This window comes from Amycolatopsis solani (assembly GCF_033441515.1).
GTDB classification, from domain to species: Bacteria; Actinomycetota; Actinomycetes; order Mycobacteriales; family Pseudonocardiaceae; genus Amycolatopsis; species Amycolatopsis solani.
This window is the reverse complement of the sequence record NZ_JAWQJT010000001.1, coordinates 560747-786518: the sequence shown is the minus strand read 5'-3', so window position 1 is coordinate 786518 and position 225772 is coordinate 560747. Positions and strand designations below refer to the sequence as shown.

220 protein-coding genes, 4 tRNA genes and 4 pseudogenes (2 of these 228 cut by a window edge) are annotated in these 225772 nt (G+C 70.8%); 143 read left to right on the top strand and 85 right to left on the bottom strand.

Annotated elements, in window-relative coordinates; genetic code table 11:
• Positions 1-1219: the 3' portion of an NAD(P)/FAD-dependent oxidoreductase gene (locus SD460_RS03970; protein WP_290057516.1), read on the top strand. Its footprint begins 5 nt before the window's first position; only the last 1219 of its 1224 coding nucleotides appear in the window; the start codon falls outside the window, past its left edge; its stop codon occupies positions 1217-1219.
• Positions 1220-1251: 32 nt separating this feature from the next.
• Positions 1252-1989, top strand: coding sequence for a Clp protease N-terminal domain-containing protein (locus tag SD460_RS03965; protein WP_290057515.1), 738 nt, complete (start codon positions 1252-1254; stop codon positions 1987-1989).
• Between the two features lie 96 nt (positions 1990-2085).
• Here the strand turns inward: SD460_RS03965 and gnd are convergent, their stop codons facing one another.
• Both gnd and SD460_RS03955 read right to left on the bottom strand, forming a co-directional pair.
• Complete coding sequence (gene gnd / locus SD460_RS03960) at positions 2086-3525, bottom strand: NADP-dependent phosphogluconate dehydrogenase (protein WP_290057514.1); 1440 nt, start codon at positions 3523-3525, stop codon at positions 2086-2088.
• A gap of 84 nt (positions 3526-3609) precedes the next feature.
• Positions 3610-4530: an MBL fold metallo-hydrolase gene (locus SD460_RS03955; protein WP_290057513.1), complete on the bottom strand. Its 921-nt coding sequence runs from the start codon at positions 4528-4530 to the stop codon at positions 3610-3612.
• A gap of 237 nt (positions 4531-4767) precedes the next feature.
• Here SD460_RS03955 and SD460_RS03950 point away from each other — a divergent pair, with 237 nt between their 5' ends.
• The 4 genes and pseudogenes from SD460_RS03950 (at position 4768) to SD460_RS03935 (ending at position 7999) form a co-directional block, all read left to right on the top strand.
• A complete protein-coding gene (locus SD460_RS03950; protein ID WP_247015542.1) occupies positions 4768-5631 on the top strand; it encodes a helix-turn-helix domain-containing protein in 864 nt (287 codons plus the stop codon).
• Positions 5632-5719: 88 nt separating this feature from the next.
• Positions 5720-6549 (top strand): annotated as a pseudogene (locus SD460_RS03945) (SAM-dependent methyltransferase).
• Positions 6546-7394 (top strand): SAM-dependent methyltransferase, encoded by an 849-nt coding sequence (locus SD460_RS03940; RefSeq protein WP_290057512.1) that lies wholly within the window; start codon positions 6546-6548, stop codon positions 7392-7394. The pseudogene SD460_RS03945 and the gene SD460_RS03940 overlap by 4 nt, the downstream one beginning before the upstream one ends.
• Positions 7391-7999 carry a class I SAM-dependent methyltransferase gene (locus SD460_RS03935; RefSeq protein WP_290057511.1) on the top strand — a complete coding sequence of 203 codons (609 nt, stop codon included), beginning with the start codon at positions 7391-7393 and terminating at the stop codon, positions 7997-7999. Before SD460_RS03940 ends, SD460_RS03935 begins: the two co-directional genes overlap by 4 nt.
• A 62-nt stretch (positions 8000-8061) precedes the next feature.
• On the opposite strand, the gene SD460_RS03930 is transcribed toward SD460_RS03935, so the two are convergent.
• Entirely contained in the window at positions 8062-8316 is a 255-nt protein-coding gene (locus SD460_RS03930; protein ID WP_290057510.1) for a hypothetical protein, read from the bottom strand.
• Positions 8317-8319: 3 nt separating this feature from the next.
• On the bottom strand, positions 8320-8589 hold the full coding sequence (locus SD460_RS03925) for a hypothetical protein (RefSeq protein ID WP_290057509.1): 270 nt from the start codon (positions 8587-8589) through the stop codon (positions 8320-8322).
• Between the two features lie 287 nt (positions 8590-8876).
• Here SD460_RS03925 and SD460_RS03920 point away from each other — a divergent pair, with 287 nt between their 5' ends.
• Complete coding sequence (locus tag SD460_RS03920) at positions 8877-9131, top strand: DUF397 domain-containing protein (RefSeq protein ID WP_086860869.1); 255 nt, start codon at positions 8877-8879, stop codon at positions 9129-9131.
• A 134-nt stretch (positions 9132-9265) separates the two neighbouring features.
• Here SD460_RS03920 and SD460_RS03915 read toward each other — a convergent pair whose 3' ends face one another.
• From SD460_RS03915 to SD460_RS03895, 5 genes are all read right to left on the bottom strand, one after another.
• Positions 9266-9811: a hypothetical protein gene (locus SD460_RS03915; protein ID WP_290057508.1), complete on the bottom strand. Its 546-nt coding sequence runs from the start codon at positions 9809-9811 to the stop codon at positions 9266-9268.
• On the bottom strand, positions 9804-10946 hold the full coding sequence (locus tag SD460_RS03910; protein WP_290057507.1) for a hypothetical protein: 1143 nt from the start codon (positions 10944-10946) through the stop codon (positions 9804-9806). The genes SD460_RS03915 and SD460_RS03910 overlap by 8 nt, the downstream gene beginning before the upstream one ends.
• 15 nt (positions 10947-10961) lie before the next feature.
• A complete protein-coding gene (locus tag SD460_RS03905; RefSeq protein WP_318305924.1) occupies positions 10962-11354 on the bottom strand; it encodes a FixH family protein in 393 nt (130 codons plus the stop codon).
• Positions 11351-12748 carry a DUF8832 domain-containing protein gene (locus tag SD460_RS03900; RefSeq protein ID WP_318305923.1) on the bottom strand — a complete coding sequence of 466 codons (1398 nt, stop codon included), beginning with the start codon at positions 12746-12748 and terminating at the stop codon, positions 11351-11353. Before SD460_RS03900 ends, SD460_RS03905 begins: the two co-directional genes overlap by 4 nt.
• Positions 12749-12844: 96 nt before the next feature.
• A complete protein-coding gene (locus SD460_RS03895) occupies positions 12845-13690 on the bottom strand; it encodes an alpha/beta fold hydrolase (RefSeq protein WP_290057504.1) in 846 nt (281 codons plus the stop codon).
• Positions 13691-13744: 54 nt separating this feature from the next.
• Here SD460_RS03895 and SD460_RS03890 point away from each other — a divergent pair, with 54 nt between their 5' ends.
• Positions 13745-14299: a CGNR zinc finger domain-containing protein gene (locus tag SD460_RS03890; protein ID WP_290057503.1), complete on the top strand. Its 555-nt coding sequence runs from the start codon at positions 13745-13747 to the stop codon at positions 14297-14299.
• 67 nt (positions 14300-14366) lie between these two features.
• Here the strand turns inward: SD460_RS03890 and SD460_RS03885 are convergent, their stop codons facing one another.
• The 3 genes from SD460_RS03885 to SD460_RS03875 are packed head-to-tail and all read right to left on the bottom strand — an operon-like array spanning position 14367 to position 17160.
• Positions 14367-15242 carry an oxygenase MpaB family protein gene (locus SD460_RS03885; protein ID WP_290057502.1) on the bottom strand — a complete coding sequence of 292 codons (876 nt, stop codon included), beginning with the start codon at positions 15240-15242 and terminating at the stop codon, positions 14367-14369.
• Complete coding sequence (locus SD460_RS03880; protein WP_290057501.1) at positions 15239-15817, bottom strand: TetR/AcrR family transcriptional regulator; 579 nt, start codon at positions 15815-15817, stop codon at positions 15239-15241. Before SD460_RS03880 ends, SD460_RS03885 begins: the two co-directional genes overlap by 4 nt.
• On the bottom strand, positions 15784-17160 hold the full coding sequence (locus SD460_RS03875) for an amidase (protein WP_318305922.1): 1377 nt from the start codon (positions 17158-17160) through the stop codon (positions 15784-15786). The genes SD460_RS03880 and SD460_RS03875 overlap by 34 nt, the downstream gene beginning before the upstream one ends.
• 90 nt (positions 17161-17250) lie before the next feature.
• Between SD460_RS03875 and SD460_RS03870 the strand changes: the two genes are divergently transcribed.
• Entirely contained in the window at positions 17251-18279 is a 1029-nt protein-coding gene (locus SD460_RS03870; protein WP_290057499.1) for a D-cysteine desulfhydrase family protein, read from the top strand.
• A gap of 84 nt (positions 18280-18363) precedes the next feature.
• Here SD460_RS03870 and SD460_RS03865 read toward each other — a convergent pair.
• Together SD460_RS03865 and SD460_RS03860 are read right to left on the bottom strand one after the other, a co-directional pair.
• Positions 18364-18924, bottom strand: a pseudogene (locus tag SD460_RS03865) (DUF998 domain-containing protein); the annotation flags it as partial.
• Positions 18925-18960: 36 nt separating this feature from the next.
• The gene (locus tag SD460_RS03860; protein WP_318305921.1) at positions 18961-19746 is read right to left on the bottom strand and encodes a protein phosphatase 2C domain-containing protein; all 786 of its coding nucleotides are present in this window, start codon (positions 19744-19746) and stop codon (positions 18961-18963) included.
• 274 nt (positions 19747-20020) lie between these two features.
• Between SD460_RS03860 and SD460_RS03855 the strand changes: the two genes are divergently transcribed.
• Both SD460_RS03855 and SD460_RS03850 read left to right on the top strand, forming a co-directional pair.
• Positions 20021-20230 (top strand): sigma factor-like helix-turn-helix DNA-binding protein, encoded by a 210-nt coding sequence (locus SD460_RS03855; protein WP_014154112.1) that lies wholly within the window; start codon positions 20021-20023, stop codon positions 20228-20230.
• Positions 20230-20757 (top strand): Clp protease N-terminal domain-containing protein, encoded by a 528-nt coding sequence (locus SD460_RS03850; protein ID WP_290059551.1) that lies wholly within the window; start codon positions 20230-20232, stop codon positions 20755-20757. Before SD460_RS03855 ends, SD460_RS03850 begins: the two co-directional genes overlap by 1 nt.
• On the opposite strand, the gene yczE is transcribed toward SD460_RS03850, so the two are convergent.
• Complete coding sequence (gene yczE / locus SD460_RS03845) at positions 20754-21380, bottom strand: membrane protein YczE (protein ID WP_318305920.1); 627 nt, start codon at positions 21378-21380, stop codon at positions 20754-20756. The genes SD460_RS03850 and yczE overlap by 4 nt on opposite strands.
• 61 nt (positions 21381-21441) lie before the next feature.
• Here yczE and yczR point away from each other — a divergent pair, with 61 nt between their 5' ends.
• Entirely contained in the window at positions 21442-22887 is a 1446-nt protein-coding gene (yczR, locus tag SD460_RS03840) for a MocR-like transcription factor YczR (RefSeq protein ID WP_318305919.1), read from the top strand.
• 500 nt (positions 22888-23387) lie between these two features.
• On the opposite strand, the gene SD460_RS03835 is transcribed toward yczR, so the two are convergent.
• Both SD460_RS03835 and SD460_RS03830 read right to left on the bottom strand, forming a co-directional pair.
• Complete coding sequence (locus tag SD460_RS03835) at positions 23388-24725, bottom strand: hypothetical protein (RefSeq protein ID WP_318305918.1); 1338 nt, start codon at positions 24723-24725, stop codon at positions 23388-23390.
• A 359-nt stretch (positions 24726-25084) separates the two neighbouring features.
• The gene (locus SD460_RS03830; RefSeq protein ID WP_290060332.1) at positions 25085-26251 is read right to left on the bottom strand and encodes a pyridoxal phosphate-dependent aminotransferase; all 1167 of its coding nucleotides are present in this window, start codon (positions 26249-26251) and stop codon (positions 25085-25087) included.
• A 29-nt stretch (positions 26252-26280) separates the two neighbouring features.
• Here SD460_RS03830 and SD460_RS03825 point away from each other — a divergent pair, with 29 nt between their 5' ends.
• On the top strand, positions 26281-27579 hold the full coding sequence (locus SD460_RS03825) for a DUF445 domain-containing protein (RefSeq protein ID WP_318305917.1): 1299 nt from the start codon (positions 26281-26283) through the stop codon (positions 27577-27579).
• A 606-nt stretch (positions 27580-28185) separates the two neighbouring features.
• On the opposite strand, the gene SD460_RS03820 is transcribed toward SD460_RS03825, so the two are convergent.
• On the bottom strand, positions 28186-28650 hold the full coding sequence (locus SD460_RS03820) for a CGNR zinc finger domain-containing protein (RefSeq protein ID WP_290060335.1): 465 nt from the start codon (positions 28648-28650) through the stop codon (positions 28186-28188).
• Positions 28651-28736: 86 nt separating this feature from the next.
• On the opposite strand from SD460_RS03820, the gene SD460_RS03815 reads away from it, so the two are divergent.
• The 3 genes from SD460_RS03815 to SD460_RS03805 all read left to right on the top strand — a co-directional run bounded on the left by SD460_RS03815 (position 28737) and on the right by SD460_RS03805 (position 30147).
• Entirely contained in the window at positions 28737-29105 is a 369-nt protein-coding gene (locus tag SD460_RS03815; RefSeq protein WP_290060336.1) for a VOC family protein, read from the top strand.
• 63 nt (positions 29106-29168) lie between these two features.
• Positions 29169-29534 (top strand): TFIIB-type zinc ribbon-containing protein, encoded by a 366-nt coding sequence (locus tag SD460_RS03810; protein ID WP_438860683.1) that lies wholly within the window; start codon positions 29169-29171, stop codon positions 29532-29534.
• Position 29535: 1 nt separating this feature from the next.
• On the top strand, positions 29536-30147 hold the full coding sequence (locus tag SD460_RS03805; protein WP_290060337.1) for an AAA family ATPase: 612 nt from the start codon (positions 29536-29538) through the stop codon (positions 30145-30147).
• Positions 30148-30184: 37 nt separating this feature from the next.
• Here the strand turns inward: SD460_RS03805 and SD460_RS03800 are convergent, their stop codons facing one another.
• Positions 30185-31333: a methyltransferase domain-containing protein gene (locus tag SD460_RS03800; RefSeq protein WP_318305916.1), complete on the bottom strand. Its 1149-nt coding sequence runs from the start codon at positions 31331-31333 to the stop codon at positions 30185-30187.
• 147 nt (positions 31334-31480) lie between these two features.
• Between SD460_RS03800 and SD460_RS03795 the strand changes: the two genes are divergently transcribed.
• From SD460_RS03795 to SD460_RS03770, 6 genes are all read left to right on the top strand, one after another.
• A complete protein-coding gene (locus tag SD460_RS03795; protein WP_290060351.1) occupies positions 31481-31900 on the top strand; it encodes a helix-turn-helix domain-containing protein in 420 nt (139 codons plus the stop codon).
• Positions 31897-32574: a hypothetical protein gene (locus SD460_RS03790; RefSeq protein WP_290060339.1), complete on the top strand. Its 678-nt coding sequence runs from the start codon at positions 31897-31899 to the stop codon at positions 32572-32574. Before SD460_RS03795 ends, SD460_RS03790 begins: the two co-directional genes overlap by 4 nt.
• Before the next feature lie 83 nt (positions 32575-32657).
• Positions 32658-32951 carry a DUF2516 family protein gene (locus SD460_RS03785; RefSeq protein WP_290060340.1) on the top strand — a complete coding sequence of 98 codons (294 nt, stop codon included), beginning with the start codon at positions 32658-32660 and terminating at the stop codon, positions 32949-32951.
• 13 nt (positions 32952-32964) lie between these two features.
• Positions 32965-33507 (top strand): YbaK/EbsC family protein, encoded by a 543-nt coding sequence (locus SD460_RS03780; RefSeq protein WP_290060341.1) that lies wholly within the window; start codon positions 32965-32967, stop codon positions 33505-33507.
• The gene (locus SD460_RS03775) at positions 33504-34511 is read left to right on the top strand and encodes an ornithine cyclodeaminase family protein (protein ID WP_290060342.1); all 1008 of its coding nucleotides are present in this window, start codon (positions 33504-33506) and stop codon (positions 34509-34511) included. The genes SD460_RS03780 and SD460_RS03775 overlap by 4 nt, the downstream gene beginning before the upstream one ends.
• Positions 34508-35929: an aromatic amino acid lyase gene (locus SD460_RS03770; protein ID WP_290060343.1), complete on the top strand. Its 1422-nt coding sequence runs from the start codon at positions 34508-34510 to the stop codon at positions 35927-35929. The genes SD460_RS03775 and SD460_RS03770 overlap by 4 nt, the downstream gene beginning before the upstream one ends.
• A 41-nt stretch (positions 35930-35970) precedes the next feature.
• On the opposite strand, the gene SD460_RS03765 is transcribed toward SD460_RS03770, so the two are convergent.
• Positions 35971-36678 carry an ABC transporter permease gene (locus SD460_RS03765; protein ID WP_290060344.1) on the bottom strand — a complete coding sequence of 236 codons (708 nt, stop codon included), beginning with the start codon at positions 36676-36678 and terminating at the stop codon, positions 35971-35973.
• Complete coding sequence (locus SD460_RS03760; RefSeq protein ID WP_290060345.1) at positions 36675-37367, bottom strand: ABC transporter permease; 693 nt, start codon at positions 37365-37367, stop codon at positions 36675-36677. The genes SD460_RS03765 and SD460_RS03760 overlap by 4 nt, the downstream gene beginning before the upstream one ends.
• 138 nt (positions 37368-37505) lie before the next feature.
• Here SD460_RS03760 and SD460_RS03755 point away from each other — a divergent pair, with 138 nt between their 5' ends.
• The gene (locus SD460_RS03755) at positions 37506-38429 is read left to right on the top strand and encodes an ABC transporter substrate-binding protein (protein ID WP_290060346.1); all 924 of its coding nucleotides are present in this window, start codon (positions 37506-37508) and stop codon (positions 38427-38429) included.
• Here SD460_RS03755 and SD460_RS03750 read toward each other — a convergent pair.
• Genes SD460_RS03750 through SD460_RS03715 form a run of 8 tightly spaced genes read right to left on the bottom strand, consistent with a single transcriptional unit; the run spans position 38426 to position 46288 of the window.
• A complete protein-coding gene (locus SD460_RS03750; RefSeq protein ID WP_290060347.1) occupies positions 38426-39205 on the bottom strand; it encodes a class I SAM-dependent methyltransferase in 780 nt (259 codons plus the stop codon). The two genes, SD460_RS03755 and SD460_RS03750, sit on opposite strands and share 4 nt — an antisense overlap.
• A 28-nt stretch (positions 39206-39233) precedes the next feature.
• Positions 39234-39698 carry a MarR family transcriptional regulator gene (locus tag SD460_RS03745; protein ID WP_290060348.1) on the bottom strand — a complete coding sequence of 155 codons (465 nt, stop codon included), beginning with the start codon at positions 39696-39698 and terminating at the stop codon, positions 39234-39236.
• Positions 39699-39729: 31 nt separating this feature from the next.
• A complete protein-coding gene (locus SD460_RS03740; RefSeq protein WP_318305915.1) occupies positions 39730-42405 on the bottom strand; it encodes a fumarate reductase/succinate dehydrogenase flavoprotein subunit in 2676 nt (891 codons plus the stop codon).
• The gene (locus SD460_RS03735; RefSeq protein ID WP_290058033.1) at positions 42402-43121 is read right to left on the bottom strand and encodes an ABC transporter ATP-binding protein; all 720 of its coding nucleotides are present in this window, start codon (positions 43119-43121) and stop codon (positions 42402-42404) included. Before SD460_RS03735 ends, SD460_RS03740 begins: the two co-directional genes overlap by 4 nt.
• The gene (locus tag SD460_RS03730) at positions 43118-43951 is read right to left on the bottom strand and encodes an ABC transporter permease (RefSeq protein WP_290058032.1); all 834 of its coding nucleotides are present in this window, start codon (positions 43949-43951) and stop codon (positions 43118-43120) included. Before SD460_RS03730 ends, SD460_RS03735 begins: the two co-directional genes overlap by 4 nt.
• Positions 43948-45336, bottom strand: coding sequence for an ABC transporter substrate-binding protein (locus SD460_RS03725; protein ID WP_318305914.1), 1389 nt, complete (start codon positions 45334-45336; stop codon positions 43948-43950). The genes SD460_RS03730 and SD460_RS03725 overlap by 4 nt, the downstream gene beginning before the upstream one ends.
• Positions 45333-45560: a 4Fe-4S dicluster domain-containing protein gene (locus SD460_RS03720; protein ID WP_125305754.1), complete on the bottom strand. Its 228-nt coding sequence runs from the start codon at positions 45558-45560 to the stop codon at positions 45333-45335. The genes SD460_RS03725 and SD460_RS03720 overlap by 4 nt, the downstream gene beginning before the upstream one ends.
• Before the next feature lie 11 nt (positions 45561-45571).
• Positions 45572-46288: a GntR family transcriptional regulator gene (locus tag SD460_RS03715; protein ID WP_290058030.1), complete on the bottom strand. Its 717-nt coding sequence runs from the start codon at positions 46286-46288 to the stop codon at positions 45572-45574.
• Positions 46289-46486: 198 nt separating this feature from the next.
• Here SD460_RS03715 and SD460_RS03710 point away from each other — a divergent pair, with 198 nt between their 5' ends.
• Together SD460_RS03710 and SD460_RS03705 are read left to right on the top strand one after the other, a co-directional pair.
• Positions 46487-46921, top strand: coding sequence for an SRPBCC family protein (locus tag SD460_RS03710; RefSeq protein ID WP_290058029.1), 435 nt, complete (start codon positions 46487-46489; stop codon positions 46919-46921).
• Between the two features lie 95 nt (positions 46922-47016).
• Positions 47017-48033 carry an NADP-dependent oxidoreductase gene (locus SD460_RS03705; protein ID WP_290058028.1) on the top strand — a complete coding sequence of 339 codons (1017 nt, stop codon included), beginning with the start codon at positions 47017-47019 and terminating at the stop codon, positions 48031-48033.
• On the opposite strand, the gene SD460_RS03700 is transcribed toward SD460_RS03705, so the two are convergent.
• Genes SD460_RS03700 through SD460_RS03690 form a run of 3 tightly spaced genes read right to left on the bottom strand, consistent with a single transcriptional unit; the run spans position 48030 to position 49881 of the window.
• Positions 48030-48653 carry a haloacid dehalogenase type II gene (locus SD460_RS03700; protein ID WP_290058027.1) on the bottom strand — a complete coding sequence of 208 codons (624 nt, stop codon included), beginning with the start codon at positions 48651-48653 and terminating at the stop codon, positions 48030-48032. The two genes, SD460_RS03705 and SD460_RS03700, sit on opposite strands and share 4 nt — an antisense overlap.
• A 4-nt stretch (positions 48654-48657) precedes the next feature.
• Complete coding sequence (locus SD460_RS03695) at positions 48658-49272, bottom strand: pyridoxamine 5'-phosphate oxidase family protein (protein ID WP_290058026.1); 615 nt, start codon at positions 49270-49272, stop codon at positions 48658-48660.
• A gap of 9 nt (positions 49273-49281) precedes the next feature.
• On the bottom strand, positions 49282-49881 hold the full coding sequence (locus SD460_RS03690; RefSeq protein WP_290058025.1) for a TetR/AcrR family transcriptional regulator: 600 nt from the start codon (positions 49879-49881) through the stop codon (positions 49282-49284).
• A gap of 104 nt (positions 49882-49985) precedes the next feature.
• On the opposite strand from SD460_RS03690, the gene SD460_RS03685 reads away from it, so the two are divergent.
• A complete protein-coding gene (locus SD460_RS03685) occupies positions 49986-51035 on the top strand; it encodes an NAD(P)-dependent alcohol dehydrogenase (protein ID WP_290058024.1) in 1050 nt (349 codons plus the stop codon).
• A 63-nt stretch (positions 51036-51098) separates the two neighbouring features.
• Here SD460_RS03685 and purU read toward each other — a convergent pair whose 3' ends face one another.
• The 5 genes from purU to SD460_RS03660 form a co-directional block, all read right to left on the bottom strand.
• The gene (purU, locus tag SD460_RS03680; protein ID WP_290058023.1) at positions 51099-51965 is read right to left on the bottom strand and encodes a formyltetrahydrofolate deformylase; all 867 of its coding nucleotides are present in this window, start codon (positions 51963-51965) and stop codon (positions 51099-51101) included.
• A gap of 23 nt (positions 51966-51988) precedes the next feature.
• A complete protein-coding gene (locus tag SD460_RS03675; protein ID WP_290058022.1) occupies positions 51989-52606 on the bottom strand; it encodes a maleylpyruvate isomerase family mycothiol-dependent enzyme in 618 nt (205 codons plus the stop codon).
• Positions 52503-53204, bottom strand: coding sequence for a DedA family protein (locus tag SD460_RS03670; RefSeq protein WP_290058021.1), 702 nt, complete (start codon positions 53202-53204; stop codon positions 52503-52505). Before SD460_RS03670 ends, SD460_RS03675 begins: the two co-directional genes overlap by 104 nt.
• A gap of 63 nt (positions 53205-53267) precedes the next feature.
• A complete protein-coding gene (locus SD460_RS03665) occupies positions 53268-54068 on the bottom strand; it encodes a class I SAM-dependent methyltransferase (RefSeq protein ID WP_318305913.1) in 801 nt (266 codons plus the stop codon).
• Positions 54047-54553 (bottom strand): DUF2505 domain-containing protein, encoded by a 507-nt coding sequence (locus SD460_RS03660; protein WP_290058019.1) that lies wholly within the window; start codon positions 54551-54553, stop codon positions 54047-54049. Before SD460_RS03660 ends, SD460_RS03665 begins: the two co-directional genes overlap by 22 nt.
• 24 nt (positions 54554-54577) lie before the next feature.
• On the opposite strand from SD460_RS03660, the gene SD460_RS03655 reads away from it, so the two are divergent.
• From SD460_RS03655 to SD460_RS03625, 7 genes are all read left to right on the top strand, one after another.
• Positions 54578-55633: a UDP-N-acetylmuramate dehydrogenase gene (locus SD460_RS03655; protein ID WP_290058018.1), complete on the top strand. Its 1056-nt coding sequence runs from the start codon at positions 54578-54580 to the stop codon at positions 55631-55633.
• A 162-nt stretch (positions 55634-55795) separates the two neighbouring features.
• Positions 55796-56971 (top strand): L,D-transpeptidase, encoded by a 1176-nt coding sequence (locus tag SD460_RS03650; RefSeq protein WP_318305912.1) that lies wholly within the window; start codon positions 55796-55798, stop codon positions 56969-56971.
• Between the two features lie 3 nt (positions 56972-56974).
• Positions 56975-57790, top strand: a complete 816-nt coding sequence (locus SD460_RS03645; protein ID WP_290058016.1) for an alpha/beta fold hydrolase — start codon at positions 56975-56977, stop codon at positions 57788-57790.
• 22 nt (positions 57791-57812) lie between these two features.
• Positions 57813-59117 (top strand): D-inositol-3-phosphate glycosyltransferase, encoded by a 1305-nt coding sequence (gene mshA / locus SD460_RS03640; protein ID WP_318305911.1) that lies wholly within the window; start codon positions 57813-57815, stop codon positions 59115-59117.
• Positions 59114-59626, top strand: coding sequence for a type III secretion system chaperone family protein (locus SD460_RS03635; protein WP_290058014.1), 513 nt, complete (start codon positions 59114-59116; stop codon positions 59624-59626). The genes mshA and SD460_RS03635 overlap by 4 nt, the downstream gene beginning before the upstream one ends.
• A gap of 70 nt (positions 59627-59696) precedes the next feature.
• Positions 59697-60554, top strand: a complete 858-nt coding sequence (locus tag SD460_RS03630) for a DUF4349 domain-containing protein (protein ID WP_290058013.1) — start codon at positions 59697-59699, stop codon at positions 60552-60554.
• A gap of 419 nt (positions 60555-60973) precedes the next feature.
• Positions 60974-61723, top strand: a complete 750-nt coding sequence (locus SD460_RS03625; protein ID WP_290058012.1) for a phosphoglyceromutase — start codon at positions 60974-60976, stop codon at positions 61721-61723.
• Position 61724: 1 nt separating this feature from the next.
• On the opposite strand, the gene SD460_RS03620 is transcribed toward SD460_RS03625, so the two are convergent.
• Positions 61725-62603 (bottom strand): hypothetical protein, encoded by an 879-nt coding sequence (locus SD460_RS03620; protein WP_290058011.1) that lies wholly within the window; start codon positions 62601-62603, stop codon positions 61725-61727.
• Complete coding sequence (locus tag SD460_RS03615) at positions 62600-63238, bottom strand: helix-turn-helix domain-containing protein (protein ID WP_290058010.1); 639 nt, start codon at positions 63236-63238, stop codon at positions 62600-62602. Before SD460_RS03615 ends, SD460_RS03620 begins: the two co-directional genes overlap by 4 nt.
• A gap of 66 nt (positions 63239-63304) precedes the next feature.
• Here SD460_RS03615 and SD460_RS03610 point away from each other — a divergent pair, with 66 nt between their 5' ends.
• From SD460_RS03610 to SD460_RS03555, 12 genes are all read left to right on the top strand, one after another.
• Positions 63305-64171, top strand: a complete 867-nt coding sequence (locus tag SD460_RS03610) for an oxidoreductase (RefSeq protein WP_290058009.1) — start codon at positions 63305-63307, stop codon at positions 64169-64171.
• Positions 64172-64317: 146 nt separating this feature from the next.
• The gene (locus SD460_RS03605; RefSeq protein ID WP_290058008.1) at positions 64318-65559 is read left to right on the top strand and encodes a sensor histidine kinase; all 1242 of its coding nucleotides are present in this window, start codon (positions 64318-64320) and stop codon (positions 65557-65559) included.
• The gene (locus tag SD460_RS03600; RefSeq protein WP_091303839.1) at positions 65556-66245 is read left to right on the top strand and encodes a response regulator; all 690 of its coding nucleotides are present in this window, start codon (positions 65556-65558) and stop codon (positions 66243-66245) included. Before SD460_RS03605 ends, SD460_RS03600 begins: the two co-directional genes overlap by 4 nt.
• 112 nt (positions 66246-66357) lie before the next feature.
• A complete protein-coding gene (locus SD460_RS03595; protein WP_290063112.1) occupies positions 66358-67341 on the top strand; it encodes a Ppx/GppA family phosphatase in 984 nt (327 codons plus the stop codon).
• A 163-nt stretch (positions 67342-67504) separates the two neighbouring features.
• A complete protein-coding gene (locus tag SD460_RS03590; RefSeq protein WP_318305910.1) occupies positions 67505-69133 on the top strand; it encodes an Rv0497 family membrane protein in 1629 nt (542 codons plus the stop codon).
• 39 nt (positions 69134-69172) lie between these two features.
• Entirely contained in the window at positions 69173-69985 is an 813-nt protein-coding gene (locus SD460_RS03585) for a sugar phosphate isomerase/epimerase family protein (RefSeq protein WP_290054477.1), read from the top strand.
• A gap of 134 nt (positions 69986-70119) precedes the next feature.
• Positions 70120-70953 carry a thioesterase family protein gene (locus SD460_RS03580; RefSeq protein ID WP_290054479.1) on the top strand — a complete coding sequence of 278 codons (834 nt, stop codon included), beginning with the start codon at positions 70120-70122 and terminating at the stop codon, positions 70951-70953.
• A 612-nt stretch (positions 70954-71565) separates the two neighbouring features.
• Positions 71566-72378 carry a pyrroline-5-carboxylate reductase gene (proC, locus tag SD460_RS03575; protein WP_290054481.1) on the top strand — a complete coding sequence of 271 codons (813 nt, stop codon included), beginning with the start codon at positions 71566-71568 and terminating at the stop codon, positions 72376-72378.
• 214 nt (positions 72379-72592) lie between these two features.
• Entirely contained in the window at positions 72593-72808 is a 216-nt protein-coding gene (locus tag SD460_RS03570) for a helix-turn-helix domain-containing protein (protein ID WP_013222402.1), read from the top strand.
• Between the two features lie 155 nt (positions 72809-72963).
• The gene (locus SD460_RS03565; protein ID WP_007030867.1) at positions 72964-73065 is read left to right on the top strand and encodes a 30S ribosomal protein bS22; all 102 of its coding nucleotides are present in this window, start codon (positions 72964-72966) and stop codon (positions 73063-73065) included.
• Positions 73066-73320: 255 nt separating this feature from the next.
• Positions 73321-74367 (top strand): NAD-dependent epimerase/dehydratase family protein, encoded by a 1047-nt coding sequence (locus tag SD460_RS03560; protein WP_290054497.1) that lies wholly within the window; start codon positions 73321-73323, stop codon positions 74365-74367.
• Positions 74368-74444: 77 nt separating this feature from the next.
• Positions 74445-75461, top strand: coding sequence for a lysophospholipid acyltransferase family protein (locus SD460_RS03555; protein WP_290054499.1), 1017 nt, complete (start codon positions 74445-74447; stop codon positions 75459-75461).
• A 63-nt stretch (positions 75462-75524) separates the two neighbouring features.
• On the opposite strand, the gene SD460_RS03550 is transcribed toward SD460_RS03555, so the two are convergent.
• From SD460_RS03550 to SD460_RS03540, 3 genes are all read right to left on the bottom strand, one after another.
• A complete protein-coding gene (locus tag SD460_RS03550) occupies positions 75525-76433 on the bottom strand; it encodes an HAD family hydrolase (protein WP_290054501.1) in 909 nt (302 codons plus the stop codon).
• 95 nt (positions 76434-76528) lie between these two features.
• The gene (locus tag SD460_RS03545) at positions 76529-77599 is read right to left on the bottom strand and encodes a DUF5667 domain-containing protein (protein WP_290054503.1); all 1071 of its coding nucleotides are present in this window, start codon (positions 77597-77599) and stop codon (positions 76529-76531) included.
• Positions 77600-77714: 115 nt separating this feature from the next.
• Complete coding sequence (locus SD460_RS03540; RefSeq protein WP_290054504.1) at positions 77715-78407, bottom strand: sigma-70 family RNA polymerase sigma factor; 693 nt, start codon at positions 78405-78407, stop codon at positions 77715-77717.
• Between the two features lie 314 nt (positions 78408-78721).
• Here SD460_RS03540 and SD460_RS03535 point away from each other — a divergent pair, with 314 nt between their 5' ends.
• The 22 genes from SD460_RS03535 to SD460_RS03430 all read left to right on the top strand — a co-directional run bounded on the left by SD460_RS03535 (position 78722) and on the right by SD460_RS03430 (position 101295).
• Entirely contained in the window at positions 78722-80233 is a 1512-nt protein-coding gene (locus tag SD460_RS03535) for an AMP-binding protein (RefSeq protein WP_318305909.1), read from the top strand.
• A gap of 10 nt (positions 80234-80243) precedes the next feature.
• Positions 80244-80480 (top strand): glutaredoxin family protein, encoded by a 237-nt coding sequence (locus SD460_RS03530; protein ID WP_290054510.1) that lies wholly within the window; start codon positions 80244-80246, stop codon positions 80478-80480.
• A 64-nt stretch (positions 80481-80544) separates the two neighbouring features.
• Positions 80545-82098: a molybdopterin-dependent oxidoreductase gene (locus SD460_RS03525; protein ID WP_290054512.1), complete on the top strand. Its 1554-nt coding sequence runs from the start codon at positions 80545-80547 to the stop codon at positions 82096-82098.
• Positions 82099-82747: 649 nt separating this feature from the next.
• Complete coding sequence (locus SD460_RS03520; RefSeq protein ID WP_290054514.1) at positions 82748-83641, top strand: redox-sensing transcriptional repressor Rex; 894 nt, start codon at positions 82748-82750, stop codon at positions 83639-83641.
• Positions 83642-83714: 73 nt separating this feature from the next.
• Entirely contained in the window at positions 83715-85022 is a 1308-nt protein-coding gene (locus tag SD460_RS03515) for a glutamyl-tRNA reductase (RefSeq protein ID WP_290054516.1), read from the top strand.
• Positions 85023-85042: 20 nt separating this feature from the next.
• The gene (hemC, locus tag SD460_RS03510) at positions 85043-85972 is read left to right on the top strand and encodes a hydroxymethylbilane synthase (RefSeq protein WP_438860590.1); all 930 of its coding nucleotides are present in this window, start codon (positions 85043-85045) and stop codon (positions 85970-85972) included.
• A 76-nt stretch (positions 85973-86048) separates the two neighbouring features.
• Positions 86049-87581, top strand: coding sequence for a bifunctional uroporphyrinogen-III C-methyltransferase/uroporphyrinogen-III synthase (locus SD460_RS03505; RefSeq protein WP_290054519.1), 1533 nt, complete (start codon positions 86049-86051; stop codon positions 87579-87581).
• 96 nt (positions 87582-87677) lie between these two features.
• Positions 87678-88649, top strand: a complete 972-nt coding sequence (hemB, locus tag SD460_RS03500) for a porphobilinogen synthase (protein ID WP_290054521.1) — start codon at positions 87678-87680, stop codon at positions 88647-88649.
• 17 nt (positions 88650-88666) lie between these two features.
• The gene (locus SD460_RS03495) at positions 88667-89203 is read left to right on the top strand and encodes a hypothetical protein (RefSeq protein WP_290054523.1); all 537 of its coding nucleotides are present in this window, start codon (positions 88667-88669) and stop codon (positions 89201-89203) included.
• Complete coding sequence (gene mce1N, locus SD460_RS03490) at positions 89200-89646, top strand: transport-regulating membrane protein Mce1N (RefSeq protein WP_290054525.1); 447 nt, start codon at positions 89200-89202, stop codon at positions 89644-89646. The genes SD460_RS03495 and mce1N overlap by 4 nt, the downstream gene beginning before the upstream one ends.
• Before the next feature lie 13 nt (positions 89647-89659).
• Complete coding sequence (locus SD460_RS03485) at positions 89660-89998, top strand: hypothetical protein (RefSeq protein ID WP_290054526.1); 339 nt, start codon at positions 89660-89662, stop codon at positions 89996-89998.
• Between the two features lie 62 nt (positions 89999-90060).
• Positions 90061-91359: an efflux RND transporter periplasmic adaptor subunit gene (locus SD460_RS03480; RefSeq protein ID WP_290054528.1), complete on the top strand. Its 1299-nt coding sequence runs from the start codon at positions 90061-90063 to the stop codon at positions 91357-91359.
• Complete coding sequence (locus SD460_RS03475; protein WP_290054530.1) at positions 91356-92060, top strand: ABC transporter ATP-binding protein; 705 nt, start codon at positions 91356-91358, stop codon at positions 92058-92060. The genes SD460_RS03480 and SD460_RS03475 overlap by 4 nt, the downstream gene beginning before the upstream one ends.
• Positions 92057-93262, top strand: a complete 1206-nt coding sequence (locus SD460_RS03470; protein WP_290054532.1) for an ABC transporter permease — start codon at positions 92057-92059, stop codon at positions 93260-93262. Before SD460_RS03475 ends, SD460_RS03470 begins: the two co-directional genes overlap by 4 nt.
• A gap of 12 nt (positions 93263-93274) precedes the next feature.
• Positions 93275-93826, top strand: a complete 552-nt coding sequence (locus tag SD460_RS03465) for a hypothetical protein (protein WP_318305908.1) — start codon at positions 93275-93277, stop codon at positions 93824-93826.
• A 19-nt stretch (positions 93827-93845) separates the two neighbouring features.
• Positions 93846-95147, top strand: coding sequence for a glutamate-1-semialdehyde 2,1-aminomutase (gene hemL / locus SD460_RS03460; protein ID WP_290054536.1), 1302 nt, complete (start codon positions 93846-93848; stop codon positions 95145-95147).
• The gene (locus tag SD460_RS03455) at positions 95144-95770 is read left to right on the top strand and encodes a histidine phosphatase family protein (RefSeq protein ID WP_290054538.1); all 627 of its coding nucleotides are present in this window, start codon (positions 95144-95146) and stop codon (positions 95768-95770) included. The genes hemL and SD460_RS03455 overlap by 4 nt, the downstream gene beginning before the upstream one ends.
• Entirely contained in the window at positions 95767-96339 is a 573-nt protein-coding gene (locus SD460_RS03450; protein ID WP_318305907.1) for a TlpA family protein disulfide reductase, read from the top strand. The genes SD460_RS03455 and SD460_RS03450 overlap by 4 nt, the downstream gene beginning before the upstream one ends.
• 184 nt (positions 96340-96523) lie before the next feature.
• Entirely contained in the window at positions 96524-97297 is a 774-nt protein-coding gene (locus tag SD460_RS03445; RefSeq protein ID WP_290054542.1) for a cytochrome c biogenesis CcdA family protein, read from the top strand.
• Complete coding sequence (gene resB, locus SD460_RS03440) at positions 97294-98889, top strand: cytochrome c biogenesis protein ResB (RefSeq protein ID WP_290054544.1); 1596 nt, start codon at positions 97294-97296, stop codon at positions 98887-98889. Before SD460_RS03445 ends, resB begins: the two co-directional genes overlap by 4 nt.
• A gap of 4 nt (positions 98890-98893) precedes the next feature.
• The gene (gene ccsB / locus SD460_RS03435; RefSeq protein ID WP_290054545.1) at positions 98894-99862 is read left to right on the top strand and encodes a c-type cytochrome biogenesis protein CcsB; all 969 of its coding nucleotides are present in this window, start codon (positions 98894-98896) and stop codon (positions 99860-99862) included.
• 77 nt (positions 99863-99939) lie between these two features.
• The gene (locus SD460_RS03430; protein ID WP_290054547.1) at positions 99940-101295 is read left to right on the top strand and encodes a MinD/ParA family ATP-binding protein; all 1356 of its coding nucleotides are present in this window, start codon (positions 99940-99942) and stop codon (positions 101293-101295) included.
• A gap of 84 nt (positions 101296-101379) precedes the next feature.
• On the opposite strand, the gene SD460_RS03425 is transcribed toward SD460_RS03430, so the two are convergent.
• Together SD460_RS03425 and SD460_RS03420 are read right to left on the bottom strand one after the other, a co-directional pair.
• The gene (locus SD460_RS03425) at positions 101380-101562 is read right to left on the bottom strand and encodes a hypothetical protein (protein ID WP_247015337.1); all 183 of its coding nucleotides are present in this window, start codon (positions 101560-101562) and stop codon (positions 101380-101382) included.
• Between the two features lie 151 nt (positions 101563-101713).
• Entirely contained in the window at positions 101714-101926 is a 213-nt protein-coding gene (locus SD460_RS03420; RefSeq protein ID WP_003081896.1) for a BldC family transcriptional regulator, read from the bottom strand.
• A 279-nt stretch (positions 101927-102205) separates the two neighbouring features.
• Here SD460_RS03420 and SD460_RS03415 point away from each other — a divergent pair, with 279 nt between their 5' ends.
• From SD460_RS03415 to cds1, 3 genes are read left to right on the top strand one after another with little or no spacing between them, the layout of a single operon-like run.
• Positions 102206-102679 carry an Lrp/AsnC family transcriptional regulator gene (locus SD460_RS03415; protein ID WP_290054551.1) on the top strand — a complete coding sequence of 158 codons (474 nt, stop codon included), beginning with the start codon at positions 102206-102208 and terminating at the stop codon, positions 102677-102679.
• Between the two features lie 11 nt (positions 102680-102690).
• Positions 102691-102978 (top strand): DUF4229 domain-containing protein, encoded by a 288-nt coding sequence (locus tag SD460_RS03410; RefSeq protein ID WP_290054553.1) that lies wholly within the window; start codon positions 102691-102693, stop codon positions 102976-102978.
• On the top strand, positions 102975-104054 hold the full coding sequence (gene cds1, locus SD460_RS03405) for an L-cysteine desulfhydrase Cds1 (RefSeq protein ID WP_290054555.1): 1080 nt from the start codon (positions 102975-102977) through the stop codon (positions 104052-104054). The genes SD460_RS03410 and cds1 overlap by 4 nt, the downstream gene beginning before the upstream one ends.
• Here the strand turns inward: cds1 and SD460_RS03400 are convergent.
• From SD460_RS03400 to SD460_RS03380, 5 genes are all read right to left on the bottom strand, one after another.
• Positions 104051-104920 (bottom strand): 1,4-dihydroxy-2-naphthoate polyprenyltransferase, encoded by an 870-nt coding sequence (locus SD460_RS03400; protein ID WP_290054557.1) that lies wholly within the window; start codon positions 104918-104920, stop codon positions 104051-104053. The genes cds1 and SD460_RS03400 overlap by 4 nt on opposite strands.
• Positions 104921-104943: 23 nt before the next feature.
• Entirely contained in the window at positions 104944-107715 is a 2772-nt protein-coding gene (locus SD460_RS03395) for an AfsR/SARP family transcriptional regulator (protein ID WP_318305906.1), read from the bottom strand.
• Positions 107716-107869: 154 nt separating this feature from the next.
• Entirely contained in the window at positions 107870-108013 is a 144-nt protein-coding gene (locus SD460_RS03390; protein WP_290054559.1) for a hypothetical protein, read from the bottom strand.
• 51 nt (positions 108014-108064) lie between these two features.
• A complete protein-coding gene (gene menE / locus SD460_RS03385; RefSeq protein WP_318306537.1) occupies positions 108065-109192 on the bottom strand; it encodes an o-succinylbenzoate--CoA ligase in 1128 nt (375 codons plus the stop codon).
• A gap of 1 nt (position 109193) precedes the next feature.
• Positions 109194-110117, bottom strand: coding sequence for a 1,4-dihydroxy-2-naphthoyl-CoA synthase (locus tag SD460_RS03380; RefSeq protein WP_125310207.1), 924 nt, complete (start codon positions 110115-110117; stop codon positions 109194-109196).
• A 57-nt stretch (positions 110118-110174) separates the two neighbouring features.
• On the opposite strand from SD460_RS03380, the gene menD reads away from it, so the two are divergent.
• The 3 genes from menD (at position 110175) to SD460_RS03365 (ending at position 114039) form a co-directional block, all read left to right on the top strand.
• A complete protein-coding gene (gene menD, locus SD460_RS03375; protein WP_290054562.1) occupies positions 110175-111851 on the top strand; it encodes a 2-succinyl-5-enolpyruvyl-6-hydroxy-3-cyclohexene-1-carboxylic-acid synthase in 1677 nt (558 codons plus the stop codon).
• A 216-nt stretch (positions 111852-112067) separates the two neighbouring features.
• Positions 112068-113579, top strand: a complete 1512-nt coding sequence (locus SD460_RS03370; protein WP_290054564.1) for a M1 family metallopeptidase — start codon at positions 112068-112070, stop codon at positions 113577-113579.
• 22 nt (positions 113580-113601) lie between these two features.
• Entirely contained in the window at positions 113602-114039 is a 438-nt protein-coding gene (locus SD460_RS03365) for a DUF3592 domain-containing protein (protein WP_290054566.1), read from the top strand.
• Here the strand turns inward: SD460_RS03365 and SD460_RS03360 are convergent.
• Both SD460_RS03360 and SD460_RS03355 read right to left on the bottom strand, forming a co-directional pair.
• Positions 113966-114562, bottom strand: coding sequence for a GNAT family N-acetyltransferase (locus SD460_RS03360; protein WP_290054568.1), 597 nt, complete (start codon positions 114560-114562; stop codon positions 113966-113968). The genes SD460_RS03365 and SD460_RS03360 overlap by 74 nt on opposite strands.
• A 504-nt stretch (positions 114563-115066) precedes the next feature.
• Positions 115067-115903, bottom strand: a complete 837-nt coding sequence (locus tag SD460_RS03355; protein WP_290051365.1) for an inositol monophosphatase family protein — start codon at positions 115901-115903, stop codon at positions 115067-115069.
• Positions 115904-116080: 177 nt separating this feature from the next.
• Between SD460_RS03355 and SD460_RS03350 the strand changes: the two genes are divergently transcribed.
• The 18 genes from SD460_RS03350 (at position 116081) to nuoN (ending at position 136501) form a co-directional block, all read left to right on the top strand.
• Positions 116081-117151, top strand: a complete 1071-nt coding sequence (locus SD460_RS03350; protein WP_290051363.1) for a glycosyltransferase family 4 protein — start codon at positions 116081-116083, stop codon at positions 117149-117151.
• Between the two features lies 1 nt (position 117152).
• Complete coding sequence (locus SD460_RS03345) at positions 117153-118256, top strand: glycosyltransferase (RefSeq protein ID WP_318305905.1); 1104 nt, start codon at positions 117153-117155, stop codon at positions 118254-118256.
• 24 nt (positions 118257-118280) lie between these two features.
• Entirely contained in the window at positions 118281-118970 is a 690-nt protein-coding gene (locus tag SD460_RS03340; protein WP_290051357.1) for a demethylmenaquinone methyltransferase, read from the top strand.
• A gap of 10 nt (positions 118971-118980) precedes the next feature.
• Positions 118981-120267: a geranylgeranyl reductase family protein gene (locus SD460_RS03335; protein WP_290051356.1), complete on the top strand. Its 1287-nt coding sequence runs from the start codon at positions 118981-118983 to the stop codon at positions 120265-120267.
• 469 nt (positions 120268-120736) lie between these two features.
• Positions 120737-121156, top strand: coding sequence for an NADH-quinone oxidoreductase subunit A (locus SD460_RS03330; RefSeq protein ID WP_176173391.1), 420 nt, complete (start codon positions 120737-120739; stop codon positions 121154-121156).
• 4 nt (positions 121157-121160) lie between these two features.
• Complete coding sequence (locus tag SD460_RS03325) at positions 121161-121709, top strand: NuoB/complex I 20 kDa subunit family protein (protein ID WP_020643101.1); 549 nt, start codon at positions 121161-121163, stop codon at positions 121707-121709.
• A gap of 4 nt (positions 121710-121713) precedes the next feature.
• The gene (locus SD460_RS03320) at positions 121714-122463 is read left to right on the top strand and encodes an NADH-quinone oxidoreductase subunit C (protein WP_290051348.1); all 750 of its coding nucleotides are present in this window, start codon (positions 121714-121716) and stop codon (positions 122461-122463) included.
• On the top strand, positions 122460-123839 hold the full coding sequence (locus tag SD460_RS03315) for an NADH-quinone oxidoreductase subunit D (RefSeq protein WP_290051346.1): 1380 nt from the start codon (positions 122460-122462) through the stop codon (positions 123837-123839). Before SD460_RS03320 ends, SD460_RS03315 begins: the two co-directional genes overlap by 4 nt.
• Positions 123836-124708 (top strand): NADH-quinone oxidoreductase subunit NuoE, encoded by an 873-nt coding sequence (nuoE, locus tag SD460_RS03310; RefSeq protein ID WP_290051343.1) that lies wholly within the window; start codon positions 123836-123838, stop codon positions 124706-124708. Before SD460_RS03315 ends, nuoE begins: the two co-directional genes overlap by 4 nt.
• Positions 124708-125988, top strand: coding sequence for an NADH-quinone oxidoreductase subunit NuoF (gene nuoF / locus SD460_RS03305; protein ID WP_290051341.1), 1281 nt, complete (start codon positions 124708-124710; stop codon positions 125986-125988). Before nuoE ends, nuoF begins: the two co-directional genes overlap by 1 nt.
• Positions 125985-128456, top strand: coding sequence for an NADH-quinone oxidoreductase subunit G (locus tag SD460_RS03300; protein ID WP_290051338.1), 2472 nt, complete (start codon positions 125985-125987; stop codon positions 128454-128456). The genes nuoF and SD460_RS03300 overlap by 4 nt, the downstream gene beginning before the upstream one ends.
• Positions 128453-129802: an NADH-quinone oxidoreductase subunit NuoH gene (nuoH, locus tag SD460_RS03295; RefSeq protein ID WP_290051335.1), complete on the top strand. Its 1350-nt coding sequence runs from the start codon at positions 128453-128455 to the stop codon at positions 129800-129802. Before SD460_RS03300 ends, nuoH begins: the two co-directional genes overlap by 4 nt.
• Positions 129789-130313 carry an NADH-quinone oxidoreductase subunit NuoI gene (nuoI, locus tag SD460_RS03290; RefSeq protein WP_290051333.1) on the top strand — a complete coding sequence of 175 codons (525 nt, stop codon included), beginning with the start codon at positions 129789-129791 and terminating at the stop codon, positions 130311-130313. Before nuoH ends, nuoI begins: the two co-directional genes overlap by 14 nt.
• Positions 130310-131170: an NADH-quinone oxidoreductase subunit J gene (locus tag SD460_RS03285; protein ID WP_290051330.1), complete on the top strand. Its 861-nt coding sequence runs from the start codon at positions 130310-130312 to the stop codon at positions 131168-131170. Before nuoI ends, SD460_RS03285 begins: the two co-directional genes overlap by 4 nt.
• Entirely contained in the window at positions 131167-131466 is a 300-nt protein-coding gene (gene nuoK, locus SD460_RS03280) for an NADH-quinone oxidoreductase subunit NuoK (RefSeq protein WP_003081840.1), read from the top strand. The genes SD460_RS03285 and nuoK overlap by 4 nt, the downstream gene beginning before the upstream one ends.
• 11 nt (positions 131467-131477) lie before the next feature.
• The gene (gene nuoL / locus SD460_RS03275) at positions 131478-133379 is read left to right on the top strand and encodes an NADH-quinone oxidoreductase subunit L (protein ID WP_290051311.1); all 1902 of its coding nucleotides are present in this window, start codon (positions 131478-131480) and stop codon (positions 133377-133379) included.
• Positions 133379-134929 (top strand): NADH-quinone oxidoreductase subunit M, encoded by a 1551-nt coding sequence (locus SD460_RS03270; RefSeq protein WP_290051309.1) that lies wholly within the window; start codon positions 133379-133381, stop codon positions 134927-134929. The genes nuoL and SD460_RS03270 overlap by 1 nt, the downstream gene beginning before the upstream one ends.
• Before the next feature lie 3 nt (positions 134930-134932).
• Complete coding sequence (gene nuoN / locus SD460_RS03265; protein ID WP_318305904.1) at positions 134933-136501, top strand: NADH-quinone oxidoreductase subunit NuoN; 1569 nt, start codon at positions 134933-134935, stop codon at positions 136499-136501.
• Positions 136502-136547: 46 nt separating this feature from the next.
• Here the strand turns inward: nuoN and SD460_RS03260 are convergent, their stop codons facing one another.
• From SD460_RS03260 to SD460_RS03240, 5 genes are all read right to left on the bottom strand, one after another.
• Entirely contained in the window at positions 136548-137222 is a 675-nt protein-coding gene (locus SD460_RS03260; RefSeq protein WP_290051304.1) for an ESX secretion-associated protein EspG, read from the bottom strand.
• Positions 137222-138487, bottom strand: coding sequence for a hypothetical protein (locus tag SD460_RS03255; RefSeq protein WP_290051303.1), 1266 nt, complete (start codon positions 138485-138487; stop codon positions 137222-137224). Before SD460_RS03255 ends, SD460_RS03260 begins: the two co-directional genes overlap by 1 nt.
• Complete coding sequence (locus SD460_RS03250; protein ID WP_290051302.1) at positions 138487-139104, bottom strand: DUF3558 domain-containing protein; 618 nt, start codon at positions 139102-139104, stop codon at positions 138487-138489. Before SD460_RS03250 ends, SD460_RS03255 begins: the two co-directional genes overlap by 1 nt.
• A complete protein-coding gene (locus tag SD460_RS03245) occupies positions 139104-139376 on the bottom strand; it encodes a hypothetical protein (RefSeq protein ID WP_290051300.1) in 273 nt (90 codons plus the stop codon). Before SD460_RS03245 ends, SD460_RS03250 begins: the two co-directional genes overlap by 1 nt.
• A gap of 374 nt (positions 139377-139750) precedes the next feature.
• Positions 139751-140395 carry a hypothetical protein gene (locus SD460_RS03240; RefSeq protein ID WP_290051297.1) on the bottom strand — a complete coding sequence of 215 codons (645 nt, stop codon included), beginning with the start codon at positions 140393-140395 and terminating at the stop codon, positions 139751-139753.
• A gap of 254 nt (positions 140396-140649) precedes the next feature.
• Here SD460_RS03240 and SD460_RS03235 point away from each other — a divergent pair, with 254 nt between their 5' ends.
• Complete coding sequence (locus tag SD460_RS03235; RefSeq protein WP_290051377.1) at positions 140650-141702, top strand: polyprenyl synthetase family protein; 1053 nt, start codon at positions 140650-140652, stop codon at positions 141700-141702.
• 17 nt (positions 141703-141719) lie between these two features.
• Positions 141720-142979 carry a sunset domain-containing protein gene (locus tag SD460_RS03230; protein WP_318305903.1) on the top strand — a complete coding sequence of 420 codons (1260 nt, stop codon included), beginning with the start codon at positions 141720-141722 and terminating at the stop codon, positions 142977-142979.
• Between the two features lie 67 nt (positions 142980-143046).
• Here the strand turns inward: SD460_RS03230 and SD460_RS03225 are convergent, their stop codons facing one another.
• The 3 genes and pseudogenes from SD460_RS03225 to SD460_RS03215 all read right to left on the bottom strand — a co-directional run bounded on the left by SD460_RS03225 (position 143047) and on the right by SD460_RS03215 (position 147055).
• Positions 143047-144111, bottom strand: coding sequence for a 2-oxoacid:ferredoxin oxidoreductase subunit beta (locus SD460_RS03225; RefSeq protein ID WP_290051294.1), 1065 nt, complete (start codon positions 144109-144111; stop codon positions 143047-143049).
• Entirely contained in the window at positions 144108-146024 is a 1917-nt protein-coding gene (locus SD460_RS03220) for a 2-oxoacid:acceptor oxidoreductase subunit alpha (RefSeq protein WP_290051291.1), read from the bottom strand. Before SD460_RS03220 ends, SD460_RS03225 begins: the two co-directional genes overlap by 4 nt.
• 261 nt (positions 146025-146285) lie before the next feature.
• Positions 146286-147055, bottom strand: a pseudogene (locus tag SD460_RS03215) (enoyl-CoA hydratase).
• Between the two features lie 22 nt (positions 147056-147077).
• On the opposite strand from SD460_RS03215, the gene SD460_RS03210 reads away from it, so the two are divergent.
• Entirely contained in the window at positions 147078-147446 is a 369-nt protein-coding gene (locus SD460_RS03210; protein ID WP_318305902.1) for a hypothetical protein, read from the top strand.
• Between the two features lie 63 nt (positions 147447-147509).
• Here SD460_RS03210 and SD460_RS03205 read toward each other — a convergent pair whose 3' ends face one another.
• On the bottom strand, positions 147510-147956 hold the full coding sequence (locus SD460_RS03205) for an Lrp/AsnC family transcriptional regulator (protein WP_155548792.1): 447 nt from the start codon (positions 147954-147956) through the stop codon (positions 147510-147512).
• Positions 147957-148039: 83 nt separating this feature from the next.
• Here SD460_RS03205 and ddaH point away from each other — a divergent pair, with 83 nt between their 5' ends.
• From ddaH to SD460_RS03125, 16 genes are all read left to right on the top strand, one after another.
• Positions 148040-148867 carry a dimethylargininase gene (ddaH, locus tag SD460_RS03200; protein WP_438860555.1) on the top strand — a complete coding sequence of 276 codons (828 nt, stop codon included), beginning with the start codon at positions 148040-148042 and terminating at the stop codon, positions 148865-148867.
• An 80-nt stretch (positions 148868-148947) separates the two neighbouring features.
• Positions 148948-149595: a polysaccharide deacetylase family protein gene (locus tag SD460_RS03195; protein WP_290051284.1), complete on the top strand. Its 648-nt coding sequence runs from the start codon at positions 148948-148950 to the stop codon at positions 149593-149595.
• Positions 149596-149818: 223 nt separating this feature from the next.
• A complete protein-coding gene (locus SD460_RS03190; protein WP_290051281.1) occupies positions 149819-150514 on the top strand; it encodes a glycoside hydrolase family 75 protein in 696 nt (231 codons plus the stop codon).
• A gap of 260 nt (positions 150515-150774) precedes the next feature.
• Entirely contained in the window at positions 150775-152091 is a 1317-nt protein-coding gene (locus SD460_RS03185; protein ID WP_290051279.1) for a nucleotide sugar dehydrogenase, read from the top strand.
• Positions 152072-153262 (top strand): glycosyltransferase family 4 protein, encoded by a 1191-nt coding sequence (locus tag SD460_RS03180; RefSeq protein WP_290051277.1) that lies wholly within the window; start codon positions 152072-152074, stop codon positions 153260-153262. Before SD460_RS03185 ends, SD460_RS03180 begins: the two co-directional genes overlap by 20 nt.
• A 109-nt stretch (positions 153263-153371) precedes the next feature.
• Positions 153372-154733 (top strand): exopolysaccharide biosynthesis protein, encoded by a 1362-nt coding sequence (locus SD460_RS03175; RefSeq protein WP_318305901.1) that lies wholly within the window; start codon positions 153372-153374, stop codon positions 154731-154733.
• Entirely contained in the window at positions 154730-156502 is a 1773-nt protein-coding gene (locus tag SD460_RS03170) for a Wzz/FepE/Etk N-terminal domain-containing protein (protein ID WP_290051274.1), read from the top strand. The genes SD460_RS03175 and SD460_RS03170 overlap by 4 nt, the downstream gene beginning before the upstream one ends.
• Before the next feature lie 34 nt (positions 156503-156536).
• The gene (gene asnB, locus SD460_RS03165; RefSeq protein WP_290051272.1) at positions 156537-158441 is read left to right on the top strand and encodes an asparagine synthase (glutamine-hydrolyzing); all 1905 of its coding nucleotides are present in this window, start codon (positions 156537-156539) and stop codon (positions 158439-158441) included.
• On the top strand, positions 158438-160618 hold the full coding sequence (locus tag SD460_RS03160; protein ID WP_290051270.1) for a bi-domain-containing oxidoreductase: 2181 nt from the start codon (positions 158438-158440) through the stop codon (positions 160616-160618). The genes asnB and SD460_RS03160 overlap by 4 nt, the downstream gene beginning before the upstream one ends.
• Positions 160615-160959 (top strand): TrbL/VirB6 family protein, encoded by a 345-nt coding sequence (locus tag SD460_RS03155; RefSeq protein WP_318305900.1) that lies wholly within the window; start codon positions 160615-160617, stop codon positions 160957-160959. Before SD460_RS03160 ends, SD460_RS03155 begins: the two co-directional genes overlap by 4 nt.
• Complete coding sequence (locus SD460_RS03150; RefSeq protein WP_438860554.1) at positions 160956-163079, top strand: heparinase II/III family protein; 2124 nt, start codon at positions 160956-160958, stop codon at positions 163077-163079. Before SD460_RS03155 ends, SD460_RS03150 begins: the two co-directional genes overlap by 4 nt.
• A 9-nt stretch (positions 163080-163088) precedes the next feature.
• Positions 163089-164615 carry a right-handed parallel beta-helix repeat-containing protein gene (locus SD460_RS03145; RefSeq protein WP_290051266.1) on the top strand — a complete coding sequence of 509 codons (1527 nt, stop codon included), beginning with the start codon at positions 163089-163091 and terminating at the stop codon, positions 164613-164615.
• 1 nt (position 164616) lies between these two features.
• A complete protein-coding gene (locus SD460_RS03140) occupies positions 164617-165873 on the top strand; it encodes an O-antigen ligase family protein (protein WP_438860553.1) in 1257 nt (418 codons plus the stop codon).
• The gene (locus SD460_RS03135) at positions 165870-167039 is read left to right on the top strand and encodes a glycosyltransferase family 4 protein (RefSeq protein ID WP_290051264.1); all 1170 of its coding nucleotides are present in this window, start codon (positions 165870-165872) and stop codon (positions 167037-167039) included. The genes SD460_RS03140 and SD460_RS03135 overlap by 4 nt, the downstream gene beginning before the upstream one ends.
• A complete protein-coding gene (locus tag SD460_RS03130) occupies positions 167036-167683 on the top strand; it encodes a phosphatase PAP2 family protein (protein WP_290051261.1) in 648 nt (215 codons plus the stop codon). Before SD460_RS03135 ends, SD460_RS03130 begins: the two co-directional genes overlap by 4 nt.
• Before the next feature lie 277 nt (positions 167684-167960).
• Complete coding sequence (locus tag SD460_RS03125) at positions 167961-168575, top strand: maleylpyruvate isomerase family mycothiol-dependent enzyme (protein WP_290051260.1); 615 nt, start codon at positions 167961-167963, stop codon at positions 168573-168575.
• Here SD460_RS03125 and SD460_RS03120 read toward each other — a convergent pair.
• The 12 genes from SD460_RS03120 to SD460_RS03065 all read right to left on the bottom strand — a co-directional run bounded on the left by SD460_RS03120 (position 168562) and on the right by SD460_RS03065 (position 181234).
• Positions 168562-169185, bottom strand: a complete 624-nt coding sequence (locus tag SD460_RS03120; protein WP_290051257.1) for an HAD family hydrolase — start codon at positions 169183-169185, stop codon at positions 168562-168564. The two genes, SD460_RS03125 and SD460_RS03120, sit on opposite strands and share 14 nt — an antisense overlap.
• Before the next feature lie 168 nt (positions 169186-169353).
• Entirely contained in the window at positions 169354-170835 is a 1482-nt protein-coding gene (locus SD460_RS03115; RefSeq protein WP_290051255.1) for a right-handed parallel beta-helix repeat-containing protein, read from the bottom strand.
• A 93-nt stretch (positions 170836-170928) separates the two neighbouring features.
• A complete protein-coding gene (locus tag SD460_RS03110; RefSeq protein ID WP_290051253.1) occupies positions 170929-172245 on the bottom strand; it encodes a glutamate-1-semialdehyde 2,1-aminomutase in 1317 nt (438 codons plus the stop codon).
• Between the two features lie 5 nt (positions 172246-172250).
• Positions 172251-172799 (bottom strand): dTDP-4-dehydrorhamnose 3,5-epimerase family protein, encoded by a 549-nt coding sequence (locus SD460_RS03105; protein ID WP_247015216.1) that lies wholly within the window; start codon positions 172797-172799, stop codon positions 172251-172253.
• Positions 172796-173980, bottom strand: a complete 1185-nt coding sequence (locus SD460_RS03100) for a polysaccharide pyruvyl transferase family protein (protein WP_290051248.1) — start codon at positions 173978-173980, stop codon at positions 172796-172798. Before SD460_RS03100 ends, SD460_RS03105 begins: the two co-directional genes overlap by 4 nt.
• On the bottom strand, positions 173977-174921 hold the full coding sequence (locus SD460_RS03095; protein WP_290051246.1) for a glycosyltransferase family 2 protein: 945 nt from the start codon (positions 174919-174921) through the stop codon (positions 173977-173979). The genes SD460_RS03100 and SD460_RS03095 overlap by 4 nt, the downstream gene beginning before the upstream one ends.
• A 7-nt stretch (positions 174922-174928) precedes the next feature.
• Positions 174929-176254, bottom strand: coding sequence for an MATE family efflux transporter (locus SD460_RS03090; RefSeq protein WP_290051244.1), 1326 nt, complete (start codon positions 176252-176254; stop codon positions 174929-174931).
• Between the two features lie 5 nt (positions 176255-176259).
• Positions 176260-177540, bottom strand: a complete 1281-nt coding sequence (locus SD460_RS03085; protein WP_290051242.1) for a DUF4910 domain-containing protein — start codon at positions 177538-177540, stop codon at positions 176260-176262.
• Positions 177540-178559, bottom strand: a complete 1020-nt coding sequence (locus tag SD460_RS03080; protein ID WP_290051240.1) for an NAD-dependent epimerase/dehydratase family protein — start codon at positions 178557-178559, stop codon at positions 177540-177542. The genes SD460_RS03085 and SD460_RS03080 overlap by 1 nt, the downstream gene beginning before the upstream one ends.
• 5 nt (positions 178560-178564) lie before the next feature.
• The gene (locus SD460_RS03075) at positions 178565-179212 is read right to left on the bottom strand and encodes a PIG-L deacetylase family protein (protein WP_318305899.1); all 648 of its coding nucleotides are present in this window, start codon (positions 179210-179212) and stop codon (positions 178565-178567) included.
• Positions 179209-180000, bottom strand: a complete 792-nt coding sequence (locus SD460_RS03070; RefSeq protein WP_290051236.1) for a glycosyltransferase family protein — start codon at positions 179998-180000, stop codon at positions 179209-179211. The genes SD460_RS03075 and SD460_RS03070 overlap by 4 nt, the downstream gene beginning before the upstream one ends.
• Position 180001: 1 nt before the next feature.
• The gene (locus SD460_RS03065) at positions 180002-181234 is read right to left on the bottom strand and encodes a class I SAM-dependent methyltransferase (protein ID WP_290051234.1); all 1233 of its coding nucleotides are present in this window, start codon (positions 181232-181234) and stop codon (positions 180002-180004) included.
• Positions 181235-181431: 197 nt separating this feature from the next.
• Here SD460_RS03065 and SD460_RS03060 point away from each other — a divergent pair, with 197 nt between their 5' ends.
• The gene (locus SD460_RS03060) at positions 181432-181800 is read left to right on the top strand and encodes a YrdB family protein (RefSeq protein WP_290051232.1); all 369 of its coding nucleotides are present in this window, start codon (positions 181432-181434) and stop codon (positions 181798-181800) included.
• 57 nt (positions 181801-181857) lie between these two features.
• On the opposite strand, the gene SD460_RS03055 is transcribed toward SD460_RS03060, so the two are convergent.
• Both SD460_RS03055 and SD460_RS03050 read right to left on the bottom strand, forming a co-directional pair.
• Positions 181858-182733, bottom strand: coding sequence for an LLM class F420-dependent oxidoreductase (locus SD460_RS03055; protein ID WP_290051230.1), 876 nt, complete (start codon positions 182731-182733; stop codon positions 181858-181860).
• Positions 182734-182773: 40 nt separating this feature from the next.
• Positions 182774-183742 (bottom strand): YncE family protein, encoded by a 969-nt coding sequence (locus tag SD460_RS03050; protein WP_290051228.1) that lies wholly within the window; start codon positions 183740-183742, stop codon positions 182774-182776.
• A gap of 132 nt (positions 183743-183874) precedes the next feature.
• On the opposite strand from SD460_RS03050, the gene htpX reads away from it, so the two are divergent.
• Positions 183875-184735, top strand: coding sequence for a zinc metalloprotease HtpX (htpX, locus tag SD460_RS03045; protein ID WP_290051226.1), 861 nt, complete (start codon positions 183875-183877; stop codon positions 184733-184735).
• On the opposite strand, the gene rfbA is transcribed toward htpX, so the two are convergent.
• Both rfbA and SD460_RS03035 read right to left on the bottom strand, forming a co-directional pair.
• Positions 184732-185613, bottom strand: coding sequence for a glucose-1-phosphate thymidylyltransferase RfbA (rfbA, locus tag SD460_RS03040; RefSeq protein ID WP_290051224.1), 882 nt, complete (start codon positions 185611-185613; stop codon positions 184732-184734). The two genes, htpX and rfbA, sit on opposite strands and share 4 nt — an antisense overlap.
• Positions 185614-185688: 75 nt before the next feature.
• On the bottom strand, positions 185689-186825 hold the full coding sequence (locus tag SD460_RS03035; RefSeq protein WP_290051222.1) for a sialidase family protein: 1137 nt from the start codon (positions 186823-186825) through the stop codon (positions 185689-185691).
• Positions 186826-187023: 198 nt separating this feature from the next.
• Here SD460_RS03035 and SD460_RS03030 point away from each other — a divergent pair, with 198 nt between their 5' ends.
• A complete protein-coding gene (locus tag SD460_RS03030; protein ID WP_318305898.1) occupies positions 187024-187689 on the top strand; it encodes a hypothetical protein in 666 nt (221 codons plus the stop codon).
• Between the two features lie 34 nt (positions 187690-187723).
• Here the strand turns inward: SD460_RS03030 and SD460_RS03025 are convergent, their stop codons facing one another.
• On the bottom strand, positions 187724-188215 hold the full coding sequence (locus tag SD460_RS03025; RefSeq protein ID WP_086860720.1) for a YajQ family cyclic di-GMP-binding protein: 492 nt from the start codon (positions 188213-188215) through the stop codon (positions 187724-187726).
• Between the two features lie 133 nt (positions 188216-188348).
• Here SD460_RS03025 and SD460_RS03020 point away from each other — a divergent pair.
• Positions 188349-188431 (top strand) — tRNA-Tyr (locus SD460_RS03020).
• Between the two features lie 210 nt (positions 188432-188641).
• Here SD460_RS03020 and SD460_RS03015 read toward each other — a convergent pair.
• Positions 188642-189775, bottom strand: coding sequence for a hypothetical protein (locus SD460_RS03015; RefSeq protein ID WP_318305897.1), 1134 nt, complete (start codon positions 189773-189775; stop codon positions 188642-188644).
• 105 nt (positions 189776-189880) lie between these two features.
• Between SD460_RS03015 and SD460_RS03010 the strand changes: the two genes are divergently transcribed.
• Together SD460_RS03010 and SD460_RS03005 are read left to right on the top strand one after the other, a co-directional pair.
• Positions 189881-190555, top strand: coding sequence for a MerR family transcriptional regulator (locus SD460_RS03010; protein ID WP_290051367.1), 675 nt, complete (start codon positions 189881-189883; stop codon positions 190553-190555).
• Positions 190556-190906: 351 nt separating this feature from the next.
• The gene (locus SD460_RS03005; RefSeq protein ID WP_318305896.1) at positions 190907-191716 is read left to right on the top strand and encodes a class I SAM-dependent methyltransferase; all 810 of its coding nucleotides are present in this window, start codon (positions 190907-190909) and stop codon (positions 191714-191716) included.
• 72 nt (positions 191717-191788) lie between these two features.
• Here SD460_RS03005 and lon read toward each other — a convergent pair whose 3' ends face one another.
• The 3 genes from lon to SD460_RS02990 form a co-directional block, all read right to left on the bottom strand.
• Complete coding sequence (lon, locus tag SD460_RS03000; protein WP_318305895.1) at positions 191789-194191, bottom strand: endopeptidase La; 2403 nt, start codon at positions 194189-194191, stop codon at positions 191789-191791.
• A gap of 100 nt (positions 194192-194291) precedes the next feature.
• On the bottom strand, positions 194292-195146 hold the full coding sequence (locus SD460_RS02995) for an SAM-dependent methyltransferase (protein WP_318305894.1): 855 nt from the start codon (positions 195144-195146) through the stop codon (positions 194292-194294).
• Positions 195147-195229: 83 nt separating this feature from the next.
• Positions 195230-196168: a GNAT family N-acetyltransferase gene (locus SD460_RS02990; RefSeq protein WP_318305893.1), complete on the bottom strand. Its 939-nt coding sequence runs from the start codon at positions 196166-196168 to the stop codon at positions 195230-195232.
• 237 nt (positions 196169-196405) lie between these two features.
• Here SD460_RS02990 and SD460_RS02985 point away from each other — a divergent pair.
• The 6 genes and pseudogenes from SD460_RS02985 (at position 196406) to SD460_RS02960 (ending at position 200592) form a co-directional block, all read left to right on the top strand.
• Positions 196406-199061 (top strand): annotated as a pseudogene (locus SD460_RS02985) (putative bifunctional diguanylate cyclase/phosphodiesterase).
• An 80-nt stretch (positions 199062-199141) separates the two neighbouring features.
• Positions 199142-199214, top strand: a tRNA-Thr gene (locus tag SD460_RS02980).
• 50 nt (positions 199215-199264) lie between these two features.
• Positions 199265-199337: transfer RNA gene (locus SD460_RS02975), tRNA-Met, on the top strand.
• Positions 199338-199504: 167 nt separating this feature from the next.
• Complete coding sequence (gene rpmG / locus SD460_RS02970; protein ID WP_005152047.1) at positions 199505-199669, top strand: 50S ribosomal protein L33; 165 nt, start codon at positions 199505-199507, stop codon at positions 199667-199669.
• 78 nt (positions 199670-199747) lie between these two features.
• Positions 199748-200197, top strand: a complete 450-nt coding sequence (locus tag SD460_RS02965) for a MaoC family dehydratase N-terminal domain-containing protein (RefSeq protein ID WP_290062724.1) — start codon at positions 199748-199750, stop codon at positions 200195-200197.
• Positions 200194-200592, top strand: a complete 399-nt coding sequence (locus SD460_RS02960) for a MaoC family dehydratase (protein ID WP_290062725.1) — start codon at positions 200194-200196, stop codon at positions 200590-200592. Before SD460_RS02965 ends, SD460_RS02960 begins: the two co-directional genes overlap by 4 nt.
• A gap of 48 nt (positions 200593-200640) precedes the next feature.
• Here SD460_RS02960 and SD460_RS02955 read toward each other — a convergent pair whose 3' ends face one another.
• From SD460_RS02955 to SD460_RS02945, 3 genes are read right to left on the bottom strand one after another with little or no spacing between them, the layout of a single operon-like run.
• Positions 200641-201546: an SGNH/GDSL hydrolase family protein gene (locus tag SD460_RS02955; RefSeq protein WP_290062727.1), complete on the bottom strand. Its 906-nt coding sequence runs from the start codon at positions 201544-201546 to the stop codon at positions 200641-200643.
• Between the two features lie 35 nt (positions 201547-201581).
• Positions 201582-201800 (bottom strand): hypothetical protein, encoded by a 219-nt coding sequence (locus tag SD460_RS02950; RefSeq protein WP_290062728.1) that lies wholly within the window; start codon positions 201798-201800, stop codon positions 201582-201584.
• Positions 201801-201818: 18 nt separating this feature from the next.
• The gene (locus SD460_RS02945; protein ID WP_318305892.1) at positions 201819-202748 is read right to left on the bottom strand and encodes a TIGR03619 family F420-dependent LLM class oxidoreductase; all 930 of its coding nucleotides are present in this window, start codon (positions 202746-202748) and stop codon (positions 201819-201821) included.
• Positions 202749-202954: 206 nt separating this feature from the next.
• On the opposite strand from SD460_RS02945, the gene SD460_RS02940 reads away from it, so the two are divergent.
• The 6 genes from SD460_RS02940 (at position 202955) to SD460_RS02915 (ending at position 206533) form a co-directional block, all read left to right on the top strand.
• Positions 202955-203027, top strand: a tRNA-Trp gene (locus tag SD460_RS02940).
• A gap of 26 nt (positions 203028-203053) precedes the next feature.
• On the top strand, positions 203054-203494 hold the full coding sequence (gene secE, locus SD460_RS02935; RefSeq protein WP_290059982.1) for a preprotein translocase subunit SecE: 441 nt from the start codon (positions 203054-203056) through the stop codon (positions 203492-203494).
• Positions 203495-203557: 63 nt separating this feature from the next.
• A complete protein-coding gene (nusG, locus tag SD460_RS02930) occupies positions 203558-204376 on the top strand; it encodes a transcription termination/antitermination protein NusG (RefSeq protein ID WP_290059981.1) in 819 nt (272 codons plus the stop codon).
• A 76-nt stretch (positions 204377-204452) separates the two neighbouring features.
• Positions 204453-204890 carry a 50S ribosomal protein L11 gene (gene rplK, locus SD460_RS02925; protein WP_003079266.1) on the top strand — a complete coding sequence of 146 codons (438 nt, stop codon included), beginning with the start codon at positions 204453-204455 and terminating at the stop codon, positions 204888-204890.
• Positions 204891-204969: 79 nt separating this feature from the next.
• Positions 204970-205689 (top strand): 50S ribosomal protein L1, encoded by a 720-nt coding sequence (rplA, locus tag SD460_RS02920; protein ID WP_284747830.1) that lies wholly within the window; start codon positions 204970-204972, stop codon positions 205687-205689.
• Positions 205690-205759: 70 nt separating this feature from the next.
• Positions 205760-206533, top strand: coding sequence for an alpha/beta fold hydrolase (locus SD460_RS02915; RefSeq protein ID WP_290059978.1), 774 nt, complete (start codon positions 205760-205762; stop codon positions 206531-206533).
• A 1-nt stretch (position 206534) separates the two neighbouring features.
• Here the strand turns inward: SD460_RS02915 and SD460_RS02910 are convergent, their stop codons facing one another.
• Entirely contained in the window at positions 206535-207377 is an 843-nt protein-coding gene (locus tag SD460_RS02910; protein ID WP_290059976.1) for a hypothetical protein, read from the bottom strand.
• 309 nt (positions 207378-207686) lie between these two features.
• Between SD460_RS02910 and rplJ the strand changes: the two genes are divergently transcribed.
• The 15 genes from rplJ to SD460_RS02835 form a co-directional block, all read left to right on the top strand.
• Positions 207687-208241 carry a 50S ribosomal protein L10 gene (rplJ, locus tag SD460_RS02905; protein WP_290059974.1) on the top strand — a complete coding sequence of 185 codons (555 nt, stop codon included), beginning with the start codon at positions 207687-207689 and terminating at the stop codon, positions 208239-208241.
• Positions 208242-208290: 49 nt separating this feature from the next.
• On the top strand, positions 208291-208677 hold the full coding sequence (rplL, locus tag SD460_RS02900) for a 50S ribosomal protein L7/L12 (protein WP_086675529.1): 387 nt from the start codon (positions 208291-208293) through the stop codon (positions 208675-208677).
• 386 nt (positions 208678-209063) lie between these two features.
• Positions 209064-210269 carry an ABC transporter ATP-binding protein gene (locus SD460_RS02895; protein ID WP_290059970.1) on the top strand — a complete coding sequence of 402 codons (1206 nt, stop codon included), beginning with the start codon at positions 209064-209066 and terminating at the stop codon, positions 210267-210269.
• A 38-nt stretch (positions 210270-210307) separates the two neighbouring features.
• Positions 210308-211060 (top strand): MlaE family ABC transporter permease, encoded by a 753-nt coding sequence (locus tag SD460_RS02890; protein WP_290059984.1) that lies wholly within the window; start codon positions 210308-210310, stop codon positions 211058-211060.
• A 4-nt stretch (positions 211061-211064) separates the two neighbouring features.
• The gene (locus SD460_RS02885; RefSeq protein WP_003060266.1) at positions 211065-211901 is read left to right on the top strand and encodes an MlaE family ABC transporter permease; all 837 of its coding nucleotides are present in this window, start codon (positions 211065-211067) and stop codon (positions 211899-211901) included.
• Positions 211898-213223, top strand: coding sequence for an MCE family protein (locus SD460_RS02880; RefSeq protein ID WP_290059967.1), 1326 nt, complete (start codon positions 211898-211900; stop codon positions 213221-213223). The genes SD460_RS02885 and SD460_RS02880 overlap by 4 nt, the downstream gene beginning before the upstream one ends.
• Positions 213220-214248, top strand: coding sequence for an MCE family protein (locus tag SD460_RS02875; RefSeq protein WP_290059966.1), 1029 nt, complete (start codon positions 213220-213222; stop codon positions 214246-214248). The genes SD460_RS02880 and SD460_RS02875 overlap by 4 nt, the downstream gene beginning before the upstream one ends.
• A complete protein-coding gene (locus SD460_RS02870; RefSeq protein ID WP_290059965.1) occupies positions 214245-215231 on the top strand; it encodes an MCE family protein in 987 nt (328 codons plus the stop codon). The genes SD460_RS02875 and SD460_RS02870 overlap by 4 nt, the downstream gene beginning before the upstream one ends.
• A complete protein-coding gene (locus tag SD460_RS02865; protein ID WP_290059964.1) occupies positions 215228-216415 on the top strand; it encodes an MCE family protein in 1188 nt (395 codons plus the stop codon). Before SD460_RS02870 ends, SD460_RS02865 begins: the two co-directional genes overlap by 4 nt.
• Positions 216412-217590: an MCE family protein gene (locus tag SD460_RS02860; protein WP_290059963.1), complete on the top strand. Its 1179-nt coding sequence runs from the start codon at positions 216412-216414 to the stop codon at positions 217588-217590. The genes SD460_RS02865 and SD460_RS02860 overlap by 4 nt, the downstream gene beginning before the upstream one ends.
• Entirely contained in the window at positions 217590-218855 is a 1266-nt protein-coding gene (locus tag SD460_RS02855) for an MCE family protein (RefSeq protein WP_290059962.1), read from the top strand. The genes SD460_RS02860 and SD460_RS02855 overlap by 1 nt, the downstream gene beginning before the upstream one ends.
• A gap of 36 nt (positions 218856-218891) precedes the next feature.
• A complete protein-coding gene (locus SD460_RS02850; RefSeq protein ID WP_290059961.1) occupies positions 218892-219473 on the top strand; it encodes a hypothetical protein in 582 nt (193 codons plus the stop codon).
• Positions 219474-219559: 86 nt separating this feature from the next.
• Positions 219560-220516, top strand: coding sequence for a hypothetical protein (locus tag SD460_RS02845; protein ID WP_318306536.1), 957 nt, complete (start codon positions 219560-219562; stop codon positions 220514-220516).
• A 678-nt stretch (positions 220517-221194) separates the two neighbouring features.
• On the top strand, positions 221195-224698 hold the full coding sequence (rpoB, locus tag SD460_RS02840) for a DNA-directed RNA polymerase subunit beta (RefSeq protein ID WP_290060804.1): 3504 nt from the start codon (positions 221195-221197) through the stop codon (positions 224696-224698).
• A gap of 94 nt (positions 224699-224792) precedes the next feature.
• Positions 224793-225772, top strand: partial view of a DNA-directed RNA polymerase subunit beta' gene (locus tag SD460_RS02835; protein ID WP_318305891.1) — the 5' end (the start) only. It continues 2932 nt past the right edge of the window; 980 of the gene's 3912 nt are visible here — the first part of the coding sequence; the start codon lies at positions 224793-224795; the stop codon falls past the right edge of the window.

The following is a 225772-nucleotide window of genomic DNA, read 5'->3' as shown; positions in this document are numbered from 1 at the left end:
TGCACAGAACACGGTTCTCGTCGTCGGGTCGGGGCAGAGCGGGTTCCAGGCCGTGGCTTCGCTGCGGGACAAGGGCTTCGACGGCCGGGTCGTGCTCATCGGGGACGAGCCGGGCGTGCCGTACCAGCGGCCGCCGTTGTCGAAGGCCTACCTCGCCGGGACCGCCGGGCTCGAGCAGCTGCACCTCCGTGGTGAGGACTTCTTCGCCGAGAAGGGCATCGAGCTGGTCGCCGGGCGGGTCGCCGCGATCGATCGCCCGGACGCCCTGGTCCGGCTGGAAGACGGCCGTGAGCTGGCCTACGACCACCTCGTCCTGGCCACCGGCGCCCGCAACCGCGAACTGCCCGTGCCGGGCGCGGACCTGCCGGGCGTGCTCGCCCTGCGCACCCGCGACGACGCCGACCGGCTCCGCGAATCCCTCGCCGCCGCCTCGGACGTCGTCGTGGTCGGTGGTGGCTTCATCGGGCTCGAGTTCGCTTCGCACGCCGGGCGCCCGGTGACGATCGTCGAGGCGCAGGACCGGCTGCTCAACCGGGTCGCGACGCCGGAGATCTCCGCCTACTTCGCCGCGCTGCACCGCGAAGCCGGGCACACGGTGCTGCTCGGCCAAGGGGTTTCGGCGCTGCACGGCGACTCGCGGGTGCGCGAGGTCGAGCTGTCCGACGGCACCCGGCTGCCCGCCGACCTGGTCGTGGTCGCCGTCGGCGTCGTGCCGGAGACGTCGCTCGCCTCCGCCGCCGGGCTGCCGGTGGCCAACGGCGTCGTCGTCGACGCGCACCTGCGGACCGCCGACGAGAAGATCTTCGCCATCGGCGACTGCGCCAACTTCCCGTGCGTGCAGGCGGGCGCGGCCACCCGGCTGGAGTCCGTGCAGAACGCCGTCGACCAGGCCAGGAGCGTGGCCGCGGCGATCACCGGGACGCCCGAGCCGTACGCCAGCCTGCCGTGGTTCTGGACCGACCAGGCGGGCGCGAAGCTGCAGATCGCGGGCATCCTCGCCGACGCCGACCGCACGGTGGTCGCCGGCGACCGCGACGCGGGCAAGTTCTCGGTGCTGTCCTTCCGCGACGGCGTCCTCATCGCCGTCGAGTCGGTGAACCGGCCGGCCGACCACATCGCCGCGCGACGCCTGTTCACCGCCGATCCGCACCCGCGGTACGCGGACCTCGAGGCGAGCGACTTCAACCTGAAGGGACATCTAGCGTCAACCCGTGGTTGACGACAGAAGATCGTCAACCTACAGTTGACGGCATGGACCTTCCTGCCAACGTCAAACTCGACGACCTCATCAGCGCGATCAAGAGCAACAACGACAAGGACGCCCTCGCCCAGCTGTCCGACGCCGTCTACGTGGGCGAACACCTCGGCGAAGTGGCCGACCACCTGATCGGCCACTTCGTGGACCAGGCCCGGCGCTCCGGGGCGTCGTGGACCGAGATCGGCAAGAGCATGGGCGTCACCAAACAGGCCGCCCAGAAGCGGTTCGTGCCCAAGGTCGACCCCGCCGGCGACCCCTCCGGCGCGATCGAACGCGTCTACGGCCGCTACACCGACCGGGCGCGGCACGTGATCGTCGAGGCCCAGAAGTCGGCCGTGGACCACGCCAGCCCGGAGATCGGCACCATGCACCTCGTGCTGGGCCTGCTCACCGAGCCGGCGGCGCTGGCCGCCGGGGCGATCCTGGCCCAGGGGGTGCAGCTCGACGCCGTCCGCGAGGCCGCCGAGGCGCGGCTGCCCGAAGCAGTGGACCCGGTTCCGAACGTGGTGCCGTTCTCCGCGGGCGCCAAGAAGGCGCTGGAGCTGACCATGCGCGAGGGGCTGCGGCTCGGGCACAACTACATCGGCACCGAGCACCTGCTCCTGGCGCTGCTGGAACAGCGTGAGGGCGCCGGGTTCGAGGTGCTCGACGGCCTCGGCGTCAAGAAGGACAAGGCCGAGGCCAAGATCCAGGAAGTGCTGGCGGAGATCCTCGCCGCCCGCGGGCAGTGAGAGCCCTGCTGGCGGCCGCGCTCCTCGCGCTGGTGCTGGTGACGCTGCTCTGATCGGGATGGACCAGGGGGTCTTCCCGATCAGAGCAGCACCGGATCAGGCCTCGGACTCCGGGCGGCCCTCGGCGGCCCAGGCCGTGTGGAACGAGCCTTCGCGGTCCACGCGGCGGTAGGTGTGGGCCCCGAAGAAGTCGCGCTGGCCCTGGACCAGAGCGGCCGGGAGGCGGTCGGCGCGGAGGCCGTCGTAGTACGCCAGCGCCGTCGAGAAGCCCGGCGTCGGGATGCCGAGCTGGACCGCCGTGGAGATCACCGAACGCCACGAGTCTTGCGCGTCCTCGACCGCCTTGCGGAAGCCGCCCGAGGTGAGCAGCGTCGGCAGTTCCGGCTCTTCGGCGTAGGCCGAGGTGATGTCGTTGAGGAACTTCGCGCGGATGATGCAGCCGCCGCGCCAGATCGAGGCGACCTTGCCGAGGTCGATGTCCCAGCCGTACTCGGTCGCGCCGGCCTGGATCTGGTTGAAGCCCTGGGCGTACGCGACCACCTTCGACGCGTAGAGCGCCTGCTCGACGTCGTCCGCGAAGCGCTCGAGCGAGGAACCTGACAGCGGCGTCGCCGACGGGCCGCCGAGGCCGCGGGCCGCCGCGCGCAGCGGCTTCGAGCCGGACAGCGAACGCGCGAAGACGGCTTCGGCGATGCCCGAGATCGGGACCCCGAGGTCGAGGCCGATCTGCACGGTCCAGCGGCCGGTGCCCTTCTGCTCGGCGGCGTCCTCGACGACGTCGACGAACGGCTTGCCGGTCGCCTTGTCGACGTGCGCGAGCACCTCGGCGGTGATCTCGATCAGGTAGGAGTCGAGCCGCCCGGTGTTCCAGGTCCGGAACACGTCGGCGATCTCGGCGGGGGAGTAGCCACCCGCGTGGCGCAGCAGGTCGAACGACTCCGCGATCAGCTGCATGTCGGCGTACTCGATGCCGTTGTGCACCATCTTGACGAAGTGGCCGGCGCCGTCCGCGCCGATGTGCGTGCAGCACGGCTGGCCGTCGACCTTGGCCGAGATGTCCTCGAACAGCGGGCCGAGCGACTCGTACGACTCCTTCGAGCCGCCGGGCATGATGCTCGGCCCGTGCAGCGCGCCCTCCTCGCCGCCGGAGACGCCGCTGCCGACGAAGTGCAGCCCGCGCTCGCGCAGGGCCTTCTCACGGCGGCGCGTGTCGGCGAAGTGCGCGTTGCCGGCGTCGATGATCACGTCGCCCTCTTCGAGCAGCGGCGCGAACTCCTCGATGACGGCGTCCGTCGGACCGCCCGCCTTGACCATGATCACGACCTGGCGCGGCCGCTCCAGCGCGTCGACGAACTGCTGCGCGGAGTACGCCGGGATGAAGTCGCCTTCGTCGCCGAACTGCTCCACCAGTGCGCGGGTCCGCTCCTCGGACCGGTTGTGCAGGGCCACCGTGTGCCCGTGCCGGGCCAGGTTGCGGGCCAGGTTGCGGCCCATGACCGCCAGGCCGGTGACCCCGATGCTCGCCTTCTTGCTCATCCGAATCCTCTCGAAGACTCTCTCGATTCAGACCCTAGTCCGATCGACGCCTCATGGGAGGTACGGAGCTACGGCTCACGCAGTTCACGAGAAGCAGCGGATCGGGCCCCGGTTGATCGCCACCATGTCCATGACCGCCGCCGCCAGATCGATCTGCGCGCCCCACTCGGCGCCGTCCAGCTCGGCGTACGCGCGGTGCAGGTTGCCCGGCAGCCGCTCCTGCTCGCTCAGCACCGCGAAGTCGCCGAGATCGGTGTCCTTCGCCACTTCGAGCGGGGTCAGCCCGGCCGCCTTGCCGCGCTCGGCCGTCTCCTGGACGAACTTCAAGTAGGCGTCCACGGTGTCGACGACGTCGAGCCCGCACGCCGGCCCGTGGCCGGGCAGGATCACCTCCGGCTGGAGTTCCCGGATCACGTCCAGCGCCTGGCGCCAGCCCGCCACCGAGCCCATCAGCGCGAACGGGCTGCCGCCGTTGAACACCAGGTCACCGGCGTAGAGCACGCGCTGCTCCGGCAGCCAGACCAGGACGTCGTTGGTCGTGTGGGCGGCGTGGCCGGGGTGGATCAGCTCGAGGGTGGTGTCGCCGGCGTGCACGGTCAGCCGGTCGTCGAACACGACCTCCGGCGGCCGCGAGCGCAGCTCGCCCCAATCGCTGCCGACGAAGACGCCGTCGAACGTCTGGATGCCTTCGGCGACCAGCAGCTCGCGGGTCTTGCGGTGGCCGACCACGGTCGCGGTCGCGACGAGGTAGTTGCCGTTGGTGTGGTCGCCGTGGTGGTGGGTGTTGACCAGCGTCGTCACCGGGCTGCCGGTGGTGGCTTCGACGGCGGCGAGCAGCGCGCGCGTGCGGCGCTCGGTCGAGCAGGTGTCGATGAGGACGGTGTGGTCGCCGGCGTCGACGAACCCGCAGTTGTTGATGTACCAGGAGCCGTCCGGCTGGACGTAGCCGTGGACTTCGTCGGCCAGGCGGGTGACGGCGGCGGCGGAGGGCGAACGATCGGTCACGGCGCCCACTATGCCGCAGGCCCCGCTCCGCCGGTTGGCCGAATAATTAGGAATTTCACTGGTCCAGGCGAGTGATTGCGCAGGTGACTGGCATTCCGCGACGTTTCCTGGAACGCTGCGCGATGTCATCATCGAGATCCGCAAGGTGAAGCACTAACCTGGGTGGGTTCGATAGTTCGCGCGCGACGGCGACCGGGAGGCCGCCGTCGCTTGGTAGTGGTCCGGGAGAGCAGGGCGATGGCCAGCACCGTCACCTCGCGCCGGAAGCAGCTCGGGAACGAGCTCCGGCATGCCCGCACCGCGGCGCGGATGACACAGCAGCAGGTCGCCGAGGTCCTCGGCTGCACCCAGGGCAAGGTCAACAAGATCGAGTCCGGTGCCGTCGGGGTGAAACTCGGGGATGTGCGATCCATGCTGAACGCGTTCGGGATCAACGGCGAAGAGGCCGACACGCTGATGAACCTGGCGCGCGCCGCCGCCGGGCAGCGCGGCCACTGGTCCGGCTACCGCTCGGTGGTGCCGCACTGGTTCCGCACCTTCACCGACCTGGAGCCCGCGGCCGCGGAGATCCTCACCTGGCACGGCGAGCGCATCCCCGGCCCGCTGCAGTCCGAGCACTACATGCTCAAGCAGTTCACCGAGGCCGGCGCCACCGACGTGACGTCTCTGGTGCGCAACCGCCTCGACCGCAAGGCCGTGTTCGAACAGCAGCAGCCGCCGTACTACCGGTTCATCATCAGCGAGGGCGCGCTGCGCCGAGCTCCCGGCGGGTATGCGCCCGCGGTGATGCTGGACCAGGTCGAGCACCTGCTCTCGCTGGAGCGGCACCCGCGGGTGTACGTGCACGTGCTGCCCTTCGGCGCGCGGCTGGCCGCGGTGCCCAACGACTTCACGATCATGCGCTTCCCGGACCGCACCCGGGACTTCGTCTACATCGAGCACTCCGCCGGTGGTCTGTACCTCGACGACGTCAAGGACTTCAACATCTTCGTCGACTCGTGGGACCGGCTGCGGGGCGCGGCGCTGGAGCGGCAGGAGACCCGGCAGTTCCTCAAGGAGCTCGCGGAGGGTTACCGCGCCCAGATGCAGCAGATCCAATAGGGCGAACGGTCCCGTCAGCTATCCCGGCCGGTGAACAACTTTCGGTAGAGTCCTCCTGTTGCGCTGGAATCCACCGGAAGTGGACATCGTGGACCCCGACTTCCTCCCCGACGCGGTCGACCTCGACCGGCCGAACATCGCGAGGATCTACGACTGGGCACTCGGCGGCACCGCGAACTGGGCGATCGACCGGCAGTAGGCGAGCAGGCGGTGCAGGCGTTCCCGCTGGCCAAAACTCTCGCGCGGAGCAACCGCGACTTCCTCGGCCGCGCCGTCCGCTACTGCCTGGCCGAAGGCATCACGCAGTTCCTCGACCTCGGCTCCGGCATTCCGACGGCGGGCAACGTGCACGAGGTGGCCGACGACCACGCCGACGACAGCCGGTGCGTCTACGTCGACAACGAGCCCGTCGCCGTGGCGCACGCGCGAATTCTGCTGGAGGAGACCGGCGACCCCGACCGCCACGCCGTGCTGCACGCCGACCTGCGCGACGCCGAAGAGGTGTGGGAAGCCGCGCTGGCGACCGGCGTGCTCGACCCCGACCAGCCGATGTGCCTGCTGAGCGTGGCGGTGCTGCACTTCCTCCCGGACGTCACCGGCGTCCGCGAAGCCATCCGCGACTACCGGACGCTGCTGGCGCCCGGGTCGGCGTACGTGCTCTCGCACGCGACCGAATCCGGCGTGGAAGGGGACGAGCTGGCGCAGATCCGGCGGCTCGTGAAGCTGTCCGAACGGTCGAGTTCGCCCGCGGTTTCCCGGTCCCTCGACGAGATCGCCGCGTTCTTCGGTAACTTCGACGTCGTCGAGCCCGGGATCGTGCCTGTGGGAGAGTGGCGCCCCGAGCCCGGCGCCGCCACGGTCCCCCTCGCGAGCGTGGTCGGCGGTGTCGGCCGCAAGCGTGAAGGACGGTTCGCATGACGACGCAGGATCCCGAGGCCCCCGAAGGCGTCGACCTCGAGCGGCCGAACGCGGCCCGCATCTACGACTGGTTCCTCGGCGGCACCGCCAACTGGGCCATCGACCGGCAGTTCGGCGAGCAGGCCGTCAAGACGTTCCCGATGATCAAGACCGTCGCCCGCGCCGGCCGCGACTTCCTCGGCCGCGGCGTCCGGTACCTGGCGCGCAACGGCATCGACCAGTTCCTCGACCTCGGCTCCGGCGTCCCGACGGTCGGCAACGTCCACGAGGTCGCGGCCGAGGTCAACCCGAACGCGCGGTGCGTCTACGTCGACAACGAGCCGGTCGCGGTGGCGCACTCGCAGGTCCTGCTGGAGAAGGAAGGCGTGGCGGACCGGCACGCGGTGCTGCAGGGCGACCTGCGCGACCCGGCCGACATCTGGAAGCGCGCGCTCGACACCGGCGTCCTCGACCCGAACCGCCCGATCGGCCTGATCATCGTCGGCGTCCTGTACTTCCTCGGCCCGGACGAGCCGGTGGCCCAGACCATCAAGAAGTACCAGTCGCTGCTGCCATCGGGGTCGTACTTCCTGTCCTCGCACCTGACGAGCGACGGCCTGGACGCGATGGCCGACTCCGAGAGCCGCGAGTCGATCATGAAGCAGTACAACCGGTCGAGCACGCCGCTGCACCTGCGCTCGCGCGAAGAGTTCACGTCGTTCTTCGACGGCCTCGAACTGGTCGAGCCGGGCATCGTCTTCCTCCCGGAGTGGCACCCGGAGGAGATCGAGTCCCGGGCCACCAAGAAGCTCGCGAACGACCCGTCGTTCGTCGGCCACCTCTGCGGCCTCGGTCGCAAACCGTGACGGCGACGCCCTACGACGCCGTCGCGGTCCAGTACGCGGAGTTCGTCGGCCCGATCTGGGACGGCGACCCGCTGGACCGCGCGGCCTGGACGGCGTTCGCGGACTACGCGCGCGGCCGCGGCCCGGTCGCCGACCTGGGCTGCGGACCGGGCCACCTCACGGCGCACCTGCGTTCGCTGGGCCTCGACGCGTCCGGCGTCGACCTGTCCCCGGTCATGGTCGAGCTGGCCCGTGCCGCCCACCCGGACCTGCGCTTCACGGTGGGGTCGATGGCGGCGCTGGACATCGCCGACAGCTCGCTCGCCGGGATCCTGTCGTGGTACTCGGTGATCCACACGCCGCCGGCCGAACTGCCGGGCTACTTCGCCGAGTTCGCCCGCACGCTGGCGCCGGGCGGTGTCCTGCTGCTGGGCTGGTTCGAAGCCGACGGGGACGTCGTGACGACGTTCGACCACAAGGTCACGACGGCGTACCGCTGGCCGCCGGCCGACCTGGCCGCGCTCGGTGCGGCGGCGGGGCTCGTCGAGGTGGGTCGGCTGCGGCGGGAGCACACCGCGGACGAGCGCCCCTTCCGGCAAGGCCGGTTGCTGCTGCGGAAACCGTAGCCCGCACGCGCGAGAGCCCCGGTCCCATCAGGGAACCGGGGCTCTTTTTCGTGGTGGGTTGTTCAGGCGCGGGAACCGATGCGGCCGCGCAGCAGCGGCGTCAGGTCGATCGACGCCTCCAGCGGCCGCGTGGTGCGGACGCCGTCGGAGTAGCGCTGCCGCGGGAGGTCCTGGTCGGTCGCCCACGGGGTGGTCTTGCGCAGTGGTGCCTGGATCAGGCTGAAGCCGAAGCGGTTCCGCAGTTCGTCGCCGATCCCTCGGCGGCCGCGGTGCTCTTCGTCCTCGCGGCGGAAGAGCGAGTTCATTCGGACGGCCATCGTCTACACCCCCAGCTCTCGTCGCGGTGCCCGGGCGGGCTCGCCGCCGGTCAGTCCGAGACAGGGTTCACACGGCATGCCGGCCCCGGGGACCAGCCATTCGACGTCTTGACGGGAAAGCGCTTCCCCGCATCTGGTTCGGACCAGCTCGGTGTCGGTCGCGGCGGCGTCCAGGCCGAAGACGTGGACCACCCGGCGGGCCTCGCCCGTGGTGCCCCTGGCGAGCCGGCCTGCGACGAGCACGCCCGGTGGCGCGCTGTCCTCGACGATCACGCTGATCCTCCCCCATGAGGTTCCTGCGGTGGCTTGGTTCTTCGGTTTCGGCCGCTTCGGCGTCGCTCGGGGACCGCCCGCCGCGCGCAAGCAGTCGTTCACCGACGCCGGCGCCCCGGCCGATGCGATTAATCCTACTCCTGGAATAATCTTCATGTCGAGGCCGAAGCTAGTTGATCACCCGCTTGGCCCTGCGGTCTAGGCCATTGAGACACTGAGTAGCCGGGTACGGGTGCTTTCGACCAGGTCGCGGCCGCACCCCCCATCAATCGTCGGAGGTACGACCCATGGCGGATTATCCGTCGTTCGCGGATTACGATCCGAACACGGCCGTGTCCCTGTTCGAAGAGGCCGCTTGGGAGAAGTCGTTCGCGAGCGAGCCCAACGGCGGCAGCTGCGTCGAGGTGAACCTGGGCCGCGAGGGCCTGATCGGCGTCCGGGACACCAAGCTCCCGACCAGCCCCGTTTTCGTGTTCGACACCGCCGAGTGGGAAGCGTTCCTGGTCGCCGTCAAGGCCGGGCAGTTCGACCTGCCGGCCTGAGTCGTCCCCTGCGCGGGTGATCATGGTCACCCGGTTGAGTGTTCGAATGGCGAAGGCCCCCTTCCCCGTCTCTGCGGTGAAGGAGGCCTTCGCGGCGGTCCGGATACGTGCGACCGCGGAATGTGGGCGAAATCTCACCCGATTGCCGGGAGCTCCCCTCCTCGCAACCGGCTGCGGGTCCGCCGCCAGGCCACCACGACGAGCACCACCAGCCCGATCAGCGGCAGCGTGCTGATCGCCCAGCTGACCCCCATCGGCGGCCCCGGCTGTTCCAGCACCGGCAGCGCGCGCAGCTCCCCGGTACCGGACCCGGCGGGGCCGTTGACGGTGAAGCGCAACGTCCACGCGCCCGGCCGCGGCATCGACCGGACGTCCAGGCCCCAGACGTCGAGCTTGCGCGGGTGCCGGACGAGCGGCTGCTTCCGGTTCTGGCCGCCTTCCGGGTTGACCATGGTGAGCGTGCCGGACTTGCCCTCGATCCCGCCGTCGGGGATGAAGGTGAAGTCCAGTGACTGCATGGCCTTCAGCGGCCAGGTGCTGAACCCGACCGTCAGCCCGTACGGCCCGGCCTGCACCCGTTCGGTGTGCACGATGTTGACCGGCTCGTAGGCGTTCGCCGGTGCCGCGGTTGCGAACAACAGCCCGGCTACGGCAGCTAGGGCCAGGAGTGCTTTACGCATCAGCGGTTTCCCCCTTCTTCGCGGGCGCCAGCAGGCACAGCATCCCGCCGAACCGCCACCCGGCGAACCCGCCGAGCAGCCCCAGCGCCGCGCTGAGCACGGCGGTCGTCGTCAAGTACCAGGCCGGCGGCAGGTGCGCGCCGGTGTAGAGCAGCACGCGCTGCACCGGCAGGCTCAAACCGATCAGCAGCCCGGCGACGCCGCCGACGACCACCGAAACCCGGCCGGGACGCCACCCGCGGCGCCGTCCGGCCAGGTAGCCCAGCTCCATCAGCGCGGCCACCGGCAGCAGGGCCATCGGCGTCAGGGACGGCATTTCCGGCACCCCGGAGATCGCGTCGCGCATCGGCAGCCCGACCATTTCGGCGTAGGCCTGCGCGGCCCACGGCGAGAACCACCAGAAGACCGCCTGCACGGCCGCGACCAGCGCCGCGGTGCCGACCGCCCCGCCGGGACGGCGGAAGAACCCCGCGCCGACCGCGACCAGCAGCACCGCCATCGTCGACTGGCCGATCGACACGGCGTCGGCGTAGTCGTCCGGCACCTGCTGCAGCCCGAGCGCCAGCACCGGCGCGAACGTCAGCAGCACGGTCAGCGACCCCAGCGTGCCGAGCCGGCCCCAGCGGTGCTCCCGCGCCGCGGCGAACACCGCGGTCGTGCCGATCAGCGACACCGTGATCGACAGCAGCAGCCCGATGTGCGGCGGCGAGTCGATGACCGCGTCGAAGCCGTAGAGCCCGTGCCACCACTGGTCCCACAGGCCGTACAGCAGGAACGTGGCCGCGCCGACCCCCGACACGAGGTAGCCGAGCGGCGCGGCGAACGTCTTGCCGAACACGTTGACCACGCGCCCGCCGACCCGCGGGTCGACCGGGCGGCCCGCGCGGCGCGCCGCCGTCGTCAGCAGCACGACGGCGAGGCTCGCCAGGCCGACGACCGCGCTGCCCGCGTACAGGAACAAGTGCGGCAGCGTGAAGAACGTGTCCGGCCCGACGTCGCTGTGCCACTGGATGTCCCAGGTCAGCCCGACCAGTGACAGCAACGACCCGCCGAGCACGACGTTCGCCGGCAGCAACCCCGTTCGCGCCGGTTTCGCGACCGACGCCGTCTTGACGCCGGATGCGGTGAGATCCATTCCCCCGACCCTCCTTTAGTTGACGAGCAACGGAAAGACGACTTGCGCGGCCCCGCCCGGCCCCCGCAGCGAGACGGTGATCTCCCACTGCCCGGCCATCGGCAGCCCGACGTCCGCGGCGCGGAAGCGGCCGGGTCCGTCCGGCCCGGCGGGCACCGGCGCGAGCGCGTGCCCCATCTGCGCCATCACCGGCGCGACCGTGACGGCTTCGGGCGCCGGCCCGGTCACCGCCACCGCGAACGTGTTGCCGCCGATGCGGGGCCGGTCCGCGGAGAACTGGACGGTGTAGGGCCCGGAAACCGCTTGCTGCGTGGTGGGTTTCGCGCCGCCGCCCGGCCAGAGCAACCACGTGAGCAGGCCGGCGGCGACGACCGCGACCGCGGCGATCAGCACTGTCGGGCGTTTCATCGGCCGGCTCCTGTCGTCGGGACGTCCACCACGGCGGGGACGGTCAGCACGCGGTAGCCGCGCTCGGCCTGCAGCCAGATCCGGTAGCGGCCGGGCGCGGCGAAGGTGTAGGTGAAGCTGACGTCCGGGCCGTACGCGGCGACCGTTTCGTCGGGCCGGTCGGCCTGGCCGGCGACCGGCGGGATCATCGCGTGGACGTGCGCCCACGTCGGTGCCTTCGCGGCGCCTTCCCCGGCGGCCCCGGTGAACGGCCCGGTGATGATCAGGTGGCCGAGCATGCCCAGCCACGGCTGGAGGTCCTGGGCCGGGAAGCGCGCGGTGATCGTGGTCGGTGTCCCTTGGCTGACGGTGAGTTCCACCGAGGTGCCGTCGACCGTGCGCGGTCCGGGACCCGGCGGCTCGGGCGCCGACGAGGCCGTGCCTTTCAAGTCCACAGTGGACCGGACGAGCTGGACGCCGCCGCCGCGCCGGGCGAGTTCCGCCGCGACGGCGTACGTGCCCGCCTCGGGATCGGCGACGCGGACGCGGTAGTCGCCGGGGCCGACGCGCACCGGGTGCAGGTGGCTCAGCCGTCCGGAGGGCGAGATGAGCACCAGGTGCACGAGCGCGTTGTCGTGCACCAGCAGGTCGTCGACCGGACGGCCGGTGGCGCCGTCGGTGAGCCGCAGCTTCAGCTCGTCACGTGCGGCTTCCACCGCGAGGTTCACCGGCGGCCGCGAGTAGTCCACAGTGGACAACTGCGCGTTGGCGTACGGATCGGTGACGTTGTCGAAGGTCGGGTCCAGCCGGCTGCCGGGCGCGGGCGGCGGGGGAGTGCTCGCCGACAGCAGCGCGCCAGTGACGGCGACGGCGATCGCGGCCACCACGCCGCCCGCCGGGATGAGCGCGTACGCCGTGCGTTTCGCCCGGACGCCGACGACCAAGGCGAGCAGCAGGAACGCGCCCGCCGCGACGAACCCGCCGTAGGTCGCCTTTTCCCACGGTGGCACCACGCGGGCCGGCACGACGAACGGGATGGTCGCGGCCGGGCCGGTGCCGTCGCTGAGCGACAACGTCCACGGTCCGGGCTTGTCGACCCGTAGATTTCCCGCGTACACACCGGGTTCGGCGCCGAGGACGACGTCGGTCCGCGCGCTCGTGATCCCGTCGGCCGCGACGGCCACGTGCAGCGTGCCGGGCGGGCTGCCCCGGTGCGTCACGACGTCGACCCGCAGCGGCGACGGCGTCGTGTCGACCCGGCGGATGATCACGGTGAGTTCGCGCGCGCCGAGCGTTTGCGCGACCTGGACGTCGGTGCCGCTCGGCGCGCCGTCGGCGTGCGCGGTCCCGCCGCCGGCCGCGATCCCCAATACGGCCAGCAGCATCAGCAGTGCCGCTTTCGATTTGCTCCCCATGGTGACCCCGAACCTAACCGGCACAGCCGGTGGCGGGCGTCACGGCGGCGAGGGAATCCCGGTCCCCAGTGCGGGGGACCGGTACCCCCGGTGGTCTCAGGGGCGGAGGAAGTCCCGCAGGTGGGCGACCACTTCGCCGGGCTGCTCCTCGGGGAGGAAGTGGCCGCAGTCGGCGAGTGCGGTGCCGGTCGCGCCGGGGGCGTACTCCTGCCAGATCTCGAGGGTGGGCAGGGTGCCGAGCAGGCCGTTCGCGCCCCACAGCGCGAGGAGGGGCTGCGTAACGCGCTTCCCGGCTTCGAAGTCGGCGTCGTCGAGTTCCGCGTCGTCCGGGAAGGAGGCGCGGTAGTCGTCGAAGCCGGCCCGCAGCGCGCCGGGCTGGGAGAACGCGCGGACGTACTCGGCCTGTGCTTCGGCGTCGAGCGCGTGGCGCTGGTGGGTCCAGCGCTCGAAGAAGTAGCCGAGGTAGCCGGCAATGTTCTGGCCCGCGAGCAGCTCGGGCAGGTCGGGCTGGAGGTGGAAGAGCCAGTGCCAGTAGGCCTTGGCGACGCCGGTGTCGAGGCGCTGCCACATCGCGCGGGTGGGTGCGATGTCGAGGACGGCGATCCGGTCGACCTGGTCCGGCCGGTCCAGCGCCCAGCGGTGGGCGACGCGCCCGCCCCGGTCGTGCCCGGCGACGGCGGTCCGTTCGAAGCCCAAGTGTGTCGCGAGCGCGGCGACGTCGGCGGCCATGGTGCGCTTGTCGTACCCGGTCCGCGGTTTGTCGGTGCGGCCGTAGCCGCGGAGGTCGGGCGCGATGACGGTGTGCGTCTCGGCGAGCGGCTCGATGACTTTCCGCCAGCAGTGCGACGTCTGCGGCCAGCCGTGGAGGAGGAACAGCGGCGGGCCGTCGCCGGCCTGCAGGAAGTGCATCCGGATCCCGTTCACATCTTCTAACCGGTTCATGGGGTTAGACAGTAGCGCTGCCTCTAACTGTCTTCAAGGGTTAGAATCGGCGGCATGGAATGGGTCTTCGACGGCGGACGGCCGTGCCTCGACCTCGTCAACACGCTGCGCAGCCGGCACGAGGACGGCGTCGAGCTGCTGACCGGGCCCGACGCGCTGGCGGAATGGCTGTCACTGGCGGGTTTCACGGCGGGGCGGGTCCCGGTGACGGCGGGGAACGTGCTGGCCGCGAAGGCGTTGCGGGAGGCGATCGACCGGGTGCTGCTCCCACCCGAGGAGCCTTCGGGGATGGACATCGAGCTGGTGAACAACGCGGCGGCGTCGGCGCCTTCCCCGCCGCCGCGCTTGGCACTGGTGGGCGGGGTGCTGCGACGCGAGGTCCCGGCCCCGAAGGACCCGGTGGCGTCGGCGTTCGCGGCACTGGCCGCGGACGCGATCGACCTGGCCACCGGCGACGCTTCGGTACGGGTGTGCGCGGCGGACGACTGCGGACAGCGCTTCTGCGACGCTTCACCGCGCCGCAACCGCCAGTGGTGTTCGATGTCCCGCTGCGGAAACCGCGCCAAGGCCCGCGCCCACTACGCCCGCCTCACGACCCGCGACACCTGAGCGCAACTTTCCCTATGAAAGTGCCGCGAGGACCGGGCGGAACTTTCATAGGGAAAGTGCCGCTCGGTCAGGGCTTCGCGCCGGGGCCGTTGCCACCCACCAGGCGGCGGTAGGCGCCCGGGTGGGCGCGGAACCAGACGTTCAGCTTGCCGATCCAGCGCATGTGGGCGGTCCGCAGGCCGGGCGGGAGCGGGGTCGCGAGCAGGCGCACCACCCGCGCGGAGCGGTCGAAGCGCCGCTGGTCGCGCGCGGTCCATGCGAGGCCGAGGCGATCGCGAAGGACCGGTGGCAGCGTCGCGCGGATCAGGAACAGCTGTCCCCGCGCCTGCGCCCGCCGCAGCGGGAGCCACCACCGGTCGGGCAGCCAGCCGACCGGCTTCCGGACCGTCTCGATCGTCTCGAAGAGCTGGTCGATCGTCGGGTTGCCGGCGAACCCGGCCACCATTTCGTCGTAGTAGCGCGAGAAAGCCGCCCAATCCGGCGGCAGATCGCGCTCCCGCACGCCGAGCAGACGCCCGATGTCGCACATCTGCGCGTAATACTCGTCGAGCTCCGAAGTGGACAGCGGGCGGCCGAAGAACCGTTGTGCGTCAACGGGAACCATCACCAAGGTCGCGTGCACCCACGCGTACGCCAACGGGTCGAGCGCGCTGTACCGGCGTCCGTCCGAAAGGGACCCCGCGAACGACCGGTGCAACGCACGCAGCCGCGCCGCTTCCACGCGCGCACCGGAAACCCCGCCATAGACGTAGATCGACAGCGACGCGCCCGTCCGCATCAGCCGCGTCCACGGGTCCGACGTGTAGTCCGAATGATCGCGCACGCCCGCCGCGACGACCGGGTGCGCCACCTGCAGCACCAGTACCTGACCCGCCAGGAGCGCGTCGCGGAAGTCGCCGAAGTACTTCCACGCCGCCGTGCCGCGGACGATCTCCCGCGTCATCCAGCCCCGCGGATCAGCATCATCAGGGGGCCGGCCACCGGGGTGTCCGTCTCGCCCGTCGCCAGGCGGCGCAGCTGGAGCCCGGCGATCAGCGCCACCACCGGCCCGGCCAGCCGGCCCGGGTCCGGCACCCCGAGGGCTTCCAGGATCGTCACGGCCAGTTCGTCGTACGCCGCGAAGCAGCGCGAAGAGGCTTCGTGCAGGCCGGGATCGCGGGCGGACTGGAGGTACAGCTCGTGCGCGCCGAGCTCGTCGGCGCCGAACGGCAGTTGCGCGATCACGTGCTCGACCACCGACGCCGCCTGCTCGATGCTCAAGCCCGCCGCGCGGTAGCCGTCGACGATCGCGCCGAGCTTCGCCGTCTCCTCCTCGACGAACAGCAGCATCGCCTCGCGCAGCAACGCCGTCTGGCTCGGGAAGTGGTAGGTCAGCGTGCCGAGCGAGACGCCGGCGGCGGCCACGATCCGACGGTTCGTCAGCCCGCCGACGCCGTGTTCGCCGACGACCGTCAGCGCGCCGCGCAGGATGGCTTCCCGGGTGCTTACCAGCTTGTCTCGGGATGCCGCTCCGGCCACCGTTCGACCTCTTCCAGTTGCGCGGCGAGGGAGATCAGCCGCTCCTCGGCGTGCGACGGGCCGAGCAGTTGCGCGCCCAGTGGCAGCCCGGCCGCCGTCTGCCCGGCCGGGACGTTGACCCCCGGCCAGCCCAGCACGTTCCACGGCCAAGCGTACGGGCAGGCGGCGATCATGGCCTGGTCGGTCTCCCAGCCGGACAGCCCGTCGAACGTGCCGATCGGCGGCGGCGGGGTCGCGGTGGTCGGCGTCAGCAGCACGTCGACGCGGCCGAACACCGAGCCGATCCGCCGGTGCAGTCCCGGCTCGAGCGCGCGGGCGAGCCGCAGCGCGGGACCGGCCAGCAGCCGGCCGTGGCCGGCGTTGCTGCGCGTGCGCGGGTCGAGCCCGGCGCGGTCGGGCACCCGCAGCGTCCAGTCGCGGACGCCGGTGAGCGAGCGGGGGAGGAACGTCAGGCCGATCAGCCCGTAGTCCGGTTCGACTTCGACGATCTCGTGGCCCAGCCCGGCCAGCGATTCGGCGAGCCGCCGCACGTTCGCCTCGACGACCGGGTCGAGCCGGGTCCTGGTGGCGGTGAACGGGATCCGCGTCGACAGCCCGATCCGCAGCCGGCCGGGTTCGCGGGCGGCGGCGGTCCGGAACGCGCTCCCGGTGTCCGCGACGACGTCGAGCAGCAGTGCGGCGTCGCCGACCGTGCGGGCGAGCGGGCCCAGCACGGTCAGGCCGTGGAACAGCTCGCCGCCGGTCGGAATCCGGCCGCGCTGGGTTTTGATGCCGACGAGCCCGGTCCACGCGGCCGGGATGCGCACCGACCCGGCGCCGTCGGAACCGAGCGCGGCCGCGATGACCCCCGACGCCACCGCGGCCGCGCTCCCGCCTGAAGAACCCCCTGGGGTGTGGTCCGGGTGCCACGGGTTGCGCGTCGCACCGAAGGCCGGGCCCTCGGTGAACGGCCACTGGCCCAGCTCGGGGGTGTTGGTCTTGCCGATGATGACGGCGCCGGCCGCCCGCAGCAGCGCGACGGCGGGCGCGTCGGATGTCGCGACCGGGAACTCGCCGGCGCAGCCGAAGGAGGTCGGCAGGCCGACGAGGTCGACGTCGTCCTTGATCGCGATCGGCACGCCGAGCAGCGGCGCGCGGTCGCCGGCCCGGAGCCGTTCGTCAGCTTCGGCCGCTTCGACGAGCGCCGCTTCGTCGCGCAGGTACCGGAAGGCGTTGAGGGTCGGCTGGCTAGCGTGCGCGCGCCCGAGCGCGGTCGCGGTCAGCTCGGCCGAGGTGACTTCCCCGGCGGCGAGCCGCGCGGCCTGCGCGGCGAGACCGGTGAAGTCGAGGCTCGTTGCGGTCATGGCACCTCCCGGGCGCTCTCGTTCGTTCGAACGAACGTTACCGGATACCGATGGTTTCCGGCTACTCCCCGGGCGCTCTAGAGTGGGTTGATGACGTTCGACTTCGCCGGGTTCCCCGCCGCCGCCCTCGACGCGATCCCCCGGGTCGACCTCGGTGGCTGGCCGACGCCGTTGCACGAAGCGCCCCGGCTCGGCGAAGCGCTCGGCCTGCGGAACCTCTGGCTGAAGCGCGACGACGTCCACCCGCTCGGCGCCGGTGGCAACAAGCTCCGCAAGCTCGAATACCACCTCGGCGCCGCTCGCGAGGCCGGCGCCGACACCGTGATCACGTTCGGCGCGCTCCAGACCAACCACGGCCGCCAGACCGCCGCCGCGTGCGCGAAGCTCGGCCTGCGCTGCGAACTCGTGCTCACCGCGAAGGTCCCGCGCGACGGCGACGCCTACGAACGCGGCGGCAACATCCCGCTGGACAAGCTCTTCGGCGCGACCGTCCACGTCTGCGCCGACGGCGAGGAGACCGGCCGCGTCTACGACCGCCTGGTCGCCGAAGCCGCCGCCGAGGGTCGGAAGGTCGCGACCGTGCCGGTCGGCGGCTCGAACGACCTCGGCGCGCTCGGCTACGTCCGCGCCACGTACGAACTCGCGAAGCAGCTGGAAGAACGCGGTGTCGAACGCGCTCACCTCGTCGTCCCGCACGCGAGCGGCGGCACCGCGGCTGGGGTCGTGCTGGCGACGTCGCTGCTGAAGAACCTCGGCGTCGGCGTCGCCTGCGTCAGCCACCCGCTCGACGAGGCCACCGAAAACCTGCGCGAACTCACCGCCGGCGCGGCCAAGCTGCTCGGCGTCGCACCGCCGTCGTTCGACCACGTCCGGCTGGGCGACTCCACGCTCGGCCCCGGCTACGGGATCCCGACCGACGCCGTCTGGCACGCGCTACGGCTTTTCGGCCGCACCGAGGGCGTCGTGCTCGATCCGGTCTACACCGGCAAGGTGGCCGCCGCGCTGGTCGAATGGGCGGGCCACTTCGCCCCGGACGACCACGTGGTGTTCCTGCACACCGGCGGCATGCCCGGCCTGTACGGCTACGCGCCCGAATTCGCGGCGGCCGTCGAAGGCTGATTCGAGCCGGGTCGCCAGCCGCAGCAGCGTCAGCAGCAGGCCGACGTCGGCGAGCAGCAGCAGCCGCTGGGTGACGCCGATCGGGACGACGTCGGAGACCACGCCGAACGGCTCGATGCCGGCCTCGCTCAGCCGCACGAAGAGGAAGCTCAGCGCGAAGAACGCGAACGCCGCCGCGCTCACCCGGATCGCCCGGACCACGGCGACGCGTTCCGGGTGGCCCTTCAGCGGTTCCAGCAGCGAAATCGCGGCGCCGGGCAGGCTGCAGAACGCGACCAAGCACGCGTAGAGGTGGATTTCGCCGCTCACGGGGTCCGGCGCTTCGGGGTAGCTGGCCGGGAAGATCGCCGCTGCGGCCATGCCCAGCGCCCACAACGCGAGCAGCAGCCGGGTCGTCCGCGACAGCGGGACCCCGGCGACCTGCAGCGCGCCGAGCACCGCGAGCGACCCGATGGCCAGCGACAGCACGCTCGCCGCGAGCATGCCTTCGCCGCGATCGGTCACCGTGTAGCTCGAGAGCGTGTCGTACACCGGGTCGTGCGAGCTGATGATGTGCAGCACCACGGCGGTGAAGAGGCCCCACCCGATCGCGCCCAGCGCGACGAGCCGCCATGGTCTCGTGCGCTTCCCCTGTTCCGTCCCCATGCCGTCCAGGTTCTCGGAGAACGGCACGGTGGGTGATCAGGGAAGACCCTGAATTCCCCCGGAGGTGAAGTCGACGAGCACGAGCGCCTGGTCGTCGTGGCGCTTCGGCCGCGGCCAGCGCTCGCCGTCCGGATCCTGCTTTTCCGCGGTCCGGACGGCGTCCAGGACGGCGTCCGGACCGTCGGTGCGCGCGATCTCGAGGACTTCGCGCCAGCCGAACAGCTCGTACTGGTCGACGCCGATGGACACGCCGTCGCTGGCGAGCAGCACGGCTTCGACGTCCGCCCGCGCCCAGCTGCGGCGCACGGCGTGCGCGGCGGCGCCGGGCTCGGCTTCGGCGACCCAGAACCCGTCGTGCGCGTTGCGACGGCGGCGGACGTCGGCGCCGGTCTGGAGCAGCCCGCGCCGCCGCAGCCGGGCGAGCCGGTCGTCGGAGACGACGTCGACGCCGAAGCGCCCGAACGCGGCCACCGGGCTGTCGGCGAGCACCAGCGCGTCGACGCGGTCGTCGAGCCACCGCACGGCCGCGACCGTGCTGGAGGGTGAGTGGCGGGGAAGCAGCCGGTTGTCGGCGGTGACCTCGCCGATCGCACGGGTCAGCGCCTCGGCCAGGTCGGCTTCGGGCGCGGCGCGGAGGCCGTCGCCGAGGTGCCGGGCGAGGCGCTCGGCGTACCAGCCGCCGGGGGGTTGTGAGGGGTCCGACGAGGTGGCGCCGTCGAGGACCAGCACCGCGTTGTCCAGCACGACGACGTGGTCCTCGGTGGGGCGCGGGTGGCCGTCGGCGCCCACCCCGGCCCGCTCGGCGATCGCGATCTCGGGCATCACCCGACTGTACGTCGACCCTCCGGCGGCTTCGCGCTGAGCGCGCCGGTGCCGGCCCGGCCTCGGCTGGGCGCAGGACTTCGGCTAGCCAGACTGGGGAGGTGGCCGCCCCAAGCGCCCCAATGTGGCGTTGGTTGCGTCCAACGCACCGAACGCCACATTGGGTGCATTCGGGACCAGAACACCAGGCCCCACCAGTCGAAGCGATCAAACCCGCTCGCATCAAGCGTCAACTTCAGTTGACAGACTCATGATGTCAACGTAGGTTGACAGCATGACGGAAGCGACGGATTTGGCCGCCCGGGCCGGTGATCGCGATCCCCGGGTGGGGCTGCGCGCGGTCGCCGCGCTTCGGCGGCTGCTGGAACAACTGGAGGCCGTGCAGGTGCGCAGTGCGCGGGTGCAGGGCTGGTCGTGGCAGGAAATCGCCGCCGAGCTGGGGGTCAGCCGGCAGGCCGTGCACAAGAAGTACGGGAGGCACTGATGTTCGAACGGTTCACGGCGGACGCGCGGCTCGCGGTCGTCGAGGCGCAGATGACCGCGCGGCAGTCCGGCTCGGTGCGGGTCGAGCCGTCGGACCTGCTGGCCGGGCTGCTCAAGACCGGCTTGCCGCTGCTCACCGAGCTGGGCATCGCCACCGACGACCTGGCCGCGGAACTGGAACGGACCCGGCGCCGCGGCGGGGTCAGCGACGCCGACGCCGAGGCGCTCACGGAGTTCGGGATCGACGTCGAGCAGATCGTCGAGCGCGTCGAGCAGACCCACGGCGAAGGGGCTCTGGCCGGTCGGCTCGGTCCGGCCAAGCGTGGGCACGTCCCGTTCACCGCCCAGTCGAAGAAGACCTTGGAGCTGAGTCTCAAGGAAGCGGTGCGGATGGGGGACAAGCACCTGGGGCAGGAGCACATCCTGCTCGCGCTCGCCCAGCAGCGCGGCACCGACGACGTCCTCGCCCGGCGCGGCGCCGACTACGCGACGCTGCGCCGGGTCGTCCAGCAGCGCAAAGCCGGTTAGGCGACGGGCTCGCGCCACACCACGTACGGCAGCAGCGCCTGGGTCAGCGGGCCGATCGCCAGCGCGTAGAGCACGGTGCCGACGCCGACCGTCCCGCCGAGGAAGAAGCCGACGACGACCACGGTGACCTCGATGCCGGTGCGCACCAGGCGGACCGACCAGCCGGTGCGGCCCGCGAGGCCGGTCATCAGGCCGTCGCGCGGACCCGGGCCGAGCCGCGCGCCGACGTAGGTCGCGGTGGCGACGCCGTTGAGCACGATGCCTCCGACCAGCAGCGCGATCTGCCAGGCCAGCTCGTGCTGGTCGGGGACCACCGCGCGGACGGCGTCGACCATCACCGAGATGACGACGACGTTCGCGATGGTGCCGATGCCGGGCCGCTGGCGCAGCGGGATCCACACCAGGAGCACGACCACCGAAATCAGGCCGGTCACGGTGCCGAACGTCAGGCCGGTGTGCTTCAGGACGCCTTCGGCCAGCACGCTCCACGGTTCGAGGCCGAGGCCGGCCCGGGTGACGAGGGCGACGCTGGTGCCGTAGAGGGCGAGGCCCGCGAGCAGCTGCACGCTGCGGCGGGCGGGGTCACGGGTGATCCGGACGGGCCGGAGGTCGATCTGAGCCACACCTGCACTATCCGCCGCAAGTGGCCTTGTAAACCATAGCCAATTCCAGGATATTGGCCTTATGGAAGCCGCAGTCCCACTGGGTGGACGCATCTCCGGGCCGCGATTGGCCGTCATGCTGGGCTCCTGGCGCCAAGGCTCCCGGCAAGGCGCGGCCGACCTGGCCGCGGCCATCGAGCTGCAGGTGCTCGACGGCCAGCTCCCGCTCGGCACCCGGCTGCCCGCCGAACGGGAGCTCGCCGACGCGCTCGGCGCCAGCCGGACGCTGATCGGCGCGGCGCTGGACCGGTTGCGGGAGAACGGGTTCGTCGCGAGCCGGCGCGGCGCGGGGTCGTGGGTCGCCGCGCCGGGACGGCGGGGCCGCGGCCCGCTCGCGCCGGTCGGCGGCGGCTCGATCGACTTCACCCACGCGTCCTCGCCGGCGATCGCGGGCACGGCCGCGGCCGTCGACACGGCCCGTGGGCTGCTCACCGCCCACCTCGGCGACCACGGCTACCAGGAACGCGGCTTGCTGGGCCTGCGCGAGCGGATCGCCCGCCGCTACACCGAACGCGGGCTGCCGACGACCCCCGCGCAGGTCATGGTCACCAACGGCGCGCACCACGCGTTCGTGCTGGTCCTGCGCATGCTCGCCGGGCCGGGCGACCGGGTGCTGGTCGAGCAGCCGACATACCCGAACGCGCTGGAGGCGATCCGCGCCGCGCACGCGATCCCGGTGCCGGTCGCGCTCGACCCGAGCGGCGAGCGCGGCTGGGACATCGCCGGTGTCGACGCGGCGCTGCGGCAGGCGTCGCCGCGGTTCGCCTACCTCGTCGTCGACTTCCAGAACCCGACCGGCCTGCGCCTGGACGCCGTCGGCCGCGACCGGCTCGGCACGGTGCTCAGCCGAGCCCGGACCCCGGTCGTCGTCGACGAGACGCTCGTGGAGCTGGACCTCGAGGGCGATCCGCTGCACGGGCCGCCGCCGCTGGCCGCGTTCGCCGGTGACCTGGCGATCTGTGTGGGGTCGGCGTCGAAAACGCACTGGGGCGGGCTGCGGCTCGGCTGGATCCGCGCGTCGGAGGACCTGCTCGGCCGGCTGGTTTCGGCGCGCTACGCGGTCGACCTGGGCTCACCGGTGTTCGAGCAGCTCGTGCTGACCGAGCTGCTCGACGACGAGAGCGCGCTGACCCGCCGCCGCGAGGAGCTGCGCGGCTACCGCGACGCGCTGGCCGGCTTCGTGCGGCAGCACCTGCCGGACTGGACGTTCACGCTGCCGAAGGGCGGCCTGTCGCTGTGGTGCCGGATGCCGGAGCCGGTGAGCTCCCGCCTCGCGGTCGCGGCGGCGGGCCACGGCGTCCAGGTGGCGCCGGGCTCGCGCTTCGGCGTCCACGGCGGCTTGGAGCGCTGGCTCCGGCTGCCGTTCTCGCTGCCGCCGGAAACGATGGAACAGGCCGTCCGCCGCCTGAGCACGGCGGAAGCGTCGGTCCGCGGCACGCCGGAGTCGCTGGCCGCGCCGATCGCCTGAAACGACGAACCGGTGCGCTGGATGCGAGCCTGCTCCCAGGGATGGGCGGCGTTCATGTGCATCCAGCGCACCGGTTCGCGGTTCACACCCCCGCTCGCGGACGTGACCCCGCTCGCGGGTAACCGCTGGCTTCCCGGCACAGCCCCTCGACGTGCCGGGAAGCCCGCGGCTCAGACGTGCTCTCGGTACTGCGAGTCCTCGCTCGGCGCGGTGAGCAAGGGCTCCCGGAGCGCGTCCGGTGTGGGTCCCGGCGCCGCGGGGGCCGCGCGGCGCCGGGACCGGGATCCGACCCGGCCGGGCGCGGTCGGCCGGTCGGAAAGACTGTGGTTTCGCATGGTTGTGCACCCCTGGCGTACGTCGGGCGCGCGAGCGCGCCGCGAGACGTGAAAGAGTCACGGATTGCGTACTGGAGCAGGGGATTCGTCACGCATCAACGGCGTGGAAGTGCGTCCAGTTGATCTTGATTTGGACGCAGGTGTCCCCGGCTGCCCGGTGCGGGGTCAGTCGGGGGAGGTGGTGGGCAGGGCGGCTTCCCTGCCCGCGCCGTCGACGTCGTGGTCGCGGCTGGCACCGATGAGCTTCAGCTGGGTGGTGGTGACGTCGTCGGTGTGGACGGCGAACGCGTGACGCGCGCCGCCGGGACCGTCGTGGCCGGGGGCGGCGGTGGGTGCCGGCGCGCTCGGGGCGGTGGTGCCGCCGGGCAGGCCGGGAGTGGTGTCGCCGCCGCCTTCGCGGGCGTGCACGCCGGAGTCGCGCGGCTGTTCCGGCCTGGGCTGCTGCGGCTGCACGTGCCGCACGACGACGAAGTGCGTGGTGGCGCGGCCGGTGCTCTGCGACTCGGCTTCGACGGCCGCGGTCTGGACGGCGGTGGCGGGCGCCTCGGTCGTCGTCGTCGCGACGACGGTGGTCGCGACCGGGACGGTGGCGGTCGCGCCGCCCGAGTTCGAGCCGCCGTTGAGGATCGGGCCGAGGACGTCGTCGAGCGGGAGCAGGACGGGCGCGTCGGGGTTGTTCGCGGGCGGCTGGGTGAGCGGTGCGAGGACGGTGTGGGAGAGCGTGTCCGTGACGACGCCGACCGTGCTCGTGACCGTGGTGAGGGTGCCGCCGACCACGTTGAGGACCCCGCCGACCAGGCCGCCGAGGAGGCCGGCGTTCTGGGTGGCCGGGGTCTCGGTGGCGTGGATCCCGCTGGTCTGGGCCGCGGGCTTCTCGGTGGCGGTGGTGTCTTCGGCCGGCTTGGTCGTCGCGGCCGGCTTGGTCTCGGCCGGTTCGGTGTCGGCCGGCTTGGTCTCGGCCGTGGACTCGCTGTCGGCCCTGGACTCGGTGGCCGGGGTTTCGGCAGGGTCGCTCGGTGCCTGGTCGCCGGTTTCCGGCTGCTGCGCGCAGGTGGCGGCGCCGGTTTCGCGGTGGCTCTTGCGGTGCTTGGCGTGCTTGGCGCTGTGGTGGTCCACAGTGGAAGCGGCGGGAGCCTGCGGGCACGCCGGCTGCTCGGTGGCGCCGGCGGTGTTCCCGGAGAGGGTGGCGGTGAGCAGCCACCCGGCGAGCGTCAGGCCCCCGGCGACGAGGATCTTGGCGGCCGGCCGCTGCAGCGCACCCGCCCACGGCCGTGGCGCCCGCCCGCGCGCGCGAGGCGATCCCGGCGCGGACGCGTGGCCCGCGACGAGCGCGACCTTGCCCCGGCGCCTCGGTTCGGCGGCCTGGCCTGCGAGGTGCGTACCGGGTGCGAAAGCCCTTTCGCCGGGATCTTCACCCGCTGTGAACGCCGTCCGGGGGGAGGCGTGGGTTTCGGGGGCACGGGTTTCGGGGGCGTCGTGGCGTGCGTTCGCCGTGCTGCTCACCGCCACCACCACCGTCCGCGCCTGAAGTCTGTTCTCGCTGGGGTCTTTCTCCGGCCAGGTCGCAGTTCCCCCGGGGCTGCACTCTTTCTAGCACCGCTCGGGAGTCTTTCATCTCTCCCGCGTTCGATCCAGCCCGTAAGGCGGAACGGCCCTACCGGGCAAGGTATCTGCGGCCGACAAGTTGATCACTCTCAGTGCCGTTCGGGTGTTCTCGTGCGGCCATTCGGAGGAGTCGTGCAATTTACCCGGCCGGCCGTTGACCTGATGTTTCCGCGAATGCGCTCGCCTTCGGTATCACTTCGGAAACGGTGGGTGCCCGAGCCGGGCCGCTTCCGGGATGTGGGACACGCCTCGAGTCGTCAGACCAGTTTGCGCAATCGGGTGATGGCTTCGTCGATGACTTCGTTGCGCTTGCAGAACGCGAAACGCAGGAGGTGTTTCCACTCGTCCGGGTGATCCGTGAACACCTTCACGGGCACCGCGGCGACTCCGACGCGGCCGGGGAGTTCCCACGCGAGGTCGGCGGCGTCGGTGAAGCCCAGCGGCCGGACGTCGACGCACACGAAGTACGTGCCGGCCGTCGGGCGGACCGCGAAACCCGCTTCGGCGAGGCCCGCCGACAGCCGGTCGCGCTTCTCCGCCAGGGAGTCGCGCAAGCCGTCGACCCAAGGGAGCTCGTGGTCGAGTGCGTGCGCCACCGCCGGCTGCAGCGGGCCGCCGGAGACGAACGTGATGAACTGCTTCGCCGCCTTCACGGCCGCGACCAGCTCCGGGGTCGAGCAGACCCAGCCGATCTTCCAGCCGGTGCAGTTGAACGTCTTGCCCGCGCTCGAGATGCTCACCGTCCGCGGCCGCATGCCGGGCAGCGTGACCAGCGGGATGTGCTCCGCGTCGTCGAACACCAGGTGCTCGTAGACCTCGTCGCAGATCGCGATCAGGTCGTGCTCGACGCACAGCGCCGCCAGCGCTTCCAGCTCGGCGCGGGTGAACACCGTGCCGGTCGGGTTGTGCGGCGAGTTGACCAGGATCGCCCTGGTCCGGGGCGTGACGGCGGCGCGCAGCCCCTCGACGTCGAGGCCGAAGCGGCCGTCCTCGCCCTCGACCAGCCCGACGACCCGGCGCTCGGCGCCCGCCATCGCGACCGCGGCGGCGTAGGAGTCGTAGTAGGGCTCGATGACGATGACCTCGTCGCCGGCTTCGGTCAGCGCGAGCAGCGTCGCGGTGATGGCCTCGGTCGCGCCCGCGGTGACGAGGATCTCCGTGTCCGGGTCGTACTCGGTGCCGTAGCGCAGCCGGTGCCGCGCGATCGCGGCCCGCAGCTCCGGGCGCCCGGGACCGGGCGGGTACTGGTTGGCGCCGCCGAACAGGGCGTTCTTGGCGGCGTCGAGCATGCCGGCCGGGCCGTCGGTGTCCGGGAAGCCCTGGCCGAGGTTGACGGCGTCGTGCTTGACGGCCAGCGCGGTCATCTCGGCGAAGATGGTCGAGGTGAACGGCCGGAGGCGGGGGACGAGAGCAGGTTCGCGCACGATCAGCCATCCTCACGGACAATGGCGATGTGGAGCAACTGACCCCCGCCAAGGTGACGCCCGCCGACCCGCCGGGCGGCGCAGCCGGCGAAGCGGAAAAGCGGCGCGCGCTGCGCAAGATGAAGCTGGTCGCGCTGTCGTTCCTGATCGGCGCCACCGTCGTGTTCCTGCTGACGAGCTGGGCGCAGTCGGCAGGCTGGCCGGGCTGGGTCGGCTACGTGCGCGCGGCCGCCGAAGCCGGCATGGTCGGCGCGCTGGCCGACTGGTTCGCCGTCACGGCGCTGTTCCGGCACCCGCTCGGGCTGAAGATCCCGCACACGGCGATCATCCCGAACAAGAAGGACGCCCTCGGCAACAGCCTCGGCGACTTCGTCGGCTCGAACTTCCTGTCCGAGGAGGTCGTGCGCGACAAGCTCAAGCGCGTCGAGCTCGCGCGGCGGCTCGGCGGGTGGCTGGCGCAGGAGGACAACGCCGAGCGCGTGACGTCCGAGCTGGCCACGGTGGTCCGCGCGGCGGTCAAGGTGCTCCGCGACGAGGACGTCCAGGCGATCATGGAGCAGGCGGTCGCGCGGCGGATCATCGACAAGCCGTGGGGCCCGCCGCTGGGCAAGATCCTCCAGGGCGTCTTCGCCGACGGCGCGCACCACAAGCTGGTGGACCTGATGTGCGACCGCGCGTACGAGTGGGTCCGCGACAACCACACGACGATGCTGCGCGTGGTCTCGGACCGGGCGCCGAGCTGGTCGCCGAAGTTCGTCGACGAGATGCTCGCGGACAAGGTGTACGGCGAGGTCCTGTCGTTCGCGTGGGCGGTCAAGACCGACGTCAACCACCCGATGCGGCTGGCACTGGACAAGTTCCTCGGCGAGTTCGCCCAGGACCTGCAGACCGACCCCGAGGTGATGGCCCGCGCCGAGCAGGTCAAGGGCCAGATCGTGCACCACGAGGAGGTCCAGCGCCTGATCGGCTCGGCGTGGAGCACGGCGAAGGAGATGCTGCTGACAGCGGCCGAGGACCCGTCGAGCGAGCTGCGCCGCCGCGTCCGGCTGGGCTTGATGTCGCTGGGTTCGCGGCTGGTTTCGGATGATCAGCTGCGCGCGAAGGCGGACGGCTGGGTCGAGGGCGCCGCGGCGTACCTGGTGAAGAACTACTCGCGCGAGATCACGACGATCATCACCGACACGGTCGAGCGGTGGGACGCCGAGGAGACGTCGCGGAAGATCGAGCTCCAGGTGGGCCGCGACCTGCAGTTCATCCGGATCAACGGCACGGTGGTGGGCGCGCTGGCCGGGCTGGTCATCTACGCCGTCGCGGAGCTGCTGTTCTGACGGCCGGGAGCTATACCACACCTGGGGGAGCTTCAAACCAGTTGTCCACAGGAAGCTGAGTTATCCCCGGGGTTATCCACAGGTTTTCACGGTGATGGCCTAATGGCTGTCCACAACGTGTGGGGGTGGGGATGGCGGGGGCGTGGATATGTGGTGCCGCGGGGGCGAGTTGTCCACAGCTGTTCGCGGGTTCGTTGCTCGGATGAGAGCTCCGCGCGGGCTGGCTGGATGTCGTGAATGACTCATTCATGTCGTCCGACGACATGAATGAGTCATTCACGACACTCGGACGGCCCGGGTGGCTCGCGAGTCAGGGCAGGACTGGGGCCGGCCGCGGCGCCGGTCCGCGGGCTTCGGCCGAGCGTGGAGCTGGTCAGCCGGCCGCGCGGGAAGGGCGCCGGGCCGCGAGCTTCGGCCTTGCGTGGAGCTGGTCAGCTGGCCGGCCAGCCGCGGCGCCGGTCCGCGACCTCGGCCGAGCGTGGAGCCGGTCAGCCGACCGCGCGGAAGGGCGCCGGGCCGCGAACTTCGGCCGCGAACCGGGGCGGAGTCAGTCGGCTGCGCGGGAAAGGGTGGCGGTCCGCGAACCTCGGGCGAGCGTGGAGCGGGTCAGCCGGCTGCGGCGGTGCGGGCTCGCCAGCCGCGGGCCTTCTCGCGGTTGCCGCACACCCGCATGGAGCACCACGTGCGGGAACGGTTGCGGGACTCGTCGTAGAACGCCCACAGGCACGTGTCCGCCGGGCAGATCTTCAGCCGGATCCAGTCGCCGCGGACCACCAGGCGGGCGCAGGCCGCGAACACTGCGCCGATCGCGTCGTCCGCGACCAGGGCCGGGCCGGCGTCGGTCAGGGAAATCCTCGTGCCGACGTCGAGGCTGCCGCCCGGGAGGCGGGGGTCGCCGATCGCCGCGCGCAGGGCGTCGCGGGCCGCGCGGGCTTCGGGGGCCGGGTTCGCCCGCACCGCGTGCCCGGCTGCCCACTCGCGCCACTGCCCGGGATCTTCGAGCAGGTCAGTGCCCTCTTCGACGTTGACCGTGTTGAGGAACTCCACCACGAGGGAGGCGTCGGTGTGCACGTGACAAGTGTACGGCGGCCGGTGGTTGCCCCCGCGTCGGCTAACCCACATAATGCGAACAACGGTTACTTGAAGGGAGTGGCGCGATGAGTGCGGTACCGACGCTGGGCGTGGTGGCCCTCGACTGCCCCGACCCGGTGGCGCTGGCCGGGTTCTACCGGGCGGTGCTGGAGTGGGACGCGCCCGAGGTCGCCGAAGACGGGCACTGGGTGACGCTCGCCAACCCGCTCGGGGGTGCGGGGATCGCGTTCCAGCGGGTGCCCGACCACCGGCCGCCGTCGTGGCCGTCCGCGGAGAACCCGCAGCAGCTGCACCTCGACCTGAACGTCACCGATCTCGAAGCGGCGCACGAGCGCGTGCTCGGCCTCGGCGCGAAACTGCTGGACGACGAGCCGGAGACGTTCCGCGTCTACGCCGATCCGGCCGGGCACCCGTTCTGCCTCTGCGCGTGCTGAGGGACAGCGAGCCCGAACATGCGTAGGCTCTGATGTGTGATTTGTCCGAAGTGTCAGAACCAGATGCGGACCGTCGACAAGAACGGCATCCACATCGACCAGTGCGACGGCTGCCGCGGGATCTTCCTGGACCGCGGTGAGCTCGAGGCGATCGTCGGTGCGGAGAGCTCGTTCTACGGCCAGCAGCCGCCGCAGTACCAGCCCGGTCAGACGGCGCACTACGGCCGTCCCGACTCGCCGCGCCCGTACCGCGGTGGCCACCCGGATTCGCCGAAGGGGTACCGCGGCGGTTATTCGGACTCGCCGCGGCCGCACCGTGGTGGCTACTCGGACTCGCCGCGGCCGCACCGCGGTGGTTACTCCGATTCGCCGCGCCCGTACGGGCACGGTCACCGCAAGCGCAGCTTCCTCGAGAACCTCTTCGACTGAGGTGGGGCTCGACCTGCGGATCTGCCCGGCGTGCGGCGACCGGGCCGACCGCCCGGTCGTCTCCGGCACGACGCTGGAGTGCGCGCGCTGCGGGCACACCTGGCCGTTCCGGAAGCTGCCGCTGTTCGCGCTGACCGGCCCGAGCGGCGCGGGTAAGTCGACGCTCGGACCGCTGCTGGCGTCCCGCTTCGACGGCGAAGTCGTCGTGCTGGAGCAGGACGTCCTCTGGACGGGCGCGCTCCGCGACGACGTCCCGGCGTTCCGCGCGGCCTGGCTCCGGATGGCGGCGATGCTGCACCAGAACGGCCGCCCGGTCGTGCTCTGCGGCACCGTCGCGCCCCCGGAGTTCGAGCCGTTGCCGGAGCGCGCGTTCTTCAGCGACATCCACTACCTCGCGCTGGTGGGCACGCCGGAGTCGCTGCGGGCCCGGCTGCGGGCGCGTCCGGCCTGGCGGGAGTGGGACGAGCCACGGATCGACGAAATGCTCGAGTTCACCGCCTGGCTGCGCTCGTCGGCCGGGGAGCTGGGGGTCGAGCTCCTCGACACGACGGAGGTCTCCACGGAGGCCGCGGCCGACCACGTCGAGAAGTGGATCCGCGCCCGGCTGCCTTAGCCGACGCCGCACTTTCACGTGAAAGTGCGGCCTCGGGTCAGCCGAGCGGCCAGGTGCGGCCGCCGGGTTCGTCGAGCCAGAACTCCTGGCGCGCGCCGGTCACCGTCACGCCGAAGCGCTCGCGGTCCGGCTTGTCGAGCTCGCACCAGTCGACGTAGGCGGCCTCGGCGATTTCCCACAGCGCGCGCGGGCCGCCCTGGGCCACCTCGTCCGCGCCGGCGCGCTTGCGGTGGCGGACCCAGGAGCCGTCCGGGTGGACCAGCGCCACGCCCGGGGTTTCCTCGTCGCCGCCGTCGCGGACCGGCCGGACGCCCGGCAGCGCCAAGCCTGCGAAGAACTCGAACTGACGGCGGGGCTGCAGGACCGCCGACAGCGGCAGCCGCGTCTGCTCCCAGTCCTCGCGCGACGGCATCGGGAGCGGGTCGGCGTGGGGCAGCCGGTGCGCGCGCAGCGGCATGAACCGGCCGTCCCGCGCCAGGACGCGGCCCTGGCCACCGCCGTCGGCGTCCGCGACGAGCCGGATCAGCCCGGCGCCGATCGGGCGGTTCAGCGTCGTCACGACCAGGCCGCCCGGTTTCGTCTGCGCCAGCCACGGGAGCGGGATCGAGGACACCGACGCCGTGCACAGCACGCGGTCGAAGAGCAGGCCGGCCGGGAAGCCGAGTGCGCCGTCGCCCACCGCGCACGCCGGGTGGTGGCCCGCCGCGGCCAGGCGTTCGCGCGCCTGCGCGACGAGCACGGGGTCGATGTCCACGGTGGACACCTGGCCGGCGCCGCAGCGGTGGCTCAGCAGCGCGGCGTTGTAGCCGGTGCCGGTGCCGATCTCGAGCACGCGGTCGCCGTCGCGCACCCGCAGCTCCTCCAGCATGATCGCCATGATCGAGGGCATGCTCGACGAACTCGTCGGCGTGCCCGCCACCGGGCCGTCGCGGCGGGCCAGCGCCCAGCGGTCCGGGTCGTCGTCCAGCTGGGTCACCAGGACGTCGCGCGAGTAGACGGTCTCCAGCCAGCCGGGGTCGGTGTGGTCGACCGCCGCCCACAGGCCGCCCGCCGGCGCGAAGAACCGGGGCAGGAAGACGTGGCGGGGCACCGCGCGGAAGGCGGCGATCCACTCCGGGGCGTGCAGGACGTCCTCGTCGAGCAGGTGCTCGACGAGCCGCCGCCGCAGCCGGGCCGAGCGCGTCATGCGACCACGTTAGCGGTGCGCGTCACACCCGATGGTTGCAAGCAGAGTGCTTGCAATAGCTAGCACCGGCGCGTACCGTCGATGGTGTCGCGAGGAGGTGACCGGATGAAAGAAACCGGTGGGGCCCAGCCAGGATCCGGCAGCCCCATGGAGAAGGTCGCGGACATCGCTTCCGACATCGGCGAGTACATCCGCCAGCAGCGCAACACCGCGAAGATCTCGTTGCGCCAGCTGTCGAAGCTCGCCGGCGTGTCCAACCCGTACCTGAGCCAGATCGAGCGCGGGGTTCGCAAGCCCAGCGCGGAGATCCTGCAGCAGATCGCCAAGGGCCTGCGCATTTCGGCGGAAGCGCTGTACGTGCAGGCCGGGATCCTCGATCTGCCGACGGGCGGACCGGTGGGCGACGCGATCCGCGCCGACGCCGAGCTGACCGAACGGCAGAAGCAGGTCCTGCTCGACGTCTACGAGTCCTTCCGCCGGGAGAACGCCGCGGCACGGCCGGCCGCCGCTCCCGCTCCGGAAACCCCAGACACCACACCAGCCGCAGACACCAAGGAGTCAGCATGACCACCCCGAAGACCGAGGACGTCAAGAAGGCCGTCACCACCGCCATCGACCAGGTCCGCACCCCGCTGCTCGCCGCGCTCGGCGCCGGCAACCTGGCCACGCACGCCGTCACCGACGCCGTCGCGAAGGCCAAGGAGAACGTGACGAAGAGCGGCGAGGCCGCCCGCAAGAACCTGCAGGAGCTGCCGACCGACGTCGAGAGCCTCCGCGAGAAGCTGGACCCGGCCGAGCTGCGCAAGGTCATCGACGAGTACACCGAGGCCGCGCTCAAGCTGTACAACAAGCTGGCCGAGTCGGGCGAGCAGGCGTGGGACAAGTTCGCCGCGCAGCCGCAGGTCAAGAAGGCCATCGAGCAGCTCGAAGAGGCCATCACCACCGCGCAGGGTCAGGTCGAGGGCGTCACCACCGAGGTCCGCGAGCGCGTCGACGGCGTGCTGGGCACCTTCACCAAGCGCACCCGCTCGGTGGGCGAGAAGACCGCCCGCAAGGTGACCGAGGTCGCCGGCGAGGCCGCCGACGCCATCGAGGAGCTGGGTGACGACGTCGCCCACGAGACCCGTTCCGCGAGCCGCAAGGTCGCGAACAAGACGGCTCCGAAGACGGCCGCCCCGGCCCGTCGCACCACCACGAGCGCCGCCGCGAAGAAGCCGGCTGCGCCGAAGACCGACAAGTAAGGCCTTCGTGAACACTCGGCCCCGCCACCGGACCCCGGTGGCGGGGCCGGGGTCGTTCGGGCGGTTTGCCGTAAGCTGTGGCTGTGCTAGTCGCCATCTGGATCCTCCAAGTCGTCCACTGGGGCAGCGCGCTGGTCGGCCTCTTCGCCTTCGTGCACGCGCTCCTGCAGCGCGCCGACGCCTACTCCGCGGCCGACCGCAAGACCAAGCCGATCTGGATGCTGATCACGGGCGCCGCGACGCTCGCCATGGCGCTGTTCGACGTGATGGGTCCCGGGATGATCTTCTGGGTGCCCGCGATGGCCGCCGTCCTGGTCTACATCGTGGACGTCCGGCCCAAGCTGATCGAGGTCCAGCGCGGCGGCTCCAACTGGTAGCTAGGGTGGCGGGGTGACCTGGACGATTGCCGGGAGCCTCACCGTCGTTCCCGCACCCACCCGTACCGACCTGCTCGCCGAGCCCGTCGCCAAGGCGCTGGCCGCGCTCGACGACCCGGACGCCGTCGGCGTCACGGAGATCGACCCTTCGCTGGCCGACACCGCCGCCTTCTGCGAGGCCTACGGCTCGCCGCTCGAGGCGTCCGCGAACTGCGTCGTCGTCGCCGGCAAGCGCGCGGGCGAAGTCCGCTTCGCGGCCGCGCTCGTGCTCGCGACGACCCGCGCCGACGTCAACGGCGTGATCAAGCGCCGCCTCGACGTCCGCAAGGCGTCGTTCGCGCCGATGGACGAAGCCGTCGAACTCACCGGCATGGAGTACGGCGGCATCACGCCCGTCGGCCTGCCGACCGAGTGGCCGATCCTGCTCGACAAGCGGGTCGCGGACGCGCCCGAGCTCGTCATCGGCAGCGGGATCCGAGGCAGCAAGCTGCTGATCTCCGGCGCCGCGCTGGCTTCGCTGCCCGGGGCCGAGGTCATCGAGGACCTCGCCAAGTGACGTCCGTCTGGCTCCGGTACCTGACCGGTGCCGACATCGACTCGCTCGGCATCACGGACGCCGACATCGTCGGCGCGGTCGAGGACGTGCTCGCCGACCACGGCCGCGGCCAGGTCGTCTTCGAGCCGCGTACGCACCTCGTGCCGGACAACGGCGGCAAGGGTCACTTCAACATCCTCCGCGGCCACCTGTCGTCGAAGCAGGTCAGCGGTGTGAAGGTCGTCGGTGACTTCGTGGGGAACTTCGAACGGGGCCTCCCTTCCGAAATGGCGTTGATCCTGCTGCTGGACCCGGACACGGGCATGCCGCGGGCCATCGTCGACGGCACGATGATCACCGAGGCCCGCACCGGCGCGATGACCGCCGTCGGCGCGAAGTACCTGGCGCGCCCGGACTCCCGGGTGCTCGGGCACATCGGCGCCCGCGGTACCGCCTGGTGGAACGTCGTGCTCCTCGACTCGTTGTTCGACTTCGCCGAGATCCGCGTGACCAGCAAGCGCCCGGAGTCCCGCGAGGACTTCGGCCGCCGGCTGTCGGAACGGCTCGGCAAGGACGTCCGCGTCTGCGCCACGGCCGAGGAGACCCTGGACGGCGCGGACATCCAGGTCGAGGCCTCCCGGCTGGTCGAACCCGAAGCGCTGGTGCGCCGCGAGTTCCTCCGGCCGGGCACCTTCCTGGTGCCCTACGGCACGATCAGCGCGCTGGAGCTCACGCTGCTCGACGACATCGACAAGGTCGTGGTCGACGACTGGCGCGAATCCAGGTCCGGCAACCCGCGGTTCGGCGCCCTGCGCCCCCAGCTCAACGCCGGCCTCCTCACCGCGGACGGGGTCCACGCCGAGATCGGCGACGTCGTAGCCGGGAAGAAGCCGGGCCGCGAGCACGACGCCGAGCGGATCCTGTTCTGGCACCGCGGACTGTCCACAACGGACGTCGCGGTGGCGGACATGATCCTCACCCGTGCCGAGGCTTCCGGCGTCGGCACCATGCTGCCGTACCGATGATCGTCAGCGACAGCGGTTTCGCCGACAGTGAACGGTTGATTCTGGACAAACCGCTGGTAGAAGAGCTGCGACGGCGTCGGGAAGAGGTCTTGACGGCGCTCGAATCCGGCGCGCCGATCTACGGCGTCAACACCGGGATGGGCCGGCTGGCGGGGGTCGCGCTCGACGCGCGGCAGCAGGCCGAGCACCAGCGGAACCTGCTGATCGGCCGCGCGGTCGGCGGGCCGCCGTGGCTCCCGCCCGAGGACGTGCGCGCGCTGTTCGTGGCGCGGCTGCGGGATTTCCTGCAGCCGTGGTCGGGCGTGAGCGCGGAGCTGGCGCAGTTCCTGGTGGACCGGCTCAACGACGGGTTCACGCCCGCCGTGCCGCGGTCCGGGCTCGGCAGCTCGGGCGAGATCATCCCGCTGTCGCACGCTTTCCAGACGTTCCTCGGCATCGGCACGGTGCTCGAGGACGGCGTCGAGGTACCGGCTTCTTCCGCGCTCGCTTCGCGGGGGGCCACGCCGTACGTGCTCGGGCCGAAGGAAGGCGCTTCGCTGCTTCAGGGTTCGCCGCTGGCGGTGGTGCACGCGCGGCGCGGCTGGGCCGACGCGCGGCAGCTCATCCGCCTGCAGACGCTCACCGAAGCGATGGCGATCGACGTCCTCGGCGCCCCGCGCGAGGTGTTTTCCCCGCTCATGGCGGGCGGCGACGACCACCTGCGGTCCGTGCTGTCGTCGTTGAGCGGGCTGGCGGGCCCGGGCCCGGTGCGGGCGGGCGTCGTGCAGGCGCCGCTGTCGGTGCGGGTCGCGCCGCGGGCGCTGGCCCACGCTTCGCGCGTCAACGGCGAGCTGGAGTCGGCTTTCCTTCGCTGGCAGACGATGCCGGGGGATTCGCCGTCCTTCGTCGACGGCTCGTTCGTCCCGGGAACGGCCTACCACGCGGTGGACCTGGGCCTCCGGATGGACGCCGTGACGGCGGCGCTGGTCCACCTCGGCGAGGTTTCGGTCCAGCGTCAGCACCGGCTGCTGGACGAGCGCTTCAGTGGGCTCCCGGCGCAGTTGACGACGGATCCGGGACCGCAGGCGGGGTTGGTTCCGCTGCACAAGCGAGCGGTGGGGGAGCTGCACGCGTTGCGACGGCTGGCTTCGCCGGCGACGCTCGGTTCGATGGACACGTCAGCCGGCCAGGAGGACGTGCAGGCGTTCGCGTGGGCGGCGGGCGAGCAGCTGCGGTCGGCGGCCGAGCGGCTTTACGCGATCACGGCTTGTGAGCTGGTCACGGCGTCGCAGGCGCGATGGCTGGCGGCTGACGGGGTTGCGGGGCTGGGGGAGGCGTACGAGTGGGTGCGGTCGGTGGTGCCGGTGGTGGCGGAGGACCGGCCGCTGGGGCCCGAGGTGCGGCGGTTGATCGAGGCACTGCCCGAAGCACTGGGGTGATGGCCGAGCTCACGCCTCGGGCAGGAACCTGGTCGTGCCTTCTAACGGCGGGCGTTCTGCAGAGCCAACCCCCGTGGAGTGGCCCACCGCGTGATCAACGCGAACGCCCCATCGCACAGCAGGGCCAGCAGTACCGCCGCCAGGCCGCCCGCGAAGATCTGGCCGTAGCCCTGGGCGCCCAGGGCGAAGCCGTCGACTATGTAGCGGCCGAGGCCGCCGCCGTCGTTGACGATGGCGCCGATGGCCACCGTCGCGATCAGCTGGAGGAACGACACCCGGGCGCCGGCCAGGATCACCGGGGAGGCCAGGGGGAACTCCAGCCTCAGCATGATCTGCCACTCGCGGTGGCCCGTGCCGCGGGCGGCGTCGACCGTCTCCTGCTCCAGGGACACCACGCCCGCGTACGTGTTGGTGAACAGCGGGGGCATCGCCAGCGCCACCAGTGCCAGCAGGAGCGGCCAGAACGTCGTGTCCAGCTCCCAGCGGCTCGCCAGGAACCAGAACAGGATGATCAGCCCGAAGCTCGGGATCGCGCGGCCGATGTTGACCGCGCTGCTGGCCAGGAACGCGCCGCGGCGGTAGTGGGCGAGCCACAGTGCCAACGGGATCGTCAGCACCGCCGCGATCGCCAGTGCCAGCAGGGAAAACCGGAGGTGCTCCAGCGTCCGGTACGGGACGCCCGCCTTGTCCGTCCAGCTCCAGCGGTTCGGGTCCGCGAGCCACGCGTTCAGCTGGTCGAAGAAGCTCATCGCGCCTTCCGGGTCCAGGGCGCCAGCACCCGCTCGCTGAGCCACAGCAGGAGGTCCACGACCACCGCCAGCACCACCGACAGCCCCACGCCGACGATGATCTCCGTCGGGTTCGGCGTCGCCGTCTGGATGCCGTGGCGGATGAAGTAGCCGAGGCCGCCGAGGCCGAGCATCGACGTCACCGTGACCAGGCCGATCGTCGTCACCGCCGCGACCCGGAGGCCGGCGATCACCACCGGCAGCGCGAGCGGCAGCTCGATCTGCCACAGCAGCCGTCCGCGCGTGTACCCCATGCCGATCGCGGCTTCGCGGACTTCGTTCGGCACCTGGTCGACGCCGGTGACGATGTTGCGCACCAGGATCAGCAGCGTGTACGTCGCCAGCGGGATCACCGCCGACACGAATGACAGCCCGAAGAACGGCACCAGCACGGCGAACGCGCCCAGGCTCGGGATGACGTACAACGCCCCCGCCGCGCTCAGGATGAAGCCGTACGACCAGCGGAAGCGCAGGGACAACAGTGCCAGCCCGATCGAGACGAGCAGCCCGGCGCCGAGCGCGACCCCGGTCAGCGAGACGTGTTCGACCAGGCGCTGGACGATGTCGTCGGCGTTGCGGTCCACCCACTTCCACTGGAAGATCGGCGGCCCGCTGTCGGCGGCCAGCGGCGTCACCGCGCTCAAGTGCACCCGGCGACCTTACCCCGATCGGGCCGTTCGAATTCCGCACGCTGGGAAAATGGACACTTTTCTCTCAACATGTGGGCACTTGTCGGTGGGCGGGGCTAGGGTCCTTTCGTCTGTTCGAGTGACGAGGGAGTGGGATTCGTGCGCTGGTTCCGAAACGCGTCCGTGGTGGCGGTGGCCGTCGCGGCGACGCTCGGTTTGGCCGCCTGTGGGGGTGGCAGCGACAGCGGTGACAAGCCCGCCGCGCAGAGCAAGGGGGGAGCGCCGATCGTCGTCGCGTCCTTCAACTTCACCGACAGCCAGATCCTCGCCGAGATCTACGCGCAGGCGCTGGCGGCCAAGGGCTACCCGGTGACGAAGAAGCTGAACCTGGGCTCGCGGGAGCTGATCTACCCGTCCCTGAAGTCCGGTGAACTCCAGTTCATCCCGGAGTACCAGGGCGCGGCGATCACGACCGGCTTCGGCAAGGAGGCGGGCAAGACCGCGCAGGAGGAGCACGAGCAGCTGGCCAAGCTGTTCGAGCCGAGCGGGGTCGGGCTGCTGGACTTCGCCCCCGCCGAGGACAAGAACACCTACATCGTGAAGTCGGACCTGGCCAAGGAAAAGGGCCTCGCGTCCATCAGCGACCTGAAGAAGCTCGACAAGGTCGTCATGGCGGGCCCGCCGGAGTGCGAGAAGCGCCTGCCGTGCTTCCTCGGCTTCAAGGAGACCTACAAGCTGACGAACGCGACCTTCCAGACCATCCAGGAAGCCGGGCCGCGGGTCGAGCAGCTCAAGTCCGGGGCCGTCACGGTCATCCCGGTCGACTCGGTCAGCCCGCTGACCGGCGACTCGAACTACACGGTGCTCAAGGACGACCTCAACATCGTGCCGACCGAGAACGTCGTGCCCGCGGTGAACAAGAAGGTGCTCGACGAGCGCGGCGCCGACTTCGCGACCGCCGTCAACGCGGTGAGCGCGAAGCTGACGACGGACGTGATGCGGGACCTGAACAAGCGCGTCGACTCCGATGGCGAGAAGGCCGAGGACGTCGCGAAGGACTGGCTGGCGCAGGCCGGTCTCTAAGCCGTCCCGCGGACGACCCAGGCGCTCGCCGAGAGGGGGAGCGAGCCGTCCGGGTTGGTCGGGAGGCGGCTGCGCAGGAGTTCGCGGATCTGGTTCCGGCGGGCCTCGGGGAGCGTCGCGAGGTACGCCGGGGCCGGGCCCTGCGCACCGAGGAACGGCTGCCAGTAGTCGGTGAAGTCGCGGAACACCGTCGGGATCTTGATCTCCCCGACGGATACCGCCGTGAAGCCCGCGGCCGTCCACAGCTTGCCGAGGGGCTCCGGGCGGCACAGCGTGAACCGGCGGCCTTCGTCCAGCTCCGAAACCTTCTCCGGGTCGAGTTCGGCGGCCGCGTCCCAGAAGTGGCGGATCAGCTCCATGCCGCCGGCCAGGTCCCACAGGTACGCCGCGGCCAGGCCGCCCGGCGCGGTCACCCGGGCGATCTCCGCCGCCGCGCGGGCCGGGTCCGGGACGAAGTTCAGGACCAGCCCCGACACCGCCACGTCGAAGCGGTCGTCCGGGAACGGCAGCTCGCGGGCGTCGGCCTGGGTGAACGACACCCGCGGGTCGGTCACGCTCGCGCGGGCCGTCTTCAAGAAGCCTTCCGACGGGTCGGCGCCGACCACCTCCGCCGGATCGGCCGCCGCCAGCACCGCCGAGGTCAGGGCGCCCGTGCCGCAGCCGACGTCGAGCCAGCGGCGGCTCGCCGGGACGTCGAGCCGGCGGACGAACGTCTCCGCGATCCGGCGGCTCCAGCGTCCGATGTAGGCCTCGTAAGCGTCGCCTGACTGCCACATACTCCGAGTACAGCACAGAAAGCGCTGGTCAGTCCTTCGCCAGGGCGTCCGTCGCGGTGTGGCCCGCCGACGTCGCGCGCTGCAGGAAGCCGGCGATCAGCGCCAGTTCCTCCTCGCTGTACCCCGCGCAGAGCTCGTCCATCGCCGTGTTCATCCCCGCGTACAGCCGGAACAGCTCCGCGTTGCGGCCGCGGACCGCGCGCACCGCCACCGAGCGGCGGTCGGCCGCCTCCGGGTCGCGTTCGCGGACGATCCAGCCGCCCTTCTGGAGCCGGTCGAGGATGCCGGTCATGGTCGCCGGGTGCAGGCCGGCCCGCCGGGCCACGGCGCTCGGGCTCAGCGGACCGTGCCGCGCGATCAGCTCCAGGCAGTCCAGGTCGACGTCCTTCAGCGCGAGGTGGGCGCTGACCTGGTGGTTCAGCAGCGACAGCTGGTTGCGCAGCTCCCGGAGCGACTCCTTCACCACCACGGTCGACCGGCGGTGCGAACTCATATGACCCTCGTATCAGTCGGCTCGAAGCAGCCTAACCGCCGAGGGCCATCCGCGTGTACGCCCGCACGTCGGCGTCCGAGTCGGCCCGGCGCGCCTGCAGCCGCGCCGCCACCGCCGGCACCTCCGCCCACTTCCCGAGCGCCTGGACGGCCGCGCGCCGGACGTTCGGGTGCTCGTCCTCCAGCGCCCCGAGCAGCGGTTCCGACGGCTCGGCCAGCGCACCCAGCGCCGTCGCCGCCCCGCGCCTGACCTGCCACGCCGGGTCCGCCAGCGCGGCGAACGCGAGCCGGGCCAGGTCGCCGCCGGTGCCGAGGTCGGCCGCGGCGGTCAGCGCGGCCGCCCGCACGAGCGGGTCCGGGTCGGCGGCCAGCGCCGCCACCGTCCCGGTCGAGCGCGGATCGCCGATCGTCCCCAGCCCGGCCGCCACCGCGACCCGGACCTCGCGTGCCGCGTCGGAAGCCGCGTCCGCCAGCGTGGAAGCGGCATCCAGCGACACCAGGCCGCGGACCGCCTCCAGCCGGACGGCCACCGCCGGATCGGCCGCGGCCGCCGCGAACACCGCGGAATCGCCGAGCCGCAACGCCCGCAGCACGTCCAGGGCCACCGACCGCACGTCCGCGTCGGACACCGCCAGCGCCGACCGCAGCCCCTCGCCCAGCGACGGCGTCGGCGCCAGCACCTCCACCAGTTCACGCAACCCGGCCGCCGCCGCGGCCCGGACCCGCGCGTCGATGTCGTGCAACGCCGTGACCAGCGCCGGGCCGAACCCCTCCGGCGCCGACTCGGTGAGCACCGCGATCGCCGTCGTCCGCACCTCGGCGTCCGGATCGGCCAGGTAGGGGGAAAGCGCCGCGAGCGAAGGCTGTTCCTCCGCCATCGCGACGACTTCCAGCACCCGCGGCGACGAATGCGTCCGCGCCGGCGCCGCCGCGGTGGCCGCGTCCGGTGGCGTGTGGCCGCTGAACGCCGTGTGCGTGCCGAGGACTTCGGGTGCGAAGGACGGCACCGAGAACTCCGGCACCGGCACGACGTAGGGCGTCACCGGCCGCTTCACGAACTCCATCTCGCCGTCCGCGGTCTTGCGCAGGTCCAGGTGCGCCAGCCACGACACGTCGTCGCGGCCCGGGTGGTCGGTCCGGTCGTGGTAGAGCCCCCACCGGCTTTCGGTCCGCACCAGCGACGCCCGCGCCGCCATCTCGGCGCAGTCCCGGATGAACGTCACTTCGGCGCAGCGCATCAGCTCGTGCGGGGTCCGCGCGCCCATGCCGGCGATCTCGCCGGACATCCGGGAGAACGTCTCGAGCGCGATCTCCAGCTTCGCCGTCGTCTTGGGCGGGGCGACGTAGTCGTTGACGAACCGGCGCAGCTTGTACTCCACCTGCTGCTGCGGCGGACCGTCCGGAGTGGACAGTGGCCGGTAGATCAGCTCGTGGGCCGCGGTGATCTGGTCCTCGGGCAAGGGCACGTGCGGGCGCAACGACTCCGAAGCGTGCGCGCCCGCGAGGTCGCCGTAGACGAACGCGCCGATCATGTAGTTGTGCGGCACGCAGGCGAGGTCCCCCGCCGCGTACAGCCCCGGCACTGTCGTGGCGCCGTTCTCGTCGACCCGGACCCCGGACGCCGAATGCCCGCCGCACAGCCCGATCTCGGAGATGTGCATCTCGACGTCGTGCGTGCGGTAGTCGTGGCCGCGGGTGGCGTGGAACGTCCCGCGCGTCGGCCGTTCCGTCGTGTGCAGGATGTTTTCGAGCGCGCCGAGCGTTTCCTCGGGCAGGTGCGTCAGCTTGAGGTAGATCGGGCCGCGGGCCGAGGAGATCTCGCGCGAGACCTCGGCCATCATCTGCCCGGACCAGTAGTCGCAGTCGACGAACCGGTCGCCCGCCGCGTTGACCTGGTAGCCGCCGAACGGGTTGGCGACGTACGCGCACGCCGGGCCGTTGTAGTCCTTGATCAGCGGGTTGATCTGGAAGCACTCGATGCCGGACAGCTCCGCACCCGCGTGGTAGGCCATCGCGTAGCCGTCGCCGGCGTTGGTCGGGTTCTCGTAGGTGCCGTAGAGGTAGCCGCTCGCCGGGAGCCCCAACCGGCCGCACGGGCCGGTCGCGAGGATCACCGCGGACGCGGAAACCGTGACGAACTCCCCGGTCCGCGTGTTGAACCCCACCGCGCCGGCCGCGCGCCCGCCCGAGGTCAGCACCCGCACCGGCATCACGCGGTTCTCGATCGTGATGCGCTCGCGCATGTGCTTCTGCCGCAGCACGCGGTAGAGCACCTTCTTGATGTCCTTGCCTTCGGGCATCGGCAGGACGTAGCTGCCGGAGCGGTGCACGCGCCGCACGGCGTACTCGCCGTATTCGTCCTTTTCGAACTTGACGCCGTACTTCTCCAGCCGCTGCACCATGGCGAAGCCGCGCCGCGCGGTCTGGTACACCGTCGACTGGTCGACGACGCCGTCGTTGGCGCGGGTGATCTCGGCGACGTAGTCCTCGGGTGTCGCCTTGCCCGGGATGACCGCGTTGTTGACGCCGTCCATGCCCATCGCGAGCGCGCCCGAGTGCCGGACGTGCGCCTTTTCCAGCAGCAGCACGTTCGCGCCGTGCTCGGCGGCGGTCAGCGCGGCCATCGTGCCGGCCGTCCCGCCGCCGATCACGAGCACGTCGGTCTCGAAGTGGGTCCGCGTGGACACCGGGGGTGCTTCGAACGTCATGCCGCCACCAGCCCGTCCAGGACCTCGGCGCGCTCGGCCGCGGCGGCGGGTTGGGCGGTCCGCGGGCTCGACGACTCGACGATCTTCGCCAGCCGCCCGTCGCGGGTCAGCACCGCGACCCGGTCGGCCAGGAACAGGGCTTCGTCGACGTCGTGGGTCACGAACACCACCGTCGTCGGCCGCTTGCGCCAGACCTCGACCAGCAGGCGCTGCATCGCCGTGCGGGTCTGCGCGTCGAGCGCGCCGAACGGCTCGTCGGCCAGGATCACCCGCGGCGACCCGGCCAGGGTGCGGGCGAGCTGGACGCGCTGCCGCATGCCGCCGGACAGCTCCCGCGGCAGGTGGTCCTCGTAGCCGCCGAGCCCGACCTGGGCCAGCCAAGACTCCGCTTCGGCCCGCCGCCGCACGCGCGGCACGCGCCGGATGGCCAGCGGCAGCTCGACGTTGCGCCGCACGGAACGCCAGGGGAGCAGCCCGTCGTCCTGGAACACCAGCGCGCGTTCGGCCGAGGTTCCGGTCACCGGCACGCCCGCGGACAGGATCCGGCCCGCCGACACCGGCAGCAGCCCGGCGAGCGCGCGCAGCAGCGTCGACTTGCCGCAGCCGGACGGGCCGGTGACGGCGAGGATCTCCGCGTCGGCGACGTCGAGGTCGATGCCGGACAGCACGGCTCGCTGTCCGTAGTGGACGGTCAGGTGCTCGGTGCGCAGCGTCACGAGTTCTCCCCTCGGGGCAGCCAGCGCGTGGCGCGGCGGCCCAGCAGTTCCACGGCGGCCGAGGTGACCCAGCCGAGCAGGCCGATGGTGAGCATCCCGACGATCACGCCGGGGTAGTCGACGACGGTGTAGGCCTGCCAGGTCCGGTAGCCGACGCCGAACTCGCCGGAGATCATCTCCGCCGAGATCACGCAGATCCACGAAACGCCCATGCCGACGGACAACCCGCCGAACACCCCGGGCAGCGCGCCCGGCAGCACGACGTTCCACAGCACCCGCCGCCGCGAGCCGCCCATCGTGCGGATCGCGTCCTCCCAGACCAGCGGCAGCGCGCGCACGGCGTGCCGGGTCGAGACGACCACCGGGAAGAACGCGGCGATGAAGGTGATGAAGACGATGCCCTGCTCGTTGCTGGGGAACAGCAGGATCGCGATCGGCACCATCGCGATCGCCGGGATCGGCCGCAGCACCTCCAGCAGCGGCTGGACGACGTCGGACGTGCCGCGGGAGCGCGCGATCGCCGTGCCGAGGCCGATGCCGAACACCGCGGCCAGCGCGAAGCCGGTGACGATCCGGCGCAGGGAGTCGAGCAGGTCCTGGTAGTAGACCGCGGTGCCGAGCTGGTAGCCGAGGTCCCGGGCGACTTCGACCGGCGTGGGCAGGCGGTCGAAGTGCAGCCACAGGTCGACGTCGAACGCGGTCAGCAGCTCCCACAGCACGAGCGCGGCGACGACGCTGCCGGCGCGGACGGCGAACCGGCCGAACCGGCGTCTAGGTGGCGCGGGCGGCGCTTCGACCGCGGTGGGTTCGTGCTCGAGGGTCTGGGTCATCGGGACTCCTCCACGGCTCGCGCGTAGCTGACGATCGCGCCGGGGTGCCCGGCGAGGTGGGCGCGGGCGCCGTCTTCGGTGGTGAACGGCAGCAGCGCGCCGCCCGCGTCGCGCACCCAGACGGCCTTGTCCGCGAACCAGCGGGTGCCGGTGGCGGCGTCGGGGACGTAGGCGGCGCGGACCGGTTTCCCCGCGTGCGCTACGGCTTTCAGCAGGCACGCCGGGGTTGCGGCGGGGTGCGTCGCGGGTTCGCCCGCCAGCCACAGCTCACCGGCGGTCCGCGGGTCGGTGACGGCCCGGGAGCACGTCGTGTCGAAGCCGGTGACCGGGGCTGGGTTGTCCAGGGTGGACACCGCGGTGTCGTAGGCCGGGCCGTAGACCTCCCGCAGGTAGCGGTCGTCGACGAACGCGCCGAGGTCGAGCCGCTTGATGTTGCCGATCGACCGCAGGAAGGGCGCGTCGGTTTCGAGCGCGGCGACCAGCGGGCGCTTGAGCGGCAGGTCGAAGGTGACCATGCCGCCGGCGCCGTTGTAGAGGTAGACGACCTCGGGCGGGAGCTTCGTGGCGGACGCGACCTTCAGCGCCGCGTCCATCGGGTGCGCGTGCAGGTAGTCCGTCGCGTCCCGTTGTGCGCGCAGGAATTCCGTGACGACGTCGTGGTGACTGTCCGCATAGGACTCCCGCGCGACGACGCCGTGCCAGGTGGGCAGCTTCAGCGCCGAGCCGTCGTAGAGCAGCCGGGCCTGGTTCGCGAACACCAGCTGCCCCGGCCAGGCGACGAACTGCCCGAGCGCGTCGACCGAGCCGGACTGCAGCCCGGACACGCCGACCGCGGGCGCCTGGTTCTGGATGTGCACGTCGCCCGCGCCGATCCCGATGTCCTCCAGCGCGTGCACGGTGGTGCCGTGGCCGGCCGAGCCGATGCTCGCCGAGATCTTCTTCCCGCGGAGGTCGGCCAGCGTGTGCGCGGGCGAACCCGGCGGCACGACCACCATGTTGAGCGCGCCGAGCAGGTTGTAGCCGGTCGCGGCGATCAGCTTGGTGTGCCCGTCGCCGAACTCCTGCGTGCGGGAACCGTTGATGAGCAAGGGGTAGTCGCCCATCGAGCCGATGTCGATCTTGCCCGCGACCATCTGCGCGGTGATCGGGGCGCCGGTCGAGTAGTCCTGCCACGTGACGTGATAGCGCTTACCGTCCCGTTCGCCGAGCTCGGCGAGCCGCCGCTCGAAGTAGCCCAGCGAGCGCAGCAGCGTGCCCGCGGTGACGGTGTTGATCGTCTTCGACTGGTAGCCGATGACGACGTCGACGTCGCTCGACGACGCCGCGTTCGCGGTGCAGCCCGCGGCCAGCAGCGCGGCGGCGAGGACCAGTCTGACGGCCTTCACCGGAGCAGGTAGGGCATGTTGATGGTCACCGCGCCCGTCGGGCAGCGCGCCGCGCACGGCCCGCAGTACCAGCACTCGTCGACGTGCATGTACGCCTTGTCGGTGTCCGGGTCGATGGCGAGGGAGTCGAGCGGGCACATGTCGACGCAGAGCCGGCAGCCGTCGAGGCACTTCGACTCGTCGATCGTGACCGGGACGTCGACCCGGTTCGGCACGAGGGGCACGGCGGTCTCCTTCAGGAACGGTCGAGGCGGGCCCGCATGGTCAGGCGGTCGCCTCGTAGGCGGATGTACTCGAGGTCGACGGGACGGCCGTCGGCGAAGTGCGTCAGGCGTTCCCACCGCAGCAGCGCGGCGCCCGGCTGGACGTCGAGGACCGCGGCCGTTTCGGCGTCGGCGTTGAGCGCTTCGACGTCGATGTCGGCGTAGCCCAGCCGCTGCCCGGAGGTCTCCTCGATGAGCGCGAAGACGTCCCGCCCGGCGAGGTCGTGCGCGAGCAGCGGTTTCCCGATCTCCGGCCGGAGGTAGGTGAGGTCGAGTGACAGCGGGACGCCGTCGAGCTTCCTCAGCCGCTCGAGGTAGACGACTTCGGAGCGCTCGGGCACGCCGAGCCGGTGCGCCACGGCGGCCGGCGCGGGCACCGGCTCCGCCGCCCGGACGTCGTTGGTGACCTCGCCGTGCTCGCGCAGCACCTCGGCGAGCCCGGCCAGCCGGTTGAGCCCGTGCGGGTACTTGTGCCCGACGACGACCGTGCCGACGCCGGGCAGGCGCGCGATCAGGCCGTCGTCGCGCAGCAGCGCGAGGGCTTCCCGCACGGTGTTGCGGGTCGCCGAGAACGCCACCGTGAGGTCCTCCTCGCACGGCAGCGTCTCGTCGGCCAGCACCTGGCGGCGCAGCAGGTCGGCGAGCTGCCGGGCGGCGTCGGACCGCGTTCGGCGGGATGCTGTGGGCATGGCGGGGAGGATGGCCAGCGCACGTTAACACCGTGTTACGCCACTTCTTTGCCGGTGATCAAGGCCCTGACCAGCGAAAACGGGTGTCCAGAGCGGACTTCCGCCGCTCACTATCTGGGACGTCCGGGCCGCGCGCAGCGGGTGCGCGCCGCGGTGGAATCGTGGAGTCTGTCCGGGAAGCTCGCCAGAAGGAGTGAGATGGGAAAGGTCACGGCCACCGCGGAGCGCACGATCGACGCTCCGGCCGACAAGGTGCGCGCCCTCGTCGCCGACTACGCCGAAACGCGCCCGAAGCTGCTCACCGAGCACTACCGCGACTACGAGGTCACCGAAGGCGGTGTCGGCGCCGGGACCAAGGCGGGCTGGAAGCTGCAGGCGACGTCCAAGCGCGTGCGCGACGTCAAGGCGACGGTCAGCGAGCCGAAGCCCGGCACGCTGGTCGAGACCGACGCGAACTCGAGCATGGTCACCACGTGGACGGTCACCGAAGCGGGCGAAAAGAGCCTCGTTCGGATCGAGACGTCCTGGGACGGCGCCGGCGGCATCGGCGGCTTCTTCGAGAAGACGTTCGCGCCGGGTGGGCTGAAGAAGATTTACGACGGCGTGCTCGGAAAGCTCGACGAGATCGTGTAGCGCGTCACAGACGGAATGTGCGCCCCGGTTAGCTGGTTGCACCCGGAGGAATCCGGGGCGCCTGCCCCGCTTCGACCGACTTGAGGAGTTCGACGGTGAACGCACCCACCCAGGCGACCGAGATCCGGCTCGCGTCCCGCCCGCACGGCGTCCCCACGCACGACAACTTCGAGATCGTGGACACCGAGATCCCCACCGCGGGCGAGGGTCAGATCCTGGTGCGCAACCTCGTCATGAGCGTCGACCCGGCCATGCGCGGCCGCATGCGGGACGTGAAGTCCTACGCGCCGCCGTTCGAGGTCGGCGAGGTCATGTCCGGCGGTGCGGTCGGCGAGGTCGTCGAGTCCCACGTGGACGACGTCAAGCCGGGTGACCACGTGCTGCACCAGGCGGGCTGGCGCACGCACGCCGTCCTCGACGCCAAGCGGTTCGTCAAGGTGGACGGCGACGCCGCGCCGCTGTCGACCTACCTCGGCGTGCTCGGCATGCCGGGCCTCACCGCCTACGCGGGCCTGCTGGAGTCGGCCGAGTTCAAGCCGGGCGACACGGTGTTCGTCTCCGGCGCGGCCGGTGCGGTCGGCTCGCTCGTCGGGCAGCTCGCGAAGCTGAAGGGCGCCAAGCGCGTCATCGGCTCGGCGGGCTCGGCGGAGAAGGTCCGCCACCTGATCGACGACCTCGGCTTCGACGCGGCCTTCAACTACAAGGACGGCCCGGTCGCCGAGCAGCTGCACGCCGCCGCGCCCGAGGGCATCGACGTCTACTTCGACAACGTCGGCGGCGAGCACCTCGAAGCCGCGATCGACGCGATCACCGTGCACGGCCGGATCGCCGTCTGCGGCATGATTTCGCAGTACAACGCCACCGAGGCGACCCCGGCGCCGCGCAACCTCGCGCAGATCATCGCCAAGCGGCTCACCATCCGCGGCCTGCTGGTGCTCGACCACTGGGGCCTGCAGCAGCAGTTCGTCACCGACATCGCGCCGCTGGTCAAGGACGGGCGGATCAAGTACTCGGAGACCTTCGTCGACGGCATCCGCAACGCGCCCGAGGCGTTCCTCGGCCTGCTGTCCGGGGCCAACACCGGCAAGATGCTGGTCCGCATCGCGGACTAGAGCAGTTCGGCCAGCTCCGGCAGCGTCGACGCGGTGCAGGTGGGCGCGGGCGAGCCGGGCAGCGGGTGGACGCCGGGGCGGGTGAGCAACGCCGTCTCGAGGCCCGCGGCCTGGGCGCCCGCGATGTCCCAGTCGTGCGCCGCGATCATCAGCGCCCGCTGCCCGGGGTAGGCGGCCACGACCTGGTGGTACGGCTCCGGCGCCGGCTTGAGCCTGCCGACCTGCTCGGCCGAGAAGATCCGGTCGAGCAGCGGCGCCAGCCCGGCGTTCTGCAGCTGCGCTTCGGCCGTCGCGAGCGGCGAGTTCGTCAGCGCGACGACGGTGTGGCCCTGTTCGCGCAGCTTCGCCAGCCCCGGCTCGACGTCCGGGTGCGCGGGCAGGGAGCGGAGGCCCGCGGCGACCTTCGCGAGGTCCACCTCCCGCCCGTGCCGGGCGGCGACCTCGATCGCGGCTTCGCCGGCGATGCCCGCGAAGTCGCGGTAGCCGCCGGTCGCCGTCACGGTCAGGACGGTGTGGATGGCCAGCCCGAACCACTCGCGCCGCAGCTCGGGGCCACCGATGGTGGCGTCCATCGCGGCCAGGTCGAGCAGGGTCTCGTTGACGTCGAAGACGCAGAGCATGGGTTCAGTATTGCTGGTTGAGCGCTCGTTCGTTGAGGTCCGCGTCCAGGTCCGCCGCCGAGATCGGGAGGGCCATCTGGTCGCGCAGGATCGTGCCGAGCGAAGGCAGCGTCGACCGTTCCGGCCAGGTCGCCGGGTCCCACAGCGACGACCGCAGGAACGCCTTCGCGCAGTGCATGTACAGCTCTTCGACCTCGACGACCACCGCGAGCTTCGGCCGCTTCCCCTGCACGACCAGGTCGTCGAAGAACGGCGCGTCCGACACCAGCTTCGCGCGGCCGTTCACCCGGAGCGTCTCGTTCATCCCCGGAACCAGGAACAGCAGGCCGGCGTGCGGGTTGTCGACGATGTTCCGGAAGCTGTCGATCAGCTTGTTGCCCGGGCGGTCGGCGAGCACCAGCGTCTTGTCGTCGAGCACCAGCACCGAACCCGCCGGGTCGCCGCGCGGGGAGACGTCGCAGGTGCCTTCGGGCGACGACGTGGCCAGCAGCACGAACGGCGAGTGCTCGATGAGCGTGCGCGCGTGCTCGTCGATCCGGTCGATGATCTTCTTCCGCGTCCGCTCGGACGTCTCGCCGATGACCTCGCGCAGTGCCTCGTGTGAGTCGATGATCCCCATGCGCCCAAGCTAGCGCGTGCCACCGACAGTCCGGCCCGCGATCGCGATCCGCGCGGCTTCGGTGGACTTCTTCACGACCAGGTCGACCGAGTAGCCGTGCTTCACGAAGACGCCGTCGAGCTGGAACGTGCCGTAGCCGTGCGCCTGGGTGAACAGCTGCTCCATCAGCTCCAGCGCCGTCGCCGGGTCCGGGGCGACGGCCAGGCAGCGCAGCAGGAACTCGTCGGTCAGCCGTCGGGTCTGTTCGTGCAGCGGGGTTTGCTCGGGGCCGTGCAGGCCGTCGGCGTAGAGGATGTTCATCCCGGCCCGCCGCTCGATCAGGTAGCGGGTGTAGGCGCCGGCGGCCGCGGCCAGTGCGTCCACCGGGTCTTCGTGCTCGCTCGCCGCCGCGGCGACGCGCTCGGCGAGCTGGCAGGCGATGGTGCAGGCCACCTCCGCGAGCAGGCTTTCGCGGTCGGCGAAGTGCCGGTAAGGCGCGCCGGGGCTGACCTTCGCCCGGCGTGCGACCTCCGCCACGGAGAAGCCGGCGAGGCCCTGCTCCGCGATGAGGTCCAGTGACACGCGCACGAGCTCGCCGCGGAGATCGCCGTGGTGGTACTTGCCGCCCATGACCTGGATCACATCTCTCGTCCGAAATATGTAAGACCCCTCTTACGTAGAACATGTAAGAGGCCTCTTACAGGGTCCAACGGTACTTGAACACGGAGGGTTCCATGAGCACGACCACCAACGCCATCGCCGCTCCGGCACCCGGCGCGCCGCTGGCGCCGGCCACGATCGAGCGCCGCGACCTGCGCGCGAACGACGTCCTGATCGACATCGCCTACGCGGGTATCTGCCACAGCGACATCCACCAGGCCAAGGAGGACTGGGGCCAGGCGATCTTCCCGATGGTCCCGGGCCACGAGATCGCCGGCGTCGTCGCCGCGGTCGGCTCGGACGTCACGAAGTACCAGGTCGGCGACCGCGTCGGCGTCGGCTGCATGGTCGACTCCTGCGGCGAGTGCGAATACTGCCTGGCCGGCACCGAGCAGTTCTGCGTCAAGGGCAACGTCCAGACCTACAACGGCGTCGGCTTCGACGGCGAGAACACCTACGGCGGCTACAGCAACCAGATCGTCGTGAAGGACGCCTTCGTCTGCCGCATCCCCGAGGGCATCAGCCTCGACATCGCCGCGCCGCTGCTGTGCGCGGGCATCACCACCTACTCGCCGCTGCACCACTGGGGCGCCGGGCCGGGCAAGAAGGTCGCCGTGATCGGCCTCGGCGGGCTCGGGCACATGGGCGTCAAGATCGCCGCCGCGATGGGCGCCGAGGTGACCGTGTTGAGCCAGAGCCTCAAGAAGCAGGAGGACGGCCTCAAGCTCGGCGCTTCGGAGTACTACGCGACCAGTGACGAGTCGACGTTCGACGTGCTGCGCGGCAAGTTCGACGTCATCCTCAACACCGTGTCGGCCAAGCTGCCGATCGACGCCTACCTGGGCCTGCTCAAGGTCGGCGGCGCGATGGTGAACGTCGGCGCGCCCGGCGAACCGCTGTCGTACAACGCTTTCTCGCTGCTCGGCGGCAACAAGGTGCTGGCGGGCTCGATGATCGGCGGCATCGCCGAGACCCAGGAGATGCTGGACTTCTGCGCGGAGCACGGCATCGGCGCGGAGATCGAGACGATCTCGGCCGACAAGGTCAACGAGGCCTACGAGCGCGTGGAGAACTCCGACGTGCGCTACCGCTTCGTCATCGACGCCTCGACCATCGGCGCCTGAGCTCCCCGGCTCGTGAGTGTTTAGTCGGGTTAGAACCCGACTAAACACTCACGACCGGCCGCGTCAGAAGACCACGGTGCGGTTGCCGTGCACCAGGACCCGGTTCTCCAGGTGCCAGCGCAGGCCGCGCGCCAGCGTGACCTTCTCGATGTCGCGGCCCTTGCGGACCATGTCCTCGACCGAGTCGCCGTGGTCGACGCGGATGACGTCCTGGTCGATGATCGGGCCCGCGTCGAGGTCCGCCGTCACGTAGTGGCAGGTCGCGCCGACCAGCTTCACCCCGCGGGTGTGCGCCTGGTGGTACGGCTTCGCGCCGATGAACGACGGCAGGAAGCTGTGGTGGATGTTGATCGCGCGGCCCGCCCAGTCGCGGCACAGGTCGGCGGGCAGGATCTGCATGAACCGGGCCAGCACCACGGCGTGCGGGTCGTGCTCGTCGACCAGCTTCCGCACCCGCTCGAACGCGGCTTCCTTGCCACCGGCCGGGAACGGCACGTGGTGGAACGGGATGCCGTGCGCGCGGGTGATGTCGGCGAGCGACTCGTGGTTGCCGATCACCGCGGCGATGTCGACGTCGAGCTCGCCGGACGCGACGCGGCCGAGCAGGTCGTACAGGCAGTGCCCGGCCTTCGAGACCAGAACCACCGCGCGGCGCCGCTCGCCGGTGTCGCTGACCTGCCAGCTCGACTCCGCGGACAGGTCCGCGGCCACCTCGCCGAAGCGGGCGCGCAGCCCGGCGGCGTCGAACGGCAGCGAGTCGGCCCGGACGACCTGGCGGGTGAAGAACCAGCCGGTGTCCGGGTCGGTGTGGTAGGCCGCTTCGACGATCCAGCCGCCGTGCTCGGCGAGGAACCCGGAGATCCGGGCGATGATGCCGGTGCGGTCGGGGCAGCCGAAGGTGATGACGTAGCGGCGTTCGGGAGCGGTCACGTCGGCATTCTCCCCCGTGCTGGTCAGGGGGCCTCGACGGGTGCGAGGTCGCCCGTGACGGACGCGCGGTGCGGCCGGCCCCAGAGCGCGCGGTAGACGTCGTCGGCGGGGCCGTCGACTTCGGCGAGGGGCTCGCCGATGGCCCACGTGCGCTCCGGCGTCGTGACGCGGACGTCGGCCTTCCGGCCCAGGCGCGGGGTCAGGTAGACGAGGAACTCGTCGATGCCGTCGTTCGCGAACTCGGGGGAGAAGCGCGTCGGCGGGACGTCGTCGAGTGCCGATTCCGCGTCGAGGCGGTGGATCGCCGTCTCGTGGGCCATCCGGCGGGTCCAGTCGCCGACCGTCACGGCGAAGCCGGGGTACGGCGAGTAGGCCGGGGTTCCCGGGTCTTGTGCGAGGGCTTCGCGCAGGGCCAGGCGCTGGCCGTCCCACCACCCGAGCACGTCGTCCCACTCCGGCGGGGGTGCCGGTTCGGTGGGCCGGTTCACGGCCAGGCCGATCGCGAAGCAGTGCACCAGCGCGATGTGCGTCACCAGGTCATGGACAGTCCACTTCGGACAGTTCGGCACCGGCGCCGCCGGGCCGGCTTTCAGCGCCGCCCGCTTCAGCGCGTCGGCGTGGACGTCGATCGCTTCGAGCATGGGCCGACCGTAGCCGCCTTCCCGCTTCGATGGCGAAGACCAGACCCAGGCCGAGGCTGAAGGACAGCAGCAGTCCCTTGCCCGGCTCGTCGGCGAAGGCGGCGCCGCCGGCCAGGCCGATCAGCGTGCTGTACACCGCCCAGATCGCCGCGCCGGCGAGGTCGAGCGCGGCGAACCTCGGCAGCGGGTACCCCAGGCTGCCGTTCGCGAGCGAGCTGGCGACGCGCCCGCCGGGCAGGTAGCGCGCGGCGATGATGAGCAGCCCGCCGTGGCGCCGCACCTGGTCCCGCGCCCAGGCGTACCGGCGCTGGCCTTCGGGTCCGCGTTGCAGCCGCTCGATCGCCCGCGGCCCGGCGGCCCGCCCGACGGCGTACCCGAGGCAGTCACCGGCCCACGCGCCCCCGGCCGCGACGGCGGCGAGCAGGGTCAGCTGCGCGGGATCCGGCCCGAGCAGGACCGCGACGGTGACGACCGCCGTCTCGCTGGGCATGAACGGCAGCAGCGCGTCCAACCCGGACACGGCGAAGACGACCACCCACAGCCACGGCGAGCCGAGCGCGCCGCGCAGCAGCTCGGTGACCTGCCCCAGGAGTTCCACGGCTCAATGGTGATCACCGCAGGTCACTTCAGGGTGACGCAGTGGGGTGCGGGTGATGAACGTTCAGGCGGGCGCGACCGAAGCCCAGGGGACCGTCAGCTCGCCCAGGCGGATGCGGGACGGCGGGCCGAGCACCGGCCAGCCGCGGGCGGCCAGCAGCCGGACCGTCTCCAGCCAGCGGGAGCGGGCGCCGAACGCCTGGTGCGGGGCCGCCGTGGCCCAGCAGGTGTCCAGCGCCGACAGCAGCGCGTGGACCCGCTCGCCCGGCACGTTCCGGTGGATCAGCGCCTTCGGCAGCCGCTCGGCGATCGTGGCCGGCCGGTCCAGGCCCGCCAGCCGCATCGACAGCGTCAAGGACACCGGGCCGGCGGCGGACACCAGCACCCACGTCGAGAGCCGCCCGATCTCGTCGCACGTGCCTTCGACCAGCAGGCCGCCCGGGGCCATCGAGGCCAGCACCAGGCCCCACGCGCCCGCGACCTCGTCCTCCGCGTACTGCCGCAGCACGTTGAACGCCCGCACCAGGACCGGCCGCGTGCCGGCCAGCTCGAAGCCGCCGCGGCGGAAGTCCAGCGAGGGCGGCGACGCCGCGGGCAAGGCAGCGGCCACGCGAGCGGGGTCCAGCTCCAGTCCCAGCACCCGGACGTCCGGCCGGACCCGCCGCAGCCAGCGGGCCAGCTCGACCGTCGTCACCGGGGACGCGCCGTAGCCGAGGTCGACGACCAGCGGCGCGTCGGCCGCGCGCAGCAGCCGGGACGTCGTCGGCGCGGTGGCGATCCACCGGTCGACCCGGCGCAGGCGGTTCGGGTTGGTCGTGCCGCGGGTCGGCGCGCCGACCGGGCTCAGGCGGCCTCGGCCAGCCACTTCGCGGTGAATTCGGCTTCGCGCTCCAGCAGTTTCGTGACCTGCTCGGCGATCACGCTCTCCAGCTTCCCGCCGAACAGCGGGATCCGGACCGTCACCTCGCCGCTCGTCCGCAGCACGGTCTTGGCGCCGTTGGCCAGCACCGCCGTCCGCGCGACGATCTCGCCGGGGACCCCGCCGACCTCGACCGACGCCTGGCCCTGGTGGCCCGTGCCGTCGTTGCTCACGCGCCAGGTCTGCGTGCGGGTCACCATCAGGTCGCCCTTGTGCAGCGTCCGCACCGCCGACGGCAGCTTGTCCGCGCTGATGCCCTGCCGCAGCTCGTACCGCAGGTTCGCCTCGGAAAGCTCGTACGACAGCAGCTCGGCGTCGTGCCCGCCGAGCTCCGCCAGCCGGGCCCGCAGCGCGTCCTCGCCGGACACCGCGGCGTACACGGCGGCGACGTCGGCGGCGAACTCAGCACGGTGCTCGATCCGGGATCCCATGAGCCGGACAGTACCGTCAGACGGGTGAACACCGCCCCGACTCCCGCGCTCCCGCAGCTCTCGGCGTACACCACGCTGCGCCTCGGCGGCCCCGCCCGCCGGTTCGTCAGCGCCGTGACCAGCGAAGACCTCGTCGAGGCCGTCCGCGACGCCGACGCGGCGGCCGAGCCGGTGCTGCTGCTCGGCGGTGGCTCCAACCTGGTGGTCGCCGACGCGGGGTTCGACGGCACGCTCGTCGAGGTGGCGAACACCGGCTGGCACCGGGACGGGGACGTCGTCGAGGTCCAGGCCGGCCAGAACTGGGACGCCTTCGTCGCCGGGCTGGTCGAGGCCGGGCTGGGTGGGCTCGAATGCCTCTCGGGCATCCCGGGCAGCGTCGGCGCGACACCGATCCAGAACGTCGGCGCGTACGGCTGCGAGGTCGCGGAGTCCCTGGTCAGCCTCGACCTCTACGACCGCGTGACGCGCGAAGTGCGCACGCTCAAGGCGGACGAACTCGGCTTCGCCTACCGCACCAGCGTCCTCAAGGGCACCGACACCGGCGTCGTCCTTTCGGTCCGCTTCGAGGTCCGCGAAGACGGCCTGTCCGCGCCCATCCGCTACGCCGAGCTTGCGCGCACCCTCGGCGTCGAGACCGGCTCGCGCGTTCCGGCCGCCGAAGCGCGGGAGGCCGTGCTCGGCCTGCGCCGCGGCAAGGGCATGGTGCTCGACCCGGCCGACCACGACACGTGGAGCGCGGGCTCGTTCTTCACCAACCCGATCGTCCCGGACACCGAGGCGGAAGCGGTCCTCGCGCGGATCTCGGCGGCGGTCGGCTCGGAAGCGCCGCAGTACCCGGCCGACGGCGGCACCAAGCTGTCGGCGGCCTGGCTGATCGAGCGCGCGGGCTTCGCCAAGGGGTACCCCGGGCCGGGGAACCGCGTCTCCCTGTCGACGAAGCACACGCTCGCGCTGACCAACCGCGGCGGCGCGACCACCGAAGACCTGCTGTCGCTGGCCAGGGAGGTGCGCGACGGCGTGCACCAGCGCTTCGGCGTCACGCTGCACCCGGAACCACTCTTGATCAACTGCGGCATTTGAGCCGAACCGGGCAACCTGTACGTGTTCAGGACGTCTTTGTCGACATAGGGCGTGGCCACCTGATCGGATGGTCTTTACCTTTCGACGGGTAACGTCGGACGGGCTACCAGCGCTAAGGGCTTGGACCCCGCTGGTTTTGCGGGGGAAACACGGGAGGTTTCGGTGATCGAACGGCGCACGGTCTTCAAGGCCGCACTGGCGGCGGGGGCCGCACTGGTCGCCGCGGCTTGTTCGAGCACGAACGACGGCACCGCGCTGCCCACCGGGGCGGCGGGCGCCGACGGCGAGAGCGCCCAGCCCGTGGCGAAGATCACGGCGGAGCCCGCCGCCGACGCCAAGGACGTCTCGGTTCTGAAGCCCGTCGTGATCAAGGTCGCCGACGGCAAGCTCACCGAGTGCAAGGTGACCACGGACGGCGGCAAGGCCGTCAAGGGCGACACCGCGCCCGACGGGCTCACCTGGACCAGCTCCGAGCCGCTCGGCTACGGCAAGACCTACACCTACACGGCCAAGGCCACCGGCAGCGACGGCAAGCCGGCCGAGTTCACCGGCACGTTCACCACGATCAACCCGGCCAAGCAGGTCCGCGCCACGCTCAACCCGGCGGACAACCAGACAGTCGGCGTGGCCATGCCGATCAGCGTCAAGTTCGCGTCGCCGGTCAAGGACCGCAAGGCCGTCGAGAAGGCCCTGTCCGTGAAGACGGACAAGGACGTCGAAGGCGCCTGGGGCTGGCTGTCCGACAGCCAGGTCGACTACCGGCCGAAGGAGTACTGGCCGCAGAACATCACCGTGAACGTCGAGGCGAAGCTCTACGGCGTCGAACTCGGCGGCGGCGCGTACGGCAAGGCCGACGTCACCACGAAGTTCAAGATCGGCCGCAACCAGGTCGTCAAGATCAGCACGCCCGAGCACCAGATGCACGTCTACCGCGGCGGCTCGCAGGTCAAGAGCTACCCGTGCGCGAACGGCCTGGACGGCGAGGTCGACCGCAACACCCCCAACGGCACCTACATCGTGATGAGCAAGGAGCCGTCGGCGATCTTCGACAACGCGCGCTACGGCTACACGAACGTCAACAAGAAGTGGGCCTGCCGGTTCTCCAACCACGGCGAGTTCATCCACGAGAACCAGGACAACGCGGCCAACATCGGGAAGACTAACAACTCCCACGGCTGCGTCAACCTGCTGGAAGCCGACGCCAAGGACTACTTCGACTCGGCGCTGGTCGGCGACCCGGTCGAGATCACCGGCTCGAAGCTGGGCCCGCCGATGAACTCCGACGTCAAGGACTGGAACTACAGCTGGGCGGCCTGGCAAGGGCTGGGTGCGAAGTAACCCGTGCGCACCGAAGTCGTCGGGCACGGCGGGGTCCGCCTCGGCCTGCGGGTCGAGGGCGCCGAGAACAGCAGGCCCATCGTGTTCGTGCACGGCTGGGCGCAGTCGGCGGGCTGCTGGGCGGCCCAGCTGGCCGATCCCGAACTGACCGAGCGCTTCCGGCTGGTCGCGGTGGACCTGCGCGGCCACGGTGCCTCCGACGTCCCGCTGTCGGGCTACGACGACCCGCGCGCCTGGGCCGACGATCTCGCCGCGGTGCTCGACTTCGCCGGGCCGGACGCGATCGTCGTCGGCTGGTCGTACGGCGGGCTGGTGCTGGCGGACCACATCCGCGTGCACGGCACCGCACGGCTGGGCGGCATCGTGCTCGTCGGCGCCATCACCGAGATCGGCCGCGACCGGCCAGGCGGACGTGTCGGACCGCTGATGCGCGACCACATGCGGGCGATGCTTTCGGACGATCCGGACATCGCGGTCCCGGCGCTCACCGAGTTCTGCCGCGGGATGGCCGCCGGGCCGGTGCCCGGCGCGCTGGCGCAGGCCATGCTCGGTGCGTCTCTCAGCGTGCCGCCCGCAATTCGTTCGGCGCTCTTCCGCCGCGACATCGGCAGCGAAGAAGTGCTGGTCACGGTGGACAAACCGGCTCTGGTCGCGCACGGAACGGCCGACCGCGTGATCGAACCCTCGGTAGCCGAACACGCACTCGGGAAGATTCCGGGTGCCGTCGGGCGTTGGTTCGCTGACGGGGGGCATGCGCCCTTCGCCGAGTCCGCGGCCGAGTTCGACGCGGTACTGCGGCAATTCGCCGAGGAATGCTGAAGTACGCAGGGGACGTGACCAGGTGACCAGCTCCAACCCGAGGTTTCGGGCTGCGCCGCGCCGGATAGCGGTGTTCTCCGTGCACACCTCGCCGCTCGAGCAGCCGGGTACCGGCGACGCCGGCGGGATGAACGTCTACGTCAGCCAGACCGCCACCGAGATGGCCCGCCGCGGCGTCGAGGTCGAGGTCTTCACACGCGCGACCGCGTCCGACCAGCCGCCGGTCGCCGACCTGGCGCCCGGGGTGACGGTGCGGCACGTCCAGGCCGGGCCGTTCGAGCCGCTGAGCCGCGACGAGCTGCCCGCGCAGCTGTGCGCGTTCACCTCCGGCGTGCTGCGCACCGAGGCCTTCCACGAGCCGGGGCACTACGACCTCATCCACTCGCACTACTGGCTCTCCGGCCAGGTCGGCTGGCTCGCCCGCGACCGCTGGTCCGTGCCGCTGGTGCACACCGCCCACACACTGGCGAAGGTGAAGAACGCCGCGCTCGCCGAGGGCGACAAGCCCGAGCCGCGCACCCGCGTGATCGGCGAGGAGCAGGTGGTCGCCGAGGCCGACCGGCTGGTCGCCAACACCGCGGTCGAGGCGCGCCAGCTCATCGACCTCTACGACGCCGAGCCGCACGCGGTGCACGCCGTGCCGCCGGGCGTCGACCTCGAACGCTTCACGCCGGGGTCCCGGCACGCGGCGCGCGACGCGCTCGGCCTGGCCGACGACGACGTCGTGCTCGCCTTCGCCGGCCGCATCCAGCCGCTGAAGGCGCCGGACGTGCTCCTGCACGCCGCGGCCGCGATGCTGCGGCGCCGGCCCGAGCTGGCTTCGCGGCTGGTCGTGCTCGTCGTCGGCGGGCCGTCCGGGACCGGGCTGGAGCAGCCGCAGGCGCTGCGCGAGCTGGCGGTTTCACTCGGCATCGAGGCGCAGGTGCGGTTCCTGCCGCCGCAGCCGGGCGAACGCCTCGCCCGGGTCTTCCGCGCCGCCGACGTCGTCGCGGTGCCCAGCTACAACGAGTCGTTCGGCCTGGTCGCGCTGGAAGCGCAGGCCTGCGGGACGCCGGTGGTCGCCGCCGAGGTCGGCGGGCTGCCGGTGGCGGTGCCGCACGGCGTGTCCGGCCTGCTGGTGCCGGGCCACGGCGCGGACGAGTGGGCGGACGCGCTGGCCGCGGTCGCGCTGCGCCCGGACCGGCGCGCCGAACTGGGCGCCAACGCCATCGTGCACGCGCGGCGGTTCTCCTGGCGCCGCACGACCGACGCGCTGCTCGACATCTATGCTCAGGCCACGAGCGCCTTCCGGCAGGCGCTGGAACTGCGCGCGGAGGTGGCGGTGTGAGCTTGGACCAGCTGATCCAGTCTACTTTGGACTCCGCCGAGCTGAAGTACGACAAACGCGGTCCCGGCAAGTACTTCGTCACCCTGCCGGGCACGAAGAAGCTGCAGACGAACGCGTGGCTGGTCGACGGCGACCACGCGTTTTCGGTGGAGGCCTTCGTCTGCCGCCGTCCCGACGAGTCCCATGAGGACGTTTACCGGTTCCTGTTGCAGCGCAACGCGAAGCTGTACGGCGTGCACTACACAGTGGACAGTCTCGGGGACATCTACCTGGTCGGCCGGTTCGGCAAGGAGACGATGTCCGCCGACGAGCTCGACAAGGTGCTCGGCCAGGTCCTCGAAGCCGCCGACGGCGACTTCAACACGCTGCTGGAGATCGGCTTCGCGACGTCGATCAAGCGCGAGTGGGACTGGCGCGTCTCCCGCGGCGAGTCACTCGCCAACCTCCAGGCGTTCAAGCACCTCGTCGCGCCCGCGGCGCCGCACGAGCCGGGCTTGACCGAGTCGTGACCCGGGCCGTGCAACGGCCCTGAACCGGACATCCGTCTCACCGCCAGTCGAAACTGGAGGGAGAACCAGGATGCGGACTCGATGGAGAGCGGGGCTCGCGGCGGCCGCCGTGGCCTTCGCGCTGGCCGGCTGCTCGGCTTCGGAGAACGGGGCATCGTCCACGGCGGACAGTGCCGGGGTCGCGCCCGCCGTCCCCAAGCAGGGGACGAGCGGCAAAGCGGACTCGAAGGTGACACCGCCCCAGGCGGGCGCCACCGACCGGAAGCTGTCCCGCAGCGCGCGGCTGGAGCTGACCGCGACCAAGGTCGTCGACGTCGTCGCGCAGGCCCGCGGGATCGCGCAGGGCGCGGGCGGCTACACCGGGCAGGAGAGCACGGGCGAGGAGTACGCGACGCTCAGCCTCGCGGTGCCGGCCGACAAGCTCGACGGCGCGCTCGACCAGCTCTCGCACCTGGGCACGACCCTGGTGAAGCGCGAGCTGAACACGCAGGACGTGACCGAGCAGGTCGTCGACGTCGACGCGCGGCTGCAGACGCAGCGGGCGTCGGTGGAGCGGATCCGCGCGCTGCTCGCGCGGGCGACTTCGGTGTCGGAGATCGCGTCGGTCGAAAGCGAGCTGACCAGCCGCGAGTCGGCGCTGGAATCGCTGGAGCAGCAGCGGAATTCGCTGGCGGGCAGCGTCGCGATGGCGACGGTGGCGATGAGCATCCGCAGCGTGGCGGCGCCCCCGCCGCCGTCGGAGGACCGCAGCGGCTTCCTGGGCGGGCTGGCCGGCGGCTGGGACGCGTTCTTGACGTTCGGCGGCGGGCTGCTCACGGTGCTGGGCGCGATCGCGCCGTTCCTGCTGATCGTGGGACCGCTGGCCTGGGCGGGCTGGTGGCTGAACCGGCGTCGCCGCGCGGCCCGGCCGGAGCCGACCGAGGGGTGAAGCGGGCAGGCGGGACGGCTCGAGGGAGGGGGGAGTCGCGATCTCGAGCCGCCCCGCTGAAGTTCCCGCCGATCAGGACCCGGTGACGAGGGGGGTGCCAACGGGGCCGGCGGGCCGCGGCTCGGCAGGGGGGAGACGAGCCGCGGTCAAAGCCCGAAACCGGCCGGGGAGTGCGTGGAATCCGGCCGCTCGGGACGTAGTCAACCTGTCAGATCTCGACCTGTAATCACAAGACTACTCACTAGTCCGTTCGAGTGAATTTACCGGTGAGCGATAACGGTGTGCAGTTTGTAGCCCGGAATTTGCGCGTTGTTGGCGCTCGGACTTGTCGAAGAGTGAGGTGTTACCCGGGGGTAACGCACTCTGCGTAGGTCGAGGTCACTGGTGGATTCACGGACCGGTTCTGGCAGGCTGGCACCATGGCTGAACTCGGGACGTTGGTGCTGCTCCGCCACGGGCAGAGCACGTGGAACGCGGAAAACCTGTTCACCGGCTGGGTGGACGTGCCGCTGTCGGAGCAGGGTGAAGGCGAAGCCCGCCAGGGCGGTCAGCTGCTGGCCGACGCCGGCCTGCTGCCGGACGTGGTGCACACCTCGCTGCTGCGCCGCGCGATCTCCACCGCGAACATCGCGCTGGACGCCGCCGACCGGCACTGGATCCCGGTGAAGCGCGACTGGCGGCTCAACGAGCGCCACTACGGCGCGCTGCAGGGCAAGGACAAGAAGCAGACCCTCGAGGAGTTCGGCGAGGAGCAGTTCATGCTCTGGCGCCGCTCCTACGACACCCCGCCGCCCCCGATCGACCCGGACGACCGGTGGAGCCAGGCCGGCGACCCCCGCTACGCGGACCTCGGTGACGCCGCGCCGCTGACCGAGTGCCTCAAGGACGTCGTCGAGCGGCTGCTGCCGTACTGGGAGTCCGCGATCGTGCCGGACCTGCGTGCGGGCAAGACCGTGCTGGTCGCCGCGCACGGCAACTCGCTGCGCGCGCTCGTCAAGCACCTCGACGGGATCTCCGACGCGGACATCGCCGGCCTCAACATCCCGACCGGCATCCCGCTGCGCTACGACCTCAGCGACGACCTCAAGCCCCTGAAGCCGGGCGGCGAGTACCTCGACCCCGAGGCCGCCAAGGAAGCCGCCGCCGCGGTCGCCAACCAGGGCCGCTGACTCACGCCGCGGTGACCGGCCGGACGGCGGTCGCCTTCCAGCTCGCCCCTTCACGGACGACGTCGAACTCGGCCGTGAAGGGCTTGCTGGTGGTCGGGCCCGTGGCGGCGGTGACCTGCAAGATCGTCGTGAACAGGACGGTCGCGCCGCCGCCGGTGAGGGTGACCACCGCGGCCATCGGGTTCGGGCCCAAGGCCACCTTTGTGCCGCTCTTGCGGATCGCCTCGACGTAGGTGGCCTTCTTCGCGCGGTAGTCGCTCAGCAACGGCTCGGCCGCGGCCGCCTCGGCGCGCGTGTACGAACCGTCCGGGTCGCCGCTGTCGGTCGTGAACAACGCGCCCGCGACCGTCCGGGCACCGGCCAGCGCCGAATCGCGCAGGCCGGGAAGGCTGCCGTCGTCCGGGTGCGGGGCGGGGGACGGCTGCGCGGGGTTCACCGCGATGTCCGACAGCCGCCAGTGCCCGCCCTCCTCGAGCGCGGTGAACGCGGCCGTCGCCAGGCCCTTCGACGTGCCGTTGACCTGCGACAGCACCGCCAGTTCGCGGACCTTCCCGCCGGTCAGCTCCAGCGCCGCCGCTCGCGCCACGGTGGTGGTCAGGCGCACCGGCTGCGCACTCTTCCTGACCTGCTCGAACAACGCCGTGAGCTGAGCCTTCGCGGTGCCGGTGACGTTCGCAGCCACGGCCTGGTCGAACGCCGCCGGGTTCGCCGAGTCGTAGCTGAACACCGCCTCGGCCGCGGTCTTCACGGCGGCGAGCGCGGCGGCCGTGCCGGGCGCGTTGACGACCGCGAGGTTGCCCGTCAGCGGCTGCGCCGTCCCGGAGACGGCCGAGGAGCACGCCGACGTCGTCAGGACCAGCGCCAGCAGCGCTCGCCTCACAGCAGCCCGGCCTCGCGGGCCCGCGCCCCGGCCTGGAACCGGGACGACGCGCCGAGGATGTCCATCAGCTCCGCCACCCGGCGCCGGTAGGTGCGCAGGCCGACGCCGAGGGCGCGGGCCGCCGTCTCGTCCTTGCAGCCGGACGCCAGCTGCTCGAGGATCTCGCGCGCGCCCAGCTCGGTGAACCGGGCCTGGTAGGACTCGAGGTCGGTGGCGCCGGCCCAGGCCGCCTCGAACAGCGACTGGATGCCCTGGACCAGGCCCGGGTTGCTGACGACGGTGTAGCCGCGGACGCCGCCGACCTCGTCGCCGGCCACGATCGCGATCCGGCGGTCGAGCAGGATCGTCTCGTTGACCTCGCGCTCGGTGATCCGGATGCGGGCGCCGTGCGTGGCCATGAACCGCAGGTGGTCGGCCAGCGCCGGGTCGAACAGCACGCCGGGCAGGTACATCTTGCGCACGTTCGTCGCCCGCGCGGCCTGCTCGCGGGCAGCCGGCGTCGGGTGCGCCACCGACCACGTGTGCAGGTCGCGGGCCGCGCACGAGACTTCGGTCGCGGTCGCGAAGAGGTGCTTCGTCCGCTCGAACAGCTCGGCTTCGCCCCGCACCACGACGACGTCACTGACTCTCTCCACGCATTCCAGTTTGGCAGCTAAATGCCAAAACCGGCGCCCCGCGAACCGGATCGGAAGGCTGGAGCCATGACCACGAACACTCCCGCCGCCGCGGCGGGTACCTGGAAGCTCGGCTCCTTCGAAGTCAACCGGCTCGGTTTCGGCGCGATGCGCCTGATGTCCACTTCGGACGGCGGCATCCGCGCTCGCGAGACGTCGATCGCCGTGCTCCGCCGCGCCGTCGAGCTCGGCGTGAACCACATCGACACCGCCGTCTTCTACTTCGACGGCCCGCGCTCGGCGAACGAGCTGATCAACACCGCGCTGGCGCCCTACGACGACCTGACGATCACCACCAAGGTCGGCCCGGGCCGCGACTTCACCGGCGCGTTCTACACCGCCCGGCCGGACCAGCTGCGCGCCCAGGTCGAGGAGAACCTGCGCCAGCTCGGCCTGGACCACCTCGACGTCGCCAACTACCGGATCGGCCAGGCGCTCGACCGCGGGGAAGGCTCGCTCGCCGACGGTTTCGGCGCGCTCGCCGAACTGCGCGAGGAAGGCCTCATCCGCGAGCTGGGCATCTCCAACGTCGGCCCGGAACACCTCACCGAGGCGCTCGAGATCGCGCCGGTCGTCTGCGTCCAGAACCAGTACGGCCTCACCGCCCGCCGGGAGGACGACGAAATCGTCCGGATGTGCGCCGAGCGCGGGATCGCCTTCGTGCCGTTCTTCGCCGTCGCCAGCGGGCAGGGGGAGGACGCCCGGGTCGCCGAAGTCGCGCGCCGCCACGACGCCACCCCGGCGCAGGTGCGGCTCGCGTGGACCCTGCACCAGGGCCCGCACGTGCTCGCGATCCCCGGTACCGGTGACCTCGCGCACCTCGAGCAGAACGTCGCCGCGGCGGCGCTGGAGCTCACCGAAGCCGATTTGGCGACGCTCGACTCGAAAGGGTGAATTCACCCGGAATGTCTCGCCGCGGAATCGATCGGGTGAACGCCACCTGAAGCCCCGGCGAACATGTCCTCCGCAGGTGTCGCGGTGCTCACGACAAGGCGGACAACGCTAGGCCGAAGGGCCACTTCGCAGCTTACGATCGGCCCGTGACCACGCCTGTTTCACTCGCACTGGCCATCGGCGCACTGGTGGCCGGTGCGGTGGTCGGCTACTTCCTCGCCCGGGCCCGCACCCGGCGCGAGGAAGCCCGGCCGCCGGGCCCGACCGTCGCGGAACTCCTCGAACGGCTGGTCCGCTCCTCGGCCAACGGCATCGTCGTGCTCAACCGCTTCGGCGACATGGTGCTGCACAACCCGCGCGCCTACGAGCTGGGTCTCGTCAAGGTCAACCAGGCCGATCCGCGGGCCCGCAAGGCCGCCGAGCAGGTCGTCGAGACCGACGAGCCGATGGAGATCGACCTTTCGCCGCTCGAAGCACGCGGCCGCCAGCCGGAAGCGGTGCTCGGCCAGGTCCGGCCGCTCGGCGACGGCTTCACCGTCGTCGAGGCCGTCGACCACTCCGAGGCCATCCGCCTGGAGGCCGTGCGCCGCGACTTCGTCGCCAACGTCAGCCACGAGCTCAAGACCCCGGTCGGCGCGATCGCGCTGCTCACCGAGGCCGTGCTGGACGCCGCCGAGGACGTCGAAGAGGTCCGCCGCTTCGGCGGCAAGATCCTGCGCGAGTCCACCCGGCTCGGCCAGCTCGTCACCGAGCTGATCGCGCTGTCCCGGCTGCAGGGCGCCGAGCGGCTGCCCGACCTGAACGTCGTCGAGGTCGACGCGGTCGTCCGCGAGGCGCTCGGCCGCACCACGCTCTCGGCGGAGTCGGCCGACATCCGGATCACCACCGACAGCCCCAGCTCCCTGCTCATCGAGGGCGACCGGACGCTGCTGGTCACCGCGCTGTCGAACCTGCTGGAGAACGCCGTCGCGTACTCGCCGGCCGGCAGCCCGGTCTCGATCAGCAGGCGGCTGGCCGACGGGATGGTCGAAATCGCCGTCACCGACCGCGGGATCGGCATCGCCGAGGACGAGCAGCAGCGCGTGTTCGAGCGCTTCTACCGGGCCGACAAGGCCCGCTCGCGCGCCACCGGCGGCACCGGGCTGGGCCTGGCGATCGTCAAGCACGTCGCGGCCAACCACGGCGGCTCGGTCGGGCTGTGGAGCCGCCCGGGCACCGGCTCGACGTTCACCCTGCGCATCCCCGCGCACGTCCGCCCCGAGCCGGCGCCGGAGCCGGCCAGGGCCGCCAAGACCTCGCCGGCACCGCGGCAGGAGAAGACCCCCGAGCGCACCCAGAGGCTCGTGGTTACCGGGCAGGACAGCCCAGATCATGGAGGAAACCTGTGACCAGGGTTCTCATCGTCGAGGACGAGGAGTCGTTCGCCGACCCCCTCGCCTTCCTGTTGCGCAAGGAAGGGTTCACCGCGGCCGTGGCCGGCACCGGCCAGGCCGCGCTGGAGGAGTTCGACCGCAACGGCGCCGACATCGTGCTGCTCGACCTGATGCTGCCCGGGATGAGCGGCACCGACGTCTGCAAGCAGCTGCGCCAGCGCTCGGCCGTGCCGGTGATCATGGTGACCGCGCGCGACAGCGAGATCGACAAGGTCGTCGGCCTGGAACTCGGCGCGGACGACTACGTCACCAAGCCGTACTCGGCCCGCGAGCTCATCGCGCGGGTCCGCGCGGTGCTGCGCCGCGGCGGCGAGCCGGGCTCGGACGGCGAGCTGGCCCCGCTGGTGCTCTCGGCCGGACCGGTGCGGATGGACGTCGAGCGGCACGTGGTGACCGTCGACGGCGCCGAGGTCTCGCTCCCGCTCAAGGAGTTCGACCTGCTCGAGTACCTGCTGCGCAACGTCGGCCGCGTGCTGACCCGCGGGCAGCTGATCGACCGGGTGTGGGGCGCGGACTACGTCGGCGACACGAAGACGCTCGACGTCCACGTGAAGCGGCTGCGCTCGAAGATCGAACCGGACCCGGGCTCGCCGCGGCACCTGGTGACGGTGCGCGGGCTGGGCTACAAGTTCGAGACGTAAATCCCATTCGTACGGCTTCGTCCCGGCGGGAGGCGCGCCGGGACGAAGCCGCACCGAGTGTTTTCGGTTACAAGTTCGAGACCTGGCGCTGGGCCCGGTACGCTGGACCCCCGTGCGCCTAGGGGTACTCGACGTCGGTTCCAACACCGTCCACCTGCTCGTGGTCGACGCCCACCGTGGCGCCCACCCGACGCCGATGCATTCCGAGAAGTCCGTGCTGCGGCTGGCCGAGCAGATCACCCCCGGTGGCGAGCTCACGAAGGCCGGGGCCGACGAGCTGGTGACCGCCGTCGAATCCGCGAAGGACTCCGCCGCGCGGCTGGGCTGCGAAGAGCTGATGGCCTTCGCCACTTCCGCGGTCCGCGAAGCGAAGAACTCCGCCAAGGTGCTCGCTCGCGTGGCCGACAAGACCGGCGTCGAGCTGCAGGTCCTCTCCGGTGTCGACGAAGCGCGGCACACCTTCCTCGCCGTCCGCCGGTGGTACGGCTGGTCGGCCGGGCAGCTGCTCGTGCTCGACATCGGCGGCGGCTCGCTCGAAGTCGCGATGGGCCGCGACGAAGAACCCGTGCTGGCCGAATCGCTGCCGCTGGGCGCCGGGCGCACCACGCGCACCCGCTTCAAGCACGACCCGCCGACGCGGTCCGAACTCGTCGCGACGTCGGCGTGGCTGGACGACCAGCTCACCGACCTCACGCGGAAAGTCACCAAATGGGGTGAACCCGACCGCGTCGTCGCGACGTCGAAGACCTTCCGGTCACTCGCCCGGCTGACCGGCGCCGCCCCCTCGGCGGCGGGCCCGCGCGTGCGACGTACGCTCACGGACACCGCGTTGCGCCAGCTCCTGGCCTTCATTTCGCGGATGCCCTCGGCCGATCTGGCCCAGCTCGAAGGGGTCAGCTCGAGCCGATCCCACCAGCTGGTGGCGGGCGCGCTCGTCGCCCAGGCCACGATGCGGGCGCTCGGTGTTCCGGAACTCGAGATTTGCCCGTGGGCTCTGCGAGAGGGTGTCATCCTGCGGCGGCTGGACCATTCCACCGGCGCGGATGAGACTGGAGCCGCCCTCGCGGGACGCTTGGGCGCACAGGAGGACCGGTGAAAGCACCCGGCTGGACTTCCCGGACGGAGAACGGGCACGGTGGAGAGGTGACGGACATGCAGAGGTCGGTGTACAGCGCGCGCTGCGCCACCGGAATGCCGTCGGGGGCCTCCCCGCGAGGTGCCGCCAGTGACGACTCGGTGCGCGCGAGGGAATGCCAGGTATGACGGACCAGACCGGAGGCGACCAGCCGCAGAAGACCGTGGCCGAGCTGCTCGCCCAGCACGGCGCCCAGGTCGACGGCGGGCGACGCCGCCGTCGGCGCGCGGCCGATGACGACGACGAACCCGGCACGCCCGAAGCCGCACCGGGTGCGACCGGCTCGCACCGGCGCCCCGGCGTGAGCGACACCGGCCCGCAGGCGATCATCGACCGGGTGGCCTCGGAGGGCACCCCGCCCCCGCCGCCCCCCGGCCGTCCCACCGGACGCCGTCGCGCCGAACCGCCGCCGCCCGCGCCCCGCGCGGTCCCGCAGGACTCCCAGCCGCTGCCCCGGCCGGTGCCGCCGCCCCCGGCGCGGCCCGCGCCCGGCGGCGCCGAGTCCGGCCAGTACCAGCGGCCGGTGCCGCCGCCGGAGTCGAGCCAGTACGTCCGGCCGCCGCAGGAGTCCGGCCAGTTTTCGCGCCCGGCCCCGCCGGAGCCGCCCGCCCCGCCGCGGCCGCAGGAGTCCGCGCAGCTGCCCGTGCCGCCGCGCGCGCCCCGGCGCCAGCCGCCGCCTCCGCCGCCGCCGTCGCAGCAGCTGCCGGTCCCGCCCGCCGCCGAGGAGACCCGCGGGGCCGTCCCGCCGGTCCGGCGTCGGCCCGGCCCGCCGCAGCCGTCCCAGCAGCTCCCCACCCCGCCGCAGCCGTCGCAGCAGCTGCCGACGCCCCCGCCGGCCGCCGGCCCGCTGTCGGCGCGGCTGGACGGGCTCAACGGCACCCCGGACGCCGACGTCGACGTCCCGCCCGGCCCGATGGCCAGCGGCACGTTCCCGACCCCGCCCGCCGCACCCGGCCGGCCGCGGCGGGCCCCGAGCCGCCGTCCGCAGCCCCAGCAGGAGGCGTACACCGAGCAGTTCTCCGCGGTGCCCGACGACGAGCCGCCCGCGCCGCCGAAGAAGGGCGACGAGCCCTCTTCGCCCGCGGGCCTCGCGAACTGGCGCAAGCGCCGCCAGAAGGAGCAGATGGAGGACACCGAGATCGGCGTCATGCCGGTGGTGCCCACCGACGCTCCCGGCGACGGCTACCCCGAGGACGACTTCGAGCCCGAAGGGTTCGCCCCGGAGAGCAGCGGCTACCAGGCCGCCTACGACGCGGGCCCGCCGACCGGCGCGTACCCGCCGCCGATGCCGTTCGCACCCGGCGACCGCGCCTCGCGCGCGCCGATCCCGGACGACCTCGAGCCGTACGAACGCGAGTTCGCCGACGGCTACCCGGCGGGCGGCCCGGACTTCGAGCAGGACGACTACGGCTACGAGCAGGGCGAAGGCTACGAAGACGACGAGTACGACGACGCGCCCGAGCCCGCGCCGGAACCCGCGGTCGTGGCCTCGCCCGGCAAGGCGTGGCTCGCACTGGCCGGCCAGCTGGCGATGGGCGTGGTCGGCGGGGCCGCCGTCTGGCTCGGCTTCAACTGGCTCTGGGTGAACATCCCGGCCGCGGCGCTGGTCGCGGCGTTGCTCGTGGTCGTCGCGCTGGTCTGGATCGTGCGGAAGATCCGCCGCGCCGAAGACCTGCAGACCACCGTGCTGGCCGTGCTGGTCGGTCTGGTGGTGACGGTGTCACCGGCCGCGTTGCTCCTCGTCGGCCGCTGAGGTCCCCTTCGGCCCATGCGCGTTCGGTGACCAGGCAGGATGGCGCGCGTGACAGACGAGAAGCCGGTGCCGGTCGGCCTGAGCACGGCGTCGGTGTGGCCCCTCAAAGCCGGCTCGGCCTTCGAGCTGGCCGCCGAGCTCGGCTACGACGGCGTCGAGGTGATGGTCTGGGCCGACCCGGTCAGCCAGGACCTCTCGGCGCTGCGGCGCTGGTCGCGGCGCACCGGGGTGCCCGTGCTGTCGATCCACTCGCCGTCGCTGCTGATCACGCAGCGGATCTGGTCGCCGGACCCGGTGGTCCGGCTGCGGATGTCCGTCGACGCCGCGCTCGAACTCGGGGCCCGCACCGTGGTGGTGCACCCGCCGTTCCGCTGGCAGCGGCGTTATGGCGACGCCTTCGGTGATCTCGTCGACGAGCTCGAAGAGTCGAGCGGCATCGAAATCGGCGTGGAAAACATGTTCAAGGTCCGGCCGCCCGGCGGTTCTCGCACTTCCCGGGTGTCGGCATTCCGGCCGTCGATCGACCCCACGGACGTCGGGTTCCGGCACTACACGCTCGACCTGTCCCACACAGCGGCAGCCGGAATGGACGCGCTGGCCCTCGCGCAGCGGATGGGTGAAGGGCTCACGCACGTCCACTTGGCGGACGGCACCGGCGTCCCGAAGGACGAACACCTGGTACCCGGAAGGGGTGACCAGCCTTGCGCCGAACTCCTCGAAAAGCTGGTCAGCAGCGGTTTCGGCGGCCAGATCGTGCTGGAGATCAACACCCGGCACGCGGTGACGGCGGCCCAGCGGGTGCGTGATCTGGCGGAGGCACTTTTGTTCGCTCGTTTCCACCTCGGGCAATGAACGAGCACGTTCCGACAGGACACGACTACGCCCGACTCCATTTCCGCGGGCACAACCCGTAAAGTTCGGACCGTGAACCCGTCGCCCGCGTTGATCGTCCCCTTCCCGGATTCCCCGATCGGCGCGGAGCGTTCGTGAGCGGAACGGACGGCACCGCCGTGTCCTTCGACACGGCCAGTGCGGCGCGGTCGCTGGGGGACGGCACCTTCACCGCGGTGCTGCGCGCGGAATGGGCCATCGGCTCGCACCCGCACGGGGGTTTCCTGCTGGCCCTCCTGGCCAAGGCGGCGATCGCCGCCCTGCACGAACGCGGGGAGCCGCACGCGGAACCCCTCGTCGTCAGCGCGGAGTTCCTGCACGCCCCGGCGCTGGGCCCGGTGCTCCTGCGCACGGACGTCCGCAAGGTCGGCCGCCGCGCGACGGTCGTGGAGGTCCGGCTGGAGCAGCGCGGCCGCAGCTGCGTCGAGGCCAGGGTCACGACCGGACGGCTCCCGATGCGCCGCCCGGAGTGGACGGACGTCCCGGCGATGGCCGCGGAGCCGCCCCCGGGCGCGCTCGCCATGGCGGAGAGCACGGAGGGCCCGTTCAACCTGGCCAAGGGCTGCGAGGTGCGCCTGGACCCGGCGACCGCGGGCTACCTGGCCGGCCGCACGGACGAGCCACCCCGCATGCGCCTGTGGGTCCGGCCGCGGCACAGCCTGGTCGACCCGTACTTCACGCTGCTGGCCTCGGACGTCAACCCGCCGGTGGTGATGAACCTGGGCCGCATCGGCTGGGCCCCGACGGTCCAGCTGACGGCGCTGCTGCGCACGCGCCCGGCCCCGGGCTGGCTGCGGGTGGTGGTGGAGTCGAGGTCGGTCCACGAGTCGTGGTTCGACTCGGACGCGACGGTGGTGGATTCCCAGGGCCGGCTGGTCTGCCAGGCCCGCCAGCTCGGCCTCGCCCCAGCCCCGGCCCCGGGCGGCTGACCTGAAGGGGACGTTGCCGGCATCAGATGCGAGGAAAGTCCCCTTCAGGGCGTGAGATGAGAGCAACATCCCCTTCAGGGCGTCGGGAACCGGCGTGGCCGCGCCCCGGCCGCGGGCGGCTGAGCGGCGGCTCGGGCCGGGCGGCGGTGTCGCGAATGACTCATTCGGGGCGTCGGAGGTCTCGAATGAGTCATTCGCGACCTTTGGGCGGGCGTCCCACGAGACCCGGGAACCGGCGTGCCCCGACCACCGGGGGAGCAAGCCTCGGGTGACGCCCGCCGGCGCGGGACGTGCCGGGCTGCGCCCGGCGGCTGCGCGGAGGCGCGGTGCCCAACAGCGCAGCTTCGCCGAGGTGGCGGTCGGTGGCGCGGGCAGAGCCCGCCGCGGGTGCCGAGGACCAGGCCCGGCCCCGGTCCGGCTGCGGCTTGGGCTCCGAGGGCGGGCGGCGGTGTCGCGAATGACTCATTCGGGACGTCGGAGGTCCCCAATGAGTCATTCGCGACCTTTCGAGCGAGACCCGGAACCGGCGTGCGGTGACCGCCCAGGGGAGCAGGCGACGCAGGCCGCGCCCCGGCACCGGGCGGCCGAGGCGGGTTTGGCACGCTTGGGTACATGACGGTCATCGCGGTGCTGGGTGCGGGCAAGATCGGCGAGGCGTTGCTCTCGGGGCTGCTGCACGGCGGCCACGAGCCGGGCGACCTGCTCTTCACCGAGCGGTACCCGGCGCGCGTCGAAGAGCTCACCGCGCGCTACGGCGTCCGCGGCGTCGAGGTCGAGGACGCGGCCAAGCAGGCCGACGTCCTGGTCGTCGCCGTGAAGCCGCAGGACATCGACCCGGTGCTCGACGAGCTGGCGCCGCTGCTCGGGCCGTCGTCGCTGGTCGTCTCGCTGTGCGCCGGGCTGCCCACCTCCCTCTACGAGCGGCGGCTCGCCGACGGGGTGCCGGTCGTGCGGGTCATGCCGAACACGCCGATGCTGGTCAACGAGGCCATGAGCGCCATCTCCGCCGGCCGGTACGCCACCGCGGAGCACCTCGCCGTGGTGCGGGACCTGCTCTCGCACGTCGGGCAGGTCGTCGAGGTGCCGGAGGGGCAGCAGGACGCCGTCACGGCGTTGTCGGGGTCCGGGCCGGCCTACTTCTTCTTCCTGGTCGAGGCCATGATCGACGCCGGCATCCTGCTCGGGCTGCCGCGCGCGCTCGCCGGGCAGCTGATCATCCAGTCGGCCGTCGGGGCGGCGAAGATGCTCGCCGAGTCCGAGGAGCACCCGGTGCTGCTGCGCGAGGCCGTGACGTCGCCCGCGGGCACCACCATCAACGCCATCCGCGAGCTGGAGAAGCACGGCGTGCGCGCGGCTCTCCTGGCGGCCATCGAAGCCGCGAAGGACCGCTCGGTGGAGCTCGGCAAGGCTCACGACGAGGCCTGAGCGCGCCCCGAACCGGTCCGGATTCGCCGAAATGGGCGATTACTCGGGTCTTGCACGCGCGGGTGCCTGTGCGTTAGCGCTGGTAGGGGCCCATCTCGGTGACAGGCGTCGCATTAGTCCCACCAGTCCCGCTACTCTCGATAGAGCACGTGCGTGTCGGTACCACAGGTGGGGAAGCCTCGTGGCGCGACGCGTGTCGAAGGACGCGGTAAACATGTCGCCGAACAAGAAGGAGGATCTGCCGGCAGTCGGGCAGGTCCAGTTCCTGACGGTCGCGGAGGTGGCCACGCTGATGCGGGTCTCCAAGATGACCGTCTACCGTCTCGTGCACTCGGGTGAGCTGCCCGCCGTCAGGGTCGGGAAGTCCTTCCGGGTGCCGGAGAAAGCAGTGCACGAGTACCTCCAGGGTGCTTACTACGACGTGGGTTGATCCACGCCTCGGCCGGCGGCACGTCGCGTTACGACGTGCCCGCCGACCGGCCCGCGCCGGGTGCCGGGTAACCTGGAAAACCGCTCGTGCCTGTGCGCTCCACCCGTTGGACGCTGCGCCGGGCAGCGTGACCGACGACGACCTAAGGAGCGCCCATGGGCTCTGTGATCAAGAAGCGCCGCAAGCGCATGTCGAAGAAGAAGCACCGCAAGCTGCTTCGCCGTACGCGCGTCCAGCGTCGTAAGGCCGGCAAGTAATCCTGCTCGGTGTGACCGTGGCCCGTCCAGTCTCTGGACGGGCCACGTCCATGTGGTGGGCCGTTCCCCCCGTTCGAGTGAGGTCTTCGTCGCTTTCCCGGGGGAAAGCGGTTAATAGCACGTAAGACACCCCGGAGCTACCACTGAAGAGCGGTAACATCTCAAGGGCGTCCGCGCGATGCTTCCAGTGAGTGCAGGCCCGCGCACTTCGGGTGATCGTCCACCCCCACCACGCCCTACGCCGCAGGGAGTCGCATGCCGTCGAACATCGTGCTCGTCACCGGGGTAGCCGGCGAACTGGGCGGGAAACTGCTCGCCCGGTTGGGCAACAACCCCGATTTCGAGCGGGTCATCGGCGTCGACACGGTCCCCCCGGCGAAGACGGTCCTGCAGCGCATGGGCCACGCCGAGTTCGTGCGCGCGGACATCCGGAACCCGCTGATCGCCAAGGTGATCAGCACCGCCAAGGTCGACACGGTGGTGCACGCGTCCTGCACCGCGCACCCGGCCGGGCCGGGCCGCCGCACGGCGATCAAGGAAGTCAACGTCATCGGCACGATGCGGCTGCTCGCCGCGTGCCAGCGCTCGCCCCTGGTCCGCAAGCTGGTGGTGAAGTCGACGGCGGCCGTCTACGGCGCCGGCGCCCGCTCGCAGGCGGTGTTCACCGAGGACTCCGAGCTCATCCCGACCTCGACCAGCGGGTACGCGAAGGACGCCGTGGAGATGGAGGGCTACGTGCGCGGTCTCGTGCGCCGCCGCCCCGACATCACCACGACGCTGTTCCGCTTCGCCAACATCATCGGGCCGTCGACGGACACCGTTCTTTCGCGCTACTTCGCGCTGCCGGTGGTGCCGACGGTCTTCGGTTACGACGCCCGGATCCAGCTGCTGCACTCTTCGGACGCGCTGGCCGTGCTCGAACGCGCGACCCTGACCGACCGGCCCGGCGTGTTCAACGTCGGTTCCGAAGGGGTACTCACGTTGTCGCAGGCGATCCGGCGAGCGGGCCGGGTCGAGCTGCCGATGCCGCGGAGCGTGGTGCCCTCGGTCGGCAAGGTCCTGCGCGGCGCGCGGGTCGTGGACTTCTCCGCCGACCAGGTCCGGCTGCTGAACTTCGGCCGGGTCGTCGACATCACCAAGCTGAAGAACGAGTTCGGGTACACCCCGCGGTGGACCACGCGGGAGGCGTTCGACGACTACATCGTCGGACGCGGCTTGCGGCCGGTGCTCGACGGCGCCAAGCTGGCGGGCCTGGCAGGCAAGGTCCTCGTCGCCGCGGCGACGGGGCAGGCGAACCGATGAGCAGGCCTTTCGGGGGTCTGGGTGGCGAAGCCCCCAGCCCGGAGCGAAGCTCCGGTTGTCACAGCAGGCCGCACGACTTGGACGACTTCGGAAGCGAGGCGGAAACGGTGGGCGGTGCCGAAGCTCAGGTCATCCCGCTGCACGGACCGGGCCGGGAGAAACCGGCGGCCGAGCGCGACCTCCGCGAGGAAGAGGCCGCGCGGAGAGACGCGCCGGTCGTCGCCTTCCCGGGTGCTGAGAAGGAAGCCCCGGAAGAGCCCCTTTCGGCTGCCGCGCGCTCGGCGCTCGGCTTCATCCGCGACCGCTTGACCGGCGACTACACCGTCGACGAGTTCGGCTTCGACGCCGAGCTGACCGACGCCGTGTTCCTGCCGCCGCTGCGCGCGCTGTACAAGAACTGGTTCCGCGTCGATACCCACGGCGTCGAGAACCTCCCGGCCGAGGGCGGCGCGCTGCTGGTGTCGAACCACTCGGGCACGGTGCCGCTGGACTCGCTGATGACGGCGGTCGCGGTCCACGACGAGACCGGCGGCCGTCACCTGCGCGGCCTCGGCGCCGACCTGGTGTTCCAGGTGCCGCTGGTGGGGTCGTTCGCGCGCAAGTCGGGCCAGACGCTGGCGTGCAACGAGGACGCGGAACGCCTGCTGCGCAAGGGCGAGCTGGTCGGCGTGTGGCCGGAGGGCTTCAAGGGCATCGGCAAGCCGTTCTCGTCCCGCTACAAGCTGCAGCGCTTCGGCCGCGGCGGCTTCGTGTCGGCCGCGGTGCGCGCCGGCGTGCCGATCATCCCGGTGTCGGTGATCGGCGCCGAGGAGATCTACCCGAAGCTCGGCGACATCAAGGTGCTGGCCCGGATGCTGGGCCTGCCGTACTTCCCGGTGACGCCGTTCTTCCCGCACTTCGGCCTGCTGGGCGCGCTGCCGCTGCCGACGAAGTGGAGCATCGAGTTCGGCGAGCCGATCCGCACGGACGAGTTCGAGCCGGAGGCGGTGGAGGACCCGATGCTGGTGTTCCAGCTGACCGACCAGGTCCGCGAGTCGATCCAGCAAACCCTGTACCAGCGCCTCTCCCAGCGGAAGTCGGTCTTCCGCGGCTGAGCCTCGTGAGTGTTTAGGACGGTTAGAACCGTCCTAAACACTCACGAGAACTTGCACCGGGCCTCAGCGGCGGCGGTAGGCCATGCCCGCGGCTACCGCGCCCGCCAGCGCGCCGGCGCCCAGGACCGACGGCACGCCGATCTTCGCCGCCTTGCGGCCGGTGCGGAAGTCGCGGATCTCCCAGCCGCGGGCGCGGGCCACGTCGCGCAGGCCGCCGTCCGGGTTGACGGCCACCGCCGTGCCCACCGACGACAGCATCGGGATGTCGTTGGCCGAGTCCGAATACGCCGTGCAGCGCTTGAGGTTCAGCCCTTCGCGCGACGCCAGCGCGCGCACGGCGTGCGCCTTCGCGCGGCCGTGCAGGAGGTCGCCCACCAGCCGTCCGGTGTACACGCCGTCGCGGGTCTCGGCGACCGTGCCGAGCGCGCCGGTGAGGCCCAGGCGGCGGGAGATGATCGCCGCCAGCTCGATCGGGGTCGCCGTCACCAGCCAGACCCGCTGGCCGGCGTCCAGGTGCATCTGGGCCAGCGCGCGCGTGCCGGACCAGATCTTGTCGGCCATCAGCTCGTCGTAGATCTCTTCGCTGATCGACGTCAGCTCCGCGACCGTGCGGCCGGCCACGAAGGACAGCGCGCGCTCGCGGTGGGTCTTGATGTCTTCCTTGTTCTCACGGCCGCCGAGCCGGAACTTGATCTGGCCCCAGACGAACCCGGCCAGGTCGGCGGAGGTGAAGAACTTGCGCGCCGCGAGCCCGCGGGCGAAGTAGAAGATCGACGCGCCCATCATCATCGTGTTGTCGACGTCGAAGAACGCCGCCGCGGTCAGGTCCGGCGGCGCGGGCGGGGCCGGGGGCTCGGCGACCACGCGGGCGTGCGCGGCTTCGGCCGACGCTTCGCCCGCGAGCGCGGCGAGCCGTTCGAGCTCCTGACTCTTATCCCTGCCACGCCAAGCTGACACGCACACCGCCTCCACGTCTGCCCACGTCCGGCCACGTCCCCGTGAACCTCCGGGACCTTCGCACAGGGTAGCGAGCCGCCCACGGTCCCGTCGCAGGTGTGGCCGGGACCTCAGCCGATGACGATCGGGGGCAGCCCCGGCAGCAACGGCGGGATCGAAACCAGCGGCGGCGACGACGTCGTCGGGGTGGTCGACGGCGGCCGGGTGGTGGTCGTCGGCTGACCGCCGTACACCGGCGGCGGCGTCACGCCACCGGTCGGCGCCGGGATGCCCGGGGTGGCGGCCGCGTCCGACGGCGGCAGCTGCGTGCCCGTCACCACCGGCGCGGTGCTTTCCCCCGACGACGGCGAAGCCGGGGCAGACGACGGCTGCTCGCCGGCGGCCGGGGCCGGCCGGGCCGTGCACTCGCCGGTCGCCGGGAGCAGGCCGAGGTCGTCGGAGGTGCCGGTGGTGATCTCGTAGCAGTTCAGCCGGGCGACCAGCCCGCTCGTGCGCTCCTGGACCTTCCCCAGCAGGTCGCGGACGTCGCCGAACACCGGCGCCGCGTCCGCCGGCAGCGGCTGCGACGCCAGGCGGGCCGCCTGGTTACGCGCCCACAGCCGGACGTCGGCCAGTGCCTGCGCCCCGCCGCTGTCGCTCGTCGCGACCGCGGCCAGCTGGGAGACACCCGCCTTGAGGTCGGCGGCGAAGTCGTCGTACGCGGTCCGGTAGTCGGCCGGGCTCGCGCCCGCTTCGGCCAGCTCGCCGAGTTCGGTGATCCGGTTGGTGGCGAACTCCAGGTGCTTCTGCGCCTTCGCCTGGTCGCCGAACGTCAGGCCCAGCGCCGTCGACTCCCCGGCCCGCTTCACGCCGTACAGCGCGTCACCGGGCAGCGCGTTCCGGGACAGCACCAGCGTCAGGCCCGAGAGCACCAGGACGAGGAAGAGCGCGGCGGCCACCAGGTCGGCGGTCCGCGGCCGCCACCTCCGACGCGGGGTGGCCGCCGCCGTCTCCAGGCGGCCCGCGATCTCCGCGCGGATCCGCTGCCGGGTTTCCAGGTCCGGGGCCCCGGCCGCACCGAGGTCGCGCAGCGCGCCGACGAGGGCCAGTTCGTCGGCGAACTCGCCGTCCCGGCGTACCGGGGACGGCTCCAGGGCACGCGCGAACCGGTCGATCTCGGCTCGCTCACGCGCAAACCTCACTGCGCAGCTCCATCTCCGGCCATGACCGGTCCTGACAAACCGGTCTGGCAGGAGTAACGATCCAGAAGGCGCGGGGGTTACCGGTTCCGGTCGACGGACCGGAAAGTTCGCGGGATCAGCGCAATCCGGTGGGCAGGAGTTGTGCCAATCGGCGTACCGCGCGGTGCTGGAGCGCCTTGATCGCGCCCTCGTTGCGGTTCATGATCTCGGCCGTCTCCGCCACCGACAGACCCTGCAGGAAGCGCAGGATGATGCATTCCCGCTGGTCGTCGCCCAGTTCCGCGACGCAGCGCAGCAGCTCGGTGCGGGTCGCGCGGGAGATGGCCTCCTGCTCGGGGCCCGCCTGGGCGGTCGCGCCGACGCTGAACGGCGCCGAGCCCGGCTCGGTCACTTCGTCGGTGACCACTTCGAGCTTGAACCGGCTCGACTTCACGTGGTCGAGCACGAGGTTGCGGGCGATGGTGACGAACCAGGCGCCGACGTCACGCCCCTGGTAGCTCACCGACGTGATCCGGCGCAGCGCGCGCAGGAACGTCTCGCTGGTGACGTCCTCGGCCAGGTCGCGGTCGCCGAGCCGGAACAGGACGTACCGGTAGACGACGTCGACGTAGCGGTCGTAGAGCCGGCCGAAGGCGGACGAGTCGCCGTCCTGGGCGGCGCGCACGAGCTCCCACGCCTCGGCCTTCGCCGCCTCGGCGCGTTCGTCGTCGGACGCCTGCCTGCTCACCGGCACGGCCGCGGAGCGGCCGAACACGCGCTCGGCGAACATGAAGACGGGCCCGTGGCCCACGGCGGTCGGCACGGTCATCGGGCGGCACCTCCGGCGGCGAAGCTGGCCCCACGGGCCACTGGACCCCCGGAACCCGGACGAGCAGGGGCCTGCCGGCTCGCGTGCCCCACGACTTCGTGGGCAAGCAAGTTCGTCACGGCGACTCCCTCTCTCCGGTCGCGGCGGTGATCAACACCACCCCGCGACGCAGTGCAGCATACGTGTAGTTACCGCGAAGTAGGTAGTGGCTCCGGGGTTGCGAAGAAGCGACGCTCGCGGTCAGCACCCATGACGTCGCTCCGAATGACAGACTTGCAACGCTTTGGCCGGGATCGGAGAAAGGCGGGCCGCGGGTGAGTGCTCCAGAGGGGACGACGTCGGGGGTCGGCGGGCTGCTCACGCGGGCCGCGGCCACGTGGCCGGACCACCCGGCCGTGCGCGAAACCGGGTCGGGCCGCGCACTGACCCACCGGCAGCTCGAAGCGGCCGCGCAGGTCCAGGCCCAGGCACTCGCGGACGCGGGCGTCGCGCCCGGCGACCCGGTCGCGCTGCGGCTGCCGACGTCGGTCGACTTCGCGGTCGCCTTCTTCGGCGCGCTGCGCGCCGGCGCGGTCGTCGTGCCCCTGTCGCCGCAGGTGCCCGGCCCCGAACTGGCGAAGCTGCTCGCGCACAGCGGTGCCAAGGTTGTCATCCAGCGGGACGCCGAAGCGGAGCTGCCGGACGGCGTGAGCGGGGTCACTCCGCGAAGCGACCCGGATGGAGTAGTCGAATTCGTCGATGCGGGCCGCGCCGGCGAGGACATCGCCGTCGTTTCGTACACCTCGGGCACCACCGGGCCGCCGCGCGGCGTGATGCTGTCGCACCGCGCGCTGCTGGCGAACCTGGAGCAGCTCAGCCACGTCGAAGGCAGCCTCGAGCACGACGACCGCGTGCTGCTCACCATCCCGCTCTTCCACGTCTACGGCCTGGGGCCCGGGCTGCTGCACGCCGTCGCCGTCGGCGCGACCGCCGTCCTGTCCGAGCGCTTCGAGGCGCAGCGCACCCTGGACGACTGCGCGGAGCACGGCGTCACCACGATCACCGGCGTCCCGACCATGTACGCCGAGTTCGCCGCGCTCGGCGCCGACGAACTGCGCCGCGGCTTGGCCACCGTGCGCCGGATGACGTCCGGCGCCGCGCCGCTGCACCCGAAGGTGCTGACCGCCATCCGCGAGGCCGCCGGCGTCGACGTCTACGAGGGCTACGGCCTCACCGAATGCGCGCCGGTGGTCACGTCGACGCTGGTCACGGGCTACCCGAAGCCGGGCTCGGTCGGCCGCCCGCTGCCCGGGATCGAGCTGCGGCTGGTCGACAGCGACGGCAGCGACCAGTCCGTGCCGCTCGACCCGGACGACGTCGACGACGTCTTCGAGGCCGAAGGCGAGACCGGGCTGGTGTCGATCCGCGGCGCGAACCTGTTCTCCGGCTACTGGCCCGACGGCGAGCACGGGCCGGACGACGAGGGCTGGTACCGCACCGGCGACGTCGGCTACCTCGACGTCGACGGCGACCTGCACCTGGTCGACCGGGCCAACGACCTGATCATCGTCAACGGCTTCAACGTCTTCCCGCACGAGGTCGAGGAGGTCATCGGGCAGCTGCCCGAGGTCGCCGAGGCGGCGGTCGTCGGCGTCGTGGACGAGCGGAGTGGCGAAGCGGTGAAGGCGTTCGTCGTGCCGGCGGCCGGGGCGGCGCTGTCCGAGCAGCAGGTCGTCGACCAGTGCGCGGCCCACCTGGCCGGGTACAAGGTGCCGCACCTGGTCGAGTTCGCCGAGTCGTTGCCGCACTCGGCCACCGGGAAGCTGCGCCGCCTGCGGCTGCGGTAGGAAGGACGTCATGGCGCACGAAGTGACGGTCATGGGCCGCGAGGGCTGCCACCTCTGCGAGGTCGCGGAGGCCGACGTCGCGCGGATCTGCGGGGAGCTCGGCGTCGCGTGGAAGGCCGAGGACGTCGACACCGACCCGGAGTGGCGCGCGGAGTACGGCGACCGCGTCCCGGTGATCCTGGTCGACGGCGCCGAGCACGGCTACTGGCGCGTCGAAGAGGACCGGCTGCGGCGAGCGCTGGCCTGAGCCGTAACACGTCCGTAAGCGTCTTCGGGCCGCCTTGGCGGGCTTGCGCTCCGAAGATGGAGGCGTGAGCACTCTGCAGGACGCACCACCGGCCGCGCGCCGGCTTTCGCTGCCGGTCGCGACCCTGATCGGGATCCTGGCGCTGGCCGCTGCCCTCGGCGTGGGGCACCTGGTCGCCGGCTTCGTCGGGTACACGGCTTCGCCGTTCATCGCGGTGGCGAACTACGTGATCGACCACAGCCCGACCGGCATCGTGAAGTGGGCCGAGCGGACGCTGGGCACCTGGGACAAGCCGGTGCTGAAGCTCGGGCTCGCCGTGGTGCTGGTCCTGTTCGCGCTGCTGGCCGGGCAGCTTTCGCGCCGGACGCCGCGGGCCGGGCAGATCCTGGTCTTCGTGCTCGGCGCGGCCGGGGTCGCCGCCGTGTACGCGCGCTCCGACCTGGGGCAGGTGTCGCTGCTCGCGCCGGTCGCCGCCCTCGTCGCCGGGCTCGCGGTGTTCACCTGGCTGCACCGGATCGCGCTGCCCCAGGACGTGGTCCAGGACCGCGGCTTCGACCGCCGGAAGTTCCTGCGCGCCGGGGTCGGCGTCGTCGCGGGCTCGGGCGTCGCGGCCGTCGTCGGCCAGGTGGCCGGGACCAGCTCGAACGCCGAGGACTCCCGCGCCGCCGTCGGGCCGCTGGTGCCGGCGCGGACCGCGCCGCCGCTGCCCGCGGACGCGGACTTCGCGAAGCTCGGCTCACCGCCGTTCATCACGCCGAACGGCGACTTCTACCGCATCGACACCGCGCTGGTCGTGCCGCAGATCCGGACCGAGGACTGGAGCCTGCGCATCCACGGGCTGGTCGACCGCGAGGTGACGTTTTCCTACGCGGACATCCGCAACCGGCCGCTGGTCGAGCGCCGGGTGACGCTGACGTGCGTGTCCAACGAGGTCGGCGGCCCGCTGATCTCGAACGCGACCTGGCTCGGCGTCGACCTCGTCGACCTGCTCGACCAGGCCGGCGTCCAGGCGGGCGCGGAGCAGATGTTCGCCACCAGCGTCGACGGCTGGACGTGCGGCACCCCGGCGAACGTCGCCCTCGACCCCCAGCGCGGCGCGATGCTGGCGATCGGCATGAACGGCGAGCCCCTCCCGATCGAGCACGGCTTCCCGGCGCGGCTCGTGATCCCCGGGCTGTACGGCTACGTGTCGGCGACGAAGTGGGTCCAGTCGCTGGAGTTCACGAAGTGGAGCGACCGGCAGGCGTATTGGCTGAGCCGGGGCTGGGGCGAGCAGGCCCCGATCAAGACGGAGTCCCGCATCGACACCCCGAGCGGCTTCGCGCGCGTCCCGGCGGGCAAGGTCCGCCTGGCGGGGACGGCGTGGGCCCAGCACACGGGCATCGCGAAGGTGGAGGTCCGCCTCGACCAGGGCGCTTGGCAACCGGCGGTGCTGTCGGCCGAGGTGAGCAAGGACACGTGGCGGATGTGGTGGATCGAGCTCGACGTGCCGCCGGGGACGCACCAGGCGTTCGTCCGGGCCACGGACCAGGACGGGTACACGCAGACGGAGAACCGAGCAGACCCGGTCCCGGACGGCGCGACGGGCTGGCACTCGGTGAGCCTCGACGCAAGCTGACGCTGTCTGGTTCTGGGGTGGAGATGACTTGAATGACTCATTCATGTCGTGGGATGAGGTGAATGGGTCATTCAAGACGTCCCGGCCGCCGGTTCGGCTCGGGTGGGGGCGGGGCCGACCCGGCCTGGCGCGGTGGTTCCGGTGGGTCGCGAATGACTCATTCGCGGCCTCTGACGTCCCGAATGAGTCATTCGCGACCTCGCCGCGGCCGGCTCGGTGCCACCCGGCTCGGCCCGCCCTCGCCCGGCCATCCCGCCCGGCCGGGCCCCGCCCCGGTCCGAACCGATCGGCTCGCGCGGACCCGCTGCCCACCCCTCGCCGGATGACGTGAATGACTCATTCATGTCGTCCAACGACATGAATGAGTCATTCAAGACATCCCAGCCCCGCCGCAGCGAAGCAACCAGGCAACCCCCGCCCGTCGGAAAAGCCTGGCGGGCAAGGATTCTGACGCCGTGTCATGATCGGCCACCTCCCAGAACCGCCTCCGACCAGTGACTTTGTGCGTGCGTTCACAAGTGGTCTACCGTAGGGCCATCGCCCCCGGGCGGTCCGGCATCGAACCGGACTCCGCGTCCTGGGTCAAGACACAGTTCGGCATGGCCGTGGCGATGGCCGCCGGGTGCACAGCGGGTAGGAGACGACGGGCGTGGTGACACAGCGGGGGAGGCGCGACGCGGCGGACTCCCCGGGCCGGGCGCCACGTCGGCCCCGCCGTCAAGCCGTGCCGGATGCCGACAACGCTCCCACCGCCGAGATACCGGCCGTGCCCGCCGAGCGCAACGGGGATGCCCCCGAGGCCGTCCGGGCGAAGTCGATCCCCGAAGCGGCCGTCGCGCGGCTCGCCGTCTACCTGCGGGTGCTGTCCGGGCTGCGTGACCAGGGTGCCACCACGGTGTCGAGCGAAGAGCTGTCCCAAGCCGCGGGCGTCAATTCCGCGAAATTGCGCAAAGATCTCTCGTACCTTGGCTCCTATGGCACCCGCGGCGTCGGCTACGAAGTCAGCGTCCTGGTGAGCCAGATCGAGCGCATCCTCGGCCTGACCCGGCAGCACAAGGTGGCCGTGGTCGGGATCGGCAACCTGGGTCACGCGCTGGCGAACTACGGCGGCTTCCCGGGGCGCGGCTTCCCGGTGGAAGCCCTGTTCGACCTGGACGCGGACCTGATCGGCGTGCCAGTCGGCGGGCTCCCGGTGTCGCACATGGACGACATCCCGCGGGTCTGCGCCGAGCGCGGCATCTCCATCGGCGTGATCGCCACCCCGCCGACCGCCGCGCAATCGGTGTGTGACCGGCTGGTCGCGGGCGGTGTCCAGTGCATCCTCAACTTCGCCCCGGTGGTATTGCAGGTTCCTGCTCACATCGAGGTCCGCAAAGTGGATTTGGCTGTGGAGCTGCAGATACTCTCGTTCCATGTGGCCCGCCGCGCGGATGACGCCGCCGCGGATCAGGGCAATTCCGGATTACGCGCCCACGGTGCGCCGTCCGAGAATGGGAACGGATCGGGTCCGGACGGCGGACGGGAAATGGTGGTGCGCTCATGAGCGAGCCTGCGAGTGAATCATTCAACACGGCGCGCTCGCTGATGCGATCACCGAGCGGCAGCGAGGTGACGGCATGAGCGTGTTGGCGGTCGGTCTTTCGCACCGGAGTGCGGAGCTGAGCACGCTGGAGCGCGCCGCGATCCCCGCGCCCGAGGTCGGCAAGGTGCTCGACGAGCTGCAGCAGGCCCAGCACGTCAGTGAGGTCATGCTCGTCTCGACGTGCAACCGGATCGAGGTCTACGCGGTCGTCGAGACCTTCCACGGCGGCCTCAACGACGTCTCCGACGTGCTCGCCCGCCAGGCCGGGATGGAGCCCGCCGAGCTCTACGACAGCCTGTACGTCCACTACGCCGGCGCCGCCGTCGAGCACCTGTTCTCGGTCACTTCCGGCCTGGACTCGATGGTCGTCGGCGAGACGCAGATCCTCGGCCAGATCCGGTCCGCCTACGCCACCGCGCGCGAGGCCGGCACGGTCGGCCGCACGCTCCACGAACTGATCCAGACCACGCTGCGCGTCGGCAAGCGCGTGCACTCCGAGACCGGGCTGGACCAGCTCGGCGCGTCGGTCGTGTCCGAGGCGCTGGCCGCGGCCGGTGACGTCACCGGCAAGCACGCCGTCATCGTCGGCGCCGGCTCGATGGGCGCGCTGAGCGCGTCCCAGCTGCGCAAGGCCGGGATCGGCGAGATCACCGTGGCCAACCGCACCGACGCCCGCGCCCGCCGGCTCGCCGCGAACGTCACCGAGCAGGGCGTGCCCGCCCGCGCGGTGCCGCTGTCCGGGGTCGCCGACGCGGTGCGCGACGCCGACGTAGTGATCTGCTGCACGGGCGCGCAGGACGCCGTCTTCACGCCGGAGCACGTGCGGCCGCGCGGCGGGCGCGAACTGGTCGTCTGCGACCTCGGCCTGCCCCGCGACGTCGACCCGGCGGTCGGCGAGCTCGACGGCGTCCGCGTGGTCGACCTGGCCACCGTCCAGCGCCGGATGCGCGAAGCCGGCACCCCGACCACCGAGCGCCAGACCGCCAAGGCGACCGGGATCGTCCTCGACGAGGTGCGTGACTACCTCGCCGGGCAGCGCAGCGCCGAGGTGACGCCGACGGTGACGGCGCTGCGCAAGCGCGCGGCCGAGGTCGTCGACGCCGAGCTGCTCCGGCTGGACAACCGCCTGCCCGAACTCGACGCCGGCGTCCGCGAAGAGGTCGGCCGCACGGTCCGCCGGGTGGTCGACAAGCTGCTCCACGCGCCGACGGTGCGGGTCAAGCAGCTGGCCGCCGAGACGGCCGACACCGACTACGCGAACGCGTTGCGAGAACTGTTCTGCCTCGACCCGCAGGCACCGGCCGCCGTGGCGAGCCCGAAGCCCCCAGCAGAGAAGAAGTAGTAGTGACCAGAGTCATTCGCATGGGCACGCGCGGCTCCAAGCTCGCGCTCGCCCAGACCGGGACCGTCGCCGACGCCCTGCGCGCCACCGGTGCCGAGGTCGAGATCGTCAAGGTGACCACGCCCGGTGACCAGTCCTCCGCGCCGATTCCCACGATCGGGGTCGGCGTGTTCACGTCGGCTTTGCGGGAAGCGTTGCTGCGCAACGAGGTCGACGTCATCGTGCACTCGTACAAGGACCTGCCGACCGCGCCGGAAGCGGGCATTTCGCTCGCCGCCGTGCCGCCGCGGGAAGACCCGCGGGACGCGCTCATCGCGCGCGACGGGCTCACGCTGGGCGAGCTGCTGCCCGGGTCCACAGTGGGCACCGGCTCGCCGCGCCGCACCGCGCAACTGCGCGCGCTGGGTCTCGGTTTGGAAATCGTGCCGATTCGCGGCAATATCGACACCCGCATGCGCAAGGTCACCGACGGCGAGCTCGACGCCGTGGTGCTCGCGCGTGCCGGACTGGCCAGGGTCGGACTGGCCGAGGCGATCACCGAGACCCTCGACCCGATCCAGATGCTGCCCGCGCCCGCACAGGGCGCGCTGGCGGTGGAGTGCCGGTCCGCCGACGTGGACCTGGAGCACCTGCTCGCATCCACATTGGACGACGAAGGCACGCGGGCCGCGGTGACGGCCGAGCGTGCTCTGCTGGCCGCGCTCGAGGCGGGGTGCAGCGCGCCGGTGGGCGCGCTCGCCGAGATCGTCGAAGATCTCGACGCCGAGGGCAAGGTCGTGGAACGGATCTCGCTGCGCGGCACCGCCGCGGTCGACGGCGAGGACGGCGCGGTGGACATGGTCCGGGCCATCGCGCTGGCCGACAAGGACCAGGCCGCCCAGCTGGGCAAGGACCTGGCCGCCGAACTGCTGGACCTCGGAGCCGGAGCCCTCTCCGGTCCCACCCAGTAGCGCTCTCGCGAGCGCTTCGAACACGTAGGAGACCTGTGGCAGTGCGATCGCGCACGGCCGCCGCAAGAGGAGAGAAATGACCCCCGCGCGAAAGACCACTGGGCGCGTAGCGTTCGTGGGCTCCGGGCCCGGCGACGCCGGCCTGCTCACGGTCCGTGCCCAGGAGCTGCTGACCAAGGCCGAGGTCGTGGTGACCGACCCCGACGTGCCCCAGGCCGTGCTGGCCATGGCCGCCGAGGGCGCCGAAGTCCGGCCCGCCGTCGGCGAGGCCACCGAGGTCGCCAAGGACCTGACCGCCGAAGCGAAGGCCGGCCGGCTGGTGCTGCGGCTGGTCGCGGGCGACCCGCTGACCACCCCGGCCGTCGTGGCCGAGGTCCAGGCGGTCGCGCGCACGAGCGCCGTGTTCGACGTCATCCCGGGTGTGTCCCCGGGCGCGGCCGTCCCGGCGTACGCGGGCGTCGCGCTCGGCGGCACGCACGTCGAGGCCGACGTCCGCGGCGACGTCGACTGGGCGGCACTGGCCGCCTCGCCCGGCCCGCTGGTGCTGCACGCGACGTCGGCCCACCTGGCCGAGGCCGCGTCGGCGCTGACCGGCAACGGCGTCCCGGCGTCGACCCCGGTCGCGGTCACCGCGAACGGCACCATCAACACCCAGCGCACCCTCGACACCACGCTCGAGAAGGTCGCCAACGACGCGGGCGAGCTCGTCGGGCCGCTGATCGTCACGATCGGCCAGGCCGCCGGGCAGCGCTCGAAGCTGTCCTGGTGGGAGTCGCGCGCGCTTTACGGCTGGAAGGTCCTGGTGCCGCGCACCAAGGAGCAGGCCGGCGAGATGGCCGAGCGCCTGCGCGGCCACGGCGCGACGTCGCACGAGGTGCCCACCATCTCGGTCGAGCCGCCCCGCAGCCCGGCGCAGATGGAGCGCTCGGTCAAGGGCCTGGTCGACGGCCGCTACCAGTGGATCGTCTTCACCTCCACCAACGCGGTCCGCGCGGTGTGGGAGAAGTTCGAGGAGTTCGGGCTCGACGCCCGCGCGTTCTCCGGCGTGAAGATCGCCTGCGTCGGCGAGTCGACCGCGGCGAAGGTGCGCTCGTTCGGCATCATCCCGGAGCTGGTCCCGTCCGGCGAGCAGTCCTCCGAGGGCCTGCTGGCCGAGTTCCCGCCGTACGACGACGTCCTCGACCCGGTCGACCGCGTGCTGCTCCCGCGGGCGGACATCGCCACCGAGACGCTGTCGGCCGGCCTGCGCGAGCGCGGCTGGGAGATCGACGACGTGACGGCCTACCGGACCGTCCGGGCCGCCCCGCCGCCCGCCGAGACCCGCGAGATGATCAAGACCGGCGGCTTCGACGCGGTCTGCTTCACCTCGTCTTCGACCGTGCGGAACCTGGTCGGCATCGCCGGCAAGCCGCACACCCGCACGCTGGTCGCGTGCATCGGCCCGAAGACCGCTGAAACCGCGGTGGAGTTCGGGCTCCGGGTCGACGTCCAGCCGGAGAAGGCCGACGTCCCGCACCTGGTGGACGCGCTGGCCGAGCACGCCGCGCGCCTGCGTGCGGAAGGCGCCCTGCCGCCGCCGCGCAAGGCGAAGCGGGCCCGCCGCTCCTGAGGTTCGTTGGTCCGTGAAGGCTTCCTTACCGGCTCTTGTGGCCGGTAAGGAGGCCTTCACGGCTTTTCGGGAAGCGGCGGGAGTACCTTGGTAGGAGTGTTCCCCGAGCATCGTCCCCGCAGGCTTCGCACCACCCCGGCCATGCGCAGGCTGGTGGGCGAAACGACGCTGCGGCCACGCCAGCTGATCCTCCCCATGTTCGTCGCCGAGGGCCTCGACTCGCCGCGGCCGATCTCGAGCATGCCGGGCGTCGTCCAGCACACCCGTGACACGCTGCGGAAGGCCGCCGTCGACGCGGTCAACGCCGGCGTCGGCGGGCTGATGCTGTTCGGCATCCCCGAGACCCGCGACGCCGAGGGCTCCGGAGCCGTCGACGAAAACGGCATCCTCAACGTCGCCCTGCGCGACCTGCGCCACGAGCTCGGTGACGCCACCGTGCTGATGGCCGACACCTGCCTCGACGAGTTCACCGACCACGGGCACTGCGGCGTCCTGGACGCCGACGGCGGGGTCGACAACGACGCCACCCTGCGCGTGTACGCCGAGATGGCCGTCGCGCAGGCCGAAGCCGGGGCGCACGTGCTCGGGCCGTCCGGGATGATGGACGGCCAGATCGGCGTCATCCGCCGGGCGCTCGACGAGGTCGGGCACAGCGACAAGGCGATCCTCGCCTACTCCGCGAAGTACGCCAGCGCGTTCTACGGCCCGTTCCGCGAGGCCGTCGACTCGCAGCTCAAGGGCGACCGCAAGACCTACCAGCAGGACCCGGGCAACGGCCGCGAGGCGCTGCGCGAGATCGAGCTGGACCTCGCCGAGGGCGCGGACATGATCATGGTCAAGCCCGCGCTGGCCTACCTGGACGTGATCAAGGCGGCCGCGGACATCTCGCCGGTCCCGGTGGCGGCGTACAACATCTCGGGCGAGTACGCGATGGTCGAAGCCGCCGCGGCGAACGGCTGGCTGGACCGGGAACGGACCGTCCTCGAGGTGCTCACGTCGATCCGGCGGGCGGGCGCGGACATGATCCTGACGTACTGGGCCGCGGAAGCCGCTGCGTGGCTGGACTGACCCGTTAGAGTCCTCGCGTGGAAGACAAAGAGGACCTCACCGGTCTGACCGACGACGAACGCCGCAAGAAGGGCCGCTCGCCGGACCCGGTGCTGCCGGGGCAGAAAGCGCCTAAGGCGACCCCGCCGCGGCCGGTGGCCATCTCGTTCTGGTTGTGGCTCGCCGGTGGCGTGGTGCTCATCCTCAGCTACGTCCAGCTGCTCAGCAGCAAGTCGGCCGTCATCGACCAGTTCGTGAAGGCGACCACCGACCCGAAGTACACGCCGCAGATGATCGCGGACGGCGTCACGACGCTGCTGTGGTACCTGCTCGGCGGCGCGGTCGTGTTCGTGCTGCTGTTCCTGCTCTTCGCGTACAAGGCCCGCGAAGGCACGCGCTCGGCCAGGACGGTGCTCACCATCCTGCCGATCGTGATGCTGCTGCTGATCATGACGATCGCGCCGATCATCAACTACCTCACCCTGGTCTCGGTGCTGCTGTTCGTGATCGCGCTGGTCCTGATGTACCTGCCGTCGGTGGCGGGCTACTTCCCGAAGGCCGGCCGCAAGCCGTGAGCGACCGGCTCTACGCCGAGTCCGGCGTGAGCTGGGGCGCCGTTCTCTGGGGCCCGGTGTTCGCCGTGGCCGGCGCGCTGTTCGAGCTGGTGACCGGCGGCCCGGTGCACGTCGTGGGCTGGCTGCTGGTCGGCGCCGGGCTGTGCGTGATCACGGCACCGTGGGTGTACGCGCGGCGCCGGTTCCTCTCGCTCGAGGTGACGACGAAGCAGCTGCGCCAGGGCCGTGAGCAGGTCCCGGCGGACCAGCTGGCCTCGGTGACGGACGTCGGCGCCCCGGTCGGCGCCCGCGTCCTCGGCGGCGGCTGGTCGGTGCCCCGGAAGTACGACTCGCTGCCGGTGGAGCTCGCCGACGGCACGGTGGTGCTGGCGTGGGCGAAGGACGTCGAGGCCCTGCGGGACGCGCTCGACCGGCTCGTCCGGGCGACGCCGAAGGAAGCATGAGAAAATCCCTGCTGTGATCGACCTTCCGCAGCCCACCGGGGCCGAGCTCTGGCCGCCGGAAGAAGCCGGCCCGCAGGCGCGGCTGAACAAGCCGTGGCGGATGCTCGTCGCCGTCGTGGAAGTCGTGCTGGCCGTGGCCGCCGGGTGGGGGGCCTACGCCTGCTGGCACGCCGGCGTCGCCACCGTCGTGACCCGGACCGACGACGGTGCCGTGCTCGAATCGCACCGGTACTTCGGCGGGTCGCTCGCCGCCGGCATCGGGCTCGGCACGGTGGCCGCGCTGCTGCTGGTCGACGCGGTGCGTCAGCTGCTGCTCGCGATGCGTGCGCGGCAGCTCAAGCGCAAGGACTGATACACAGCTCCCGCACAGGGAACCCCCAGTCAATTGCTAAGCGGCGGTCCCAAGGTTGCCGCATGACGCGGGTGCGTGCCTCGAAGGCATGGGTGATCAACGGTGCTCTGGTCGTACTGCTGGCCGGAGCGGGTTTCGGGATATACCAGGCATTCAGCCCCGAACCGAGCACGGCGCAGGCGGAGTCGCGCAGCACCCCGGTGCGCCGCGCGACGGTCACCGAGACCATCTCGGCCGCCGGGACGCTCGCCAGCAGCTACACCGGCGCGGCGAACTTCTCGAGCGCGGGCAAGGTCACCTCGATCGACGTGAAGGTCGGTGACGTCGTCAGCGCGGGCCAGAAGCTCGCCACCGTCGACAGCACGCAGGCGGCGAAACAACTTCAGGTCGCGAAGGCGAACCTCGCGGTCGCGCAGGACAGCCTGGACGCCGCCGAAGACGCCGAGGACACCCCGGCGACCGGGCAGAACGGCCAGAACAGCTCGCAGTCGGCGGCCAACAGCGTCACTTCGGCGCAGGCCAAGCTCGACCAGGCCCAGCTGGACGTCCAGACCGCGCAGGAAACCCTCGACAACACGACGCTCTACGCACCCGGCGCCGGCACCGTCACCGCGGTCAACGGCACCGTCGGGCAGCAGTCCTCCAGCGGCTCGGCGAGCAGCAGCAGTGGCTCCCAGTCGTCGAGCAGCGGTCAAGGCGGCCAGGGTTCGGCGAACAGCACCGCGGCGAGCAGCAGCAGCAGTTCTTCCGGCAGCAGCGGCTTCATCACCATCACGAACATGACCGGCCTGGTCGTGAACACCTCCGTCGCCGAAATCGACGTCAGCAAGGTCAAGGCCGGCCAGAAGGCCACGGTGACGCTCAACGCGCTGCCGGACAAGCCGGTCCAGGCCACCGTGTCGAGCGTCAACCTGACGCCGACCACGAGCGGCAGCGTCGTCTCCTACGGCGCCCAGCTCGCGCTGACCGACCCGCCGGACGGGCTGCGGCCCGGCCAGTCGGCGAGCGTCGTGATCACCGTCGCCTCCGCCGACAACGCGCTGAGCGTGCCCGCCGCGGCGGTGCAGACCGTCGGCAGCACCAACGTCGTCACCGTGCAGGAGAACGGCCAGAACGTGACGCGCCAGGTGCAGGTCGGCCTCCGCGGCGAGTCGACCGTGCAGATCACGTCCGGGCTGACCGAGGGCGAGAACGTCGTGCTCACCGGGACCGCCACGACCGGCGGCACGGGCACCGGCCGGACCGGCACCGGGACGGGCGGCACCGGCGGCTTCCCCGGCGGCGGGACCGGCGGGTTCCCGGGCGGCGGCCAGCGCGGCACGGGCACGGGTGCCGGCGGCGGATTCGGCGGCCGCGGGTGAAGCCCGTGATCGCGGTTTCCGCGCTGCGCAAGACCTACGGTGCCGGCGAGACGGCGGTGCACGCACTGCGCGGCGTCGAGCTCACCGTCTGGCCGGGCGAGTACGTCGCCATCATGGGCGCGTCCGGCTCGGGGAAGTCGACGCTGCTCAACATGCTGGGCTGCCTCGACGTCCCGACGTCCGGCCAGTACCTGCTGGACGGTTTCGGCGTCGGCAAGCTGAACGAGCGGCAGTTGGCGTTGCTGCGCAACCGGAAGATCGGGTTCATCTTCCAGTCCTTCAACCTGGTGCCGCGGACGTCCGCCTTGTCCAATGTGGAGCTTCCGCTCGTCTACAGTGGACTCCGGCGCGCGGAACGGCGGCGGCGCGCGCTCGCCGCGCTGGAGATGGTCGGGCTGTCCGACCGGGCCAAGCACCTCCCCAGCGAGCTCTCCGGTGGGCAGATCCAGCGCGTCGCCGTGGCGCGGGCGCTGGTCACCGGCCCGGCGATGCTGCTGGCCGACGAGCCGACCGGCAACCTCGACCGGCGCAGCACCGAAGACGTCCTCGGCGTGTTCGACCGGCTCAACGCGCTCGGCCGCACCATCGTCGTCATCACGCACGAAGACGAGGTCGCCGCGCACGCGCACCGCGTCGTGCGGGTCGACGACGGGCTCATCGTGTCGGACGAAGTCACGCGCGCAGTCGGAGCGGTCTCGTGAACCTCCTCGAAATCCTGCGCTTCGCCGTCCGCGGGCTCACCGCGAACAAGCTGCGCTCGGCGCTCACCACGCTCGGCATCACCATCGGCGTCGCCGCGGTGATCCTGCTCGTCGCGGTCGGCAACGGCGCGTCCGCGGCCATCGCGGCCAGCATCCAGGGCCTCGGCACCAACGTGGTCAACGTCTCCCCGGCGCGAGGCGGCGGGCAGGGCGCGTCGGCGCGGCCGCTGACCGTCCAGGACGCCCACGCGCTCGTCGACCCCGTCGGCGCGCCGGACGTCAAGGCCGCGTCGCCGGTGGTGAACACCACGGCGACCGCGACCTACGGGCAGACGTCGTACGACATCTCGAGCGTCGCCGGCACCGAACCCGCGTACTTCGCGACCACCAACCGCGAGCTCGCCCAGGGCCAGCTGTTCACCGACGAAGACGTCACGGCCGCGCGGAAGGTCGTCGTGCTCGGCCCGACGACGGCGGAGTCGATCTTCGGCACCGCCTCGGCCGCGGTCGGCAAGAACGTCCTGCTGAACAGCATCCAGTTCACCGTGGTGGGGGTGCTGCAGGCGAAGGGCAGCACCGGGCTGCAGAACGCCGACGACGTCGCCATCGCGCCGATTTCGGCCGTCCAGAACTCCCTCGCCGGGTACGGCAGCCTCAGCCAGATCGCCGTCCAGGCCACCAGCGCCGACTCCGTCTCGCTGGCCCAGTCGGAGATCACCGCGATCCTCAACGCCCGCCACGGCATCCGGCTCGGTGGCACCGCGGACTACCAGATCCAGAACTCCGAGCAGCTGCTGGCGACGCGGACGTCGGCGACCGAGACGTTCACCGTGCTGCTGGCGGCGGTCGCGGCGATCTCGCTGCTGGTCGGCGGCATCGGCGTCACGAACATCATGCTCGTCACGGTGACCGAGCGGATCCGCGAAATCGGCATCCGCAAGGCCATCGGCGCCCCGCGTGGGGCCATCCTCGGCCAGTTCCTCGCCGAAGCGACCATGCTCAGCCTGTTCGGCGGGCTGCTCGGCGTCGCGATCGGGCTGATCGGCAGCCGGTTCACCATCTCCGGGATCAAACCCGTCGTGGTGCCCTCGTCGATACTGCTCGCCTTCGCGGTGTCGGCCCTGATCGGGCTGTTCTTCGGCAGCTTCCCGGCGAACCGGGCCGCCAAGCTGCGGCCCATCGACGCCCTGCGTCACGAATAAGGAGTCTTCGAGATGACCAACCCGCCGCTTTCACGTGAAAGCGACCACCAGGGGGCGGAGCTTTCACGTGAAAGCTCCGCGGAGGAGATCGTCGCCAGTCCGGCGGTCGAGGGTGACCTCAACGCCGAAATGCGGCGTGCCGCGAAGCCCTTCTCCCGCACGACGCTCGTGCTGGCCGGGCTCGTCGTCCTCGCCATCGCGTTCGGCGGCGGCGCCTGGACGCACGCGGCGTTCGGCTCGTCGTCCTCGACACCGAACCGGCCCGCCGCCGGTGCTCAAGGTGGTCAGCAGGCCGGCGCCGGGCAGCAGGGCGGCGGCTTCCGCGGGGCGGGCGGGCGCGGCACCACCGGCACGGTCGACCACGTCGACGGCACCACGGTCTACGTCAAGACCGCGCAGGGCACCGACGTCAAGGTGTCCACATCGGACTCGACCACGGTCGGCGTGACCCAGCCGGGCAAGCTGGCCGACCTCAAGCCGGGTTCGACCGTCGTCGTCCAGGGCCAAGCGGGCGAAGACGGCACGGTCACCGCGCAGGCCATCACCCAGCAGGCCTCGCGCTGACGTTTGCGAGACTGGAGGTGTGAGCACTGGAACCGAGCAGTCCAAGGCATGGTTCGAACGCGCGAAGGCGGCCATCCCGGGCGGGGTGAACTCGCCGGTCCGGGCGTTCAACTCCGTCGGCGGCACCCCGCGGTTCATGGTCCGCGGCGAAGGCCCGCACCTGTGGGACGCCGACGGCAACCGCTACGTCGACCTGGTCTCCTCGTGGGGCCCGATGATCCTGGGCCACGCGCACCCGCACGTCGTCGAGGCGGCGCGCGCGGCGGCGACGTCCGGGCTGTCGTTCGGCACGCCGACGATCGGCGAGGTCGAGCTGGCCGAGGAGATCATCAACCGCGTCGAGCCCGTCGAGCGGGTACGCCTGGTCAACTCGGGTACCGAGGCCACGATGAGCGCGATCCGGCTGGCCCGCGGGTTCACCGGCCGCTCGAAGATCGTGAAGTTCGCCGGGTGTTACCACGGTCACGTCGACGCGCTGCTCGCGCAGGCCGGCTCCGGCGTCGCGACGCTCGGGCTGCCGACGTCGCCGGGCGTCACCGGCGCGCAGGCCGGGGACACGCTGGTGCTGCCCTACAACGACCTCGACGCCGTCCGGAAGTCCTTTGCGGACAACCCGGGCGAGATCGCCGCGGTGATCACCGAGGCCGCGGCCGGGAACATGGGCGCGATCGCGCCGGACGAAGGCTTCAACGCGGGCCTGCGTGACATCGCCCACGAAAACGGCGCGCTGCTGGTCATGGACGAGGTGATGACCGGGTTCCGCGTCTCGAGCGCGGGCTGGTTCGGCCTCGAGGGCGTGGCCGGCGACCTCTACACGTTCGGCAAGGTGATGTCCGGCGGGCTGCCGGCCGCGGCCTTCGGCGGCCGCGCCGACGTGATGGCGAAGCTGGCCCCGGGTGGCCCGGTCTACCAGGCCGGGACGCTGTCCGGGAACCCCGTCGCGGTCGCCACGGGCCTCGCGACGCTGCGCGCGGCCGACCACGCCGTGTACGCGGCGCTCGACGCCAACGCCAAGCGCCTCGGCGACCTCTTCCGCCGCGAGCTGAGCGCGGCCGGGGTCGCGAACCACGTCCAGTACGCGGGCAACCTGGTCAGCGTGTTCTTCGGCGACCAGCCGGTGCGCGACTACGCCGGCGCGCAGGCGTCCGAAACGTGGCGCTACCCGGCGTTCTTCCACGCGCTGCTCGAGGCGGGCGTGTACGGGCCGCCGAGCGCGTACGAGGCCTGGTTCGTCAACGCGGCCATGGACGACGAAGCGTTCTCGGTGATCGAAGCGGCCCTGCCCGCGGCGGCGCGCGCGGCGGCGGAGGCGGTCAAGTGACCACCGTCGTCCACCTGCTGCGGCACGGCGAAGTGCACAACCCCGAGAAGATCCTCTACGGCCGGCTGCCGGGCTACCGGCTGTCCGAGCGCGGGCAGCGGCAGGCGCTCACGGTCGCCGAGGCCGTCGCGGGCCACGACCTGGTGCACGTCGTCGCGTCGCCGCTGCAGCGCGCGCAGGAGACGGCCGGGCCGATCGCCGCGGCGCACCGGCTCGACATCGCGACCGACGAGGGCCTGATCGAGGCCGGCAACCAGTTCGAGGGCCTGCACGTGGCGGTCGGCGACGGCGCGCTGAGCGAGCCGAAGCACTGGCCGAAGCTGGTCAACCCGTTCAAGCCGTCGTGGGGCGAGCCGTACCTGGAGATCGCGCACCGGATGCTCGGCGCGGTCCACCGGGCCCGCGAGGCGGCTCACGGTCATGAAGCTCTCTGCGTGTCGCACCAGCTGCCGATCTGGACGCTGCGGCGGTTCCTCGAGGGCAAGAAGCTGTGGCACGACCCGCGCCGCCGCCAGTGCTCGCTGGCGTCGCTGACGTCGCTGGTCTTCGACGGCGACTCGCTGCGCGAGATCGTCTACAGCGAGCCCGCCGGCACCACGGACCCGAAGGTGACCGGGGCATGAAACGGCTGTTCATCGGGGCCGTCGCGGTGCTGGCGCTGGTCGGCTGCAGCGCGGGCAAGGACGCGGTGGTGCAGGGGAGCAGCTTCAGCTTCGTCTCCCCGGGCGGCAAGGTCGACATCACCTACGACGTCGCCCAGCGCCAGACCGCGCCGGTGCTCGCCGGCGACGACCTGATGCAGGAGGGCAAGCAGCTGTCGCTGGCGGACTTCCCGGGCAAGGTCGTCGTGCTCAACCTGTGGGGCCAGTGGTGCGGGCCGTGCCGCACGGAGGTGCCGGAGCTGGAGTCGCTGGCCAAGCAGGCCCCGGGCGTGCAGGTCGTCGGCATCGACGTCCGCGACCCGGCGCGCGAGGTGGCGCAGGACTTCGTCCGCGACCGGCAGCTGACGTACCCGTCGATCTACGACCCGGACGGCCGGGTGCTGCTGAAGCTCAGCGGCTACCCGCGCAACATCATCCCGTCGACGATCGTGCTGGACAAGCAGCACCGCGTGGCGGCGGTCTTCCTGCGCCCGGTCCTGGCCCAGGACCTCCTCCCGGTGACGCAGCGCCTCGAGTCCGAGACCGCCTGACCCGCCCGCGCCCGCCGCGATGCAGTGAATGACTCATTCCTGTCGTCCGACGACAGGAATGAGTCATTCACGTCGTCCGGGCGGGGGCGAGCGGGTGGGACCAAGGTCCTGAACTGCTGTGACCGACGTCCTGTGAAGCGGCCCCGGCGTTCTCACCGGGACCTCACTCCCTACCCTCAACGGGGTGAACTCCGTTACCGAGCTGGCGATCTCCGGACCGCTGCTGCTCGCCGCGGGCGTCGCGCTGCTGGCCGGAACCATCTCCTTCGCCTCGCCGTGCGTGGTGCCGCTCGTGCCGGGGTACCTCGCGTACCTCGCCGCGCTCGTCGGTGCCGACGCGCCCGCGGTCAGCGCCGACGAAGAGCGGAAGAACGGCCGGTGGGCCGTGGTCGGGGCCGCGCTGCTGTTCGTGCTCGGGTTCACCGTCGTGTTCGTCGCCACCTTCGGCACGCTCGTCTGGCTGACCGCGACGCTCACCCTCAACCAGGACCTCCTCCAGCGCATCGGCGGGGTCCTGACCATCGCCATGGCGCTGGTCTTCCTCGGCTGGATCCCCGGCCTGCAGCGCGAGGTCCGCTCGCACCACGTGCCGCGCGGCGGGGTCTGGGGCGCGCCGCTGCTCGGCGCCATCTTCGGCCTCGGCTGGACGCCGTGCATCGGCCCGACGCTGTCCGCGGTCACCACGCTGGCCAGCGCGACCGGCGGCGCCGCGGTCCGCGGGTACGTGCTGATCGCCGTCTACTGCCTCGGCCTGGGGCTGCCGTTCCTGCTCATCGCGCTCGGCGCCCGCTGGGCCGTGCGCGCCACCGACTGGGTGCGCCGCCACGGCCGCCAGGTGCAGATCTTCGGCGGCGTGCTGCTGATGATCGTCGGCATCCTGCTGGTCACCGGCGTGTGGGGAGATCTGATGGGCTGGCTCCGCAACGAGCTCGCGGTCAACCTGGAGCTACCGCTGTGACGACCACCGAAGCGCCCCCCAAGACCCCGCAAGGCCCGACGCCCGCCCAGCGCACCCTCGCGTTCCTCCGCAACACCTGGCGCGGCCTGACGTCGATGCGGACCGCGCTCGTCCTGCTGTTCCTGCTCGCGCTGGCCGCCCTGCCGGGCGCGCTCCTGCCGCAGCGGAAGCTCAACGCCCCCAAGGTCGACGAGTACATCAGCGCCCACGGCTGGTGGGGCACCCTGCTCGACAAGCTCGAGTTCTACGACGTCTACTCCAGCATCTGGTTTTCGGCCGTCTACCTGCTGCTGATGATCTCGCTGGTCGGCTGCCTGACCCCGCGCAGCTTCGAGTACGTCAAGGCGATGCGCGCCAAGCCGGTGCTGACCCCGCGCAACCTCGCGCGGATGCCGCACCACCGGCTCGGCCGCGGCAAGTCCGACGTCGAAGCCGAAATCGCGGCCGTCCACAAGCACCTGTCCGGCTGGCGCCGCGTCGAGCGCGAGGAAGCCGGCGGCGTCCGCACGATCTCCGCCGAACGCGGGTTCCTGCGCGAGACCGGCAACCTGATCTTCCACTTCAGCATGCTCGGCCTGATCGTGTTCTTCGCGCTGGGCAAGATGTTCGGCTACGAGGGCCAGGTCATCGTCCAGGCCGACGGCGACAGCTTCTGCAACTCCGGCATCTACAACTACGACTCCTTCAACGCCGGCCTGCGCGTCGACGGCACCGACCTCGACCCGTTCTGCGTGAAGGTCAACGACTTTACCGTTCGGTACACCCCGGCCGGCGAGCCGGAGTACTACCACGCGAACATCCAGTACCAGTCCGGCGAAGACCTCGAAACGAACACGTGGCGCCCCTACGGCCTCGAGGTCAACTCGCCGCTGCGCACCGCGGGCGACCGCGTCTACCTGCTCGGCCAGGGCTACTCGCCGCAGTTCACGGTGACCTTCCCCAACGGCGACAAGCGCACCCAGAACACCCAGTGGCGCACGGTCGACCCGACCACGATGCTCGCCGAGGGCGCGACGAAGTTCGACCAGCCCGGCGTCACCGACGAGGTGCAGCGGCGGACCCGCCAGCTGGCCATCACCGGCCTCTTCGCCCCGACATCCTTCATGCACGGGAACGTCCTGACGTCGTCGGCGCCGGAGCTGAACGACCCGTCCGTGGCGGTCGACATCATGCGCGGCGACCTCGGCCTCGACGCCGGGCGCGGCCAGTCGGTGTTCGAGATCGACCAGTCGCTCGTGGACGACGGCAGGCTGAAGAAGGTCGCCCGCGAGAACCTCAAGGTCGGCCAGGAGATCAAGCTCGACGACGGCACGAAGGTCCGCTTCGACGGCGTCAACCACTGGGTGTCCCTGCAGGTCTCCCACGACCCGACGCAGGGGTTCGTGCTCGGCTTCGCCATCTCGATGTTCCTGGGTCTCGGCGCGTCACTGCTGGTCAAGCGGCGGCGGCTGTGGGTGCGGGTGAAGCCGGGGACCGAGAACGACCCGGGTACCGTGATCGAGGTCGCCGGGCTGGCCCGCACCGACCAGGCCGGGTACGGCGAAGAGTTCCACCGGATCAGCGAACGCCTGATCAGTGGGCAGAAGGGCTGAGGCAATGCCGATCAACGAGACGCTGTCGCAGTACAGCGACTGGCTGTACACCACCGCCGCGGCGATCTACGTCGTCGCGCTGATGATGACGCTGATCGAGCAGGGCTTCGGCGCCAAGGGCCGGCTCGCCATGGAGCGCGCCCAGCGCCGCTCGCGCGAGCTCGTCGGCGCCGGTGGCCCGCCGGCCGAGGAGGCCCCGGCCGCGCCCCGCGAGGTCGGCCGCCCCGAGCGGATCGGCCGCATGGGCGCTTCGCTGCTCGTGCTCGGCGCGCTGCTGCAGCTGTCGGCGATCGTGCTGCGCGGGCTCGCCGTGCACCGCGCGCCCTGGGGCAACATGTACGAGTACGGCATGGCGGTCACCTTCATCACGGTGGTCACCTGGATCCTCGTGATGTGGAAGTTCCCGGTCCGCCACCTCACCGGCTTCCTGCTGCTGCCCGTCGTGATCCTGATGTTCATCAACGGCACGCTGCTGTACACGATCGCGGCGCCGGTCCAGCCCGCGCTGCAGTCGTACTGGCTGGTCATCCACGTCTCGGCGGCCATCATCGGCTCCGGCGTCTTCCTCGTGCCGGGTGTCGCCAGCGTTCTTTACCTGTTCCGCGCGGCGTACGAGAAGGACGAGACGAAGTTCGCCCGGTTCGCCTCGAAGCTGCCCGCGGCCGACGTCCTCGACCGGATCGCCTACCGGACGACGATCTTCGCCTTCCCGGTCTTCACCTTCGGCGTGCTCTGCGGCGCCGTCTGGGCCGAATCGGCGTGGGGCCGGTTCTGGGGCTGGGACCCCAAGGAGACCGTCGCGTTCATCGCCTGGGTGGTCTACGCGGCCTACCTGCACTCGCGGGCGACCGCGGGCTGGCGCGGGGCCCGGGCCGCGGCCATCAACATCGTGGGGTTCGCCGCGATCATCTTCAACCTGTTCTTCGTGAACCTCGTCACCGCGGGCCTGCACTCCTACGCCGGGGTGGGCTGAGCGTCCCGCGAGGACTCCGACTACCGTCGTGACCGGGGGAGAGCGATGTCGGGGCGAGTGCGCGGAGGTTTACACCGGTGACCGGACCCAGCGAAGAATCGGCTCCTGGCCACCCCGAACAGGCTGAACAGGCGGCTGCACCGCAGCAACCGGGCCTGTTCGCCGACGACCGGACGGACTCCCACCCGCACCCGGAGACGTCCGGGGCCTACGACGTGCAGCCCACGCAGGCCGTCCCGCCGCCCAACCCGGCGGTGTCCGGCCCGCACCAGGTCAACCCGGCCGTGTCGGGGCCGCACCAGGTGAACCCGGCGGTGTCCGGGCCGCACCAGGTGCCCCCGGGACCGCAGTACGGCTACGACCAGAACCTGCCGCCGCTGCAGCCGCAGTACGGCGACCCGGCGCAGCAGTACGCCCAGGGCCAGTACCCGCAGCAGCCGTCGGGCCTGCCGCAGCCCCAGGGCGGGCGGCACGCGGCACCGGCGCAGCCGCCGGGCCACGGCCACGACCTGTCCACCGCGCACCTGGTCAAGCAGGTGAAGCGGCCCCCGCAGTCCGGCTGGCGCAAGGCGCTCTACGTCGGCAGCGGCAAGCTGGTCAACCCGGGGGAGAGCCCGGCGGACACCCGTCGCCGCGAGCTCATCGCCCGCGTCAACCAGCCCCTGCGCGGCTGCTACAAGATCGCGATGCTGTCGCTGAAGGGCGGCGTCGGCAAGACCACGGTGACCACGACGCTGGGTGCGACGTTCGCCTCCCTGCGGGGTGACCGCGTGGTGGCGGTGGACGCCAACCCGGACCGCGGCACGCTGTCGCAGAAGCTCCCGCTGGAGACCACGGCGACCGTCCGCCACTTGCTGCGCGACGCGGCCCGCATCACGCGCTACAGCGACGTCCGGTCCTACACGTCCCAGGGCTCCAGCCGGCTGGAAATCCTCGCCAGCGAGCAGGACCCGGCCGTGTCCGAGGCCTTCTCCGAGGACGACTACCGGCGCACGGTCAACCTGCTCGAGCACTTCTACAACATCGTGCTCACCGACTGCGGCACCGGCCTGATGCACTCGGCGATGAAGGGCGTCCTGGACGTGGCGGACGCACTGGTGGTGGTCTCGTCCGGCTCGGTCGACGGCGCCCGCAGCGCCTCGGCGACCCTGGACTGGCTCGAGGCCCACGGCTACGGCGAGCTGGTCAAGCGCTCGGTCGCGGTGATCAACTCGGTCCGCCCCAAGGGCGGGTCGGTCGACCTCGACAAGCTGTCGGCCCACTTCGGCGCGAAGGTCCGCGCGGTCTGCAAGGTGCCGTTCGACCCGCACCTGGAGGAAGGCGCGGAGATCGAGCTGGACCGGCTGAGTGGCGACACGCGCTTGGCGCTGCTGGAGCTTGCGGCGACGGTCGCCGACGGCTTCGCGACCCCGCTCTCGCAGGGCTACCGCTGAGCCGTTCGCCCACCCGGTCGTGAGTGTTAAGGACGGTTCTAACCCGACTTTCCACTCACGACCTGCCGGGGCAGACCGCGCGGCTCAGCCGTCTTCGTCCCGGCGCTTGCGCTGCTGTTCGGCCAGCTGGCGCAGGAAGTCGGGGTCGTCGTCCGGGGCGAGCGGGGCGCGGCGCGGGGTCGAGGGCACCATCCGCTGGCCGGCGAACGACCGCCACAGGAGCAGGGCGACGACCAGCGCGCCGACCGCCGCGAGCAGAGCGAGCATGCCGGATCCTTCCGTGTGGGTCCCACGAGGTTAGCCTCTTCGGCCGGGTTTCGGCTCCTGCCGCGTCAGGCGGGTGACGCGGGGAACGAAAAGGGGCCGCGCGGGACGGGGTGCTTCCCCGTACCCGACACGGCCCCGCGCCGGAGCTGGTTCAGGCGTTGCGCGCCGGTTCGCTGGCGTCGGTGGTCAGCTCGGCCAGGAGCTCGTTCACCTCGGACTCCCGGAACCGCCGGTGCCCGCCCGGGGTCCGGATCGAGCCGATGCGGCCCGCCGTCGCCCACCGCGTCACCGTTTTCGGGTCCACCCGGAACAGCGCTGCCACCTCTCCTGGGGTGAGCAGGCGTCCGCCCATCGTCGCGGTCATTTTCCGCCTCCTTAACGAACTCACTGCTATACCGGAGGCATCCGGGCCCTTCTGCCCGTCGCGCCGGGGTAGCCAACACGGCAATCGTTGCACTTCACCCGTCGGGTACTCGAACGGTTGTCCAAGAGTAAAGAGCCCTTAAAGGTCAAAACGGACAGTTTGTTTACGGTCTGCAACTATCATTTGGTGACGTGACGTGCGAGAACGCCGTTCCTGCGGGTCACCGGCCGCCAGGTGTGGTGCCAATGGGGGATTGTCCAACCGCATAGAGTGATCCCCGTGGATCAGTTGGACCGGAAGATCATCGCGGCGTTGCGCATCAACGGACGGGCCACCTACGCCGATCTCGGGCGGGCCGTCGGGCTGTCCGCGTCATCGGTGCACGAACGGGTGGGCAAGCTGGAAGCCGCCGGCGTGATCACCGGCTACCACGCGGTCGTCGACCCGAGCTCGGTCGGGCTCGGGGTCACCGCCCTCGTCGGCATCCATCCCACCGACACCGCGACCGAAGACGACGTCGCCCAGGCGCTCGGCGAACTCGACGAGGTCGAGAGCTGCTACGCGGTCGCCGGCGACGAGGCCTTCGTCGTCAAGGTGCGCGTGCCGACCGTCGACGAGCTGGAGCGGACCCTGGGCCGGCTCCGCCGCATCCCCGGCGTCGGGCGGACGAACACCACGGTCGTGCTCTCGACGCGCTTCGAGGGCCGCCCGAACAACGCGGGCCTGCAGAAGGACCGGGCGGGCGGGGCGTAGCCTGCGTTGGTGTGAGCGACGAGAAGGCCGGAAACCTGCCGCGTGACCTGACGCTGTACCTGCTGGCGCGGTTCGTGCTGGTCGGGGCGATCGCCTGGGGCCTGTCCCTGGCCGGCGTGCCGCTGCTCGTCGCGCTCCTCATCGGCCTGGTCGTCGGGCTCCCGCTGGGCCTGCTGCTGTTCCGCGGCCTCAACGCCCGCGTCACGGCCGGCCTGGCGAAGCGCAACGAGAAGCGCGCCCGGGCCCGTGCCCAGCTGCGCGCCCAGCTCCGCGGCGACGCGGCGGGCCAGTCGGAATGAGCCACAGCCGCAGCTGGGTCCGCGAAGCCGTCCGCATCATCGAGGCCGACGCCAACCGCAGCGCCGACACCCACCTGCACGTCTTCCCGCTGCCCCCGGAGTGGGGCATCGACCTCTACCTCAAGGACGAGTCCGTCCACCCGACCGGCTCGCTGAAGCACCGCCTGGCCCGGTCGCTGTTCCTCTACGGGCTCGTCAACGGCCAGATCGGGCCGGACACCGTGCTCGTCGAGGCCTCCAGCGGCTCGACCGCGGTGTCCGAGGCCTACTTCGCCCGCATGCTCGGGCTCCGCTTCATCACCGTGGTGCCGCGCCGGACGTCGAGGGAGAAGATCGCCCTCATCGAGTTCTACGGCGGCGAGTGCCACTACGTCGACGAAGCCCCGGCCATGTACCCGGAGGCCGAGCGGCTCGCCGCCGAGTGCGGCGGGCACTACCTCGACCAGTTCACCTACGCCGAGCGCGCGACCGACTGGCGCGGCAACAACAACATCGCCGAGTCGGTGTTCGCGCAGATGCGCTCGGAACGCCACCCGGTGCCCAGCTGGATCGTGGTCGGCGCGGGCACCGGCGGCACGAGCGCGACCTTCGGCCGGTACGTCCGCTACAAGCGGCACACGACGAAGATCTGCGTGGTCGACCCGGAGAACTCGTCGTTCTACGGTGCCTGGGAAACCGGCGCGACCGACTACGCGACCGGCATGCCGTCGCGGATCGAAGGCATCGGGCGGCCGCGCTGCGAGCCGTCGTTCGTGCCCGGCGTCATCGACGAGATGTTCCGGATCCCCGACGCGGGTTCGCTGGCGGCCATCCGCCTGCTGCGCGAGCGCACCGGCCACTGGGCGGGCGGCTCGACCGGCACCAACCTCTACGGCGCCTTCCGGCTCATCTCCCGCATGGTCGAGGACGGCCAGGCCGGCAGCGTCGTGACGCTGCTGTGCGACGGCGGCGAGCGGTACGCGCACACGTACTACAACGACGAGTGGCTGGCCCAGCAGGGCCTGGACCTGGCGCCGCACACGGCGTTGTTCGAGGAGTTCCTGACGTCCGGGAAGTTCTTCGTCCCGGAGGTCTAGAAGCTCAGCGCCACGGCGGCGAGCACGGCCCAGGCGAGCATCGCCAGGCCCGTGTCACGCAACGCTGGGATCAGCGCCCGCCCCTGCTGGCCACCGCCCACCGCGCGGACCGACTTCAGCAGCAGGGGCGCGGTCACGAGCGTGATGAGCAGCAGCGGGTGGAAGACCCCGAGGGCCACGCTGAGCACGTACGGCACCGCGATCAGCACCAGGTACAGCCGCCGGGTGCCGCCGTCGCCGAGGCGGGTGGCCAGGGTGCGCTTGCCGGACTCGATGTCCGTCGGGATGTCCCGCAGGTTGTTGGCCGTGAGGACCGCCGTGGAGAACGAACCGACCGCGACCGCGCAGGCGAGCGCGGCCCAGCTGACCCGGCCGGCCTGGACGTACACCGTGCCGAGCACGCCGGCCAGCCCGAAGAACACGAACACGGCGATCTCGCCGAAGCCGTAGTAGCCGTAGGGCTTCTTGCCGCCGGTGTAGAACCACGCGCCGAGGATGCACAGCGCGCCCATCACCAGCAGCCACCAGTGCCCGCTGCTGATCACCAGCACCAGACCGAGCACGCCGGCCAGCCCCAGCGAGACGAGCGCGGCGGTCAGCACGGCCTTGGGCGCGGCGACGCCGGAGCCGACCAGCCGCAGCGGCCCGACGCGGTTCTCGTCCGTGCCGCGGATGCCGTCGGAGTAGTCGTTGGCGTAGTTGACGCCGACGATCAGCGAGAGCGAGACCAGCAGCGCCAGCACCGAACGCCACCAGGAAAACGCGTCCAGCGCGATCGCCGCGCCGACCCCCGCCACCACCGGCGCCACCGCGTTGGGCAGCGTCCGCGGCCGGGCCCCCTCGATCCACTCGCTCACTGAAGCCATGGCGCCATTCAACGCCATGTCGATCAGTGCCCGGCGGGAACCCGGGCCGTCGCGGGTTCGCCGTCCAGGGCGTCGAGCTGCCGCCGGACGCGCTCGGCCTCGCGAGCCCGGTTCTGCTGCCGGTACAGCTCGAGCGCTTCCCTCCACGCCGTGCGGGCTTCGCCGCGGTGGCCGAGCGCGGCGAGCGGCTGACCCAGGCGGTCGAGGGTGTCGGCGACCTGGAAGGTGTTGCCGCGGTCGCGGTAGAGCGTGAGCGCCCGCCGGTAGTACGCGATCGCGGGCTCGTGGTGGCCGGTGCGGCACTCGATGTAGCCGAGGCTGTCCAGGGTGTCCGCCTCGGCGTGCGTGTCGCCGTGGCGGCGGTGCAGAGCCAGCGCGGCCTCGCAGTGGCTTCGCGCGGTTTCGTGCTCGCCGACCTGGGCGGCCAGCCAGCCCACCTGGTTGAGCTCGCGCGCCTCCCACACCGGCTTGCCGAGGGCGCGGAACAGCTCCAGTGCCCGCGTGGCGTGGTCCAGCGCCCGCCGGTCGTCGCCACGCAGCTGCCAGACCCACGAAAGCCCGTGCTGGGCGAGGCCCTGCTCGGTCTGCTCGCCGGTGCCCTCAGCGAGCGAGACGGCTTCCCGCAGGTGCCCGACGGCTTCGTCGTGCCGGCCGAGGTTCGCCTGGACGTCGGCGAGCAGCCGGTGCGCGCGGCACGTCGCGACCGGGTCGGCCAGGTGCGCGGTGGAGTCCAGTGCGGTCCGCCACACCGCCAGCCGGTCGGTCAGCATGCCCCGCCGGTTCTGGAAGGTGTGCAGGCCCCACGCGAGCTGCCACACGACGTCGTGCCACCCGGCGGCCGCGGCGGCGCGCTGGGCCGCCAGGAGGTTCGCGTGCTCGCTGTCGAACCAGTCCAGCGCGGCCGCGTCGTCGCGCAGCGGGTGCGGCGCGCCGGCGGCGGCGAGCGGGACCGCTTGGCGGTGCGGGTCCAGGTGCCGGTCGGCGGCGTGCGCGGTGTGGAGGTAGCAGCCGAGCACGCGCCGCAGGGCCGCTTCCCGCTCGGGCGGGCGAAGCTCGTGCCCGGCGGTCGCCGCGGCGTAGTCGCGGATCAGGTCGTGCATGGCGTAGCGCCCGCCCGGCCGCCGGCTGAGCAGCGAAGCCTCCTCCAGCATGGTCAGCGCCTTCGCGGTCCGCTGCGGGGACGAACCGGCGAGGGCGGCCGCGGCGGGCAGCCCGATGTCGGGCCCGGGCGCGATGCCGAGCAGGGCGAACACCGTCCGCTGCTCGCTCGTGAGGGCCCGCAGCGACCACGAAAGGACGGCGGGCAGGCTCACGCTCGGGTCTTCGTGGTCGAAGGCGTCGAGGCCGATGTCCCGCAGCTCGGCGGCGAACTCCGCGAGCGGGATGTGCGGGCGCGTGTGCGCGTGGCGGCCCACGATCGCCAGCGCCAGCGGGTAGCGCCCGCACAGGCCGATCAGGTCCTCGGCCGCTTGCGGTTCGGCCGCGAGCCGGGCCGGGCCCAGGCGCTCGGTCAGCAGCGCCCTGGCTTCGCCGTGGCTGAGGATGTCCAGCTGCAGGTGCCGGGCGCCGTGGCGCGTGATCAACGGCGCCAGGTGGCGGCGGCTGGTCACGACGGTCGTGCACGTGGGGCTGTCCGGCAGCAGCGGGACCACCTGGTCCGCGTCGGCCGCGTTGTCCAGCACCACCAGTATCCGCTTGCCCGCGACGAGCTTCCGGTACAGCGCGGTCCGGGCTTCCGGGTCGGCCGGGACCCGGGCGGGTGCGACGCCCAGCGCACCGAGGAAGCCCCGCACCACGACCGACGGTTCCAGCGGGGCACTCGCCGAGGAGAAGCCGTGCAGGTCGGCGAACAGCCGTCCGTCCGGGAAGCGGTCGCGGTGGGTGGCCGCCCAGTGCAGCACCAGCCAGGTCTTGCCGACCCCGCCGGCCCCGGCGAGCGCGGAGATCTGCACCACGGGCCCTTCGTCCGCGTCGCGGGTCAGCGCCGCGAGCTCGCCCGCGCGGCCGACGAACGACGGCGGTGCCGCGGGGAACCGGTCCGGGACCGCGGCCGCGTCCTCGCCGGTCAGCTCGGGATCACCGCGCAGGATCCGCTGGTGCAGCTCCCGCAGCGGCGGGCTGGGATCGGCGCCCAGCTCCTCGGCGAGCCGGTGCCGGAGCCGCTCGTAGTGCTCGAGGGCCTCGGCCTGGCGGCCGCCGCGGTACAGGCACAGCACGACCTGACCGGCGAGCCGCTCGTCGAGCGGGTCTTCCGCGGTCCACGCCGTCAGGTCGGCGAGCAGCTCGGCGTGCCGTCCCCGGCGCAGCCGCACGTCGGCGTGGTCGAGCCGCGCCGCCCACCGTTCGGCGCGCAGGGTCCGGCGCAGGTCACCGGCCCACGGCGTGTCCAGATCGGCGAGGGCGTCGCCGCGCCACAGCCCGAGCGCCCGCTCGAGCAGGGCCTCGGCTTCGTCGTCCCCGGCTTCGCGCGCTTCGGCCACGAGCCGGCGGAACCGGTGCAGGTCGACGGCATCGGGGTCGACCTGCGGGACGTAGCCGCCGGGGAGCCGCCGGATCTCCAGCCCCGCGCCGGCGGGCGAATGCCGCAGGCGGGACAGGTAGCTGTGCAACGACTCCCGCGCGCGCAGCGGCGGGCGGTCCGCCCACACCCGGTCGATCAGCTGGTCGACCGGCACCAGCCGGTTCGCGTCGGCCAGCAGCGCCGCCAGCACGGACCGCTGCCGCGCCGGCCCGAGCTCGACCGGCTCGCCGTCCACCCGGGCCTCGACCGGGCCCAGCAACCGGAATTCCACCACCGCGCCTCCCCTCGCCCCCGCATTCGACCAGCTCGTTCAAGCCGTCTGCAAGGTGTGCGCAAGGTCGCCGGTGCACGGTGGGGGAACACCGGGCGTCCGGCGGGGCCCGTGCCATCGAGGGGTTGGCACGGTTCTCGCCGGGCCGCCCGGGAGCTCAGTCCGTAGGCGGCAACTGCCAGGTGAGCTGGCCGCTGTTGGGGTCCACGGCGGGGCCGTCGGCCAGCGCCGCGCCCGCGGGAAGGAGGACCCCCAGAGCGACGGCGGTGCTGATCAGAGCGGTGCGAAGCCAGCGCGTCATGGTGGGTAGCCAAGCGTGCGCACGCCGTGAATGTCAACGAAGTGCCACCATTCAGCCGCTGAAACCCGACTGGAGTCGGGTCTTCACCGCCGCCCGGTCGATCTTGCCCGGCCCGCGCAGGGGCAGCTCGGTGCCGAACTCGATGCGCTTCGGAGCCGACGCCGGGCCCAGTTCCGCGCGGACCGCCGCGCGCAGGTCACCCGGCTCACCCGCCGGGACGACCAGCGCCACCACCGCCTCGCCCCATTCCGGGTCCGGAAGGCCGACGACGCAGGCGTCCCGCACCCCGGGCTGCGCGCACAGCACGCGTTCGATCGCGTTCGCCGACACCTTCACCCCGCCGGTGTTGATCATGTCGTCGGCGCGGCCCAGCACCTCCAGCCGGCCGTCGTCGTGGCGGATCCCGCGGTCGGAGGTGGTGAACCAGCCGTCGCCGAAGGCTTCCGCCGTCAGGTCCGGCCGGCCCCGGTAGCCGTGCGCGAGGACGTCGCCGGCAATGCGGATCCGGCCGTCGGCCAGCTCGACGCGGACGCCGTCGAGCGGGAAGCCGTCGTAGACGCAGCCGCTGGCGGTCTCGCTCATCCCATAGGCGGGCACGATCCGGACCCCGGCGTCGGCCGCGCGTTCGCGCACCGCCGGCGTCGTCGCGGCCGCGCCGAGCACGATCGCGTCGAACGTCTTCGCCGCGGCCAGTCCCGCGCCGCCGTCGTCGAGCAGCCGGACCAGCTGGGTCGGCACCAGCGCGGTGTAGCGCGGGCCGCCGCCGGTCAGCGTCGCCGCCGCGGCCGCGAAGTCGTCCGGCCGGAAGCCGGTGCCGGTCAGCACCGCGGGCTCGGTGCCCGCGAGCAGCGACCGGACCAGCACCTGCAACCCGCCGATGTAGTGCGCGGGGGTCGCCAGCAGCCAGTGGCCGGGGCCGCCGAGCCGGGCGTGGGTGGCCTCGGCGGACGCGGTCAGCGCGCGGGCCGAGAGCAGCACGCCCTTGGGCGCGCCGGTGGAGCCGGACGTGGCGATGACCACGGCGGTTTCCGGCTCGGCGGGCTCGTCCGGCGCCATCGCGTCGCGCAGCGCGGGGTCGGTGAAGGGCAGCACCGCCGGGCCGCCGCCCAGCGCGCGGGCGATGGCCCTCTTGAGGGTCTCGAGCGCGCCGGGGGAGCCGTCGAGGTGGACCGGGAGCAGCTCAGTAGTAATAGGGGACGTCCTTGAAGTCGGGGTCGCGCTTCTGGAGGAAGGCGTCACGGCCTTCGACGGCTTCGTCCTGCATGTACGCCAGGCGGGTGGTCTCGCCGGCGAACAGCTGCTGGCCGACCATGCCGTCGTCGGTGAGGTTGAACGCGTACTTGAGCATCCGCTGCGCGGTCGGCGACTTGCCGACGATCGTCCACGCCCAGTCCAGCGCCTCTTTTTCCAGGTCGGCGTGGGGGACGACGGCGTTGACGGCACCCATGTGGTGCATCTGCTCGGCGGAGTACTCGCGGCCGAGGAAGAAGATTTCGCGGGCGAACTTCTGGCCGACCATCTTGGCCAGGTAGGCCGAGCCGTAGCCGGCGTCGAACGACCCGACGTCGGCGTCGGTCTGCTTGAACTTGGCGTGCTCGGCGGAGGCGAGGGTGAGATCGCACACGACGTGCAGGGAGTGCCCGCCGCCGGCGGCCCAGCCCGGCACGACCGCGATCACCGGTTTCGGCAGGAACCGGATCAGCCGCTGGACCTCGAGGATGTGCAGCCGGCCGGCCTGCGCGGGGTCGACCGTGTCGGAGGTCTCGCCGCTGGCGTACTGATAGCCGGAGCGTCCGCGAATACGCTGGTCACCACCGGAGCAGAACGCCCACCCGCCGTCCTTGGGCGAGGGGCCGTTGCCGGTGAGCAGGACGCACCCGACGTCCGAGCTCATCCGGGCGTGGTCGAGCGCCCGGTAGAGCTCGTCGACGGTGTGCGGCCGGAAGGCGTTGCGGACCTCCGGACGGTCGAACGCGACCCGCACCACGCGTTTGCCGCCGCGGCTCTCAGCGGAGCGGTGGTAGGTGATGTCGGTGAAGGCGAAACCTTCGACCTCGGTCCACGCGGCGGGGTCGAACAGCTCGGAAACTCGGGCGTCATCCACGTTTGGGAGAATAGGACCTGTGGACACAACTGATCTCGATGGATGCGAGGCCTGCCGGTGAACCCTTCCACCGCGCAGGCCAGGGTCATCGTCGACGAACTCGTCCGCAACACCGTTTCGCACGTCGTCCTCTGCCCGGGTTCCCGCAACGCGCCGCTGTCGATCGCGCTCTATGACGCCGCGGCGGCCGGGAAGCTCCAGCTCCACGTCCGCATCGACGAGCGCGGCGCCGCCTTCCTCGCCCTCGGCATCGCCGCGCGCACCGGCCGTCCGGTGGCCGTGCTCTGCACGTCCGGCACCGCGGCCGCGAACTTCCACCCCGCCGTGCTGGAGGCCGACCGGGCCGGCGTCCCGCTGATCGTCATGACCGCCGACCGGCCGCCCGAGCTGCGGGCCGCGGGTGCGTCGCAGGTCATCGACCAGCACCAGCTCTACGGCAACGCGATCCGGTACTTCGACGAGCTGGCCGTCGCCGAGCGGCGGGCCGGGCAGAACTCGTACTGGCGCAGCCAGATCTGCCGGGCGTGGAACGCCGCCTACGGGGAGTGGCGCTGCGGGCCGGTGCACCTGAACATCCCGTTCCGCGAGCCGCTCGTGCCGGATCCGGACGACGACGGCGAGTGGTACGAGTCCCTGGACGGCCGTCCCGACGGCTCCCGCTGGACCGAGCTGCCCGACTTCGGCGCGCTGCCGTCGTTCGTGGTGCCTTCGGCGCGCCACGGCCTGGTGATCGCGTGCGACACCGGCGTCCAGGCGGCCAGCGAGTGGGCCGAGCAGCACGGCTGGCCGGTGATCTCGGAGACCGGCGGGATCGGGCTGTCCGGCGGCACGGCGATCTCGTCGGGCGCGTGGCTGCTGGGCGTGGAGGAGTTCATCTCGCGGCACAAGCCGGAGCAGGTGCTCTGCCTCGGGCGGCCGACGGTCTTCCGGCAGATCCAGAAGGTGCTGTCGGACGCTTCGGTCGAGGTCCTGCTGGTCCGGCCGGACTCGGACTGGCCGGCGCCCGCGCACAACGTCCGGCAGGTCGGGCAGTGGTTCGACGAGCCGACCAAGCCCGCCGACCCGGAGTGGCTGGCGAGCTGGCGCAAAGCCGACGCCGCGGCCGCGTCCGCCGTCGCCGAGACGCTGGCTTCGGAGCCGTGGCCCTCGGGGCTGCGGGTGGCCACCGAGCTGGTGGACGCGCTGCCGCCGGACTCGCTGCTGGTGGTGGGCTCGTCCAACCCGACCCGGGACGTGGCGCTGGCCGGCCGGCTGCGCCCGGACGTCCTCGTGCACCGCAACCGCGGCGTCGCGGGCATCGACGGCACGGTGTCGACGGCGATCGGCGCGGCGTACGTCCACCGCGGCCCGGCGTACGCGCTGCTGGGCGACCTGACGTTCCTGCACGACGCGTCCGGCCTGCTGACCGGGCCCGCGGAGCAGCGCCCGGACCTGACGATCGTGGTGCTCAACGACGACGGCGGCGGCATCTTTTCGCTGCTGGAGCAGGGCGCGCCGGAGCACGCGGCGAGCTTCGAGCGCGTCTTCGGCACCCCGCACGGCGCCGACCTGGGCGCGCTGTGCGCCGGCTACCGCGTCCCGCACGTCGTGGCGGAGACGCTGACGGAGTTCCGGGCCGCCCTGGCCCCGGCCCCGGGCCTGCGGGTCGTCGAGGTGCGGGTGGACCGCGCCCGGCACCGCGACCTGCACGCCCGCCTGCGCGCGGCGGTGTCCGCGGCCGTCTCCTCGGCCTGAGCGCCGGGGCTCGCCGGACGCCGTGAATGACTCATTCACCTCGCCGGACGACGTGAATGACTCATTCCTGTCGTTCCCGCCCCCGGGCACCGGACTTCGGTCAACCGCTTTCCGGGTGGGATCCCAGCAGGCAAGATCCTCCCTTCGGCTGTTCCTGGGTGCTTCCTGGCTGGCTAGTTTCGAGCGCGCTGAACCTCACCCGTTGGAGGGATTCGAATGCGTGCAAGAACTCGCACCGGCCTCGGTGTGCTCGCGGCCGGGGTCGCCTCGGTGCTGCTCGCCGGTACCGCCAGTGCGGCCCCGGCACCGGGTGCGCCCGGTGCCGGCGACTCGTACTACCCGAACGCCGGCAACGGCGGCACGGACGTGCTCCACTACGACATCCGCCTGAGCTACCAGCCCGCGACCGACGTGCTGGCCGGCACCACCACGCTGCTGCTCACGGCGACGCAGGACCTCTCGCGGTTCGACCTCGACTTCGCGCTGAAGGCGTCGAGCGTGCGCGTGAACAACCGCCCGGCGCAGTTCACGAACCAGACCGGCAACGGCGAGCTCGTCGTCACGCCGGCGCAGCCGCTGCTCAAGGGTCAGACCGCGACCGTCGTCGTGGCCTACTCGGACACGCCGTCGACGGAGAAGGTGGACGGCCTCAACGCGTGGAAGAAGGGGTCGTTCGGCGCGCTCGGCATCGACGAGCCGCAGAGCTCGGCGTGGTGGTTCCCGGCCAACGACCACCCGACCGACAAGGCGACCTACGACGTCTCGATCGAAGCCCCGGACGACAACGTTGCCATCTCCAACGGCTCGCTGGTCCGCACGCAGAAGAGCCGGGCGGGCTGGACCCGCTGGCAGTGGCGCAGCACCAAGCCGCAGGCGACCTACCTGACGTCGTTCATCGTCGGCAAGTACGAGCTGGTCCAGTCCACGACGCCGGACGGCAAGCCGTTCGTCACGGCGTACGGCGCCGACCTCGGTGACTCGCTGTACGCGGCGAAGGCCAGCGTCGAGCGGACGCCGGAGATCAACGAGTTCCTGGCCAGCCAGTTCGGCCCGTACCCGTTCGAGGCGGAGGGCGGTGTCGTCACCAGCGGCATCACGTTCTCCCTGGAGAACCAGACCCGGCCGACCTACGGCGCCCGCAACTTCCGCGCGGGCTCGAACACGACGCTGATCGCGCACGAGAACGCGCACCAGTGGTTCGGCGACAACGTCTCCCTCGGCCGCTGGAGCGACATCTGGCTGAACGAGGGCTTCGCGTCCTACGCCGAGTGGCTGTGGTCGGAGCACGAGGGCGAGGGCACGGTCGCCGAGCTCGCGCAGTACACGTACGACTCCAACGCGGCCGACGCCGACCTGTGGAAGCTCGTCCCGGCCGACCCGGGCGCGGACAACCAGTTCGACAACGCCGTGTACGACCGCGGCGCGCTGACGCTGCAGGCGCTGCGGACCGCCGTCGGCGACGAGGCGTTCTTCAAGATCCTGCAGACGTGGCAGGTCCAGAAGGGTGGCAAGGACGGCCGGATCCTGGAGTTCATCGCGCTGGCGGAGAAGATCTCGGGCAAGCCGCTGCACGACCTGTTCCAGACCTGGCTGTACACCGCGGGCAAGCCGTCCGTGGGTCCGAACGGTGCCGCGGTTTTCGCCGCTCGCTCGGCCTCGGTGAAGCCCAAGTCGTTCGACCAGATCCAGGCGAACCACCGGTTGCTCGCCACGGAACACGCGCACTGAGCGAGACCGCTACGCTCGCGGCGTGAGCACGAGAGGTGAGCGGGCGAGGCGCGTCGGGTGGTGGGCCACCCTCGGCGTCGCCTCGCTCCTCACCGTGATGTGCGTGTGCTTGCTGTTCGCGGCGATCCGCAACGACGGCGCGATCTCCGCCCAGCTCGGCACGGCGACGGCGACGGTCGACTCGGTGGCGTTCGACCGCACGATCATCCACTTCGAAACCCCGGACGGCATCGTCCACAGCCCGGCGAACGGCGTCCTCTACCCGGACGGCCTCGCCGCGGGGCAGCTGGTCCGCATCGAGTACGACGCGTCCGACCCGGAGCTGGCCCGGGTGGCCGGCCGCTCGGCGACGTTGACGCTGCTGCCGCTGGGGAGCTTCGTGTTCTTCACGTGGCTGGTGGCGGGGCCGCTGCTGTGGTGGATCCGCCGGGTGAACAAGCGAGCCACCGTTCCCGCGTGATCTCGTACTCGACTTCCCCCTGCTCGGCGCCGTCGATCACGTCTTCGTAGCCGGCGGCCGAGGTGAAGGCGCGCGCGAAGGTGAGCCCGGCCGAGGCCATCGTCGCGCGGGACGGGGTGTTGACCGCCATGGTCTGGGCGAAGATCCGGTCCAGGCCGAGCACTTCGAACCCGTACCTGATCAGCTCGAGCGAGCCTTCGCGCGCGTACCCCTGCCGCCATTGCCGCCGCAGCAGGCGGTACCCGAGCTCGGCTTCGCCTTCGACGTCGGGCTGGTCGGGCCCGTGCGGCGGGCGCAGGATCCACCAGCCGACGAAGTCGTCGTTCGCGAAGCCCATCCAGAAGCCGAACCCGGGTGCGGTTTCGATCCGCCGCCGGTGCGCCCGCTCGACCTCGGCGCGGGTCGAGGCCCGGCCGGTGAGGTAGCGCATGACCTCGGGATCGGAGTCGAGTTCGTACTCCAGGTCGAGGTGCTCGTCGGCGAGGGGGACGAGCGTGAGCCGCGGGGTGCGCAGGGTGGGCATGGATCGATCGTCACAGCGCGGGCAAGTCGTTTACCCGCGTCAGGTGCCAGGCGCCCGGCCTCGGCCGCGTGGCGGAGTGGCGCCGACCTGACGGGTGACCGCCCGCAGCACGTACTGACGATCCCGGGTCGCGGAGCAGCTCGGGTGCCTGTCGGCGCCGCCGACAGGCACCCGACGTGGCAGGTCGGACCATCCCGCGCACCGAGCGGCTTGCCGAAGGCGGCGTCGCGAATGACTCATTCGGGACCTCCGAGGCCGCCAATGACTCATTCGCGACCTCGCTCGAACTGCCCACCCTCCCTGCCAGCGGTGAAGCGAGCCGAGGCCGGCGACTTTGCCGGAGCCCTGCCCGGGAAGTCTTGAATGAGTCATTCAGGACCTCCGGCGACCTGAATGACTCATTCAAGACTTCAGGCGAGCCCGCCGACGCAACGATCCGCCGCGTCGGCTCCGACTTTGCCGGAGCCCGCGCACCATGAAAGCGCCCTTCAGCTCATCGGATCTTCAGGCCGGCTCGACCGTCTCCTGCCACCAGCCCAGCACCTCGTCGGCCACCCCCGGCGCCGCCACCAGGAGGCCGTCCGTCGGGAGCGCCGTGTCCTCCCCGTGCCGGTCCAGCACCACCGCGCCCGCCTCGATCGCCATCGCCACCGAGCCCGCCACGTCCCACTCGTGGTAGCTGTGCAGCACCGCCGCGGCCGCGTGACCCAGCGCGACCTGCGCGATCGACAGCGCCGCCGACCCCAGTACCCGGACGCCCGCGTGCGCCGCCGCGGCTCGCTCGATGAAGCCGCCCATTCCCGGCCACGGGCCGCGCCGGGCGAACTCCGTGCACACCAGCGCCCCTGCCGTGACGCAGCGGTCGGTCAGCTGGACCGGCTTGCCGTTCGCGCGGGCCCCTCGTCCGCGCGCCGCGGCGTAGATCTGGGCGCGGTACGGGTCCGCGACCACCCCCACCACCGGTCCGGCCGCGTCCACCAGCGCCAGGCTGTACGCGCACCAGGGCACCCCGGCCACGTAGTTCGCCGTCCCGTCCACCGAGTCCACCACCCAGCGGTACTCGGCGACGTCCGCGCCGTGGTCGGCGCCGAACTCGTGGCCGACCACCGGGATGCCCGGGAACTCCGCTGTCAGCACGCGCCGCGTGTGCCGCTCCAGGATGCGGTCGGTGTCGGTGACCCAGTCGAACGGCGAATCCAGCGTCGAGGGGTGGGCGCCGCGGCCGGCGGTCGCGGTGATCACGTCGGTGGCGTCGTTGGCCAGCCGTCCGGCCACTTCGAGCGCCCTCGACAGCAGGCCGGGCTCGACGGGCCGCGGCGGCCGGGAGGACAAGAGGGTCATGCCTGCTTAGTCTGGGCCCCGCTGGTTTCCGGGACACGACCTTGAGATGACATGTCGTAGCCGATCTGTTCCGGCAGCGTTGGCCGCCGTGTCACGCCGTCGCCAGTATCGGGTGCGATCGTCCAAGACGTGCGAGTCGCCATAGTCACCGAAAGTTTCCTGCCCCAGGTGAACGGCGTGACCAACTCCGTCCTGCGGGTCGTCGAGCACCTGCGCGAACGCGCCCACGACGTGCTGATCATCGCCCCCGGCCCGGGCCCGGACTCCTACCGCGGCGCCCCGGTCGTCCGGATCCCCGCGCTGGACTTCCCCGGCGTGAACTCCCTGCCGATCGGCGTGCCGACGCGCACGGTGCTGAACGCGCTCACCGCGTTCGGGCCGGACGTCGTGCACCTGGCGTCGCCGTTCGTCGTCGGCGCGAGGGGGCTGGCGGCGGCGCGGCGGCTGCGCGTGCCGTCGATCGCCGTCTACCAGACCGACATCGCCGGGTTCGCGGCCGCGTACGGCTTCGGCATCGCCGCCCGCGCCGCGTGGCGGTGGGTGCGGCGGCTGCACTCGCGCGCCGACCGGACCCTCGCCCCGTCCAGCGACTCGGTCGCGCAGCTGGAGCTGCACGGCGTCCCGCGGGTGCACCGGTGGGCGCGGGGCGTCGACATCGACCGCTTCTCGCCGTCGCACGCCGACGCGGCGCTGCGGGCCGAGCTGGCGCCGGACGGCGAGCTGCTCGTCGGGTTCGTCGGCAGGCTGGCGCCCGAAAAGGAGGTCGACCGGCTGGCCGCGCTGGCCGGGGTGCCCGGGATCCGGGTGGTCGTCGTCGGCGACGGGCCCGAGCTGCCCGCGCTGAAGGAGCAGCTGCCCGGCGCGGCCTTCCTCGGCGCCAAGTACGGCGACGAGCTCTCCAGGGCGTACGCGAGCTTCGACGTCTTCGTCCACACCGGCCCGCACGAGACGTTCTGCCAGGCCGTGCAGGAAGCGATGGCGTCCGGCCTGCCCGTGCTCGCCCCGGACGCGGGCGGCCCGAAGGACCTCGTCCTGCCCGGCCGCACCGGCTACCTGCTGCCCGCGGACCGCGAGCTGTTCGGGCCTGCGCTGGTCGAGAAGGTCGACGCCCTGCGCGACGCGGCGCTGCGGGCGAGGCTCGGCGAGAAGGCGCGCAAGGTGGTGCTCGGCCGGACCTGGCCCGCCGTCTGCCACGAGCTGATGGGGCACTACGAAGCCGTGCGGGTGCGGGCCGTCCGCGCGGCCTGACATGCACATCGTCCAGCTCGCGAACTTCTACGGGCCGCGCTCGGGCGGCCTCCGTACGGCACTGCACCACCTCGGCGCCGGCTACGTCGCGAGCGGCCACCGGGTGACGCTCGTGGTGCCCGGCACCCGGTACGCCGACGAGGTCCTGCCGACCGGCGTGCGGCGGTTTTCACTGCCGGCGCCCAAGATCCCGGGCACCGGCGGGTACCGCGCGGTCGACCCCCACCGGGTCCGCGCGGTGCTGCGAAGACTCGAGCCGGACCGGCTGGAGGTCTCGGACCGGCTGACGCTGCGGGGGATGGGTGGCTGGGCGCGGCGGCACGGCGTCCCCAGCACGGTCATCTCGCACGAGCGCCTCGACCGGCTGCTGGAGCAGTTCCTGCTGCCGGAGCCGGTCGCGCGCCGCGTCGCCGACGTCGCGAACCGGCGGATGGCCGAGAGTTACGACACGGTCGTGTGCACGACGGCGTTCGCGCGGGCGGAGTTCGACCGGATCGCGGCCCCGAACGTGCACCGGGTGCCGCTCGGCGTCGACCTCGCGACGTTCCGGCCCGCCATGCGCGACGACGGCTGGCGCACCGACCTGGCCGGCGGCGCGGACGCGCTGATCGTCCACTGTGGACGGCTGTCGCCGGAGAAGCACGTCGAGCGCAGCGTGGACACCGTCGCTTCGCTGACCGAGGCCGGCGTTCGCGTCCGGCTCGTGGTGGCCGGGGACGGACCGCGCCGGCGTGCTCTGGAACGCCGGGCGCGCGGGCTGCCGGTGACGTTCCTGGGGTTCCTGTCCGGCCGCGGCGATGTCGCCCGGCTGCTGGCCAGCGCGGACGTCTCGCTAGCGCCGGGCCCGCACGAGACGTTCGGTCTCGCCGCGCTGGAAGCCCTGGCCTCGGGGACGCCGGTCGTGGTGTCGGCGTCGTCGGCGCTGCGGGAGATCGTGCGTCCGGGGTGTGGTGCGGCGGTCGACGACCACGCGCCGGCGTTCGCTTCGGCGGTGACCAGCCTTCTGGACAGCCCGGAGGAGGCTAGGCGTGCCGCTGCCCGGGCCAGGGCGGAGGAGTTCACCTGGCCGGCGGCGGTGGCCGGGATGCTGGCGACCTTCCGCTGAGCGTCCCGGACTAATCTCGGACCCATGTCACGCGCAAGCCTGGACAAGGACCCGCACGAAGTCGCCGCGATGTTCGACGGCGTCGCGGACGGGTACGACCGGGCGAACTCGTTCATGACCTTCGGCTTCGACCGGCGCTGGCGCACCACGACGGCCCGGATCCTCGACGCCCGCCGCGGCGAGAAGGTGCTGGACCTGGCGGCCGGCACCGGGGTGTCCACCGTCGAGTACGCCCGCGGTGGCGCCTGGTGCCTGGCCGCGGACTTCTCGTTCGGCATGCTCCGCGCCGGGCTGCACCGCAACGTGCCCATGGTTGCGGCCGACGCGCTCAACCTGCCGTTCGCCGACGACAGCTTCGACGCCGTGACGATCTCCCTCGCCCTGCGCAACTTCGTCGACACGAAGGCGGCGCTGACCGAGATCGCCCGCGTGGTCAAGCCGGGCGGCCGCCTGGTGATCTGCGAGGTCTCGACGCCGCCGTTCGCCCCGATCCGGTTCATCCACCGGCGGTTCATGCTCAAGCTGCTGACCTGGGTCGGAAAGCGGACGTCGTCCAACCCGGAGGCGTACTCCTACCTGGCCGAATCCATGCTGGCCTGGCCGGATCAGCGCACGCTCGGCGAGATCATCGCGAGCGCGGGCTGGGCCGACGTCGAGTGGTTGAACCTCACATTCGGGGTCGTGGCGATCCACCGCGCGCGCAAGCCTGCATAAACTCGCGTATATGACGCGACGCACCGCAGACCAAGACGCCGAAGTCATCGTCGTCGGCGCCGGGCCCGCCGGATCCACGGTGGCCACCTACCTGGCCCGCGCGGGCGTCGACGTCCTGCTGCTGGAGAAGACCGAATTCCCCCGCGAGAAGGTCTGCGGCGACGGCCTGACCCCGCGCGGCGTGAAACAGCTCATCGATCTGGGCATCGACACCAGCGAGGACGCCGGCTGGGTGCACAGCCGAGGTCTGCGGATCCTCACCGGCGACCTGACGCTGGAGCTCGACTGGCCGGACCTGACGAGCTACCCGCCGTACGGCGTTTCCCGCACCCGTCACGACTTCGACGACCTCCTCGCGAAGCTCGCGGTGAAGGCCGGCGCGCGGCTGTACGAGCGCACCACCGTCACCGGCGCGATCACCAGCGCGACCGGGCGCGTGGTCGGCGTCGAGGCGAAGGTCGGCCCGGAGCGCACGCCGGTGAAGTACTACGCGCCGCTGGTCCTGGCCTGCGACGGCGTGTCCGCGCGGCTCGCGCTGAGCGTCGGCATCCAGAAGAACGAGAAGCGGCCGATGGGCGTCGCGGTGCGCCAGTACTACAAGAGCCCGCGCCACGACGACCCGTTCATCGAGGGCCACCTCGAGCTGTGGGACAAGTCCGACCCGCGCGACCCGAAGCTGCTGCCGGGCTACGGCTGGGCGTTCCCGCTCGGCGACGGCACGGTCAACGTCGGCCTCGGCATGCTCTCGACGTCGGCCTCCTTCCGGAACACGGACTACCGCGCGCTGCTGCGCCAGTGGCTCGACGGGACGCCGGAGGAGTGGGGCTACCGCGAGGAGAACGCGATCGGCAAGGTCGGCGGCGCGGGGCTGCCGATGGGCTTCAACCGCACCCCGCACTACCGCGACGGCTTGCTGCTGCTCGGCGACGCGGGCGGCATGGTCAGCCCGTTCAACGGCGAAGGCATCTCGGCGGCGATGGAGTCGGCCCAGATCGCGGCGGAGGTCGTCGTGCAAGCGCTTGCGCGGCGCGAAGGGCCTTCGCGGGAGCGGGCGCTGCAGGCGTACCCGCGCGCGGTCGGCGAGCTGATGGGTGGCTACTACCAGCTGGGGAACGTGTTCGCGAAGATCATCGGGAAGCCGAAGATCATGCACGCGTGCACGAAGTACGGACTGCGCATCAACAAGCTCCTGCCGCTGGTCTACAAGGGCCTGTCCGGCTGCTACGACGCCAAGGGCGGCGACGGCGTCGACCGCCTGATCTCGGCCCTCGCGAAGGCCGCCCCCAGCCCCCGCTGACCCCCGTCGAGAGGCGGCACTTTCCCTATGAAAGTGCCGCCCTTCGCGCGCGCGGACACTCGGGTGGCCTAGCAAGTTGGCCGTGCGGTCAGTGGGATAGCTCACACCACGATGTCCGAATTGTCCGGCCGCCAACCGATCTTGAACGGCCTTCGCGCAGGTCGCGCGCGGGCCGTTGCGGAGCCGTGACAACGATGGCGCCGGAACTTAGGGCACCCTTATAACACGGGGGCCTAGGGACAAGAGTGTGAGTCGCGTCCTAGACTCCCCCCATGCTTTGTGAATCCCTTCACATCCACGACGAGTGGCTTGTGAACTATTTCACAAGCTGGCCTGAAGACAGCCACGGGCCGTAAGGAGACCCTGACCCTCGGCGGTGTGACCCAGGTCCCTTAGGGTGCCGACGAGGCCAAGCGGTTCCCCACCACAAGCACAACCGCATCGGCGCGGAAAGGATGGCGAAGACCCCGTGCTGACGTTGCTGACCCGAACCGACACGGTGCAGCTGGCGCAAGAGGCCCCCAGCCTGAAGCCCTACCTGCCCATCGTGATCCTGTTCGTCCTGGCGCTCGGCTTCGCCGTGCTGTCGGTCCTGCTGGGCCCGCTCGTCGGCCCCAGCCGGTACAACAAGGCCAAGCTCGCCGCCTACGAGTGCGGGATCGAGCCGTCCCCGCAGCCGCTCGTCGGCGCCGGGCGGATGCCGGTGGCCTACTACATCACCGCGATGCTGTTCATCCTGTTCGACATCGAGATGGTCTTCCTCTACCCGTTCGCCGTGCAGGCGGACGCGCTGGGCACGTTCGGCCTGGTGGAGATCCTGCTGTTCATCGCGACGGTCGGCTTCGCGTACGCCTACGTGTGGCGGCGCGGCGGCCTGGATTGGAACTAGACCCATGGGCCTCGAAGAGAAACTCCCCAACGGCATCCTGCTGGCCAGCCTCGAAGGTCTCGTCAACTGGTCGCGGAAGAACTCGATGTGGCCTGCCACCTTCGGGCTCGCCTGCTGTGCGATCGAGATGATGACGGTCGGCGGCTCCCGCTACGACATCGCCCGCTTCGGCATGGAGCGCTTCAGCGCGACGCCGCGGCAGGCCGACCTGATGATCGTCGCCGGGCGGGTCACGCAGAAGATGGCGCCGGTCCTGCGCCAGATCTACGACCAGATGGCCGAGCCCAAGTGGGTGCTCGCCATGGGCGTCTGCGCCTCCTCCGGCGGCATGTTCAACAACTACGCCGTGGTCCAGGGCGTCGACCACATCGTGCCGGTCGACATGTACCTGCCCGGCTGCCCGCCGCGGCCGGAGATGCTGCTGGACGCGATCCTCAAGCTGCACGCCAAGATCCAGGACGAGCCGATCAACGCCCGCCGCGCCGCCATCCGCGCCGCCAGCGGGGCCCGCACCGAGCTCGTCGCGTCGTCGATCAAGTACGCGAAGAAGTAGAGCGATGACTGAGAACCCGAAACCCGGCGACGAGCACTCCGGCGCCGACCGGCCGGAAGGCGGCCTCGAGCCGACCGGCACGCGGCCCGCGGAGGCGGTCGTCACCGGCCGCGAACGCCAGGGCATGTTCGGTGTCCACGGCACCGGCGACACCTCCGGCTACGGCGGCGTCCGGCTCCCGGCCTACAGCCCCGCGCCGGCCGAGCGCCCGTACGGCGGCTGGTTCGACCAGTTCGCCGACGAGTTCTACGCGGCCCTGTCGGACAACAAGATCCCCGCCGAGGCGATCCTGCAGACGACGGTCGACCGCGGTGAGATCACCTTCTACGTCGCCCGCGAGCACCTCGTCGAGATCGCGAAGGTGCTGCGCGACGACGGCGGCCTCCGCTTCGAGCTGCTGTCGTCGGTGTCCGGGGTGGACTACGGCGTCGACGTCCCGCAGCGGCTGCACGCGGTCTACCACTTCACGTCGCTGACCTACCGGCGCCGGATCCGCCTCGAGGTCACCCTCGACGTCGAGGACGCGCACGTGCCGTCGCTGGTCGGGCTCTACCCGACCGCCGACTGGCAGGAGCGCGAGGCCTGGGACATGTTCGGCATCGTCTTCGACGGCCACCCGGCACTGACCCGCATCCTCATGCCGGACGACTGGGACGGCCACCCCCAGCGCAAGGACTACCCGCTCGGCGGGATCCCGGTCGAATACAAGGGCGCGGAGATCCCGCCGCCGGACCAGCGGAGGTCGTACTCGTGAGCACCGAGAACCTGTCCGACGTCACCACGGGCACGTCGACCACCGCCGAAGGCAGCGACAGCACCGACGACGTCAACTACGCGGATTCCCGCGACACCACCGAAGGCCGCGTCTACTCGGTCTCCGGCGGCGACTGGGACGACGTCATCGCCGACGCGGCGCACGACGAGCGCATGGTCATCAACATGGGCCCGCAGCACCCGTCGACGCACGGCGTGCTCCGGCTCGTGCTGGAGATGGAGGGCGAGACCGTCACGCAGCTGCGGTCGGTCATCGGCTACCTCCACACCGGCATCGAGAAGAACTGCGAGTACCGGACCTGGACCCAGGGCGTCACCTTCGTGACGCGGATGGACTACCTGGCCCCGCTTTCGACGGAGATGGCGTACTGCCTCGGCGTCGAGAAGCTGCTGCAGATCGAAGCCCCGCGCCGCGCGCAGCTGCTGCGCGTGATGCTGCTGGAGATCAACCGGATCGGCTCGCACCTCGTCTACATCGCCACCGGCGGCATGGAGCTCGGCGCCACCACCGCGATGACGCTCGGCTTCCGCGAGCGCGAAGAGGTGCTGCACCTGCTGGAGCACCTGACCGGCCTGCGCATGAACCACGCGTTCATCCGCCCCGGCGGCCTCGCGCAGGACATGCCCGAGGACTACCACGAGAAGGTCAGCGAATTCATCAAGACGATGAAGAAGCGCCTTCCGCTGTACGACAAGCTGTTCACCGGTCAGCCGATCTGGCGGAACCGGCTCAAGGGCGTGGGCTACCTGCCGGTCGACGCGTGCCTCGCGCTCGGCGTCACCGGCCCGGTGCTGCGCAGCGCCGGCCTCCCGTGGGACCTGCGCAAGACCGAGCCGTACTCCTGCTACGACGAGTTCGACTTCGACGTCCCGGTCGACAACGGCGCCGACTGCTGGTCGCGCTACCTGATCCGGGTGCACGAGATGCACGAGAGCCTCAAGATCATCGAGCAGTGCCTCGAGAAGCTCGAGCCGGGCCCGGTCATGGTCGAGGACAAGAAGGTCGCCTGGCCCGCGCAGCTGTCGATCGGCAGCGACGGCATGGGCAACTCGCTCGAGCACGTCAAGAAGATCATGGGCCAGTCGATGGAGTCCCTGATCCACCACTTCAAGCTGGTCACCGAGGGCTTCAAGGTGCCGGCCGGGCAGGTCTACACCTCCGTCGAGTCGCCGCGCGGCGAGCTGAGCGCGCACCTGGTGTCCGACGGCGGCACGCGGCCGCTGCGGGTCCACGTGCGCGAACCGAGTTTCGTGAACCTGCAGTCGATGCCCGCCATGGCCGAAGGCGGCCTGGTCGCGGACGTGATCGCCGCGATCGCCTCGATCGACCCCGTCATGGGGGGAGTGGACCGATGAGCACAGCAGTTCCCGAACCCGGCTCGAAGGACGCCGTGACGACGCACGCGGCGGCCGGGCCGGACGTCGACGTGGTCGCCATCGCGCCGGACCCCGAGGTCGCCGCCGGCATCATCACCGAGACGCCGCTCGAGGACGTCTTCGACGCCGGCACCACGGCACAGGCGCAGGAGATCATCTCCCGCTACCCGATGTCCCGCTCGGCGCTGCTGCCGATGCTGCACCTCGTGCAGTCCGTGCAGGGGTACGTCAGCCAGGAGGGCATCGCGTTCTGCGCGAAGCAGCTCGACCTGTCCGACGCCGAGGTCAGCGCGGTCGCGACGTTCTACACGATGTACAAGCGCAAGCCGTGCGGCGAGCACCTCGTGAGCGTCTGCACCAACACGCTGTGCGCGGCCATGGGCGGCGACGCGATCTACAAGCGGCTCCAGACGCACCTCGGTTCCGAGGAGGAGCCGCTGGGGCACAACGAGACCGCGGGCACGCCGAACGAGCCGGGCTCGATCACCCTCGAGCACGCCGAGTGCCTCGCGGCCTGCGACCTCGCGCCGGTCATCCAGGTCAACTACGAGTACTTCGACAACCAGACCGAGGACAAGGCCGTCGCGCTCGTCGACGCGCTGCAGGCGGGCAAGAAGCCGGCGCCGACGCGCGGTGCGCCGCTGTCCAGCTTCAAGGGCGCCGAGCTGCAGCTCGCCGGGTTCTTCCCGGAGGACGAGCGCCAGTACCGCGCGGACGTCGACGGTCCTTCGCAGGCCGTCGAGACGCTGCGGGGCGCGAAGCTCGCCCAGGACCGCGGCTGGGTCGCGCCCGTCGCGCAGGACGTTCCCCTGCCTGCTGTGCCCTCTAAAGATGGGGAGAAGAAGTAATGGCCGATCCCATTACCCCGGTCCTCACGAAGCGCTGGCTGTCGCCGAACTCCTGGCAGATCGGGACGTACGAAGCACTCGAGGGCTACACCGCCGTCCGCAAGGCGCTCGCCGGGACGCCGGAGCAGCTCGTCCAGGTGGTCAAGGACTCCGGCCTGCGCGGCCGCGGCGGCGCGGGCTTCCCGGCCGGCATCAAGTGGTCCTTCATGCCGCCGAACTTCGACAAGCCGCACTACCTGGTGATCAACGCCGACGAGGGCGAACCGGGCACCTGCAAGGACATCCCGCTGATGATGGCGGACCCGCACTCGCTCATCGAGGGCTGCATCATCGCCTCGTACGCGATGCGGTCCAACCACTGCTTCATCTACGTCCGCGGCGAGGCGCTGCACTGCATCCGCCGCCTCAACGCGGCCGTGCGCGAAGCCGAAGCCGCCGGGTACCTCGGCGAGAACATCCTCGGCTCCGGCTTCGACCTCAAGATCACCGTCCACGCGGGAGCGGGCGCGTACATCTGCGGCGAGGAGACGGCGCTGCTCGACTCGCTCGAGGGCCGTCGTGGTCAGCCGCGGCTCAAGCCGCCGTTCCCCGCGGCCGCCGGCCTGTACGCCGCGCCGACCACGGTCAACAACGTCGAGACCATCGCGAGCGCGCCGTTCATCGTCAACGGCGGTTCGAGCTGGTTCCGCGAGATGGGCCGCGAGAAGTCGCCCGGCCCGAAGATCTACTCGATCTCCGGCCACGTCGAGAAGCCCGGCCAGTACGAGTGCCCGCTCGGCACCACGCTGCGCGAGCTGCTCGACATGGCGGGCGGCATGAAGGACGGCATCCCGCTCAAGTTCTGGACCCCGGGCGGCTCGTCCACCCCGATGTTCACCGCCGAGCACCTCGACGTTCCCCTGGACTTCGAAGGCGCGGCGGAAGCCGGGTCGATGCTGGGCACCACCGCCGTCCAGGTCTTCAACGAGACCGTGTCGGTGCCGTGGGCCGTGATGAAGTGGACGCAGTTCTACGAGCACGAGTCCTGCGGCAAGTGCACGCCGTGCCGCGAAGGCACGTACTGGCTGGCGCAGATCCTCGAGCGGATGGTCGAGGGCCACGGGACCGAAGAGGACATCGACACCCTCCTCGACGTCTGCGACAACATCCTCGGCCGGTCGTTCTGCGCCCTCGGCGACGGCGCGGTGTCGCCGATCCAGAGCGGCATCAAGTACTTCCGGGACGAATTCTTGGCTCTGTGTGAGTCGAACAAGCGTGAGCTGGTGGGAGCAGAGGCATGACGATCGCCCCCGACAAGCCTGAAACCCAGGAGACGCCGGTCCCCGAAGGCCACGTCAAGCTGGTCATCGACGGCGAAGAGGTCATCGCCCCCAAGGGCGAGCTGATCATCCGCACGGCCGAGCGCCTCGGCACGGTCATCCCGCGGTTCTGCGACCACCCCCTCCTCGACCCGGCGGGCGCCTGCCGCCAGTGCCTGGTCGAGGTCGAGATGGGCGGCAGGCCGATGCCGAAGCCGCAGGCGTCCTGCACGATGACCGTCGCCGACGGCATGGTCGTCAAGACGCAGCTGACGTCCGGCGTCGCGGACAAGGCCCAGCAGGGCGTGATGGAGCTGCTGCTCATCAACCACCCGCTGGACTGCCCGATCTGCGACAAGGGCGGCGAGTGCCCGCTGCAGAACCAGGCGCTGGCCCACGGCCGCGCGGAGTCGCGGTTCGTCGACACCAAGCGGACGTTCCCGAAGCCGCTGCCGATCTCGACGCAGGTGCTGCTGGACCGCGAACGCTGCGTCCTCTGCCAGCGCTGCACCCGGTTCTCCCGCGAGATCGCCGGCGACCCGTTCATCGAGCTCCTCGAACGCGGCGCCCACCAGCAGATCGGCACCGCGGAGACGGCGGATGTCCTGGACCTGGCTTCGCGGACGACGTCCGGCCAGCCGTTCCAGAGCTACTTCTCCGGCAACGTCATCCAGATCTGCCCGGTCGGTGCCCTGACGAGCGCCGCCTACCGGTTCCGCTCCCGCCCGTTCGACCTGGTGTCCGCGCCGAGCGTCTGCGAGCACTGCTCGTCCGGCTGCGCCGAGCGCACCGACTTCCGGCGCGGCAAGGTCCAGCGCAAGCTGGCCGGCGACGACCCCGAGGTCAACGAGGAGTGGATCTGCGACAAGGGCCGGTTCGCCTTCCGCTACACCTCGGCCGACGACCGCATCCGGCGTCCGCTGGTCCGCAACGCCGCGACCGGTGAGCTGGAAGAGGCGTCCTGGACCGACGCGCTGCGCATCGCCGCGGCGGGCCTGACCGAGGCTCGGGGCAACGGCGGCGTCGGCGTCCTGACCGGCGGCCGGCTGACCGTCGAGGACGCCTACGCGTACTCGAAGTTCGCCCGGGTCGCCCTGCGCACGAACGACGTCGACTTCCGCGCTCGCCCGCACTCGGCCGAGGAGCTCGCGTTCCTCACCTCGCGGGTCGTGGGCGTCACGGCGGAGTCCGGCGTCACCTTCGGCGAGATCGAGCGGGCCCGCACGGTCCTGTGCGTCGCCTTCGAGCCCGAGGACGAAGCCCCGATCGTGTTCCTGCGGCTGCGCAAGGCGGCCCGCAAGAACCGCACCCGCATCGTCCACTTGGGACAGTGGACCACCTCGTCGGTGCGCAAGACGTTCGGCGAGCTGCTCGCCTGCGTTCCCGGCCAGGAGGCCGCCGCCATCGACGGCATCGCCAAGCACGCGCCGGACCTCGACGAGGCTCTTCGCGGCGACGGCTCGGTCGTCCTGGTCGGCGAGCGCGCCGCCCAGGTGCCGGGCCTGTTCTCGGCACTGCAGGACTTGGTGGAGCGCACCGGCGTCCGGCTCGCGTGGATCCCGCGCCGGGCCGGTGACCGCGGCGCGCTGCAGGCCGGCTGCGTCCCGACGCTGCTGCCGGGCGGCCGCCGCGTCACCGACGACGCCGCTCGCGTCGCCGTCGAAAACGCCTGGGGCGTCCCGGTTCCGGCCACGCCGGGCCGTGACACCACCGGCATCCTCGAGGCCGCTTCGGGCCGCGAGCTCGGCGGCCTGGTCGTCGGCGGCGTCGACCCGTACGACCTGCCGGACCCGGACCTCGCGCTGCGCGCGCTGGACAACGCCGGCTTCGTCGTCAGCCTCGAGCTCCGCCACAGCGCGGTGACCGAGCGCGCGGACGTCGTGCTCCCGGTGGCGGCGTCGGACGAGAAGGCCGGCAGCTACCTCAACTGGGAGGGCCGCACCCGCCCGTTCGACGTCACCCTCGAAGGCACCGGCGCCCTGCCGGACTGCCGGGTGCTCGACACCCTCGCCGTCGAGATGGACGCCGACCTGTTCACGCAGACGCCGGCCGCCGCTCGCGGTGACTTCGAGAAGCTCGGCAAGGCTTCGGCGCTGAACTGGAGCCACGTCGCCGTCGAGGTGCCGGCCCCGGTGACCCCGGCCGCCGGGCAGGCCGTGCTCTCGACCTGGCGCCAGCTGATCGACAACGGGTCGCTGCAGGACGGCGAGCCGCACCTGAAGGGCACCCAGCGCACCCCGGTCGCGCGGCTGTCCGCGAAGACCGCGGAAGGCCTGGGCACCACCGTGCGGGTGAGCACCGAACGCGGTGCGATCACGCTCCCGGTGGAGATCGCGGACCTGCCCGACGGCGTCGTGTGGCTGCCGGGCAACTCCGACGGCTCCGCCGTGTTCAAGACGCTCGGCGCCGGGCACGGTGCCGTCGTGAACCTCGCTGGGGGTGCGCAGTGACACCATTGCTGACCGAGGCCGCTGTCGGGAGCGTCCCGGACGCGGCCACGCGGGCGGCGCTGCTGGCGGACGACCCGTTGTGGCTGATCCTGATCAAGTGCGTGGTCATCCTGCTGATCGGGCCGATCTTCACGATCTTCCTGATCGTCTGGGAGCGCAAGGCCGTCGGCCGGATGCAGAACAGGCCCGGCCCCAACCGCGTCGGCCCCGGCGGCTACCTGCAGTCCCTGGCGGACGCGATCAAGCTGCCGTTCAAGGAACAGATCATCCCCGACACGGCCGACCGCAAGGTGTACTTCCTCGCGCCGGTCCTGTGCGTGGTGCCGTCGCTGATCGCGCTGTCGGCCATCCCGTTCGGCCCGGTCGTGTCGATCTTCGGCGAGCGGACCGTGCTCCAGCTGCTCGACCTGCCGGTCAGCGCGCTGGTGATCCTGGCCTGCTCCTCGATCGGCGTGTACGGCATCGTGCTCGCCGGCTGGGCGTCCGGCTCGCCGTACCCGCTGCTCGGCGGCATGCGCAGCGCGGCGCAGGTGATCTCCTACGAGATCGCGATGGGTCTCTCGATCGTCGCGGTGATCCTGCAGGCCGGCTCGCTGGACCTGGCCGACATCGTCTCCAAGCAGCAGCCGGCGTGGTTCCTCTACCTGGTCCCGAGCTTCGTGATCTACCTGATCTCGATGGTCGGCGAGACCAACCGGGCGCCGTTCGACCTCCCCGAGGCCGAGTCGGAGCTGGTCGGCGGCTTCCACACCGAGTACAGCTCGATGAAGTTCGCGATGTTCTTCCTCGCCGAGTACGTCAACATGGTGATCGTCTCGGCGTTCGCGACGACGCTGTTCCTCGGCGGCTGGATGGCCCCGTGGCCGCTGTCGCTGATCGGGAACAACGTGCTCAACACCGGCTGGTGGCCGGTGCTGTGGTTCTTCGCGAAGATGTTCGTCCTGCTGTTCGGGTTCATCTGGCTGCGCGGCACGCTGCCCCGCCTGCGCTACGACCAGTTCATGCGCCTGGGCTGGAAGGTCCTGGTCCCGCTGAACCTGGTGTGGATCATCATGGTGACCTTCGCGAAGGTCATCGCCTGGAACACCGCGTCCATCATCATCGCCGCGGTCGCCATCTTCATCGTCATCGCCCTGTTCTTCTACGTCCGCGCCGCGGGCCGCGAAGAGGAGAGCGAGACCGTCCCGGTGACCGGCGGCGGTTTCCCGGTCCCGCCGCTGGACCTCAAGGTTCCGCAGACCACCCCGCGTCAGAAGGCCTTGGCCAAGGCCGAGGCGAAGGCGGCCCGCCGCAAGCCGGCGGCCGTCGGTACCGCAAAGGAAGGAGCGCAAGATGGGGTTTCTTGATCCCGTCAAGGGCTTCGGCGTCACCTTCGGGATGATGTTCAAGAAGGTCGCCACCGAGGAGTACCCCGAGGCCGGTGCACCCGCCGCCCCGCGGTACCACGGGCGCCACCAGCTGAACCGTCACCCGGACGGCCTCGAGAAGTGCGTCGGCTGCGAGCTGTGCGCGTGGGCGTGCCCGGCGGACGCGATCTTCGTCGAGGGCGGTGACAACACCGAGGAAGCCCGGTTCTCCCCTGGCGAGCGGTACGGCGCGGACTACCAGATCAACTACCTGCGCTGCATCGGCTGCGGCCTCTGCATCGAGGCGTGCCCGACGCGGTCGCTGACGATGATCAACTTCTACGAGCTGGCCGACGACGACCGCCAGCGGCTGATCTACACGAAGGAAGACCTGCTCGCCCCGCTGCTGCCCGGCATGGAGCAGCCGCCGCACCCGATGCGGCTCGGCGAGAACGAGCAGGACTACTACGTGAACGGCCCCGAACTGGCTCGCGGGGAGGCTACGAAGTGATCACCGCCCTCCTCGCTCAGGCGCCCACCGGCGCCGCCGCGGGCGTGTCGACCGGCGAGGCCATCGCGTTCTGGATCCTCGGCCCGCTCTGCCTGCTCGGCGCGCTCGGCATGATCTTCTCCCGCAACGCCGTGCACTCGGCGCTGTGGCTGGTCCTGACGATGCTGAGCCTGGGCGCGCTCTACATGATCCAGTCGGCGCCGTTCCTGGGCTTCACGCAGATCATCGTCTACACCGGCGCGATCATGATGCTGTTCCTGTTCGTGCTGATGCTGGTCGGCCGCGAGAGCTCCGACTCGGTCGTCGAAGTCCTGCGCGGCCAGCGGCTGGCCGCGACGGTGCTCGGCATCGGGATGGCCGCGCTGCTGGCCACCGGCATCTACCGGGCGATGGAGAACGTCACCCCGGCCACGCCGCTCGACTCGGCGACGCCGGCCGGCGGCGGGCCCAAGGGCCTCGGCAAGCTGATCTTCACCGACTACCTCTTCCCGTTCGAGCTGACGTCGGCGCTGCTCATCACCGCCGCGATCGGCGCGATGGTGCTGGCCTTCACCGACCGGCACGGCAAGGGCGGGAAGCTCACGCAGAAGGAGCTCGTGCTGCTGCGCTTCCGCGGCGAGCACGACCGGCCTTCGCCGCTGCCCGGCCCGGGTGTCTTCGCCACCGCCAACTCGGTGGCGACGCCGGCGCTGCTGCCGGACGGTTCGGTCGCCCCGGAGTCGCTCTCGGCGATCATCGAGTCCACCTCGGCGATCGAGCTGGCGAAGGAACGCAAGCTCGTCGCGGACGAGGGCCCGCACCCGGACGCGCACGCGCTGGTCGGCTCGGAGGGTGCTTCGGAAGGGGAGAAGGAATGACCCCCACGTACTACCTGCTGCTGTCGGCGCTGCTGTTCGCGCTCGGCGCGGTCGGCGTGCTGGTGCGGCGCAACGCGATCGTCGTGTTCATGTGCATCGAGCTGATGCTCAACGCCGTGAACCTGTCGCTGGTCACGTTCGCCCGGATCAACGGCGGGCTCGACGGCCAGATCATGGCGTTCTTCGTCATGGTCGTCGCGGCCGCCGAGGTCGTGGTCGGCCTGGCGATCATCATGGCCATCTTCCGCACCCGGCGCTCGGCTTCGGTCGACGACACCAACCTGCTGAAGTACTAGGAGACCCCCGAGTGACCGCATCATCGTGGCTGCTGGTGGCCCTCCCTGGCCTCGGCGCGCTCATCCTGTTGCTGGCGGGCAAGCGCGCGAAGGCATGGGGGCATCTGCTCGGCTGTGCCACCGTCACCCTCGCCTTCGTCTACGGGCTGATCCTGTTCTTCTCCGCGAACACGAGCACGACGACCGACGTCAAGGTCTACTCGTGGATCCCGGTCGGGGCGCTGCAGGTGGACTTCGGGCTGCGGATCGACGCGCTGTCGCTGACGTTCGTGCTGCTCATCACCGGCGTCGGCATGCTGATCCACTACTACTCGATCGGCTACATGGCCGACGACGAGGGCCGGTACCGCTTCTTCGCGTACCTGAACCTCTTCGTCGCCTCGATGCTGATCCTGGTGCTGGGCAACAGCTTCGTGACGCTGTACCTCGGCTGGGAAGGCGTGGGTCTCGCGTCCTACCTGCTCATCGGCTGGTACCAGGGCCGCCCGTCCGCCGCGACCGCGGCGAAGAAGGCGTTCCTGATGAACCGCGTGGGTGACGTCGGGCTCGCGCTGGCGATCTTCATCATGTTCAAGTACGCGGGCTCGACCGGCTACGCGCAGGTCTTCCAGGCGGTCGGCGACGGCAAGTTCTCGCCGGGCGCGATCACCGCGATGGCGATCCTGCTCCTGCTGGGTGCCTGCGGTAAGTCCGGCCAGTTCCCGCTGCAGGCGTGGCTGCCGGACGCGATGGAGGGCCCGACCCCGGTGTCGGCCCTGATCCACGCGGCGACGATGGTGACCGCGGGCGTCTACCTCGTCGCCCGCTCCAAGGACATCTTCAACGCCACCGAAGACGGCCGCCTGATCGTGACGCTGGTCGGCACGGTGACGCTGCTGCTCGGGTGCATCATCGGCTGCGCGTACGACGACATCAAGAAGGTCCTCGCGTACTCGACGGTCAGCCAGATCGGTTACATGATGCTGGCGGTCGGCCTCGGGCCCATCGCGTACGCGCTGGGCATCATGCACCTGGTGGCGCACGGCTTCTTCAAGGCCGGGCTGTTCCTCGGGGCCGGGTCGGTCATGCACGGCATGAACGACGAGGTCGACATGCGGAAGTTCGGCGGCCTGCGCAAGCACATGCCGATCACCTTCATCACCTTCGGCCTCGGCTACCTGGCTCTGATCGGCATCCCGCCGCTGTCGGGCTTCTTCACCAAGGACGCGATCATCGAAGCGGCGTTCAGCCAGGGCGGCTGGCGCGGCTGGGTGATGGGCGGCGCGGCTCTGCTCGGCGCCGGGCTGACCGCGTTCTACATGACGCGCCTGATGGTGATGACGTTCTTCGGCAAGGAGCGCTGGAAGGACATCAAGTCCAGCGACGGCCGCGACTTCCACCCGCACGAGTCCAAGGCGATCATGTGGATCCCGATGGCGGTGCTGGCGGTCGGTTCGGTCGGCGCCGGCGCGTTCTTCGCCCTCGGTGACCGCTTCGCCGAGTGGCTGACCCCGTCGGTCGGCGAACTCGAGGAAGCGCACCACTCGCCACTGAGCGCCGGGGTGATCTCCATCGCCGCGATCGTGTTCTCCGTGCTCGGCGTGGTGATCGCGTACCTGATCTTCCGCCGCGACGTCCCGGTCGAACAGCCGCAGCGCGTCTCGTTCGTCACCCGCGCCGCGCGCAAGGACCTGTACGGCAACACCCTGAACGAGACCCTGGTCGCCCGTCCGGGCACGTGGCTCGCGCGGGCACTGGTGTTCGTCGACAACCGCGGCGTCGACGGCGCCGTCAACGGCCTGGCCGCCTCCCTCGGCGGCGGCTCCGGCCGGCTGAGGCGGCTCCAGACCGGGTTCGTCCGGTCCTACGCGCTGTCGATGCTGGGCGGCACGTTCCTGCTTCTGGCGGCTCTCCTGCTGGTGAGGTTCTCCTGATGACCTGGTTGCTCATCCTCATCCTGGTGCCGCTCGCCGGCTCCCTGGTGCTGGCGTTCCTCAAGGGGAACGACCGCGCCGCGGTGCTGGCCGCGCTGGCGTTCTCGATCCTCGAGTTCCTGCTGATCATCCCGTTCTGGCTCAGCTACTCGCCCTCCGGCGCGCGGCTGCAGATGACGTCGAGCTTCGACTGGATCCCGAGCTTCGGGGTGCACATCGCGTTCGGCACCGACGGCATCTCGCTGATCATGATCGCGGTGATCGCGCTGCTGGTGCCGATCGTCGTCGGCGGGCTCGGCACGCTGGACAAGCTGCCGGCGGGCCGCAGCGCGGGCGGGTTCCTCTCACTGATCCTGCTGCAGGAAGCGCTCACGATCGGCGTGTTCGCCGCGACCGACGTCTTCCTGTTCTACGTGCTGTTCGAGATCATGCTGATCCCGATGTACTTCCTGATCGGCGGCTACGGCGGCGCGAACCGGCAGTACGCGGCGGTGAAGTTCTTCCTCTACTCGTTCCTCGGCGGCCTGATCATGCTGGCGTCGGCGATCGGGGCGTACTCGCTCGCGAAGGACAAGATCGGGCACGGCACGTTCGACTGGGCCACGTTGGTGACGGTCGTCCGCGACGCGCCGCTGTCCACGCAGATCTGGCTGTTCCTCGGGTTCTTCCTGGCCTTCGCGATCAAGGCGCCGCTGGTGCCGTTCCACACCTGGCTGCCGGACGCGGCGGGGGAGGCGCCGATCGGCGTCGCCGTCCTGCTCGTCGGCGTGCTGGACAAGGTCGGCACGTTCGGGTTCCTGCGCTACTGCCTGCCGATGTTCCCGGACGCGAGCAAGACGCTGGCGCCGCTGGTGCTGGTGCTCTCGGTGATCGGCGTGCTCTACGGCTCGATCCTCGCCGCGGGGCAGCGGGACATGAAGCGGTTCATCGCCTACGTGTCCATCGCCCACTTCGGCTTCATCTCGCTGGGCATCTTCGCGTTCAACGAGCAGGCGATGGTTGGCTCGGCGACGTACATGCTCAACCACAGCCTCGCGACCGGCATGCTGATCGTGGTGATCGGCCTGGTCATCGCGCGCGGCGGGTCGTCTCGCATTTCGGACTACGGCGGCATGGCGAAGGTGACCCCGCTGCTGGCAGGACTGTTCCTCCTCGCCGGTCTCTCGACGCTTTCGCTACCGGGCACCAACTCCTTCGTCTCGGAGTTCCTGGTGCTCATCGGGTCCTATGTGGACCAGCCGGTCTACACGATCCTCGCGACGGTCGGCATGGTCCTGGCCGCGGCGTACGTCCTGTGGCTCTACCAGCGCGTCATGCAGGGCCCGGTCCGCGGCGACGCGCTGATCGGCGTCGGCGGCGGCCCCGGTACGGCCATGGCGCCGGAACTGGGTGCGAAGAAGGCGATCACCGACCTCAACGGCCGCGAGATCGCGATCCTCGCCCCGCTGGTCGTGCTGATCCTCGTCCTCGGCTTCTACCCGAAGCCGGTGCTCGACACAGTCACCCCGACGGTGCAGCAGACGCTGTCCGCGGTCCAGGGAGGCAAGTAAACCGTGCTCGACATCCTCCTGACCCAGGCACCGGAGGCGGTGCAGGTGCCGTCGGTCGACTACCCGGCCGTGCTGCCGGTGCTGATCGTCTTCGGCGCGGCGTGCCTGAGCGTGCTGGTCGAGGCGTTCTTCCCGAAGGGCTCGCGGTTCCGCTCCCAGGTCATCCTGAGCCTGCTGGCGATCGTCGGCGCCGGCGTCGCACTGGTCGTGTACGCGACCGGCTCCGCCCCGGCGGACGGCGTCACGACGTTCAGCCGCGCGATCTCGATCGACCGCCCGGCGCTGTTCCTCTGGGGCACGCTCCTGGCGCTGGCGCTCGGCGCGGTGCTGCTGATCTCGGACCGCGTGGTCGAGCCGGGCGGCGCGCTGGTCGCGCAGGCCGGCATCCGCCCGGGCACGGTCCAGGACCGTGCCCAGACGGCGACGGTCATGCAGACCGAGGTGTTCCCGCTGACGCTGTTCGCCCTCGGCGGCATGATGGCGTTCTGCGCGGCCAATGATCTGCTGACGATGTTCATCGCGCTGGAAGTGCTGTCGCTCCCGCTGTACCTGATGTGCGGCCTCGCCCGCCGGCGCCGGCTGCTCTCGCAGGAGTCGGCGGTCAAGTACTTCCTGCTGGGCGCGTTCTCCTCGGCGTTCTTCCTGTACGGCCTCGCGCTCCTCTACGGCTACGCGAACTCGGTGAAGCTGGGCGACATCGCCGCCGCGGCGGCCGGTTCGGACCGTTCGGACACGCTCCTGTTCGCCGGCCTCGGCCTGTTGGTCGTCGGCCTCCTGTTCAAGGGTTCGGTCGGCCCGTTCCACACGTGGACCCCGGACGTCTACCAGGGCGCCCCCACGCCGGTGACGGCGTTCATGGCGGCGTGCACGAAGGTCGCGGCGTTCGGCGGGATCCTGCGCGTCCTGTCGGTGGCGTTCTCGTCGACTTCGTGGGAGTGGCGCGGAGTTCTGTGGGGCGTGGCGATCATCTCGATGGTGATCGGCGCGGTGCTGGGCCTCACCCAGACCGACGTCAAGCGCATGATCGCGTACTCGTCGATCGCCCACGCGGGCTTCTTGCTGATCGGCGCGATCTCGATGACTAAGGATGGGCTGTCCAGCACGCTGTTCTACTTGCTGGCTTACGGCTTCACGACCCTGGCGGCGTTCGGCGTGATCAGCCTGGTCCGCGATTCCTCGGGCGAGGCAACACACCTCTCGGCGTGGGCCGGGCTGGCGAAGCGCTCCCCGTTGCTGGCCGGCGTCTTCACGTTCTTGCTCTTGGCGTTGGCCGGGATCCCACTGACCTCGGGCTTTGTCGGCAAGTTCGTGGTGTTCTCGGCGGCGCTGTCGGACGGAATGGCCCCGCTGGTGGTGGTGGCCCTGGTGTTCAGCGCGGTGGCGGCGTTCTTCTACCTCCGCGTGATCGTCCTGATGTACTTCTCGGAGCCGGCGGCCGACGGCCCCTCGGTAACGGTCCCGGGCTTCGGCACCGGAACGGCGATCTTCCTCGGCACCGCGGTGACCTTGGTGCTGGGCCTGGTCCCGGCGTTCGCACTGGGTTGGGCCGGTTCGGGCGGTTTCGCGCTCTGATTTGTTTTGGCCGCCACCCTTTCGTTTTCGTGGGGTGGCGGCCTTTTCATTTCAGGTGTTTGCTCAGTTGTTTCGCTTCGCCGGGGACCACGCTGATGTACCCGTCGGCTTGCGCGATGCCCACGCGTCCGGCTTCGAGGTCGAGGTAGCTGAGGGTTTTGTCGTCGCTGTGCAGTTGCCCGACGCCGAAGTGGTGCTGGTTCAGCAGGGCGTCGAGCTCCTTAGCCTCACGGCTGCGTGCGGGGGAGTCGTCGAAGACGTCACTGACTTCTTTCGGTCCTTGGAAGTCTGCTTGCGACACCGTGAAGGGCTTGATCGGCGCAGGTTTGCCGGGCGGCAGCTTCGCGACCAGCGCGTCGGCGGGGTGGACGTCGGCGTCACACAGTTCGACCCGGTTGCCCCGGCAGACGACGGTGACGCCGGTGTGGCTGTCTCTTGCGGAGAGAATGCCGATTTGCCCAGTCAGGTCGCGGGCGTAGGCGTGGAGTGCTGTCGTGGGTTGGTCGATGACGTGGAGGATGTCCTCGAATTCGGGGGTGAAGGCGTTGCCCTGGGTGAAGCCGTATTCGCTGAGTTCTTCGAAGGCTTCACGGTTGATCCGGCCTTTCGCGGACGGCGGGATGTAGCGAAGCCCGCCGGCGAAGACGGGGTGCGGGTCGCCGCTACCGACGTTGCGGAGGGCGGTGAGGAGGGTGTCGAGCGAGAGGTCGGCTCTGAGCATTACCGTTTGGCCCGGTTTTCACCGATCACCGGGGGCATCGGCTTTTCGATGAAGCCACCGAAGGTGTCGTCGGGATCGGGGTTTTGCAGGTAGGGGTTTTTCTTCTTTTCGCGGTCTTCTTCTTTGCCACGACCGTTCCCCATGGGGGCGCCGACGGGCATGCCGTTGGCGCCTCGCGGCCCGGCAGTGCCCCGCGCGGGGGCGCCGGGGAGGCGTTCTTCGGGAAGCCGTGCTCCGGTGCCTACGCCGGGTCCCATGCCGGGTCCTGGGCCGCGTCCGCCTGCGGGGTTTCGTGCGCCGGGCTGGTTCGTGCCACCGGTGCCGGTTCCGGTGCTGTAGTTCCCCGCGCCCCCGGTGCCGAAGCCGCCTGTGCCGTACCCACCGGCGTTATACCCGGTGTTCCCGCCAAGGTTGCTGACGGCCTGCCCAGTAGGCCCGAACTCATAACCCCCTTGCGCAGCCGGCGGCATGACAGGCTGGGGAACGTAACTGTCGGCATGCGTCTGATCTGTTGTTGTTCCAGGCCGATCCACATGCATCCCACCGGCGATCCCCGGCTGCTGAACCTGATCCTGCGTCTGACCGCCAATCTGATCCGGCCTCTGGTCTTGCCCGGTCCGCCGATCCTGCTGCACCGGAACGGCAGGCTTCCTCGCCCATTCCCCGGTGTCCGTCGGCCCAGAGGTCTTCCGGCCAGGCTTGTCGGTCGTGTGCTGCGTACCGTCATCCAAGGAAACGGGAGCCCCGGATTCGGCAAGCTGCGCGTACTGCGACGGCATGCGGCCACCGTTGGCGGTACTGGCGGAGTGGTAGGCACTGAAGGCGTCGATGTTGGCCTGACTGTCGGCCTGCCACCGGGTGACTTTGGTGTCGTAGGAGTTCCAGCCTTCGCCGTTCAGCGCGTTGATGACGTCATCAGCAGTGAGCTCGGGCGGCTGCGGAGCAACGGGCTTGACGGAGTTCTTGGCGGTCCCGAAGGACCCCATTTGAGCACTGACAGCACTCTGCGCAGTCTTGAGATGAACGGCATCATCAGCGGCAGCCCTGACAAGAGGAAGAGTGGCATCCCCAGCAGCCTCCCCGGCGGCCCCCTGCCAACCGGACATGGTCTTGGCGCGGAGGGCACTGATCCGCTGAGCCCGCTCAACCATCCGGTTGGTCAGCTGGTCGGCACTGTCATGCGCGTCACCGAGCGAGTCAACGCCTTTGCCGCCGGTGAGCTGCTCGTAGATCTGCGCCGCAGTGAGCGGTCCTTCCGTGACCATTATTTCGCTCCACGAAGGTTGCCTAGCACCAGTGAGGCCACATCGCGAGCAGCCTCACACGGATCTTTTTTGCCGATGTTTGCTTCCGATTGACCGACGGCGATGTCGACTGTCTGGGTGTCGCTGGTACCAATCGCTATCTGGCATCTGCCGCGACCGGCTCGATCATCGGCGAGACCGTACGCTACGGCCGGGTACCCATCGACTGGAGCCAAAGGCAGGAAAAACCGGTACTTGGCTTCGTAGACGCCGGTCAGCCCGCGATTGCTTACGTTGGTGAAGATCACCAGAACGGATGCTTGGGTTACCTGTGGTGGATTGGCGCTGCAACTTGGACCTGCCGGGGCCTCCAGGTCTGCCTGAGGGGTGACGCCTTGCCCCAGCAGTTCTGAGACCTGGTCTGCAGTCAGCGCGTCGCAGGGCGACTGTTTGAAGCGTGCGACATCGATCGGTGTCTGGACCTTCGGCACACCTGGTCCCGGTAAGCCCGAGGTCGAAGGGAGTGTCGATGGCTGATCAGAGTTCGAAACCGTAGGTGATGCAGTACCACCAGTGGAGGTCGTGCAGGCATTGAGGAGCAGCGCCGATGCGCCCAATGCGATGAGAATGCGGCGCATCAGAGGCTGCCTCCGGTCTGGTTCACGTTGTCGACCTGCGTATCCTCCGTCGCTGCGTACTTGCCCAGAGCAGCTTGGAGTTTCTTCGCCATCGACCGGCAGTATTCTTCACGTGCCACCAAGGTTGCATGCAAGCTGTCGCCGGATGCCCTCACCTTTTCGGCGTTGCCGCTACTCGCGTACTCGATCCCGGGGCCTTCAGCTTGTTGGAGTGCGGCGGCATAGCTCTGATCCCTGGCGAACTCGTTCGCCAGCTCGTTCCACTCCCGCACCAGCTCGTGCAGCGTCGCCTCGTCGTACGCGAACCCAGCCCCGCCCGAGCCCCCGTCGGCGGGCCCGTAAGACCCAGCCCGCCGCACCCCATCAGGGCCCGGGAGTGACCAATCCGGCGAGTAAACCGGCGGCTCAACCACGAGCCACCACCGAAGAAACCAAACCCGTCGTCATCAGCTCTCCCCTAGCCAACAGTGCGCTCCACCCCGAGCACCCTGCGTATCCGACGCACCGCACCCTACCAGGGTTCCGCGAAACAACGCGAAACACCGCGAAACACCGCGAAACACCGCGAAACAACGCGAAACAACGCGAAGACCAAGAAAGACCGCGAAAGAAACGGGGGCCGCCACAAAGGCGGCCCCCGCGAACCTCAAGGTGTCGGAGAACAGGAAGTGTGTCCCAGCACCACCTGTCCGCTGATCCCCGACGCCGGCAGGAAATCGATCCGCAACATCGTCAACCCGATACTCCCGTCGCCCGGCAGGTTCTGCGTGTTGAACACCGCGTTCGCCAGAACCGTTCCATTCGACTTCTTGATCGGCGACACATACCCGACCGGAACCGGGCTCGGCGGGTTCGCGATTCCCGACATCCCGCCGAACGACCAGCTCGCGTTCGTCTGCGTCTGCGTCGCCGTGCACTTCACCGTGAACGTCGACAGCTTGACGCGCGGCCCGCCCGCGCTCACCAGGGCGGAGAGTTCGAAGTTCTTGCCCGTTGCCGTCGAGAGGGTCGACGTCGCGTCCGTGTCCGGGTCCGTCACCGTCGTGGTGCAGGACGAGGTGCCGCCGCCGAACTTGATGCCCGTTTGCGTGACCGCCGCGGCCGTTGTGCTGGTCGGGCCGTCGATCGAGCAGTGACCCTGGGTAGGCACAGTGATCGTCGAGCCCGCTTTCGTGAATTGGGCCGAGCCGATGTCGGCCACGCCCGGTTGCGGGGTGGCCAGGGCCGGGGTCGCGGTCGCCGCGAGTGCGGCCGACAACAGTGCTCCGGCGAGAACGGTGGTGGTGCGCATGTCGCTGTCCTCCTTGCCGACCGGTGGTGCTGCCGGTCCTCAAGGCTGAATATCCGCCCGCCGGAGACGTCCGTTGCGCCCGAAATCGTCAACCACCCGTTCGTGGATCATGAACCACCCCCTCCGGTGACCCGGCCGGGTGTCATGTTCGTCACCGTTTCCGCAGGACAGCGGGTAAACGACCGCGCGGGGTAGCCACTACGCTCAAGGGACAACCCGACCGGTGCACGAGTAGAAGCGGAGCCGACGTGTCTGTGCCTTCCCCAGCCCCCGGGGCGGGATCCCTCCCCGCTGCGCCGGGTGGCGCCCTCGAGGACCTGCGGGCGTCGGTCGGTCTGCGCATCGCCGACGACGCCCTGCTCCGCGCCATCGCCGGCGGGCTGGCCGACGTCGAGAAGCTGCTTCGCGAGGTCGTCCGCAGCGACGTCCAGGCCGTCAACGACGCCGCGTTGCACCTGGTCGAGGCGGGGGGCAAACGCTTCCGTCCGCTGTTCACCCTGCTCTCCGCGCAGTTCGGCCCGAAGCAGGACGACCACGTCGTGATCGCCGCCGCCGCGGTCGAGCTGGTGCACCTCGCCACGCTCTACCACGACGACGTCATGGACGAGGCCGACATGCGGCGCGGCGCCGAGAGCGTCAACGCCCGCTGGGACAACACCATCGCCATCCTCACCGGCGACTTCCTCTTCGCGCACGCCTCGCGCCTGGTCGCCGACCTCGGCACGGACGCCGCGCGGATCATCGCCGAGACCTTCGGCGAGCTGGTCACCGGCCAGATGCGCGAGACCGTCGGCCCCGGACCGGGTGACGACGCCGTCGCGCACTACCTCACCGTGATCGCGCAGAAGACCGGCTCGCTGATCGCCACGTCCGGCCGGTTCGGCGGGATGATGTCCGGCGCCGCCGAGGAGCACATCGAGGCGCTGCGCCGGTTCGGCGACATCATCGGCACCGCGTTCCAGATCTCCGACGACATCATCGACATCGCGTCGCCGTCCGACGAGCTCGGCAAGGCGCAGGGCACCGACCTGCGCGAAGGCGTCCGCACGCTGCCCATGCTGTACGCGCTGGCCGACCCCGGGACCGACCCCCGGCTGGTCGAACTGCTGTCCGGCCCGATCGGCGACGACGCCCTCGTCCAGGAGGCGCTGGAGCTGCTGCGCGCCAGTAGTGGACTCGAACGCGCACGCGTCACCCTTTCCGACTACGCTCAGCGCGCGCGAGCCGAGCTCACCGCGTTGCCCGCGTCACCCGCCCGGGACGCTTGCGAGTCGGTCGCCGACTACCTGGTCGCGCGCACGCACTGAACTAGGGGCAGAGAAAGATGTCCATTTTCGGACAGGTTTGGCTGTGGAGCCTGGCGGCGTTCTTCGTCGGGGTGCTCCTGACCTGGCTGGTCCTCGTGCTGCCGCTCCGCAAGAGCGTCCGCAAGCTCGAGAGCTCGCTGGCCCAGGCCCACGCCGACGCCGCGCGCACGCCCGCGAACGCCGGTGCCGCCGGCACCCAGGTGTTCTCGCGGCCGGAACCGCGGCCCGAGCCACGGCCCGAGCCGATGCCGTCCCGCCAGGAGACGTCCTACCCGGGCACGCTGGTCGCGACGCCGCCGATCCACCGCGACGACGTCCACGACGACATCGACCAGGACTTCGCCGAGCTCGACTCGCAGGTGCTGACGCGGACGTCGCCGGAGCCCGAGCTCGAGGAGACCTACGAGCCGGAGCCGGAACCCGCGGACGACGACGACCCGTACCGGGCCGCGGCGACGCAGTTCCTGACGCCGGTCCCCGAGCCGGAGCCGGAAGCGGACCCCTACCGCTCCGCCGCGACCGAGTACCTGGTCCCGGACGACGAGCCCGAGCCCGCCACCCCGGCGCTTTCGCGCCTGGAGCAGCAGCTCGACCCCGATTCGTCGGCCGGGTCGCTGTTCCAGTCGCCGTCGGACGAGCCGCACACGCCGGATCCGGACTGGTTCGACCACGAGCCGCCCGCCGAGCGGTCGGCGTTCGAGGAACCGATGGAGCGCACGCGCTACCTCAGCGCGCACGCCGGTTCGGAGCCGGAGGAAGAGGCCGAGGAGGCCGAGCCGCCGCAGTACGCGTTCGGTGGTGACGAGGCGACCGGCGGCGAGCTGGACGTGCCGCCGGAGACCCCGGCCGAGTCGACCCAGGTGCTGCCGAAGCGGCAGCCGCGCGAGGCGACGGTCCGGGGCGGCTTCGACGCGCCCCAGCCGATCCAGCCGTCGATGCGCACGGTCGAGCGCCGCGACCCGGACCTGTCCGGCGGGCACAGCGGCTCCCTGTTCGAGCCGTCGGTGCAGCCGAACCAGGCCGCGCTGTCCGCGCCCGAGCCGCCGCCTGCGCGGCAGGCGGCGGAGGACGCGGTCCCGCCCGGCCCGTTCGGCCCCGGCTCGGCGATGCCCCGCCCCGGCGGCGGCGCGCCCAGCGACGGCTTCGCGGTGAAGGCGAGCGTCACGGCGTTGCGGTACTGCACGGAGGAATCGGCGCAGTTCCCCAAGATGGTCGCCGAGGTCTGGTTCCGGACCGCCGAGGACGCCGAGCGCGTCGGGTTCCGCCCGCTCACCTGAGCTTGAAAGCCGTGAAGGCCTCCTTACCGGCCATAAGAGCCGGTAAGGAGGCCTTCACGGCGTTGGGCTAAGCGACGGTCCAGGTGTCCTTGCCCCGCAGGAGACCCTGCAGGTCCGGGGTGCGGGCCGCGCGGGCCTGCTCGACCTGGGCGCGGGCGCCGTCGTCGTACGTCGGGCGCTCGACCTGGCGGAGGATGCCCGTCGGGACGTGGTTGAGGCTCTGGTCGCCCAGGCGCGACAGCGCGAACGCGTACGACGTGTCGACGATCGACGGGTCGTGCACCACCACGTTGTCCTCGCCGATGTCCGCGACCTTCGCGACGTCCAGGCCACCCCACTCGCCGCGCTTGACACCGAACTCCTGGTTCGGGCCGAAGCGGATCGGCTCGCCCGCGCGCAGCGGGATCAGCCGCGTCGCGGCCTCGTCGGCGTCCTTGAGGACGTCGAACGCGCCGTCGTTGAAGATCGGGCAGTTCTGGTAGATCTCGACCAGTGCCGACCCGCGGTGCTCGGCCGCGGCCTGCAGGACCTCGGTCAGGCCCTTGCGGTCGGAGTCCATCGCGCGGCCCACGAACGACGCCTCCGCGCCGATCGCCAGCGACAGCGGGTTGAACGGCGTGTCCACCGAACCCATCGGCGTCGACTTCGTGACCATGCCCTGGCCCGACGTCGGCGAGTACTGGCCCTTGGTCAGGCCGTAGATCCGGTTGTTGAACAGCAGGATCTTGATGTTCACGTTGCGGCGCAGCGCGTGGATCAGGTGGTTGCCGCCGATGGACAGCGCGTCGCCGTCACCGGTGACGACCCACACCGACAGGTCCGGGCGCGTGGTGGCGAGCCCGGTCGCGATCGACGGCGCGCGGCCGTGGATCGAGTGCATGCCGTAGGTGTTGAGGTAGTACGGGAAGCGCGACGAGCAGCCGATGCCCGAGATGAAGACGATGTTCTCGCGCTTGAGCCCCAGCGTCGGCAGGAACGACTGGACCGCGTTCAGCACGACGTAGTCGCCGCAGCCGGGGCACCAGCGGACTTCCTGGTCCGACTTGTAGTCCTTGGCCTTCTGCGGCTCGTCGGTCGTCGGCACAAGGTCGAGGCCGCCGACGGTCGGGAGCCCGATGTCGATCGCGGTCATTTCGCCGCCTCCGTAGTGATGATCTCCGAGAACAGGTCCTGCAGCTCTTCGGCCTTGAACGCCATGCCGGCGACCTTGGTGTGGCTGTGGACGTCCACCAGGTACTTCGCCCGCAGCAGGAGCGCGAGCTGGCCCAGGTTCATCTCCGGCACCACGACCTTGTCGTAGCTGCGCAGGACGTCGCCGAGGTTGGCCGGCAGCGGGTTGAGGTGGCGCAGGTGCGCCTGCGCGATCGGCATGCCGAGCTTGCGCACCCGGCGGCACGCGGCGCCGATCGGGCCGTAGGACGAACCCCAGCCCAGCGCCAGCACGCGCGCCTTGCCGCCGGACGGGTCGTCGACCACGACGTTCGGGACGTCGATGCCGTCGACCTTCGCCTGCCGCAGCCGGACCATCTTCTCGTGGTTGGCCGGGTCGTAGGAGATGTGGCCGGTCTTGTCGGCCTTCTCCAGCCCGCCGATGCGGTGCTGCAGGCCCGGCGTGCCCGGGATCGCCCACGCGCGGGCGAGCGTCTCGGGGTCGCGGACGTACGGCCAGAACTCGCCGGAGTCGTTGTCCGCGTTGGGTTCGGACGCGAACTCGACGCGCAGGTCGGGCAGCGCCTCGACGTCCGGGATCAGCCACGGCTCGGAGCCGTTCGCGATCGCGCCGTCCGAGAGCAGCAGCACCGGGGTGCGGTACTTCAGCGCGATGCGGGTGGCCTCGATGGCCGCGTCGAAGCAGTCCGCGGGGGACAGCGGCGCGACGATCGGCACCGGCGACTCGCCGTTGCGGCCGAACATCGCCTGCAGCAGGTCGGCCTGCTCGGTCTTGGTCGGCAGGCCGGTCGACGGGCCGCCGCGCTGGACGTCGACGACGACCAGCGGCAGCTCCACCATCACGCCGAGACCGACGGCTTCGGACTTCAGCGCGACACCCGGGCCGGACGTCGAGGTGACGCCGAGCGCGCCGCCGTAGGACGCGCCGAGCGCGGCGCCGATGCCGGCGATCTCGTCCTCGGCCTGGAAGGTGATGATGCCGAAGTTCTTGTGCTTGGACAGCTCGTGGAGGATGTCCGACGCCGGCGTGATCGGGTACGTCCCGAGCAGGATCTGCAGGCCGGAGCGCTGCCCGGCGGCCACGAGCCCGTAGGCGAGCGCCGTGTTGCCGGTGATCTGCCGGTAGGTGCCCTGCGCCAGCTTCGCCGGGGCGACCTCGAACGTCGTCGCGAAGGACTCGGTCGTCTCGCCGTAGTTCCAGCCCGCGCGGAAGGCGAGGATGTTCGCTTCGGCGATGTCCGGCTTCTTCGCGAACTTCTCGCGCAGGAACCGCTCGGTGCCCTCGGTGGGCCGGTGGTACATCCAGGACAGCAGGCCGAGCGCGAACATGTTCTTGCAGCGCTCGGCGTCCTTCTTGCCGAGGCCGGTGTCCGCGAGCGCGCCCTGGGTCAGTGTCGACATGGCGACGCGGTGCACCTGGTAGGGCGCGAGCGTGTCGTCGTCGAGCGGGTCGGTCGCGTAGCCGACCTTGACCAGGTTGCGCTTGATGAAGTCGTCGGTGTTCAAGATGATCGTCCCGCCCTGCGGGACGTCGGCCAGGTTCGCCTTCAGCGCGGCCGGGTTCATCGCCACCAGGACGTCCGGCCGGTCGCCGGGCGTGAGGATGTCGTAGTCGGCGAAGTGCACCTGGAAGGAAGAGACGCCGGGGATGGTGCCCTGCGGGGCGCGGATCTCGGCGGGGAAGTTCGGCATCGTCGACAGGTCGTTGCCGAAGGCGGCGGCCTCGGAAGTGAAGCGGTCACCGGTCAGCTGCATACCGTCACCGGAGTCGCCGGCGAACCGGATGACCACCCGGTCGAGCTTGCTGACCTCGGTCGTCCTGGTCGCGGCGAGCGAGCCGTGACCAGCGCCGTTGCCGTTCGCACTCGTGCTCATGAGTCAGGGATTCCCTCTCTCCCGACGTTGCGGCCGTCGATCGCCCGCCCGGCGCCGTGACACGCGGATCACCAGGCACTACCACGAGGTTAGCTCGCGCCCGGCGACCATGTTTCCGCGCGTCCGGGGTCGCTGGCGACCTCTGTCATGCGCTGTCGGTCTTCTGTGCTGGTCCGACAAATACCTGTGACCGATGGTAACGGTTAACTTAGGGGCCCTGTTGTGATGCGCATCTCGCGGGTGGGGTCCACACCGTGGGATTCAGGAGCGCGACCGGATCCGCGCCCGCAGCGCCTCGACACGCTCGGCGAACTCCGGCGAGGCCAGCGACGCCAGCTGCGGCTCGATCTCGACGTCGACGGCGTCCGCGTGGGCGGCCAGCGACGCGGTCGTCCGGAGGCTGCGCTTGGTGGCCAGGAGAGCTTCGCGCGGCGCGGCGACGGCCGGCGCGGCGAGCTCGCGGGCGGCCGCGAGGAGGTCGTCGTGCTCGCCGTCCACCACGCGCAGCGCCAGCCCGGCGCGGACCGCGGCTTCGGCGTCGAGCGGTTGCCCGAACAACGTCATCGCGGCGGCCTGCTGCGGCCCGGCCCGGCCAGGCGCTGCGTCATCCAGGTCATCCCGCCGCCGGGGTGCAGCCCGAGCTCGAGGAACCGGGCGACGAACTTCGCCCGCGGCCCGGCGAGCCGCACATCGGCGGCGAGCGCGAGGTTCAGCCCGGCCCCGACGGCCGCCCCGCCGACGGCGGCGATGGTCGGCAGCGCACACCGCGCGACGGCGAGGAAGCCGTCGTAGATGGCGCGCAGGCCGGCTTCGTCGGCGTGGCTGAGCGCGGAGAGGTCGGCGCCGGCGCAGAAGGCGGGCGGAGTCCCGGTGACGACGACGGCGTGCACGGAAGCATCCCGCTCGGCGGCCTCGACGGCGGCCACGAGCTGGGCGGAGAGGTCGAGGGTGAGCGCGTTGCGGCTGCCGGGCGCGTTGACGGTGAGGAGCGCGACGCCGCCGGCGTGCTCGCTGACGATGCTGTCGGTCATCGGGCCAGGGTATTAGTGGGGCATGGGGGAAATGCTGGTGGTGCTGGTCGGCAATCTGCTGACGATGATCGACATGACGGAGTTGTTCGGCGGCCGCCGCCGACGTTCGCGCCGGGCGGCTTCCGCACGGGGGGAGCGGGTGTCGGTCCCGTGTGTGCTGCGGTCCGAGGAGCTGACGGCCGGCCGGGAGCGCCGCGGGTGGGTCGCGGTGGGCGAGGGGCCGGTGACCTGGCGGACGCCGGGCGCGGAGCCGGTGCCGTTCGACCCGGGTGAGCTGACGATGCAGGCGGTGGACCGGCAGTCGGTGACGTTCCACGCGGCGGGCGGGCGCACGGAGCTGCGGCTGCACCCGGATGAGGCGTCGTTGGTGCTGCGGGCGCTGGCGGGCTGAGCGTCCCGGAACTGTCGGTCCCCGCCGATAAGCTGGAAGCCGGGGGCCGGAGGCGCGCCCACCTCAACTCTCCGGCGTAGGCGGCCGCTCCAACAGTCGCGAAAGGACCACCGTCGACACCGTCCGGTCCACGATCTCCAACCCCCGCAGCCGCTCCAAAGCCGTCTCCAGATGGTGGATGTCCGCCGCCCGGAGGTGGACGATCGCGTCCGCCGCGCCGGACACCGTGTACGCCGCCACCACCTCCGGCAGCGGCTCCAGGCGGGCTCGGATGCGGGCCGGGGTGATGTTGCCCTGGCAGGTGACCTCGACGAACGCCTCCGTTCCCCAGCCGAGGGCCTCCGGATCCACCACCGCCGTGAAGCCGCGCAGGATGCCCGTTTCCAGGAGCCGGTCGACCCGCCTCTTGACCGCCGGGGCGGACAGGCCGACCACCTTGCCGATCTCCGCGTAGCTGGAGCGCGCGTTCGCCACGAGGCACGAAACGATTCGCTGGTCGATGGTGTTCACACGCAACACTTAGCACAGATGTGCGCAGCGAACAGCGATTGATTGCGGAATTAGGCAGACCTTACCCTGCAATCATGCAGGAGATGCGTGTACCGACCACCCGTCGATACCTGATGTGCCCGCCGCGCTTCTTCGCGGTGGACTACGTCATCAACCCCTGGATGGACCCGACCCGGCCGGTCAGCGCCGACGTCGCCGTCGCGCAGTGGACCGAGCTGCGCGACACCTACCGCCGCCTCGGCCACACCGTCGAGGAGATCGACCCCCAGCCCGGGCTGCCCGACATGGTCTTCGCCGCGAACTCCGGCACCGTCGTCGACGGCCGCGTGCTCGGCTCGCGGTTCCGCGCGCCGCAGCGGACGGCCGAGGCCGAGCACTTCCGCCGCTGGTTCGTCGAACACGGCTACCGCGACATCACCATGCCCGAGAAGGTCAACGAAGCCGAGGGCGACTTCGCCTGGACGGGCACGCTGCTCCTCGCCGGCACCGGCTTCCGCACCGACCCGGCCGCGCACGCCGAGGCGCAGGAGGTCCTCGGCGTCCCGGTCGTCTCGCTGCAGCTGGTCGACCCGCGCTACTACCACCTAGACACGGCGCTGTTCGTGCTCGCCGAAGCCACCGACACGACCCGCGCGCAGATCGTCTACTACCCGGAGGCCTTCTCGGCCGGCTCGCGCCGCGTGCTGCAGCGGTTGTTCCCGGACGCCGTGCGCGCGACGAAGGAAGACGCCGAATGTTTCGGCCTCAACGGGGTGTCCGATGGTCGTAATGTCGTCCTCCCCACGGAGGCCACTCGATTGGGTGAGTTGCTTGCGGAGCGTGGTTACGAGCCGGTCTACGTCGACATCTCCGAGCTGCGGAAAGCCGGTGGCGGCCCGAAATGCTGCACCCTGGAGATTCGCAAAGGGTGAATCCGTCCGAAACCTGTAACTCACCCGTTTGCCACGGCGATTAATCGAAGTAACAAATCGACTACTCGCGGTGGCAGGCGGTGGAAGTGGTGGCGGTCGTCCTCGCTGTGCACGGGATCGGACGGCCCGCCCGCCAGCTCGACCCGGGCGAGGACGAGCGCTGGCTCACCGTCGAGCAGTTCGACGACGTGCTCGACGTCGCCGAGCGGGACGACGTCCACCTGACCTTCGACGACGGCAACGAGTCCGACGTCGAGATCGCGCTGCCGCGGCTGCTCGACCGCGGGCTCACGGCGGAGTTCTTCCCGCTGGCCGGCCGCCTCGGGCAGCGCGGCTACCTCGACCGCGAAGGCTTGCGCGAGCTCGTGCGCGCCGGGATGGAGATCGGCTCGCACGGCTGGGAACCGCGTGACTGGCGGCGGCTCGACGACCGGCACGCCCGCCGCGAGCTGACCGACGCGCCGAAACTGCTCGGCGACCTGTGCGGGCAGCCGGTGCGGCGGTACTCGCTGCCGTTCGGCGCCTACGACAAGCGCGTGCTGGAGCGGCTGCGGCAGGCCGGCGCGACGCGCGTCTACACGAGCGACGGCGGAGCGGCCGAGCGCGACGGCTGGCTGCAGGCGCGCACGGAGCTCCGCCACGACCTCGACGGCGACTGGCTCGAGGGTGTGCTGGAAGGCAGTCACCGGCGGCCGCATTGGGTGACGCGGCTGTTCCGCCGCGGTTAGCGCCGGTTTTGTCCGGTCGGCCGACCGGTCGCTTTGCCGGTGATCGGAACACGGTCCAGACCAATATTCCCAGCCCGCGTCCGATGAGCAGCGTTTTCGTCAAATCCGGCCGCATGATGGGAAATTCCCGCACCCGGAGGTCTTGAACCCGGCGCCTTCCGCGGTGCATCCTGGTGCCCCGCCGCCGTAAGGAAAGTTTCCTAACTAAAGGGAGCACCGGGAAATGCGGAAACTGATCCTGCTCGCGACCCTGGCGCTGGCTTCGGCCATGATGCCCGCCACGCTCGCCACCGCCGCGCCGGCGGCACCGGCCACGCCGGCGACCGTCGAAGCCGGCCCGACCGCGGCCCAGCTGCTGGCGAAGACGAACAGCTGCCGCCAGATTTCGAACGGCAAGTACAAGACCGACGAAGACGTCTCGAGCAAGACGGTCGCCGTCTGCGACGCCAACGGCGCCGTGTTCTGGAAAGCCGACATGGACATCGACTGCGACGGCCAGCGCTCGACGCAGTGCAACGAAGACACCGACTGCTGCTACCAGGACGACACGGCGTTCCACCAGTCCGACGGCAAGCCGCTCAACGCCGCGAAGCTGCCCTACATCGTCGTGCCGAGCTCCAGCAGCATCTGGAAGTACACGTCGTCGCAGCTGAAGGGCGGCGGGTCCTGCGCGGTGATCTACAACGGCAAGGTCGAGTACGCCGTCATCGGAGACACCGGCCCGTCGCAAATCATCGGCGAAGCGTCCTATGCGACGGCGAAGGACCTCGGCATCAACCCCGACCCGTCCAACGGCGGCACCGACTCCGGCGTGACGTACATCTGCTTCAAGAACTCGACCGTCTCGCCGATCGAGAACCACTCCAACGCGATCAGCAAGGGCGAGAGCCTGGCGACCACCTTCGTGAACAACAACTGAACCCGCGCATTCACGGGGCCGGTCCGCGAGCGAGCGGATCGGCCCCGTGGTGCGGTAACCACTGACCGCCGACGCGCCGACCGTGTTGATCACCCACTGCAAGATGCATTCCGGGACTGAATCGAGACACGTTTCGGGCGAGTAATCCGTTGCGCCTCACGGTCCTCTCACGCTTTACCCCGTTCGCCGCCCGTGCGGTAACGATCCAGGGGGTCCCGCCGACCAACCTGAGGGTCGCGCGGAAAAGCGGAGGTTTTGGCGTGAAGATCAGTGTCTTCGGACTCGGTTACGTCGGTTGTGTTTCCGCCGCTTGCCTGGCGGGGCAGGGGCACCGGGTGGTCGGCGTGGACGTCAACCCGGTCAAGATCGACCTCATCGCCGCCGGCAAGGCGCCGGTCGTCGAGGAGCGGATCGGCGAGCTGACCGCCGAAGTCGTCGCGAGCGGCGCGCTGAGAGCCACGACCGACGTCGCGGAAGCCGTCGCCGACAGCGAGATCTCGCTGGTCTGCGTCGGCACGCCGTCGGCGCCGAACGGCAGCCTCTCGACGGTCTACCTCGAGCGCGTCGCCGAGGAAATCGGCGAGGCGATCGCGAAGAAGACCGAGCGGCACACCGTCGTCTTCCGCAGCACGATGCTGCCGGGCACCTGCCTGGACCTGCTGATCCCGATCCTGGAGAAGGCGTCGGGCCGCACCGCCGGCGTCGACTTCGGCGTCGCGGTGAACCCCGAGTTCCTGCGCGAGGGCACCAGCGTCAAGGACTTCTTCGACCCGCCGAAGACCGTGATCGGCGAGATCGACGAAGCCAGCGGCGACGCCGTCGCGGCGTTGTACGAGGGCCTGCCCGGGCCCGTCTTCCGTGTGCCGATCCCGGTCGCGGAGATGACGAAGTACGCCGACAACTCCTTCCACGGCCTGAAGATCGGCTTCGCCAACGAGCTCGGCTCGATCTGCCGGGCGCTGGGCCTCGACTCGCACCAGGTGATCGACGTCTTCCTCGCCGACACCAAGCTCAACGTCAGCCCGGCCTACCTCAAGCCCGGCTTCGCCTTCGGCGGCTCGTGCCTGCCGAAGGACCTGCGCGGGCTGGTCTACGCCGCGCACCGCGCCGACGTCAGCGTGCCGATCCTGTCGCACGTGCTCGCGTCCAACGACGAGCACCTGCAGCGCGCGTTCGACCTGGTCGCTCGCACCGGGAAGCGCAAGGTGGGGCTGTTCGGCCTCTCCTTCAAGCCGGGCACCGACGACCTGCGCGAGTCCCCGCTGGTCGAGCTGGCCGAGAAGCTGCTCGGCAAGGGCTACGACCTCAAGATCTACGACGCGAACGTGAGCCTGTCGCGGCTGATGGGTGCCAACCGCGAGTACATCGAGGGCCGGCTGCCGCACCTCGGCCAGCTGCTCGCCGGGTCCGTCGAAGAAGTCATGGACCACGCCGACGTCCTCGTCGTCGGCTGCAAGGACCCGGACGTGCTGGCGGCCCTGCCGCACGGCGGCGACCGGGTGCTCGTCGACCTCGTCCGCCTGCCCGACGCGGCGACGCGTCGCCTTGAAGAGGGATATGCCGGCCTTGCCTGGTAAAGCGCTCATCCTCGTCGAAAACCTCTCCGTTCCCTTCGACCGGCGGGTCTGGCAGGAGTCCACGACCCTGCGCGACGCCGGGTGGGAAGTCCACGTGATCTGCCCGCAGGGCACGAAACGCGACACCGAGGCCGAAGCCGTCGTCGACGGCGTCCACATCCACCGCTACCCGCTGAAGGCGGCGACCGGCGGCCCCGCCGGCTACCTGCAGGAGTACGGCAGCGCGCTCTGGCACACCCTGCGGCTGGCCCGCAAGGTCGGGCCGGTCGACGTCGTCCACGCCTGCAACCCGCCGGACCTGCTGTACGTGGTCGCGAAGGTGCTGAAGCGCCAAGGCGCGAAGTTCATCTTCGACCAGCACGACCTCTGCCCGGAGCTGTACCTCTCGCGCTTCGACCGCGGGCAGGACCTGCTCTACCGCGGGGTGTGCGCGCTCGAACGCGCCACCTACCGCGCCGCCGACGTCGTCATTTCGACGAACGAGAGCTACAAGCAGGTCGCCCGGATCCGCGGCGGCAAGAAGCCCGAGGACGTCTTCGTGGTGCGCAGCGCCCCGGTCGTCGAGCGGTTCCACGAAGTCCCCGCCGAGCCCGAGCTGAAGAAGGGCAAGCCGCACCTGCTGGCCTACCTCGGCGTGATGGGCCCGCAGGACGGCGTCGACTACGCCCTGCGCGCGCTCGCGAAGCTGCGTGACGAGGTCGGGCGCACCGACTGGCACGCGGTGTTCGTCGGCTCCGGTGACGCCTTCGACGACATGGTCGCGCTCTCGGCGAAGCTCGGGCTGGCCAACCAGGTCGAGTTCACCGGCCGGATCCCCGACGAGGACCTCGTCCGCTACCTCTCGGCCGCCGACGTCTGCCTCTCGCCGGACCCGCTCAACCCGCTCAACGACGTCTCCACGATGAACAAGGTCATGGAGTACATGGCGATGAGCAAGCCGATCGTCTCGTTCGAGCTGCGCGAAGCGCGCGTTTCGGCGGGCGACGCGGCGGTCTACGCCCCGGCCAACGACGAATCGGCGTTCGCGAAGCTCGTCTCGCAGCTGCTCGACGACCCCGAGGAGCGGGTCCGGATGGGCAAGCTCGGGCAGGCCAGGGTCGCCGGCGCGCTCTCGTGGGAGAACTCGGCGAAGAACCTGCTCGCCGCGTATGAGCACGCCGTTAAGTCTTGATCGCCGTTGGGTCAAGAACTCACCGGACGTGTAACCAATGCTCCCGATCCGACGACGGTTCGGGTAACCGGCCGATCCACTGACCCCGTTCGGCGTACCCGTCTCAGGAATGGAGATCCAGCCGTTGACTGATGACACGGTGCGCCTGGCCCTGATCGGGCAGGTGATCCGGCGGCGATGGCGGTTGCTGACCGCACTCGCCGTCCTCGGCGCGGCGATCGGCGCCGCGGCGTCGTTCCTGCTCTCGCCGGGCTACCAGACGTCGTCGAGCGTGCTGCTGCAGGGACCGCGGCAGGCCGACGAGCTCCTGACCCAGGCCGAGGTCGCGACCAGCTCGGTCGTCCTCGACCGCGCGGCCGCGCAGCTGGCGTGGCACCCCAGCGGCGCCGACCTGAAGAAGCAGGTCAAGACGTCGGTGTCGAACGGCAACGTCGTGACGATCACCGTCTCGGCCGACACCGCCGAGCACGCCCAGCAGCTCGCCGACCAGGTCGCGCAGCAGTTCGTGAAGTACTCCGGGCAGCTGGCGAGCAACTCCGCCGACGCGTCGGTGCAGCTGGCCCAGGAACTGCGCGAGACGCTGCGCAACCAGGTCAAGCTGACCACCGAGAAGATCAGCGACATCGCCAAGAACGTCGGCGGGGACCTCACCGTCGAAAGCGTCCAGGTCCGCACCCAGCTCGAAGGGCTGCGGACGTCGCTGGAGCAGGCCATCAACGACCTGAACCAGGCCGACCTCGCCACCGGCATCGGCAACACCGTCGTGATGGGCAGCGCCGAGCGCCCGGACGGGGCGGCCGCGCCGACGCTGACGCAGCTCGCTGTCGGCGGCGCGGTGCTGTTCTTCCTCGCCGGCGTCTTCGGCCACCTGTTCACCGCCCGCGCCGACCGCCGGCTGCGCGGCGAACCGCAGATCGCGTCCGCGCTCGGCGCGCCGATCCTCGCCGGCGTCGACGTCACGACACCGCAGGGCGACCGGCTCCCGGCGACCGGCCTCGCCGGCAAGGTGCGGCGGCTGCTGGGCGGCGACCGGCCCTGGGTGCTGCCGCCGGTGGCGACCTCGGCCGACGAGGTCAACCGCGACATCCGCTACCGGAGGGTGCTGGCTCGGCTGTCGACCGGTCCCGCCGACGTCCTGCTCCTGGTGGGCGACGACGACGAGACCGGACGGCTGGCCGCCGAGCAGCTCGCCGGGCTGGCCGACCGGCTGTCCGTGCCGCTGCGCGTCTTCGAGTACTCGGCCGAGCGGCCGACCGTGCCGGACGCGGGCAGCGACTCCGGCGTCCTGGTGGTCCTCGGCGCCGGCACCCGCACCGCGTGGGAACTCGTCCGGCTCGCCGAAGCCTGCGCCGACGCCGGCCAGGAGATCGTCGGCGCCGTCCTCACCCACCCCGTCCGACCGGCCGAGCCGGAGAAGAAGCCCGAACCCGCGGCGGAAGCCCCCGAGAAAGCCCTGGCAGGTTCGGCGTGACGACTACCCCCGAAACCCCGGCGGCCCCGCTGGTCGACCTGCAGCGCCTCTTCATCGCGATCCGCCGCCGCAAGCGCTTCTGGCTCGCGACGGCGCTGCTCGGCCTGATCGCGGGCGCGGCGGTCGGGATCGTGCTGCCGGCGCCGCCGACCGCGGTCGCCAAGGTGATCGTCGTCCACCAGGACGACTCGCCGACCGACAGCGGCACGCTCATGCGCACCGACGTCGCCGTGCTGTCGACGACGAAGATCGCCGAAGGCGCGCTGAAGAAGCTCAACAGCACCGAAGCGCCCGAAGAGTTCATGAAGAACTACGCGGGACTCGGCCTGACGAACAACGTCCTGCAGATCACCGTCAAGGCCAAGAGCAACGAAGAGGCCGTGGCGCAGGCGCAGGCGCTGGCCGACACGTTCATCGCCGACCACGTCCAGCGCAGCCAGGCCGCCGCGGCCGCGCAGTCGAAGGCCATCCTCGACCAGCGCAAGAACGCCCAGGACGAGCTGGCCAAGGTCGACCAGCAGATCGCCGACGAGACCGGCAAGGGCCGCAACGCGAACGCCAGCACCCTCGAAGGCCTCTACGGCCGCCGGGCCGCGCTCGCTTCGCAGGTCTCCGACTTCGACTCGCGTGCACAGCAGGCCGGCATCGGCAGCCCGCAGGTCGCCGCGGGCACGCAGATCGTCGACGCGCCCCGCGCGCTGCCCAAGGCGTTCCTCAAGACCACCGCGACCAACGCCGGCATCGGGTTCGCGCTGGGCCTGGCCCTCGGGCTCGCGCTCGTCGCCGTCGGCGCGGTGTCGCGCGACCGGCCGGTGCTGCGCCGCGAAATCTGCGCGCACCTCGGCGCGTCCGTGCTCGCCCAGCTGCCGTCGAAGCGCCGTGGCCTGGCCAGGGTGTGGAAGCGCTCGCGGGTGGTGTCCGAACGCGAGCGCGTCGCCACGACGCTCGCCCGCGTGATCAAGAAGGACCCACGCGGGGTGTCGGTGCTCGAACTCGGCGCGCCGAAGGTCGCCGCCGCGCTCGCCCTCGACATCGCGGCCGAGCTGGCGAACGGCGGCCGCGCGAGCGTCGTCGACGACCTGCCCGGCGAGCACGTCCGCAAGCTCGCGCAGGAGACCAAGAGCGAAGTCCCGGTCGTCAGCGCCGCCGAGGCGGAGGGCGAGCCGGGCGAACGCCGCATCGGCGTCGGCACGGTCGCCCCCGGCACGGCGTGGACCGACCTGGAACACCTCGGCGCGGAGACCGTGCTGGTCGTCAAGGCCGGGCACGCCAACACGCTCTGGCTGCACACGGTCGCGCGGCAGCTCGCCGACCAGCGCATCCCGATCATCGGCGTGGTGCTGGTCGACCCGGACCCGCGGGACAAGTCCGACGGCACGCTGTGGGACGGCCTGCACACGGCGTTGCGCGGCCGGGCGGGCCAGGCACCCGCGACCCCGCACGTCGTGGCGGAGCAGGAAGACCGGCTCGACGAGCTGGCCGCCCGGATCGCCGAGCGCGTCGCCAAGGCCGAGCCGACGACGCGCCGGTTCGTCCCGGTCCGGCCGGTGCTCCCGCCGGCGCTCGCCACGCCCAAACCGCCGGCCGCACCACTGCCGGCCCCCGGCTCCGTCAGCGTCCCGGACCACCTGGACGCCCCGACGAAGAAGTTCGCCCCGGTCAAGCCGCCGAAACGGCCGACGCCGTTCAAGCGCGACCACGGCGAGCCCGCCCACAAGGGCGAACTGAACGCCGAACTCGAGCCAGAAAAGAACGCGGAAGTTTCGTGACACCGCGCGCGACCTGAAGGGGAGCCCACTCGAGATGTGCGGCATCGCAGGCACCTACCTCTGGCCGGACGGCGGGCCGCTGACCGACCGGCTGACCAAGACGCTGGCCCACCGCGGTCCGGACGGCTCCGGCCGCTACGACCACGCGACCGGCGCCGGCTCCGTCCACTTGGGACACCGACGGCTGTCGATCATCGACCTGTCGGAAACCGGCGCTCAGCCGATGGTCCTCGACGGCCTCGCGCTGAGCTACAACGGCGAGCTGTACAACGCCCCGGAGCTGCGGGCCGAGCTTTCCGCGGCCGGGGTGCGCTTCCGGGGGACGTCCGACACCGAGGTGCTGCTGCAGGCGTGGCGGCGCTGGGGCACGGACTGCCTGCCCAAGCTGCGCGGGATGTTCGCCTTCGCCATGTTCGAAGAGGGCACCGGCGAGCTGTTCCTGGTCCGCGACCAGCTGGGCATCAAGCCGCTGTTCTTCGTGCAGCGGAACGGCGGGGTCGCGTTCGCCTCGGAGCTCAAGGCCCTCGCCGGTGAGCTCGGCGGTTCGCTGCAGATCGACAGCGGTGCGCTGATCGCGTCGCTGCTCTACTACTGGGTGCCGGACAGCCGGTGCGCCTACGCGGGCGCGGAGAAGCTGCAGCCGGGCACGTGGCTGCGCTGCCGCCCGGACGGCCAGGTCGACCGCGGGCGCTTCTGGTCGTTGCGGGAGGTCGCCGAGGAGGGCGCCGCCTTCGACGGCGAAGTCGACCTGCACGCCGTCATCGCGGAGTCGACGGCCAAGCACCTGCTCTCCGACGTCCCGGTGGCGACGTTCCTGTCGGGCGGGCTGGACTCCAGCTACCTGACGGCGCTGGCCGCGCGCTCGCAGCCGGGCATTTCGGCCTACACCATCGGGTTCCGCGCCGAGGACGCCAAGTTCGAGGCGATGCCGGACGACCTCAAGTACGCCCGGATCGTGGCGGAGAAGTTCGGCGTCGACCTGCACGAGATCGAGATCGCGCCGCAGGTGCTCGACCTGCTGCCGAAGATGACCTACCACCTCGACGAGCCGATCGGCGACCCGGCGGCGATCAACTCGTTCCTGATCTGCTCGGCCGCGCGCGAGGCCGGCGTCAAGGTGATGCTGTCCGGGATGGGTGCCGACGAGCTGTTCGCCGGCTACCGCAAGCACCTCGCGAACCTGATCGCGCTGCGCTACCACAAGGTCCCGGGCGCGGTGCGCAAGCCGGTCGAGTCCCTGGTGGACCGGCTGCCGGTGGCGTCGGCCAAGCGCGGGTACCGGTCGGTGCGGTTCGCGAAGCGGTTCCTGTCCTTCGCGGGGCTGCCGGAGGAGACGGCGTTCCGGCGCAGCTACACGATGTACGACCGCGCGGAGCTGCTCGACCTGGTGAACCCGGACCTCGCGCCGGTCGTCGACGACGTCCTGACCGAGCACTCGGACACCTACAACGACCAGGCGCTCGACGACTTCGTCAACCGGATGTGCCTGGCCGACTCGCGGCTGTTCCTGCCAGGGCTGAACCTGACCTACACCGACCGCTCGACGATGGCGGCGTCCACCGAGGTGCGCACGCCGTTCGTCGACGTAGAGGTCGTGCGGGCGGCGTTCAAGATCCCGGGCAGCAAGAAGATCGTCGGCCGCGCCGGCAAGGTGGCGCTGAAGAACGCGGCGCTGAACATCCTGCCGAGCGAGATCGTGCACCGGCCGAAGGGCCTGTTCAGCGCGCCGCTGCGGGCCTGGATGAGCCGCGACCTGGCGCCGTTGGTGCGCGAAGTCGTCAACGAAGGCGTGCTCGTTTCTTCCGGTTTCCTGCAGCGCGAGGCCCTGCAGCGCATGGTCGCCGAGGACGCCGCCGGCCAGGAAGACCGCGGCAAGCACCTCTGGCACGTCTTGACCCTTGAGTACTGGTACCGGAACGCGATGGCGGGAGCGAAGTGAAGCAGGTAGTCCAGAACTACAAGAGCGGTGAACTGGCGCTGCTGGAAGTCCCCGAGCCGGCCTGCAAGCCGGGTGGCGTGCTCGTCCGCACGGTGTATTCGCTGATCTCGACCGGCACCGAGATGATGAAGGTGTCCGAGGCCAGCATGTCGTTGGTGGGCAAGGCGAAGGCCCGCCCCGACCAGGTCGCGAAGGTGATGCAGAGCGTCGCCACGAACGGCCTTTCCGCGACCTACCGCAAGGTGACGTCCAAACTGGACTCCTACACCCCGCTCGGCTACTCGCTGTGCGGCGTCGTCGAGCAGGTCGGCGACGGCATCACCGACGTGGCCGTGGGCGACCTCGTGGCGTGCGCGGGCAACGAGCACGCGCTGCACTCCGAGCTGAACTGGGTGCCGAAGAACCTCTACTCGCGCGTCCCGGCCGGCGTCGACCCGCGGCACGCGGCGTTCGGCACCGTCGGCTCGATCGCCATGCAGGGCGTCCGCCGCGGCGAACCGCAGATCGGCGACGTCGCGCTCGTGATCGGCCTCGGCCTGATCGGCCAGCTCGTCGTCCAGCTGCTGACGTCGTCCGGCGTCCGCGTCGTCGGCGTCGACCCGGACCCGGAGCGCTGCAAGCTCGCCGAGAGCCTCGGCGCGCTCACCTGCGCGCACCCGGCGTCCGGCATCGTCGACAACGCCGTGGCCGAGCTGACCCACGGCGCGGGCGTCGACCAGACGTACCTCGCCGCCGGCGGCAACACGAACGACCCGGTGGAGCTGGCCGCGAAGCTGTCGCGCGACCGCGGCCGCGTGATCGACATCGGCAAGTGCAAGCTCGACCTGCCGTGGAACGCCTACTACGAGAAGGAACTGGACGTTCGCTTCTCGCGGTCGTACGGCCCGGGCCGCTACGACCCGTCGTACGAGCTGGAGGGGCGTGATTACCCGATCGGCCAGGTCCGCTGGACCGAGCGCCGCAACCTCGAGTGCGTCCTCGACCTGATCGCCCGCGACCGCCTCGACGTCGAGCCGCTGATCACGCACGTCTCGGACTTCTCCGAGGCGGTTTCGACGTACCGGTCGCTGAACGAAGGCGCCTTGAAGGCGGTGGCGGTGCTGTTCCGCTACCCGGACGCGGTCGCCCGGACGGAGCCGGTGGTCACGTCCGCGCGGGTCGGGGTGACGTCGGCGTCACCGGCCGCCGCGTTGCCGGCCGGGCAGCCGGTGCGCCTGGGCTTCATCGGCGCGGGCAACTACGCGTCGTCGATGCTGCTGCCGCACCTGGTCGAGCGCTCGGACGTCCAGCTCAAGCACGTCGCGACGACCTCAGCCCTGTCCGGAGCCAACGCCCGCCGCAAGTTCGGCTTCGCCGAGGCGTCCACGGACATCGACAACGTCCTCGGCGACTCCTCGATCGACGCGGTCTTCGTGGTGACGCGGCACAGCTCGCACGCGGAGCTGACGCGCCAGGCGCTGCTGGCGGGCAAGACGGTGTTCGTCGAGAAGCCGCTGGCGCTGTCGGAGCCGGAGTTGCAGAAGGTCCTCGACGCGATCGAGGAGTCCGGCAACGACCGCCTCCAGGTCGGTTTCAACCGCCGTTTCGCCCCGCTGCTGCACGAGGCCAGGGCCCAGTTCGGCCCCCGAGTTGGCCCGGCGACGGTCCGCTACCTGGTCAACGCGGGCCGCCTCGACCACGGCAGCTGGTACAACCAGACCGACACCGAGGGCTCCCGCTTCGCGGGCGAGGGCGGCCACTTCATCGACACGGTCAGCTGGCTGCTCGACGCGGACCCGGTGTCGGTGTACGCGACCGGAGACCTCCAGGTCACCCTCGGCTACGAGGACGGCTCGACGGCGGTGATCACGTACGCCGAGACGGGCTCATCGGGCTTCCCGAAGGAAACCCTGGACCTGACAGCCGACGGCAAGGTCCTGAAGTTCGACGACTACGTCCGCGCATCGGTGTACTCCCGCAAGAAGTGGGCGAGTTCCCGCATCCCGAAGGGCCGCGACAAGGGCCAGGCGGCGGAGGTCGACGCGTTCCTGACGGCGGTCCGCACGGGCGCGCCGATGCCGATCTCGGTGTCGTCACTGGCGGCGACCACGCTGGCGACCCTGGCCGCGCAGTCGAGCGTCGCGAACGCGGCCCCGGTGCGGATCGAGCTGCCGCAGAAGACGGGCGCCCCGGCATGACGAGCGGCGTGGGCCCGGCGGCTGCCGGCCTGGTCGCGGACGGCGGGTGCCCGGTGATGGCGGGCGTGGCGCAGGCCCGGCTGGAGCCCTCGCGCAAGGCGAGCGTGGCGCGGGGCCGACTGGGGCGGGCGGGCGTGGCGCCGGCGGCTGCCAGCCGGGGAGCGGGCGAGCCTGGCCTTGTCGGGGCGGTCGCTGAAGGCGGGTGCCCGGCGGTAGCGGGCGTGGCGCGGGCCCGGCTGGAGCCCTCGCGCAAGGCGAGCGTGGCGCCGGTGCGGCTCGAGCGGTCGCGGCGGGCGGGCGTGGCGTCGGTCCGGCTGCGGACGGCAGGGGCCCGGACATGATGGGCCCCGGCTGGTACCTGCGCCGGCTGTCCCGCATGGGGCCGGCGGAGGTCGTCGGCCGCGCGCGGCATGCCGTTGTGCAGCGGCAGTGGCGGTCGGGCTTGCCGATGGCGCCGGAGTGGCCGTGGCACCCGCGGTTCACCGCGACGTTGCCCGCCGGCGTGCTGGGCAAGGTGTCCGCCGAGGCGGTTTCGCGGCTCCTGGCCACCGCCGACGAGCTGATGGCGGGCCGCGCCGAGTACTTCGGCGTGGTGCGCTCGGACATGGTGTCGCCGGACTGGTTCCTCGACCCGAAGACCGGCCGCCGCGCGCCATCGGACGTGTACGCGTTCGACGTCCCGTACCGGTCGGAGGACGAGGTCGGCGACATCAAGCAGATCTGGGAGCCCTCGCGCCACCAGCACCTGACCGTGCTGGCCGCCGCGTACGCCCTGACCGGCACCCCGGCCTACGCCACGCGCGTGGCCGCCCACCTGCGTTCGTGGTGGGCGGAGAACCCGCCGCTGCAGGGCCCGCACTGGGTGAGCGGCATCGAGCTGGGCATCCGGCTGCTGTCGTGGGTCTGGACGCGCCGCCTGCTCGACGGCTGGGCGGGCGCACCGGAGCTCTTCGAGGACAACCCGGACTTCCAGCTCCAGCTGTGGCACCACCAGAACTGGCTCGCGAACCTGCGCAGCCACGGCTCGTCGGCCAACAACCACGTGATCGCCGAGGACGCCGGCCTGCTGGCGGCGGCCTGCGCGTTCGGCTGGTTCCCGGAGTCGGCGGCGTGGCGGGCTTCGGCGACGCGTTCGCTGGACGTCCAGCTCGGTCGCAACACGTTCCCGTCGGGGTTGAACGCCGAGCTGGCGTCCGAGTACCACGGCCTGGTCCTGGAGCTGGGCCTCGCGGCCGCCCTCGAAGCCGACGCGGCGGGTACGCCGGTGCCGGACTCGACGTGGGACGTCCTGCTCCGGATGACCGACGCCCTGGCGTCCATTGTGGACAACAAGGTGCACCCGCCCCGCCAGGGTGACGCCGACGACGGCTTCGGCCTGATCGTCGACGGCGTCGAAACCCACCGCTGGGCATCGTTGCTGGCTTCCGGCGAGGTGCTGTTCGGCCGCCTGGACTGGTGGCCCCCGGTCCCGGGCGACGACGTCCGCACGCCGCTGCTGGCATCGCTGGCCGCACGCACCCCACGAGCCACCGGCATCCGGCCCGGTCGCCGTCCGGCGCACCTGCGCGACGCGGGCATGACGATCTTGCGTTCGGGCCGCGTGTGGGCCCGCTGCGACGGCGGCCCCCACGGCTTCCTCTCGATCGCGGCCCACGCCCACGCGGACGCGCTGTCGGTGGAGGTCCGCCACGACGGCGTGGAGATCCTGGCCGACCCGGGCACGTTCTGCTACCACGGCGAGCCCCAATGGCGGTCGTACTTCCGCTCGACGCTCGGCCACAACACCCTGGAACTGAACGCCCGCGACCAGTCGATCTCGGGCGGCCCGTTCCTGTGGACCCGCCACGCGGTGACGAAGGTGCTGGACGTCCGCACCCCACCCGACGGCCCCAGCCACTGGTCGGCGGCCCACGACGGCTACGCCCCGGCGGTCCACCGCCGCACGGTCGAGCTGGACGGCGAGGTGCTGACGATCGTCGACGAGGTCCTGGGCGAGCAGGGCTCGCCGGGACGCTTGGCGTTCCACCTGGGCCCGGCGGTGACGGTCATGCTCGACGGGACGACGGTCCACCTCCGCTGGGCCGCGCCCGGTGGGATGGCCGACGTCTCGACCGCGAGCGAGGCCGGCGAGGCCGCAGTCGCCGCTCGCGGTCAGGTCAGCCGGGCTGAGGCCGCCTCTCGCGGCGAGGTCGGCGCTTCCGCCGCCGGTCGGGCGGGGCACCTCGGTGCCGTGGCCGATCCGCTCGTCGGCCAGCTGTCCGGTTCGCTCGCCGGGGCCGGTGTGGGTGTGCGGACCGCTGTGCTCGAGCTGCCGCCCGAGTTGTCCTGGAGCGTGCACCGCGGTGAGGTCGAGCCGCCGCTCGGCTGGTACTCCGCGGGCTTCGGCCGGAAGGAACCCTCGACCACCCTGATCGGCTCCGGGACTCCCGGACAGCTCACCACCCTGCTCCGCTTCAGTTAGGACCCGCCCGTGACAGCCCGCCGCCTCCGACTCCGCCGTGCCGCTCCGCTGCTCGGTGTCCTGCTCACGGTCGCGGCGTGCTCGGGCGGGCCGGATACCGACGGGGGGCCGGCCCAGGCGACGCCGGCGCCCAGCGGTTCGGTCGCGGCCGTGTGCGACAAGGAGCCCGCCGGTCCGACGGCCGCCCCCGCGGGGGCCGTGGTCGTCGACCCGGCGGTGCCGGGCGACCTCGCCGCGAAGACGCGCTCGGCCGGGCCGGGGACGACGTTCTGGCTCAAGCCGGGCAAGCACATCCTCGGCGACGACAAGTACGACCAGGTGTCCCCCAAGGACGGCGACGTCTACATCGGCGCACCGGGCGCGATCGTCGACGGCCGCAAGATCAACCAGTACGCCTTCACCGGACACGCGGTGAACGTCAAGATCACCTACGTGACCGTGCAGGGCTTCGCCGCACCGCACGATGAAGGCGTCGTCAACCACGACTCCGGCGACGGCTGGGTGATCGAGCACTCGACCATCCAGGACAACGACGGCGCCGGCCTGATGGCGGGCGCGCGCCAGCAGGTGCGCGGCAACTGCCTGCGCCGCAACGGCCAGTACGGCATCAACGCCTACTCCGGCGGCACCCCGATCACAGCCCTCGTCGTGGAGGGCAACGAGATCGCCGGCAACAACACCGGCGACTGGGAGACGAAGATCGAGGGCTGCGGCTGCAGCGGCGGGATCAAGTTCTGGGACGTCAACGGCGCCGACGTGCGCGGCAACTGGGTGCACGACAACCACGGCACCGGGCTCTGGGCCGACACGAACAACAACGACTTCCTCATCGAGGGCAACCTCATCGAGGACAACGACGGTGCCGCGCTGATCTACGAGATCAGCTACAACGCCGTCATCCGGGACAACACGATCCGCAAGAACAACTGGGTCGACGGCCGCCGGTACGCCGACCGCGGCGACAACTTCCCGACGCCGACGATCTACATCTCCGAGTCCGGTGGTGAGCCGCGGATCAAGGCGCGCACCGCGAAGATCGAGATCTCCCGCAACTACCTGGAGAACAACTGGTCCGGGATCACGCTGTGGGAGAACGCCGACCGCTTCTGCAACAGCCCGGCCAACACCTCCTCCGGCGACTGCACCCGGCTGGTGCCGAACGTGAAGCAGTGCGCGGCCCCGGCCATCTCGGCCGGCCCGTTGCTGGCCGACTGCCGCTGGAAGACCCAGCACGTCGACATCCACGACAACAAGTTCGTCCTGGACCCGGCGGTCGTCGGCTGCCAGGCCGCGTGCGGCCGGATGGGCCTGCTGTCGAACTTCGGCACCTACCCGGACTGGTCGCCGTACAAGGGCGAGGCGGTCCAGGAAGCGATCACGTTCAAGCAGGACAACCGCTGGCACGACAACAGCTACACCGGTCCGTGGACGTTCATCGTGTACACGACCGACCGCGTCCTCGAGGTCGGCGAGTGGGAAGGCTCGCCGTACTCGCAGGACACCGGGAGCACGTACACCGCACAGGGCGGGGGCTGACATGACCGCGCACACCGCACCGGCGGCGGGCATCCGCGGCGACGCCGCGGCCGAACCCACCTCCGCGACGCCGAAGTGGGCCGGCCTGGCCTGGGCGCTGCTGATCCTCAACACGCTCGGCTCGACCGGCGCGAAGACGGTCATCCCGCTCCCGCGGTCGGTCAGCCAGCTGGTCACCATGGGCGCGCTGATGACGGCCTTCGTCATCGCGCTGGTGCTGAACAAGCACCTGCGGATCCGCCCGAGCGCCTACCTGTTGCTGCTGACGCTGCTGCTGGTGTCCAGCATCCTTTCCAGCGCCGATCTGCAGGAGGGCGCTGGCGCGCTGTTCCGGTGCTTCCGGCTGACGGTGTTCGTGACCACGCTCTGGCTGCTGACCCGCTGGTGGGACGGTGGCTTCACCTTCGTCCGCTACCACATCCGCACCTACGCGATCGTGCTCGCGTCCGTGGCGATCGGCCTGGTGATCTCCCCGGGCAACGCGATGCCGGACATCTACGGCGGCAGGCTCTCGGGCGCGATCTGGCCGCTCACCCCGCCGCAGATCGGCCAGTACGCGGCGGTCATCTCCGGGCTCACGCTCCTCCTCTGGTTCGGGCGCCGCACGACGTGGCGCAGCGCGGTGTTCATCGTGGTGCCGGTGGTAGGACTGCTGATGCTCACGCACACCCGCACGGCGACGCTCGGCCTCGTCGCCGGGCTCGCGGTGGCCTTCCTGTCGATGCTGATGACCAGCGCCCGCGCGCGGAAGGTCTTCGCGTGGACGGTGGGCGTCGGTGGCGTCGCCGGCGTGGTGCTCGCCGGCGCGCTCCAGACGTGGTTCCTCCGCGGGCAGAGCGCGGACAACTTCTCCAGCCTCACCGGCCGCGCGAAGGTCTGGGACGCCCTACTGGAGGCCCCGCGGACGACGGCCGAGTACATCTTCGGTGTGGGGCTGACCGACAAGTCCTACGACGGCCTCCCGATCGACAACAGCTGGCTCGCGATCTACCACGAGCAGGGCTTCGTCGGGATCGCCCTGGTCGCCGGGTTCCTCCTGACGCTGATCGTCGTCGCGGTGCTGCGACCGCCTTCGCTGGCGAGAACGTGCGCGATCTTCTTGATCACCTACTGCGTTTCGGCCTCCTACACCGAAGCTGGTCTCGGCGACGCGTCGCCTTATCTGCTGCACCTGGCCGTGGCCGCGTCACTGCTGGTCCGCGGGACTCCGCAATCCGACGAACAAGCATTCATCCCGGCGAAGGAGGCAAGCGCGTGAGGGTGCTCGTGGTGCACAACCGGTACCGGTCCGAGCAGCCGAGCGGCGAGAACAACGTCGTCGACGCCGAAGTCTCGCTGCTGGCCGAGGGCGGCCACGAAGTGTCGCTGTTCGAACGCCGCAGCGACGACATCTCGGCCATGCCGTTGCCCCGCAAGGCCGCGGTGCCGCTGATGGTGCCGTGGAACCCGGCGGTGCGGAAGGAACTCGCCGCCCGGCTGCGCGCGAAGCGCCCGGACGTCGTGCACATCCACAACACGTTCCCGCTGTTGTCGCCTTCGGTGGTCGCCGCCTGCGCGGACGCGGGGGTGCCCGCGGTCGCGACGCTGCACAACTACACCATGGTCTGCCCGCCTGGCACGCTTCACCGCGACGGCCGCATCTGCACCGAGTGCGTCGGCGGCTCGCCGTTGCCGGCGGTGAAGCACGGCTGCTACCGCGGTTCGAGCGCGGCCACGCTCCCGATGGCGGCGAGCATGGTCGCGAACCGCCGCCGGTGGTGGACGGGCGTTTCGCGGTTCTTCTGCATTTCGGCGGCGCAACGCGACCTCCTGGTATCGGCCGGGATGCCCGGCGAGCGGATGGCGGTGAAGCACAACTTCGTCACCGACCCCGGCGTCCGCCGCACCGGCGACGGGACGCACATCCTGTTCCTCGGCCGGGTCACCGAAGAAAAGGGAGTCGGCCTGCTGATGCGGGCCTGGGACCGCCTCGGCGGTGCCCTGGGCGTTCCTCTGGTCATCGCCGGCACGGGCCCGATGCAGGACGAGGTCGCGGCCTGGGCGGCCGGCCGTTCCGACGTCTCGTACGTCGGTCTCCGGAACAAGGCCGAGTGCCGCGCGCTCACGGCCGACGCGGTCGCGGTGGTGGCCCCGTCGACGTGGCTGGAGGCGTTCGGTCTCGTGGTCGTCGAGGCGATGGCGGCGGGCGTGCCCACGGTCGCGGCCGCCCACGGGGCGTTCCCCGAGCTCGTCGAGGACGGCATCACCGGCCTCCTGCACCAGCCGAACGACGAGGTTTCCCTCGCGGAACGGCTGCGCGAGGTCGTCGGCGACCGCAACCGCGAGATGGGGGACGCGGCCCGCGTCCGGTACGAGAAGGACTTCACCCCGGCGGTCGGCCTGGACCGCCTGATCACCGGGTACAAGGCGGCGATCAAGGCGTGAAGCAGCTGGTCCGGACAGCACCCGCGGTCCTGCCGGCCGCCCTGCGCGCCCCGCTGGCGATGTCGGGAGCGCTGGCGACGGCGGTGCTCGTGGCGCTCGGCATCCTCCACTTCCACGACTCCGGGTTGTCGGGGATCGACGCCGCTGTCCTGCCCTCGCTCGACGGGGTCGAGCCGCCGTGGCGGTACGTCGCCCTGGTCATCGACTTCGGCGGCGAACCGGTGGGGTCGGTGGTGCTGGTCGCCCTGATCGCGGGGCTGTGCTTCCTCGCCCGCCGCGCGCGGATGGCCGTGCTGACAGTGCTGGGCGTCCTGGTCACGGTGGTGGTGACGACGGTCCTGAAGCCGATCGTCGGGCGCACCATCCACAGTGAGTTCCTGTCGTATCCGAGCGGGCACACGGCTTTGGCGACGGCGCTCGCGCTCATCGTCGGTCTGCTGCTGGCCGATCGGCTGGGGCTCGGCCGGGCGACCGCGGTGCCGCTGATCCTCGGGTTGGCGTTGGTCGCCGGGATCGCCATGGGCTGGGCCGAGGTGGCCTTGGGGGCGCACTACCCGACGGATGCGGTCGGCGGGTTCTGCGCCGCACTGGCCGCGGTCCCGGCCACCGGCTGGGCGGTGGATCGCGTCGCCGGCCGGCTCTGAGAGCGAGCCGGCGGTCGCTTGACGGGCCGGCCTCGGCTGCGAGGGGGCGTGGTCGGCGGTCGACGGATGGGGCGGTCTCGGTTGCGAGAGGGTGCGGCTGATTCGCTCGGCCGGTTGGCCGGCGGTCGCTTGGTGGGGCGGTCTCAGCCGAGAGGGAACGTCGATCGACTCGACGGCGGGCCCGACCTCTCGGCTCGCGCGGATCGGTGCGTCGGTGCTGTCGGTCCGCCGGAGTCTTGTTCGTCGGTGGGGTGTCCGAGTCGTGAAGGAGATCCCCATGATCCAGAAGATGATCGCCGCCGAGCGGCGGGAGCTGGCCGCTGTGCTGGACGGGCTTTCGCCGGCTGCCTGGGTGTCGCCGACCTTGTGTGCGGGCTGGCGGGTGCCGGAGGTCGTCGCGCACATGACGATGCCGTTCCGGTTCTCGGCCGGACGGTTCGTGGGTGAGCTGCTGAAGTCCGGAGGCCGCTTCCACGCCATGGCCGATCGCGTCGCCCGCCAGGGGGCGGCCGAACTGTCCCGCGAAGCGCTGGTCGCCTCGCTGCGCGACAACGCCGACCACCCGTGGCGGCCGCCGGGTGGTGGTCCGGAAGGTGCCTTGAGCCACGACGTGATCCACGGGCTGGACATCACGACCGCCCTCGGTCTCGAACGCCGTGTTCCGGCGGAGCGCCTCGAGGTGATCTTCGCCGCGATGAAGCCGAAGCAGGTCAAGTACTTCGGGACCGACCTGGACGGCGTTGCCTTGCGGGCCGATGACCTCGACTGGTCGTACGGCACCGGGACCCCGCTCACCGGGACGGCCCAGGACCTGTTGCTCGTGTTGTGCAATCGGCGGTTGCCCGCCGGACGTCTTCGGGGAGAGTCGAGCGCGCGCTTCACCACGGTCTGAGTTCCTTTCGTAGTTGGTCCATTGTAGACAGGTGGGGTGCGCCGAAGCGCAACGCCTGGAAACCGGCGTCGCGGGCGGCGGTCACGTTTTCTTCGCGGTCGTCGATGAGCAGCACTCGGTCGGGCACCACGTCGAGCCGGCGGCGGAGCGTGGCGAAAGCTTCCGGATCGGGTTTGCGCACGCCGATATCCCCGCTCACGAACCAGTCGGTGAGGTACTCGCCGAGCCCGAACCGATCGCGCAGCAGTTTCGACCACTCGCTGACGTCGTTGCTCAGGCAGGCGAGCCGCACTCCGGTGGTCTCGAGCTCGGCGAGCAGGGCGACCACGCCTTCGGTGAGGCGGTGGCTCTGGCAGTACTCCTCGTCCGACGCCCCGGGTGCGCCCGCCGTCGCCCAGAAGTCCGCGGAGGACAGCTTGCCGAGGCTGCATTCCTTGTACAGCTCGGCGATCCCGGGCCGGTCCAGCACGCAGCCGTGGCTGCGGAGGTAGGGCACCAGCAGGTCCGCGACGTCGTCGGCGCACGCGTAGAGCACGCCCATGGCGTCGAACACGACGACGTCGATCGCGTCGCGATCTCGGGCTGTGGAGGCGGGGTTCGAAGGGGCCATGTCTTCGACGGTACCGAACACACGTGCGAGCGCCATCACTTGAAAGGGTGAAGCAAGTGGTGTCCGAAATTCTCCGTTCGCGACTTTTCTCTTGCGGCACAAGGCAAAAGTGGTCGATCGCGTTGGGGTGCCGCTGGAAATTGTCGGACCCGGTCGGCAAGCTCGTGATCAGCAGCCGGCGGGCCCACCGCCGAACGAAGAGCATTCGTCCTGCGAGTAGGGCTCCGCCCGCCAGCCCGCAGCGTCGACCGTCCTGGAGGTGTCATGCACGACGAAGGTCCACGGTCCGGCGTAGGAGTTTCCGTGCCACCGGTTTCCCTGGTGGAACGTGATCGCCTCCTCGACCACGGTTCCCTTGTAGGGGGACCAATCCGGGAAAGTCCCGTAGTTCGAGAGCAACGCCATCCGCCCGCACAGGCTCGTGCAGCCGACCCGGCCGGGATCGAACCGGAAGGTGTTCCCGTGGATCTCGACGAGCTGCGACTTCCAGCGGCAGTCGTCGTACGCCGGTGGCTTCTCGATCGTGCCCGCCGCGCACGAAGACTTCTGCGCGACCTTGGTGCAGTAGCCCGAAGACGTGTTCGCCGGGCTGCTGCAGAAGCGGTCGGCGTTCTCCCACACCGTGATCCCGGCCCAGTTGTCCTCGAAGGTGTTGCCGCTGATGTCGACGGCCGAGGTCCGTGCCGGGACGCGCGGCTCACCGCCGGATTCCGAGAGGTACACCGTCGCCACCGGGAAGTTGTCGCCGCGGGCGGCGAACGCCCGACCCTGCACCAGGGTGTTGCCGCGGAACGTGTTGCCGCGCAGCACGAGGTTGTAGCTGGTCTCGTAGAACAGCGCCTCGGCCGCGTTCGCCTCGAACAGGTTGTCCTCGACGAGGAAGTCGTTGTTGTTCGTGTCGGCCCACAGGCCGGCGCCGTGGTTGCCGTGGACCCAGTTGCCGCTGATGTCGGCCCCGTTCACGGCCCAGAACTTGGCGCCGCCGCTGCACCCGCAGCCCGGCACCTTGGTCTCCCAGTCGCCGGTGTTGTTGCCGGTGATCTCGTTGCCCTCCAGCACGAGCCCGGTGATGCCGTCGCCCGCCTGGTACGCGTTGAGCCCGTACTGGCCGTTGTCGCGCAGGCAGGTGTGCCGGACGATCTGGCGTGCCCCGGCCATCAGCCCGGCGCCGTCGTTGTGTTCGATGGTGGTGTTCTCGATGAGCCAGCCGTCGCCGGAGTCGTGGTTGACCACGCCTTGGTCCTGGTGGGCGGCGAACCCGCGGATGGTGAGCCCGCGGATCTCGACGTCGCGCGCCCGCTGGGTGAAGGCCGCGCGGTTGACGCCGCGGCCGTCGACGACCGCGCCCGGTGCGCCGAGGTAGACGTCGCCGTCTTTAGGGGCGACCTGGCCGAACTCGTCCGTGCCGAGCGTGTGGGTGCCGGGGTGGAGCCAGAACGTCGTGCCGGGCGGGTGCGACGCCGTCTGGGCGGAGAGGTCTCCGTCGACGCCCGGATCGACGGAGACGGCCCCGGGCGGCGCTTCCCCGTGCTCCGCGGGCTGGCGGTCGCACACCGGCCCGGGCCCGTCGGCGGCGCGCGCGATCACCGGGCAGGCCACGGCGATCAGGAGCGAGCAAGCAGCGACGAGAAGCGCACGAGATCTGCCCATGGCAGGAAGTTACGCACGGACGGGCCGGAAAACAGTCCCCCTCAAGTGTCCTCATCGGACCCAGGGGGTGAATCCGGCCCGCCGGCAGCCGGGTCAGGCGTACTTGCGGAACACGGGCTGCACCGGGCGCCCGCCCATCCACGGCGTCGGGTCGCCGGCGTCGAGCGCCTTGCGGTAGACCGTGCAGGCCTGGGCGACCACGTCGATCGTCTTGTCGATGTCGGCTTCGGTGAGCGCGGCACTGACCACGAAGGACGGTCCGAGCACGCCACCGCTGATCAGCTCGCGCAGGAACAGCGTCCGGTAGGGCTGCGACGGCTTGCCCTGCTCGTCGAGCGTGCCGAAGACGAGGTTGCTGGCCCGGCCGCGGACGACGACGTGGTCCTCGACGCCGATCCCGGCCGCCACCTCGCGGACGCCGGCGGCGAGCCGGTCACCGAGGGCGTGGAGCCTGCCGACGACGTCCTCGTCGCGGTAGACATCCATCACCGCCATCGCGGCGGCGAGCGAGTGGGTCTCGGCCCCGTGGGTGGTGGACAGGAGGAACACCCGCTCGCGGTCGCTGCGCAGGCCGCCGATCTCCATCAGGTCCCGCTTGCCGGCCAGCGCCGAGACGGCGAAGCCGTTGCCGAGCGCTTTGCCGAACGTCGAGAGGTCGGGCGTGACGCCGTAGAGCCCCTGCGCGCCGTGGGCGGACCACCGGAAGCCGGTGATCATCTCGTCGAAGACCAGCACGACGCCGTGCCGGGTGGTCAGCTCGCGCAGGCCCTGCAGGTACCCCGGCGGGGGTTCAACCGCCGCCGCGGCCTCCAGGATCAGGCACGCGATCTCGCCGTCGTGGCGCTGCAGCAGTTCCTCCGTGGCCTGCAGGTCGCCGTACGGGAAGGACAGGACCGCTTCCGTCGTCTCGTCCGGGATGCCGGCGTTCATCGGCGTGGTGCCGATGAACCAGTCGTCGGTCGAGAAGAAGGCGTGGTCGGCGCACTTGGCGACGAGCCGGCGGCCGGTGGCGGCGCGGGCCAGCCGCACGGCGGCGGTCGTGGCGTCGGAGCCGTTCTTGGTGAACTTCACCATGTCGGCGGTCGGCACGTTTTCGAGGAACCGCTCGGCCGCGTCCGCCTCGATGATCGACGGGCGGATGAAGTTGCTGCCCTTGTCGAGCTCGCCGCGGACCGCTTCGAGGACCCGCGGGTGGGCGTGGCCGAGGATGACCGCCCGCAGGCCGGCGCCGTACTCGATGTACTCGTTGCCGTCGACGTCCCAGACGTGGCCGCCGCGGCCGTGGGAGATGACCGGAGCCATCCCTTCGGGATACTGGTCCGAGCCCTTGGCGTAAGTGTGCGCACCGCCGGGGATGACCCGGTGCAGCCGCTCGTTCGCCTCCGTGGAGCGGGGCAAGTTCGTTCCCATGGGGGTCACCTCGTTGGTTTCAACGCCTCTCCGAGAGACGGCGCGCGCTCATCCCGGTCACTGACCATTGTGACCGACAGTGGCCACGAAATGTCCAATTCTGGGTCTTTGTACGAAATTGTGATGTCTTCGGACGGGTCGTGGGGTCGATCGATACGATACGACACATCGGAGACTTCGGTGAGTGACTGGAATCCGTGCGCGCAGCCCGCCGGGATGTACACGGAAACCTGCGTCTCACCCGAAAGTTCGAATGTTTTGACATTGCGGAACGTGGGTGAATCCGGTCGGAGATCCACCACGACGTCGAAGATCGCGCCGTGCGAGCACCGCACCAGTTTCGCCTCGCCGGCCCCGCCGCGCAGGTGCATCCCGCGGACGACTCCCTTGCGGGAGCGGGAAAGGCTGTCCTGGGCGAAGCCGTCCGGGTCGATGCCCACCGACGCGACGACCTCGCGGTCGAACGTCCGGCTGAAGAAGCCGCGCTCGTCCGCGTGCGGGGTCGGTTCGAACAGGTACACGCCCTCGATCTCGGGCACCGGAATGGCCTTCATCGCGCACCCCCGAAGAGGGCCGCCGAAAGGGCGGCGAACTGGTCCTTGAGCCGTTGAACGTTGTTCTCGTTCCGTTCCGCCAGGATCTGGCGCAGTTCCGGCGAACGGTTTTCGAGTTCGGTGAACTGCTCGACGAGCCGGTCGAAGTCGACGCTCTTCGCCCGCTGGGTGAAGCCGTCGAGGCCCATCTCCGCCATGAGCACGTCGTTCTTCGGCGCGTATCCGATCGCGACGGTCGGCTTCGCGACCTTCAGGGCGCAGAGCACGTTGTGGTAGCGCGTGGCCACCACGCTGTCCACCGCCGCCATCTCGTGCATCAGCTCGTCCAGGGTCTCCGCCGAAGCCGCCGTCACCAGCGGGGAAGCGGTCTTCTCGAGGATCTCGTCGACGACCTGCCGGTCGATCTGATCACCGATGAACAGCCGGACGGGTCTGCCCTGGTCAACGAGCCAGGCGACGAACCGGTTCATCGTGTCCACGTAGTGGCGGTAGATGCGGTCGCCGTCGGCGCGGTCGTCGTTGCCGCCGTAGTAGGCCATCACCCCGACCCCGACGGTGCCCGGCGGGCCGTCGGCGTCCGGGGTGGGGAGGGAGAACGCGAGGTCGGGGTAGACCTCGTCGCGGCTGGTGTCGACACCCATGGCGCGCATGGCGTCGCGGGAGATGTCGTCCCGGTAGGAGCGGTAGGCGGCCAGGCGGCCGGCCCAGCGGACGAGCGTCCGGGTGGCCCGTGCGCTGATGTGGTTCGCGCCGACGCTGACCAGCGCGATCTTGGTACCGAAGAGCCGCCCGGTGGCGGAAAGGAGGAAGAGCGAATACGGGAAACCCCACGGACGCAGCGGAAGCGTCGCTTCGAGGACGCCCATGCCGGGCACGATGACGACGTCCTGCTCGCGGACCCAGGCGGCCGTGCGGCCGATGTCGACCAGCTTGCCGAGTCCCTTGAGGACGATCGACCGGAGGCCGGACGCCGTCTCGTACTCGGCCTGGTTCCAGTGCAGAGGCGTGGTGTCGACGCCGTACCGCTCGCGGACGATGTCCGGGCCGCCCACCAGACCGGTCAGGACGGCGTCCGGGTGTTCGGTGCGCAGGTAGCCGAGCACGGCTTCGAGGGAACCGTCGTTGCCGAGGTTCCCCGAGCCGAGCAGGCCGAAGACGCCGACGCGCGGGGCACGCTTCACGCGAGCCTGCCTTCGCGGCCGGCCACGATCTCGTTGACCGTGGAGATGTCGGAGGCGGTCGGCGCGCGGTCCTCGACGCGTTCGCCGTGGCCGGAGCGCGCCCGGTTGGTCAGCCAGGCGCCGAGGTGCCCGAAGCACTCGCGCTTGTCGGCGGCCGAGATCGGCGCGCGCCGGATGAGGTCCGCGAACCCGTAGACGTACTCGCCGAGCAGGCGGACGGTGGGATTCCGGAGCCGGTTCGCGCGCCGCGGGTCCAGATTCGCGCACCGGCTCCGGATGGTCGGGTTGGCCCGTTCCGCGCGGCCCGGGTGGTCGCGGCGGAAGTAGAGCAGCTCGGGCACCTGGTGGAACGGGCCGTGCAGGGCCATCTCGGCCGAGTACGTCCGGTCGGCGTGGTGGTAGCTGTCGAGCGGCTTGACGCGGCGGAGGACGTCGGCGCGGATGACGCCGTAGAAGTCGTCGCCGCCGGGCTCGAACAGGACCGCGCGGAAGCGGTCGGGTGCGTGCCGGGACGCGGTGTCCAGCGTGTACTCGAGCGGCTGGACGATGCGGCCGTCGCCGTCGATGATGGCCTGGTCGCAGTGGGCGAGGATGACGTCCGGGCGCTCGTCGAGGGCGTCGATGCACCGCTTGAGCAGGTCGCGGGCGTACAGGTCGTCGTGCGACACCCACTTGAAGAGCTCGGTGCGGGACACGTCGAACACGAAGTTGTGGTTCGGCGTCGCGCCGATGTTCTTCGGCTGGCGGACGTAGCGGATGCGCGAGTCCTTGTCGGCGTAGCGGCGGCAGATCTCGTCCGTGCCGTCCGTGGAGGCGTTGTCCGAGATGATCAGCTCGAAGTCTTCGTAGGTCTGGCCGAGCAGGGCGTCCAGTGACTCGGCGAGGTACTCCTCGCCGTTGTACACCGGGAGGCCGAGGCTCAGCCGCGGGACGGTGGTCATGGAGTCCTCATTCCTTGATGGGCTCTTTGATCGGCTCGAAGACGACGGTCGGCTCGTCGGCGGACGGCGGGACGTAGGCGCGCAGCCCGAGCCGCAGCTGCAGCCACCAGACGACGGAGCCGGTGAGCGTCGCGGTCGCGACGCCCCACGCGGACCCGGCCGCACCACCGAGGAAGGCGCCGGTGATGCCGAACGTGACGTAGAACAGGGAGGCGATCAACTGCGAACGCAGGCTCCGCTTGGCCGCGCCCAGCGCGCGGAGCCCGGCGGCCGCCCCGGTGGCGAAGCTCGCGCCGACCACGGCCAGGGTGACCGGGAGGATCAGCGGGGACGACGAGTCCCACACCGAGCCCATCACCCAGCGGCCAGCGCCGTCGGGCAGCAGGAGCAGCAGGCCGAGGCCCCAGCACAGGGCGGCGGCGGCCTGCCCGCCGCCGAGGATGACGCAGAAGTGCTTCAGCCGGTGCGGCGCCCGCTGAAGCACCCGCGCGCCCTCGGCGACGGTGACCAGGGACAGCCCCATGAGCAGGGCCAGGAAGGGGCCGAGGAGCTGTTCGGCGCCGCGGACCGCGCCGACGGCGGTGATGCCGGCGATGGCGCCGAGGCCGTACGCGCGCAGCTGGGACGCGCCGCTGTTGCTGACGTTCTCGACCAGGTACCGCACGCTCAGGTCGCGCTGCGAGCGCAGCCAGCCGGCCAGCTCCCGCGGGTGCGGGAGGATCCCGGTCTGGAACCAGCCGTAGACCGCGGCGAGCGCGGCCGCGATGCCCCAGGCGAGGACGAACGCGACGACCGTCCCGATCCGGCCGGCGATGAACAGCGCCGGGATGAGCGCGACGCCGCACACGACGTCGTTGAGGAACGCCTTCTTCCCCTGCCCGCGGGCGAAGAACGCGAACCGCCAGGCGTCCTGCAGCAGCAGGCCCGGCAGGACGACGGCGAGCGCGACGAACGCGTTGCCGAGCGGGCCGCCCGCGGCCAGCCCGGCGACCAGGCTGATCAGGCCCGTCGCGCAGCCGACGCCGATGGCGGTGCCCGACGCGCTGGCGACCCCCAGGCGCCAGCGGTCATCCGGCACCGCGCTGAACCGCACCATCAGCGGGTCGGTGGCCAGGCCGCGCGACACGTTCAGCACCACGCCGTAGGTCACCCAGGCGAGGCTGAAGATGCCGAACGCGAACGTGCCGAGCTCGCGGGCCACGTACAGCCCGACGGCGAAGTTGGTCAGGCTGGACACCGCCTGGTCGCCGAGGCCCCAGCTCAGCCGTCCGGCCATCGCGCGCACCGCGCCCGATCGGAAGATCGAGCGCGGTGCGCGGCGGTGGTTGGCCACGTCGCTCACTCCTTGACCAGACCGGCGTCGTGCAGGGCGCGGGCCGCGACGTCGACGATGTCGAAGGGCAGCCCGGCGCGTTCGGCGATGTCCAGCAACGAGTGCTCGCCGTCGGAGAGGTTGAGCACCCACAGCATCGCCATCTGGGCCTGCTTGGCGTCGCTGCGGCCGCCGAGCGAGTCGTACAACCCGCGCTTGCCGAGCTGCGGCTCGCCGTACGGGCTGAGGTTGACGTACCGGCGGTTGCGGTCGAGGACACCGAAGGCATCCCGCAGCGCGCCGAGGGTGTCCTCCATGGCCGCCGGCGAGACGAAACCCGGGTTGTCGGCCGAGGTGTGGTACTCGGGGTAGCCCGCGTACGGCGTCCGCGTCAGCGAGCCGACGCCGAGGTTGAAGCCCGGCGAGCAGAACTGGCGCTCGTCGTAGCCGTACGGCGAGAAGTCGACGACTCGGTGTTCGCGCGAGCGCAGGACGTGCTGCAGCACGCGGTCGATCTCGGCGTCGTCGCGGCGGGACTTCTTGTACGTCAGTTGCCCCGGGTCGCCCGCGCAGGCCAGCACGAGCCCGTGCTTGACCTTCTCGATCCGGGACGAGTTGCGCGCCAGCCAGGTGATCGAGCCGATCGTCCCCGGCATGAACAGGAAGCGGTAGGTGTAGTGCGGCTGGGTGAGAGCCAGCTGCTGCGCCAGCGAGATCGCCACCGCGATGCCGGCCAGGTTGTCGTTCGCCAGCGACGGGTGGCAGACGTGGCAGGACACGATGACCTCGTCGGTGACCCGCCCCGGCACGACGTGCTCGCCGTACGTCAGCGACCCGTCGGCCAGGGTCGAGTCGATGACGACGTCGTACTCGCCGTCGGGCAGCGCGTCGAGCTTTTCCTGCGCGAGGCAGAAACCCCAGGCCGGGGCGTAGTAGCTGGTCCGGTAGGGCACCCACGACGGCTGGTCCGGCAGCGTGTGCAGGTGCTCCCGCAGCTCGCTGAGCGGCATCCGGCGAGACACCGGGACGCTGTACCCGACGACGTGCAGGTTCGACTCCTGGAAGTCGATCACGCGCTCACCAGAGGGGGCGGAGACGTAGGCGTCCCGGATGTTCCACTCCTGCGGGATCGTCCAGTCCAGCACCGCGGTGCCGGTCGGGACTTCGTGCCGCTCCAGCGCGATGTGCTCGCCGATGACGTCCAGGGTCTGCCGCACGCCGTCGCCGGTGATGCTGCGGCAGATCGGGTACAGCCGTTCGACCAGGGCGTGCAGCTCCGCGCCCGTCCGCAGCTGCGTGCCCGCCACTACTTGCGCCGCATGGTGTCGTCGATGCGGCCGGCTTCGCCTTCGCTCTTCAGCCAGGCGAGCCGCGTGAACAGCTGCTGGAACGACTCGCGGGTCAGCCCGAACTTGCGGTAGGCCTCGATCAGCTCGACGGCGCCGTCCTTGACCGACCACTCGCAGGCGAAGCCGGGGACGGCCGCGCGGAACCGCGAGAAGTCGACGCGGTACGAGCGTGGGTCGGCGCCGGCCTCGCCGGTGATGTTCAGCGTCGAGCCCGGCACGGCCTCGACGACCTCCTGGGCGATCTCGGCGACGGTGACGTTGTTGTCCTCGGTGCCGATGTTGAAGGCCTTGTCGTGCACGGCCTCCTTCGGCGCCGTCAGAGCCGCCGTGAACGCGCGCGCGATGTCCTGGGCGTGCACCAGCGGGCGCCACGGCGTGCCGTCCGACAGCACCAGCACTTCGCCGGACAGGTGCGCGTGCGCGGTGAGGTTGTTCAGCACGATGTCGCCGCGCAGCCGGGGCGAGTAGCCGAACGCGGTCGCGTTGCGCATGTAGACCGGGGTGAAGTCGTCGTCGGCGAGCTCGTGGACGTCGGCCTCGACGCGCACCTTCGACTCGGCGTACGGCGTCACCGGCTTCAGCGGCGCGTCCTCGTCGACAAGGTTGTCGCCGCCGGCGCCGTACACCGAGCAGGTCGACGCGTAGATGTACCGTTGAACCCCGGCGTCCTTCGCCAGCTTCGCGAGCTTCACCGACGCGTGGTGGTTGATGTCGTAGGTCAGCTCCGGCGCGAGCGAGCCGAGCGGGTCGTTCGACAGCGCCGCCAGGTGGATCACCGCGTCGAAGCCTTCGACGTGCGAAGCGGTGACGTCCCGCAGGTCGACGACGTGGCCGGCCGGGTCGGCCGGGACCGGACCGAGCAGGCAGGACTCGAACAGCCCGGAGTCGAGGCCGACGACCTCGTGGCCGGCGGCGGCGAGCACCGGGGCCATCACCGTCCCCAGGTAGCCCTTGTGCCCCGTCAGCAACACCCGCATCGGATTCAGCCCTTCAGGTCGAGAGTGAGTTTCTTGACGAAAAACGCTTCGGCGTACTTCGCGGCCGCTTCGATGCCGCGGATCCGGGCGAGCCCGAGGAAGGCCTCGCGGTCGTACCAGGGCCGGTGCCGCTGCGACGCGTAGTGCGTCTGCAGCAGCCGGACCTTCTCCTCGGCGACGTCGTCGTCGAGCGGCTGGTAGACGGACGGGGCCCCGAGGTCGCCGTCCCACTTGACGATCTCGTAGCCCAGCGCCAGGTGGTCGCGGAACGCCGTCGGCACCAGCTTCGCGAGCCCGCGGTGGTCCTGGTGGGCGTCGTCGGTGCGCGGCGCCAGGATGACGTCGGGGTCGGTCCGCCGCCGCAGCTCTTCGAGCGCGTTCTTGGCCTCTTCCCAGTGCGCCGGGAAGCGGCCGTCGGGCAGCTTGAGCACCGTGACGTCGACGTCCGCGCCCGGGCAGAACGCGGCCAGCGCCGCCCGCTCCTCGTCCTCGCGGTGCGTGCCGCCGCCGGAGAGGACCAGCGCGTCGACGCGCAGGCCCGGCCGGGACTCGCACAGCGTCAGCAGCGTGCCGCCGGCGCCGATCGCGATGTCGTCGCAGTGCGCGCCGAGTGCGACGACGCCGCCGAGCCGTCCCGGCCGCAGCCCGATCACGCGGTGCTCGCGACGGGCCGCTCCCAGAGCGCCCAGGGCTTCTTGCCGTGCGTGTAGGCGTCGTCGAGCGCCGCGCGCTCCTTGACCGTGTCGGTCGGCTTCCAGAACCCGCGGTACGGGTAGGCCAGCAGCCGCCCGCGCTTGGCGAGCTCGCCGCAGCCGTCGGCGACCAGGTCGCCGTTCTCCGGGATGTGGTCGAACACTTCCTGCCGCAGCACGAAGTACCCGCCGTTCTCCCACAGCGGCATTTCGCTGACCGCGGTGATCGCGCCGACCATGCCGCCCTCGTTCATCTCCACGCAGTGGAACGACGACTGCGGCGGCACGACCATCATCGACGCGCCCGCGTCGGTGTTCGAGAACCGCTCGATCATGTCCGGCAGCGGCGCGTCGGACAGCACGTCGGCGTAGTTCGCGAGGAACATTTCGTCGCCGTCGAGGTAGTCGCGGACGCGGCGCAGGCGTTCACCGATCGGCGACTCGATGCCCGTCTGCACGAAGGTGATCGTCCAGTCGGCGATGTCGGTCGACAGCAGTTCCGCTTGCCCGTTGCGCAGGATGAAATCGTTGGAAATGGTTTCCTGGTAGTTCAGGAAGAAGTTCTTGATGTGCGCCGCGCCGTAGCCGAGGCACAGGATGAATTCGGTGTGGCCGAAATGCGCGTAGTAGCGCATCACGTGCCAGATGAGCGGTCTCGGACCGACCATCGCCATCGGCTTCGGGACGTCGTCGGCCGCGCCGTTGCGCATCCGCATCCCGTAGCCACCGCAGAAGAGGACGACCTTCACTTCACTGCACCTCGACGATTTCCAGGTGGGGAATGGGGAACACCAGCTTTCCGCCCCACGCACCGATGTAAGACAGCTGTTCGGTCAGCTCCTCCCGGAGGTTCCACGGGAGGACGAGCACGTAGTCGGGCCGATCGGTTTCGATCCGCTCGGGGGGCAGCACGGGAATGCGCGTGCCCGGGGTGAACCGGCCGTGCTTGTACGGGTTGCGATCGACCGTGTACTGCAGCAGGTCCGTCCGGACGCCGCAGTGGTTGAGCAGGGTGTTGCCCTTGCCGGGGGCGCCGTAGCCGACGACGGTCTTGCCGTCGTTGCGCGCCTCGATGAGGAACTTCAGCAGGTCCAGCCGCACGCGGGTGACGCGCTCGGCGAACTCGGTGTACCCGGACAGCTCGTGCAGCCCGGCGGCCTTCTCGCGCTCCAACACGTCGGTCATCCGCTCGCTGGGCTCGCCCGCCACCTCGGCCGGTCGCGCCCAGAGCCGGATCGAACCGCCGTGCGTCGGCACGAGTTCGACGTCGACCACGGTCAAGCCGCCGGTCGCGAGGGCCCGGCGCGCGGATTCGACCGTGTAGTACTGGAAGTGCTCGTGGTAGATCGTGTCGTACTGGTTCTTTTCGATCAGCGTGAGCAGGTGCTGGACCTCGATGGAGACCCAGCCGTCGTCGGCGACGAGCGCCCGCAGGCCCTTGGTGAAGCCGAGGACGTCGGGGATGTGCGCGTAGACGTTGTTCGCGGCCACCAGATCCGCGGCACCGTGCTCCTCGCGCACCTGGCGGCCGGTCTCCTCGGAGAGGAACGCGGTCAGGGTGGGCACGCCGGCGTCGCGCGCGGCTTGCCCGACGTTCACCGAAGGTTCCACGCCCAGACACCGGATGCCGTGCCCGACGACGTGCTTGAGCAGGTAGCCGTCGTTGCTCGCGACCTCGACGACGAAGGACTTCTCGCCGAGCCCGAGCCGCTCGACCGCGCCGTCGACGAAGCGCTTCGCGTGCTCGACCCACGACGTCGAGAAGGACGAGAAGTACGCGTACTCGGTGAAGGTCTCGTCGGGGTCGATCAGCGGGGGGATCTGGGCCAGCCAGCAGTCGGTGCACACCTTCAGGTGAAGCGGGAAGGTGGCTTCCGCTTCGTCGAGCTGTTCGGCCGTCAAGAATCGCTCACACGGGGGAGTCGCGCCGAGGTCGACGACGCTGGCCGTGTTTGTCGAACCGCAGAGTCGACATGTGGTCATCTACCAGGCTCCTTGGCTCGCGGTCGCGATGTGCGCTTAACACGTCGAGCAGGGGTGGATCGTCGTTACAGCGACGCGTGTCGGCGTGGTGGACCGATTCGGAACCGCAACCTGGGGCGGCAAAGTGTGGCGGAGATCACCGAGAGTGCCTGGCCGGACCCGTAACGTCCACTGTGGACCGGTCCTAGGCTGGCCGGATGACTTCGGAGACGGGGCCCCGCCTGAGCGGGCTCGCGGGCGTGGTGCTGACGGTCCGCTTCCTTTCGGAGCTGGCCCTGCTGGGCGGTTTGGCCCTGGCCGGTACGCAGCTCGGCAGCGGCGTCGCGCTGGCGATCGTCGACGCCGTGCTGCTGCCGCTGGCGGCCGCCGCGCTCTGGGGCCTGTTCATCGCCCCACGCGCCCGCCGCCGGCTCCCGGAACCGGCCCGCTTCCTGGTGGAGTTCGCTCTGTTCGCGGGCGCCGGAGTGGTGCTCGTGCTGGTGGGGTGGCCGGTGAGCGGGATCGCGCTGGCCGTGGTCTGGATCGGCAGCGCGGCGCTGACCCGGGTCGTCGCCAAAGACAGCTGAAGCCCTCCGCGCCGGAATGGCGCAGAGGGCTCCGGCAAGTTGCCGAGCGGGAATTGCTCAGCCGATCTTCTCCGCCGCCGGGATCACGTCGGTGCCGAACTTCTCCAAGACCGCCGGGTTGTGGACGTGCGGGACCATGCCCAGGGCCACGTCGATGCCCAGGCCGTGCAGGCGCTCCAGTTCCGTCAGCAGTTCGCCGGACTTCGAGCCGTCCTCGCCGATGTCGAGGATGTGGTAGACCGTCTTCGTGATCGAGGCGTAGTCGCGGCCCTCGTTCTCGCAGTGCTGCTTGAGGACGTCGAGCTTGTGCTCCAGCTCCGGGCCGTTGAAGAGGTTGCACTGGTCGGCGTACTTCGCCACCAGCCGCAGCGTCTTCTTTTCGCCGCCGCCGCCGATCATGATCGGGGGGCGGGGGTCCGACAGGGCCTGCGGGACGTTCAGCAACCTCGACGCGTCGAAGTGCTTGCTCTTGAACGGTTCGTCGCCGTCGGCCCACATCTGCAGGACGTACTGGAGGTTCTCCTCCAGCAGCTCGAAGCGCTCCGCGACCGGCGGGAACGGGAAGCCGAGGCCGCGGGACTCGTCCTCGTTCCAGCCCGCGCCGATGCCGAGGATCGCGCGGCCGCCCGACAGGACGTCCAGGGTCGTGATGGCCTTGGCCAGCAGGCCCGGGTGGCGGTAGAGGACGCCGGTGACGACGGTGAGGAGCTTGGCGCGCTCGGTGTGCGCCGCGATGAAGCCGAGGGTCGTGTACGCCTCGAGCATGTCGTTTTCGACGGGGCCGACGCCGCCGATCTGGAAGAAGTGGTCCATCACGGCGATGGAGTCGAAGCCCGCGCTGTCGGCGGTGCGGACGACGGCGGCCAGGTCGGCGCCCAGCGCGGACGCCCCGTTCGGCCAGGTGAAGTCGGGGATCTGCAGTCCGAGTTTCATGCTTTCCGACCGTATACCTGGAGTTGCCCCAGCTGCGTGCTCAGAAATCGCCGACGACCGAAACCCGCCCGTTCAGGGGATCGGTCACCCACACCGCGCGCGTGCGCTGGTCGACCGCGACGTCGCCGGGGTTGACGCCCAGCGACAGCTCTCCGGTCAGCGTGCCGGTCGCGCCGTCGACGCGGCTGAGGCCGTTCTGGCCGCCGTTGGTGTACACCGTGTTCGTGCCCTGGTGCACGGCCAGCGCGGAGGATTCGCTGCGCAGCAACACGGTCTTGCGCTCGGCGTGCGTCGCCGCGTCCACAATGGACATGTGGTGGATGCCGGAGTTGGCCACGTAGACCGAGCCGCTCGCCGCGTGCACCGCGACGGCCGTCGGCCGCGCCCCGACCTTCACGCTCGCGACGAACTTCCCGCTGTCGATCGAAAAGACCTCGACCGAGTCCGTGTCGGTGCTCGCGCAGTAAGCCAGCTTGCGCCCGGGGTCGACGGCGATCCCGGCGAGGCTCGGCTTCGGGCCCGGCACCAGGGCCGCCAGCGTGCAGCTGACGCCGTCGAGCACGGCGAGCGTGCCGGTGCCGGCGCTCGCCGCGTAGACGCGGTTGGCCTGCTCGTCCACCGCCAGCGCGGACGCGCCCGTCCCGGCGCCGATCACGCTCACCAGGTCGTGCGTGCGGCCGTCCAGCACCACCACGGTGCCCGCCGGCGGGTTCGCGACGTAGATCCGGCCGGCCTTCGCGTCGACCGCGACCTCACCCGGCTCGCCGCCGACGTGGACCAGCGCGACCACCGAAGCGCTCTTCGGGTCCACGACGGACACCGCGCCGTACCGCGGATCCGTGACGTAGGCGAGGCCGGTGACGGGATTCACCGCCACCGCGGTCGGCGCGCCGCCGAGGTCGATCGACCGGACCTCCTCCGCCCGCGCCAGCCCGGGCAGGACCAGGGCCCCGGCACCCGCGGTGACCAGGGCGAAGAGGCTTCGCCGGCCTAGCTGGCGACCTCGCATCGGCGCCTCCGCTCGTGATCAACTCACTCCTGAGCGTAACCCGCGCGATCCTCACGTGAAGGAACTTCGCGTCCCCCGATCGCGTTGTTTCCGGTGGGTAACCACTTGCAGAGCGGACGGAGGCGAGCGGGCGTGCACGGGCACCAGAACGGACTCAAGACGGCGTTGCTGCTCGGCCTGCTGTCGGCGATCATCGTCGCGATCAGCGGGCTCTTCGGGCGCGGCGCCCTGGTCATCGGCCTGCTCGTCGCGCTCGGGATGAACGCGTTCGCCTACTTCAACTCGGACAAGCTGGCGCTGCGCGCGATGCGGGCGCGGCCGGTGTCCGAGGTCGAGCAGCCCGCGATGTACCGGATCGTGCGCGAGCTGGCGCACGTCGCGCGCCAGCCGATGCCGCAGCTCTACCTGAGCCCGACCGTCGCGCCGAACGCGTTCGCGACCGGCCGCAGCCCGCGGCACGCGGCCGTCTGCTGCACCACGGGCATCCTCGACCTGCTCGACGAGCGCGAGCTGCGGGCCGTGCTCGGCCACGAACTCTCCCACGTCTACAACCGCGACATCCTGATCTCGTGCGTGGCCGGCGCGCTGGCCAGCGTGATCAGCGTGCTCGCGAACATCGCGCTGTTCTTCGGCGGCAACAACCGCGACGGGAGTCCGCTGGTCAGCCTGATGCTGATCTTCGTCGGGCCGATCGCGGCCGCGGTCATCCGGATGGGCGTGAGCCGGTCGCGGGAGTACCAGGCCGACGCGTCCGGCGCGGAGCTCACCGGCGACCCGCTGGGCCTGGCCTCGGCGCTGCGGAAGCTCGACGCCGGCACGCGGGCGCGGCCGCTGGTCGCCGAGCCGCAGCTGGTGTCGCAGTCGCACCTGATGATCGCGAACCCGTTCCGGCCCGGCGAGGGCCTGAGCAAGCTGTTCTCGACGCACCCGCCGATCGCCGACCGCATCCGGCGGCTCGAGGAAATGGCGCGCCGGGGGCCGGGCGGCTTCTAGGCCGACGCCCCCGCCGCGACGGCGACCGCCTTCACGTAGTCGCCGTAGCCGGACTTCGCCAGCTTCGCGCCCAGCGCGTAGCACTCGTCGGCGTCGATGAAGCCCATCCGCAGCGCGATCTCCTCCAGGCACGCGATGCGCACGCCGGTGCGGTGCTCCAGCACCTGCACGAACTGGCCCGCTTCGAGCAGCGAGTCGTGCGTGCCGGTGTCGAGCCAGGCGAACCCGCGGCTGAGCTCGACCAGCGTCGCCCGGTCCTGCCGCAGGTAGGTCAGGTTGACGTCGGTGATCTCGAGTTCGCCGCGCCGCGACGGCTTCAGCGAGCGCGCGATGTCGACGACGTCGTTCTCGTAGAAGTACAGCCCGGTGATCGCCTTGTTCGAGCGCGGCTTCGCGGGCTTTTCTTCGATCGTGCGCAGCTTGCCGTCGGGGCCGACCTCGCCGACGCCGTAGCGCTCGGGGTCCTTCACCGGGTAGCCGAACAGGACGCAGCCGTCGAGCTCGCGCACGGCCTGCTGCAGGCGGCTGGAGAAGCCCTGGCCGTAGAAGATGTTGTCGCCGAGCACCAGCGCCACGTCGTCGTCGCCGATGAAGTCCGCGCCGATCACGAACGCCTCGGCCAGCCCGTTCGGGCTCGGCTGCTCGGCGTAGGAGAACGAGACGCCGAACTGGTCGCCGCTGCCCAGCAGCCTGCGGAACATCGGCAGGTCGGTGGGGGTGGAGATGATGAGGATCTCGCGGATCCCGGCCAGCATCAGCACCGAGATCGGGTAGTAGACCATCGGCTTGTCGTAGACCGGCAGCAGCTGCTTCGACACCGCCTGGGTGATCGGGTGCAGGCGGGTCCCGCTGCCTCCGGCCAGCACGATGCCCTTCATGAACTGCCTCCCTCTCCTCGGCCACGACTGCGTCCCCACCCTACGGGCTGGGCCGGACCGGCCGATCGAGAAGCGCTAGAAGGCCGGTCCTTTGCCGAAGTAGGCCTTGCAGCCGAGGTTGTACTCGGTGGCGATCTCCAGCACGTTCTTGCCGCCGTCGACCGGAAGCAGCGTCGAGGAGTAGTTGGGGCAGAAGTTGTTGTGGATGCCGGTGATGTGCACGGGAGCAGGCAGCTCGTACCAGTGGCCGGCGCCGAAGTTGTCGTTCGCCAGCAGGACCTGGCCGTTGTTGGGCTGCGGCTGGCCCTTGGCGTTGGTGTAGATCTGCCCGACCATGACGATCCGCACGCCGTTCGGGCCGCCGGGGAACAGCGTGATCGTCTGCGCGTGCTGGAAGTAGTTGCCGTTGGCGGTGTTCACGCGGGTGCCGGGGTCGGCGGGGTCGCCCCAGTTGGCGCCGTCGGCCGAGATCTTGAAGTACGGGTCGCAGTAGCGGTCGCGGTAGTTGCAGATCTCGTAGGCGAAGTAGTAGCGGCCGTCCGGCAGCCGCCGGATGATCGGCATGCCGGGGCGGACGCGGTCCGGCGGGATCGCCATCGTGAGCTGCTTGGTGCCCCAGGTCACCCCGTCGGTCGAGGCGACCCGGTTGAGCACCTGCGCGTACTTCGGCGCCTGCGTCTCGTCGGCGTAGTGGAGCCAGAGCGTGCCGCCCGCGTCGACGGTGAACTCGGGCTCCCAGATGCCGTCGATGTTGTGCGACCGCGCGGCCTCGGACAGGAAGCTCCACGCGCGGCCGCCGTCCTTGCTGGCCCAGATCCGGATCCCGAGGCGGCGCTGCGGCCCGGCGTCCTGCCGGTAGGACGCGGCCCACAGCAGCGTGCCGGCGCGCAGCTTGCCGACGCGCTGCGGCAGCTCGTAGACGGTGCCGCAGCACATGCCGTACCGGCCGTCGGGGTCGTGGATCTCGCCGATCTTGTGGAACGACTCGCCTTCGTCCGTGCTCTCCATCACCGGCGTGAACTTGCCGCCGGCGTCTTCGCTGGTCAGCGTGGCGATGATGCGGCCGCGGCCGATCACGGAGTGCTCGAGCCGGACGAGCCGGGCGTACGAGCCGTAGCCGGGCACGAGCTGCCGGCGTTCGGCCGCGCTCGCGGGGGTGAGCAACGTCGCGACGAGCGTCAGCGGCAGCACGAAGACGAGAAAACGGCGCATCCGGACCCTCTCCACGCGGTGACCGCGCGATTACAACACGCTGATCGGGTCCGTCGGGGACAGTCACACGGCCCATTCGCGCGTTCGGGGGGTTTGCTGTGCGCCATCGGGTGACCGATTGCGGGGTGTGACGGTAACGCGGGGACAAAGAACGTCGAAAGATCACCGGAGGGCCGGTGGTGGCCCCGAGGGGGAACGATGAAACTACGGCTGCTCGGCGTGCTCGTCCTGGCGTTCGCGTCGGCGTGCGCACCCGGCGTCGGCTACGGGACGATCGAGGCGGCCTCGTCGGCTGCGGTCGTGCCGGCGCCGCCGACGTCGACCGCGCCACCGGCCCCGCGCGAAGTGCCGACGGAGACGCACACGGGCAAGGGCAGCGGCGAGTTCGAGACCAGCTGGCCCGCCGACCAGCTGGGGTTCTTCACGTTCGACTGCCCGAAGTGCACGTCGAACGTGATGATCGACTCCGACGGCGGCGAGCACGGCCTGGTCAACGCGATCGGCGCGTACAAGGGCACGACGTGGCTGAACACGTACGAGGACCGCCCGACGAAGCGGGTGACGATCCACGCGAACGCGGCCTGGACGGCGACGATCTCGGACTTCCGGAGCCTCCCGATGACGGCCCCGGGCCAGCCGATGTCGGGCAAGGGTGAGGCGGTCCTCCGCCTGCCGGCGGGGGTGTCGAAGGTGCGGTTCACGGCGAAGACGCGGGGGAACGTCGCCCTGTGGATCAACGCGGGGGACTTCCGCGACCTGCTGCTGAACCAGATCGGGAACGTCGAGGTGGAGCGCGACGTCCGGGGTCCGGGGTACCTGAAGGTGGACGGGTACGAGACGAGCTGGACGCTGACGCCGTCCTGAGCGGGCACCCGGTGGCCGGGTGCCCGCGGCGACGTCAGCGGTAGTTCGTGAACTGCAGCGCGATCTCGAAGTCCTTGCCCTTCAGCAAGGCGATCACGTCCTGCAGCTGGTCCTTCTTCTTGCCCGACACCCGCAGCTGGTCGCCCTGGATCTGGGCCTGGACGCCCTTCGGGCCTTCGTCGCGGATGAACTTCGCGATCTGCTTCGCCTTGTCCGAAGCGATGCCCTGGAGGATCTTGCCGCCGATCTTGTAGATCTTGCCCGAGAGGGCCGGCTCGCCCGCTTCGAACGCCTTCAGGGAGATGTTGCGCTTGATCAGCTTCTCCTTGAACACCTCGACCGCGGCCAGGGCGCGCTCCTCGGTCTCGGACTCGATCGCGATCGCCTCCTCGCCGGACCAGTTGATCGTCGTGCCCGTGCCGCGGAAGTCGAAGCGCGTCCCGAGCTCCTTGCTCGCCTGGTTGAGCGCGTTGTCCACCTCCTGGCGGTCGACCTTGCTCACGACGTCGAAAGAGGGATCCGCCACGTGTCCTCACACCTCGTACTCGCTTGTCAGGGGCCACCCAGCCTAGCCCCCACCGGGGGATGGGTATCCCGGTTGACCCCCGTCCGGAGCGGTTGGGTAAACTTCTCCACGGCCGGTTCGCCCGGCTTGCCTTGGCGGGTTACCCGAGTGGCCAAAGGGGACTGGCTGTAAACCAGTTGGCTTACGCCTACGGGGGTTCGAATCCCTCACCCGCCACCCAGTGAAGAGGCTTCGTGAATTCGGCAAACGCCGAGCACGGGGCCTCTTCTGCTATTCCCGAATTGCCTGTTCACGTTTTCGGTGGATCGGCAATCTTCGGTGCGAGCCGGCGTGTGATCCCAAACGACTTCGCCGCCCTCGCGGCTGATCCGGACGAAGACCGCGCCGCAGCAACCCCACGTGCACTCCGCCTCGGCGAGCATCACCTCACGAGGCTCCGCGCCGGGCAGCAGCGGGCTGTCCGGCCCCAGCAGCGCGTCGGGGTCCGCCCACGGGCCCTCGGCGAACACCGGCCCGACCACGTCCCGGTCGTCGACCAGGAGCTTGAGTTCGAGCCGGCTCCAGGCGGAGTCCTCCGGCAGGACCACGGCGGCGCGCAGGCGATTGACCACCTCGCCAGGCTAGGCGGAACGTCCACCGGGCTCCGGTCCGTTTCCCGCCGGTCGCCGGGTGCGAGCCGCGCACGGCGATCCACGCGCCGGCGATCGTGAGGACGACGATGCCGGCGCCGGCGAGGAGGGTGACCTCGTCCGGCTTCAGCAGCGGCTGGCCGCGAAGCGCCTGCCAGACCAGCAGCACCGTCACCGCCGTCCACGCGGCCGCGGCCAGGGCGACCAGGCGTGCCCGGACTCGTTCCGGACGCAAGAACACCACCCGGGCCGACAGCGCGCGCAGCGCGAAGGCGAGCAGGGGCAGCGCCTGCAGGGCGTGCAGGCCCCAGAAGTGCCCGATCCGCAGGTCGCCGCCGGTTGTCGACCAGCCCAGCAGTGGCAAGCCAGGGCCGCCGTCGGGCACGCCGACCGCGTGGCCGCCGACGAGCCGCATTCCCGGATCCGCGGCGCCGGTGCCCACCGCGGCGGAAGGGACGACCATGAAAAACGCGGCGGAAATCCCCAGCAACGACACCAGCACGCCGAGCGAGAGGCCTCGCGACAGGGAAGTGGTCAGCGTGCGCTGCCTCAGCAGCACGACGGCCAGGGCGGCGGTGGCCGTCCAGATGACCACCGACCCCGCTCCCAAGGCCGCGTACACCACGCGATCCACCGGTGTGCTGACGTTGAAGTGGCTCAGCCGCCCCCGTGCGGCTTGCCCGGTGATCCCGCACATCTCGACCACCACGGCCGCGGTCAGCGCGATCGCCGCCCACCGCGTGACCCGCTGGGCTCGCCGGCCGCGCACCAGGGGGACGAGCAACCCGATGGTTCCCAGGTACAGGGCGAAGCTGATGGCGAACTTCAGTGGCTTGGCCCATCGCGGCTGCCCCAGCACCTGGCCGGGATCCAGCGTCAGCGCCACCGTCAGCGCCGCCGCCGTCACCAGCAGGATCGCGGCGGTGGCCACCGTGGGACGATGACCGACGCGCAGCAAGCGGATAATTGAATTAACCATGTTCGGATAATAGAGTTATCCGAACGGCGGGGCAACCGAGGGGAGCACGCGGTGCGGATGGCCGAGCTGAGCAGGCACGCCGGCGTCGGGATACCGATGATCAAGTACTACCTGCGGCAGGGAATGCTGCCCGCCGGCGAACGCACCGGCGCGCCCAACCAGGCCAGCTACTCCGAGGCGCACGTGCGGCGGCTGCGGCTGCTGCGCGCCCTGACCGAAGACGGCGGGCTGACCGCCGCGGCGATCGAGCGGGTTCTGGCCGCCGTGGACAGCTCGCTCCCCCTGGCCAGCACGCTGGGTGTTGCCCAGGACGCCATCCTGCCCGCTCCCGAGCTGCCCGAAACCGATGAACACGCCCACGCTCGCGCCCAGCTGTCGGAGGTCGCGCACCGGCTCGGATGGCACGAGGACCCGGACAACCCCGGCTGGCGATCAGCGGTCCACATCCTGGCCACCTGCCACCGCATGGGCCACGACGCACTGCCCGCGCTGCTGGGTCCCTACGCCGAAGCCATGAACGCCGTCGCCGCCCACGAGGTCGACGCGGTCGCCGACGCCGGCGATCGCGACGGCGCGGTGGAGTCCGCCGTCACCGTCATCGCTCTCGGCTCCGCCCTGCTCAACGCGCTGCGCGTGATGGCGCAGCAGCAGGCCGCCCTCCGGCGGCTCGGCCCCGGCCGGCGCCCCACGGCCGCCGAGGGTGCCGCTCCTGACCCGGCGGACCGGCTCTGACGCGCGAAGATTCCGCGGCGCTGGGATGAACGCCCGCGTGCACCCCGGCCGCACGTGTGTCCTTTTCGGATGATCTCCTGTGCGGCGTCCGCGGAGTGACCCCCAGTTCCTGTGTGGAACTCCATCAGGCCAGCCGTCGACGTTCGTCGGCTATGCCGCGATTGTTCGAATTGTCGAGGAACAATCCACGCCCGCGATTGACCACACGATTCGGCGGGCATTCGTCCGCGCAACGGGTGAAGATTCGTTCCCCCTTTCGCTCGCATTTCGAAATACTCCCGTGAACCGGTAACGACCTCCGTGATCGGCCCGACGACCGCAAGGGGCAGGGGCCAACAAGTGGAGGTGCACATGCCGGTACCCGGGACGCTCGACCGCCCGACGCGGGAGCAGCTCGTGCGGGTCCAGTACGCCGATGCCCAGCTCGTCGCCGACTACGCCGACGCCTACTCCGGGGCGGGGCCGACCGCGCGGTACCACCGTTCCCGGCTCCACGCCGTCGACCGGGTGCTCGCCGGACGGCCCGGTGGCGCCTTGCTCGACGTCGGGTGCGGGCCGGGGATGATGGTCCGGCACCTGCTCGACGGGCGGCCGGGGGAATTCGCCGTCACCGGATGCGATCGGTCCGCCGCGATGGTCGACGCAGCGCGGCAACGGGCCGGAAAAGAGGCGGAGTTCTCCGTCGGGAACATCGAAGAAATGCCGTTCGCCGACGACGCTTTCGACATCGTGCTCGCGATGGGCGTGCTCGAATACGTGGACATCGCGCCCGCCCTGCACGAAATCGCGAGAGTGGTCCGGCCCGGCGGGCTCGCGGTCGTCACCATGCTCAACCCGCGCAGTCCCTACCGGCTCGTGGAATGGGGGCTGTACTGGCCCGCGCGCCGCGTGCTCGGTGGTCTCGAAGAGGCCTTCCACGTCCCGCGGCGCCACGGGGCGCGCCGCACCGGGATCCGGGCCTGCGCGCCGGGGCGGCTGCGCCACGAGCTGTGGCGGGCCGGGCTGCAGCCCCAGGACACGCTCTTCTACGACGTCACCGCGCTGGTGCCGCCGTTCGACCGGCTCGTCCGCGGCCGGTCCGACCGTCCGGAGAGGACGGTCGGGCGCGGTGCGCGGGGCCGGCTCGGCACCGGGTACCTGATCGCCGCCCGGCGGGTCTGAACGCACGCGAACGGCCGGTTTCCCCTGGGGGAAGGGGGAAACCGGCCGTTCGTCAGGTGGCGGCGCTCGGGGTTACGCCGCCTGGGGAACCGGCGTGGACGCCGGGGTCAGTGCGAGGTCGAGGACCTCGCGGACGTTCGCCACCGCGTGGACGTCCAGCTGGGACAGCACTTCGGCCGGGACGTCGTCGAGGTCCGGCTCGTTGCGCTGCGGGATGATCACCGTCTTCATCCCCGCCCGGTGCGCGGCCAGCAGCTTCTGCTTGACGCCGCCGATCGGGAGCACCCGGCCGGTCAGCGACACCTCACCGGTCATCGCCACGTCGGCGCGGACCACGCGGCCCGAGAGCAGCGACGCCAGCGCCGTCGTCATCGTGACGCCCGCCGACGGCCCGTCCTTCGGGACCGCGCCCGCCGGGACGTGGACGTGGATGCCGCGCTTGCGCAGGTCGCCCACCGGCAGCTCCAGCTCCGCGCCGTGCGAACGCAGGTAGGAGAGCGCGATCTGCGCCGACTCCTTCATCACGTCGCCGAGCTGGCCGGTCAGCTGCAGCCCGGACGCGCCGGACTCCTCGTCGGCCAGCGACGCCTCGATGTAGAGGACGTCACCGCCGGCGCCGGTCACCGCCAGGCCGGTCGCCACGCCCGGCGTCGCCGTGCGCTGGGTTGACGCCGGGAGCGACGACTCCGGGATGTGCCGCGGCCGCCCGAGGTAGGTCTCCAGGTCCGAGGCGTCGACGGACAGCGGCAGCGAAACCTCGTCCAGCGCCACCTTGGTCGTGATCTTCCGCAGCACCTTCGCGATGGTCCGGTTCGCGGCGCGCACGCCCGCCTCGCGGGTGTACTCGGCGGCGATCCGGCTGAACGCCGCGTCCGTCAAAACCACGTCCGAAGTGCCCAGCCCGGCGCGCTCCAGCTCGCGGGGGAGCAGGTGGTCGCGGGCGATGGTGACCTTCTCGTGCTCGGTGTAGCCGTCCAGCGTGACGAGCTCCATGCGGTCCAGCAGCGGGCCGGGGATGGTCTCGAGCGCGTTGGCCGTCGCCAGGAACACGACGTCGGACAGGTCCAGCTCGACCTCGAGGTAGTGGTCGCGGAACGTGTGGTTCTGCTCCGGGTCCAGCACTTCGAGCAGGGCGGCCGTCGGGTCGCCGCGGTAGTCGGCGCCGACCTTGTCGATCTCGTCGAGCAGCACGACCGGGTTCATCGAACCGGCTTCCTTGATGGCGCGGACGATCCGGCCGGGCAGCGCGCCGACGTAGGTGCGGCGGTGACCGCGGATCTCCGCCTCGTCGCGGATGCCGCCGAGGGCGACCCGGACGAACTTGCGGCCCATCGCCTTCGCGACGGATTCACCCAGCGACGTCTTGCCGACCCCGGGAGGGCCCGCGAGGGCGAGCACCGCGCCGGACCGGCGTCCGCCGACCGGGCCGAGACCCGATTCCGCACGGCGCTTCCGGACGGCCAAGTACTCGATGATGCGTTCCTTGACGTCGTCGAGACCGGCGTGGTCGGCGTCGAGCACCGCCCGGGCGGCCGCGATGTCGTAGACGTCCTCGGTGCGCTCGTTCCAGGGCAGCTCCAGGACGGTGTCAAGCCAGGTGCGGATCCAGCCGCCCTCGGGGGACTGCTCGGACGTGCGGTCCAGCTTGTCCACTTCGGCCAGCGCGGCCTTCTTGACGGCGTCGGGCAGCTCGGCGCCTTCGACGCGGGCGCGGTAGTCCGTCTCGTCGGCGGTGCCGTCGAGCTCGCCGAGCTCCTTGCGGATGGCTTCGAGCTGGCGGCGCAGCAGGAATTCCTTCTGCTGCTTCTCCATGCCCTCGGAGACGTCCTTGCGGATCGTTTCGGTGACCTCGAGCTCGGCCAGGTGCTCCTTGCTCCACTCGAGCGCCTTCTCCAGGCGTGCGCTGACGTCGAGCGTGGTCAGCAGCTCGACCTTCTGGTCGGTGTCGAGGTACGGCGCGTTGCCGGACAGGTCGGCGATCGCGGACGCGTCTTCGACCTGCTGGACGGCGTCGATCAGCTGCCAGCCGCCGCGCTGCTGGAGGATCGAGATGACGACGGCCTTGTACTCGGCCGCGAGCGGCGCGGTCCGGTCGTTCGTGGTTTCGGGGGCGTCCTCGGCGTGCACCCAGCGGGCGGCGCCGGGACCGTCGGCCATCCGCCCGACGCGCGCGCGGGACGTGCCGCGCAGCAGCACGGCGGCCTTGCCGCCGGGCACGCGGCCGATGCGCTCGACCGTGGCGACGGTGCCGAACTCGGCGTACTCGCCGTGGACGCGGGGGACGATGAGGACCTCGGCCTTGGTGGCGCCGGTCGACCGGATGCCGGGGAAGGACGCCTGGCTGGGCGTGCCGGCCTGGGCGGACTCCACCGCGGCCCGCGTCTCGGTGTCGCTCAGGTCGAGCGGGACCACCATGCCCGGCAGCACGACGTCGTCATCGAGCGGGAGCACGGGCAGGAGGCGGGTGTCGGACATGTGCACTCCTCGGTTAGTTGAGTCTGCCTTGCTCAACTCTCCGATGGGTGTGTTTGTTTCCGATGGAGCGTTCGCCCACAGCGATCAGTGAAACCGCAGGTCAGGAGCTTGGCCGCGCCGCGATCCCGCACCAGGCGTACGGGCGGGCCTCCGCCTCCAGCGCGTTCAGCTTCCGGTCGGGCCGCCAGTCCGGCAGGTGCACGATGCCCGGTTCGAGCAGCGGCCAGTCACCGAACAGCGGCTCGATCTCGTCGCGGTCGCGCAGCCAGACCGGGTTGCTCGTCTTGCGGTACTGCTCGACGAACCAGCGCAGCCCTTCAAGCGTCTCGCCGCTGCCGTCGCCCTCGCTCATCTGCGAGATGGCCAGCCAGCTGCCGGGCGCGAGCTTCTCGCGGTACGCCTCGAGGATGCCCTCGGGGTCGTCGTCCGGGCCGACGAAGTGCAGGACCGCCATCATCATCAGGCAGACCGGCTGCGAAAAGTCGATGAGCCGCTTCGTCTCCTCCGCGCGCAGGACCGCCTTCGCGTCCCGCATGTCCGCCTGGACGATGCCGGCCCAGTCGGTCGCCGCGCCCTCCTCGAGGATCAGCGTCGCGTGCGCCACGGCGACCGGCTCGTAGTCGACGTAGACGACCTTGGCGTCGTGCTCGTCGGGCAGCTCGGCCTCGACGACCTCGTGCACGTTCCCGGCCGTCGGGACGCCGGAGCCGAGGTCGATGAACTGCCGGATCCCCGCCCGCAGGGCCGCCCGCACCGCGCGGTTCATGAACTCGCGGTTCTGCTTGGAGCCGGGCCGCACCAGCGGCCACTGCTGCTCCATGCGCCTGCCGAACTCGCGGTCCACGGCCCAGTTCTGGGTGCCACCCAGGTACCAGTCGTAGATCCGGGCCGCGGACGGCTTCTCGGTGTCGACGCCCTCGGGCGCTCTCGGCGCGGAATCCCGCTGGTCGCTCACTCCCGGCTCCCCTCGCTCTTGGGGAGCCAGCCTATAAGGACACCGCGCCGCCGGTAATCCTCCGTTTGTTCACCGCACGGTGTTCACCGCACGGCGGGGCGGCGCTGCCAGTACGTCCACAACGGGCGGTACCCCTGCGCGTACCAGAACGGCGTCGAGAGCGGGTTCGCCGCCGCGTGGTGCAGCAGGACGACGTCGGCGCCCTCCTCGTCGAGGACGTGGTGGGCGTGGGTGGCCAGCGCGGTGCCGACGCCGGACGAGCGCGCCTCCTTCGCGACGGCCAGCGACGACAGGTAGCCGACGCGGGACGCCTTGACGCGGTCGCTGATCCAGCCGGTCTCGCCCGGGTGCTGGACGTTCACCATGCCGAGCGGGCGGCCGTACAGCTCGGCGATCCACACCGCGGGCTCCGGCCGGTTCAGCTTCTCGGCCAGGTCCTTGGTGAGGATGTCCTCGACGCCCTCGCGCCAGTTCACGGTGCCGTACTGGGCGTCGTAGGAGTGCAGCTCCATCCCGAGCGCGACGGCGGTCTCGAGGTCGCCGGGCTCGCCGCGGCGGATCTTGACGCCGGGGGTGCCGAGCGGCGTCGCCGGGACCATCCGCTCGGACGGGCGGACCGCGACCACCCGCAGCGGGGCGAACCCGTGGTGCAGCAGTTCGCGCGCGCCGGCGCCGTCACGACTGGCACGCGGGACGACCGCGGCGGTCTCGGTGTCGCCACGCTCGGCGACCGCGCGCAGATGTTCATCCCATCGAGTGAGGAGGGCGTCCAGGACCTCCGCCGGCCGCGGCCCGGCGAGCTGGAGGTCGAGCCGGTGTTCGGTCAGCGCGCGCCAGGGCGCGTTCGGCGCGCCCTGGTCGACCTGGATGCGCGAGGCGAGGCCGGACGCGGCCGAGCCGCCGGTCGCGACCTCCAGTACCACGGCGTTTTCGGCTGCCTCGAACGGAGAAGAACCGGGGAGCAGGGGATCCACCGCCGCGAGCCGTGCCGCGTGTTCGGTGGCGATCGCATCGCTGTGCATGGGCACATTGAAGCGCGACCGCGGCTCGCGTGTGTAGGGAGTCACTCGAGCGCCGAGCCTCTCTTGTTTCACCCCTTGGTCCACGCAGGTCAGCGGGTTCGGGGCATTGTTAACCCTGGGGTGATCTCCTACTGTCTCGAAAGGGACACGGGTACGCCCTACGGGGTACGGTATGGCCCTTGTCCACACCCGAAGTCACGGATCAGCACCGGTGGACAAGCCGGGAGGGAAGGTCGGATGCCGGACACCAACGCCCACGGCGACGCCGTCGCGCAGGCGCAGCCCGGGCCGGGAGCCGCTTCCGGGACACCACCGCAACCCGCCGCCTCCGCCGAAGCCCGGACGGACGAACGCCGGTTCCGCGTCTACACCTTCGCCGTGCTGAGCCTCGGGCTCGTCGCCGCGTTCGCCGTCGGCTCGTGGCAACCGTTCCACTGGGACAGCGAGCTGCTGTGGATCGGGCCGGTGCTCGCCGTCGCGTTCCTGCTCGCCGAGCAGCTCGGCATCAACGTCGACGTCCGCAGCGGCATCTCGTGGACCATCTCGTTCACCGAGATCCCGCTCGTCATCGGGTTCTTCGTCGCGCCGTTCGAAGTCGTGCTGGCCGCGCACCTGGTCGCCGGCATCGGCACACTGCTCGCGCGCAAGGTCTCCGGCCGCGTCCTCTACAACGCGGGCGCGTTCCTGCTCGAGATCACCGGCGCGTTCGCCGTCGCCGGGCTGGTCAAGTACGCCGTCGGCGCCGGCACCGGTGACAAGTTCCCGTGGGTCGCCGCGCTGGCGGGCACCCTGACCGCGCCGCTGGTGAGCACGCTGCTCGCGCTGGCCGCCGTCCGCGTGCTGCGGCGCCGGATGCGGGTCAGCACCGCCGTCCGGCTCACCGCGCGGATCCTGGTCGTCGGGTTCGTCAACGCCTCCGTCGGCCTGTCGGGCTACCTCGTCATTTCGAACACGCCCAAGGCGTGGCCGCTGGTGCTCGCCGTCTTCCTCGGCCTGACCGCGTTGTACTGGGCCTATTCGGACCTGCTGCGCGAGCAGCGGGACATGGAAGCGCTCTCCGACGTCAGCCTGATGGTCGCCCGGTCCGGGCAGCTGGCGGCGGCCCGCCCGGCCGGTCGCGCCGACGAGCTCGTCGGCGGCGTCGACGTCCGGGAGTGGGCGACGATCGCCGAGCGCATCAAGGACCAGCTCGCCGCGGGCCGCGTCGTGCTCCGGCTGCGGCTCGAGGCGAAGGACCCGCTGCGGGTCGTCGTCGCGGGCGACGACCTGCCGCCCGCCGACCCCGCCGCCGACGACCCGCTGCTGCGGCTGCCCGGCGCGCACGTCCGCCACTTCCGGATCACCGAGGCCAACCCCGACGTCCGCGCGGCGCTGCTCGACCGCGGCGCGCAGGAGGCGCTCGTCGTCCCGCTGCGCAGCGCGAACCAGCTGCTCGGCGTGGTCGAGGCGCACGACCGGCTGTCCCGCTGGCGCGGGTTCGGCAAGTACGACGTCCAGCTGCTCGGCACGATGGCCAGCCACCTCGCGACGTCGCTGGACAACCGGCGGCTGCTGGCGACGCTGCGCCACGACGCCTACCACGACCCGCTCACCGGGCACCTCAACCGGCTGGGCTTCCGGCAGGTGGCGAAGGAACCGCTGCGCGACTTCGGCAACGCCGTGGTGCTGCGCATCGACCTCGACGTCTTCTCCACGGTCAGCGACGCGCTGGGCTACGCGTGGGCCGACCGGATGGTGATCGCCGCCGCCCGGCGCATCCGCGACGCGCTCGGGCCCGACGTCCCGCTGGCCCGGCTGGAAGGCGCGTCCTTCGCGGCCCTGCTCGCCGGCTGCCCGCCGGAGGACGCCCACGACGCGGCGGAACGGCTGCGCGAAGGGCTTTCCGCGCCGTACCCGGTCGACCGGCTCTCGGTCGAGGCGAACGCGATGATCGGCTACGCGACGACGACCCCCGAGGAGTCGGGCGACGTCGTCGACATCGAAGGCCTGCTGCAGCGCGCCGACGTCGCCGTCCGCGCCACCAAGGGGGGGCGAAGAGGTCCGCGGCTACGTGCCGAGCATGGGCCAGATCTTCCTGCGCCGCTTCCAGATGGTCACGCAGTTCCGGCAGTCCCTCGAGGACGGCCAGGTCAGCGTCCACTACCAGCCGAAGATCACGCTGCCGAACCGGCAGGTCGCCGGCGTCGAGGCGCTGGTCCGCTGGGTGCACCCGGAGTTCGGCAGGCTCGGCCCGGACGAGTTCGTCCCGGCCATCGAGGCGGCCGGGCTGATCGGCGTCCTGACGTCGTTCGTGCTCGGCGAGGCGCTCAAGCGCTGCCGCAAGTGGCTCGACGAAGGCCTGCGGATCTCGGTGGCGGTCAACCTCTCGGTGCGCAACCTGGCCGACGAGGACTTCCCGGAGAAGGTCGCCCGCGAGCTGGCGCACCACGGCATCCCGCCCGAGCTGCTGACGTTCGAGCTGACCGAGTCCGGCGTGATGTCCGACCCGCAGAAGGCGCTGCCGATCCTGCGTGAGCTGCACTCGCTGGGCATCGTGCTCGCGGTGGACGACTTCGGCACGGGCTACTCGTCGCTGGCCTACCTGCGGCAGCTGCCGGTCGACCAGGTCAAGATCGACAAGAGCTTCGTCCTCGGCATGGGCACCGACCTCGGTGACCTCGCGGTGGTGCGCTCGATCGTCGAACTCGGCCACTCGCTCGGGCTGACGGTGGTGGCCGAAGGCGTCGAGGAAGACGTCGCGCGCGACCAGCTGGAGGCGATGGGCTGCGACGTCGCCCAGGGCTACCTGATCTCGCGCCCGCTGCCGGAAGATCGCCTGGAGGCGTGGCTGCAGGCCCGCACCGCGCGCTCGCCGGGGCGGCACTCCGAGACCGTGCTGACCCTGCTGACCTGAGGTTTTGCGGAAAGGGGACCCCGGTTGCACGACGGGGTGACGGGGGTTGGTAATCTTTCGAAGTCCTCGCGAGAGGCCAGGCCCCTTTAGCTCAGTCGGCAGAGCGTCTCCATGGTAAGGAGAAGGTCTACGGTTCGATTCCGTAAAGGGGCTCACGACCTCAGCCGCGTCACGCCTGCGTGTCGCGGCTTGGGTCATGTAAGGGCGGTGTAGCTCAGTTGGCAGAGCAAGCGGCTCATAATCGCTGTGTCGCCGGTTCAAGTCCGGCCACCGCTACGCAGCTGAGAGGATTGTGCTCGCGGAAAGCGCGAGCCACAGCCGCTCCGCTTAAACCCCGGGGGTCGAACCCCCGGACCCCCGCCAGGGGGCAAGCCCCCTGGACCCCCGCTTTGGGCGGCTAAGGCTGTCGGGGCGGACTCAGTACCGAGAGAGAAGGAAACGCTGTGGCTGCCACCGACGTGCGACCCAAGATCACGCTGGCGTGCGAAGAGTGCAAGCACCGCAACTACATCACCAAGAAGAACCGGCGCAACAACCCGGATCGCCTGGAGATGAAGAAGTTCTGCCCGAACTGCGGTACGCACCGGACGCACAAGGAAACCCGCTGACGCGTACGCGTTCACCAGCTTCGAAGAGCCGCCCCTGGACAACGGGGGCGGCTCTTTGCTGTTGGTAGCCTGGCCGGCGTGCCTTTGGACGAGTCGTTCACCGGGCGGGTCTACCCGCCGCAGACCAGCTACGAAGTGAGCCGGGAGAAGATCCGGGAATTCGCCGACGCGATCGGCGACACCAACCCGCTCTACCGTGATCCCGAAGCCGCGAAGGCGGCGGGCCACCCGGACGTCATCGCGCCGCCGACGTTCCTCACGATCATCAACCTGGCGTCGATCAACTCGATCGTCTCGGACCCCGAGCTCGGCCTCGACTACTCGCGGATGGTCCACGGCGACCAGCAGTTCAGCTACAGCCGTCCGGCGCACGCCGGCGACACGCTGCTGCTGACGACCCACATCGACCGGATCATGGCCAGGGCGGGCAACGACTTCATCAACCTGCGCGCCGAGATCACCGACGGCGACGGCGCGCACATCGCCACCACGCGCGCCCAGCTCGTGGTGCGGGGGGAGGACGCGTGAACACCGGCGACGAACTGCCCGCCCTCGAGGTCCGGATCACCCGCGAACAGCTGGTGCGCTACGCCGGCGCGGCGCTGGACTTCAACCCGATCCACTGGAACGAGGCGTTCGCCAAGGGCGTCGGCCTCCCGGACGTGATCGCGCACGGCATGCTGACCATGGCCGTGGCCGGCCGCGTGGTGACCGACTGGCTCGGCGACCCGGGCCGCCTGGTCGACTTCAGCGCCCGCTTCACCCGCCCGGTCGTGGTCCCTAACACGCCCGAGGGCTCGCTGGTGGAGATCACCGGCAAGGTCGGCGAGGTCTCCGGCGACGGCACCGCCCGCATCGACCTCGTGGTGAAGTTCGACGGCAAGACGGTGCTCGGCAAGCCGCAGGCCCTCGTCCGCACCTGAGGTCGTGAGTGTTCGGTCGGGTTCTAACCCGACCGAACACTCACGACCCTAGGGCAGCTTCAGCACCGACAGGACCGCGTCGGCCATGCCCTGCTCACCCCTCGCGTTGGGGTGCAGCGGGGCGGCAGGCGAGGCGGGCAGCAGGCCCTCCACCCACCGGGTGTCCGACGCTGAGCAGACGTCGTGGCCCTTGCCCGGTGTCGCCGTGTCCGCGTAGCCCGCGCGGTGGCTGTCCGCCTGGTCCTCGAGCATCTTGTTCAGCTTGCCGAGCGCGTCGCGGAAGTACGCGATGTCGCCGCTGCCGAAGGGGAGCACCGGCCAGCAGCCGTCGCCGTCCGGGAGGACGGTCGGGTAGCCGACGACCACGACCTTCGCCTTCGGGGCCTTGGTGTGGACGCGGTCGAGGATCGCGCCGACCTTCGGGGCGGCCGCGTCGATCCGCTCGGCGAGCTGGTCGTGCCCGCCCGCGGTCAGCTTGTCCTTGCAGGGCGACGCGGTCGAGTGCGCCGTCGCGCAGCCCGCCGCGTAGGTGAAGAAGCCGACGTCGTTGCCGCCGATGCCGATCGTCACCAGCGTCGTGTCCTTGGTGACGGCGTCCAGCTGCGCCGGGTTCGTCCCGTTGTCCGTCTTCTGCGGGGCGGTCAGGTGGGCGGTCGTCGCACCGCCGCAGCTGACGTCGGCGAACTGGGCCGGCTTCAGCTTCGCCGAGACCAGGTGCGGGTAGTTGTCGTCCGAGCGCTCGCAGCCCGCCGGGGTGCCCGCCTGCCGCCCGGTGCGCGGCGACGACGTGTACGAGTCGCCCAGCGCCACGTACCGGCCGCTGCCGCCGCCGGTGTCCGCGCCGTCCGGCGGTGCCGACGACGAGCCGTGCTGCCACTTGTAGTACCCGAAGCCCAGGAGCGCGAGCACGAGCACGACGACGAGACAGCCGCCCCCACCGCTTTTCTTCGCCACTTCTTCGTTTCTACCGAAGGAACGCGACGGGCGAGCTAGCCAATCCGGGTGATCCGCCGCGCGACCAGGCGGTTGAGCAGCCCGGCGCCGGTCTCCGGGTCGTCCACGCTGACCAGCACCGTTCGGCCGTTCTCGAGCACCAGCCGCAGCGCGGGCCCGCCGCGCACCTTGTCCGCCGTCGTGCCGGTCACCGGGTTGAACCGCAGGCCGAGGCCGCTGCTCCCCGGGAGCGGGACTCCGAAGGAGACTTGCATCACACTTTCGCGTGGTGGTCAGGCCGCCTTGGTGATGAGCTCCCCGGCGAGTTCCAGCGCGTGGCCGACGTCCCGCGCGACGTAGTGCAGGTCGACGAGCACCTCGGAAATGCCCAGCTCGCGGGCTACGTCGAGGCAGGGGAGGACGTCGGCGGCCGTCTCGACGGCGGTGCCGTGGCGCGGGTTGATCCGCAGCACCCGGCGCAGCTCGCCCGGGTCGCGCCCGGCCCGCTCGGCGGCCTCGAGGGCGACCGACCAGAGGCCGTCGAGGTACTGGGACGGCATCCAGCCGGCCAGCCAGCCGTCCGCACGGCGCCCGACCCTGGCCAGCGCCGGCGGGGAGAACCCGCCGAGCAGCACCGGCGGCCGCGGGTCCTGCGCCGGGCGCAGGCCCACCGTCGACGGCGCGATCCGCCACTGCGGGCCCTCGTGCGCCGCCGGGTCGCCGGTCCACAGCGCGTCCAGGGCGTCGAGCACCGCGTCGAGCCGCTTGCCCCGGCCCGCCCACGGGACGCCGGTCGCGAAGTACTCCTCGCGCAGCCAGCCCAGCCCGAAACCGACGTCCAGCCGTCCCGAGCTGGCGAGGTCGAGCGAGGTCAGCGCCCTGGCGAGCAGGACGGGGGAATAAACGGGGCCGGTCAGCGCGCTCATGCCCAGTCGGGCCGTGCGGGTCACCGCGGCCGCGGTCGCCAGCGTCGTGAACGGGTCGGCGAAGGTCTCGAACTCGACCGGGTACGGCTGCTCCGGCGTGCCGCCGCCCGGGTACAGGTCCGACGGCTCCCGTGGCGCCAGTATCCGGTCGCCGACCCAGAGCGAGCCGTAGCCGAGGTCCTCCGCGGAGGACGCGAAGCGCGCGACGGCGGCGGGGTCGGCGAGGGCGCCGTACTGGGGCAGCGCGAGCCCGAGGCGCGTCCCGTCCACCGGTGCGCGGCCGGGGGTGTCCGTCATGGCGGACATCCTGGCATGATCAGGTGGTCGGCGGAGAGTTTTCCGCAGGCCGGCCGGGGTTCGGCGGTCGATCGGGGGGCGCGGTTGCGGGCTCCCGCGAGGCTTGCCGTAGACTTCGGGACTTGGAACGCACTACGGTCATCCCCGCCTGGATGGTGGGGATGATGGAATGCGTCCTCCGGGGCCCCGAGCGATCGGGACTCCACAGGGGTGTAGCTCAATTGGCAGAGCAGCGGTCTCCAAAACCGCAGGTTGCAGGTTCAAGTCCTGTCACCCCTGCGTAGCGGAACTGGTGGAGCGGAGGAGTGGTCGTGAGCGACAGCGACGCCAGCGGCGGCGAGCAGGAGCAGGACGGCAACGGGCAGAAGCCCGAGAGCCCGTCCCGTCCCGTCACAGCCGCTGCCAGGCGTGAGCGCCGTGCGACCGCGCGCCCGGCGGGCAAGTCCGCGGCACGTGCGGACGACAAGACCCGTCCGGCCGGGAAGTCGGGGGAGAAGTCCGCCCCCGACGCGAAGGGCGCGCCGACTCCGAAGCGGGACCAGAAGGCGAAAAAGGCCTCCGTGTTCGCGCGGCTGGTGCGCTTCATCCGCGAGGTGTGGGCGGAGCTGCGCAAGGTCATCTGGCCCAACCGCAAGCAGATGGTCACCTACACCGCGGTCGTGCTGGTCTTCGTGGTGTTCATGGTGGCACTGGTGAGCGTCTTGGACTTCGCGTTCAAGAAGGGCATCGGCGCGATCTTCGGCTGACCCGCCGCCGTGCCGCGCGGGCCGGCCCGACCGACCCGGAATGATCAACTGAGAGGACGGAACGTGACCTCCGACAACGGCACATCAGCCGGTCACGACCTGACCGAGCTTTCCGACGAGCAGGTGCACGCGGCACTCGGTGACGAGGAGTCCGAGCACTTGGAGCCCGTCGAGGTGTCCGACGAGGTCGACGAAGCCGCTTCCGGTGACGAAGACGGCGACGACGTGGCCGAAGAGGCCGCCGAGCCCGAGGCCGACGACGAGGACCCGGTCGCCAAGCTGCGCGCCGAGCTCCTCGCCGCGCCCGGCGAGTGGTACGTCGTGCACTCCTACGCCGGTTACGAGAACAAGGTCAAGACCAACCTCGAGACCCGTACTCAGACCCTGGACGTCGAGGACTACATCTTCCAGATCGAGGTCCCGACCGAAGAGGTCACCGAGATCAAGAACGGCCAGCGCAAGCAGGTGCAGCGCAAGGTGCTGCCCGGCTACATCCTGGTCCGGATGGACCTGAACGACGCCTCGTGGAGCGCGGTGCGCAACACGCCGGGCGTCACCGGGTTCGTCGGCGCCACTTCGCGGCCGTCGCCGCTGACCGTGGACGAGGTGCTGAAGTTCCTCGCCCCGAAGGTCGAGAGCGAAGCCCCGGCGAAGGCCGGCAAGGGCGAGTCCGCCACTTCCACGGCCCCGCTCGGCGGCCCGGCCGTCGAGGTCGACTTCGAGATCGGCGAGTCGGTCACGGTCATGGACGGCCCGTTCGCGACGCTGCCGGCGACGATCTCCGAGGTCAACGTCGACGGGCAGAAGCTGAAGGTCCTGGTGTCGATCTTCGGCCGGGAGACCCCGGTCGAGCTGTCGTTCACCCAGGTCTCCAAGATCTGACGGCCGGCCTTCTCCGGCCGCAGTCCCCGCGTCCACGGCAGGTACGCGGGGAACGTAGTACAGGACAGGAAAAGAAATGCCACCCAAGAAGAAGAAGCTTGCGGCGATCATCAAGCTGCAGATCAAGGCGGGTGCGGCCAACCCCGCGCCGCCGGTCGGCCCGGCTCTGGGTCAGCACGGCGTCAACATCATGGAGTTCTGCAAGGCCTACAACGCCGCGACCGAGTCGCAGCGCGGGGACGTCGTCCCGGTCGAGATCTCCGTGTACGAAGACCGGTCGTTCGACTTCAAGCTGAAGACGCCGCCGGCCGCGCGCCTGCTGCTCAAGGCCGCTGGTGTCGAAAAGGGCTCCGGCGAGCCGCACAAGACCAAGGTCGCCAAGGTCACCTGGGACCAGGTCCGCGAGATCGCCAAGACCAAGGAGACCGACCTCAACGCCCACGACATCGACCAGGCCGCGAAGATCATCGCCGGTACTGCTCGTTCGATGGGCATCACGGTCGTCGACGCCTGACGTCTGCAGCTTTACCTGTGGGAGAGCCAGTGCTGGCTCGTCACCACACTGATCCGTATTCGAAGTTAAGGACAGAAGCATGACCAAGCACAGCAAGGCTTACCGCCAGGCTGCGGAGCTGATCGACAAGGCGCGCCTGTACGCGCCGCTCGACGCCGCGAAGCTGGCGAAGGAGACCTCCAAGACCAAGATGGACGCGACCGTCGAGGTCGCGATGCGTCTCGGTGTGGACCCCCGCAAGGCCGACCAGATGGTCCGCGGCACCGTGAACCTGCCGCACGGCACCGGTAAGACCGCCCGCGTCATCGTCTTCGCCGTCGGCGACAAGGCCGCCGAGGCCGAAGCCGCCGGCGCCGACGCGGTCGGCACCGACGAACTGATCGAGCGCATCCAGGGTGGCTGGCTCGACTTCGACGCCGCGATCGCGACGCCGGACCAGATGGCCAAGGTGGGCCGCATCGCCCGCATCCTCGGCCCGCGTGGCCTGATGCCGAACCCGAAGACCGGCACGGTGACCCCCGCGGTCGAGAAGGCCGTGAAGGACATCAAGGGCGGTAAGATCAACTTCCGCGTCGACAAGCAGGCCAACCTGCACCTGGTGATCGGCAAGGCTTCCTTCGACACCGAGAAGCTGGTCGAGAACTACGCCGCCGCGCTGGACGAGATCCTCCGCGCCAAGCCGTCGTCGGCGAAGGGCCGCTACCTCAAGAAGGTCACCTTCACCACGACGATGGGCCCGGGCATCCCGGTCGACCCGCTGCGGACCCGCAACCTCCTCTCCGAGGACGCGAACGTCTGAGTCGGACATCACCGGAAAGGGCGTCCCCGCTTGCTGCGGGGGCGCCCTTTCTTCGTGTCTGATGGACGTCATGCCGACTTTCGCGTCGTTCGACGGGCTCCGGTTGAACTACACCGTGTGGGAGGGCGACGGCGCCCACCGCCCGGTGCTGCTCCAGCACGGCTTCGCGGCCGACACGAACGCGAACTGGATCTCCACCGGCGTGGTGGCGGCGCTGCGCGACGCGGGCTTCACGGTGATCTCGCTGGACGCGCGCGGCCACGGCCGCTCGGAGAAGCCGTACGACGAGGCCTGCTACACCGGCGACCGCATGGCCCGCGACGTCTCGGCCCTGCTGGACGAGCTGGCCCTCGACGAGGTCTCGATGGTCGGCTACTCGATGGGCGCGATCATCGCACTGGCCGCGACGGCGGCGGACAAGCGCATCCGCTGCCTGGCCACCGGCGGCGTCGGCTCCGGCATCGTCGACTTCGGCGGCGTCGACCTCCGCGTGGTGAAGCCGGCGGACATCGCCTCGGCCCTGCTGGCGGAGGACCCGTCGACCGTCCCACCCGCCGGAGTCCCGTTCCGCCTCCTGGCCGACGCGGTAGGCGCCGACCGCCGCGCACTGGCGGCGGTGGCGCTGGCGTCGAAGGAAGGGCACCTGGACCTGTCGTCGATCGGCGTGCCGACGCTGGTGCTGGCGGGGGATCAGGACCAGCTGGCGGCGGAGCCGGAGCGGCTGGCAGCGGCGATCGCGGGAGCCCGCCTGGTCCGCATCCCGGGCGACCACATGACGGCGGTGATGTCGCCGTCGTTCTCGGAGGCATTGGTGGCGTTCCTGTCGGCACCCCACCCCCGCTGAGTCAGCGCGTGGTGGGCGTCGGTGCCGGGCACGGTGTCGGCTCGTTCGTGTGCGCGGTGATGAGCCACTGGCCCTTTTCGACCTTCTGCACGGTGAACGCGCCGAGCGCGGGGCCACCTTCGATCCCGAACTGGCACGAGCTGATCGTGAAGCGGTCGCCGGGGATGGGCTCCGAGACGTAGGACGGCATCGACTCGGCGTACTTGTTCTTGTTGGTGACCTTGCGGTTCAGCTCGTGCACCGCGACCTGGCAGTCCGCGTAGCCCAGGTCCTGGGCGAACTTCTGCTGGATCGGCTCGTCCATCCGCCCGCAGGCTTGCGGGACGAGGTTCTGCGCGACGGCGTCGTAGACCTCGCGGACGGCTTCGTACGGGCTGGTCGAGAGGATGTGGTTGGTCTGGTACTTCCCGCCGCCCTCCTGGGCGAGCTGGGCCGACGTCTTGCCCGAGTCGTTCGGGAAGAAGTGGTTGTACAGCCACGTGCCCGCGACGCCGAGGATCACCAAAGCCAGGACCCAGGCGATGACCTTCTTCCCCAGCCAGCTCAGCCACCTCGGGGCGCGGCGGCGCTCCGCCGGGACCAGTTGGTAACCCGGCGGGATCATCGGCGGCTGGGCACCGCCACCAGGATGAGAAGCAGGCGGGGCCTGGACCAGACCAGCGTCCGGCGTCGGAGCCGGCGCATTGCCCTGCTGGGACTGCGTGAACCGCAAGTAGTCCTGGAACTGCTGGAACTGGCGGAACTCCTCCAGTTGCGCCGGGTCGATCGGCTGGGCCGCGGGCGTCGAAGGGCCCGCCGGTTCGACTTCCGAGCCCGGCTTTCCGTCATCGCGCTGCTCCGCCACGTCACCATGATGCCCTCCGGGCCCGCCTGGGGAACCCCCAGCCGCCTAAACGCAGGTCAGAGCGGGCCCCGGGAGAAGGTGCCGGGAGGCGACCGGTATAGTTGTCGACGGTTCTACCGAAGACCGCTGGTTTTCCCCGCTTCCGTGGGGAACGAAGGTCCCGCATTTCGCCGGGCGGCCCGCGCAGGAGGAACGAGGCTGGCACCATCGTGTGCCGTACAACGCCCCGCGCCTGCTTGCGCGAGGGCGTTTCGTCGTTTCGGGGCCCCTCGACGCCAGTGGAAACACTAGCCAAGAGAGGAGGCGACCATGGCGAAGCCCGACAAGGTGGCGGCCGTCGCCGAGATCGCGGAGAGCTTCCGCAACAGCTCGGCCACCGTCGTTACCCAGTACACCGGCCTCTCCGTGTCCCAGCTGTCCCAGCTGCGCCGCGCTCTCGGCACCAGTGCCAAGTACCGGGTCGCGAAGAACACCCTCGTCAAGCGCGCCGCCGAAGACGCGGGCGTCACGGGGCTCGAGGGCCTGTTCGTCGGTGCCACCGCCATCGCCTTCGTCGAGGGTGAAGCGGTGGACGCCGCCAAGGCGCTTCGCGACTTCGCGAAGGACAACAACGCGCTTGTGATCAAGGGCGGCTACATGGACGGCAAAGCGCTGTCCGTGGACGAGATCAACCGGATCGCCGATCTCGACAGCCGTGAGGTCCTGCTCTCCAAGGCAGCGGGCGCGTTCAAGGCGAAGCTGTCCCAGGCCGCCGCGCTGTTCCAGGCGCCGGCGTCCCAGGTCGCCCGCCTGGCTGCCGCGCTGGAGGAAAAGCAGCGCGAAGCCACCGGTACCGAAGCAGCCGAAGCACCCGCCGAGAGCTGAACCACCCCCACCCCGAACGTCTAGTTCGTTTTTCTGAGAGGAAGCCATCATGGCGAAGCTGAGCACCGCCGAGCTGATCGACGCCTTCAAGGAGCTCACCCTCCTCGAGCTGTCCGAGTTCGTGAAGGAGTTCGAAGAGGTCTTCGACGTGACCGCCGCCGCGCCGGTCGCCGTCGCCGCTGCCGGCCCCGCCGGTGCCGCCCCGGCCGCCGTCGAGGAGCAGGACGAGTTCGACGTCGTCCTCGAGGGCGCCGGCGACAAGAAGATCCAGGTCATCAAGGTCGTCCGCGAGGTCGTCTCGGGCCTGGGCCTGAAGGAGGCCAAGGAGCTGGTCGAGGCCGCTCCCAAGGCCCTCCTGGAGAAGGTCGACAAGGAGGCCGCCGAGGCCGCCAAGGAGAAGCTCGAGGCCGCGGGCGCCAAGATCTCCATCAAGTGATCCGGGGCGCGCGAGCGCCTCTGCACCACCTCGAGAAGGGGCGGGCATCCACCTGGATGCCCGCCCCTTCCGTTTTGCCTGGTCGCCGGGCCCCCCTAGGAGCGGTGTCCGAATAGCCCCGGGTCCCTAAATCGAGGGTTCCGGGCCAGGAAATCTGCGTTGTTGCCCCGAATGGACTACCGTGCCTCAAGTTGCCGATCACAGCGGGGTGTCGATCAACCCGGGTCTGGCCAGAAAAGAAAACTGGTGAGTAACCTGTTCGCACTCAGCTCGTTGCACCTGGTTGACGCGGGTTCATGGGGCGCCAGGCCCGCACCCGCCGCCGGCATGGGGTGGCATGGGTGTGGCAGCGGGCGCAATGACGCGGAACAGCTCCTGGAGGTGCGATGGGTGCCGAGGTGGTCATCGAAGGTCTGACCAAGTCCTTCGGTAAGCAGGCCATCTGGCGGGACGTCACGCTGACCCTGCCGCCAGGCGAGGTGTCGGCGATGCTCGGTCCGTCCGGAACCGGCAAGTCGGTGTTCCTGAAGTCGATGATCGGGCTGCTCAAGCCCGACCGCGGGCGTTGCGTGATCAACGGCGTCGACATCGTCACCTGCTCCGAACACAAGCTGTACGAGATCCGGAAGCTCTTCGGCGTCCTCTTCCAGGACGGCGCGCTGTTCGGCTCGATGAACCTCTACGACAACGTCGCCTTCCCGCTGCGCGAGCACACGAAGAAGTCCGAGACGGAAATCCGCCGGATCGTCCTCGAGAAGCTCGACATGACGGGTCTCAACGGCGCCGACAAGAAGCTCCCCGGCGAGATCTCCGGTGGTATGCGCAAGCGCGCCGGCCTCGCCCGCGCCCTCGTGCTCGACCCCGAGATCATCCTGGTCGACGAGCCGGACTCGGGTCTCGACCCGGTCCGCACCACCTACATCTCGCAGCTGTTCCTCGACGTCAACGCGCAGATCGACGCGACGTTCCTGATCGTCACGCACAACATCAACCTGGCCCGCACGGTGCCGGACAACCTGGGCATGCTCTTCCGCAAGGAACTGGTCATGTTCGGCCCGCGCGAGGTGCTGCTGACCAGCGAAGAGCCGGTCGTCAAGCAGTTCCTCAACGGCCGGATGCAGGGCCCGATCGGCATGTCCGAGGAGAAGGACAGCGCCCAGATCGCCGCCGAGCAGGCGATGTTCGACGCCGGCCACCACGCGGGCGGGGTCGAGGACATCTCCGGGGTGCCGCCGCAGATGCAGACGACGCCGGGCGTGCCGCAGCGGATGGGCGCGGTCCGCCGCAAGGACCGGGTCATGGAGGTCCTGCACCGGCTGCCGCAGCCCGCGCAGGAGGGCATCATCGCCTCCCTGAGCCCGGAGGAGCAGCGCCACTACGGCGTCAGCCCCCGCCGCGTCGCCCAGGCCCAGCAGCAGCAACAGCAGCAGGTGCCGGCCGGGGCCCGGCCGCAGGGTGACGGCGTCCCGAACCAGCACCACGGGCAGCTGCCCGCCGACCAGGTGGCGCGCATCCCGGGCGGCGGGCAGCCGCCGAGACCCGGTTCGCACCGGATGCCGCCGCCGCGGGACAACGGGCCAGGTGGCCGGTGAGCTCTCCCGCAACACAAGCGAAGATCCCCGGGATCGGCATGCTCCGCGAGACCGGGAACCTGTTCGCTCTCGGCCTCGACATCATCCGTGGCCTGTTCCAGCGCCCGTTCCAGCTGCGGGAGTTCATCCAGCAGTCGTGGTTCATCGCGAGCGTGACCATCCTGCCGACGGCCCTGGTGGCCATTCCCTTCGGCGCGGTCATCTCGCTGCAGTTCGGTTCGCTCGCCCGCCAGCTGGGCGCGCAGTCCTACACCGGCGCGGGCTCCGTGCTCGCCACCGTGCAGCAGGCCAGTCCGCTGGTCACCGCACTGCTGGTGGCGGGCGCGGGCGGCTCGGCCGTCTGCGCCGACATCGGCGCGCGCACCATCCGCGAGGAGATCGCCGCGATGGAGGTGCTCGGCGTCTCCGCGGTCCAGCGGCTGATCGTGCCGCGCACCCTGGCGATGATGCTCGTCGCGCTGCTGCTCAACGGCATGGTCAGCGTCATCGGCGTGCTGGGCGGCTACTTCTTCAACGTCGTGCTGCAGGGCGGGACGCCGGGCGCTTACCTGGCGAGCTTCTCCGCACTGGCCCAGCTGCCCGACCTCTGGGTCGGTGAGCTCAAGGCGCTGATCTTCGGGTTCATCGCCGCCGTCGTCGCGTCCTACCGGGGTCTCAACCCCTCCGGCGGCCCGAAGGGCGTCGGGGACGCGGTGAACCAGTCGGTGGTCATCACGTTCCTGCTGCTGTTCGTCGTGAACTTCGTGATCACCCTGATCTACCTGCAGATCGTGCCCGGAAAGCTGGACTAGCGCCATGACGTTCCTCCAGGGCGCGAAACGCGTCGCCAACCGTCCGCTCCAGACACTGGACACCTTGGGTGACCAGATGTCGTTCTACGGCCGTGCGCTGCTGTGGACGCCGCGGACGCTGCGCCGGTACACCAAAGAGGTCCTCCGGCTGCTGGCCGAGGTGAGCTTCGGGTCCGGTTCGCTCGCGGTCATCGGCGGCACGGTCGGCGTGATGGTCGGCCTGACGCTGTTCACCGGTGTCCTCGTCGGCCTCCAGGGCTACTCGGCGCTGAACTCGATCGGGACGTCGGCCTTCACCGGCTTCCTGACCGCGTTCTTCAACACCCGGGAGATCGCCCCGCTGGTCGCCGGCCTCGCCCTGAGCGCCACGGTCGGCGCCGGCTTCACCGCGCAGCTGGGCGCCATGCGGATCTCCGAGGAGATCGACGCGCTGGAAGTCATGGGCGTGCCGAGCCTGCCGTACCTGGTGACGACGCGGATCATCGCCGGGTTCGTCGCGGTCATCCCGCTCTACATCATCGGCCTGCTGAGCTCGTACCTCGCGTCGAGACTGGTCGTCATCTACATCTACAACCAGTCGGCCGGGACCTACGACCACTACTTCGACCTGTTCTTACCACCGCAGGACGTGCTGTATTCGTTCATCAAGGTGCTGTTGTTCAGCGTCTTGATCATCCTGTCCCACTGCTACTTCGGGTACCGGGCGACCGGCGGCCCGGCCGGCGTGGGCGTGGCCGTCGGCAAGGCCGTGCGGCTCTCCATCGTCACGGTGTCGATCATGAACTTCTTCATCGGCTTCGCCATCTGGGGAACCGACGTCACGGTAAGGATCGCGGGATGAGGACGCTCCGACGCAGGCTGCTCGGCCTGCTGCTCATCGCCGTGATGGTCGGCGGGGTGGCGCTGTCCATCGCGCTCTACGACAAGGCGTTCACGCCGGTCGTCACGGTCAAGCTCCAGGCCGACAAGATCGGCAACCAGCTGATCAAGCAGTCCGACGTCAAGGTGCGCGGCCTGATCGTCGGCTCGGTCGAGGACATCACCGCCACCGCCGAAGGCGCGGAGCTGACGCTGGCGCTCAAGCCGGAGTCGGCGAAGCTGATCCCGGAGAACGTCTCCGCGCGGTTCCTGCCGAAGACGCTCTTCGGCGAGCGGTTCGTCTCGCTGGAGATCCCGAAGGACCCGTCGGCGAAGACGATCGCCAGCGGTGACGTCATCCCGCAGGACCGCACGTCGAACGCGGTCGAGCTGGACCAGGCGTTCGAACACCTGATGCCGGTGCTGCAGGCGGTGCAGCCGCAGAAGCTGTCCGCGACGCTCACCGCGATCTCCACCGCGCTGCAGGGCCGCGGCGACCAGCTCGGCGACACGCTGACGCAGCTGGGGACCTACATCGGCGAGCTGAACCCGCACGAGCCGGAGCTGCAGCACAACCTCAAGGCGCTCGCGGAGTTCTCGGACCACCTGAAGGATGCCGCGCCGGACCTGGTGCAGAGCCTCGACAACCTGAGCACGACCACCCGGACCGTGGTCGACCAGCAGCAGAACCTGTCGAACCTCTACGGCAGCCTCACCCAGGCGTCGACCGACCTGCAGACGTTCCTGCAGAACAACAAGGAGAACATCATCTCCCTCGCCGACACCGCCCGGCCGACGGCCGAGCTGCTGGCGAAGTACGCGCCGGAGTACCCCTGCGTCATCTCCCAGATGGCCCGGAACGTGCCGCTGATCGACCAGGCGCTCGGCAAGGGCACCGACCAGCCCGGCCTGCACGCCACTATCGAGATCATCGTGCCGCGCGCGCCGTACCAGGCGGGCAAGGAAGAGCCGCGGTTCGAGGACAAGCGCGGGCCGCGCTGCTACGACATGAAGGACATCCCGAAGCCGTTCCCGTCCGAGCCGCCGGACGGCGCCTTCCAGGACGGGACCAAGCACCAGGCCGCGCCGAAGACGGTCGGCGAGGGGCTCAACCCGGCCAAGTTCAAGGCCGACGCGGCCGGCAACGGCGCGGGTGCCGGTGACCTGGCGTACTCGAGCGCGGAACAGGGCTTCCTGGCCGACCTGCTCGGCCCGCAGCTGGGCATGAACGCGGCGGACGTCCCGGGCTGGAGCGCCCTGCTCGTCGGCCCGCTGTACCGGGGCGCGGAGGTGACGGTCAAGTGAGGGGCCTGCTCGCACCGCTGATCAAGCTCGGCGTCTTCGTGGTCGTCACCGTGGTGCTCACGACGATCCTCGGGATCAGCATCGCCAACATCAACACCACCAGCACCAACGCCTACAAGGCGCGCTTCACCGACGCGACGCTCCTGCTGCCCAACGACGACGTCCGCATCGCCGGCGTCCGGGTCGGGCAGGTCAAGGACGTCAAGATCGTCGACAAGCGCCAGGCCGAGGTCGAGTTCGAGGTCGACGCCGGCCGGCAGCTGCCGGCCGGGGTGACCGCGCAGATCAAGTTCCGCAACCTCGTCGGCCAGCGCTACGTCTCCCTCGGTGAAGGCGAGAACAGCGGGGGCAAGACGCTCGGCCCCGGCGGCACCATCCCGCTGGAGCGGACCACGCCGGCGCTGGACCTGACCGAGCTGTTCAACGGCTTCAAGCCGCTGTTCACCGCGCTCAACCCGGACGACGTCAACAAGCTGTCGTACGAGGTCATCCAGGTCCTGCAGGGCGAGGGCGGCACCGTCGAGAGCCTGCTTTCGCACACCGCGTCGCTGGCCACCACGATCGCGAACAAGGACCAAGTCATCGGCGAGGTCATCGACAACCTCAACTCGGTCCTCGACACGGTCAACGCGCACACGCCGCAGCTCAACGACCTGATCGTCAAGCTGCAGCAGCTGACCTCCGGCCTCGCCGCCGACCGCAAGCCGATCGGCGACGCGATCGAGAGCCTCGGCAACCTCGCCCAGACGACGTCCGGGCTGCTCAGCGAGGTCCGCGAGCCGCTGAAGAACGACATCAGCGCGCTCGGGTCGCTCACCGACAAGCTCAACAAGAACGAACCGGAGCTGGAGCACTTCATCCAGTTCCTGCCCACCAAGGTGAGCACGCTGACCCGCACCGCGGACTACGGCTCCTGGTTCAACTTCTACGCCTGCGAGTTCACCGGGAGCGTCAGCTTGCCGCCGCTGATCAACGACGTCGCCCTGCCCCTGATCCCGGCCAACCGGGCGAGGTGCAAGGGATGAAGTCCTTCCAGAAGCGCAACCCCGTCCCGATCGCACTGGTCGGCATCGTCGTGCTCGGGCTCGGCTTCCTCGCCGCGCTCAACTCCGACGACCTGCCGGTGATCGGCGGCGGCACCACCTACTCCGCCGAGTTCAGCGAAGCCTCCGGGCTGCAGAAGGACAACGACGTCCGGGTCGCCGGCGTCAAGGTCGGCAAGGTCAGCGACATCGAGCTCGACGGCGCATCGGTCAAGGTGTCGTTCAAGGTCAAGGACGCCTGGCTGGGCGACCGGACCAGCGCCGCGATCAAGATCAAGACGCTGCTCGGCCAGAAGTACCTGTCGCTGGACCCGCAGGGCCAGGGCGCGCTCAACCCGGGCACGGCGATCCCGCGGGACCGCACGATGGCTCCGTACGACGTGCTCGACGCCTTCCGCGGGCTCTCCGAGACCGTCGACAACATCGACACCCAGCAGCTGGCGCAGAGCTTCGACACCATCTCGCAGACCTTCGCCAACACGCCGCAAGACGTGAAGGGCGCGCTCTCGGGCCTGTCGAAGCTGTCGGACACCATCGCTTCGCGCGACCAGCAGCTGTCCAACCTGCTGGCGAACACCCGCGAGGTGTCGCAGACGCTGGTCGACCGCGACGCCGAGGTGCAGAAGCTGCTCACCGACGGCAACAAGCTGCTGGACGAGCTGTCCAAGCGCGAAGAAGCGATCACGGCGCTGCTCGACGGCTCGCGTGAGCTTGCGACGCAGCTGCAGGGCCTGATCGACGACAACGACAAGCAGCTCGACCCGGTGCTGACGTCGCTGGACCAGCTCACCTCGATGCTGCAGCGCAACCAGGACTCCCTCGCCGACGGCATCAAGAAGTTCGCGCCGTTCATCCGCGTCTTCACCAACACCATCGGCAACGGGCGCTGGTTCGACAACTACATCTGCGGCCTGCTGCTGCCGTCGTTCGGCCCGATCAACGAAGAGGGGTGCTACACGAAATGAGTGACACCCGCTTCGGCCAGACCCTGACCAAGGGCTTCACCATCGCGATCGTCCTCGCGCTCGTCGTCGCCGGCGGGATCTGGTGGACCCTGAAGGACGCCGGCCGGAACCACGTGACGGCGTACTTCGCCGGCGCCGTCGGCCTGTACGAGGGCAACAGCGTGCGGATGCTCGGCGTCGACATGGGCACGGTCACCAAGATCCAGCCGATGGGCAACCAGGTGAAGGTCGAGCTCGAGTACGACCGCTCGGTCGCCGTCCCGGCCGACGCGAAGGCGCTCATCGTGGCGCCGTCGCTGGTGTCGGACCGGTACGTGCAGCTCGCCCCGGCCTACACCGGCGGCCCCCGGATCTCCGACGGCGCGGTCATCGGCCTCGACCGCACCGAGGTGCCGCTCGAGGTCGACCAGCTCGCCTCCAGCCTGGCCAGGGTCAGCGAGACCCTCGGCCCGAACGGCGCCAACAAGAACGGGTCGCTGTCGAACCTGCTGACCACCGCGGCGGCCAACGTCGACGGCAACGGGCAGGCCCTGCACGACACGATCACCAAGCTCGGCCAGGCGGCCGGGACGCTGGCCGGCAACAAGGACGACCTGTTCTCCACGGTGGAGAACCTCGGCAAGTTCTCGCAGACGCTGGCCGACTCCGACAAGTCGGTCCGGAACTTCGAGAGCCAGCTCGCCGACGTCAGCGGCTACCTGGCGTCCGAAAAGGACAACCTCGCCGCGACCGTGCAGCAGCTGGGCACCACGCTCACCGCGGTGCAGTCGTTCATCGACGCCAACCACGACCGGCTGAAGTCCAACGTCGACAAGCTGGCCGGGGTCACCAAGGTGCTCGTCGACCAGCGCAGCTCGCTCGCCGAGATCCTCGACGTCGCCCCGGTCGGCCTGAGCAACCTGGTCAACACCTACAACGGCGCGTCCGGCACGCTCGACGCCCGGCCGAACCTCAACGAACTGACCCAGCCGCCGCTGGTGATGATCTGCCGGCTGCTCAAGCAGGCCGGCAAGGGCATTCCGGACGCGCTCGGCAGCGCGTGCGAAGGCATCGCCGGCGTGGTCGACGGGCTGGTCCCGCTGCCGTCGCTGGCCCAGACCGTCCAGGCGCTGCAGGCGGGCCAGCTGCCGCCGCTCCCGCTGCCCATCGCCGGGCAGCTCTACGGCTCGGGAGGTGGCCAGTGAGGAAGCTCCTGACCGTGGGCGCGCTCGCCACGGCGTCGGCGCTGGTGCTCTCCGGCTGCGCGTTCAAGGGCATCTACGACCTGCCGCTGCCCGGTGGCGCCGACCTCGGCGACCACCCGTACACGGTGAACGTCGAGTTCCGGGACGTGCTGGACCTGACCCCGCAGGCCGGGGTGAAGGTCAACGAGGTGCCGGTCGGCCGGGTCGAGAACGTCGGCCTCACCAAGGACGGCTGGCACGCGCTGGTCACGCTGAAGGTCAACGGCGACGTCAAGCTGCCGTCCAACGCGCTGGCCAACGTCAAGCAGTCGAGCCTGCTCGGGGAGAAGTACGTCGAGCTGGCTTCGCCGGGCGACGACCAGGCCCAGGGCAAGCTCGCCGACAACGCGACCATCCCGCTGGCCAGGACGAACCGCAGCGTCGAGGTCGAAGAGCTGCTCGGCGCGTTGTCGCTGCTGCTCAACGGTGGTGGCGTCGACCAGCTCAACACCATCACCAAGGAGCTCAACAACGCCACGTCCGGGCGCGAGCCGGACATCAAGGCGCTGCTGGACAACGCGAACCAGCTGGTCACGAACCTCGACCAGCAGTCGCGCAACATCACCCGGGCGATCGACGGGCTGAGCCGGCTGTCCTCGACCCTGAACGGCCAGAAGGACAAGCTGGTCGGCGCGGTCGACAACCTCGGGCCCGGCCTGGGCGTGCTGGAGTCGCAGCGCGGTCAGCTGGTCACGATGCTGCAGGCGCTGGACAACCTCTCCGGCGTCGCCACCGACACCGTGAACCGGTCGCAGAAGGACCTCGTCGCCGACCTGAAGGCGCTGACGCCGACGCTGCAGAAGCTCGGCGAGGCGGGCAACGACCTGCCGAAGGCGCTCGAAATCCTGCTGACGTTCCCGTTCAGCGACCAGGCCGTCAACGGCGTCAAGGGCGACTACTTCAACCTGTTCGCGAAGGTGGACCTGAACCTGAAGACCGTCGTCGAGAACCTCGGCAACAGCAGGCAGAACGCGCTCGCCGGGCAGATCCCGCTGCCGGGGCTCACCGGCGGCGTCGAGGGCACCCCCGCCAACCAGCCGCCGCCACTGCCGATCCCGGGTGACGGGCAGCAGTCCGGGCAGTCGCAGCCGGGCCTCGGCAATCTCTTCGGGCTCCTGTCGGGAGGTGCGGGCTGATGCTGATCCGCCGGACGAAGATCCAGCTGATCGCCTTCGCGGTCATTTCGGTCGTCGCGATCGTCTACGCGCTGATCCGGTTCGCCGGGCTCGGCACCGTGTTCGGCAACGACGGCTACACGGTGAAGCTGCAGCTCAACGAATCGGGCGGCATCTTCACCAACGCCGAAGTCACCTACCGCGGCTACAACATCGGCCGGGTCGGCGAGATGCGGCTGACCCAGACCGGGCTCGAAGCCGACCTGAACATCGACCCGTCGGCGCCCCAGGTGCCGGCGGACCTCGACGCGGTCGTCGCCAACCGGTCGGCGGTCGGCGAGCAGTACGTCGACCTGAAGCCGAAGGCCGACAAGGGCCCGTACCTGGCGGCCGGCTCGGTGATCCCGGCGGCCAAGACGACCACCCCGGTCAGCACCGACCGGCTGATCGGCGACCTCGACTCGCTCGCCGCGTCGGTCCCGGTCGACTCGCTGCGCACGGTCGTCGACGAGTCCTACGACGCCTTCCGCGGCACCGGCGGCGACCTGCAGAAGCTGCTGGACACCGCACGCAGCTTCACCACGACCGCGCAGGAGTACCTCCCGCAGACGATCCAGCTGCTGGACCAGGGCGGCAAGGTGCTCGACACGCAGAACGACCAGGCGGCGAACTTCGCGTCGTTCAGCAAGAGCCTCAACGAGCTCACCGGCACGCTGAAGAACTCCGACGGCGACCTGCGCAAGCTCATCGGCATCACGCCGCAGGTGGCCGCCCAGGTCAGCCAGGTGCTGAAGGAGTCCGGCCCCGGCCTGGGCGCGCTCACGGCGAACCTGCTCACCACGGCCAACCTGACCGTGACCCGGCTCGACGGCATCGAGCAGGGCCTGGTCACCTACCCGGCGCTGGCCGGCGCGGCGAGCAGCGTCGCGCCCGGTGACGGGACCGCCCACCTCGGCCTGGTGCTCAACCTGTTCAACCCGCCGGCCTGCACCAAGGGCTACCTGCCGTACTCGCAGTACCGGACCGGGAACAACCTGTCGCCGCGGCCCGCGGACGACAACGCGTACTGTGCCGAACCGAAGGGCAGCCCGATCAACGTCCGCGGCGCGCAGAACGCGCCGTATGGCGGGGTCCCGGTCGCGCCGTCCGACGCCGACGTCTCGGCCAACGCGAACCGGCCCGCCGAGGAGCTGGCCGAGGAGCGCGACACCCGCGGGGTGCCGGGCATCGTCGGCAGCCCGGGTGTCAGCCTGAACAGCCTGGGTTCGCTGCTCGGGCTCGCCTGACGTGGATTTGATGACCGCCACCTACCCTGGAGTGCCATGAGTACGGACGAGCCGGCCGCCGTCGAGGACGACGCGGACGTCACCCCGACGCCCGCCGAGGAGCCGTCCTCCTCGCGGATCCTGGTGCTCGGCGCCGGCGCGCTGGCGCTGGCCGCGCTGATCGCCGCCGCGTTCTTCGGGATCCAGTGGTGGGCGGCGGCGGCCGACGACAACGCCGAGCTGGCGGCTTCGCGCGAGGCCGTCGTCAAGGCGGGCGGCAACGCGCTGAAGGCCTACACCGAGGTCGACTACACCGACCTCGACGGCTTCTTCGCCCGGCAGAAGTCGGTGTCGGACGACAAGATGGCCCAGCAGATCGACCAGTCGGCGCCGACGTTCCGCAAGGCGCTCGCCGACGCCAAGACCAAGGTCACCACGGACGTCCAGGACATCGCCGTCGAGGAGCTGGACGACCACGAAGGCAAGGCCAGCTTCCTCGCCGCCATCGCCACGACCGTCACCCAGGGTGACAAGAGCAGCGCCAAGCCGTTGCGCCTCGAAGTGTCGATGACCCGCGTGGGCGACGCGTGGAAGCTGTCCGGCATCGACAGCGTCCCGCTCGTCGCGGCCGGCCAGTAGCGTCACCCCGTTAGGAGCCCGTAGTGCCCCCCTCCCGCCGCCAGCCGCCACGCAGCAGCAGCACCCCGCCGTCGCGCCGGCCGCGCGTGGCCGGTCTGCGCAAGCCGGCGGACGAGTCCGCCGCCGAGCGGACCGGCCAGCTCCCCGCCGTGCCCGCCGAGCCGCGCAAGCCGCGTCCCCGGCCGGCCCCGCGCCCGGTGCCCCGGCCCGCCGCCAAGCCCGAGTCGTTCGAAGCCGCGAGCGGGCAGCTCGACACGGCCCCGTCCGCCGAGGACACGGCGGTGTTCGCGGCCGTCGGTACCGAGGCGGAGCCGGCGGTCGACGCCCAGCCCGAGGCGGCGCCGGAGAAGCCGGCCCCGCGGCGGAAGAAGCGGGACTCGGGCATCGCGAAGCCGACTGAGGAGTCCGAGGTCGAGGTCCCCGAAGCGGCTTCGGCGGCTTCGGCGGCGGACCCGGCGAAGCCGAAGGTGCCGCGGCCGTACGTGGTCGCGGGCGCGCTGGTGCTGGTGGCGCTGGTGCTGGGCGGGCTGGCGTTCTGGTTCAAGTACGAAGAGGTCCAGGTCTCCTCGGCGACCAGCAACACCGCGCTGCTCGACGTCGCGAAGACGGCGCAGGTCAAGGACTCCGTCTCGAAGGCGGCCGAGGCGCTGTTCTCGTACGACTTCAACAACATCAAGAAGACCGAGGACGCGGCCAACGACCTGCTGGCCAACGACGACGTCCGCGCCAAGTACAACTCCCTGATGGGCGAGGTCAAGCGGCTCGCGCCGGCGCAGAAGATGATCGTGACCTGCAAGGTCACGCGCTCCGCCGTCATCATGCTGAACGGCGACCTGGCGAAGGTGATGGTCTTCGTCGACCAGACCTCGACCCGCACGGACACGAAGAAGACGACGGCGGGCACGGCCCAGCTCCACTTGAACGCCCAGCTGCAGGGGGACAAGTGGAAGATCACGGACATGGACACGTACAACGCGCCGAAGGTCCCGGCGGCCACCCAGGCCCCGGCCGCGTCGTCCGCGCCGCCTTCCCCGACGAAGTAAACGCGCTGAAGGGCCCTCTCCGCGCACGAGACGAGCGGAGGGGGCCCTTCGTCGTGCGGAGGACCCGGACGCTCTTGTACGGCGTTCAGCGGCCGCTTCCGGCCTCCGTGGCGCCTGGGGCACGAGTGACCGCTGGGACTCGCCCGAACCGGCGCCCGAATGGCCCTCCGCGACGCCCTCCCGAGCACCCCGTGGAGAACTTCTCCGCCCGTGCCGGGTGGCGTGCGGCACAGCTCGCACGACGAAATCCGCGGAAGAACCGCAGGTCCAAGCACTTTACTGGCGCTACCGGCCAGTAACCTGCATGATATTCGGCCGCTTACGCTCCGCTGAACCTCTTCAACGCTGCGCCAACCGGCGGGACCCCCGTGTGGCATCTTGACTCTCGGCGCCGGTGGGTTCACGCTTACTCCCGACGGCGAAACCGGCGGCCCTTGCGGGAGGGACAACCGGCTCGCCTGGAGGCATACCTGAAGACGTCGCGAGGCAGGCTGGGCCCCATCGGGAGCGCCCCCTGGACAGACCGCGCCGTTCGGGCTAGACTGCCTCTTTGCGCTGCCCTCTTTCAGGCTGCCCGGAGCCGGTAGTTAGGATAGTGGGCACACGGCACCCTTGACAGTCGCTCATAGCTGTTGCTATGGCGGCCGTCACCGCTCATTGTCCCCGGAAGGACGCATCTTGGCAGTCTCTCCCGCGAACCAGGCCACTGCTGCGACCACCTCGGCTGAATCTCGCTCGGAGTCCACGGGAATCCCCGGCGCGCCCAAGCGGGTTTCCTTCGCAAAGATTCGCGAACCCCTCAACACCCCCAACCTGCTCGACGTCCAGATCCAGTCGTTCCAGTGGTTCACCGGGGACGAAGCGTGGTTCGAACGCCGTGTCGAAGAAGGTGAAGAAAACCCGGTCGGCGGCCTCGAAGAGGTCCTGAACGAGATCTCCCCGATCGAGGACTTCTCCGGTTCGATGTCCCTGTCCTTCTCCGCCCCGCGCTTCGACGAGGTCAAGGCCTCGATCGAGGAGTGCAAGGACAAGGACATGACGTACGCCGCGCCGCTGTTCGTCACGGCCGAGTTCGTCAACAACAACACGGGCGAGATCAAGAGCCAGACGGTCTTCCTGGGCGACTTCCCGGTCATGACCGACAAGGGCACGTTCATCATCAACGGCACCGAGCGTGTCGTCGTGTCCCAGCTGGTCCGCTCGCCGGGCGTCTACTACTCGAAGGACGTCGACAAGACGACCGACAAGGACGTCTTCAGCGTCCGCGTGATCCCGAGCCGCGGTGCGTGGCTCGAGTTCGACGTCGACAAGCGCGACACCGTCGGCGTCCGCATCGACCGCAAGCGCCGCCAGCCGGTCACCGTGCTGCTGAAGGCGCTGGGCTGGACCACCGAGGCGATCCGCGAGCGCTTCTCCTTCTCGGAGACGCTGCTGGCGACCCTCGAAAAGGACCACACGGCCGGCACCGACGAGGCCCTGCTCGACATCTACCGCAAGCTGCGCCCGGGCGAACCCCCCACCAAGGAGAGCGCGCAGACCCTGCTGGAGAACCTGTTCTTCAAGGCGAAGCGCTACGACCTGGCCAAGGTCGGCCGGTACAAGGTCAACAAGAAGCTCGGCCTGTCGACGCCCTACGACACCGGGACGCTGACCGAAGAGGACATCGTCACCACCATCGAGTACCTGGTCCGGCTGCACGCCGGCGAGGACAAGATGGACGCCGACAACGGCACCGAGATCCCGGTCGAGACCGACGACATCGACCACTTCGGCAACCGGCGCCTGCGCACGGTCGGCGAGCTGATCCAGAACCAGATCCGGGTCGGCCTCTCCCGCACCGAGCGGGTCGTGCGCGAGCGCATGACCACGCAGGACGTCGAGGCGATCACGCCGCAGACCCTGATCAACATCCGCCCGATCGGCGCGGCGATCAAGGAGTTCTTCGGCACCTCGCAGCTGTCGCAGTTCATGGACCAGAACAACCCGCTGTCGGGCCTGACGCACAAGCGTCGCCTGTCGGCCCTCGGCCCGGGTGGTCTGTCCCGTGAGCGCGCCGGCATGGAGGTCCGTGACGTCCACCCGTCGCACTACGGCCGCATGTGCCCGATCGAGACGCCGGAAGGCCCGAACATCGGCCTGATCGGCTCGCTCTGCTCGTACGCGCGGGTCAACCCGTTCGGCTTCATCGAGACGCCGTACCGCAAGGTCGTCGAGGGCCGGGTCACCGACCAGGTCGACTACCTGACGGCGGACGAAGAGGACCGGTACGTCAAGGCCCAGGCCAACGCGCCGATCACCGACGACGGCACCTTCGTGGAAGACCGGGTCATGGCCCGCCGCAAGGGTGGCGAGGTCGAGCTGATCGACCCGCTCGACATCGACTACATGGACGTCTCGCCGCGGCAGATGGTCTCGGTCGCGACGGCGATGATCCCGTTCCTCGAGCACGACGACGCGAACCGCGCCCTGATGGGTGCGAACATGCAGCGCCAGGCCGTGCCGCTGCTGCGCAACCAGGCCCCGTACGTGGGCACGGGTGTGGAGCTGCGCGCCGCGGTCGACGCCGGTGACGTGCTCGTCGCCGAGCAGGCCGGCATCGTCGAGGAGCTCTCGGCGGACCTGATCACGATCATGCACGACGACGGCACGCGGAAGAGCTACGGACTGTACAAGTTCCGCCGCTCGAACCACGGCACCTGCTTCAACCACCGCCCGATCGTCAACGAGGGCGACCGGGTCGAGCAGGGTCAGGTCATCGCCGACGGCCCGTCCACCGAGAACGGTGAGATGGCGCTCGGCAAGAACCTGCTCGTCGCGGTCATGCCGTGGGAGGGCCACAACTACGAGGACGCGATCATCCTCTCGGAGCGCCTGGTGCAGGACGACGTCTTGACGTCGATCCACATCGAGGAGCACGAGATCGACGCCCGCGACACCAAGCTGGGCGCCGAGGAGATCACCCGGGACATCCCGAACGTCTCCGAGGAGGTCCTGGCCGACCTCGACGAGCGCGGCATCATCCGGATCGGTGCCGAGGTCCGCGACGGCGACATCCTGGTCGGCAAGGTCACGCCGAAGGGCGAGACCGAGCTGACGCCGGAAGAGCGCCTGCTCCGCGCGATCTTCGGCGAGAAGGCCCGCGAAGTCCGCGACACCTCGCTGAAGGTGCCGCACGGCGAGACCGGCAAGGTCATCGGCATCCGCGTGTTCTCGCGCGAGGACGACGACGAGCTGCCCCCGGGCGTCAACGAGCTGGTCCGCGTCTACGTGGCCCAGAAGCGCAAGATCCAGCCGGGCGACAAGCTCGCCGGCCGCCACGGCAACAAGGGCGTCATCGGCAAGATCCTGCCGGTCGAGGACATGCCGTTCATGGAGGACGGCACCCCGGTCGACATCATCCTGAACACGCACGGTGTGCCGCGACGGATGAACATCGGCCAGATCCTCGAGCTGCACCTGGGCTGGCTGGCCTCGCAGGGCTGGACGATCGAAGGCAACCCGGACTGGGCGAAGAACCTGTCCGAGGAGCTCTACGACGTCGCGCCGAACACGAACACCGCCACCCCGGTGTTCGACGGCGCGAAGGAAGAGGAGCTCACCGGGCTGCTCGGGGCGACCAAGCCGAACCGTGACGGCGAGCGCATGGTCAAGGAGAACGGCAAGGCGACCCTGCTGGACGGCCGCTCCGGCGAGCCGTACCCGTACCCGGTCGCGGTCGGCTACATGTACATCCTGAAGCTGCACCACCTGGTCGACGACAAGATCCACGCCCGCTCCACCGGTCCGTACTCGATGATCACGCAGCAGCCGCTGGGTGGTAAGGCGCAGTTCGGTGGCCAGCGCTTCGGTGAGATGGAGTGCTGGGCGATGCAGGCGTACGGCGCCGCCTACACGCTGCAGGAGCTGCTGACGATCAAGTCGGACGACGTGGTCGGTCGCGTCAAGGTGTACGAAGCCATCGTCAAGGGGGAGAACATCCCCGAGCCGGGCATCCCGGAGTCGTTCAAGGTGCTCCTGAAGGAGCTCCAGTCGCTGTGCCTCAACGTCGAGGTGCTCTCCAGCGACGGTGCGGCGATCGAGATGCGCGACTCCGACGACGAGGACCTCGAGCGCGCCGCCGCGAACCTCGGCATCAACCTGTCCCGCAACGAGTCGCCCTCGGTGGACGACGTCGTGCACTGATCGCGAGCTGAGCGAGGAGGGCCGGCCTCCCGCAGGCCCTCCTCGCTCGCCCGCCACCCCTCTCTAGCCGAAACAACCCCAAGGGGATCTAGACGTGCTGGACGTCAACTTCTTCGATGAGCTCCGCATCGGTCTCGCCACGGCTGACGACATCCGTCAGTGGTCCTTCGGCGAGGTCAAGAAGCCGGAGACCATCAACTACCGGACGCTCAAGCCCGAGAAGGACGGCCTCTTCTGCGAGAAGATCTTCGGTCCGACCCGGGACTGGGAGTGCTACTGCGGCAAGTACAAGCGCGTCCGCTTCAAGGGCATCATCTGTGAGCGCTGCGGCGTCGAGGTGACCCGCGCCAAGGTGCGCCGCGAGCGGATGGGCCACATCGAGCTGGCCGCCCCGGTCACCCACATCTGGTACTTCAAGGGTGTTCCCTCGCGCCTCGGCTACCTGCTGGACCTGGCGCCGAAGGACCTCGAGAAGATCATCTACTTCGCTGCTTACGTCATCACGGGCGTGAACACGGAGCTGCGCCACAACGACCTGCCGACCCTCGAGAACGAGATCGGCGTCGAGCGCAAGAACCTCGAGACCAAGCGCGACGCGGACATCGAGGCCCGCGCGCAGAAGCTGGAAGCCGACCTGGCCGAGCTGGAGGCGGAGGGCGCCAAGTCCGACGTCCGCCGCAAGGTCAAGGAAGGCGGCGAGCGCGAGATGCGTCAGCTGCGTGACCGCGCCGGTCGCGAGCTGGACCGCCTCGAGGAGGTCTGGACGACCTTCACGAAGCTCGACACCCGCCAGCTGATCGCCGACGAGCTGCTCTACCGCGAGCTCGTCGACCGCTACGGCGAGTACTTCACTGGCGGCATGGGCGCGGAGGCCATCCAGAAGCTGGCCACCGAGTTCGACGTCAGCGCCGAGGCCGACAACCTGCGCGACACCATCCGCAACGGCAAGGGGCAGAAGAAGCTCCGCGCGCTGAAGCGGCTCAAGGTCGTCGCGGCGTTCCAGGCCACCGGCAACGACCCGCGCGGCATGGTGCTGGACGCCGTCCCGGTCATCCCGCCGGACCTGCGCCCGAT

What these genes read in the sequence shown, in the direction of transcription:
- SD460_RS03480 (WP_290054528.1), top strand. Translation starts at nt 90,061, where the DNA reads ATGACGCGGGTGCGTGCCTCGAAGGCATGGGTGATCAACGGTGCTCTG.
- gnd (WP_290057514.1), bottom strand. Translation starts at nt 3,525, where the DNA reads ATGAGCAAGAAGGCGAGCATCGGGGTCACCGGCCTGGCGGTCATGGGC.
- SD460_RS03745 (WP_290060348.1), bottom strand. Translation starts at nt 39,698, where the DNA reads ATGAGTTCGCACCGCCGGTCGACCGTGGTGGTGAAGGAGTCGCTCCGG.
- SD460_RS02880 (WP_290059967.1), top strand. Translation starts at nt 211,898, where the DNA reads ATGAGGACGCTCCGACGCAGGCTGCTCGGCCTGCTGCTCATCGCCGTG.
- SD460_RS03340 (WP_290051357.1), top strand. Translation starts at nt 118,281, where the DNA reads ATGTCACGCGCAAGCCTGGACAAGGACCCGCACGAAGTCGCCGCGATG.
- SD460_RS03125 (WP_290051260.1), top strand. Translation starts at nt 167,961, where the DNA reads ATGATCCAGAAGATGATCGCCGCCGAGCGGCGGGAGCTGGCCGCTGTG.
- SD460_RS03950 (WP_247015542.1), top strand. Translation starts at nt 4,768, where the DNA reads ATGGCCAGCACCGTCACCTCGCGCCGGAAGCAGCTCGGGAACGAGCTC.
- SD460_RS03875 (WP_318305922.1), bottom strand. Translation starts at nt 17,160, where the DNA reads ATGACCGCAACGAGCCTCGACTTCACCGGTCTCGCCGCGCAGGCCGCG.
- rplL (WP_086675529.1), top strand. Translation starts at nt 208,291, where the DNA reads ATGGCGAAGCTGAGCACCGCCGAGCTGATCGACGCCTTCAAGGAGCTC.
- SD460_RS02890 (WP_290059984.1), top strand. Translation starts at nt 210,308, where the DNA reads ATGCTCCGCGAGACCGGGAACCTGTTCGCTCTCGGCCTCGACATCATC.
- SD460_RS03060 (WP_290051232.1), top strand. Translation starts at nt 181,432, where the DNA reads ATGACTTCGGAGACGGGGCCCCGCCTGAGCGGGCTCGCGGGCGTGGTG.
- SD460_RS03240 (WP_290051297.1), bottom strand. Translation starts at nt 140,395, where the DNA reads ATGCGCACCACCACCGTTCTCGCCGGAGCACTGTTGTCGGCCGCACTC.
- SD460_RS03795 (WP_290060351.1), top strand. Translation starts at nt 31,481, where the DNA reads ATGGAGAAGGTCGCGGACATCGCTTCCGACATCGGCGAGTACATCCGC.
- SD460_RS03625 (WP_290058012.1), top strand. Translation starts at nt 60,974, where the DNA reads ATGGCTGAACTCGGGACGTTGGTGCTGCTCCGCCACGGGCAGAGCACG.
- SD460_RS03560 (WP_290054497.1), top strand. Translation starts at nt 73,321, where the DNA reads ATGCCGTCGAACATCGTGCTCGTCACCGGGGTAGCCGGCGAACTGGGC.
- SD460_RS03790 (WP_290060339.1), top strand. Translation starts at nt 31,897, where the DNA reads ATGACCACCCCGAAGACCGAGGACGTCAAGAAGGCCGTCACCACCGCC.
- SD460_RS03900 (WP_318305923.1), bottom strand. Translation starts at nt 12,748, where the DNA reads ATGGGGAGCAAATCGAAAGCGGCACTGCTGATGCTGCTGGCCGTATTG.
- SD460_RS03505 (WP_290054519.1), top strand. Translation starts at nt 86,049, where the DNA reads ATGACCCCCGCGCGAAAGACCACTGGGCGCGTAGCGTTCGTGGGCTCC.
- SD460_RS03800 (WP_318305916.1), bottom strand. Translation starts at nt 31,333, where the DNA reads ATGACGCGCTCGGCCCGGCTGCGGCGGCGGCTCGTCGAGCACCTGCTC.
- SD460_RS03450 (WP_318305907.1), top strand. Translation starts at nt 95,767, where the DNA reads ATGAAACGGCTGTTCATCGGGGCCGTCGCGGTGCTGGCGCTGGTCGGC.
- SD460_RS03150 (WP_438860554.1), top strand. Translation starts at nt 160,956, where the DNA reads ATGATGGGCCCCGGCTGGTACCTGCGCCGGCTGTCCCGCATGGGGCCG.
- SD460_RS03915 (WP_290057508.1), bottom strand. Translation starts at nt 9,811, where the DNA reads ATGCGTAAAGCACTCCTGGCCCTAGCTGCCGTAGCCGGGCTGTTGTTC.
- SD460_RS02855 (WP_290059962.1), top strand. Translation starts at nt 217,590, where the DNA reads ATGCTGATCCGCCGGACGAAGATCCAGCTGATCGCCTTCGCGGTCATT.
- nuoI (WP_290051333.1), top strand. Translation starts at nt 129,789, where the DNA reads ATGGGGTTTCTTGATCCCGTCAAGGGCTTCGGCGTCACCTTCGGGATG.
- SD460_RS02885 (WP_003060266.1), top strand. Translation starts at nt 211,065, where the DNA reads ATGACGTTCCTCCAGGGCGCGAAACGCGTCGCCAACCGTCCGCTCCAG.
- SD460_RS03690 (WP_290058025.1), bottom strand. Translation starts at nt 49,881, where the DNA reads ATGGGCGGCAAGTACCACCACGGCGATCTCCGCGGCGAGCTCGTGCGC.
- SD460_RS03010 (WP_290051367.1), top strand. Translation starts at nt 189,881, where the DNA reads ATGGCCGAGCTGAGCAGGCACGCCGGCGTCGGGATACCGATGATCAAG.
- SD460_RS02990 (WP_318305893.1), bottom strand. Translation starts at nt 196,168, where the DNA reads ATGCACAGCGATGCGATCGCCACCGAACACGCGGCACGGCTCGCGGCG.
- SD460_RS03860 (WP_318305921.1), bottom strand. Translation starts at nt 19,746, where the DNA reads ATGCCCGAGATCGCGATCGCCGAGCGGGCCGGGGTGGGCGCCGACGGC.
- SD460_RS03335 (WP_290051356.1), top strand. Translation starts at nt 118,981, where the DNA reads ATGACGCGACGCACCGCAGACCAAGACGCCGAAGTCATCGTCGTCGGC.
- SD460_RS03355 (WP_290051365.1), bottom strand. Translation starts at nt 115,903, where the DNA reads ATGACCCTCTTGTCCTCCCGGCCGCCGCGGCCCGTCGAGCCCGGCCTG.
- SD460_RS03715 (WP_290058030.1), bottom strand. Translation starts at nt 46,288, where the DNA reads ATGCCCACAGCATCCCGCCGAACGCGGTCCGACGCCGCCCGGCAGCTC.
- SD460_RS03345 (WP_318305905.1), top strand. Translation starts at nt 117,153, where the DNA reads ATGCACATCGTCCAGCTCGCGAACTTCTACGGGCCGCGCTCGGGCGGC.
- SD460_RS03590 (WP_318305910.1), top strand. Translation starts at nt 67,505, where the DNA reads ATGACGGACCAGACCGGAGGCGACCAGCCGCAGAAGACCGTGGCCGAG.
- SD460_RS03940 (WP_290057512.1), top strand. Translation starts at nt 6,546, where the DNA reads ATGACGACGCAGGATCCCGAGGCCCCCGAAGGCGTCGACCTCGAGCGG.
- SD460_RS03220 (WP_290051291.1), bottom strand. Translation starts at nt 146,024, where the DNA reads ATGAGCACGAGTGCGAACGGCAACGGCGCTGGTCACGGCTCGCTCGCC.
- rplJ (WP_290059974.1), top strand. Translation starts at nt 207,687, where the DNA reads ATGGCGAAGCCCGACAAGGTGGCGGCCGTCGCCGAGATCGCGGAGAGC.
- SD460_RS03080 (WP_290051240.1), bottom strand. Translation starts at nt 178,559, where the DNA reads ATGCGGGTGTTGCTGACGGGGCACAAGGGCTACCTGGGGACGGTGATG.
- SD460_RS03530 (WP_290054510.1), top strand. Translation starts at nt 80,244, where the DNA reads ATGGCGCACGAAGTGACGGTCATGGGCCGCGAGGGCTGCCACCTCTGC.
- SD460_RS03300 (WP_290051338.1), top strand. Translation starts at nt 125,985, where the DNA reads ATGACGATCGCCCCCGACAAGCCTGAAACCCAGGAGACGCCGGTCCCC.
- ddaH (WP_438860555.1), top strand. Translation starts at nt 148,040, where the DNA reads ATGCGTGTACCGACCACCCGTCGATACCTGATGTGCCCGCCGCGCTTC.
- SD460_RS03065 (WP_290051234.1), bottom strand. Translation starts at nt 181,234, where the DNA reads ATGACCACATGTCGACTCTGCGGTTCGACAAACACGGCCAGCGTCGTC.
- SD460_RS02850 (WP_290059961.1), top strand. Translation starts at nt 218,892, where the DNA reads ATGAGTACGGACGAGCCGGCCGCCGTCGAGGACGACGCGGACGTCACC.
- SD460_RS03770 (WP_290060343.1), top strand. Translation starts at nt 34,508, where the DNA reads ATGATCGTCAGCGACAGCGGTTTCGCCGACAGTGAACGGTTGATTCTG.
- SD460_RS03730 (WP_290058032.1), bottom strand. Translation starts at nt 43,951, where the DNA reads ATGACCCAGACCCTCGAGCACGAACCCACCGCGGTCGAAGCGCCGCCC.
- SD460_RS03910 (WP_290057507.1), bottom strand. Translation starts at nt 10,946, where the DNA reads ATGGATCTCACCGCATCCGGCGTCAAGACGGCGTCGGTCGCGAAACCG.
- SD460_RS03765 (WP_290060344.1), bottom strand. Translation starts at nt 36,678, where the DNA reads ATGAGCTTCTTCGACCAGCTGAACGCGTGGCTCGCGGACCCGAACCGC.
- SD460_RS03175 (WP_318305901.1), top strand. Translation starts at nt 153,372, where the DNA reads ATGGAGATCCAGCCGTTGACTGATGACACGGTGCGCCTGGCCCTGATC.
- SD460_RS03905 (WP_318305924.1), bottom strand. Translation starts at nt 11,354, where the DNA reads ATGAAACGCCCGACAGTGCTGATCGCCGCGGTCGCGGTCGTCGCCGCC.
- SD460_RS03255 (WP_290051303.1), bottom strand. Translation starts at nt 138,487, where the DNA reads ATGGTCACGGAAGGACCGCTCACTGCGGCGCAGATCTACGAGCAGCTC.
- SD460_RS03540 (WP_290054504.1), bottom strand. Translation starts at nt 78,407, where the DNA reads ATGACCGTGCCGACCGCCGTGGGCCACGGGCCCGTCTTCATGTTCGCC.
- SD460_RS03895 (WP_290057504.1), bottom strand. Translation starts at nt 13,690, where the DNA reads ATGAACCGGTTAGAAGATGTGAACGGGATCCGGATGCACTTCCTGCAG.
- SD460_RS03115 (WP_290051255.1), bottom strand. Translation starts at nt 170,835, where the DNA reads ATGGGCAGATCTCGTGCGCTTCTCGTCGCTGCTTGCTCGCTCCTGATC.
- SD460_RS03390 (WP_290054559.1), bottom strand. Translation starts at nt 108,013, where the DNA reads ATGACGCGCTGGCTTCGCACCGCTCTGATCAGCACCGCCGTCGCTCTG.
- SD460_RS03425 (WP_247015337.1), bottom strand. Translation starts at nt 101,562, where the DNA reads ATGCTCGCTCTGCTCGCGGCGGTCGGCGCGCTGGTCGTCGCCCTGCTC.
- SD460_RS02865 (WP_290059964.1), top strand. Translation starts at nt 215,228, where the DNA reads ATGAGTGACACCCGCTTCGGCCAGACCCTGACCAAGGGCTTCACCATC.
- SD460_RS03370 (WP_290054564.1), top strand. Translation starts at nt 112,068, where the DNA reads ATGCGTGCAAGAACTCGCACCGGCCTCGGTGTGCTCGCGGCCGGGGTC.
- SD460_RS03225 (WP_290051294.1), bottom strand. Translation starts at nt 144,111, where the DNA reads ATGACCGCGATCGACATCGGGCTCCCGACCGTCGGCGGCCTCGACCTT.
- cds1 (WP_290054555.1), top strand. Translation starts at nt 102,975, where the DNA reads ATGAGCCACAGCCGCAGCTGGGTCCGCGAAGCCGTCCGCATCATCGAG.
- SD460_RS03050 (WP_290051228.1), bottom strand. Translation starts at nt 183,742, where the DNA reads ATGCGAGGTCGCCAGCTAGGCCGGCGAAGCCTCTTCGCCCTGGTCACC.
- SD460_RS03855 (WP_014154112.1), top strand. Translation starts at nt 20,021, where the DNA reads ATGACGGAAGCGACGGATTTGGCCGCCCGGGCCGGTGATCGCGATCCC.
- SD460_RS03885 (WP_290057502.1), bottom strand. Translation starts at nt 15,242, where the DNA reads ATGACGCGGGAGATCGTCCGCGGCACGGCGGCGTGGAAGTACTTCGGC.
- SD460_RS03850 (WP_290059551.1), top strand. Translation starts at nt 20,230, where the DNA reads ATGTTCGAACGGTTCACGGCGGACGCGCGGCTCGCGGTCGTCGAGGCG.
- SD460_RS03710 (WP_290058029.1), top strand. Translation starts at nt 46,487, where the DNA reads ATGGGAAAGGTCACGGCCACCGCGGAGCGCACGATCGACGCTCCGGCC.
- SD460_RS03260 (WP_290051304.1), bottom strand. Translation starts at nt 137,222, where the DNA reads ATGCTCAGAGCCGACCTCTCGCTCGACACCCTCCTCACCGCCCTCCGC.
- hemC (WP_438860590.1), top strand. Translation starts at nt 85,043, where the DNA reads ATGGGCACGCGCGGCTCCAAGCTCGCGCTCGCCCAGACCGGGACCGTC.
- nuoE (WP_290051343.1), top strand. Translation starts at nt 123,836, where the DNA reads ATGAGCACAGCAGTTCCCGAACCCGGCTCGAAGGACGCCGTGACGACG.
- SD460_RS03360 (WP_290054568.1), bottom strand. Translation starts at nt 114,562, where the DNA reads ATGCCCACCCTGCGCACCCCGCGGCTCACGCTCGTCCCCCTCGCCGAC.
- SD460_RS03105 (WP_247015216.1), bottom strand. Translation starts at nt 172,799, where the DNA reads ATGAAGGCCATTCCGGTGCCCGAGATCGAGGGCGTGTACCTGTTCGAA.
- SD460_RS03465 (WP_318305908.1), top strand. Translation starts at nt 93,275, where the DNA reads ATGACCAACCCGCCGCTTTCACGTGAAAGCGACCACCAGGGGGCGGAG.
- SD460_RS03095 (WP_290051246.1), bottom strand. Translation starts at nt 174,921, where the DNA reads ATGACCACCGTCCCGCGGCTGAGCCTCGGCCTCCCGGTGTACAACGGC.
- nuoF (WP_290051341.1), top strand. Translation starts at nt 124,708, where the DNA reads ATGGCCGATCCCATTACCCCGGTCCTCACGAAGCGCTGGCTGTCGCCG.
- SD460_RS03035 (WP_290051222.1), bottom strand. Translation starts at nt 186,825, where the DNA reads ATGCGCCGTTTTCTCGTCTTCGTGCTGCCGCTGACGCTCGTCGCGACG.
- SD460_RS03400 (WP_290054557.1), bottom strand. Translation starts at nt 104,920, where the DNA reads ATGGCTTCAGTGAGCGAGTGGATCGAGGGGGCCCGGCCGCGGACGCTG.
- yczR (WP_318305919.1), top strand. Translation starts at nt 21,442, where the DNA reads ATGGAAGCCGCAGTCCCACTGGGTGGACGCATCTCCGGGCCGCGATTG.
- SD460_RS03270 (WP_290051309.1), top strand. Translation starts at nt 133,379, where the DNA reads ATGACCTGGTTGCTCATCCTCATCCTGGTGCCGCTCGCCGGCTCCCTG.
- SD460_RS03930 (WP_290057510.1), bottom strand. Translation starts at nt 8,316, where the DNA reads ATGGCCGTCCGAATGAACTCGCTCTTCCGCCGCGAGGACGAAGAGCAC.
- SD460_RS03155 (WP_318305900.1), top strand. Translation starts at nt 160,615, where the DNA reads ATGACGAGCGGCGTGGGCCCGGCGGCTGCCGGCCTGGTCGCGGACGGC.
- SD460_RS03810 (WP_438860683.1), top strand. Translation starts at nt 29,169, where the DNA reads ATGCGGACCGTCGACAAGAACGGCATCCACATCGACCAGTGCGACGGC.
- SD460_RS03180 (WP_290051277.1), top strand. Translation starts at nt 152,072, where the DNA reads ATGCCGGCCTTGCCTGGTAAAGCGCTCATCCTCGTCGAAAACCTCTCC.
- SD460_RS02895 (WP_290059970.1), top strand. Translation starts at nt 209,064, where the DNA reads ATGGGTGCCGAGGTGGTCATCGAAGGTCTGACCAAGTCCTTCGGTAAG.
- lon (WP_318305895.1), bottom strand. Translation starts at nt 194,191, where the DNA reads ATGTCCGACACCCGCCTCCTGCCCGTGCTCCCGCTCGATGACGACGTC.
- SD460_RS03515 (WP_290054516.1), top strand. Translation starts at nt 83,715, where the DNA reads ATGAGCGTGTTGGCGGTCGGTCTTTCGCACCGGAGTGCGGAGCTGAGC.
- SD460_RS03250 (WP_290051302.1), bottom strand. Translation starts at nt 139,104, where the DNA reads ATGCGCCGCATTCTCATCGCATTGGGCGCATCGGCGCTGCTCCTCAAT.
- SD460_RS03110 (WP_290051253.1), bottom strand. Translation starts at nt 172,245, where the DNA reads ATGGGAACGAACTTGCCCCGCTCCACGGAGGCGAACGAGCGGCTGCAC.
- SD460_RS03030 (WP_318305898.1), top strand. Translation starts at nt 187,024, where the DNA reads ATGAAACTACGGCTGCTCGGCGTGCTCGTCCTGGCGTTCGCGTCGGCG.
- SD460_RS03920 (WP_086860869.1), top strand. Translation starts at nt 8,877, where the DNA reads ATGGCGGATTATCCGTCGTTCGCGGATTACGATCCGAACACGGCCGTG.
- ccsB (WP_290054545.1), top strand. Translation starts at nt 98,894, where the DNA reads ATGCCGATCAACGAGACGCTGTCGCAGTACAGCGACTGGCTGTACACC.
- SD460_RS02915 (WP_290059978.1), top strand. Translation starts at nt 205,760, where the DNA reads ATGCCGACTTTCGCGTCGTTCGACGGGCTCCGGTTGAACTACACCGTG.
- SD460_RS03230 (WP_318305903.1), top strand. Translation starts at nt 141,720, where the DNA reads ATGTCCATTTTCGGACAGGTTTGGCTGTGGAGCCTGGCGGCGTTCTTC.
- SD460_RS03005 (WP_318305896.1), top strand. Translation starts at nt 190,907, where the DNA reads ATGCCGGTACCCGGGACGCTCGACCGCCCGACGCGGGAGCAGCTCGTG.
- SD460_RS03965 (WP_290057515.1), top strand. Translation starts at nt 1,252, where the DNA reads ATGGACCTTCCTGCCAACGTCAAACTCGACGACCTCATCAGCGCGATC.
- rfbA (WP_290051224.1), bottom strand. Translation starts at nt 185,613, where the DNA reads ATGAAGGGCATCGTGCTGGCCGGAGGCAGCGGGACCCGCCTGCACCCG.
- asnB (WP_290051272.1), top strand. Translation starts at nt 156,537, where the DNA reads ATGTGCGGCATCGCAGGCACCTACCTCTGGCCGGACGGCGGGCCGCTG.
- SD460_RS03700 (WP_290058027.1), bottom strand. Translation starts at nt 48,653, where the DNA reads ATGCTCTGCGTCTTCGACGTCAACGAGACCCTGCTCGACCTGGCCGCG.
- SD460_RS03585 (WP_290054477.1), top strand. Translation starts at nt 69,173, where the DNA reads ATGGCGCGCGTGACAGACGAGAAGCCGGTGCCGGTCGGCCTGAGCACG.
- rplA (WP_284747830.1), top strand. Translation starts at nt 204,970, where the DNA reads ATGACCAAGCACAGCAAGGCTTACCGCCAGGCTGCGGAGCTGATCGAC.
- SD460_RS03740 (WP_318305915.1), bottom strand. Translation starts at nt 42,405, where the DNA reads ATGACGTTCGAAGCACCCCCGGTGTCCACGCGGACCCACTTCGAGACC.
- SD460_RS03210 (WP_318305902.1), top strand. Translation starts at nt 147,078, where the DNA reads ATGGGGGAAATGCTGGTGGTGCTGGTCGGCAATCTGCTGACGATGATC.
- SD460_RS02870 (WP_290059965.1), top strand. Translation starts at nt 214,245, where the DNA reads ATGAAGTCCTTCCAGAAGCGCAACCCCGTCCCGATCGCACTGGTCGGC.
- SD460_RS03630 (WP_290058013.1), top strand. Translation starts at nt 59,697, where the DNA reads ATGCGGACTCGATGGAGAGCGGGGCTCGCGGCGGCCGCCGTGGCCTTC.
- nuoK (WP_003081840.1), top strand. Translation starts at nt 131,167, where the DNA reads ATGACCCCCACGTACTACCTGCTGCTGTCGGCGCTGCTGTTCGCGCTC.
- proC (WP_290054481.1), top strand. Translation starts at nt 71,566, where the DNA reads ATGACGGTCATCGCGGTGCTGGGTGCGGGCAAGATCGGCGAGGCGTTG.
- SD460_RS03325 (WP_020643101.1), top strand. Translation starts at nt 121,161, where the DNA reads ATGGGCCTCGAAGAGAAACTCCCCAACGGCATCCTGCTGGCCAGCCTC.
- SD460_RS02950 (WP_290062728.1), bottom strand. Translation starts at nt 201,800, where the DNA reads ATGCAAGTCTCCTTCGGAGTCCCGCTCCCGGGGAGCAGCGGCCTCGGC.
- SD460_RS03190 (WP_290051281.1), top strand. Translation starts at nt 149,819, where the DNA reads ATGCGGAAACTGATCCTGCTCGCGACCCTGGCGCTGGCTTCGGCCATG.
- SD460_RS03870 (WP_290057499.1), top strand. Translation starts at nt 17,251, where the DNA reads ATGACGTTCGACTTCGCCGGGTTCCCCGCCGCCGCCCTCGACGCGATC.
- SD460_RS03570 (WP_013222402.1), top strand. Translation starts at nt 72,593, where the DNA reads ATGTCGCCGAACAAGAAGGAGGATCTGCCGGCAGTCGGGCAGGTCCAG.
- SD460_RS03685 (WP_290058024.1), top strand. Translation starts at nt 49,986, where the DNA reads ATGAGCACGACCACCAACGCCATCGCCGCTCCGGCACCCGGCGCGCCG.
- SD460_RS03890 (WP_290057503.1), top strand. Translation starts at nt 13,745, where the DNA reads ATGGAATGGGTCTTCGACGGCGGACGGCCGTGCCTCGACCTCGTCAAC.
- SD460_RS03320 (WP_290051348.1), top strand. Translation starts at nt 121,714, where the DNA reads ATGACTGAGAACCCGAAACCCGGCGACGAGCACTCCGGCGCCGACCGG.
- rplK (WP_003079266.1), top strand. Translation starts at nt 204,453, where the DNA reads ATGCCACCCAAGAAGAAGAAGCTTGCGGCGATCATCAAGCTGCAGATC.
- SD460_RS03750 (WP_290060347.1), bottom strand. Translation starts at nt 39,205, where the DNA reads ATGTGGCAGTCAGGCGACGCTTACGAGGCCTACATCGGACGCTGGAGC.
- SD460_RS03675 (WP_290058022.1), bottom strand. Translation starts at nt 52,606, where the DNA reads ATGCTCGAAGCGATCGACGTCCACGCCGACGCGCTGAAGCGGGCGGCG.
- SD460_RS03695 (WP_290058026.1), bottom strand. Translation starts at nt 49,272, where the DNA reads ATGGGGATCATCGACTCACACGAGGCACTGCGCGAGGTCATCGGCGAG.
- SD460_RS03815 (WP_290060336.1), top strand. Translation starts at nt 28,737, where the DNA reads ATGAGTGCGGTACCGACGCTGGGCGTGGTGGCCCTCGACTGCCCCGAC.
- SD460_RS02945 (WP_318305892.1), bottom strand. Translation starts at nt 202,748, where the DNA reads ATGACGGACACCCCCGGCCGCGCACCGGTGGACGGGACGCGCCTCGGG.
- SD460_RS03565 (WP_007030867.1), top strand. Translation starts at nt 72,964, where the DNA reads ATGGGCTCTGTGATCAAGAAGCGCCGCAAGCGCATGTCGAAGAAGAAG.
- SD460_RS03420 (WP_003081896.1), bottom strand. Translation starts at nt 101,926, where the DNA reads ATGACCGCGACGATGGGCGGACGCCTGCTCACCCCAGGAGAGGTGGCA.
- SD460_RS03055 (WP_290051230.1), bottom strand. Translation starts at nt 182,733, where the DNA reads ATGAAACTCGGACTGCAGATCCCCGACTTCACCTGGCCGAACGGGGCG.
- SD460_RS03660 (WP_290058019.1), bottom strand. Translation starts at nt 54,553, where the DNA reads ATGGGATCCCGGATCGAGCACCGTGCTGAGTTCGCCGCCGACGTCGCC.
- SD460_RS03610 (WP_290058009.1), top strand. Translation starts at nt 63,305, where the DNA reads ATGACCACGAACACTCCCGCCGCCGCGGCGGGTACCTGGAAGCTCGGC.
- SD460_RS03140 (WP_438860553.1), top strand. Translation starts at nt 164,617, where the DNA reads ATGACCGCGCACACCGCACCGGCGGCGGGCATCCGCGGCGACGCCGCG.
- SD460_RS03120 (WP_290051257.1), bottom strand. Translation starts at nt 169,185, where the DNA reads ATGGCCCCTTCGAACCCCGCCTCCACAGCCCGAGATCGCGACGCGATC.